The 229,059-nt window shown below is 60.2% G+C and carries 200 protein-coding genes, 3 tRNA genes, 1 riboswitch and 1 other annotated feature (2 of these 205 running past the window's edge); of the genes, 131 read left to right on the top strand and 72 right to left on the bottom strand.

The window, feature by feature from the left end; genetic code table 11:
* The 9 genes from hpaE to hpaC all read left to right on the top strand — a co-directional run.
* A protein-coding gene (hpaE, locus tag ACUTSC_RS15260; RefSeq protein WP_033636981.1) for a 5-carboxymethyl-2-hydroxymuconate semialdehyde dehydrogenase crosses the window boundary here: on the top strand, positions 1-1,019 show its 3' portion. Its footprint begins 436 nt before the window's first position; only the last 1,019 of its 1,455 coding nucleotides appear in the window; its start codon lies beyond the left edge, outside the window; its stop codon occupies positions 1,017-1,019.
* 37 nt (positions 1,020-1,056) lie between these two features.
* The gene (gene hpaD, locus ACUTSC_RS15265; protein ID WP_089180517.1) at positions 1,057-2,130 is read left to right on the top strand and encodes a 3,4-dihydroxyphenylacetate 2,3-dioxygenase; all 1,074 of its coding nucleotides are present in this window, start codon (positions 1,057-1,059) and stop codon (positions 2,128-2,130) included.
* 48 nt (positions 2,131-2,178) lie between these two features.
* A complete protein-coding gene (locus tag ACUTSC_RS15270; RefSeq protein ID WP_004933172.1) occupies positions 2,179-2,565 on the top strand; it encodes a 5-carboxymethyl-2-hydroxymuconate Delta-isomerase in 387 nt (128 codons plus the stop codon).
* Positions 2,566-2,579: 14 nt separating this feature from the next.
* On the top strand, positions 2,580-3,383 hold the full coding sequence (gene hpaH, locus ACUTSC_RS15275; RefSeq protein ID WP_004933170.1) for a 2-oxo-hept-4-ene-1,7-dioate hydratase: 804 nt from the start codon (positions 2,580-2,582) through the stop codon (positions 3,381-3,383).
* 76 nt (positions 3,384-3,459) lie between these two features.
* The gene (gene hpaI, locus ACUTSC_RS15280; RefSeq protein ID WP_049235379.1) at positions 3,460-4,254 is read left to right on the top strand and encodes a 4-hydroxy-2-oxoheptanedioate aldolase; all 795 of its coding nucleotides are present in this window, start codon (positions 3,460-3,462) and stop codon (positions 4,252-4,254) included.
* 3 nt (positions 4,255-4,257) lie between these two features.
* Complete coding sequence (hpaX, locus tag ACUTSC_RS15285) at positions 4,258-5,628, top strand: 4-hydroxyphenylacetate permease (protein WP_038878424.1); 1,371 nt, start codon at positions 4,258-4,260, stop codon at positions 5,626-5,628.
* A 34-nt stretch (positions 5,629-5,662) separates the two neighbouring features.
* Positions 5,663-6,559, top strand: coding sequence for a 4-hydroxyphenylacetate catabolism regulatory protein HpaA (hpaA, locus tag ACUTSC_RS15290; RefSeq protein WP_197767040.1), 897 nt, complete (start codon positions 5,663-5,665; stop codon positions 6,557-6,559).
* A 178-nt stretch (positions 6,560-6,737) separates the two neighbouring features.
* Complete coding sequence (gene hpaB / locus ACUTSC_RS15295; protein ID WP_033636988.1) at positions 6,738-8,300, top strand: 4-hydroxyphenylacetate 3-monooxygenase, oxygenase component; 1,563 nt, start codon at positions 6,738-6,740, stop codon at positions 8,298-8,300.
* Positions 8,301-8,316: 16 nt separating this feature from the next.
* A complete protein-coding gene (gene hpaC, locus ACUTSC_RS15300) occupies positions 8,317-8,832 on the top strand; it encodes a 4-hydroxyphenylacetate 3-monooxygenase, reductase component (RefSeq protein WP_033636989.1) in 516 nt (171 codons plus the stop codon).
* 33 nt (positions 8,833-8,865) lie between these two features.
* On the opposite strand, the gene ampH is transcribed toward hpaC, so the two are convergent.
* Positions 8,866-10,008 (bottom strand): D-alanyl-D-alanine-carboxypeptidase/endopeptidase AmpH, encoded by a 1,143-nt coding sequence (ampH, locus tag ACUTSC_RS15305; RefSeq protein WP_063991490.1) that lies wholly within the window; start codon positions 10,006-10,008, stop codon positions 8,866-8,868.
* Positions 10,009-10,134: 126 nt separating this feature from the next.
* Complete coding sequence (locus tag ACUTSC_RS15310; RefSeq protein WP_445653421.1) at positions 10,135-10,893, bottom strand: FadR/GntR family transcriptional regulator; 759 nt, start codon at positions 10,891-10,893, stop codon at positions 10,135-10,137.
* 235 nt (positions 10,894-11,128) lie between these two features.
* Here ACUTSC_RS15310 and ACUTSC_RS15315 point away from each other — a divergent pair, with 235 nt between their 5' ends.
* Genes ACUTSC_RS15315 through fucP form a run of 7 tightly spaced genes read left to right on the top strand, consistent with a single transcriptional unit; the run spans position 11,129 to position 17,290 of the window.
* On the top strand, positions 11,129-11,869 hold the full coding sequence (locus ACUTSC_RS15315; protein WP_197767039.1) for an SDR family oxidoreductase: 741 nt from the start codon (positions 11,129-11,131) through the stop codon (positions 11,867-11,869).
* A 25-nt stretch (positions 11,870-11,894) separates the two neighbouring features.
* Positions 11,895-12,740: a fumarylacetoacetate hydrolase family protein gene (locus ACUTSC_RS15320; protein WP_049202360.1), complete on the top strand. Its 846-nt coding sequence runs from the start codon at positions 11,895-11,897 to the stop codon at positions 12,738-12,740.
* Positions 12,741-12,754: 14 nt separating this feature from the next.
* A complete protein-coding gene (locus ACUTSC_RS15325) occupies positions 12,755-14,032 on the top strand; it encodes an L-fuconate dehydratase (protein ID WP_060440810.1) in 1,278 nt (425 codons plus the stop codon).
* 14 nt (positions 14,033-14,046) lie between these two features.
* Positions 14,047-14,910, top strand: a complete 864-nt coding sequence (locus ACUTSC_RS15330) for an amidohydrolase family protein (RefSeq protein WP_197767038.1) — start codon at positions 14,047-14,049, stop codon at positions 14,908-14,910.
* Positions 14,888-15,664 carry an SDR family oxidoreductase gene (locus tag ACUTSC_RS15335; protein WP_033636997.1) on the top strand — a complete coding sequence of 259 codons (777 nt, stop codon included), beginning with the start codon at positions 14,888-14,890 and terminating at the stop codon, positions 15,662-15,664. Before ACUTSC_RS15330 ends, ACUTSC_RS15335 begins: the two co-directional genes overlap by 23 nt.
* Entirely contained in the window at positions 15,661-16,020 is a 360-nt protein-coding gene (locus ACUTSC_RS15340) for an L-rhamnose mutarotase (protein WP_197767037.1), read from the top strand. The genes ACUTSC_RS15335 and ACUTSC_RS15340 overlap by 4 nt, the downstream gene beginning before the upstream one ends.
* A gap of 40 nt (positions 16,021-16,060) precedes the next feature.
* The gene (gene fucP, locus ACUTSC_RS15345; RefSeq protein WP_033641777.1) at positions 16,061-17,290 is read left to right on the top strand and encodes an L-fucose:H+ symporter permease; all 1,230 of its coding nucleotides are present in this window, start codon (positions 16,061-16,063) and stop codon (positions 17,288-17,290) included.
* Between the two features lies 1 nt (position 17,291).
* On the opposite strand, the gene ACUTSC_RS15350 is transcribed toward fucP, so the two are convergent.
* Positions 17,292-18,494, bottom strand: coding sequence for an MFS transporter (locus ACUTSC_RS15350; RefSeq protein WP_197767036.1), 1,203 nt, complete (start codon positions 18,492-18,494; stop codon positions 17,292-17,294).
* 108 nt (positions 18,495-18,602) lie between these two features.
* Here ACUTSC_RS15350 and ACUTSC_RS15355 point away from each other — a divergent pair, with 108 nt between their 5' ends.
* A complete protein-coding gene (locus ACUTSC_RS15355; protein ID WP_197767160.1) occupies positions 18,603-19,514 on the top strand; it encodes a LysR substrate-binding domain-containing protein in 912 nt (303 codons plus the stop codon).
* A gap of 8 nt (positions 19,515-19,522) precedes the next feature.
* Here ACUTSC_RS15355 and ACUTSC_RS15360 read toward each other — a convergent pair whose 3' ends face one another.
* Positions 19,523-20,425 (bottom strand): GGDEF domain-containing protein, encoded by a 903-nt coding sequence (locus ACUTSC_RS15360; RefSeq protein WP_443002813.1) that lies wholly within the window; start codon positions 20,423-20,425, stop codon positions 19,523-19,525.
* Positions 20,426-20,868: 443 nt separating this feature from the next.
* Here ACUTSC_RS15360 and ACUTSC_RS15365 point away from each other — a divergent pair, with 443 nt between their 5' ends.
* Positions 20,869-21,153: a DUF1435 domain-containing protein gene (locus ACUTSC_RS15365; protein ID WP_048233751.1), complete on the top strand. Its 285-nt coding sequence runs from the start codon at positions 20,869-20,871 to the stop codon at positions 21,151-21,153.
* Positions 21,154-21,241: 88 nt separating this feature from the next.
* Here the strand turns inward: ACUTSC_RS15365 and ACUTSC_RS15370 are convergent.
* The 4 genes from ACUTSC_RS15370 to ACUTSC_RS15385 form a co-directional block, all read right to left on the bottom strand.
* Positions 21,242-21,328, bottom strand: a tRNA-Leu gene (locus tag ACUTSC_RS15370).
* Between the two features lie 42 nt (positions 21,329-21,370).
* Positions 21,371-21,457, bottom strand: a tRNA-Leu gene (locus ACUTSC_RS15375).
* Positions 21,458-21,493: 36 nt separating this feature from the next.
* Positions 21,494-21,580: transfer RNA gene (locus ACUTSC_RS15380), tRNA-Leu, on the bottom strand.
* A 72-nt stretch (positions 21,581-21,652) separates the two neighbouring features.
* Complete coding sequence (locus tag ACUTSC_RS15385; RefSeq protein WP_197767034.1) at positions 21,653-22,597, bottom strand: LysR substrate-binding domain-containing protein; 945 nt, start codon at positions 22,595-22,597, stop codon at positions 21,653-21,655.
* Between the two features lie 118 nt (positions 22,598-22,715).
* Here ACUTSC_RS15385 and ACUTSC_RS15390 point away from each other — a divergent pair, with 118 nt between their 5' ends.
* Positions 22,716-23,708 (top strand): aldo/keto reductase, encoded by a 993-nt coding sequence (locus ACUTSC_RS15390; protein WP_445653422.1) that lies wholly within the window; start codon positions 22,716-22,718, stop codon positions 23,706-23,708.
* Between the two features lie 50 nt (positions 23,709-23,758).
* Here ACUTSC_RS15390 and rsmC read toward each other — a convergent pair whose 3' ends face one another.
* Positions 23,759-24,799, bottom strand: a complete 1,041-nt coding sequence (gene rsmC / locus ACUTSC_RS15395; protein ID WP_197767032.1) for a 16S rRNA (guanine(1207)-N(2))-methyltransferase RsmC — start codon at positions 24,797-24,799, stop codon at positions 23,759-23,761.
* Between the two features lie 146 nt (positions 24,800-24,945).
* On the opposite strand from rsmC, the gene ACUTSC_RS15400 reads away from it, so the two are divergent.
* From ACUTSC_RS15400 to yjjJ, 14 genes are all read left to right on the top strand, one after another.
* Positions 24,946-25,383 (top strand): DNA polymerase III subunit psi, encoded by a 438-nt coding sequence (locus ACUTSC_RS15400; protein WP_033637012.1) that lies wholly within the window; start codon positions 24,946-24,948, stop codon positions 25,381-25,383.
* Positions 25,328-25,771 carry a ribosomal protein S18-alanine N-acetyltransferase gene (gene rimI, locus ACUTSC_RS15405; protein ID WP_164039347.1) on the top strand — a complete coding sequence of 148 codons (444 nt, stop codon included), beginning with the start codon at positions 25,328-25,330 and terminating at the stop codon, positions 25,769-25,771. Before ACUTSC_RS15400 ends, rimI begins: the two co-directional genes overlap by 56 nt.
* 165 nt (positions 25,772-25,936) lie before the next feature.
* Positions 25,937-27,526, top strand: a complete 1,590-nt coding sequence (prfC, locus tag ACUTSC_RS15410; RefSeq protein WP_197767031.1) for a peptide chain release factor 3 — start codon at positions 25,937-25,939, stop codon at positions 27,524-27,526.
* A gap of 517 nt (positions 27,527-28,043) precedes the next feature.
* Entirely contained in the window at positions 28,044-28,658 is a 615-nt protein-coding gene (gene osmY, locus ACUTSC_RS15415) for a molecular chaperone OsmY (RefSeq protein WP_060440799.1), read from the top strand.
* Positions 28,659-28,818: 160 nt separating this feature from the next.
* The gene (locus tag ACUTSC_RS15420) at positions 28,819-28,980 is read left to right on the top strand and encodes a DUF1328 domain-containing protein (RefSeq protein ID WP_004857650.1); all 162 of its coding nucleotides are present in this window, start codon (positions 28,819-28,821) and stop codon (positions 28,978-28,980) included.
* A gap of 68 nt (positions 28,981-29,048) precedes the next feature.
* Positions 29,049-29,234 carry a CsbD family protein gene (locus tag ACUTSC_RS15425; RefSeq protein WP_060422311.1) on the top strand — a complete coding sequence of 62 codons (186 nt, stop codon included), beginning with the start codon at positions 29,049-29,051 and terminating at the stop codon, positions 29,232-29,234.
* Between the two features lie 10 nt (positions 29,235-29,244).
* On the top strand, positions 29,245-30,363 hold the full coding sequence (locus ACUTSC_RS15430; RefSeq protein WP_445653423.1) for a patatin-like phospholipase family protein: 1,119 nt from the start codon (positions 29,245-29,247) through the stop codon (positions 30,361-30,363).
* Positions 30,360-31,142 (top strand): TatD family hydrolase, encoded by a 783-nt coding sequence (locus ACUTSC_RS15435; protein ID WP_142109244.1) that lies wholly within the window; start codon positions 30,360-30,362, stop codon positions 31,140-31,142. The genes ACUTSC_RS15430 and ACUTSC_RS15435 overlap by 4 nt, the downstream gene beginning before the upstream one ends.
* Before the next feature lie 184 nt (positions 31,143-31,326).
* Positions 31,327-32,604 (top strand): NupC/NupG family nucleoside CNT transporter, encoded by a 1,278-nt coding sequence (locus ACUTSC_RS15440; RefSeq protein WP_055312699.1) that lies wholly within the window; start codon positions 31,327-31,329, stop codon positions 32,602-32,604.
* 370 nt (positions 32,605-32,974) lie between these two features.
* Positions 32,975-33,754 carry a deoxyribose-phosphate aldolase gene (gene deoC / locus ACUTSC_RS15445; RefSeq protein WP_142109245.1) on the top strand — a complete coding sequence of 260 codons (780 nt, stop codon included), beginning with the start codon at positions 32,975-32,977 and terminating at the stop codon, positions 33,752-33,754.
* Positions 33,755-33,820: 66 nt separating this feature from the next.
* The gene (gene deoA / locus ACUTSC_RS15450; protein WP_445653424.1) at positions 33,821-35,143 is read left to right on the top strand and encodes a thymidine phosphorylase; all 1,323 of its coding nucleotides are present in this window, start codon (positions 33,821-33,823) and stop codon (positions 35,141-35,143) included.
* 70 nt (positions 35,144-35,213) lie between these two features.
* Positions 35,214-36,437, top strand: coding sequence for a phosphopentomutase (gene deoB / locus ACUTSC_RS15455; protein ID WP_060451827.1), 1,224 nt, complete (start codon positions 35,214-35,216; stop codon positions 36,435-36,437).
* A 166-nt stretch (positions 36,438-36,603) separates the two neighbouring features.
* Positions 36,604-37,335 (top strand): purine-nucleoside phosphorylase, encoded by a 732-nt coding sequence (deoD, locus tag ACUTSC_RS15460; RefSeq protein WP_004933059.1) that lies wholly within the window; start codon positions 36,604-36,606, stop codon positions 37,333-37,335.
* A gap of 137 nt (positions 37,336-37,472) precedes the next feature.
* Complete coding sequence (gene yjjJ, locus ACUTSC_RS15465) at positions 37,473-38,816, top strand: type II toxin-antitoxin system HipA family toxin YjjJ (protein WP_197767027.1); 1,344 nt, start codon at positions 37,473-37,475, stop codon at positions 38,814-38,816.
* A 1-nt stretch (position 38,817) separates the two neighbouring features.
* Here the strand turns inward: yjjJ and ACUTSC_RS15470 are convergent, their stop codons facing one another.
* On the bottom strand, positions 38,818-39,501 hold the full coding sequence (locus ACUTSC_RS15470) for a YtjB family periplasmic protein (protein ID WP_197767026.1): 684 nt from the start codon (positions 39,499-39,501) through the stop codon (positions 38,818-38,820).
* Between the two features lie 110 nt (positions 39,502-39,611).
* Between ACUTSC_RS15470 and serB the strand changes: the two genes are divergently transcribed.
* From serB to ACUTSC_RS15490, 4 genes are all read left to right on the top strand, one after another.
* Positions 39,612-40,589: a phosphoserine phosphatase gene (gene serB, locus ACUTSC_RS15475; RefSeq protein ID WP_197767159.1), complete on the top strand. Its 978-nt coding sequence runs from the start codon at positions 39,612-39,614 to the stop codon at positions 40,587-40,589.
* Positions 40,590-40,608: 19 nt separating this feature from the next.
* Entirely contained in the window at positions 40,609-41,994 is a 1,386-nt protein-coding gene (gene radA / locus ACUTSC_RS15480; RefSeq protein WP_073529683.1) for a DNA repair protein RadA, read from the top strand.
* 58 nt (positions 41,995-42,052) lie between these two features.
* A complete protein-coding gene (gene nadR, locus ACUTSC_RS15485) occupies positions 42,053-43,327 on the top strand; it encodes a multifunctional transcriptional regulator/nicotinamide-nucleotide adenylyltransferase/ribosylnicotinamide kinase NadR (protein WP_197767025.1) in 1,275 nt (424 codons plus the stop codon).
* Between the two features lie 133 nt (positions 43,328-43,460).
* Complete coding sequence (locus ACUTSC_RS15490) at positions 43,461-44,894, top strand: glycosyltransferase family 39 protein (RefSeq protein WP_445653425.1); 1,434 nt, start codon at positions 43,461-43,463, stop codon at positions 44,892-44,894.
* A 31-nt stretch (positions 44,895-44,925) separates the two neighbouring features.
* Here the strand turns inward: ACUTSC_RS15490 and ACUTSC_RS15495 are convergent, their stop codons facing one another.
* The gene (locus tag ACUTSC_RS15495; protein ID WP_445653426.1) at positions 44,926-45,927 is read right to left on the bottom strand and encodes a zinc-binding alcohol dehydrogenase family protein; all 1,002 of its coding nucleotides are present in this window, start codon (positions 45,925-45,927) and stop codon (positions 44,926-44,928) included.
* A gap of 97 nt (positions 45,928-46,024) precedes the next feature.
* On the opposite strand from ACUTSC_RS15495, the gene ACUTSC_RS15500 reads away from it, so the two are divergent.
* Positions 46,025-46,936: a LysR substrate-binding domain-containing protein gene (locus tag ACUTSC_RS15500; RefSeq protein ID WP_197767022.1), complete on the top strand. Its 912-nt coding sequence runs from the start codon at positions 46,025-46,027 to the stop codon at positions 46,934-46,936.
* Positions 46,937-46,966: 30 nt separating this feature from the next.
* Here the strand turns inward: ACUTSC_RS15500 and ettA are convergent, their stop codons facing one another.
* The 4 genes from ettA to ACUTSC_RS15520 all read right to left on the bottom strand — a co-directional run bounded on the left by ettA (position 46,967) and on the right by ACUTSC_RS15520 (position 51,168).
* A complete protein-coding gene (ettA, locus tag ACUTSC_RS15505; protein ID WP_025159620.1) occupies positions 46,967-48,634 on the bottom strand; it encodes an energy-dependent translational throttle protein EttA in 1,668 nt (555 codons plus the stop codon).
* Positions 48,635-48,776: 142 nt separating this feature from the next.
* The gene (locus ACUTSC_RS15510; protein ID WP_134267252.1) at positions 48,777-49,274 is read right to left on the bottom strand and encodes an OmpA family protein; all 498 of its coding nucleotides are present in this window, start codon (positions 49,272-49,274) and stop codon (positions 48,777-48,779) included.
* 38 nt (positions 49,275-49,312) lie between these two features.
* Complete coding sequence (locus ACUTSC_RS15515) at positions 49,313-50,560, bottom strand: diguanylate cyclase domain-containing protein (protein WP_197767021.1); 1,248 nt, start codon at positions 50,558-50,560, stop codon at positions 49,313-49,315.
* Positions 50,557-51,168, bottom strand: a complete 612-nt coding sequence (locus tag ACUTSC_RS15520; RefSeq protein WP_443002867.1) for a YfiR family protein — start codon at positions 51,166-51,168, stop codon at positions 50,557-50,559. The genes ACUTSC_RS15515 and ACUTSC_RS15520 overlap by 4 nt, the downstream gene beginning before the upstream one ends.
* 641 nt (positions 51,169-51,809) lie before the next feature.
* Between ACUTSC_RS15520 and sltY the strand changes: the two genes are divergently transcribed.
* Together sltY and trpR are read left to right on the top strand one after the other, a co-directional pair.
* A complete protein-coding gene (gene sltY / locus ACUTSC_RS15525; protein WP_443002866.1) occupies positions 51,810-53,738 on the top strand; it encodes a murein transglycosylase in 1,929 nt (642 codons plus the stop codon).
* 54 nt (positions 53,739-53,792) lie between these two features.
* The gene (gene trpR, locus ACUTSC_RS15530) at positions 53,793-54,122 is read left to right on the top strand and encodes a trp operon repressor (RefSeq protein WP_197767019.1); all 330 of its coding nucleotides are present in this window, start codon (positions 53,793-53,795) and stop codon (positions 54,120-54,122) included.
* 11 nt (positions 54,123-54,133) lie between these two features.
* On the opposite strand, the gene yjjX is transcribed toward trpR, so the two are convergent.
* Positions 54,134-54,652: an inosine/xanthosine triphosphatase gene (gene yjjX, locus ACUTSC_RS15535; RefSeq protein ID WP_004933015.1), complete on the bottom strand. Its 519-nt coding sequence runs from the start codon at positions 54,650-54,652 to the stop codon at positions 54,134-54,136.
* A gap of 101 nt (positions 54,653-54,753) precedes the next feature.
* Here yjjX and gpmB point away from each other — a divergent pair, with 101 nt between their 5' ends.
* Positions 54,754-55,401: a 2,3-diphosphoglycerate-dependent phosphoglycerate mutase GpmB gene (gene gpmB, locus ACUTSC_RS15540; protein WP_025305227.1), complete on the top strand. Its 648-nt coding sequence runs from the start codon at positions 54,754-54,756 to the stop codon at positions 55,399-55,401.
* Here the strand turns inward: gpmB and robA are convergent.
* Positions 55,398-56,267 carry an MDR efflux pump AcrAB transcriptional activator RobA gene (gene robA / locus ACUTSC_RS15545; RefSeq protein ID WP_197767018.1) on the bottom strand — a complete coding sequence of 290 codons (870 nt, stop codon included), beginning with the start codon at positions 56,265-56,267 and terminating at the stop codon, positions 55,398-55,400. The two genes, gpmB and robA, sit on opposite strands and share 4 nt — an antisense overlap.
* A gap of 342 nt (positions 56,268-56,609) precedes the next feature.
* Here robA and creA point away from each other — a divergent pair, with 342 nt between their 5' ends.
* Positions 56,610-57,089 carry a protein CreA gene (gene creA / locus ACUTSC_RS15550; RefSeq protein ID WP_033652887.1) on the top strand — a complete coding sequence of 160 codons (480 nt, stop codon included), beginning with the start codon at positions 56,610-56,612 and terminating at the stop codon, positions 57,087-57,089.
* Between the two features lie 51 nt (positions 57,090-57,140).
* Here creA and arcA read toward each other — a convergent pair whose 3' ends face one another.
* On the bottom strand, positions 57,141-57,857 hold the full coding sequence (gene arcA / locus ACUTSC_RS15555; RefSeq protein WP_197767017.1) for a two-component system response regulator ArcA: 717 nt from the start codon (positions 57,855-57,857) through the stop codon (positions 57,141-57,143).
* A gap of 628 nt (positions 57,858-58,485) precedes the next feature.
* Between arcA and ACUTSC_RS15560 the strand changes: the two genes are divergently transcribed.
* From ACUTSC_RS15560 to thrC, 5 genes are all read left to right on the top strand, one after another.
* Complete coding sequence (locus tag ACUTSC_RS15560; protein WP_142109252.1) at positions 58,486-59,172, top strand: tRNA/rRNA methyltransferase; 687 nt, start codon at positions 58,486-58,488, stop codon at positions 59,170-59,172.
* 212 nt (positions 59,173-59,384) lie between these two features.
* Complete coding sequence (gene thrL, locus ACUTSC_RS15565) at positions 59,385-59,453, top strand: thr operon leader peptide (protein ID WP_086581142.1); 69 nt, start codon at positions 59,385-59,387, stop codon at positions 59,451-59,453.
* Positions 59,392-59,509: a sequence feature (Thr leader region), on the top strand. (Overlaps the previous gene by 62 nt.)
* A 25-nt stretch (positions 59,510-59,534) precedes the next feature.
* Entirely contained in the window at positions 59,535-61,994 is a 2,460-nt protein-coding gene (thrA, locus tag ACUTSC_RS15570) for a bifunctional aspartate kinase/homoserine dehydrogenase I (protein ID WP_445653427.1), read from the top strand.
* Between the two features lies 1 nt (position 61,995).
* Positions 61,996-62,925, top strand: coding sequence for a homoserine kinase (gene thrB / locus ACUTSC_RS15575; RefSeq protein ID WP_016929148.1), 930 nt, complete (start codon positions 61,996-61,998; stop codon positions 62,923-62,925).
* A gap of 3 nt (positions 62,926-62,928) precedes the next feature.
* Positions 62,929-64,218: a threonine synthase gene (gene thrC, locus ACUTSC_RS15580; RefSeq protein ID WP_197773604.1), complete on the top strand. Its 1,290-nt coding sequence runs from the start codon at positions 62,929-62,931 to the stop codon at positions 64,216-64,218.
* Between the two features lie 46 nt (positions 64,219-64,264).
* On the opposite strand, the gene yaaA is transcribed toward thrC, so the two are convergent.
* Positions 64,265-65,041: a peroxide stress protein YaaA gene (gene yaaA / locus ACUTSC_RS15585; protein ID WP_197773603.1), complete on the bottom strand. Its 777-nt coding sequence runs from the start codon at positions 65,039-65,041 to the stop codon at positions 64,265-64,267.
* Positions 65,042-65,147: 106 nt separating this feature from the next.
* Positions 65,148-66,584 (bottom strand): alanine/glycine:cation symporter family protein, encoded by a 1,437-nt coding sequence (locus ACUTSC_RS15590; RefSeq protein WP_445653428.1) that lies wholly within the window; start codon positions 66,582-66,584, stop codon positions 65,148-65,150.
* Positions 66,585-66,967: 383 nt separating this feature from the next.
* On the opposite strand from ACUTSC_RS15590, the gene tal reads away from it, so the two are divergent.
* From tal to ACUTSC_RS15605, 3 genes are all read left to right on the top strand, one after another.
* Positions 66,968-67,921: a transaldolase gene (gene tal / locus ACUTSC_RS15595; RefSeq protein ID WP_004932982.1), complete on the top strand. Its 954-nt coding sequence runs from the start codon at positions 66,968-66,970 to the stop codon at positions 67,919-67,921.
* Positions 67,922-68,072: 151 nt separating this feature from the next.
* Positions 68,073-68,660, top strand: coding sequence for a molybdopterin adenylyltransferase (gene mog / locus ACUTSC_RS15600; RefSeq protein WP_197767012.1), 588 nt, complete (start codon positions 68,073-68,075; stop codon positions 68,658-68,660).
* Between the two features lie 124 nt (positions 68,661-68,784).
* Positions 68,785-70,092: an MFS transporter gene (locus tag ACUTSC_RS15605; protein ID WP_445653429.1), complete on the top strand. Its 1,308-nt coding sequence runs from the start codon at positions 68,785-68,787 to the stop codon at positions 70,090-70,092.
* A 43-nt stretch (positions 70,093-70,135) separates the two neighbouring features.
* On the opposite strand, the gene satP is transcribed toward ACUTSC_RS15605, so the two are convergent.
* The gene (gene satP / locus ACUTSC_RS15610; RefSeq protein WP_033652984.1) at positions 70,136-70,735 is read right to left on the bottom strand and encodes an acetate uptake transporter; all 600 of its coding nucleotides are present in this window, start codon (positions 70,733-70,735) and stop codon (positions 70,136-70,138) included.
* Between the two features lie 325 nt (positions 70,736-71,060).
* On the opposite strand from satP, the gene dnaK reads away from it, so the two are divergent.
* From dnaK to nhaR, 4 genes are all read left to right on the top strand, one after another.
* Complete coding sequence (gene dnaK / locus ACUTSC_RS15615) at positions 71,061-72,974, top strand: molecular chaperone DnaK (RefSeq protein ID WP_004932972.1); 1,914 nt, start codon at positions 71,061-71,063, stop codon at positions 72,972-72,974.
* Between the two features lie 106 nt (positions 72,975-73,080).
* Positions 73,081-74,205 carry a molecular chaperone DnaJ gene (gene dnaJ, locus ACUTSC_RS15620; RefSeq protein ID WP_004932969.1) on the top strand — a complete coding sequence of 375 codons (1,125 nt, stop codon included), beginning with the start codon at positions 73,081-73,083 and terminating at the stop codon, positions 74,203-74,205.
* 236 nt (positions 74,206-74,441) lie between these two features.
* Positions 74,442-75,608, top strand: coding sequence for a Na+/H+ antiporter NhaA (gene nhaA / locus ACUTSC_RS15625; RefSeq protein WP_033649145.1), 1,167 nt, complete (start codon positions 74,442-74,444; stop codon positions 75,606-75,608).
* 192 nt (positions 75,609-75,800) lie between these two features.
* Positions 75,801-76,700, top strand: coding sequence for a transcriptional activator NhaR (nhaR, locus tag ACUTSC_RS15630; protein ID WP_004932962.1), 900 nt, complete (start codon positions 75,801-75,803; stop codon positions 76,698-76,700).
* 71 nt (positions 76,701-76,771) lie between these two features.
* Here the strand turns inward: nhaR and rpsT are convergent, their stop codons facing one another.
* Positions 76,772-77,035 carry a 30S ribosomal protein S20 gene (gene rpsT, locus ACUTSC_RS15635; RefSeq protein ID WP_033637053.1) on the bottom strand — a complete coding sequence of 88 codons (264 nt, stop codon included), beginning with the start codon at positions 77,033-77,035 and terminating at the stop codon, positions 76,772-76,774.
* Between the two features lie 390 nt (positions 77,036-77,425).
* Here rpsT and ribF point away from each other — a divergent pair, with 390 nt between their 5' ends.
* From ribF to ispH, 5 genes are read left to right on the top strand one after another with little or no spacing between them, the layout of a single operon-like run.
* On the top strand, positions 77,426-78,364 hold the full coding sequence (ribF, locus tag ACUTSC_RS15640; RefSeq protein ID WP_197767011.1) for a bifunctional riboflavin kinase/FAD synthetase: 939 nt from the start codon (positions 77,426-77,428) through the stop codon (positions 78,362-78,364).
* 32 nt (positions 78,365-78,396) lie between these two features.
* The gene (gene ileS, locus ACUTSC_RS15645; protein ID WP_049198107.1) at positions 78,397-81,213 is read left to right on the top strand and encodes an isoleucine--tRNA ligase; all 2,817 of its coding nucleotides are present in this window, start codon (positions 78,397-78,399) and stop codon (positions 81,211-81,213) included.
* A gap of 13 nt (positions 81,214-81,226) precedes the next feature.
* The gene (gene lspA / locus ACUTSC_RS15650; protein WP_063991441.1) at positions 81,227-81,736 is read left to right on the top strand and encodes a signal peptidase II; all 510 of its coding nucleotides are present in this window, start codon (positions 81,227-81,229) and stop codon (positions 81,734-81,736) included.
* Between the two features lies 1 nt (position 81,737).
* On the top strand, positions 81,738-82,208 hold the full coding sequence (gene fkpB / locus ACUTSC_RS15655) for an FKBP-type peptidyl-prolyl cis-trans isomerase (protein ID WP_197767010.1): 471 nt from the start codon (positions 81,738-81,740) through the stop codon (positions 82,206-82,208).
* On the top strand, positions 82,189-83,142 hold the full coding sequence (ispH, locus tag ACUTSC_RS15660; RefSeq protein WP_197767009.1) for a 4-hydroxy-3-methylbut-2-enyl diphosphate reductase: 954 nt from the start codon (positions 82,189-82,191) through the stop codon (positions 83,140-83,142). Before fkpB ends, ispH begins: the two co-directional genes overlap by 20 nt.
* Before the next feature lie 265 nt (positions 83,143-83,407).
* Here ispH and ACUTSC_RS15665 read toward each other — a convergent pair whose 3' ends face one another.
* Positions 83,408-84,334, bottom strand: coding sequence for a LysR substrate-binding domain-containing protein (locus tag ACUTSC_RS15665; protein WP_197767008.1), 927 nt, complete (start codon positions 84,332-84,334; stop codon positions 83,408-83,410).
* 191 nt (positions 84,335-84,525) lie between these two features.
* On the opposite strand from ACUTSC_RS15665, the gene pvcA reads away from it, so the two are divergent.
* The 8 genes from pvcA to kefC all read left to right on the top strand — a co-directional run bounded on the left by pvcA (position 84,526) and on the right by kefC (position 96,255).
* Entirely contained in the window at positions 84,526-85,491 is a 966-nt protein-coding gene (pvcA, locus tag ACUTSC_RS15670) for an L-tyrosine isonitrile synthase (protein WP_197767007.1), read from the top strand.
* Positions 85,492-85,587: 96 nt separating this feature from the next.
* Positions 85,588-86,451, top strand: a complete 864-nt coding sequence (locus ACUTSC_RS15675; protein ID WP_445653430.1) for a TauD/TfdA dioxygenase family protein — start codon at positions 85,588-85,590, stop codon at positions 86,449-86,451.
* Positions 86,452-86,475: 24 nt separating this feature from the next.
* Entirely contained in the window at positions 86,476-87,735 is a 1,260-nt protein-coding gene (locus ACUTSC_RS15680; RefSeq protein WP_197767157.1) for a nucleotide disphospho-sugar-binding domain-containing protein, read from the top strand.
* Between the two features lie 263 nt (positions 87,736-87,998).
* Entirely contained in the window at positions 87,999-88,820 is an 822-nt protein-coding gene (gene dapB / locus ACUTSC_RS15685; RefSeq protein ID WP_197767005.1) for a 4-hydroxy-tetrahydrodipicolinate reductase, read from the top strand.
* 470 nt (positions 88,821-89,290) lie between these two features.
* The gene (gene carA / locus ACUTSC_RS15690; RefSeq protein ID WP_048232622.1) at positions 89,291-90,439 is read left to right on the top strand and encodes a glutamine-hydrolyzing carbamoyl-phosphate synthase small subunit; all 1,149 of its coding nucleotides are present in this window, start codon (positions 89,291-89,293) and stop codon (positions 90,437-90,439) included.
* A gap of 16 nt (positions 90,440-90,455) precedes the next feature.
* The gene (carB, locus tag ACUTSC_RS15695; protein WP_197767004.1) at positions 90,456-93,680 is read left to right on the top strand and encodes a carbamoyl-phosphate synthase large subunit; all 3,225 of its coding nucleotides are present in this window, start codon (positions 90,456-90,458) and stop codon (positions 93,678-93,680) included.
* A 171-nt stretch (positions 93,681-93,851) separates the two neighbouring features.
* Positions 93,852-94,409 carry a glutathione-regulated potassium-efflux system oxidoreductase KefF gene (kefF, locus tag ACUTSC_RS15700; protein WP_197767003.1) on the top strand — a complete coding sequence of 186 codons (558 nt, stop codon included), beginning with the start codon at positions 93,852-93,854 and terminating at the stop codon, positions 94,407-94,409.
* Entirely contained in the window at positions 94,402-96,255 is a 1,854-nt protein-coding gene (kefC, locus tag ACUTSC_RS15705; protein WP_197773598.1) for a glutathione-regulated potassium-efflux system protein KefC, read from the top strand. The genes kefF and kefC overlap by 8 nt, the downstream gene beginning before the upstream one ends.
* A gap of 35 nt (positions 96,256-96,290) precedes the next feature.
* Here the strand turns inward: kefC and ACUTSC_RS15710 are convergent, their stop codons facing one another.
* A complete protein-coding gene (locus ACUTSC_RS15710; RefSeq protein ID WP_015376619.1) occupies positions 96,291-96,905 on the bottom strand; it encodes a LysE family translocator in 615 nt (204 codons plus the stop codon).
* 127 nt (positions 96,906-97,032) lie between these two features.
* Between ACUTSC_RS15710 and ACUTSC_RS15715 the strand changes: the two genes are divergently transcribed.
* The 4 genes from ACUTSC_RS15715 (at position 97,033) to ACUTSC_RS15730 (ending at position 100,990) form a co-directional block, all read left to right on the top strand.
* Positions 97,033-97,833 carry a threonine/serine exporter family protein gene (locus tag ACUTSC_RS15715; protein WP_197767001.1) on the top strand — a complete coding sequence of 267 codons (801 nt, stop codon included), beginning with the start codon at positions 97,033-97,035 and terminating at the stop codon, positions 97,831-97,833.
* On the top strand, positions 97,830-98,294 hold the full coding sequence (locus tag ACUTSC_RS15720) for a threonine/serine exporter (RefSeq protein ID WP_033637072.1): 465 nt from the start codon (positions 97,830-97,832) through the stop codon (positions 98,292-98,294). The genes ACUTSC_RS15715 and ACUTSC_RS15720 overlap by 4 nt, the downstream gene beginning before the upstream one ends.
* 143 nt (positions 98,295-98,437) lie before the next feature.
* Positions 98,438-98,920, top strand: a complete 483-nt coding sequence (folA, locus tag ACUTSC_RS15725; RefSeq protein ID WP_038873402.1) for a type 3 dihydrofolate reductase — start codon at positions 98,438-98,440, stop codon at positions 98,918-98,920.
* Between the two features lie 180 nt (positions 98,921-99,100).
* Positions 99,101-100,990 (top strand): PhoX family protein, encoded by a 1,890-nt coding sequence (locus ACUTSC_RS15730; RefSeq protein ID WP_100396041.1) that lies wholly within the window; start codon positions 99,101-99,103, stop codon positions 100,988-100,990.
* Positions 100,991-101,034: 44 nt separating this feature from the next.
* Here ACUTSC_RS15730 and apaH read toward each other — a convergent pair whose 3' ends face one another.
* From apaH to lptD, 6 genes are all read right to left on the bottom strand, one after another.
* Positions 101,035-101,886: a bis(5'-nucleosyl)-tetraphosphatase (symmetrical) ApaH gene (apaH, locus tag ACUTSC_RS15735; RefSeq protein WP_197767000.1), complete on the bottom strand. Its 852-nt coding sequence runs from the start codon at positions 101,884-101,886 to the stop codon at positions 101,035-101,037.
* 2 nt (positions 101,887-101,888) lie between these two features.
* Positions 101,889-102,266, bottom strand: a complete 378-nt coding sequence (gene apaG, locus ACUTSC_RS15740; RefSeq protein WP_197766999.1) for a Co2+/Mg2+ efflux protein ApaG — start codon at positions 102,264-102,266, stop codon at positions 101,889-101,891.
* A gap of 12 nt (positions 102,267-102,278) precedes the next feature.
* Positions 102,279-103,097, bottom strand: a complete 819-nt coding sequence (gene rsmA / locus ACUTSC_RS15745) for a 16S rRNA (adenine(1518)-N(6)/adenine(1519)-N(6))-dimethyltransferase RsmA (RefSeq protein WP_060422426.1) — start codon at positions 103,095-103,097, stop codon at positions 102,279-102,281.
* The gene (gene pdxA / locus ACUTSC_RS15750) at positions 103,090-104,082 is read right to left on the bottom strand and encodes a 4-hydroxythreonine-4-phosphate dehydrogenase PdxA (protein ID WP_197767156.1); all 993 of its coding nucleotides are present in this window, start codon (positions 104,080-104,082) and stop codon (positions 103,090-103,092) included. Before pdxA ends, rsmA begins: the two co-directional genes overlap by 8 nt.
* Positions 104,069-105,370 (bottom strand): peptidylprolyl isomerase SurA, encoded by a 1,302-nt coding sequence (gene surA, locus ACUTSC_RS15755; RefSeq protein WP_197766998.1) that lies wholly within the window; start codon positions 105,368-105,370, stop codon positions 104,069-104,071. Before surA ends, pdxA begins: the two co-directional genes overlap by 14 nt.
* Positions 105,371-105,435: 65 nt before the next feature.
* Positions 105,436-107,796, bottom strand: a complete 2,361-nt coding sequence (gene lptD / locus ACUTSC_RS15760) for an LPS assembly protein LptD (protein ID WP_445653431.1) — start codon at positions 107,794-107,796, stop codon at positions 105,436-105,438.
* Between the two features lie 227 nt (positions 107,797-108,023).
* Between lptD and djlA the strand changes: the two genes are divergently transcribed.
* The gene (gene djlA, locus ACUTSC_RS15765; protein WP_197766996.1) at positions 108,024-108,845 is read left to right on the top strand and encodes a co-chaperone DjlA; all 822 of its coding nucleotides are present in this window, start codon (positions 108,024-108,026) and stop codon (positions 108,843-108,845) included.
* A gap of 192 nt (positions 108,846-109,037) precedes the next feature.
* Here djlA and rluA read toward each other — a convergent pair whose 3' ends face one another.
* The 3 genes from rluA to ACUTSC_RS15780 form a co-directional block, all read right to left on the bottom strand.
* On the bottom strand, positions 109,038-109,688 hold the full coding sequence (rluA, locus tag ACUTSC_RS15770; RefSeq protein WP_197766995.1) for a bifunctional tRNA pseudouridine(32) synthase/23S rRNA pseudouridine(746) synthase RluA: 651 nt from the start codon (positions 109,686-109,688) through the stop codon (positions 109,038-109,040).
* Positions 109,689-109,745: 57 nt separating this feature from the next.
* Positions 109,746-112,652, bottom strand: coding sequence for an RNA polymerase-associated protein RapA (gene rapA, locus ACUTSC_RS15775; RefSeq protein ID WP_197766994.1), 2,907 nt, complete (start codon positions 112,650-112,652; stop codon positions 109,746-109,748).
* Positions 112,653-112,899: 247 nt separating this feature from the next.
* Positions 112,900-115,272: a DNA polymerase II gene (locus ACUTSC_RS15780; RefSeq protein WP_197766993.1), complete on the bottom strand. Its 2,373-nt coding sequence runs from the start codon at positions 115,270-115,272 to the stop codon at positions 112,900-112,902.
* 214 nt (positions 115,273-115,486) lie between these two features.
* Between ACUTSC_RS15780 and ACUTSC_RS15785 the strand changes: the two genes are divergently transcribed.
* Positions 115,487-116,257 (top strand): DedA family protein, encoded by a 771-nt coding sequence (locus ACUTSC_RS15785; protein ID WP_033637083.1) that lies wholly within the window; start codon positions 115,487-115,489, stop codon positions 116,255-116,257.
* A gap of 26 nt (positions 116,258-116,283) precedes the next feature.
* Here the strand turns inward: ACUTSC_RS15785 and ilvN (ACUTSC_RS15790) are convergent, their stop codons facing one another.
* The 7 genes from ilvN (ACUTSC_RS15790) to sgrR all read right to left on the bottom strand — a co-directional run bounded on the left by ilvN (ACUTSC_RS15790) (position 116,284) and on the right by sgrR (position 123,724).
* Positions 116,284-116,577: an acetolactate synthase small subunit gene (gene ilvN, locus ACUTSC_RS15790; protein WP_016929110.1), complete on the bottom strand. Its 294-nt coding sequence runs from the start codon at positions 116,575-116,577 to the stop codon at positions 116,284-116,286.
* Between the two features lie 3 nt (positions 116,578-116,580).
* Positions 116,581-118,275: an acetolactate synthase large subunit gene (ilvB, locus tag ACUTSC_RS15795; RefSeq protein ID WP_197766992.1), complete on the bottom strand. Its 1,695-nt coding sequence runs from the start codon at positions 118,273-118,275 to the stop codon at positions 116,581-116,583.
* A 111-nt stretch (positions 118,276-118,386) separates the two neighbouring features.
* Positions 118,387-118,500 (bottom strand): ilvB operon leader peptide IvbL, encoded by a 114-nt coding sequence (gene ivbL, locus ACUTSC_RS15800; RefSeq protein WP_154747116.1) that lies wholly within the window; start codon positions 118,498-118,500, stop codon positions 118,387-118,389.
* 88 nt (positions 118,501-118,588) lie between these two features.
* Positions 118,589-119,293 (bottom strand): thiamine ABC transporter ATP-binding protein ThiQ, encoded by a 705-nt coding sequence (gene thiQ / locus ACUTSC_RS15805; protein WP_197766991.1) that lies wholly within the window; start codon positions 119,291-119,293, stop codon positions 118,589-118,591.
* The gene (gene thiP / locus ACUTSC_RS15810) at positions 119,280-120,887 is read right to left on the bottom strand and encodes a thiamine/thiamine pyrophosphate ABC transporter permease ThiP (RefSeq protein ID WP_077038653.1); all 1,608 of its coding nucleotides are present in this window, start codon (positions 120,885-120,887) and stop codon (positions 119,280-119,282) included. Before thiP ends, thiQ begins: the two co-directional genes overlap by 14 nt.
* Positions 120,863-121,849 carry a thiamine ABC transporter substrate binding subunit gene (gene thiB / locus ACUTSC_RS15815; RefSeq protein ID WP_197773592.1) on the bottom strand — a complete coding sequence of 329 codons (987 nt, stop codon included), beginning with the start codon at positions 121,847-121,849 and terminating at the stop codon, positions 120,863-120,865. Before thiB ends, thiP begins: the two co-directional genes overlap by 25 nt.
* A gap of 57 nt (positions 121,850-121,906) precedes the next feature.
* Positions 121,907-122,025, bottom strand: a riboswitch (TPP riboswitch).
* A gap of 37 nt (positions 122,026-122,062) precedes the next feature.
* Positions 122,063-123,724, bottom strand: coding sequence for an HTH-type transcriptional regulator SgrR (gene sgrR / locus ACUTSC_RS15820; RefSeq protein WP_197766989.1), 1,662 nt, complete (start codon positions 123,722-123,724; stop codon positions 122,063-122,065).
* Between the two features lie 90 nt (positions 123,725-123,814).
* Here sgrR and sgrT point away from each other — a divergent pair, with 90 nt between their 5' ends.
* The 3 genes from sgrT (at position 123,815) to ACUTSC_RS15835 (ending at position 126,945) form a co-directional block, all read left to right on the top strand.
* Entirely contained in the window at positions 123,815-123,988 is a 174-nt protein-coding gene (gene sgrT, locus ACUTSC_RS15825; RefSeq protein ID WP_004932838.1) for a glucose uptake inhibitor SgrT, read from the top strand.
* A gap of 143 nt (positions 123,989-124,131) precedes the next feature.
* On the top strand, positions 124,132-125,328 hold the full coding sequence (locus ACUTSC_RS15830) for a sugar efflux transporter (RefSeq protein WP_197766988.1): 1,197 nt from the start codon (positions 124,132-124,134) through the stop codon (positions 125,326-125,328).
* A 144-nt stretch (positions 125,329-125,472) separates the two neighbouring features.
* The gene (locus tag ACUTSC_RS15835) at positions 125,473-126,945 is read left to right on the top strand and encodes a DASS family sodium-coupled anion symporter (RefSeq protein WP_197766987.1); all 1,473 of its coding nucleotides are present in this window, start codon (positions 125,473-125,475) and stop codon (positions 126,943-126,945) included.
* 37 nt (positions 126,946-126,982) lie between these two features.
* Here ACUTSC_RS15835 and leuD read toward each other — a convergent pair whose 3' ends face one another.
* From leuD to leuA, 4 genes are read right to left on the bottom strand one after another with little or no spacing between them, the layout of a single operon-like run.
* Positions 126,983-127,585, bottom strand: a complete 603-nt coding sequence (gene leuD / locus ACUTSC_RS15840) for a 3-isopropylmalate dehydratase small subunit (RefSeq protein ID WP_025159634.1) — start codon at positions 127,583-127,585, stop codon at positions 126,983-126,985.
* A 9-nt stretch (positions 127,586-127,594) separates the two neighbouring features.
* Positions 127,595-128,995 (bottom strand): 3-isopropylmalate dehydratase large subunit, encoded by a 1,401-nt coding sequence (gene leuC, locus ACUTSC_RS15845; RefSeq protein ID WP_048232639.1) that lies wholly within the window; start codon positions 128,993-128,995, stop codon positions 127,595-127,597.
* Between the two features lies 1 nt (position 128,996).
* Complete coding sequence (gene leuB / locus ACUTSC_RS15850; RefSeq protein WP_033649192.1) at positions 128,997-130,088, bottom strand: 3-isopropylmalate dehydrogenase; 1,092 nt, start codon at positions 130,086-130,088, stop codon at positions 128,997-128,999.
* A gap of 2 nt (positions 130,089-130,090) precedes the next feature.
* Positions 130,091-131,665, bottom strand: coding sequence for a 2-isopropylmalate synthase (leuA, locus tag ACUTSC_RS15855; RefSeq protein ID WP_004932820.1), 1,575 nt, complete (start codon positions 131,663-131,665; stop codon positions 130,091-130,093).
* Between the two features lie 872 nt (positions 131,666-132,537).
* Here leuA and leuO point away from each other — a divergent pair.
* The 5 genes from leuO (at position 132,538) to cra (ending at position 139,512) form a co-directional block, all read left to right on the top strand.
* Positions 132,538-133,485 carry a transcriptional regulator LeuO gene (leuO, locus tag ACUTSC_RS15860; RefSeq protein WP_197766986.1) on the top strand — a complete coding sequence of 316 codons (948 nt, stop codon included), beginning with the start codon at positions 132,538-132,540 and terminating at the stop codon, positions 133,483-133,485.
* Positions 133,486-133,951: 466 nt separating this feature from the next.
* Positions 133,952-135,760: an AMP-binding protein gene (locus ACUTSC_RS15865; RefSeq protein ID WP_197766985.1), complete on the top strand. Its 1,809-nt coding sequence runs from the start codon at positions 133,952-133,954 to the stop codon at positions 135,758-135,760.
* A gap of 316 nt (positions 135,761-136,076) precedes the next feature.
* Positions 136,077-137,795, top strand: coding sequence for an acetolactate synthase 3 large subunit (gene ilvI, locus ACUTSC_RS15870; protein WP_197766984.1), 1,719 nt, complete (start codon positions 136,077-136,079; stop codon positions 137,793-137,795).
* 2 nt (positions 137,796-137,797) lie between these two features.
* Positions 137,798-138,289 carry an acetolactate synthase small subunit gene (ilvN, locus tag ACUTSC_RS15875; protein ID WP_197766983.1) on the top strand — a complete coding sequence of 164 codons (492 nt, stop codon included), beginning with the start codon at positions 137,798-137,800 and terminating at the stop codon, positions 138,287-138,289.
* 218 nt (positions 138,290-138,507) lie between these two features.
* Positions 138,508-139,512 carry a catabolite repressor/activator gene (cra, locus tag ACUTSC_RS15880; RefSeq protein WP_004932801.1) on the top strand — a complete coding sequence of 335 codons (1,005 nt, stop codon included), beginning with the start codon at positions 138,508-138,510 and terminating at the stop codon, positions 139,510-139,512.
* A 37-nt stretch (positions 139,513-139,549) separates the two neighbouring features.
* On the opposite strand, the gene ACUTSC_RS15885 is transcribed toward cra, so the two are convergent.
* The gene (locus ACUTSC_RS15885; RefSeq protein WP_077038650.1) at positions 139,550-139,990 is read right to left on the bottom strand and encodes an L-alanine exporter AlaE; all 441 of its coding nucleotides are present in this window, start codon (positions 139,988-139,990) and stop codon (positions 139,550-139,552) included.
* Positions 139,991-140,852: 862 nt separating this feature from the next.
* Here ACUTSC_RS15885 and mraZ point away from each other — a divergent pair.
* The 16 genes from mraZ to lpxC all read left to right on the top strand — a co-directional run bounded on the left by mraZ (position 140,853) and on the right by lpxC (position 158,704).
* Entirely contained in the window at positions 140,853-141,311 is a 459-nt protein-coding gene (gene mraZ / locus ACUTSC_RS15890; protein WP_025159638.1) for a division/cell wall cluster transcriptional repressor MraZ, read from the top strand.
* 2 nt (positions 141,312-141,313) lie between these two features.
* Positions 141,314-142,255, top strand: a complete 942-nt coding sequence (gene rsmH / locus ACUTSC_RS15895) for a 16S rRNA (cytosine(1402)-N(4))-methyltransferase RsmH (protein ID WP_049200285.1) — start codon at positions 141,314-141,316, stop codon at positions 142,253-142,255.
* Positions 142,252-142,572 carry a cell division protein FtsL gene (ftsL, locus tag ACUTSC_RS15900; protein ID WP_015376645.1) on the top strand — a complete coding sequence of 107 codons (321 nt, stop codon included), beginning with the start codon at positions 142,252-142,254 and terminating at the stop codon, positions 142,570-142,572. The genes rsmH and ftsL overlap by 4 nt, the downstream gene beginning before the upstream one ends.
* 42 nt (positions 142,573-142,614) lie before the next feature.
* Positions 142,615-144,378 (top strand): peptidoglycan glycosyltransferase FtsI, encoded by a 1,764-nt coding sequence (locus tag ACUTSC_RS15905; protein WP_004932790.1) that lies wholly within the window; start codon positions 142,615-142,617, stop codon positions 144,376-144,378.
* Positions 144,365-145,852: a UDP-N-acetylmuramoyl-L-alanyl-D-glutamate--2,6-diaminopimelate ligase gene (gene murE, locus ACUTSC_RS15910; RefSeq protein WP_445653434.1), complete on the top strand. Its 1,488-nt coding sequence runs from the start codon at positions 144,365-144,367 to the stop codon at positions 145,850-145,852. Before ACUTSC_RS15905 ends, murE begins: the two co-directional genes overlap by 14 nt.
* Positions 145,849-147,210: a UDP-N-acetylmuramoyl-tripeptide--D-alanyl-D-alanine ligase gene (gene murF / locus ACUTSC_RS15915; RefSeq protein ID WP_197766981.1), complete on the top strand. Its 1,362-nt coding sequence runs from the start codon at positions 145,849-145,851 to the stop codon at positions 147,208-147,210. Before murE ends, murF begins: the two co-directional genes overlap by 4 nt.
* Positions 147,204-148,286, top strand: coding sequence for a phospho-N-acetylmuramoyl-pentapeptide-transferase (mraY, locus tag ACUTSC_RS15920; RefSeq protein ID WP_004932782.1), 1,083 nt, complete (start codon positions 147,204-147,206; stop codon positions 148,284-148,286). The genes murF and mraY overlap by 7 nt, the downstream gene beginning before the upstream one ends.
* A 2-nt stretch (positions 148,287-148,288) precedes the next feature.
* Positions 148,289-149,608 carry a UDP-N-acetylmuramoyl-L-alanine--D-glutamate ligase gene (gene murD, locus ACUTSC_RS15925; RefSeq protein WP_025301569.1) on the top strand — a complete coding sequence of 440 codons (1,320 nt, stop codon included), beginning with the start codon at positions 148,289-148,291 and terminating at the stop codon, positions 149,606-149,608.
* Positions 149,605-150,807, top strand: a complete 1,203-nt coding sequence (gene ftsW / locus ACUTSC_RS15930; protein ID WP_038873480.1) for a cell division protein FtsW — start codon at positions 149,605-149,607, stop codon at positions 150,805-150,807. The genes murD and ftsW overlap by 4 nt, the downstream gene beginning before the upstream one ends.
* Positions 150,808-150,810: 3 nt before the next feature.
* On the top strand, positions 150,811-151,875 hold the full coding sequence (murG, locus tag ACUTSC_RS15935; RefSeq protein ID WP_197766980.1) for an undecaprenyldiphospho-muramoylpentapeptide beta-N-acetylglucosaminyltransferase: 1,065 nt from the start codon (positions 150,811-150,813) through the stop codon (positions 151,873-151,875).
* 84 nt (positions 151,876-151,959) lie between these two features.
* A complete protein-coding gene (gene murC, locus ACUTSC_RS15940) occupies positions 151,960-153,435 on the top strand; it encodes a UDP-N-acetylmuramate--L-alanine ligase (protein WP_025301571.1) in 1,476 nt (491 codons plus the stop codon).
* A complete protein-coding gene (locus ACUTSC_RS15945) occupies positions 153,428-154,348 on the top strand; it encodes a D-alanine--D-alanine ligase (protein WP_063991407.1) in 921 nt (306 codons plus the stop codon). Before murC ends, ACUTSC_RS15945 begins: the two co-directional genes overlap by 8 nt.
* A gap of 1 nt (position 154,349) precedes the next feature.
* On the top strand, positions 154,350-155,201 hold the full coding sequence (gene ftsQ, locus ACUTSC_RS15950) for a cell division protein FtsQ (protein ID WP_004932761.1): 852 nt from the start codon (positions 154,350-154,352) through the stop codon (positions 155,199-155,201).
* Positions 155,198-156,454: a cell division protein FtsA gene (ftsA, locus tag ACUTSC_RS15955; RefSeq protein ID WP_004932758.1), complete on the top strand. Its 1,257-nt coding sequence runs from the start codon at positions 155,198-155,200 to the stop codon at positions 156,452-156,454. The genes ftsQ and ftsA overlap by 4 nt, the downstream gene beginning before the upstream one ends.
* Positions 156,455-156,528: 74 nt before the next feature.
* Entirely contained in the window at positions 156,529-157,683 is a 1,155-nt protein-coding gene (ftsZ, locus tag ACUTSC_RS15960) for a cell division protein FtsZ (protein WP_004932757.1), read from the top strand.
* Between the two features lie 103 nt (positions 157,684-157,786).
* On the top strand, positions 157,787-158,704 hold the full coding sequence (gene lpxC, locus ACUTSC_RS15965; protein ID WP_004932754.1) for a UDP-3-O-acyl-N-acetylglucosamine deacetylase: 918 nt from the start codon (positions 157,787-157,789) through the stop codon (positions 158,702-158,704).
* A gap of 104 nt (positions 158,705-158,808) precedes the next feature.
* Here lpxC and ACUTSC_RS15970 read toward each other — a convergent pair whose 3' ends face one another.
* Positions 158,809-159,324, bottom strand: a complete 516-nt coding sequence (locus ACUTSC_RS15970) for a DUF721 domain-containing protein (RefSeq protein ID WP_033637110.1) — start codon at positions 159,322-159,324, stop codon at positions 158,809-158,811.
* 26 nt (positions 159,325-159,350) lie between these two features.
* On the opposite strand from ACUTSC_RS15970, the gene secM reads away from it, so the two are divergent.
* The 3 genes from secM to mutT all read left to right on the top strand — a co-directional run bounded on the left by secM (position 159,351) and on the right by mutT (position 163,157).
* Entirely contained in the window at positions 159,351-159,881 is a 531-nt protein-coding gene (gene secM / locus ACUTSC_RS15975) for a secA translation cis-regulator SecM (protein WP_038873490.1), read from the top strand.
* Between the two features lie 82 nt (positions 159,882-159,963).
* A complete protein-coding gene (gene secA, locus ACUTSC_RS15980) occupies positions 159,964-162,672 on the top strand; it encodes a preprotein translocase subunit SecA (RefSeq protein WP_063991402.1) in 2,709 nt (902 codons plus the stop codon).
* Between the two features lie 80 nt (positions 162,673-162,752).
* Positions 162,753-163,157, top strand: a complete 405-nt coding sequence (gene mutT / locus ACUTSC_RS15985; protein WP_197766979.1) for an 8-oxo-dGTP diphosphatase MutT — start codon at positions 162,753-162,755, stop codon at positions 163,155-163,157.
* A gap of 39 nt (positions 163,158-163,196) precedes the next feature.
* Here mutT and yacG read toward each other — a convergent pair whose 3' ends face one another.
* Genes yacG through coaE form a run of 3 tightly spaced genes read right to left on the bottom strand, consistent with a single transcriptional unit; the run spans position 163,197 to position 164,812 of the window.
* Entirely contained in the window at positions 163,197-163,388 is a 192-nt protein-coding gene (gene yacG / locus ACUTSC_RS15990; protein ID WP_004932737.1) for a DNA gyrase inhibitor YacG, read from the bottom strand.
* A gap of 51 nt (positions 163,389-163,439) precedes the next feature.
* Positions 163,440-164,192 carry a cell division protein ZapD gene (gene zapD / locus ACUTSC_RS15995; RefSeq protein WP_038873498.1) on the bottom strand — a complete coding sequence of 251 codons (753 nt, stop codon included), beginning with the start codon at positions 164,190-164,192 and terminating at the stop codon, positions 163,440-163,442.
* Between the two features lie 5 nt (positions 164,193-164,197).
* Complete coding sequence (gene coaE, locus ACUTSC_RS16000; RefSeq protein WP_060706233.1) at positions 164,198-164,812, bottom strand: dephospho-CoA kinase; 615 nt, start codon at positions 164,810-164,812, stop codon at positions 164,198-164,200.
* 362 nt (positions 164,813-165,174) lie between these two features.
* On the opposite strand from coaE, the gene ACUTSC_RS16005 reads away from it, so the two are divergent.
* Positions 165,175-166,218, top strand: coding sequence for a GMP reductase (locus tag ACUTSC_RS16005; protein ID WP_015376656.1), 1,044 nt, complete (start codon positions 165,175-165,177; stop codon positions 166,216-166,218).
* A gap of 52 nt (positions 166,219-166,270) precedes the next feature.
* On the opposite strand, the gene hofC is transcribed toward ACUTSC_RS16005, so the two are convergent.
* From hofC to nadC, 4 genes are all read right to left on the bottom strand, one after another.
* Entirely contained in the window at positions 166,271-167,470 is a 1,200-nt protein-coding gene (gene hofC / locus ACUTSC_RS16010) for a protein transport protein HofC (protein WP_197773587.1), read from the bottom strand.
* A complete protein-coding gene (gene gspE, locus ACUTSC_RS16015; RefSeq protein WP_197773586.1) occupies positions 167,467-168,909 on the bottom strand; it encodes a type II secretion system protein GspE in 1,443 nt (480 codons plus the stop codon). Before gspE ends, hofC begins: the two co-directional genes overlap by 4 nt.
* Before the next feature lie 5 nt (positions 168,910-168,914).
* Complete coding sequence (gene ppdD, locus ACUTSC_RS16020) at positions 168,915-169,352, bottom strand: prepilin peptidase-dependent pilin (protein WP_445653435.1); 438 nt, start codon at positions 169,350-169,352, stop codon at positions 168,915-168,917.
* A gap of 192 nt (positions 169,353-169,544) precedes the next feature.
* The gene (nadC, locus tag ACUTSC_RS16025) at positions 169,545-170,435 is read right to left on the bottom strand and encodes a carboxylating nicotinate-nucleotide diphosphorylase (RefSeq protein WP_174136562.1); all 891 of its coding nucleotides are present in this window, start codon (positions 170,433-170,435) and stop codon (positions 169,545-169,547) included.
* An 84-nt stretch (positions 170,436-170,519) separates the two neighbouring features.
* Between nadC and ampD the strand changes: the two genes are divergently transcribed.
* Both ampD and ampE read left to right on the top strand, forming a co-directional pair.
* The gene (gene ampD, locus ACUTSC_RS16030) at positions 170,520-171,116 is read left to right on the top strand and encodes a 1,6-anhydro-N-acetylmuramyl-L-alanine amidase AmpD (protein ID WP_197766974.1); all 597 of its coding nucleotides are present in this window, start codon (positions 170,520-170,522) and stop codon (positions 171,114-171,116) included.
* Positions 171,116-171,970, top strand: coding sequence for a beta-lactamase regulator AmpE (ampE, locus tag ACUTSC_RS16035; RefSeq protein WP_033631795.1), 855 nt, complete (start codon positions 171,116-171,118; stop codon positions 171,968-171,970). Before ampD ends, ampE begins: the two co-directional genes overlap by 1 nt.
* A gap of 60 nt (positions 171,971-172,030) precedes the next feature.
* Here the strand turns inward: ampE and hemL are convergent, their stop codons facing one another.
* Positions 172,031-173,320 (bottom strand): glutamate-1-semialdehyde 2,1-aminomutase, encoded by a 1,290-nt coding sequence (hemL, locus tag ACUTSC_RS16040; protein ID WP_445653436.1) that lies wholly within the window; start codon positions 173,318-173,320, stop codon positions 172,031-172,033.
* Between the two features lie 174 nt (positions 173,321-173,494).
* On the opposite strand from hemL, the gene clcA reads away from it, so the two are divergent.
* Positions 173,495-174,934, top strand: coding sequence for a H(+)/Cl(-) exchange transporter ClcA (clcA, locus tag ACUTSC_RS16045; protein WP_197766973.1), 1,440 nt, complete (start codon positions 173,495-173,497; stop codon positions 174,932-174,934).
* Between the two features lie 89 nt (positions 174,935-175,023).
* Positions 175,024-175,368: an iron-sulfur cluster insertion protein ErpA gene (erpA, locus tag ACUTSC_RS16050; RefSeq protein ID WP_033649222.1), complete on the top strand. Its 345-nt coding sequence runs from the start codon at positions 175,024-175,026 to the stop codon at positions 175,366-175,368.
* 56 nt (positions 175,369-175,424) lie between these two features.
* Here the strand turns inward: erpA and ACUTSC_RS16055 are convergent, their stop codons facing one another.
* The 4 genes from ACUTSC_RS16055 to mtnN form a co-directional block, all read right to left on the bottom strand.
* Positions 175,425-175,658 carry a hypothetical protein gene (locus tag ACUTSC_RS16055; protein WP_197766972.1) on the bottom strand — a complete coding sequence of 78 codons (234 nt, stop codon included), beginning with the start codon at positions 175,656-175,658 and terminating at the stop codon, positions 175,425-175,427.
* A gap of 213 nt (positions 175,659-175,871) precedes the next feature.
* Positions 175,872-176,486, bottom strand: a complete 615-nt coding sequence (locus tag ACUTSC_RS16060) for a TRIC cation channel family protein (RefSeq protein WP_197766971.1) — start codon at positions 176,484-176,486, stop codon at positions 175,872-175,874.
* Positions 176,486-177,271: a vitamin B12 ABC transporter substrate-binding protein BtuF gene (btuF, locus tag ACUTSC_RS16065; RefSeq protein ID WP_197767154.1), complete on the bottom strand. Its 786-nt coding sequence runs from the start codon at positions 177,269-177,271 to the stop codon at positions 176,486-176,488. Before btuF ends, ACUTSC_RS16060 begins: the two co-directional genes overlap by 1 nt.
* Before the next feature lie 22 nt (positions 177,272-177,293).
* Positions 177,294-177,995, bottom strand: coding sequence for a 5'-methylthioadenosine/S-adenosylhomocysteine nucleosidase (gene mtnN, locus ACUTSC_RS16070; RefSeq protein WP_049200308.1), 702 nt, complete (start codon positions 177,993-177,995; stop codon positions 177,294-177,296).
* A 129-nt stretch (positions 177,996-178,124) separates the two neighbouring features.
* On the opposite strand from mtnN, the gene dgt reads away from it, so the two are divergent.
* The gene (gene dgt / locus ACUTSC_RS16075; RefSeq protein ID WP_445653437.1) at positions 178,125-179,642 is read left to right on the top strand and encodes a dGTPase; all 1,518 of its coding nucleotides are present in this window, start codon (positions 178,125-178,127) and stop codon (positions 179,640-179,642) included.
* Between the two features lie 179 nt (positions 179,643-179,821).
* Positions 179,822-181,261 carry a serine endoprotease DegP gene (gene degP, locus ACUTSC_RS16080; protein WP_033637134.1) on the top strand — a complete coding sequence of 480 codons (1,440 nt, stop codon included), beginning with the start codon at positions 179,822-179,824 and terminating at the stop codon, positions 181,259-181,261.
* A gap of 65 nt (positions 181,262-181,326) precedes the next feature.
* Here degP and barA read toward each other — a convergent pair whose 3' ends face one another.
* Positions 181,327-184,053 (bottom strand): two-component sensor histidine kinase BarA, encoded by a 2,727-nt coding sequence (gene barA, locus ACUTSC_RS16085; protein WP_445653438.1) that lies wholly within the window; start codon positions 184,051-184,053, stop codon positions 181,327-181,329.
* Positions 184,054-184,119: 66 nt separating this feature from the next.
* On the opposite strand from barA, the gene rlmD reads away from it, so the two are divergent.
* From rlmD to eno, 5 genes are all read left to right on the top strand, one after another.
* Positions 184,120-185,469: a 23S rRNA (uracil(1939)-C(5))-methyltransferase RlmD gene (gene rlmD / locus ACUTSC_RS16090; RefSeq protein WP_197766969.1), complete on the top strand. Its 1,350-nt coding sequence runs from the start codon at positions 184,120-184,122 to the stop codon at positions 185,467-185,469.
* Positions 185,470-185,478: 9 nt separating this feature from the next.
* Positions 185,479-187,710: a GTP diphosphokinase gene (gene relA, locus ACUTSC_RS16095; protein ID WP_107226769.1), complete on the top strand. Its 2,232-nt coding sequence runs from the start codon at positions 185,479-185,481 to the stop codon at positions 187,708-187,710.
* A 102-nt stretch (positions 187,711-187,812) separates the two neighbouring features.
* Positions 187,813-188,607: a nucleoside triphosphate pyrophosphohydrolase gene (mazG, locus tag ACUTSC_RS16100; protein ID WP_033649234.1), complete on the top strand. Its 795-nt coding sequence runs from the start codon at positions 187,813-187,815 to the stop codon at positions 188,605-188,607.
* A 348-nt stretch (positions 188,608-188,955) separates the two neighbouring features.
* The gene (gene pyrG / locus ACUTSC_RS16105) at positions 188,956-190,593 is read left to right on the top strand and encodes a glutamine hydrolyzing CTP synthase (protein WP_033637139.1); all 1,638 of its coding nucleotides are present in this window, start codon (positions 188,956-188,958) and stop codon (positions 190,591-190,593) included.
* 81 nt (positions 190,594-190,674) lie between these two features.
* The gene (gene eno, locus ACUTSC_RS16110; RefSeq protein WP_038873548.1) at positions 190,675-191,970 is read left to right on the top strand and encodes a phosphopyruvate hydratase; all 1,296 of its coding nucleotides are present in this window, start codon (positions 190,675-190,677) and stop codon (positions 191,968-191,970) included.
* Positions 191,971-192,086: 116 nt separating this feature from the next.
* Here the strand turns inward: eno and ACUTSC_RS16115 are convergent, their stop codons facing one another.
* From ACUTSC_RS16115 to ACUTSC_RS16130, 4 genes are all read right to left on the bottom strand, one after another.
* Positions 192,087-193,481: an amino acid permease gene (locus ACUTSC_RS16115; RefSeq protein WP_445653439.1), complete on the bottom strand. Its 1,395-nt coding sequence runs from the start codon at positions 193,479-193,481 to the stop codon at positions 192,087-192,089.
* 102 nt (positions 193,482-193,583) lie between these two features.
* Positions 193,584-195,119, bottom strand: a complete 1,536-nt coding sequence (hutH, locus tag ACUTSC_RS16120; protein WP_019455102.1) for a histidine ammonia-lyase — start codon at positions 195,117-195,119, stop codon at positions 193,584-193,586.
* Entirely contained in the window at positions 195,116-196,807 is a 1,692-nt protein-coding gene (hutU, locus tag ACUTSC_RS16125) for a urocanate hydratase (protein ID WP_041033306.1), read from the bottom strand. The genes hutH and hutU overlap by 4 nt, the downstream gene beginning before the upstream one ends.
* Positions 196,808-197,182: 375 nt before the next feature.
* Positions 197,183-198,523, bottom strand: a complete 1,341-nt coding sequence (locus tag ACUTSC_RS16130; protein WP_015376678.1) for an MFS transporter — start codon at positions 198,521-198,523, stop codon at positions 197,183-197,185.
* Positions 198,524-198,849: 326 nt separating this feature from the next.
* Between ACUTSC_RS16130 and queE the strand changes: the two genes are divergently transcribed.
* Positions 198,850-199,521, top strand: a complete 672-nt coding sequence (gene queE, locus ACUTSC_RS16135) for a 7-carboxy-7-deazaguanine synthase QueE (RefSeq protein ID WP_047728915.1) — start codon at positions 198,850-198,852, stop codon at positions 199,519-199,521.
* Between the two features lie 30 nt (positions 199,522-199,551).
* Here queE and queD read toward each other — a convergent pair whose 3' ends face one another.
* A complete protein-coding gene (queD, locus tag ACUTSC_RS16140; RefSeq protein ID WP_004932638.1) occupies positions 199,552-199,911 on the bottom strand; it encodes a 6-carboxytetrahydropterin synthase QueD in 360 nt (119 codons plus the stop codon).
* 436 nt (positions 199,912-200,347) lie between these two features.
* Between queD and cysJ the strand changes: the two genes are divergently transcribed.
* The 3 genes from cysJ to ACUTSC_RS16155 all read left to right on the top strand — a co-directional run bounded on the left by cysJ (position 200,348) and on the right by ACUTSC_RS16155 (position 204,661).
* A complete protein-coding gene (gene cysJ, locus ACUTSC_RS16145; protein WP_060422522.1) occupies positions 200,348-202,150 on the top strand; it encodes an NADPH-dependent assimilatory sulfite reductase flavoprotein subunit in 1,803 nt (600 codons plus the stop codon).
* Entirely contained in the window at positions 202,150-203,865 is a 1,716-nt protein-coding gene (gene cysI / locus ACUTSC_RS16150) for an assimilatory sulfite reductase (NADPH) hemoprotein subunit (RefSeq protein WP_197766964.1), read from the top strand. The genes cysJ and cysI overlap by 1 nt, the downstream gene beginning before the upstream one ends.
* Before the next feature lie 61 nt (positions 203,866-203,926).
* A complete protein-coding gene (locus ACUTSC_RS16155) occupies positions 203,927-204,661 on the top strand; it encodes a phosphoadenylyl-sulfate reductase (RefSeq protein WP_016929052.1) in 735 nt (244 codons plus the stop codon).
* Between the two features lie 55 nt (positions 204,662-204,716).
* Here the strand turns inward: ACUTSC_RS16155 and ACUTSC_RS16160 are convergent, their stop codons facing one another.
* Complete coding sequence (locus ACUTSC_RS16160; protein WP_445653440.1) at positions 204,717-205,787, bottom strand: aminopeptidase; 1,071 nt, start codon at positions 205,785-205,787, stop codon at positions 204,717-204,719.
* A 261-nt stretch (positions 205,788-206,048) separates the two neighbouring features.
* Between ACUTSC_RS16160 and cysG the strand changes: the two genes are divergently transcribed.
* From cysG to ACUTSC_RS16185, 5 genes are all read left to right on the top strand, one after another.
* On the top strand, positions 206,049-207,479 hold the full coding sequence (gene cysG, locus ACUTSC_RS16165) for a siroheme synthase CysG (RefSeq protein WP_445653441.1): 1,431 nt from the start codon (positions 206,049-206,051) through the stop codon (positions 207,477-207,479).
* Positions 207,480-207,501: 22 nt separating this feature from the next.
* Positions 207,502-208,410: a sulfate adenylyltransferase subunit CysD gene (gene cysD / locus ACUTSC_RS16170; protein WP_004932620.1), complete on the top strand. Its 909-nt coding sequence runs from the start codon at positions 207,502-207,504 to the stop codon at positions 208,408-208,410.
* Between the two features lie 11 nt (positions 208,411-208,421).
* Entirely contained in the window at positions 208,422-209,849 is a 1,428-nt protein-coding gene (gene cysN, locus ACUTSC_RS16175) for a sulfate adenylyltransferase subunit CysN (protein WP_197766961.1), read from the top strand.
* Positions 209,788-210,477, top strand: coding sequence for an adenylyl-sulfate kinase (cysC, locus tag ACUTSC_RS16180; RefSeq protein WP_077791524.1), 690 nt, complete (start codon positions 209,788-209,790; stop codon positions 210,475-210,477). The genes cysN and cysC overlap by 62 nt, the downstream gene beginning before the upstream one ends.
* Before the next feature lie 84 nt (positions 210,478-210,561).
* The gene (locus ACUTSC_RS16185) at positions 210,562-210,888 is read left to right on the top strand and encodes a DUF3561 family protein (RefSeq protein WP_033637158.1); all 327 of its coding nucleotides are present in this window, start codon (positions 210,562-210,564) and stop codon (positions 210,886-210,888) included.
* A gap of 52 nt (positions 210,889-210,940) precedes the next feature.
* Here ACUTSC_RS16185 and ACUTSC_RS16190 read toward each other — a convergent pair whose 3' ends face one another.
* The 3 genes from ACUTSC_RS16190 to ACUTSC_RS16200 all read right to left on the bottom strand — a co-directional run bounded on the left by ACUTSC_RS16190 (position 210,941) and on the right by ACUTSC_RS16200 (position 213,251).
* The gene (locus ACUTSC_RS16190; RefSeq protein ID WP_197766959.1) at positions 210,941-211,663 is read right to left on the bottom strand and encodes an ATP-binding cassette domain-containing protein; all 723 of its coding nucleotides are present in this window, start codon (positions 211,661-211,663) and stop codon (positions 210,941-210,943) included.
* Positions 211,647-212,366, bottom strand: a complete 720-nt coding sequence (locus ACUTSC_RS16195) for an amino acid ABC transporter permease (RefSeq protein WP_110158618.1) — start codon at positions 212,364-212,366, stop codon at positions 211,647-211,649. The genes ACUTSC_RS16190 and ACUTSC_RS16195 overlap by 17 nt, the downstream gene beginning before the upstream one ends.
* Before the next feature lie 114 nt (positions 212,367-212,480).
* Positions 212,481-213,251, bottom strand: coding sequence for a transporter substrate-binding domain-containing protein (locus ACUTSC_RS16200; protein WP_197773580.1), 771 nt, complete (start codon positions 213,249-213,251; stop codon positions 212,481-212,483).
* A 403-nt stretch (positions 213,252-213,654) separates the two neighbouring features.
* Between ACUTSC_RS16200 and ftsB the strand changes: the two genes are divergently transcribed.
* From ftsB to rpoS, 8 genes are all read left to right on the top strand, one after another.
* The gene (ftsB, locus tag ACUTSC_RS16205; protein ID WP_021505314.1) at positions 213,655-213,975 is read left to right on the top strand and encodes a cell division protein FtsB; all 321 of its coding nucleotides are present in this window, start codon (positions 213,655-213,657) and stop codon (positions 213,973-213,975) included.
* Between the two features lie 3 nt (positions 213,976-213,978).
* Positions 213,979-214,686: a 2-C-methyl-D-erythritol 4-phosphate cytidylyltransferase gene (gene ispD, locus ACUTSC_RS16210; protein ID WP_445653442.1), complete on the top strand. Its 708-nt coding sequence runs from the start codon at positions 213,979-213,981 to the stop codon at positions 214,684-214,686.
* Positions 214,687-214,696: 10 nt separating this feature from the next.
* A complete protein-coding gene (ispF, locus tag ACUTSC_RS16215; protein WP_004932594.1) occupies positions 214,697-215,170 on the top strand; it encodes a 2-C-methyl-D-erythritol 2,4-cyclodiphosphate synthase in 474 nt (157 codons plus the stop codon).
* Between the two features lie 4 nt (positions 215,171-215,174).
* Complete coding sequence (gene truD, locus ACUTSC_RS16220; protein ID WP_197766956.1) at positions 215,175-216,221, top strand: tRNA pseudouridine(13) synthase TruD; 1,047 nt, start codon at positions 215,175-215,177, stop codon at positions 216,219-216,221.
* Positions 216,202-216,963, top strand: a complete 762-nt coding sequence (gene surE / locus ACUTSC_RS16225) for a 5'/3'-nucleotidase SurE (protein WP_197766955.1) — start codon at positions 216,202-216,204, stop codon at positions 216,961-216,963. The genes truD and surE overlap by 20 nt, the downstream gene beginning before the upstream one ends.
* Positions 216,957-217,583, top strand: coding sequence for a protein-L-isoaspartate(D-aspartate) O-methyltransferase (locus ACUTSC_RS16230; protein WP_004932585.1), 627 nt, complete (start codon positions 216,957-216,959; stop codon positions 217,581-217,583). The genes surE and ACUTSC_RS16230 overlap by 7 nt, the downstream gene beginning before the upstream one ends.
* Positions 217,584-217,908: 325 nt before the next feature.
* Positions 217,909-218,907: a murein hydrolase activator NlpD gene (gene nlpD / locus ACUTSC_RS16235; RefSeq protein ID WP_063991367.1), complete on the top strand. Its 999-nt coding sequence runs from the start codon at positions 217,909-217,911 to the stop codon at positions 218,905-218,907.
* A gap of 54 nt (positions 218,908-218,961) precedes the next feature.
* Positions 218,962-219,960: an RNA polymerase sigma factor RpoS gene (gene rpoS / locus ACUTSC_RS16240; protein WP_004932578.1), complete on the top strand. Its 999-nt coding sequence runs from the start codon at positions 218,962-218,964 to the stop codon at positions 219,958-219,960.
* Between the two features lie 79 nt (positions 219,961-220,039).
* Here the strand turns inward: rpoS and mutS are convergent, their stop codons facing one another.
* On the bottom strand, positions 220,040-222,601 hold the full coding sequence (gene mutS, locus ACUTSC_RS16245; RefSeq protein WP_445653460.1) for a DNA mismatch repair protein MutS: 2,562 nt from the start codon (positions 222,599-222,601) through the stop codon (positions 220,040-220,042).
* 146 nt (positions 222,602-222,747) lie between these two features.
* On the opposite strand from mutS, the gene ACUTSC_RS16250 reads away from it, so the two are divergent.
* A complete protein-coding gene (locus ACUTSC_RS16250; protein ID WP_445653443.1) occupies positions 222,748-224,205 on the top strand; it encodes a tyrosine-type recombinase/integrase in 1,458 nt (485 codons plus the stop codon).
* Positions 224,206-224,216: 11 nt separating this feature from the next.
* A complete protein-coding gene (locus ACUTSC_RS16255) occupies positions 224,217-224,795 on the top strand; it encodes a hypothetical protein (RefSeq protein ID WP_445653444.1) in 579 nt (192 codons plus the stop codon).
* 209 nt (positions 224,796-225,004) lie between these two features.
* On the opposite strand, the gene ACUTSC_RS16260 is transcribed toward ACUTSC_RS16255, so the two are convergent.
* From ACUTSC_RS16260 to ACUTSC_RS16270, 3 genes are all read right to left on the bottom strand, one after another.
* Entirely contained in the window at positions 225,005-226,108 is a 1,104-nt protein-coding gene (locus ACUTSC_RS16260; protein ID WP_445653445.1) for a reverse transcriptase family protein, read from the bottom strand.
* A 166-nt stretch (positions 226,109-226,274) separates the two neighbouring features.
* Positions 226,275-228,392 carry a retron Eco8 family effector endonuclease gene (locus tag ACUTSC_RS16265; RefSeq protein WP_445653446.1) on the bottom strand — a complete coding sequence of 706 codons (2,118 nt, stop codon included), beginning with the start codon at positions 228,390-228,392 and terminating at the stop codon, positions 226,275-226,277.
* 472 nt (positions 228,393-228,864) lie between these two features.
* Positions 228,865-229,059 carry the 3' end of a helix-turn-helix domain-containing protein gene (locus ACUTSC_RS16270; RefSeq protein ID WP_445653447.1) on the bottom strand. The gene runs 327 nt beyond the window's last position, so 195 of the gene's 522 nt are visible here — the last part of the coding sequence; the start codon falls outside the window, past its right edge — the gene reads right to left on this strand; the stop codon is at positions 228,865-228,867.

Below are 229,059 nucleotides of genomic sequence, written 5' to 3' on the forward strand. Positions count from 1 at the left end.
CGTGGAACGTACCGTTCATGACCGCCACCTGGAAAACCGCGCCTTGCCTGGCGCTGGGCAACACCGCGGTGCTGAAGATGTCCGAACTGTCGCCGCTGACCGCCGATCGCCTGGGCGAACTGGCGCTGGAGGCCGGCATTCCGGCCGGGGTGTTGAACGTGGTGCAGGGCTACGGCGCCACCGCCGGCGACGCGCTGGTGCGCCATAAAGACGTGCGCGCGGTCTCCTTCACCGGCGGCACCGCCACCGGCCGCCGCATCATCGAAAGCGCCGGGCTGAAGAAATTCTCCATGGAACTGGGCGGCAAGTCGCCGGTGCTGATCTTTGAAGACGCCGACATCGAGCGGGCGCTCGACGCCGCGCTGTTCACCATCTTCTCGATCAACGGCGAACGCTGCACCGCCGGTTCGCGCATCTTCATTCAGGAGAGCATCTACCCGGAATTCGTCAAACGTTTCGCCGAGCGCGCCAACCGCCTGCGCGTGGGCGATCCGCAAGATCCCAACACCCAGGTGGGGGCGCTGATCAGCCCGCAGCACTGGGAAAAAGTCTCCGGCTATATCCGCCTCGGGGTGGAAGAAGGGGCGACCCTGCTGGCCGGCGGCCCGGACAAACCGGCCGGCCTGAGCCACGGCAACTTCCTGCGCCCGACGGTGCTGGCGGATGTCGACAACCGGATGCGCGTGGCGCAGGAGGAGATCTTCGGGCCGGTGGCCTGCCTGCTGCCGTTCAAATCAGAAGAAGACGGCCTGCGCATGGCCAACGACGTGGAGTACGGCCTGGCGTCGTACATCTGGACGCAGGATGTGAGCAAGGTTCTGCGCCTGGCCCGCGGCATTGAAGCGGGCATGGTTTTCGTCAACACCCAAAACGTACGCGATCTGCGCCAACCGTTCGGCGGCGTGAAAGCCTCCGGCACCGGCCGCGAAGGCGGCGAATACAGCTTCGAAGTGTTCGCCGAAATGAAGAACGTGTGCATTTCCATGGGCGACCACCCGATCCCGAAATGGGGCGTTTGAGCCTCAGGCCACAATAATAACGAAAGAGATGAGAACAATGACGACAAAATTGACCACTGATGCTGTCCCTGCTCCCGACGTCGTGCGCTGCGCCTACATGGAAATTCAGGTCACGAACCTTAAAGCCGCACGCGAATTTTACGTCGATATCCTCGGCCTGGTCGTGACCGCCGAAGAGGATAAAACCCTCTATCTGCGTTCGATGGAGGAGTTCATTCACCATAACCTGGTGCTGCGCGAAGGCCCGGTCGCCGCCGTGGCGGCGTTTGCTTTCCGCGTGCGCACGCCGGAAGACGTCGATCGCGCCGAAGCGTATTTCAAGGCGCTTGGCTGCCGTACCGAGCGGCGGGTGAACGGGTTCGCCAAAGGTATCGGCGATGCGGTGCGGGTAGAGGATCCGCTCGGTTTCCCGTATGAGTTTTTCTACGACGTGCAGCACGTCGAGCGCCTGGCCTGGCGCTACGATCTGTATACGCCGGGCGCGCTGGTGCGCCTCGACCACTTTAACCAAATCACCCCTGACGTGCCGCGCGCCGTGGAATACATCCAGGGGCTGGGCTTCCGCGTAACGGAAGACATCCGCGATGAAGACGGCGTGGTTTACGCCGCCTGGATGCGCCGCAAGGCGACGGTGCACGATACCGCGATGACCGGCGGCGCCGGGCCGCGCATGCACCACATCGCCTTCGCCACCCATGAAAAGCACAATATTTTGGCCATCTGCGACAAGCTTGGCGCGCTGCGCAAATCCGATTTGATCGAACGCGGCCCCGGCCGTCACGGCGTCTCCAACGCGTTTTACCTCTACCTGCGCGATCCCGATGGCCACCGCGTGGAAATCTACACGCAGGATTACTACACCGGCGATCCGGACAACCCGACCGTGACCTGGGACGTGCATGACAACCAGCGCCGCGACTGGTGGGGCAATCCGGTGGTGCCGAGCTGGTATACCGAAGGTTCGCTGGTGCTGGATCTCGATGGGCAGCCACAGCCGGTCATCGAGCGCAGTGCGCCCAGCGAAATGGCCGTCACCATCGGCGCAGACGGTTTTTCCTACACCCGTGAGGGCGATACGGAAAAAGGTTTCAAGCTTGGCAATACGCTGTAAATGCCGCTGCGCGGGGCGCCCGCGCATATTTGCCGTCTGGAGAACGCTATGCCCCATTTTTACGCTGAATGTACCGACAACATCCGCCGCGAGGCGGATTTGCCCACCCTGTTCGCCAAGGTCAACGAGGCGCTGGCGGCGACCGGCATCTTTCCGCTGGCCGGCGTGCGCAGCCGCGCCATCTGGCTCGACACCTGGCAGATGGCCGACGGCAAGCAGGACTACGCCTTCGTGCACATGACGCTGAAGATCGGCCACGGCCGCAGTCTGGAAAGCCGCCAGCAGGTGGGGGAGATGCTGTTTGCGCTGATCAAGGAACACTTCGCCGCGCTGATGGCGCAGCGTTACCTGGCGCTCTCTTTCACCATGGAAGAGCTGGATCCGGTGCTGAATTACAAACAGAACAATGTCCACGCGCTGTTCAACAAGGCGTGAATAAGGGGTCGTACATGCTGGATAAAGAGCAGGTTAATCGCGCCGTACAGCGCCTGCATCAGGCGGAAAAGAGCCGTGAACAGATCCGCGCGCTGTCGCTCGATCATCCCGAGATCACCATCGAAGACGCTTATGCCATTCAGCGGCAGTGGGTGGAGCTGAAGATCGCCGAGGGACGCACGCTCAAAGGCCACAAGATCGGCCTGACCTCGCGCGCCATGCAGGTGAGCTCGCAGATCACCGAGCCGGACTACGGCGCGCTGCTGGACGACATGTTCTTCAACGACGGCAGCGACATTCCGATCGATCGCTTTATCGTGCCGCGGGTGGAGGTGGAGCTGGCGTTCGTGCTGGCCAAGCCGCTGCGCGGGCCGAACTGCACGCTGTTCGACGTCTACAACGCCACCGACTACGTCATTCCCGCGCTGGAGATCATCGACGCGCGCAGCCACAACGTCGATCCCGAGACTCAGCGGCCGCGCAAGGTGTTCGACACCATCTCCGACAACGCCGCCAACGCCGGGGTGGTGATGGGTGGGCGGCCGATCAAGCCGGATGCGCTGGATCTGCGCTGGATCTCCGCGCTGCTGTACCGCAACGGCGTGATTGAAGAATCCGGCGTGGCGGCGGCGGTGCTCAACCACCCGGCCAACGGCGTGGCCTGGCTGGCCAACAAGCTGGCGCCGTATGAGGTGGAGCTGGAAGCGGGGCAGGTGATCCTCGGCGGCTCCTTCACCCGGCCGGTGCCGGCGCGGCGCGGTGATACCTTCCACGTCGACTACGGCCCGATGGGCTGCATCAGCTGCCGCTTCGTCTAAAAAGCAGGCTCGGCGAACCGGGCCGCAATAAACCGGGCGGGGCCATGCGCTACGCCCGCTTGTCAGGGAGAATGCGATGTTAACCAACCACTTCAAGCGTGCGCTGCAGGAAAAACGCCCGCAGATCGGGCTGTGGCTCGGGCTGTGCAGCAGCTACAGCGCCGAGCTGCTGGCCGGCGCCGGTTTCGACTGGCTGCTGATCGACGGCGAACATGCGCCCAACAACGTGCAAACGGTGCTGGGGCAGCTGCAGGCGGTCGCGCCTTACCCGAGCCAGCCGGTGGTGCGGCCACCGTGGAACGACGCGGTGATCATCAAGCAGCTGCTGGACGTCGGCGCGCAAACCTTGCTTATCCCGATGATTCAAAACGCCGAACAGGCGCGCGACGCGGTGCGCGCCACGCGCTATCCGCCGCACGGCGTGCGCGGCGTCGGCAGCGCCCTGGCGCGCGCTTCGCGCTGGAACCGGGTGCCCGATTACCTGCAGCAGGCCGATGAGCAGATGTGCGTGCTGGTGCAGATTGAAACCCGCGAAGCGGTGAAAAACCTCGACGCCATTTTGCAGGTGGATGGGGTGGACGGCGTGTTTATCGGCCCGGCGGATCTCAGCGCCGACATGGGCTTCGCCGGCAACCCGCAGCACCCGGAGGTGCAGCGCACCATCGACGACGCGATTGCACGCATCCGCGCCGCCGGCAAGGCGCCGGGCATTTTGATGGCCAATAAGGCACTGGCGCAGCGCTATCTGGAGGCCGGCGCGCTGTTCGTTGCGGTGGGGGTGGACACCACCCTGCTGGCGCGGGCGGCGGAAGCCCTGGCGGACGAATTCAAACGGGGCGGGGCGCAAGCACCTTCATCGGGAGTCTACTGAACCATGAACCACGTCGATTCGCTGCAGCCGGCCAACCCGGCGCAGCAACATAAAGCGTTAACCGCCGCCGAGCAATCGGTGATTAAAAAGTTGTTTCGGCGCCTGATCATTTTCCTGTTCGTATTGTTTGTTTTCTCTTTCCTCGATCGCATCAACATCGGCTTCGCCGGGCTGACGATGGGCAAAGATCTCGGCCTCAGCTCGACCATGTTCGGGCTGGCGGCGACGTTGTTCTATGTCACCTACGTGATCTTCGGCATTCCGAGCAACATGATGCTGAGCCGGGTCGGCGCGCGGCGCTGGATCGCCACCATCATGGTGCTGTGGGGCATCGCCTCCACCTGCACCATGTTCGCCACCGGGCCGACCAGCCTGTACGTGCTGCGCATGATCGTCGGCATCACCGAGGCCGGTTTCCTGCCGGGCATTCTGGTGTACCTCACCTATTGGTTCCCAGCGTTTTATCGCGCCCGCGCCAACGCGCTGTTCATGATCGCCATGCCGGTGACCATGGCGATCGGCTCGTTGGTCTCCGGCTATATCCTGGCGCTGGACGGGGTGATGAACCTGAAGGGCTGGCAGTGGCTGTTCCTGCTGGAAGGCATTCCGTCGGTGCTGCTGGGCGTGGTGGTGTGGTTCTACCTCGACGATACGCCGGCCAAGGCCAAGTGGCTGACCGACGAGGAGAAAGCCAGCCTGCAGGCGATGATGGAGGCCGACAAGCTTCAATTGGTGCAGCCCAACGGGCCGAGCAGCCACCGCGCGCTGCAACAGCGCAGCCTGTGGCGCGAGATCTGCACGCCGATCGTGCTGATGTATACGTTGGCCTATTTCTGCCTGACCAACACCCTGAGCGCGATCAACATCTGGACGCCGCAGATCCTGCAAAGCTTCAACCAGGGCAGCAGCAACGTGACGATCGGCATTTTGGCGGCGATCCCGCAGATCTGCACCATCGCCGGCATGGTGTGGTGGAGTAAACGATCCGACCGGCTGCAGGAGCGCAAGCATCACACCGCGCTGCCGTACCTGTTCGCCGCCGCCGGCTGGCTGCTGGCGTCCGCCACCGATCACAGCCTGATCCAGTTGCTCGGGATCGTGATGGCCTCGGTCGGCTCCTTTACCGCCATGGCGATCTTCTGGACCACGCCTGATCAGTCGATCAGTCTGGAAGCGCGCGCGGTGGGGATCGCGGTGATCAACGCCACCGGCAACATCGGATCGGCGCTCAGCCCGCTGTTGATCGGCTGGTTCAAGGATCTGACCGGCAGCTTCAACTCCGGGTTGTATTTCGTCTCGGCGCTGTTGATCGTCGGCGCCGTGTTGGTGTGGCGCATTCCGATGAAGGATTCGCGCCCGAGAGCGACGCCTTGATGCGCAAGTGGGCATGATTGCAGGAGGTCATGAGGTGCGGAAAAGTACCGGCTTTATCGCCAACATCGATATTTGCAAAGAGTATGACGCGCGCTATGCCGCCGACGAGGTGCACTACGAAACCTTCGCCGGGCTGGCGGCATTCTTCGGCCGCGACATGCAGGTGCATTGGCACGACTGCTTCTTCCAGGTGCATTTCCTGGAAACCGGCAAGATAGAGCTGCAGCTCGACGACCAGCACTATTCGGTGCAGGCGCCGCTGTTCATCCTCACGCCGCCGTCGGTGCCGCATGCGTTCTTCACCGAACCGGACAGCGACGGCCACGTGCTGACGGTGCGCCAGGAGCTGATTTGGCCGCTGTTGGAGCGCCTGTATCCCGGCAGCAACCTGGCGCTGGACATGCCGGGCATCTGCCTGTCGCTGGCCGACGCGCCGCAGGAGCTGACGGCGCTCAGCCACTACTGGGCGCTGATCCGCCGCGAGTTCGGGCAGAACCTGGCCGGGCGCGAACAGACGCTGGCGCTGCTGGCGCAGGCGGTGTTCACGCTGCTGCTGCGTAATACCGCGCTGGAAGACAGCGCCAACAGCGGCGTGCGCGGCGAACTGCAGCTGTTTCAGCGGTTCAACAAGATGGTGGACGAGCGTTTTCGCGAGCACCTGCCGGTGCCGGAGTATGCGCAGGCGCTGGGGGTGACCGAATCGCGGCTCAACGACCTGTGCCGGCGCTTCGCCAACCGGCCGCCCAAGCGGCTGATCTTCGATCGGCTGCTGCGCGAGGCCAAACGCATGCTGCTGTTCAGCGCCTGTACGGTGCATGAAACCGCCTACAGCCTCGGCTTTAAGGATCCGGCCTATTTCGCCCGTTTTTTCAATCGGCTGGAAGGCTGTTCCCCCTCGACCTACCGCGCGGCGCAACACACCCTTTCGTAACCGCGATCACAGTTTGCCGTGAAAGCGGCAAACTGACCTGAAAAGTACCGGCGATTGCCGCAAAAGTCTCTTCTCGAAACCGGCTTTGGCAGCTTCAATTAAGCAACCAAAAGAAAACATTATTTTAACAAACGGCCGATTCCACGGCCTGAAAAATGCCGATGACGAGGAAGACCCGATGAAACCAGAAGACTTTCGTGCCGACAGCAAACGCCCGTTCACCGGCGCCGAATACCTGAAAAGTTTGCAGGACAGCCGTGAAATCTACATTTACGGCGAGCGCGTGAAAGACGTCACCACCCATCCGGCGTTCCGCAACGCGGCGGCGTCAGTCGGCCAGCTGTACGACGCGCTGCACGATCCGGCCAGCCAGGATCGCCTGTGCTGGAATACCGACACCGGCAACGGCGGCTATACCCACAAATTCTTCCGCTACGCCCGCAGCCCGGAAGAGATGCGCCAGCAGCGCGATGCCATCGCCGACTGGTCGCGCCAAAGCTACGGCTGGATGGGGCGTACGCCGGACTACAAGGCGGCCTTCGGCTGCGCACTGGGCGCTTATCCGGAGTTCTACGGCCAGTTCGCCGACAATGCGCGCCACTGGTACAAACGCATTCAGGAAACCGGGCTCTATTTCAACCACGCCATCGTCAACCCGCCGATCGACCGCCACAAGCCGGTCAACGAGGTGAAGGACGTCTACATTCAGGTGGAGAAAGAGACCGACGCCGGCATCGTGGTCAGCGGTGCCAAAGTGGTGGCCACCAACTCGGCGTTGACCCACTACAACTTCATCGGCTTCGGATCGGCGCAGGTGATGGGCGATAACCCGGACTTCGCGCTGATGTTCGTGGCACCGATGGACGCGGAAGGGGTGAAGCTGATTTCGCGCGCCTCCTACGAGCTGGTGGCCGGCGCCACCGGATCGCCGTTCGACTACCCGCTCTCCAGCCGCTTCGACGAGAACGACGCGATCCTGATTATGGATCATGTGCTGATCCCGTGGGAAAACGTGCTGATCTACCGCGATTTCGACCGCTGCCGCCGCTGGAGCACCCAGGGCGGTTTCGCCCGGCTGTTCCCGCTGCAGGCCTGCGTGCGCCTGGCGGTGAAGATGGACTTTATCACCGCGCTGCTGCAAAAGAGCCTCTCGTGCACCGGCGTGCTGGAGTTCCGCGGCGTGCAGGCCGATCTGGGCGAAGTGGTGGCCTGGCGCAACCTGTTCTGGTCGCTGAGCGACGCGATGTGCGCCGAAGCCACAAAATGGGAAAACGGCGCCTACCTGCCGGATTCTGCCGCGCTGCAAACCTACCGCGTGATGGCGCCGATGGCCTACACCAAGGTGAAACACATCATCGAGAAGAACGTCACCAGCGGCCTGATCTACCTGCCGTCCAGCGTGCGCGACATGAACAACCCGGAGATCGACAAGTACCTGGCACGCTACGTGCGCGGATCGGACGGTATGGATCACGTCGAACGCATCAAGATCCTCAAGCTGATGTGGGATGCGATCGGCAGCGAATTCGGCGGCCGTCACGAGCTGTATGAGATCAACTACGCCGGCAGCCAGGATGAGATCCGCCTGCAGTGCCTGCGCCACGCGCAGGGTTCCGGCAACATGGATCGCATGATGCAGATGGTCGACAAGTGCCTGGCCGATTACGATCAGCACGGCTGGAAGGTGCCGCACCTGCGGAACAATGACGATATTAATCAGTTGGATAATCTGCTGAAGTAATTCAGGAGGAGGGGGTATGTCTCAGGAAAATGAACAGCGCCTGCGCTTTCGCGACGCCATGGCCAGCCTGTCGGCGGCGGTGAATATCGTCACCACCGACGGCCCGGCGGGACGCTGCGGCATCACCGCCACGGCGGTGTGCTCGGTAACCGATACGCCGCCGACGCTGCTGGTGTGCATCAACCGCAACAGCGCGATGAACCCGGTGTTTCAGGAAAACCGCAGGCTGTGCGTCAACGTGCTCAACCACGAGCAGGAGCTGATGGCGCGCCACTTCGCCGGCATGACCGGCGTAAGCATGGAAGATCGTTTTCGGCTGGAAGAGTGGCAGCTCGGTGCGCTGGGGCAGCCGGTGCTGCGCAATACCCTGGCCAGCCTGGAAGGGGAGATCGAGCAGATCCAGAGCATCGGCACCCACCAGATGTACCTAGTGCAGATCAAGCAGATCGCGCTGAGCGAAGCCGGCAACGGGCTGATCTACTTCAAGCGCAATTTCCATTCGGTGATCCACCCGATGGCGGTGCCGGCCTGAGGCGTTGGGGCGCAGCCTGCTGCGCCCCGCGTTTCAACTCTTGTTGGTCGCCAGATCGCTCACCAGGCGGTTGACCGGATCGCTCATGTTGGTGAACTTGCTCAGCTCCGAGCGGGTCACCACCACGAACACCCCGACGTTTTTCGCCGGGATCATCGCCATGTAGGTAATGAACCCGCCGCCGCCGCCGGTTTTCTGAATGATGCCCGGCAGCCCGTCCTTCGGTGCCATATACACCCAGCCCAACCCCAACGCATCCGCTTGCCCCGGCACGTCCATGCCCTTCAGCGACACCAGATCGTGACGCTGGAAGTACATGGTTTGCTCGCTGGCGGCGGTGGCTTTGCGCGGGCCGCTGGCGCTGGAGGAGAGGAACTGCTGCATCCAGCGCTGCATATCGCGCGGGGTGGAGTAGACGCCACCGCTGCCGGCCGCGGCGGTAGTGTCGCGGCAGGCGCTCGGGCCGGCCGCCGCCACCATCAGGCGCGAGCACTGCTCGGGGCTCGGCGTCAGCGTGGTGTCGACCATGCCGAGCGGCGCGGTGATTTTCTCTTTCAGCAGCGCGTTGTAGGGCTTGCCTGCGGCGCGCGACAGCGCGTCGGCCAGCAGGTCATACGCCAGGTTGGAGTAGGCGGCGCGTACGCCCGGCGGTACCGTGACGTTGGCATGTGCCAGCCACTGCCAGCGCTGAGCCTTGGTCGGCCAGGTGAACACCGGCGTTTTCGGCGGCTTCTTGCCCGGCTGCTCGCGCGGCAGCGCGCTGGTGTGCGTCGCCAGGTTCAGCAGGGTGATCGGCTGCCCGGCGTTGTAAGCCGGCACATAGGCGCCTTTGGGGGCGTACTTGCGCAGCGGGTCGGTCAGTTTGACCTGGCCTGCCGCCGCCATTTTCACCATCACTTCGCTGGTCATCAGCTTGGTGATCGAAGCGATGCGGATCAGCGAATCCGGGCGCGGACGCAGGTTGTTGCCGGGTTTGGTATCGCCAAAGCTGCGGTTAACCACCTGATTGCCGTCGATCACCACCAGCGCCATGCCGGTGGCGCCGCTGTTGTAGAAAATATGTTCGGCATACTGGTCGACGATTTGCGAAGCCAGCTGCGGGGGCGCGGCCTGCACGGCCAGCGGCGCGGCGCACAGGCCCAGCGCCAGCAATAAAGCGGAGACAGAGTTCTTCAACGGTCGTTATCCATTTAACAATGCAGCGGGGAAAGGGCTCATCCGTCGCCCAGTGTAATGCGCCCGAGCCCCGGCTGCATGTAGAAAAAAGAGCGGTGGCGATAAAATTTTTTCACCGCCGGCGGCCTACTGCGCGCGGGCGAAAATGGCGATCACTTCATCGAGGTGCGCCTTCATCGCCTTGCGGGCGCCGCGCACGTCGCGCGCTTCGATCGCCGCCAGGATCGCCCGGTGTTCCAGTTCGGAACGGTGCGGCATGTCGTCCGGCGTATAGTGGCGTTGCAGCACGCGGAACATGCTGCCGTAACGGTGGCCGAGCAGGTGGCCGATGATGAACGCATAGGCCGGGTTGCCGCTGGCCTGGGCGATGCGGATGTGGAACAGCCGATCGCCGGGGTGGGTGGCGGAACCGGCGCGGTTATCGCGGCAGTTCTGCTCGTAGGCGGCGCGGATGCCCGCCAGCTCTTCGTCGGTGGCGTGGCGCGCGGCCAGCGCGGCGGTCTCCGGTTCGATCAGCAGACGGGTTTGCAGCAGAGAAAACGGCGGCAGCTCGGCGTTGAAATCCAGCTCGATATTCAGTTCGTCGTCGATCTCCGCCCACTGGTTGCGGCCGGCCTGGGCCATCACCGGCTCCTGCGACGGCGCCAGCGGCGTTGGCGAGCGCACGATCACCCCGTTGCCGACCTTGACGTCCACCAGGCCGATCACTTCCAGCGCGATAAGCGCCTCGCGTACCGACGCGCGACTGACCTGCAACTGCTGGGCGAGATCCCGCTCCGAGGGCAGGCGGTTGCCCGGCGGAAATTCGTTATTCTCGATAAGACGTTTGAGCTGGTCAGCTATCTGTCTGTAAATCCTTGGGTTTTCCAGTCGGGTAATCGGCATTTTTGACCTTTGACGATTCAGCGTTCAGTGATTTGGCGCACAATTATGCGATAAGGCGCTTGAGTAATCGTTATTCAAGTGTAAAAAAAAGGTTAATTGAAATGCGGTTTCAAGGCTGTTTTATTAACTTCTTCCCCCAACGATAACGCGTAAAGCGTCTTTTGTCATGTTAGAGGCCTGACCTTTAACCGCCTTTAGTGGCCTGACCATTAGACCTTTAGGCCGAGGAGTCAAGATGGATTTAACCGGGAAACGCGTACTGATCACCGCCGCCGGGCAAGGGATCGGTTTTACCACCGCCAGGCTGTTCGCCGCCGCCGGCGCCGAAGTGATCGCCAGCGATATCAACCTCGAGCACCTGCAGGGCTCTGCCGGGATCCGCGCGCTGACGCTAAACGTCACCGATCCGGCCGCCATCGCGGCGGCGGCGGAAGCGATCGGCCCGATCGACGTTCTGTTCAACTGCGCCGGCGTGGTGCACAGCGGATCGATCCTCGATTGCACCGAAGATCAGTGGGCGTTCGCGCTCGATCTCAACGTCACCGCGATGTTTCGCATGATCCGCGCTTTCCTGCCGGGCATGTTGGCGCGCGGCAAAGGCTCGATCATCAACATGTCCTCGGTGGCCTCGAGCGTGAAAGGGGTGCCGAACCGCTTCGCTTACAGCGCCAGCAAGGCGGCGGTGATCGGCCTGACGCGCTCGGTGGCGGCGGACTACGTCACGCAGGGCATCCGCTGCAACGCCATCTGCCCCGGCACGGTGGAGTCGCCGTCGCTGCGCCAGCGCATTGCCGAGCAGGCGCGCGAGCAGGGGCGCAGCGAGCAAGAGGTGTATCAGGCGTTCGTCGCCCGTCAGCCGATCGGGCGCATCGGCACCACCGAGGAAATCGCCCAATTGGCGCTGTATCTGGCCTCTGACGCCAGTTCATACACCACCGGCACGGTGCAGATCATCGACGGCGGCTGGAGCAACTGAGCCGCCATTTTTGAGAGAGGAAGGCATGAAACTTTTACGTTACGGGCAACCCGGGCAAGAGCGCCCCGGCATGTTGGATGCGCAAGGCCGCCTGCGCGATTTGTCGCAGCATATCGCCGACGTGGGGGGCGCCGCGTTATTGCCGGCGTCGCTCGCCAAACTGCGCGCGCTGGACAGTGCCACGTTGCCGCTGGTCGAAGGGCAGCCGCGCCTCGGCGCCTGCGTCGGCGGCATCGGCAAGTTTATCTGCATCGGCCTGAACTACGCCGATCACGCGGCGGAGACCGGTGCCGCCATTCCTGAGGAACCGGTGGTGTTCAACAAATGGACCAGCGCGGTGATCGGCCCCCACGATCGGGTGGAGATCCCGCGCGGCTCGCAGAAAACCGACTGGGAAGTGGAGCTGGGCGTGGTGATCGGCCAGGGCGGACGCTACATCAGCGAAGCCGACGCGATGCGCCACGTCGCCGGCTACTGCGTGATCAACGACGTCTCAGAACGCGAATATCAAATTGAGCGCGGCGGCACCTGGGACAAGGGCAAAGGCTGCGACACCTTCGGGCCGATCGGCCCCTGGCTGGTGACCGCCGACGAGATCGCCGATCCGCACAGCCTGAACCTGTGGCTGGAGGTGGACGGCAAGCGCTATCAGGACGGCAACACAAGCACCATGATCTTCCGCATTCCGCAGATCGTCAGCTACCTCAGCCGCTTCATGAGCCTGCAGCCGGGCGATGTGATCTCCACCGGCACGCCGCCGGGCGTCGGCATGGGGCAGAAACCGCAGCCTATCTATCTGCGGGCGGGCCAGACGATGCGTCTGGGCATCGAAGGGCTGGGCGAACAGCGCCAGCAAACCGTACAGGCCTAACCGGGAGCGCCGCCATGACCACCATTACCGCACTGCGGGTTGAAGACATTCGTTTCCCCACGTCGCTGGGGCTGGACGGATCCGACGCCATGAATCCGGATCCCGACTATTCCGCCGCCTACGTGATCCTGGAGACCGATCGCGCGGATCTCAGCGGCCACGGGCTGACGTTCACCATCGGCCGCGGCAACGAGATCTGCTGCGCGGCGATCCGCGCGCTGGAACACCAGATCGTCGGCGAGCGGCTGGAGGATATCGCCGCCGACATGGGCGCCTTCTGGCGGCGCTTCACCAGCGACAGCCAGCTGCGCTGGATCGGGCCGGACAAGGGGGCCATTCACCTGGCGACCGGCGCGGTGGTCAACGCGGTGTGGGATCTGTGGGCCAAATCGGTCGGCAAGCCGGTGTGGCGGCTGGTGGCGGAGATGACGCCGGAAGAGCTGGTGCGCTGCATCGACTTCCGTTACATCACCGACTGCATCACGCCGCAGGAGGCGTTGGCGCTGCTCAAGCAGCGGGCCGAGGGCAAAGAGCAGCGCCTGGCGCGGCTGCTGCAGGAAGGCTATCCCTGCTACACCACCTCCGCCGGCTGGCTGGGGTATCCGGACGACAAGCTGCGCCGCCTGTGCCAGGAAGCGGTCGACGCCGGTTTCTCCTACCTGAAGCTGAAGGTCGGGCGCGATCTGGAAGACGACATCCGCCGCGTGCGCATCGCCCGCGAGGTGATCGGCCCGGATCGTCGGCTGATGATCGACGCCAACCAGGTGTGGGAGGTGGACGAAGCCATTCCGTGGGTGAAGCATCTGGCGTTCGCCAAACCCTGGTTTATCGAAGAGCCGACCAGCCCGGACGACGTGGAAGGGCACCGCCGCATCCGCGAAGGGGTGGCGCCGGTCAAGGTGGCCACCGGTGAGATGTGCCAGAACCGCATCATGTTCAAGCAATTCATCATGCGCGGCGCGGTAGACGTGGTGCAGATCGACGCCTGCCGCCTTGGCGGCGTCAACGAAGTGCTGGCGGTGATGCTGATGGCGGCCAAATACCAGCTGCCGGTCTGCCCGCACGCCGGCGGCGTCGGGCTGTGCGAGTACGTGCAGCACCTGTCGATGATCGACTACCTGTGCATTGCCGGCACCCACGAAGGCCGGGTGATCGAGTATGTCGATCATTTGCATGAACACTTTGTCGATCCCTGCGTGATCAAAGGCGCGGCCTACATGCCGCCGAGCCGTCCCGGCTATTCGATCGAGATGCATCCGTCGTCGATCGCGCAGTATCGGTTCCGCGGGTGAGGCGGGAGGATCGCATGCCGCGCATCGACGCTCACCAGCACTACTGGCGCTATCACCCCCAGCACTACCCGTGGATCGACGAGCGAATGAGCGTGCTGCGGCAGGATTTCGATCCGCCCCGGCTGCGGCCGCTGTTGCAGGAACAGGGTTTCGACGGCGCGCTGGCGGTGCAGGCGCGCCCCAGCGAGGAAGAGACGCTGGCCCTGCTGGCGCTGGCTGAGCAGGGCGAGGGCATATGCGGCGTGGTGGGCTGGCTGGACATCGCCGCGCCGCAGCTGGCGCAGCGTCTGGAGGCCTTGCGGCCTTACAGCGCGCTGCGCGGGGTGCGTCATCAGGTGCAGGACGAAGCGGATCCGGCGGCCTGGCTGGCGCGGCCGGAGGTGGAACGCGGTATGCAAACGCTGCAGCGCGCCGGGTATGTGTACGAGATCCTGGTGACGCACCGGCATCTGGCGGCCGCGGCGGCGTTCGCCACCCGCCACGATGAACACTGGCTGGTGTTGGATCATCTCGGCAAGCCGGACATCGCGCGCGGCGCGCGGCACTGGGCGCAGCAAATCCGGCCGCTGGCGGCGCTGCCGCACGTGGCCTGCAAACTGTCGGGGTTGATCACCGAGGCGCCGGGTGGCCGGTGGCAGGCGGAAGAACTGCTGCCGTTCTTCGACGCCGCGCTGGAGGCGTTCGGCCCGCAGCGGCTGATGTTCGGCTCCGACTGGCCGGTGTGCCTGCTGGCCGGCGACTACCGCCAAGTGGTGCAGCTGTGCGAACGGGCGCTGTCGACGCTGGGGGCCGCCGAGCAGGCGGCGATTTGGGGCGACACCGCCTGGCGAATTTACGGTTTAACGGAGTCTGGTTATGGATCTGTATCTGCAAGATAAGGTGGTGCTGGTCACCGGCGGCGGTGCCGGCATCGGCGCGGCGATCGCTCATGTGCTGGCCGAAGAAGGCGCGATCCCGGTGCTGGTCACCAACGCCGCGCCGGAGGCGGCGCTGTTGGCCGATTTGCAGCGGCTGCAGCCGCGCACCGAGGTGATCCTCACTGAACTGTGCGACGAGGCGGCCTGCCGCCGCGCGGTCAGCCAGACGCTGGCGGCCTTCGGCCGCATCGACGGGCTGGTGAATAACGCCGGGGTCAACGACGGCGTCGGGCTGGAGGCGGGGCGCGAAGCGTTCGTCGGCTCGCTGGAAAAGAACCTGGTGCACTACTACCTGATGGCACACCTGTGCCAGGCGGCGCTGCAGGAGAGCCGGGGCGCCATCGTCAACATCGCCTCCAAGACCGCGCTCAGCGGCCAGGGCGGCACCAGCGGCTATACCGCCGCCAAGGGCGCGGTGCTGGCGCTGACGCGCGAATGGGCGGTGTCGCTGCGCCATGACGGCGTGCGGGTGAACGCGGTGGTACCGGCGGAGGTGATCACCCCGCAGTACCAGCGCTGGCTCAACACCTTCGCCGAGCCGCAGCGGCAGATGGCGAAAATCACCGCGCGTATTCCGCTCGGGCAGCGCATGACCACGCCGCAAGAGATCGCCGACACCGTGGCGTTTCTGCTGTCGTCGCGGTCGTCGCATACCACCGGGCAATGGCTGTCGGTGGACGGCGGCTATCTGCATCTCGATCGGGCGCTGACGTGAGCGGCGCGGCGGCAGGGCGGCGCCGTTTCTGCCAGGCGCTCGATCTGATTGACTCACCGGCGCTGATTGCGGAGTACCAGCAGCAGCATCAGCGCATCTGGCCGGGCATCGCCGCGCATTTGCGTGAGCACGGCATTCTGGACATGGAGATTTACCGGTTGGGCACCCGGCTGTTCATGATCGTGGAGGTCAGCGCCGATTTCGACGCCGCGCGTTTTGACGCCGCCAGCCTGAACAACCCCGAAGTACAGCGATGGGAAGCGCTGATGTGGCACTACCAGGCCGCCACCCCCTGGACGCCGCAGGGCGAAAAATGGGTGGAAATGGTGCGGATATTTTCTCTGCAACAGCAATAACGCCAACATCATCATCGCCAGACGATACGAGGGTATCACCATGCTTGCTGAAAAAAGTGCGGCCTCCGCGCAGCCGGGCGTCGCCGTGACCGCCAATCTGCGCTGGGCCTTTATCCTGGTCACCAGCCTGTTCTTCATGTGGGGGCTGTCCTATGGCCTGCTGGACGTATTAAACAAACATTTTCAGGAGACGTTGCACGTTACCAAGGCGCAGTCGGGTTTGTTGCAGGCGGCCTATTTCGGCGCCTATTTCCTGGTGGCGCTGCCCGCCGGATACTTTATGGACCGCAAGGGCTATAAGGCGGGCATTCTGGTCGGGCTGTGTCTGTATGCGCTGGGGGCGCTGCTGTTCGTGCCGGCGGCGTCGGCCAACAGCTTCGGCGTGTTCCTGTTCGCGCTGTTCGTTATCGCCAGCGGATTGGGCTGCCTGGAAACGGCCGCCAACCCGTACGCCACGGTGCTGGGCGACGCGCAGGGCGCCGAACGGCGGCTCAACCTGGCCCAGTCGTTCAACGGCCTCGGGCAGTTTATCGGCCCGTTGATCGGCGGCACGCTGTTCTTCTCCGCCAGCCAGTCCGCCGGCGGCGGCGATCAGAGCGCGGTGAAGATGACCTATGTGGCGATCGCCGTGCTGGTGCTGCTGATCGCGCTGTTGTTCAGCCGCACCCGGCTGCCGGCGATCCGCGAAGAGGAAAAACCGGTACACGGCGTGATAGCGCAGGGATTGTGGCAGCATCCGCATTTCGTCGGCGGGGTTATCACGCAGTTCTTTTACGTGGCGGCGCAGGTGGGCGTAGGGGCGTTCTTCATCAACTATGCCACCGAACACTGGCGCGAAGTGTCTAACCAGAGCGCCTCTTACCTGCTGTCGATCGCCATGATCTGCTTTATGGTCGGGCGTTTCTTCAGCACCTGGTTGATGGGGCGAGTCAAGCCGGCGACGCTGTTGGCGGCCTATGCGCTGATCAACATCGCGCTGTGCGGCGTGGTGATGCTGAGTGTTGACGGCGTGTCGGTGGTGGCGCTGATCGCGGTATTCTTCTTTATGTCGATCATGTTCCCGACGATTTTCGCCCTGGGGGTGAAAAACCTGGGTAAACACACCAAGCGCGCCAGCTCCTTTATGATCATGGCGATCGTCGGCGGCGCCATCATGCCGTACTTTATGGGGGCGCTGGCTGACCGTTACAGCACCGCGCTCTCTTATCTGCTGCCGCTGTTGTGCTTCGCGGTGGTGCTGGTTTACGGCCTGCGGCAGCGCCGCGCCTGATTCAACCCGGCGGCGAATCGGCCTTCGCCGCCGTTGTCAGCGCCTGCGGGCGGGTTCGCATCAGGATCGCCAACGCCAGCAGCAGCACGATGCCGGACAGCACGCCGTTTAGCGTCAATCCCCCTGCATCCACCACCAGCCCGCCCGCCAGCGAACCGCAGGAAATCGCCAGATTAAACAGCGCGATATACAGCGAAGAGGCGACCTCGACCGCGTCGGGGGCCGCCTTGAGCATCCATGCCATCAGCGAAACGGAAACGCCGCCGTAGGCGATGCCCCACAGCAGGAGGAAGGCGCCGCCGCTCAGCGGCGCGTGGCCCAGCAGCGGCAGCAGCAGGACGGCGAGCGCCAGCCCGATGGCGATAAGCGCCAGGGTACGGCGCAGCCGTTTGGCGGCGGCCTGCCCGGCGATGAAATTCCCGACGATACCGGCAGCGCCGTAGGCGAACAGCAGCGGCCCCACCCAGCGGCCCTCGATGCCGGCGACCGTCTGCAGCATCGGGCGGACAAAGGTGTAAGCCATAAAGTGGCCGGCGACCAGCAGAAACGTCAGCAGCAGCCCGGTCATCAGCCGACGATTCGCGCGCTGCACGGTGAACGACCGCCAGCTTATCGCCTGCGTGACCGGCAGCGGCGGCAGCACGCACAGCAGCAGGAGCAGGGTCAGCGCCGCCAGGACGGCGACGGCCAGAAACGCCATGCGCCAGCCCAGCGCTTCGCCGAGGAACACCCCGAGCGGCACGCCGAACACCGAGGCCGCCGCTACGCCGCCGAAGATGACGGACAGCGCCAATCCGACGGAGGCCGGCGGCACCAGACGTTCCGCCAGCCCACCCGCGATGGCCCAGATGCCGCCGATGCAAAAGCCCAGCAGGATGCGCGCAGCGAACAGCAGCGCCAGGGAGGTAGCGGCGGCGGCCAGCAGGTTGGCGGCGATCAGCAGCAGCAGAAAGGCGATCAGAAGGCTGCGGCGATCCGTGCGCCGGGCGCCCAGCACGACCAGCGGGGCGAACAGCGCGGCAAACAGGGCGGGCAGGGAAATCAGTAATCCGGCGCGGCCGATCGTCGCGTTCAGGGTACTGACGATCGGAGTCAGCAGCCCGACGGGCAGCATTTCTGCCGTGACGACGGTAAAAGTGGACAGGCCGATGGCGAAGGTTGCCAGCCAGGGTTTTGCGCCGCCGCCGGCGTGTAAGGCACTCATAATGACTCTCCCAACAAATGAAGATCCTCAGTGTATCCGCGCCAAAATGGCTGATAAACTGGCCTGAATGCGCAACATTGGGGACAAATCGTGGCCAATTTACCGTCTATGCCGTTGGATAACCTGACCGACCTGCTGGTGTTCATTCGCGTCGCCGACGCCTGCAGCTTCACGCTGGCGGCCGAGAGGCTGGGCATTTCCCGATCGGCGGCGGGCAAATGCGTGAACCGATTGGAGGAGCGATTGGTCACCCGGCTGCTGCAGCGCACCACGCGCAGCGTCAGCCTGACCGAAGACGGCGCGGTGTTTTACGAGTATGCGCAGCGTATCCTGTCGCAGGCCGAAGAGGCGGAAACGGCGCTGAATACGCGGCGGCAAACCCCGCGCGGGCGGCTGCGGCTGGATCTGCCGGTCTCGTTGGGGCGATTGCATATCCTGCCGATTTTGCGGGAATTTTTGGCGCAGTGGCCGGAGGTGGACGCCGACGTCAGCTTCTCCGATGATTACAGCGATCTGGTGCGCGACGGCATCGACGTGGCTGTCCGCGTCGGTGGCAGCGACGACAGCCGGCTGGTGCGGCGGGTGCTCGCGCCGCATCGCCTGATCACCTGCGCGGCGCCGGATTATCTGGCGCGGCACGGTACCCCTGCAAAACCGGAGGCGCTGGGCGAGCACGAGACGCTGGTCTTCAGCCATCAGGGGTTGCCGGCGCCCTGGCGCTATTTGGTCAACGGCCAACTGCACGAACAGCCGGTGCGCGGCCGGATGCGTTTCAACAACGTCGAGGCCTTGCGGGATGCGGCCGTCGCCGGAGCCGGCCTGTGCCAGGTGGGGGCATTTCTGGTCGGCGAGCAGATTGCGGCCGGCACGTTGGTGCCGGTGCTGGAGCGCTATTGTCGCCCGGGGCCGCCGATCTGCGCCGTCTACCCCAGCCGGCGCCATCTCTCCCCCAAGGTGAAACTGTTCCTGGCGGCGATCGAACGGCGCTGGCAGGGTAGGGCGATTTGGGAAGTCGATTAGCGAACCTGTTACTCCTGCGGCTGCAGCAGGGCGGGCTGAACGTTTTGCGCCAGCTGGATATTGTTGCGGCCGCTGTGCTTCGCCAGATAGAGCGCGGCGTCGGCTGCGCCGATCGCCGATTCGACGTCCAGTTTTTCCAATGCCGAGATGCCGGCGCTGAGCGTCAGCGTGCTGCTGTGCTGCGGGCTGGCGCCGTGCGGGATATTCAGTTCCGCCACCCGTTGGCGCACCCGCTCGGCCAGCTGCGCCGCATAGCCTTCGTGCACGTTGGTCAGCAGCACCAAAAACTCTTCCCCGCCGTAGCGCACCACGATGTCGCGCGAACGCACCGCATCGCGGATGGCGATCGCCACCTGCACCAGCGCTCGGTCTCCCATGGCGTGGCCGTAGCTGTCGTTGTAGACCTTGAAGTGGTCGATATCCAGCAGCAACACGTAGTGGCGGCCGGTTTGCGGTTCCAGCAGCATGTTGATCTTATTCTCCAGCCCGCGGCGGTTATAAAGGCCGGTCAGGGGATCGAGCATGCTCAAATTATTGAATTTGTCCCGTTCGTTATACAGGTTGGCCACCAGCGCGTGGGTAAAGACTTCACTGCGTTTCAACATCAGGTGATGAATGGAGAAAGCGATAATAGGTAATAGCGTGGTGAATAATATCCGCAGGGTATTATGCATGCCATCTAAAGCCAGGATCATCATTGCGGAAGGCACGGCGTGTAAACAAAAGGCGGTAAAGTTATCCGTCAGAGAAATAGCGCTGATAAAAAAGATGCTGAACAAACTAATTAATAAAAAATCTTGGTTATTCGGCAGGCAATATTGACTTTTAACGTAAATATGTGCAGCCCACAGCAGGCCGAGCACGCTGGCGAACAGGTTGAGTTTGCACAGGTATTGCCGCGGCGCGTGCAGAGAAAATAGCGCCGCCGCCAGACAAAATAACGGTATGCATAATAAAGGCAGAGTAAAAGAAGGGACATCCCTAAAAGGGAACAATAACGTAAATATGGAAGAGGCGGCATTCATCATTAGAAAAAGAAATAATGCCAGGCGCTGCTTGCTGTTCAGTAATTCCTGATAAGAACGGGCGTTCATACGGAGGTCACTCTTTGCAAAGTCGTACTGTCGAATAATTAAGGTTGAGAAGCATTCCCTCGGCGCGAAATATCCACGGAAGTTGCATGGTTGATGGTTGTGATTATTATCATGCAAACAGGACTAGGAATTTTCTTATGTCAAATTATCATTTTTTCATGCTGGTGTCATCTGGGTTTGGTCACCGCAGTGAAAATGATGCGGCGGCCAAAAAAGTGTTATATGATATTGGTTATCATTATCACTTAAAGGGGGTTGTCATGCTCACCGCCATGATTGCCGCGTGTGGACTGTGGGGCGTCAGTTGGTGCCTCGGCGATCGCCTGGCCAGCGCCTGGGGCGTTTTGCTGCCGTGCGCGCTGATGCCGCTGCTGGCCTTGATCGATCTGAATATGATGCAGCTGCGCACCCTGATTGTGATAGCGATGCTGGCGACGCTGGTGATGCTGTTCAACAGCCGGCTGCGTCACTATCTGCTGCTGCCTTCCTGCATGGCGCTGGCGGGCGGCCTGGCGGCAATCAGCCTCAACTTCAGCTTCGCGTAAACGCCGGAAACGGCAAAACCACGCTTAGGCGTGTTTATCATCAATGCATTGGGATTTTTTCGAAGGAACTACCGGAGAGATCATCAATTGGTGCGAAGAGAGGGACTTGAACCCTCACGTCCGTAAGGACACTAACACCTGAAGCTAGCGCGTCTACCAATTCCGCCACCTTCGCACAGTCGATGTTGTTGCTTTGATTTATATTACGTCGCCAGCTTGGTGCGAAGAGAGGGACTTGAACCCTCACGTCCGTAAGAACACTAACACCTGAAGCTAGCGCGTCTACCAATTCCGCCACCTTCGCATCGATGCTGAGTGCAATATAAATCATGTGGTTATTTGGTGCGAAGAGAGGGACTTGAACCCTCACGTCCGTAAGGACACTAACACCTGAAGCTAGCGCGTCTACCAATTCCGCCACCTTCGCGTACCAGAAACATTACCGGAGTAACGTTACCACGGAGGCGAATTCTAGAGATTTTGGCGGGCACGTCAACAGTTATTTCCCCGCTTTGCGGGCGTTTGCTGGAAAAACAGCCATATCGCCGCTTTTCTGCTGGTCAAACAGCCAAATCAGCCAATCAATCAACACCCTGACCCGTGGCGCCAGGAAACGGCCGGGCTGATACATGATGTAAATCGGCATCGGCGGGGGCGGCGTGCCTGCCAACACTTCCACGAGTTCGCCCCGTTCCAGCCAGGGGACAAGCGAATAGCGCGCCGCCTGAATCAACCCCATGTCGGCCCGTGCGCCGGCGATGTAGGCGTCGGCGCCGCTGACGCTCAGTCGGGCAGGCAGCTCGCGCAGTTCCACTTTGCCGCCGCGGCAGAATTCCAGTGGGTAATCGCGGTTGCTGGCCAGGGAAAAATATCCCACCGCGCGGTGCGGCGCCAGGCTATCGATGTCGAGCGGCGTGCCGTGGGCCTGCAGGTAAGCGGGGGAAGCGCAGGTGACCTGCGGCAATTGGGCGATGCGCCGCGCCACCAGGCTGTCGTCTTCGGTTTCCCAGGCACGCAGCACGCAGTCTACGCCTTCGCGCAACAGATCGACGTGGGTGTCGTTGGCGCCCAGCGCCAGCGTGATGTCGGGATAGCGCCGGTAAAAGTCGCCCAGCGCTGGAATGACGATCTGGCGCGCCAGCGAATGGGGCATGTCGATGCGCACCTTGCCGGACGGCTGTAGCTTATGGTGGCTGAACAGCGTGTCCGCTTCCTCAAGCGCCCCCAGCAACTGTACGCAGCGTTGATAGTAAAGGCTGCCTTCGCTGGTCACCTGTACCTGGCGGGTGGTGCGGATCAGCAGGCGCACGCCCAGCCGCTGCTCCAGCCGTTTCAGCGCGTTGCTGACCGTGGCGCGCGGCAGCTGCAGACGCTCGGCCGCCCGGCTGAAGCTGCCCAGTTCGACGATGCGGGTAAAAATGCGCATGGCTTGAACCTGATCCATGTCCACTCCGGATTGTTGGTGATTTTTGAACAGTGATGTGCAATCTGCATTATTTATCTTTGTAGCGTAAACAACCAGACTTTGCTGCGTTATCCATTCATCGCATGAGGGCAGCACAATGCAACAACGTAAACTGGGTTCCCACGGTCCCGTCGTCTCCGCCCTGGGGCTGGGATGCATGGGCATGAGCGACTTCTACTCCACCGGCGCCGATCGGCAGGAGGCTATCGCCACGCTGCACCGGGCGCTGGAGCTGGGCGTCACGCTGCTCGACACCGCCGACATGTATGGCCCGCACACCAACGAAGAGTTGGTGGGGGAAGCGATCAAGGGCAAACGGCAACGGGTGTTCCTGGCTACCAAGTTCGGCATCCTGCGCGATCCGGCGGATCCTTCGGCGCGCGGCGTCAGTAGCCGGCCCGAGTATATCCGGCGCTCCGTAGAGGGCAGCTTGCGGCGCTTGGGCGTGGAGGAGATCGATCTTTATTATCAGCACCGGGTCGATCCGCAGGTGCCGATCGAAGACGTCGTCGGCACGATGGCGGATCTGATCCGCGAAGGCAAGATCCGCTATATCGGCCTGAGCGAGGCGTCGGTCGCCACGCTGGAGCGGGCGCACAAGGTGCATCCGATCACGGCGCTGCAGACCGAGTATTCGCTGTGGACGCGCGACGCCGAACAGGGCGTGTTGGCGGCCTGTGACCGCCTGGGCATCGGTTTTGTGCCTTACAGCCCATTAGGGCGCGGTTTCCTTACCGGTGCTATCCGGCGGCCGGAGGATCTGGCCGAGGACGATTTCCGCCGCGGCAACCCGCGCTTCCAGGGGGAAAACTTCGCCCGCAACCTGGCGCTGGTGGAGAAGGTGGGCGAACTGGCGGTGCAGAAGGGCGTCAAGCCTTCACAGTTGGCGCTGGCCTGGGTGTTGGCGCAGGGCGAGCACATCGTGCCGATCCCTGGCACCAAACGCCGTCGCTATCTGGAAGAGAACGTCGCGGCGGCGGAGATAACGCTGAGCGCGGACGAACTGGCGGCGATCGAAGCGGTGTTCCCGCTGAGTGCGGCGGCCGGCGAGCGCTACGGCGCCGAGTCGATGACCTATATCAACGGCTAAAAAAAAGCGCGGCCTCAGGCCGCGCTCTGTCGTTTTCCGCCAACGGCGAATTATTTCTTCTTCGGCGCGCGCGGTGGGCGGCCGACGGTGGCCTGATACACCTTGAAGCGGCCGTTCTGCGCCAGCACTTCGTGGCTGCCGAAGGTGGCGTCCAGAATGTCCGGGTACGGCAGGAAGGCGTTGGCGACGATGCGCAGCCGGCCGCCGATCGGCAGGTGTTTCACCGCGCCGCGGATCAGGGTTTCGGCGGCGGTCAGGCTGGTCTGCAGCCCGTCGTGGAACGGCGGGTTGGAGATGATCATGTCGAAACGGCCGGTGATGTCGGAGTAAACGTTGCTGACGATCACTTCGCCTTCGATGCCGTTGGCGGCCAGCGTCGCGCGGCTGGATTCCACCGCGGCGGCGTTGACGTCGCTGAGGGTCAGTTTCACCTTCGGCGACAGCTTGGCCATCACCGAGGCCATCACGCCGGCGCCGCAGCCGATGTCCAGCACCTTGCCTTTCATGTGTTTTTCCAGCGTCGACAGCAGCAGCGAGCTGCCGACGTCCAGGCCGTCGCGGCTGAACACGCCCGGCAGCGTTTTCACTTCCAGATCGTGCAGCTGATAGCTGTCCCACCAGTCGTTCAGGTCGAATTCGGTCTGTGCGTCCAGGCGGCCGTGATACAGGCCACAGCGGCGCGCGCTGTCGATTTTCACCAGCGCAACGTGGCCTTCCAGCGTTGGCTCGGCGCTGCGCACGCCGCTGCGGTTTTCACCGACCACGAACACGTCCACGCCTACCGGCAACAGCGCCAGGAGGTTGCACAGCTGGAATTGCGCTTCCTGCTTGCTCTTCGGCCAGTAGTAAACCAGCGTGTCGCAGTCGGCGACGAAAGCGGGATCGACGGTCAAACCGAACTGCACGTTATCGCCCATCGTCCGGTTCAGTAACTGCCAGTGATGGTAATGCTGAGTGTGGACGCGCACGTCCGCGGCCTCGAATTGGGCCGGCAGGCTGTCCTGCAGGTCGCCGGCAAACAGCACGCGGCGTTCGATAAATTCATCACTGTGGCGCAGCATGACTTCACTGGCGGGGGTTAATGCAGACATCAGATATTGGCTCCTGGAAATGAGACCGGGGATTATAGAGCTTTGTGGCGATATGTTCGACGGGTTTGTTGGCGCGGGCTGCGCGGGTTTGTTAGCATAGCGCGGCGCATGGCAGGCATGGCGCACCACAACGGGTAGGAATCGGCATGGCATCAAAACGCGACTGGCTGTTACAACAACTGGGTATTACGCAGTGGACATTGCGCCGCCCGGGCGTGTTGCAGGGCGAAGTGGCGGTCAGTCTGCCGCCCGAGGCGCGCCTGCTGGTGGTGGCGCAGACGCTGCCCGCACCCGACGATCCGCTGTTTTGCGACGTGCTGCGCAGCCTGGGGCTGACGCCGGCGCAAACCTACAGCCTGACGCCGGAACAGGCGGCGATGCTGCCTGAAGAGACCGCATGCAACAGTTGGCGGCTGGGCGTGGCGGAACCGCTTGCGGTCGCCGGCGCGCAGCTACACAGCCCGGCGCTGGCCGAGCTTTCCCAAGACGCGGGGGCCAAACGCGCCCTCTGGCAGCAGATTTGTCATCATGAACACGATTTCTACCCTGACGGCGGCCGACCTGGCCACGGCCTTCACCATTGAGCAAGCCAGCCACGCTTTCCCCTGGACGGAAACCACCTTCGCCAGCAATCAGGGCGATCGCTACCTTAACCTGAAGCTGAACGCCGACGGGGAAATGGCGGGGTTCGCCATCACGCAGATCGTGCTGGACGAAGCCACGCTGTTCAACATCGCCATTCATCCGCAGTACCAGCGCCGGGGCTTTGGCCGCCTGCTGCTCAACGCGGTGATCGAACAGCTGGAGAGCCGCGGCGTAGTCACGCTGTGGCTGGAGGTGCGCGCTTCCAACCAGGCGGCGATCGCACTGTATGAAGATCTCGGTTTCAACGAGGTCACCGTGCGCCGCAATTATTACCCGAGCGCCCACGGCCGCGAAGACGCGATCGTGATGGCGCTGCCACTGGGGTAATCTGCCCGGCCGGAAAAAGCATTGCGGAAAAAGCATTGATTGTCACCGGTTGGCAAATCGGCGAAAATGTCCGGCTGTTATCTTTTATTCACCGCTTTGCCCGGCGCCGCGATCGGCGCGTTCTGATGATGTCGCAGGGCGGACTAACCGTAGAACCTGAAAACCATGTCTCCTAGTGAATTTGCCCGCGAAGTCTCCAAAAGAAGAACTTTCGCCATCATCTCGCACCCCGATGCCGGTAAAACCACCATTACCGAAAAAGTGCTGCTGTTCGGACAGGCGATCCAGACCGCCGGTACGGTAAAAGGCCGTGGCTCCAGCCAGCACGCCAAATCCGACTGGATGGAAATGGAAAAGCAGCGTGGGATCTCGATCACCACCTCGGTGATGCAGTTCCCGTACCGCGACAGCCTGGTTAACCTGCTGGATACCCCGGGGCACGAAGACTTCTCTGAAGATACTTACCGTACCCTGACCGCCGTCGACTGCTGTCTGATGGTGATCGACGCCGCCAAGGGCGTTGAGGATCGTACCCGCAAGCTGATGGAAGTCACCCGTCTGCGCGACACGCCGATCCTGACCTTCATGAACAAACTGGACCGCGACATCCGCGATCCGATGGAAGTGATGGATGAAGTCGAGCGAGAACTGAAGATCGCCTGCTCGCCTATCACCTGGCCGATCGGCTGCGGCAAGCTGTTCAAGGGCGTTTACCACCTGTACAAGGATGAAACCTACCTGTACCAGACCGGTAAAGGTCACACCATTCAGGAAGTGCGCATCGTCAAAGGCCTGCACAACCCGGAGCTGGATGCGGCGGTGGGCGAAGATCTGGCGGCGCAGCTGCGCGATGAGCTGGAGCTGGTGCAGGGCGCTTCCCACGAGTTCGATCAGGAAGCTTTCCTGAGCGGCGAGCTGACCCCGGTGTTCTTCGGTACCGCACTCGGTAACTTCGGCGTGGATCACATGCTGGACGGTCTGGTGGCCTGGGCGCCGGCGCCGATGCCGCGCAAAACCGACACCCGCGAAGTGACGGCGGCGGAAGAGAAATTCACCGGCTTCGTTTTCAAGATCCAGGCCAACATGGATCCGAAACACCGCGACCGCGTGGCCTTCATGCGCGTGGTGTCCGGCCGCTACGAGAAGGGCATGAAGCTGCGCCAGGTGCGCACCGGCAAAGACGTGGTGATCTCCGACGCGCTGACCTTTATGGCCGGCGACCGTTCGCACGTGGAAGAAGCCTATCCGGGCGACATCATCGGCCTGCACAACCACGGCACCATTCAGATCGGCGATACCTTCACCCAGGGTGAAGACATGAAGTTCACCGGTATTCCGAACTTCGCGCCGGAGCTGTTCCGTCGCATTCGCCTGCGCGATCCGCTGAAGCAGAAACAGCTGCTGAAGGGACTGGTGCAGCTGTCCGAAGAGGGCGCAGTACAGGTGTTCCGTCCGATCGCCAACAACGATCTGATCGTCGGTGCGGTCGGTGTGCTGCAGTTCGACGTGGTGGTGGCGCGTTTGAAGAGCGAGTACAACGTGGAAGCGCTGTACGAATCGGTCAACGTGTCGACCGCGCGCTGGGTCGAGTGCGACGACGTGAAGAAGTTCGAAGAGTTCAAGCGCAAGAACGAGATCAACCTGGCGCTGGACGGCGGGGACAACCTGTCCTACATCGCGCCGACCATGGTGAACCTCAACCTGACGCAGGAACGCTATCCTGACGTGACCTTCCGCAAAACCCGCGAACACTGATCGCTCGGCAGGGCGCCCAGTGCGCCCTGCACGCTTCTCCTATCCTCACTGCGCTAATTAATAAATCTTCCTCATATTTTATCCTGCGAACCGCTATCGCCAGGCGATGTTCGTTCGGCCTGCGTTTTCCGTCTGATGGTCTATCTTTAACGAGATGTCCGCACATTGCTTGAGAGTAAATCACTGTAATACGCTATTTGTTTGGTGAGTTATTCTGATGTGTTGCCGATAGGAGACAGTCAGTGTCTTTAAATATCAATGAGATAGCCATATTTCAGTTTTGTGTAACTTAGCCTGTCGTCAATAGACGACAGTTTTTTGATTAAAAATCCGACTGAAAGATTTTTATCTTTGATAATTAAGGTATTTTTTGAGTTGGCACGGCCGTTGCAACACTCCTGTCGTGAACGCTTAATCGTATAGCGATGATGAAGTATTTACCGAGAAGGCCGCGTGAAGGTGGCCGCAGGGTTCCGGCGCTTTGGCGTCGAGAGCCCCCAACAAAAGGAAGAGATCGATGAAAAAGACCAAATTTGCACACTCGCTGATGGCTGTCGTATTGGGTTCTGCTTTGGTAAGCGGCAGTGCGCTGGCCGAAGACAGTCTGCTCAACAAGGCGTCTAACGCCGCGGATAGTGCCGGTGCCAAAATCGATAGCTCCATGAAAAAAGTTGACGGTTACATGGATGACAGCGCGATAACGGCTAAAGTTAAAAGTGCGTTGGTGGAAGATAAGACCATCAAAAGTTCTGACATTTCGGTGAAAACCGAAAAAGGCACCGTGACCCTGAGCGGGTTCGTCGGCAGCCAGGCGCAGGCGGAGCATGCGGTCGCGGTCGCCGGCAAGGTGGAAGGCGTCAAGACCGTCAGCGACAAGCTGCACGTGAAAGATGAAGCCAACCAGTCGATCAAATCGTATGCCGGCGACACCGCCACTACCAGCGAGCTGAAAGCCAAGCTGTTGGCCGATGACATTGTGCCGTCGCGCAATGTGAAAGTGGAAACCACCGATGGTGTGGTGCAGCTTTCCGGTGAGGTGAAAACGCAGGCGCAGTCTGAGCGTGCGGAAAGCATCGCCAAGGCCATCGACGGCGTGAAAAGCGTGAAAAACGACCTGGTGGTCAAGCAGTAATTCCGCCAGGCGCCCGTAACAAGCAACAACAAGCCGCATCTGTCGGGCCGTGAAGGCGGCCCGACATGTACCACCAAAAAAAGAAACTGATTTGCCGCCGACGTCCCGTTGTCGGGGCGGTAGGCAGCAGCGAATTTTTCACAATGGTAAGGAGAAGCTTATGTTTCGTTGGGGCATTATCTTTTTAGTTATCGCACTTATCGCTGCGGCGTTAGGGTTCGGTTCGTTGGCGGGCACTGCTGCCTGGGCGGCTAAAATCGTGTTCGTCGTCGGTATCATCCTGTTCCTGGTCAGCCTGTTCACCGGCCGCCGTCGCCCTTAGCTGGCGGGCATTTTCCCGTAAACTGTAACAAAGCTTAACTCCTTTTCTCACGTCGGGGAGGGCCGGCCATGAACAGCGACATCATCGTCGGGCGCTGGAAACAGCTGAAAGGCCAGGTATGGCAGGCGTGGGCAGAATGGTCAGGCAGCGATTATGCCTGGCTGGCCGGCAGCAACGATTTCCTCGCCGGCGTACTGCAAGAGGATTACGGAAGAGAGCGAGACGCGGTATCCTCGGAGAAAACGTCTCACTGAGGATGCCAAGTTGGGATACAGAATACCCATCACGCTCGGCAATATAGAACCGCTAGCGTCTAAACCCTTTCGGCCAGGCAAAATGGCGCTGGTCTGCGAAGGCGGCGGCCAGCGCGGTATTTTCACCGCCGGCGTACTGGACGAATTTCAGCGCGCGGGCTTTAACCCTTTCGATCTGTTGATCGGCACGTCGGCCGGCGCCCAGAATCTGTCCGCCTATATCTGCGGGCAGGTGGGATACGCGCGTCGGGTGATCACCCGTTACACCACCTCGGCCCAGTTCTTCAATCCGCTGCGCTTCGTGCGTGGTGGGCATCTGATCGATCTCGATTGGCTTGTCGATACGGCGGCGGCGCAGATGCCGTTGGCGATGGACGTGGCGGAACAGCACTTTACCGACGGGCGCGAGTTCCTGCTGTGCGCCTGCCGCAGCGATGACTTTGAGCCGACCTACCTGCCGGCGCAGCGCGAACGCTGGCTGCCGGCCATCAAGGCGTCCAGCGCCATTCCCGGTTTTTATCGCCAGGGCGTGGAGCTGGACGGCGTCAGCTATCAGGACGGCGGCATCAGCGATGCGATCCCGGTGGAAGAGGCCTATCGTCGCGGCGCCGACACCATCGTGGTGATCCGCACCGTGCCCTCGCAGATGTACTACACCCCGCAGTGGATGAAGCGCATGGAGCACTGGCTGAGCGACAGCAGCCTGCAGCAGATGGTGCGTATCCTGCAGCATCACGAGCAAAGCTATCACCGCATCCAGCGCTTTATCGAGAAGCCGCCGGGCAAGCTGCGCATCTTCGAAATCTTTCCGCCGAAGCCGCTGGCCAGCAATGCGCTGGGCAGCCGACTCGGGTCGCTCAATCAGGATTATCACCTGGGGCGCCGCTGCGGCCGTTACTTCCTGGCCACCGTCGGCCAGTGGATGGCGCAGCCGGAGCCGGACGGCATCAAGGTGCAAAAAGCGCTGTCGCGCCGTCTGATCCAGCCGGAGAACGTCAGAATGCCTTCGCCGATCGTGACCGATATCGTCATGCCGTCCGATCTGGGCGCGCAGCCGGAGGCCGCGGTAGCGGCGCCGAAGATCATTCTGCCGGGTGATTTGCCGCCGGGTGAAGGGGGCGCGCTGTGAGTTACGCCTTTACCGATACTCACTGCCATTTCGATTTTCCGCCCTTTACCGGGCATGAGGCCGAGAGCCTGACGCGGGCGGCAAGCGCCGGCGTGCAGCGCATCATCGTCCCGACGGTCACCGCCGATCGCTTTGCCCGGGTGCTGCGGCTGGCGCAGGATCACGCGCCGCTGTTCGCCGCGCTGGGGCTGCACCCGCTGTATATCGCGCAGCACCATGAGCCGCAGTTGGAGCAGCTGGCGACGCTGCTGGCCGAACGGCCGCGCAAGCTGGTGGCGGTGGGGGAGATCGGGCTCGATCTGTATATGGACAACCCGCAGTTCGAGCGCCAGCAAAGCGTGCTGCTGGCCCAGCTGAAGCTGGCGAAGCAGCATGACCTGCCGGTGATCCTGCACTCGCGCCGCACTCACGATCAGCTGGCCGCGGCGCTGCGGCGCATGCAGCTGCCGCGTCGCGGCGTGGTGCACGGCTTCGCCGGCAGCCTGTCGCAGGCGCAGGCCTTTATCCGCCTCGGCTATTACATCGGCGTGGGCGGCACCATCACCTATGAGCGGGCGCAGAAAACGCGCGGCGTGATGGCGCAACTGCCGCTTGAAGCGCTGCTGCTGGAGACCGATGCGCCGGACATGCCGCTGGCCGGCTATCAGGGGCAGCCGAATCGCCCCGAACGCGCCGCCGAGGTGTTTCAAACGCTGTGCGAACTGCGGCCGGAACCGGCCGACGAGATCGCCGCCCACCTGCAACGCAATACTCAGGCACTGTTCGCCATGCCGGATTGATGGGTTTATAACGTGACTTGTGTCACGTTATAGGATTTTCATTTGCGTCTCGTTGTATACATTTGTGACATAAATCGGTGCGAGGGTGACCTCGCTCAGTATAATCCCCCCCGAAACTCTCCAATAGCAAACCTCTCTTCATGAGCAGGGATGTATTTTATTTTTTGCAACAGGGAAACTTTGCATGCAACTCATCATGAGTCTGGTCGGCATGGCAGTGCTGATCGCCATTGCGGTGCTGCTCTCCAGCAACCGCCGGGCCATCAAACTGCGCACCGTCGTGTGGGCGTTCATCATCCAGATCGGCATCGGCGCGCTGGTGCTGTACGTGCCGCTGGGCCGCAGCATCCTCGGCAGTATGTCTAACGGCGTGGCAAACGTTATCGCCTACGGCAATCAGGGCATTTCGTTCATTTTCGGTGGGCTGGTGTCCGACAAGATGTTCGAGGTGTTCGGCGGCGGCGGCTTCGTATTCGCGCTGCGCGTTCTGCCGGTGATCGTGTTCTTCTCCTCGCTGATTGCGGTGCTGTACTACCTCGGCATCATGCAGTTGGTGATCCGCGTGCTGGGCGGCGGCCTGCACAAGCTGCTGGGCACCTCGCGCACCGAATCGCTGTCGGCGACCGCCAACATTTTCGTTGGCCAGACCGAAGCGCCGCTGGTGGTGCGCCCGTATATCGCCACCATGAGCCAGTCAGAACTGTTCGCCGTGATGTGCGGTGGCCTGGCCTCGGTAGCCGGTTCGGTGCTGGCAGGGTACGCGCAGATGGGCGTGCCGCTGGAATACCTGATCGCCGCGTCCTTCATGGCCGCGCCGGGCGGACTGCTGTTCGCCAAGCTGATGGTGCCGGAAACCGAGCAGACCCACGATAAAGACGATGCGATGAAGCTGATCGCCGAAGAAGATCGTCCGGCCAACGTGATCGACGCGGCGGCTTCCGGCGCGGCTTCCGGCATGCAGCTGGCGCTAAACGTCGGTGCGATGCTGCTGGCGTTTATCGCGCTGATCGCCTTGCTTAACGGCATTCTCGGCGGTATCGGCGGCTGGTTCGATTATCCGCAGCTGTCGCTTGAACTGATCCTCGGTTGGGTGTTCTCGCCGATCGCCTTCCTGATCGGCGTGCCGTGGAGCGAAGCGATGACCGCCGGTTCGTTTATCGGCCAGAAGATCATCGTCAACGAGTTCGTCGCTTACATGAACTTCGGCGCCTATCTGCGTCCGGACGACGTGGTGGCGGCGGAAGGCCTGCAGGTCCTGTCGACCCACACCAAGGCGATCATTTCCTTCGCGCTGTGCGGCTTCGCCAACCTTTCCTCGGTGGCGATCCTGCTGGGCGGTCTGGGCAGCATGGCGCCCAACCGTCGCCACGACATCGCGCGTTTCGGTCTGAAGGCCGTGGCGGCGGGCACGCTGTCCAACCTGATGAGCGCCACCATCGCCGGTTTCTTCCTGGCGCTGTAAGCCATCCCGGAGCCCGCGACGGCGCGACCGATCGCGGGACTCCGCCTATACTCTAAGCAACGCGGGTGCTTGCCGCACCCGCGATCTTCAGCCGCTTCTTTAGCGAATTTGTGAACGATATCGCGTTATTTTGTGATGCTCTTCACATATAATTCCGGTCTGTTACAGTGCTATTTCATATAGTGTGACGATGAACGCGAATCGCCCTTGGCATTCGTGTTCAAATAGCTATTACTGGCCGGCCGCAAGGCGGGTGGCCATGTGCGGTGAGAAGGATCTCAGTTGCCGCCGCGGGAACGCCGTTCCCCTGCGCTATCTTCATGGAACCAAGTCCGCTCGCCAACACCCAGGTACTCAGTTGGAGAGTTTTATGACCGAATTAACCGCAGCAGCGCAACGTGCGCTGAACCTGATGGATTTAACCACGCTGAATGATGATGACACCGACGAGAAAGTGATCGCCCTCTGTCGTCAGGCCAACAGCCCGGCCGGCCACACGGCGGCCATCTGTATCTACCCGCGTTTTATTCCGGTAGCGCGCAAGGCGCTGCGCGAGCAAGGCACGCCGGATATCCGTATCGCCACCGTGACCAACTTCCCGCATGGCAACGACGATATCGACATCGCGCTGGCGGAAACCCGCGCGGCCATCGCCTATGGCGCGGATGAAGTGGACGTGGTGTTCCCTTACCGCGCGCTGATCGCCGGCAACGAACAGGTCGGCTTCGAGCTGGTGAAACAGTGCAAGCAGGCTTGTCAGGCGGCCAACGTGCTGCTGAAAGTGATCATCGAAACCGGTGAGCTGAAGCAGGCCGACCTGATCCGCAAGGCGTCCGAGATTGCCATCAAGGCCGGGGCGGACTTTATCAAGACCTCCACCGGTAAGGTGTCGGTCAATGCCACTTTGGAGAGCGCCGAGCTGATGATGTCGGTGATCCGCGATCTGGGCGTGGCGAAGACCGTGGGCTTCAAGCCGGCCGGCGGCGTGCGCACCGCGGAAGACGCGCTGCATTATCTGCAACTTGCCGATCGTATTCTGGGCGAAGGGTGGGCCGATGCGCGGCATTTCCGCTTTGGCGCTTCCAGCCTGCTGGCCAGCTTGCTGACCGCGCTGGGCCACCAGACCCAGACCGCCGGCGGCGGCTACTGATCGATTTCGTTGGCGGGCGCCAGGCGCGCCCGTCTGCACCGACTCTCGGCGACACAGGGGGATGCCTTGTTCCTGGCTCAAGAAATTATTCGTAAAAAACGCGACGGCCAGCCGTTAAGCGAAGCGGAAATCCGCTTTTTCATCAACGGCATTCGCGACAACGTGGTGTCGGAAGGGCAGATCGCCGCGCTGGCGATGACCATTTATTTCCATGACATGAGCATGCCGGAGCGCGTGGCGCTCACCATGGCGATGCGCGATTCCGGCACCGTGCTGGACTGGAAGAGTCTGGCGCTGAACGGCCCGATCGTCGACAAGCATTCGACCGGCGGCGTGGGCGACGTGACCTCGCTGATGCTCGGCCCGATGGTGGCGGCCTGCGGCGGCTATGTGCCGATGATCTCCGGCCGCGGCCTGGGGCATACCGGCGGCACGCTGGACAAGCTGGAAGCCATTCCGGGCTTCAATATTTTCCCGGACGATAACGCCTTCCGCAAAATCATTCAGGACGTCGGCGTGGCGATCATCGGCCAGACCAGCTCGCTGGCGCCGGCGGACAAACGTTTTTACGCCACCCGCGACATCACCGCCACTGTGGATTCGATCCCGCTGATCACCGCTTCCATTCTGGCCAAGAAGCTGGCGGAAGGGTTGGATGCGCTGGTGATGGACGTGAAGGTCGGCTCCGGCGCCTTTATGCCGACCTATGCGCTGTCGCAGGACTTGGCGCAGGCGATCGTCGGCGTGGCCAACGGCGCGGGCTGCAAGACCACCGCGCTGCTGACCGACATGAACCAGGTGCTGGCCTCCAGCGCCGGCAACGCGGTGGAAGTGCGCGAAGCGGTGCGTTTCCTGACCGGCGAATACCGCAACCCGCGCCTGCTGGAAGTGACGCTGGCGCTGTGTGTGGAAATGCTGCTGTCCGGCGGCCTGGCGCAAGACGAGGCCGACGCGCGCGCCAAACTGCAGGCGGTGCTGGACAACGGCAAGGCGGCGGAGGTGTTTGGCCGCATGGTGGCGGCGCAGCAGGGGCCGATAGACTTCGTCGAACGCTACGATAGCTATCTGCCGGCGGCAACGCTGAGCAAGCCGGTGTATGCTGAAACTCCGGGCATCATCAGCGCCATGGATACCCGCGCGCTGGGTATGGCGGTGGTTTCGCTGGGCGGCGGCCGTCGCCGGGCGAGCGACGCCATCGACTACAGCGTTGGCCTGACCGAGGTGGCGCGCCTGGGCGAGAAAGTGGATGCCCAGCAGCCGCTGGCGATGATCCACGCCAACGATGAAGAGGGCTGGCAGCAGGCGGCCGATGCGGTGCGCAGCGCAATGACGCTGAGCGACAAGGCGCCGGAGACGACGCCGGTGGTGTATAAGCGCATCACGGAATAACCCAAGAATCAGGAACGGCCGCGGCTTTTTCGCGGCCGTCCAAAGCGTGAGAACACGCAGGAGAGCACAGATGAAACGCACATTTATTATGGTATTGGACTCCTTCGGCATCGGCGCCAGCGAAGACGCCGAACGTTTTGGCGACCAGGGTTCCGACACCCTGGGCCACATCGCCGAGGTTTGCGCGCGCGGTGAGGCCAACGTGGGCCGCCAGGGGCCGCTGACGCTGCCTAACCTGAGCCGTCTGGGCCTCGGCAAAGCGGCGGAAGAGTCCACCGGCAACTTCCCGCAGGGGCTGGACCGCAACGCCGACATCATCGGCGCTTACGCTTACGCCAGCGAACTCTCTTCCGGTAAAGACACACCGTCGGGCCATTGGGAAATCGCCGGCGTGCCGGTGCTGTTCGACTGGGGCTACTTCAAGGACGAGCACAACAGCTTCCCGCAGGCACTGCTGGACAAACTGGTCGAACGCGCCAAGCTGCCGGGTTACCTGGGCAACTGCCACTCATCCGGCACCGTGATCCTCGATCAACTGGGCGAAGAGCACATGAAAACCGGCAAGCCGATTTTCTATACCTCCGCCGACTCGGTGTTCCAGATCGCCTGTCATGAAGAAACCTTCGGCCTGGATCGCCTGTACGAGCTGTGCGAAATCGCGCGTGAAGAGCTGACCGAAGGCGGGTACAACATCGGCCGCGTGATCGCGCGTCCGTTCGTCGGCGACAAGCCGGGCCACTTCCAGCGCACCGGCAACCGCCACGATCTGGCGGTAGAGCCGCCGGCGCCGACCGTGCTGAAAAAGCTGGTGGACGAGAAGGGCGGTGAAGTGGTGTCGATCGGTAAAATCGCCGACATCTACGCCAACGTCGGCATCACCAAGAAGGTGAAGGCGACCGGCATTGACGCGCTGTTCGACGCGACCCTGATTGAAATGGAAAAGGCCGGCGACAACACCATCGTGTTCACCAACTTCGTGGACTTCGACTCCTCCTATGGCCACCGCCGCGACGTGGCGGGCTACGCCGCCGCGCTGGAGCTGTTCGACCGCCGCCTGCCGGAGCTGCTGAAGCTGGTGAAAGACGAAGACATCATCATCTTCACCGCCGACCACGGCTGCGACCCGACCTGGCCGGGCACCGACCACACCCGCGAACATATCCCGGTGCTGGTTTACGGCCCGAAAGTGAAGCCGGGCTCACTGGGCCACCGCGAGACCTTCGCCGACATCGGCCAGACCGTCGCCAATTACTTTGGCCTGTCGCCGATGGATTACGGTAAGAGCATGTTCTAAGCCCTGTCTTTCAAGCCGCAGCGTTGTTAGCTTCACGCGTGAACCCCAGTCACTTACTCAAGTAAGCTCCTGGGGATTCACCCGCTAGCTGCCTGGCTGCAACTCGAAATTCAAGGCTTAGATGTTTGACGTTTTTATTAAATAAGATTTCTAAAGGAAGAAAATTATGGCTACGCCGCACATTAATGCTGAGATGGGTGATTTCGCTGACGTAGTACTGATGCCGGGCGATCCGCTGCGTGCAAAATACATCGCCGAAACCTTCCTGGAAGGCGCGGTGGAAGTGAACAACGTGCGCGGCATGTTGGGCTTCACCGGCACCTACAAAGGCCGCCGCATCTCCGTAATGGGCCACGGCATGGGCATCCCGTCCTGCTCCATCTATGCGCGCGAGCTGATCGCCGAGTTCGGTGTGAAGAAGATCATTCGCGTAGGCTCCTGCGGCGCGGTGCGTGACGATATCAAACTGCGTGACGTGGTGATCGGCATGGGCGCGTGCACCGACTCCAAGGTGAACCGTCTGCGCTTCAAGGACAACGACTACGCGGCGATCGCCGACTTCGACATGGTGCGCAACGCGGTCGACGCGGCGGCGGCGCAGGGCATCCCGGCGCGAGTGGGCAACATCTTCTCCGCCGATCTGTTCTACACGCCGGATCCGGACATGTTCCAGGTGATGAAGAAGTACGGCATCCTGGGCGTGGAAATGGAAGCGGCCGGCATCTACGGCGTGGCGGCGGAGCTGTACGAAGAGTTCGGCTGTAAGGCGCTGACCATCTGCACCGTGTCCGACCACATCCTGCGTCACGAAGCGACCACGGCGGCGGAACGCCAGACCACCTTTAACGAAATGATCGTTATCGCGCTGGAATCCGTGCTGCTGGGCGACAAAGCGTAATACCCCGGCGGGCGTCATCATGGCGCCCGCCCGTCAATCTATTCATCCCGCTTGGCCAGTTTTGGCTAACGCTTTACCTTTCTGCCGTTTAACGCTATTACTTCCTTTATCAATCTATTCACCAATCTATTCATCCGATGATCACCGTTGAACAAGTTTTGCGTCATGGGCCGGCTACGGCTCGTCAACTGACAGAAGCGTTAGGCATCAGCCAGCCGACGCTATCGCGCCGTATCCGCGAACTGGCGGGCGCAGTATTGATCCTCGGTAAAGGTAAGGCGACGCGCTATGTATTGCGGCGCGGGATCGGCGGTGAGAGGCAGTTTCCGCTGTATCGGGTTGATGAACGGGGTAAGGCGCACCTGTTTGCCACACTTTGCCCGCTGTATCCTGCCGATAACTGTGCGGTGTGCGATGAGCGCAGCGGAGAGTGGCAGCTTTATGACGGCATGCCATGGTATTTAAACGACCTGCGGCCGATTGGCTTTCTCGGGCGAGCCTGGGGAAAAGCAGCGGCGCGCGAGTTGAATTTGCCGGAGGATGTGCGGCGATGGGATGAAGGTCAACGCTTGTTGGCGCTCTGCCGTTATGGCGAGGACATAACCGGCGATCTGCTGCCTGGTGCCGACAGCTATCAGCGTTGGTTAATGCGGGATACTGCCGTCGCCATCACGGTGGAAGATAAAACCGAGCGTTACGCCGCATTGTCTGTCCAGGCGCTGGCCGGGGAACTGGTGGGCTCTTCCGCCGGTGGCGAGCAACCCAAATTTGCCGCTTATGCTGAGCTGGCGCCTGGGCGCCGCGCGCATGTGTTGGTGAAGTTCAGCCTGGCGCCGACGCATGTCATTGCACAGCGCTGGAGCGATTTGCTGATCGCCGAGTCGCTGGCGTTGCAGACGGTCGCCGCTGCGGGATTGCCTGCCGCATCGGCGCAAATCCTGTTCGGCGCCGACCGGCAATGCTTTTTAGAGGTAGAGCGCTTTGATCGCATCGGTGAAGAAGGGCGGGTAGCGATGGTGTCGCTGGAGGCGCTGGATGCCGAGTTCAGCGGCAGCGGCCACGCTAACTGGGTCGTGGCCGCCGAGCGGCTATTGCAGCAAGGGGTGATCAATCACTCAGTCTACCAACGGATTGCCCTGTATTGGGCCTTTGGCCGGTTGATCGCCAACAGCGATATGCACCAGGGCAACCTGTCGTTCTTGCGAATAACCCAGCGGCCGGTCATGTTGGCGCCTTTGTATGATATGTTGCCGATGGCTTTTGCCCCGGCAAGCAGCGGTAATCTGCGCCGCGACGCGGTGGAGATCCGTTTGAGCAACGAGGTGAGCGGCGCCGTCTGGCGGCAAGCGGAGCTATTGGCTCTCGAGTTCTGGCGGCGAACGGCGCAACATGACGACATCAGCGAGGCGTTCCGGGCGATTGCCGAGCAAATGTTGGTGCAACTGCAGAAGCTGCACGAGCGCATTCAACGCCTGGCCTGAGTTACCCCTTCTTCGGCGTTTCCTGTTTTTTCTCCGGCGCATCCTCTTCGTCGTCTTCCACCGTATTGCCCTCTGCCAACGGCGTGTTGGCGGTCAACAGGTACGGCGACTGCTGCCAGCGGCTGCGGCGATGTTGCAGCAGAGTGCGCGCCAGAATGATGCCGATCGCCAGCGCCAGCAGGATCATCAGGCGCAGCAGGTTGGTGGTGTTGTCCACCTGCTTGGATTCGGTCGCCAACACGTGGGTGTCGAGGGTGATGCGGATAAAGCCGATCGGGCCGTCTTTGCCCTGAATGGATTCGACCAACTGGTGGTTGAAGTAGCTGCCGGCGCGTTTGCCGTCGAGCGACAGGCGATCGCGTATACTTATCTGTTCCCCGGCGTGGGAGACCAGCGTGCCGTCCAGCTGATACACGCTGACGTCGAGAATGCGGCTGTGATCGGTGAGCTGCTTGAGGATGGCGTCGATGCGCGGGGTGTTGCCGTCGTCGTCCAGCAGCGGCGCCAGGCTGTAGGCGACCTGTTTGGTCAGCGTCTGCGCCAACTCTTCAACCTGCTCGGATCGCGCCATTTGGTGACTCAGGCTAAAATAAGAGGCGCCCTGCATCAGCAGCACCAGCAAAGCCAGGCAAATCAGGATAATAGCGGTGCGGTGCAGGCGAAATTTCAGTTTAGCGCGAGCCATGCAGGTTCCTTGGGCATCGGGGACACTTTATGTTGCCAGAACCGCTGGCGATAGGATAGCTTGATGCGTCGTTTTATCATGCAGCGTTTTTGTCCATTCAGGAGTCAATGATGTCAAACAGTCTGACCTATTGCGATCTTCCGGCGGAGATCTCCCAATGGCCGGGTCTTCCCCTTTCGCTCAGCGGCGACGAAGTGATGCCGCTGGACTACCGGGCGGGCAATACCGGGTGGCTGTTATACGGCAGGAAGCTGGACAAGGCGCGCATTACGCAATTCCAACGCAAGCTGGGCGCGGCGATGGTGATCGTCACCGCCTGGGGCGTGGACGATTATCAGGTGGTGCGCCTGGCGGGCACGTTAACGCCGCGCGCCAAGCTGCTGGCGGCGGAGAGCGGGCTGGACGTGGCGCCGCTCGGCAAGATCCCGCACCTGCGCACGCCGGGGCTGCTGGTGATGGACATGGATTCGACGGCGATCGAGATCGAGTGCATCGATGAGATCGCCAAGCTGGCAGGCGTCGGCGAGCAGGTGGCGGAAGTCACCGAACGCGCGATGCGCGGCGAGCTGGACTTTACCGCCAGCCTGCGCCAGCGCGTCGGCACGCTCAAAGGGGCCGACGCCAACATCCTCAAGCAGGTGCGCGACGAGCTGCCGCTGATGCCGGGGCTGACCAGCCTGGTGGGCAAGCTGCAGGCGATGGGCTGGCATGTGGCGATCGCCTCCGGCGGCTTCACCTACTATGCCGAATACCTGCGCAACCGGCTGCGGCTGGTGGCGGCGGCGGCCAATGAGTTGGAGATCCGCGACGGCAAGCTGACCGGCGAAGTGCTGGGGCCGGTGGTGGACGCGCAGTTCAAAGCCGACACGCTGCTGCGGCTGGCGGAGAAGTTGGAGATCCCGCTGGCGCAAACCGTGGCCATCGGCGACGGCGCCAACGATTTGAAAATGATGCAGGCGGCGGGGTTGGGCATAGCCTTCCACGCCAAACCGAAAGTGTATGAAAAAGCGCAGGTGGCGATCCGGCATGCGGATCTGATGGGCGTGCTGTGTATTCTCACCGGCAGCCTGAAACACGAAGTGCGATAACGACAGATTGAGGTAAGACGTGGCAAAAGCGGTAAAACGGGCATTTGTGTGCAATGAGTGCGGGGCGGACTATCCGCGTTGGCAGGGGCAGTGCAGCGCCTGCCATGCCTGGAACACCATCACGGAAGTGCGTTTGGCCGCGTCGCCCGCAGCGGCGCGCAACGATCGCCTCAGCGGTTATGCCGGTGATGCCGGCGTCAGCAAGGTACAGAAGCTGTCGGAAATCAGCCTTGAGGCGCTGCCGCGCTTCACCACCGGCTTTCTCGAGTTCGACCGCGTGCTGGGCGGCGGCGTGGTGCCCGGCAGCGCCATTCTGATCGGCGGCAACCCCGGCGCCGGCAAGAGCACCCTGTTGCTGCAGGTGCTGTGTAAATTGTCCGAACAGATGAAAACCCTGTACGTCACCGGCGAGGAGTCGCTGCAGCAGGTGGCGATGCGCGCCCACCGTCTGGGGCTGCCAACTGGCGGCCTGAACATGCTGTCGGAAACCAGCATCGAGCAGATCTGCCTGATCGCCGAGCAGGAACAGCCGAAGCTGATGGTGATCGACTCGATCCAGGTGATGCACATGGCGGACATTCAGTCTTCGCCGGGCAGCGTGGCGCAGGTGCGGGAAACCGCCGCCTATCTGACGCGCTTCGCCAAGACGCGCGGCGTGGCGATCGTCATGGTCGGCCACGTCACCAAAGACGGCTCGCTGGCCGGGCCGAAAGTGCTGGAACACTGTATCGACTGTTCGGTGCTGCTGGATGGCGACGCCGATTCCCGCTTCCGCACTCTGCGCAGCCACAAGAACCGCTTCGGCGCGGTCAACGAGCTGGGCGTGTTTGCCATGACCGAACAGGGGCTGCGCGAAGTCAGCAACCCTTCGGCGATCTTCCTCAGCCGCGGCGACGAAGTCACCTCCGGTAGCTCGGTGATGGTGGTGTGGGAAGGTACCCGGCCGCTGCTGGTGGAGATCCAGGCGCTGGTGGATCACTCGATGATGTCCAACCCGCGCCGCGTGGCGGTGGGCCTGGAGCAAAACCGGTTGGCGATCCTGCTGGCGGTGCTGCACCGGCACGGCGGGCTGCAGATGTCCGATCAGGACGTGTTCGTCAACGTGGTCGGCGGGGTGAAAGTCAGCGAGACCAGCGCCGATCTGGCGCTGCTGATGTCACTGGTTTCGAGCCTGCGCGATCGGCCGCTGCCGAACGATCTGGTGGTGTTCGGCGAAGTGGGGTTGGCGGGGGAGATTCGCCCGGTGCCGAGCGGCCAGGAGCGCATCTCCGAAGCGGCCAAGCACGGCTTCAAGCGCGCCATCGTGCCGCACGGCAACATGCCGAAGAAGCCGCCGGCCAACATGCAGGTGTTCGGGGTCAAGAAGCTGGCGGACGCGCTGGACGTGCTGGAAGAGTTTTATTAATGTCGCCGACGGCGAGAAAGATATGCTATTTTGTTTAGCATACTAAACGGAGGTGGCCATGCCGCAATTTGATTACCTGAAGACGTCCATTAAGCAAAAGGGCTGTACTTTGCAGCAGGTGGCGGATGCCAGCGGCATGACCAAAGGCTATCTCAGCCAGCTGTTGAACGACAAGATCAAAAGCCCGAGCGCGCAAAAGCTCGAGGCGCTGCACCGTTTTCTCGGGCTGGAGTTCCCGCGTAAAGAGCTTAAAGTCGGCGTGGTGTTTGGTAAATTTTACCCGCTGCACACCGGCCACATTTACCTGATCCAGCGCGCCTGCAGCCAGGTGGACGAGCTGCACGTTATCTTGTGCCATGACGAGCCGCGCGATCGCGAGCTGTTCGAGAACAGTTCGATGTCGCAACAGCCGACGGTCAGCGATCGCCTGCGCTGGCTGCTGCAGACCTTCAAGTACCAGAAAAACATCCATATCCACTCGTTCGACGAGCAGGGGATCGAGCCCTATCCACATGGGTGGAACGTGTGGAGTGACGGCATGAAGGCCTTTATGGAACAGAAGGGCATCGTGCCGAGCTTCATCTATTCCAGCGAAGCGCAGGATGCGCCTCGCTACCGCGAGCATCTGGGCATCGAAACCATCTTGGTCGATCCCGAGCGTTCGTTCATGAACATCAGCGGCAATCAGATCCGCCAGGATCCGTTCCGCTATTGGGACTACATCCCGACCGAGGTGAAGCCGTTCTTCGTGCGCACCGTGGCGATCCTCGGCGGCGAGTCGAGCGGCAAGTCGACGCTGGTCAACAAGCTGGCCAACATCTTCAACACCACCAGCGCCTGGGAATATGGCCGCGATTATGTGTTTTCGCACCTTGGCGGCGACGAGATGGCGCTGCAGTATTCCGACTACGACAAAATTGCCCTCGGGCAGGCGCAATACGTGGATTTCGCGGTCAAGTACGCCAACAAGGTGGCGTTTATCGATACCGATTTCGTGACTACGCAGGCGTTTTGCAAAAAGTACGAAGGGCGTGAACACCCCTTCGTGCAGGCGCTGATCGACGAATACCGTTTCGATCTGGTGATCCTGCTGGAAAACAACACGCCGTGGGTGGCGGACGGCCTGCGCAGCCTCGGCAGCACCGCCGATCGCCTGGCGTTCCAGCGCCTGCTGGAGGAGATGTTGCGCGCCAACAACATCGAGTACGTGCACGTTGAATCTAGCGATTACGAAGAGCGTTTCCTGCGCTGCGTCGAGCTGGTGCAGCAGCTGCTGGCGGCGGACGCCGGCCGCTTGGCGAATGCGCCCGCCCATCGCCACGCCGCAGGATGAGCAAAATTAGCGGAATGTGCGGTTGCGGCGGCATAAACCCCACCTGGGCGCACATTTAACGGCTTGTTTAAACATGGTTCATTCGACAGCGACTAGGTTAAGATTTTCTTTACAATAACGCTTAGAAGAAGACATGTCTTATCGCTTACTCGCTCTCTGGTTGGTCTGCTATGCCGCAGCCTGGACGCTGCTGACTGTTCATCTCGATCCTACCCTGCCTTACGACGCCGTCGAGGCGCTCAACTGGGGCCTCAACGGCGAGTGGGGCTCACCGAAAAATCCTTGGCTGGTCGGTGCGGCGATGCAGCCGGCGATCTGGCTATCGTGGCTTCCGCTGAACGTTTACTGGTATGGCGGGCACTTCATCGCCATTGCCATCGGCATGTTAGGCGTCTGGCTGTTGGCGCGGCGCCTGAGCGGCAGCACCTCGCTGGCCTGGATGGCGCTGCTGACGCTCAACCTGTCCGGTATCATCAATTTCGACATTATTCCCTACAACGACAACTACCTGTTGGTGATGCTGTGGCCGTGGATGGCGCTGTTCTTCCACCTGGCGATCTCGCGTTCGGCCAACTGGTGGCCGGCCTTCGCGTTGGTGGCCGGTCTGGCGATGATGGCAAAATACTCGACCTTTGCCTTCGTCTATTTCGCGGCGCTGTCGACGCTGTTCGTACCGCAGATCCGCCGCTGCTATCGCCAGCCGCAGTTCTATCTGGCGGTGGCGATCTGGTTGGCGCTGGTGCTGCCGAACCTGTTCTGGCTGTGGAACCACGACTTCGCCGCCTTCAAGTGGGTGGATTCGCAGATCAAGATGCAGCTCAACCTCGATATGCTGCAGTCGCTGTTGCTGGTGTTCTATCCGTCGCTGGTGCTGTGGGCGATCCTGCGGCGCAGCGGGGCGGTGCTGGCCTGGCCAGCGGCGTTGCCGATGCGGGTGCTGCTGTGGGTCTACCTGTTGCCGCTCGGCATCATCACCTTCTGGTTCTCTTTCAACGTCGGGGGCCGGCTGACCGAATGGCTGCAGCCGTTCTTCATGCTGGCGCCTGCGCTGCTGGTCGGCTGCGTACGCCAGCCGCCGGTGCGTTCGCTGCGTGCGGCGACCATTGGGCTGATGTGCGCGGCGCTGGCGGTCTATCTGGGGTATGCCGCGGTGATGCTGGGCAACGTACGCAACGCCGGCCAGAAAATGGTGGGTATCAAGGCGTTCAGCGCCGGGGTGGAGCGGCAGTGGCAGGAGCGGTATGGCGTCGATCTACGCTACGTCGGCGGCGAATACCTGTCGCAGTGGATGACGGTGTACGCCGGTTCCCGGCCGCAGACCATTACGCGCTGGTCCAATCATACGCGCCCGAATATCTACAACGTCAACATCAGCTATCCGCAGATTGCGCAGCACGGCGTCGCCCTGTTCGGCCGGTTGGGCGAGGACTGCGCACACAGCGACTTCGGCGGTGAGTTGGCCCACTGGCCGAAGATGCGCCTCGATTGGCAGCAGACGCTGACGTTCCGCGCCGATCCGCATGCCGACGAGCAGACGCTGTGCGTCGGCTTCGTTCGTCCGCAGTAACGGCGGCGCAGGGCGCCGCCGCGATTCAGGCTTAGTAAGCGATAACCAGCTTGCCTTGCATATGGCCGCCGAGCAGCTGTTGATGCGCGGCGGTCAGCGTGTCTACCGACAGCCCGTGCAGGGTTTCGCTCAGCGTGGTGCTTAGCTTGCCTTCGTCCAGCAACTGCGCCATCTGCTGCAGGATCTTGCCTTGCTGCGCGATGTCCGGGGTGGTGAACATGCTGCGGGTGAACATGAATTCCCAGTGCAGCGCGGCGCTTTTCAGCTTCAGCGCGTTTTGATCCAACGGCTGCGCGTTCTCGACGATGGTGCAGATATGGCCCAGCGGCGCGACCAGCTCGGCCATCGCCGGCCAGTGGCCGTCGGTATCGTTCAGGCACAGGATGTAATCCACCTGCTCGATGCCGTGCTGCGCCAGGTTGCCCTTCAGATCGCGGTAGTCCACCACCAGATCGGCGCCGCGTTCACGGCACCAGGTGGCGGATTCCGGCCTTGAGGCGGTGGCGATCACTTTTACCTTGCTGCGCAATGCGGCCAGCGGAATGGCCAGCGAGCCGACTCCGCCGGCGCCGCCGATGATCAACAGCGTCTTGTGCTCCGGCGCATGCTGAATGTTCAGATGTTCGAACAGCGCCTCCCAAGCGGTGAGGGCGGTGAGCGGCAGCGCGGCGGACTCGGCCCAGTTCAGGCTGCGCGGCTTGTGCGCGGCGATGCGTGAGTCGATCAGCTGGTGGCTGCTGTTGCTGCCGGGGCGGGTGATGTCGCCGGCGTACCAGACTTCATCGCCGGGCTTGAAGCCGCTGACGCCGCTGCCCACGCCCACCACGATGCCGCTGGCGTCCCAGCCGAGGATGCGCGGCTGCTGCAGGCCGCTTTTCTGCAGACCGGCGTGCACTTTGGTGTCCACCGGGTTGACCGACACGGCTTTCACCTCCACCAGCAGATCGTACTGGCCGGGAACCGGCATCTCCGGTGAAATTTCGATGAAACCGGCGGGGTTCTGCGGGTCTACGGCAATGGCTTTTATCGACATGATTGTACTCCTTTCAAATGATGCCCCCAGTGTAGACCCGCGGCAGTGGGGTGATAAGATGGACAATATCTAACTGAGTGTTCGTTTAAGGTGAACAATGGAATTCAAACAGCTGCAGGACATGGCGCTGTTCGCGCTGGTGGCGGAGTGTGGCAGCTTCACCGCCGCCGCACAGCGCGTGGGATTGCCGAAATCCAGCGTCAGCCAGCGCATCAGCCAGCTCGAACAGACGCTGGGGCTGCGCTTGCTCAACCGCACCACGCGCCAGCTGAACCTGACCTTCGCCGGTGAGCGCTATCTGGAACATTGTCAGGCGATGATGTCCGCCGCCGAACGCGCCGATCTGGCGCTGCAGCGGCTGCGCGATAACCCGAGCGGCCGCCTGCGCATCTCGACGCCCGCCGGGCTGGGGGCGACCCTGGTGGCGCGGTTGGCGGCGGATTTTCAGCGCCAGTATCCGGACGTTTCGCTGGAGGTGTCGGTGTCCGATGCCATGGTGGATCTGGTACAGGAAGGCTTCGACGCCGCGTTGCGCACCGGCAAGCCGCAGGATTCTTCGCTGATCGGTCGCCGTCTCGGGTATGCGCCGCGCTATCTGTTGGCGGCGCCGCCCTATCTGGCGCAGCATCCGCCGATCGAACATCCGCAGCAGCTGCAGCAGCATCGCTGCATCGCCCACCGCGCCTGGACGGCCTGGAACCTGCGCTGTGGCGACGACTACTACCGTTGGCAGCTGCCGCTGGCGCACACCACCGACAACCTGCTGTATGCGCGTGAATGCGCTATCGCCGGTGCGGGGATCACGCTGTTGCCGGCGTTTCTCAGCCGCGAGGTGGTGGCGCAGAAGCTGTTGGTGGAAGTCTTGCCGGCGTGGCGCGCGGAGGGCAATGAGCTGTATCTGGTCTACCCGAGCCGCAAGCTGAATTCCCCGGCGCTGGCCTGTTTTATCGATGTGGTGCTGCAGCACCCGGCGTTTGACGACTACGCGCGCGAGCTGGCGCGGGAATAAAAAAAGGCGCCGCATGCGGCGCCTGGGGTATTACTTGGCGATCTTCTTGTACTTGATGCGGTGCGGCTCGAGCGCGTCGGCGCCCAGCGTACGCTTCTTGTACTCTTCGTACTCGGTGAAGTTGCCTTCGAAGAACTCCACCTTGCCCTCGTCCTGGTAGTCCAGGATGTGGGTGGCGATACGGTCGAGGAACCAACGGTCGTGCGAGATCACCATGGCGCAGCCAGGGAATTCCAGCAGGGCGTTTTCCAGCGCGCGCAGGGTTTCGATATCCAGGTCGTTGGTCGGTTCATCGAGCAGCAGCACGTTGCCGCCAACCTGCAGCAGCTTGGCCAGGTGCAGACGGCCACGCTCACCGCCGGACAGCTCGCCCACGCGTTTGCCCTGATCGACGCCCTTGAAGTTGAAGCGGCCGACATAGGCGCGGCTCGGCATCTCGGTGTTGCCGATGCGCATGATGTCCTGCCCGCCGGAGACTTCTTCCCACACGGTTTTCGAGCCGTCCATGCTGTCGCGGAACTGATCGACGGACGCCAGCTTGACGGTATCGCCCAGCACGATGCTGCCGGAGTCAGGCTGTTCCTGACCGGACATCATGCGGAACAGCGTGGATTTACCCGCGCCGTTCGGGCCGATGATGCCGACGATTGCCCCTTTCGGCACCGAGAACGACAGGTCGTCGATCAGCAGGCGGTCGCCGTAGGACTTGCGCAGGTTGCTGACTTCGACCACTTTATCGCCCAGGCGTGCGCCAGGTGGAATGAACAGTTCGTTGGTTTCGTTGCGTTTCTGGTATTCGGTGTTGTTCAGCTCTTCGAAGCGGGCCAAACGGGCCTTGCCTTTGGACTGACGGCCTTTGGCACCCTGACGCACCCACTCCAGCTCTTTCTCGATCGACTTGCGACGAGCGGCTTCGGCGGACGCTTCCTGCGCCAGACGCGCGTCTTTCTGCTCCAGCCAGGAAGAGTAGTTGCCTTCCCATGGAATGCCCTCGCCGCGGTCCAGTTCGAGGATCCAGCCGGCCACGTTATCCAGGAAGTAACGGTCGTGGGTGATCGCCACCACGGTGCCTTCGAAATCGTGCAGGAAGCGTTCCAGCCAGGCCACGGACTCGGCGTCCAGGTGGTTGGTCGGTTCGTCCAGCAGCAGCATGTCCGGTTTTTCGAGCAGCAGGCGGCACAGCGCTACGCGGCGGCGCTCACCCCCGGACAGGTGGGCGATTTTGGCGTCCCAGTCCGGCAGGCGCAGCGCATCGGCGGCGCGTTCCAGTTGGGCGTTGAGGTTGTGACCGTCGTGTGCCTGAATGATCTCTTCCAGGCGGCCCTGTTCGGCGGCCAGCTTGTCGAAGTCTGCGCCTTCTTCCGCGTACAGCGCGTACACTTCGTCCAGGCGTTTCAGCGCGCCGACCACTTCCGCCAGCGCTTCTTCCACCGATTCACGCACGGTGTGTTCGAGGTTAAGCTGCGGCTCCTGCGGCAGGTAACCGATCTTGATGCCCGGCTGTGGGCGCGCTTCCCCTTCGATGTCGGTATCGATGCCGGCCATGATGCGCAGCAGGGTGGACTTACCGGCGCCGTTCAGGCCCAGTACGCCGATTTTGGCCCCAGGGAAGAAGCTCAGGGAGATGTTTTTCAAAATATGACGCTTCGGCGGTACGACCTTGCCGACGCGGTGCATGGTATAGACGTATTGAGCCACGTTGCTCTAAGCCTCTCTATATCAGTATTTATAGGATGTCTGGCGGCATGAGTGTAGCCCGTTTCGATCTCGGATCCCAGACATCGCTCAGCGATCGCTAAGTATAACCGTTTATGCGCCGATAAAGGCGCATATTGGTGGCTTATGGCGTGACGACGATCGCGACGCGGCGGTTTTCCGCGCGGCCGCTGGAGGTGCGGTTATCGGCAACGGGATCGCGCTTGCCCATGCCGCGGGTTTCGATATTGGCGCGCGGAATGCCGACGCTGGCCAGCAGATCGGCCACCGCATTGGCGCGGCGCAGGGAGAGCTGGTCGTTATAGCTGTCTTCGCCGTAGTTGTCGGTATGGCCGTCCAGGCGGAACTTGGTGATGCCGACGCTCAGCAGCGCACGGCCCATCTTCTGCACCGTCTCGGTGCTTTCCGGGTTCAGCTTGCCAATGTTGTTGCCGAACAGCACCTTATCCGACAGGCCGAACTCCCAGCCGTTATCGGTCAGCTTGAAGCCCTGCGATTGCAGCAGCGCGATCTGCTCGGGCGTCAGGCCCTGCGGCTTGCTCTGGCAGCCGGCGAGCGCCAGCAGGGCGACGAACACCATCGTCAGCAGTGAAAAACGACCTTTAAACAGTTGCTGTATCATAGTCAAAATCCCTAGTTCAAGTGTTATAGCCGGGGCTCTTATTTATGTATAGCCAGCCGCCAGCCTCCGTTATAACGATGCTTTGCCTGATACATCGCATCGTCAGCTTCGTGCAAAAGACCCTGAGGCGTCGATGCGTGATCAGGGTACAGCGCAATACCGATACTCAGAGAGGTAATGATCGCCTCGTCGTTCGGCAAAATGACCGGTTGCGTCATGCAGTCGATGATGTTGTCAGCGATCTGCAGGACATCTTCCGTGCCGTGTACCGGCGCCAGCAGCACGGCGAATTCATCCCCGCCCAGACGCGCGACCAGATCGGTCTCGCGCAGCTGCGCGCGAATGCGTCCGGCAATGGTGGTCAGCACCGCATCGCCTGCGGCGTGGCCGTAACTGTCGTTCACTTCCTTGAAGCGATCGCCGTCGATAAACAGCACCGCCAATTTTGACGGTGGCGCGATATCGCCCAGGGCGCGGCTCAGCCGCCCTTCGAAGAAGGCGCGATTCGGCAAGCCGGTCAGGCTGTCGTGCGTCGCCCGGTGGGCCAGCGAGTCGTTCTCCTGCTTCAGGTGGGCCTGCCAGGCCTCCAGCTCGTCGAGCAAGCCGTTGAAATCGTTGCTGAGCTCATGCAGCTCGGCGATCGGCGCCGACGGCACCCGCAGGCCGAAGGTGCGATCGCGGCGCACCGCGTGCGCCACGTTGGCGATATCGTCCAACGAACGGACGATGCCGGCCAGCATGCGGCGCGATAACACCAGGGCGCATAAGGTACTGAGCACCATGCAGGCGATCATGCCGACCAGGCCGCGCAACAGGAAACGCAGCAGGCTGCCGCCGTTGCCGCTCAACCAGACCTGGCCGACCTGTTTGCCCTCGTGAGAGATAGGCAAGATGACCGGCTCGGGCAGCGCCCAGTGCGCGACGATCTGCTCCAGGCCGTGCAGCGGGCCGTCGGTGGGATGACGCCAACAGGCCAACATCTTGCCTTTATTATCCAGAATGCGCGCCTCCAGGATCTCTTCGTTGGAGGAGATCAACATCAGCGCCTCACGCGCGGCGGTGCGGTCTTCAAACACCACGGCGGCCTCGACGGTATAGCTGATGGAGCGCGCGATCAGGTGCAGGTTGTGGTTGGCGTAAGCGCGCAGCGCAAACAGCGCCACCAGCGTCAGAAAGATGCCGGCGGTGCCGACGGCGATCAGCGCCAGCCCAAGATGCACCCGCTGCAGCACCCGGCCCAATGTCGGGCGCGCATTACCGGAACGGTTTCTACGCAACAGCCTCATAGCGGCGGCGCCTGTTTGCGTGCCAGCTGCAGCACGTTGGGGTGGACGCGCACGCCGCTGCGTGCCAGGGCGTCCAGGTTGACCTTGAAACTGGCCTGATCCCCATCGATAAGCAGGCAAAATGCGCTGCCGGCGGAGCATTCGCTATCGTTCTCGCTGATGCTGAGAATGGAGTTGCCGGAAATGCGCTGCATGAAATTTTGTCTCTGCGCGGCGGTGATGTTCCCTAAATAGATGACATCACAGCCGGTACTCAACGTTGGGCTGTCAAACGGTACGCGTTCGGTTTTAATCGGACGCGGCGCGCTCAGCAGGATCGGATCGAACAGCCCTTCGGCATACTGGGTGGGTGCGGTCACGCACAAGCGGATCGGATTGGGCTCACGCGACCAGCGGGCGTAGCTGATGATGCCGACCACCACGGTCGTCACGGCGTGCGTACGCTTTTGATAGGGATCATCGGCGGCGTGCGCAGGTCCGGGCAACGTCAGCAGCACCAACAACACGATCAGCAGCAGGCGGCCGATATTCAGGCGTGCGTCAAGGAAGCCCGGCACGGGGCTTTTTGCGCAACGCATCGCTATCGCGGTTTTATTCGCCATCTTCACCCGCCATTCCGGCCTGATCCACCGCCTGCAGGCCGTGGCCTGACAAGGAAAAATCCGGCCCGCTTGAAGGGACAATCGTTTTGCTGAAAGCTGTCAGTCGCACTGCCTAATGAACACTATCTAACCCATAATTGGCGCGGATTGTATTATAAGATGCCTTCGTTGGGCGCTTTATGTGCTGTTTTCTCGGAATTATCCTACTTATTTTTGATAGTATAAAAATGCCTACCCGGGTTTGCCACCGCTTTTCTGCAAAGTTGGCGCGTTTGGCCAGCTGTCAGGTGATTTGCGCAACGGCGGCGTCATCTCATAAATGCAATAATGTGATAGCTAATAATTAAAAAATATTTTACTTCCCCAGTAAGCGCCAAGGCAGCTAATAAAAATCCGGTAGCCGGAAATATTCCGCCGGCCTGATTTGTCAGCCAAAGTAAACGTTTTTTACCTGGCTCCAGTCATGACGATACACTTCTTCTTCTACAGTATTGAATGGATAAGCGATTGCGCTGTCTATGGTAGATATCTGCGTTCGGGTGATGCGCCCGGCTTTATTTTGTCCCGTGGCGCCGTGGCGCCGTGGCGCGGCGGTCACCGGGGAGCTGGGCGGCTCCCGCGGTACAACCAGTGAGGAAAGAGCGAGGATGGTCAAGGTGGACAAGCGACGGCTGTTGGCAATGGGCCTGTGCCTGACGGCGTTTTCAGGCGCGGCACTGGCGGATTCTCTGGATGCGCAACGTCAGCGCTACCAGCAGATCAAGCAGGCGTGGGACGGCAATCAGATGGATGTGGTGGCGCAGCTGATGCCGACGCTGCGCGATTACCCGCTTTATCCTTACCTGGAATACCGCGAGCTGACACAGGATCTGAGCCAGGCGGGGTTCTCCGAGGTGAACGACTTTATCAAGCGCAACCCGACGCTGCCGCCGGCGAAATCACTGGCGCCACGCTTCGTCAATGAGCTGGCGCGGCGCGAAGACTGGCGCACCCTGTTGGCCTTCAGCCCGCAGCCGCCCAAACCGGTGGCGGCGCGCTGCAACTATTACTACGCCAAGTGGGCCACCGGCGACCAGCAGGCGGCCTGGAGCGGCGCCGACGAACTGTGGCTGAACGGCAAAACGCTGCCGGGCGCCTGCGATCGGCTGTTCAGCGTCTGGCGCGGCGCAGGCAAGCAGACGCCGCTGGATATTCTGGCGCGCATGAAGCTGGCGTTGAAAGAGGGCAACAGTTCGCTGGTCAGCAACCTTTACAGCCAGCTGCCGGCCGACTATCAAACCATGGGTAACGCCCTGGTGCGCTTGCAAAACGATCCGACCACCGTGGAAGCCTTCGCCCGCAGCGTGGGGCCGACCGACTTCACCCGCGCTGCCACCGGCATCGCCTTTGAACGCCTGGCGCGGCAGGATGTGGAAAACGCGCGGGCGATGATCCCGACGCTCGCGCGGCTGCAGAAAATGAGCGATGACGAGCGGCTGGGGCTGGAAGAGGCGGTGGCCTGGCGCCTGATGGGCAGTGACGCTACCTATGAACAGGCGCAGTGGCGCGATCAGGTGATTCTGCGCAGCCGTTCGCCTTCGCTGCTGGAGCGCCGGGTACGCATGGCGCTGGGCAACGGCGATCGGCAAGGTGTCGCGACCTGGCTGGCTCGCCTGCCGGAAGCGTCGCGCAACAAGGATGAGTGGCGCTACTGGCGCGCCAGTCAGCTGATGGACGAAGGGAAACGCGCTGAAGGCGAGGAGATATTGCGTAACCTGATGACCGAACGCGGCTTCTATCCGATGGTGGCGGCGCAGAAGCTGAAGGCCACTTATCCGGTGATGGTGGCGGTGGCAGCCAAGCCGCGCGCGTCGCTGACCAACGGGCCGGAAGTCGCTCGGGTGCGCGAGCTGATGTACTGGAATATGGACAACCTGGCCCGCAGCGAGTGGGGCTCTTACGTCGCCAGCCGCAGCCGGCCGGAACAAGAGGCGCTGGCGCGCTACGCCTTTGAGCAAAAATGGGCCGATCTGAGCGTGCAGGCGACCATCGTCGGCAAGCTGTGGGATCATCTGGAGGAGCGCTTCCCGGTCGCCTGGCCGCAGGAGTTCCGCCGTGCCACCGATGACAAGGGGATCACCACCAGCTACGCGATGGCGATAGCGCGTCAGGAAAGCGCCTGGAATCCGAAGGCGCAGTCGCCGGTTGGCGCTACCGGCCTGATGCAGGTGATGCCGCGCACCGCGCAGCATACGGTGCAGATGTTCAATATTCCCGGTTACGTCGGCCCGAGCCAGCTGTTCGATCCGCAGACCAACATCACCATCGGTACCCGCTATCTGGAGTCGGTCTATCAGCAGTTCGGTCGCAACCGCATCCTGTCGAGCGCCGCCTATAACGCCGGTCCGTCGCGGGTGAACACCTGGCTTGGCAACAGCGCGGGGCGTATCGATCCGGTGGCGTTCATCGAAAGTATTCCGTTCTCGGAAACCCGCGGCTACGTCAAGAATGTACTGGCCTACGATGCGTTTTACCGCTATCTGACGCACCGGCCGGCCAAGGTGCTGACCGACGCCGAGTGGCAGAGACGTTATTGATTTTGACGGCCCTATGGTATGCTGCTGTACTAGTTAAATAGTATGGTGGCTGCCATGACGCAATTATCGTTAAACGACCCCGCTCTTTCAGAACAAGGCAATGAGGATTGGCTGCGCTTTGTCACGCTGCTGCAGAATTCGTTTGCGCAAGAACTGCATCAGCCGCTGCTGCAGCTGATGTTGACGCCGGACGAGCGCACCGCGCTGGGCACCCGGGTGCGGATCATTCAGGAACTGATGCGCGGCGAGATGAGCCAGCGCGAGCTGAAAAATGAACTGGGCGCGGGGATCGCCACCATCACCCGCGGCTCGAACAGCCTGAAAGCGGCTTCACCCGAGCTGAAACAGTGGCTCGAGCAGCAACTGTTGCATGACGCGCCCTAGCTGGCTCGGTGCTATTGCTGATAGATGGCGTTGTGAAACGGCACCAGCGCCAGCAGCAGCGCCTGGTGGTAAACGCTGGTGCGGCTCAGCCGGCCGTCGGTGAAGACGCCGATGGCGCCGCCCTGGCGCTTCACCTCGGCATTGCCGGTGATCGCCGCCATTTCGCTGCCCAATTCGCGACCGGCGCGAATACCTTGTAAGATGACTTCCGGCAGCATCAGGCTCGCCGAGCGGGATTCGCCGCGGATGTGCGGGTTCTCGATGGTCATCCAGGCGAAGGTCATATTCTCTTCAATCCCGGCTTCCACGCCGACCCAAAAATCGGCCTCGGGCCTGACCTGGCGCGCTTCCATCACGCGTTGACGCGAGCCGGTGCGGGTTTCGTGATTGCCTATCGGCTGCAGCGAGACGCCGCTGGCGACGTCAACGGATTCAATGCGGTATTGGCCTGCGCCAAAGACGTCATCGAAGGCCAGTTGAATAGCCTTGATCTTTGCCGGGTTGGTAGTTGCAGCGACAACATGGTACATAACGGGTTTGATATCCTTCTGGCCGATACGCCGGGCAGCGGCAAAAGCGCCGCCGGGCCGGGGATAAACGCAAATTTCACGCAGTATAACGGAAAACAAAAATGTTACAGGTATACCTCGTTCGCCATGGCGAAACGGAATGGAACGCGGCTCGCCGCATCCAGGGGCAGTCCGACAGCCCGTTAACCGCCATGGGTGAACACCAAGCCCGTCTGGTCGCCAGGCGTGTCAGCAAAGAAGGCATTACGCACATCATTACCAGCGATCTGGGGCGCACGCGCCGCACCGCGCAGATCATCGCCGAAGCCTGTGGCTGCGAAGTGATTGGCGATCCGCGTTTGCGTGAGCTGCACATGGGGGTTCTGGAAGAACGCCTGATCGACAGTTTGACGCCGCAGGAAGAGCAGTGGCGCAAACAGATGGTCGATGGTACTCCTGACGGCCGTATCCCTCAAGGCGAATCCATGGAGGAGCTGGGCGAACGCATGCGCGCCGCGCTGGAGAGCTGCCTGATGCTGCCGGAAGGCAGCAAGCCGCTGCTCGTCAGTCATGGCATCGCGTTAGGGTGCTTGATCAGTACGGTGCTCGGGCTGCCGGCCTATGCGGAACGCCGCCTGCGCTTGCGCAACTGCTCACTGTCGCGCGTCGATCACCAGCAGAGCCCGTGGCTGGCTTCCGGCTGGATCGTGGAAACGGCGGGCGATGTCACGCATCTGGACATGCCCGCGTTGGACGAACTGCAGCGTTAACGCCGAATCGGGATCAGGTAATCGCACTTGATCTCGATAGGTGCCTGATGCGGACGGCGCTCGCCTTTCGGGTAGAAGCGCTCGATGTCGTGCCCTTTGCGGCGTGTCAGCTGGAGCGCCGGCAGGCAGGTGCCGTAGACCGTCAGAATAAAGTCTTGCAGTCCCTCGGTGGGCCCTTCGTAGCTGAACATCGCAAACTCACCGCCCGGCAACACCAGCGGCTGGCCTTCCTGTACCTTGTCAGGCACCTGATCCGGTTCCAGCGCCGTGGTGTACAGCACTTCCTGTTCGTCGTCCTTCTCCTGGCTCGGTCGCGAGTGGTGCAGCCCGTACAGCACCGGCGGCAGGGTTTCGACGTCACCGAGGAACTGACGCCAGAACTGCGAGCGCAGTTCGGTGCGCACCCTGGTAATCTGTTCCAGCGTACAGGAGTAGCTTTGGGTCAGGCCGACCAGATGCTTGTCCGGCAGCGAGACGAATTCCGGCTGCGGCAGAGTGAAGGCCCCCAGACGGATCGGCGGACAGATGCCGAATGCGTTCCAGTCTTCGGCGCGGCGGTACAGCGCCGGCGTTTGCGCAAACTGTTTTTTGAAGGCGCGGGTGAAGGTCTGCTGCGAGTCGAAGCGATATTGCAGGGCAATATCCAAAATCGGCCGGCTGGTCAAACGCAGCGCGACGGCGGCTTTGGACAGCCTTCTTGCCCGGATGTAAGCACCGATGGCGTTACCGGTAATATCTTTGAACATCCGTTGCAGATGCCATTTGGAGTAGCCGGCCTTGGCCGCCACGTTATCCAGCGACAAGGGTTGGTCCAAATGGCTTTCCAGCCAGCTAAGCAGATCACGAATGATACCGGCTTGATCCATAGATCTTCCTCGTAAAGCTTGGGGGTAGGAACCCGAACTGTTGATTCGTCACGCTGGTGCTGCGCTATCAGACCGATCCATGAGCCATTATGCGTTGCACTCTTTGCCTCTGCTGCGCATGCCGCGCCAGAGTTGGATTGGGGTACACCGTAGTGGGCGCAAAGAAATAACGACGCCGCATCATAGCAATTTTTTTACTCCGCGACTCTCAAAGATTTTTGTCACGCTCTGTGCTAAAACGGACGGTGCGGACCCGTAAAAAACCGATTCCGTGAGCTTAGACATAAATAATGGCGATCGCCGAACCTATTTTTGCGGCAAGGTTATATCGGAGTTAAGTAAATGAAAAAAGGCTGGATATTTTTATTCGGTTTGGTTTGCGCAACCGTTGGTAGCGCGCAGGCGGAGCAGGTGGGTTCCGTTGATACGGTGTTTAAATTGTTGGGGCCGGACCACAAAATCGTGGTGGAAGCGTTCGACGATCCGGATGTTAAAAATGTAACTTGTTATATCAGCCGCGCCAAAACCGGCGGCATCAAAGGCGGCCTGGGGCTGGCGGAAGACACCGCCGACGCGGCCATTTCCTGCCAGCAGGTGGGACCTATCGAACTGAGCGACAAGATCAAAAACGGCAAGGCGGAAGGCGAGGTGGTGTTCCAGAAACGCACCTCGCTGGTGTTCAAGAAGCTGCAGGTGGTACGCTTCTACGACGCCAAGCGCAATTCGCTGATTTACCTGAGCTACTCCGACAAGGTGATCGACGGCTCGCCGAAGAACGCGCTGAGCGCGGTGCCGATCATGCCGTGGGCCGAGACGAAATAAAAAAACGGGGTTCAGCATGCTGAACCCCGTTTTCATGACGGCAGGCCGGAATTACTCTTCCAGATCGCCGCAGAAGCGGTAGCCTTCGCCGTGAATGGTGGCGATGATTTCCGGCGTGTCCGGCGTCGATTCGAAGTGTTTGCGAATGCGACGGATGGTGACGTCCACGGTGCGGTCATGCGGCTTCAGCTCGCGGCCGGTCATTTTCTTCAGCAATTCGCCGCGGGACTGGATCTTGCCCGGGTTTTCGCAGAAGTGCAGCATGGCGCGGAATTCGCTGCGCGGGAGCTTATACTGTTCGCCGGCCGGGCTGATCAGCGAGCGGCTGTTGATGTCCAGCTCCCAACCGTTGAACTTGTAGCTCTCGACCAGGCGGCGCTCTTCGCCGAGGTTGCCCAGGTTCATGGTGCGCGACAGCAGGTTGCGTGCGCGGATGGTCAATTCACGCGGGTTGAACGGCTTGGTGATGTAATCGTCGGCGCCGATTTCCAGGCCGAGGATTTTGTCCACTTCGTTATCGCGACCGGTCAGGAACATCAAGGCGACGCTGGCTTGTTCACGCAGTTCGCGCGCCAACAGCAGGCCGTTTTTGCCTGGCAGGTTGATGTCCATGATGACCAGATTGATATCATTTTCAGACAGGATATTGTGCATCTCTGCACCATCATTGGCTTCATGAACAATGTAGCCTTCCGCCTCGAAAATGCTCTTCAGGGTGTTACGAGTGACTAACTCGTCTTCGACAATCAGAATGTGCGGGGTCTGCATATTTGCTACCTAAAATTGCCAACAAAATAGAAAATAGGAAGTACAGAAGTCTTTGTTTTCTTAGAGGAGGGCAGAGAAAGCGCCACGTTCCCTCTCAGCAAATGACTAAAGTACGTAAACTCGTTCTTGATGCACTTTCCATCTCATGTCAACAAGATCGCTAGCCTGGTGGGGATGCTGTTCCCTACAACCCCTGGGGTGCCAAATTGGCGCATATCCTAACCCCATTAACAGCAATATAACAGCGCGTGCCGAATTCATCACCCAACAAAACTACGCTTTGTTGACATATATCAAATTCAATTGTAGCACGTTAACAGATTTGTGAAAAACACTTACAGAAATGCCAGTTTAAGTCACAGAACCTCAAATTCTGTGAACGATTCAGCATTATCCGGCCCGATAGGATACAATTATTCGCTTATTGATCATCGCTTTGTTTTAACTCATTGATAAATAAATGCAGTAAAACATAAGCACGAATAATGACTATTACGACGGGTTTATTAGCTCAACGAGCCGTTTAATCTTGTTTGTTGCTATTAACGCGTTTATTGTTACGTAATTGTAAATATAAGCGGGCGCTGCGCCACCGTCAAAACGCAGGCCCGCCTTCGGTGGAAGAGTGATGCAGCTTCATATTGTTTTAGTGGCTCCGGCGCGGCCGGAAAATGTCGGCGCGGCGGCGCGCGCGATGAAAACCATGGGCTTCACGTCGCTGCGCATCGTCGACAGCGAAGCGCACCTGCAGCCGGCGGCACGCTGGGTGGCACACGGAGCCGGCGAGATCCTCGACGGCGTGCAAACGTTCGCCACGCTGGAGCAGGCGCTGGCGGACGTGGATTTCACCGTCGCCACCACCGCCCGCAGCCGCGCGCGTTTTCACTACTACTGCACGCCGCCCGAGCTACTGGAACAGTTGAGTGAGCGTAAGCAGTGGGTCGGCCAGGCCGCGCTGGTGTTCGGCCGTGAAGATTCCGGCCTGACCAACGAAGAACTGGCGCTGGCGGATTTGCTGACCGGCGTGCCGATGCAGGCGGACTATCCGTCGCTTAACCTGGGCCAGGCGGTGATGGTGTACTGCTACCAGTTGGCGAGCTTGATGGGCGTCAGCACGCCGCAGGAAACGGTGGCGTCGGAAGGGCAGCTCAAGGCGCTGCGCCACCGCGCCGATGCCTTGTTGAACGCATTGGATGTCGGCGATGACCAAAAATTGCGCGACTGGCTGCACCAGCGACTCGGCGCACTGCAACAGCGAGATACGGCGATGTTGCATACGCTGCTGCACGACATCGAAAAAAAACTCGCCAAGTGATAGCGGCTCCATCAGACGGTTACCCAGCGTGATCCACTAGTAAATCGGCTTTAAGTTATTTTTTTGTTCTGTCGTTTTGCTTTTCACCTCCGATATCGCGCAATGTCGCCGCTGAACGGAAAATAAGCAAAAAAAAGAAATAGTTTGACTTGGGATAGCGATTGCTTTAACCAATAGAGGGGACAGAGTATTTCATGAGACAGACAGACAACATGCGCAATATCAGCCTGAAAACCACAATTATTACCACCACCGATACCACAGGTAACGGGGCGGGCTGACGCGCACAGGAAACACAGAAAAAAGCCCGCACCTAATCAGTGCGGGCTTTTTTTTTCGGCTTAAATTCGGAGAGATCACACATGCGAGTGCTGAAATTTGGCGGAACCTCGGTGGCGAATGCAGAACGTTTTCTGCGCGTCGCCGACATCATGGAGAGTAACGCGCGTCAGGGACAGGTAGCCACGGTCTTGTCCGCTCCCGCAAAGATCACTAACCATCTGGTGGCGATGATCGACAAAACGGTGGCAGGCCAGGACATTCTGCCGAATATCAGCGACGCCGAGCGGATCTTTGCCGATCTGCTGAGCGGCCTGGCGCAGGCGCTGCCGGGCTTTGAATACGACAGGCTGAAAGGCGTGGTCGATCAGGAGTTCGCGCAGCTCAAGCAGGTGCTGCACGGCGTTTCGCTGCTGGGGCAGTGCCCGGACAGCGTGAACGCGGCGATCATCTGCCGCGGCGAAAAGCTCTCCATCGCCATCATGGAAGGGGTGTTCCGCGCCAAGGGCTACCCGGTCACGGTGATCAACCCGGTAGAAAAGTTGCTGGCGCAGGGCCACTACCTGGAGTCTACCGTGGACATCGCCGAGTCCACGCTGCGCATCGCCGCGGCGGCGATCCCGGCCGACCATATCGTGCTGATGGCCGGTTTCACCGCCGGTAACGACAAGGGCGAGCTGGTAGTGCTGGGCCGTAACGGCTCCGACTATTCCGCCGCGGTGCTGGCCGCCTGCCTGCGCGCCGACTGTTGCGAGATCTGGACCGACGTCGATGGCGTGTATACCTGCGATCCGCGCACCGTGCCGGACGCCAGGCTGCTGAAATCGATGTCGTACCAGGAGGCGATGGAGCTCTCCTACTTCGGCGCCAAAGTGCTGCACCCTCGCACCATCACGCCGATTGCCCAGTTCCAAATCCCTTGCCTGATTAAAAACACCTCTAACCCGCAGGCCCCCGGCACGCTGATCGGCAAAGACAGCACCGATGACGCGATGCCGGTGAAAGGCATCACCAACCTGAACAACATGGCGATGATCAACGTCTCCGGCCCGGGCATGAAAGGCATGGTCGGCATGGCCGCGCGGGTGTTCGCCGTGATGTCGCGTGCCGGCATTTCGGTGGTGCTGATCACCCAATCCTCTTCCGAATACAGCATCAGCTTCTGCGTCCCGCAGGGCGAACTGCAGCGCGCCCGGCGCGCGCTGGAGGAGGAGTTCTATCTGGAGTTGAAAGACGGCGTGCTGGATCCGCTTGACGTCATGGAGCGCCTGGCGATCATCTCGGTGGTCGGCGACGGCATGCGCACCCTGCGTGGCATCTCCGCGCGCTTCTTTTCCGCGCTGGCGCGCGCCAACATCAATATCGTCGCCATCGCCCAGGGCTCTTCCGAGCGTTCAATTTCGGTGGTGGTCAGCAATGATTCCGCCACCACCGGCGTGCGCGTCAGCCACCAGATGCTGTTCAACACCGATCAGGTGATCGAAGTGTTCGTCATCGGCGTCGGCGGCGTCGGCGGGGCGCTGATCGAGCAAGTCTACCGCCAGCAGCCGTGGCTGAAGCAAAAACATATCGACCTGCGGGTGTGCGGCATCGCCAACTCGCGCGTGATGCTGACCAATGTGCACGGCATCGCGCTGGACAGCTGGCGCGACGAGCTGGCCGGCGCGCAGGAGCCGTTCAATCTCGGCCGCCTGATCCGGCTGGTGAAGGAGTATCACCTGCTGAACCCGGTGATCGTCGACTGTACCTCCAGCCAAGCGGTGGCCGATCAGTATGTGGATTTCCTGGCGGACGGTTTCCACGTGGTGACGCCGAACAAAAAGGCCAACACCTCGTCGATGAACTATTATCAGCAACTGCGCGCGGCGGCCGCTGGTTCGCACCGTAAGTTCCTTTACGACACCAACGTCGGCGCCGGTTTGCCGGTGATTGAGAACCTGCAAAACCTGCTGAACGCCGGCGATGAGCTGGTGCGCTTCTCCGGCATCCTGTCCGGGTCGCTGTCCTTTATCTTCGGCAAGCTGGACGAAGGGCTGTCGCTGTCGGCGGCGACCCTGCAGGCCCGGGCCAACGGCTACACCGAGCCGGATCCGCGCGACGATCTGTCCGGTATGGACGTGGCGCGCAAGCTGCTGATCCTGGCGCGCGAGGCCGGTTACAAGCTGGAGCTGAGCGATATCGAGGTCGAGTCGGTGCTGCCGCCGTCCTTCGACGCGTCGGGCGACGTGGAGCATTTCCTGGCGCGGCTGCCGGAGCTGGATAAAGAGTTCGCGCGCAACGTGGCCAACGCCGCCGAGCAAGGCAAGGTGCTGCGCTATGTCGGCCTGATCGACGAAGGGCGCTGCAAGGTGCGCATCGAGGCGGTGGACTGCAACGATCCGTTGTATAAAGTGAAGAACGGCGAGAATGCGCTGGCCTTCTACAGCCGCTACTATCAGCCGCTGCCGCTGGTGCTGCGCGGCTACGGCGCCGGTAACGATGTGACCGCAGCGGGCGTGTTTGCCGATCTGCTGCGCACACTGTCATGGAAGTTGGGAGTTTAATATGGTTAAGGTGTATGCACCGGCCTCGATCGGTAACGTCAGCGTCGGTTTCGATGTGCTGGGCGCGGCGGTTTCGCCGATCGACGGCACGCTGCTGGGCGACTGCGTCAGCGTCGAAGCCGCCGAGACGTTCAGTTTGCAGAATGCCGGGCGCTTCGTCAGCAAGCTGCCGGCCGAGCCGAAAGAGAACATCGTTTATCAATGCTGGGAGCGTTTCTGCCAGGAGATCGGCCGCGAAGTGCCGGTGGCGATGCGATTGGAAAAGAACATGCCGATCGGTTCGGGACTGGGTTCCAGCGCCTGTTCGGTGGTCGCCGGGCTGATGGCGATGAACGAATTCTGCGATCGGCCGCTGGATAAGACGACGCTGCTCGGCCTGATGGGTGAGCTGGAAGGCCGCATTTCCGGCAGCGTGCATTACGACAACGTGGCGCCATGCTACCTGGGCGGCCTGCAGCTGATGCTGGAAGAAGAAGGCATCATCAGCCAGGAGGTGCCGTGCTTCGACGATTGGCTGTGGGTCATGGCCTATCCGGGCATCAAGGTCTCCACCGCCGAAGCGCGCGCCATTTTACCCGCGCAATACCGTCGTCAGGATTGCATCAGCCACGGCCGCTATCTGGCCGGCTTTATCCATGCCTGCCACACCCGGCAGCCGCAGCTGGCCGCCAAATTGATGCAGGACGTGATCGCCGAACCGTACCGCACCCGGCTGCTGCCGGGCTTCGCCGAAGCGCGCAAGGCGGCGCAGGACATCGGTGCGCTGGCCTGCGGCATCTCCGGCTCCGGCCCGACGCTGTTCGCCGTCTGCAACGACGGCGCCACCGCGCAACGCATGGCCGCCTGGCTGCAACAACACTATCTGCAAAACGACGAAGGTTTTGTTCATATTTGCCGTCTGGATACCGCAGGCGCTCGACTACTGGGATAACGCATGAAACTGTACAACCTTAAGGATCACAACGAGCAGGTCAGCTTCGCGCAGGCGATCAAACAAGGCCTGGGCAAGCAGCAGGGGCTGTTCTTCCCGCTGGAGCTGCCGGAGTTCGAACTGACCGAGATCGACCACCTGCTGGAGCTGGACTTTGTCACCCGCAGCAGCCGCATTCTGTCGGCCTTTATCGGCGAAGAGGTACCGGAAGCGGCGCTGAAGAAACGCGTGCAGGCCGCCTTTGAGTTCCCGGCGCCGGTGGCTAAAGTGACGGAAGATGTCTCCTGCCTGGAGCTGTTCCACGGCCCGACGCTGGCGTTCAAAGACTTCGGCGGCCGCTTTATGGCGCAGATGCTGGCGGAAGTGGCCGGCGATCAGCCGGTGACCATTTTGACCGCCACCTCCGGCGACACCGGCGCTGCCGTGGCGCACGCCTTCTACGGCCTGAAGAACGTCCGGGTGGTGATCCTCTACCCGCAGGGCAAAATCAGCCCGCTGCAGGAGAAGCTGTTCTGCACCCTGGGCGGTAACATTCACACCGTAGCGATCGACGGCGACTTCGACGCTTGTCAGGCGCTGGTGAAGCAGGCGTTCGACGATCGGGAATTGAAAGACGCGCTGCACCTGAACTCGGCCAACTCGATCAACATCAGCCGTTTGCTGGCGCAGATCTGCTACTACTTCGAAGCGGTGGCGCAGCTGCCGCAGGAAGCGCGCAATCAGCTGGTGATTTCAGTGCCGAGCGGCAACTTCGGCGATCTGACCGCCGGGCTGCTGGCCAAGTCGCTGGGTCTGCCGGTGAAGCGCTTTATCGCCGCCACCAACGCCAACGACACCGTGCCGCGCTTCCTGACCAGCGGCCAGTGGCAGCCGCACGCCACGGTCGCGACGCTGTCCAACGCCATGGACGTCAGCCAGCCGAATAACTGGCCGCGCGTAGAAGAGCTGTTCCGTCGTAAGGTCTGGCAGCTGAAAGAGCTGGGCCACGCGGCGGTCAGCGATGAGACCACAAAGGAAACGATGCGTGAACTGGCTGAACTGGGCTATATCTCAGAACCGCACGCGGCCATTGCCTATCGCGCGCTGCGCGATCAGCTGCAGGAAGGGGAATTCGGTCTGTTCCTCGGCACCGCGCATCCGGCCAAATTTAAAGAGAGCGTAGAAGCGATCCTCGGCCAGGCACTGCCGTTGCCGAAAGCGCTGGCGCTGCGGGCCGATCTGCCGCTGCTGTCGCACACGCTGCCGGCCGGCTTCGGTGAGCTGCGCAAGTTCCTGATGGGGCTGCCGGCCTGAGGTTCGGCAGGCTAGAATGCGAAAAGCCGTCTTGCGACGGCTTTTTTTATGCCTGCTCCGGGCGTTTGAACACCAGTTCATTGCCCTGAGAGGCGGCTTCGTCGAAGGCGTAGCCTTCCAGATTGAAGTCCACCAGCTGCTCGCTGCGCGTCAGGCGGTTCTTGATGATAAAGCGGCTCATCAACCCGCGCGCTTTCTTGGCGTAGAAGCTGATGACCTTGTACTTGCCGTTCTTCTCGTCGAGGAACACCGGTTTGATCAGCGCGCCGTGCAGTTTGGCCGGCTTCACCGCCTTGAAATACTCGTCGGACGCCAGGTTGACCACCACGTCGTCGCCCTGCTGCTCCAGCGCTTCGTTGAGTTTTTGGGTGATTTTATCGCCCCAGAAGCTGTACAGGTCTTTGCCTTTCGGGTTTTCCAGCTTGATGCCCATCTCCAGCCGGTACGGCATCATCAGATCGAGCGGGCGCAGCACGCCATACAGGCCGGACAGCATGCGCAGATGCTGCTGGGCAAAATCGAAGTCAGCCTCGTTGAAATCCTGCGCCTGCAGGCCGGTGTAAACGTCGCCCTTGAACGCCAGCAGCGCCTGACGGGCATTGTCCGGAGTAAATTTCGGCTGCCACTCGCTAAAGCGCGCGGCGTTCAGCCCGGCCAGCTTGTCGCTGATGCTCATCAGGCTGGCGATTTGCGCCGGCGTCAGCTCGCGGCAAATTTTGATCAGCTGTTTCGACTTGTCCAGCAGTTCGGGCTGCGTGAAGCGTTCTGTCGCCAGCGGGCTGTCGTAATCGAGAGTTTTTGCAGGGGAAATAATAACGAGCATGGCCAGATCCTGTTTATCCAAGTGCGGATACTGTAGCAAAAAGCGCGGGAAAAAGGGGCAATCGATCCAATAGGCCGGGGCGCGCATCGTACGCGCCCCGGAAAACTCAGCGCGGTGGCTTTTGGTCGTCCCACACGCCCGGCTCCAGCTGCGACTTCAGCTCCGGATAACGGTTGGCGTCGAAGGTCGGCAGCTTGCCCAGGCGGCGTTGGCGATGGTAATCGTCGGCCAGCTTCAGCGCCACCCGCGACAGCAGCAGGATCGCCGTCAGGTTGGTGATCGCCATCAGCGCCATGGAGGTATCCGCCATTTTCCACACCAGCGGCAGCTCCGCCAGCGCGCCGAACATCACCATGCCCAACGCCACGCAGCGGAAAATCAGCAGGCCACCCGGATGGTTGTGCTCGAGGAACACCAGGTTGCTCTCGGCATAGGCATAGTTGGCGATGATCGAGGTGAAGGCGAAGAAGAAAATGGCGATGGCGACGAACGGCGCCCCCCAACTGCCGACGGCGGTCGACAGCGCGCGCTGGGTCAGATCGATGCCGCTAATGCTGTCGGTCGGCTGATCGAGTATGCCGGAAGAGAGGATGATCGCCGCAGTGGCGCTGCAGATGACGATGGTATCGATAAACACCCCGAGCATTTGCACGTAGCCTTGCGAAGCCGGATGCGGCGGATAAGGCGAGGCGGACGCCGCCGCGTTGGGCGCCGAGCCCATGCCGGCTTCGTTGGAGAACAGGCCGCGCTGCACGCCCTGGGTCATCGCCTGGGAGATGCCGTAACCGACGGCGCCGGCCGCGGCTTCCTGCAGGCCGAAGGCGCTTTTGAAGATCAGCGCCAGGATCGCCGGCATGTGTTCGATGTTATGGCCAATCACCCAGAGGGCCAGCAACAGGTAGGCGCCGGCCATCAGCGGCACCACCAGCTCGGCCACTTTGGCGATGGAGCGGATGCCGCCGAAGATCACCACGCCGCTCAGCAGCACCAGGCCGATGCCGACGTGCAGCGGCTGCAAATGGAAGGCGACGGCGGAGGCCTGGGCGATGGAGTTGGCCTGCACGGCGTTGAACACCAGACCGAACGCGATGATCAGGAAGATCGAGAACAGCACGCCCATCCAGCGCATGCCGAGGCCCTTTTCCATGTAGTAGGCCGGGCCGCCGCGGTAGTTGCCGTTATCGTCTTTGGTTTTGTAGAGCTGCGCCAGCGAGCTTTCCACAAAGGAGGTGGCCATGCCGATAAACGCCACCACCCACATCCAGAAGATGGCGCCGGGGCCGCCGGCGGTCAGGGCGATGGCGACGCCGGTCAGGTTGCCGGTGCCGACGCGCGCCGCCAGCGTGGTGCACAGCGCCTGGAAAGAGGAGATGCCGGCGCTGTCGCTTTTATTGCTGTTTTTCAACACCGAGAACATGTGGCTGAAGTGGCGGAGCTGGATAAAGCGGGTGCGCAACGTGAAGTAGATGCCGGTGCCGAGCAGCAGATAAATCAGCACCGACCCCCACAAAATATTGTTTATAAAGCTCATCAGGTCCGTCAAGGGATCCCTCCTCTTATCGAAATTTAATGCGCACCTTGCAGCATCCACCGCAGGTGAAAAACATTGGCCTATTTTTTACAAGAGCTTAGCTGGAATTGGTCCGGCGTCAGTCGATTAAGATTTTTCGCAGATTAGCGGCCGAATTGCATCAATTTTTTCGAATTTAACATAATTTATTCGGACAATAGCACGTTATTGCCTTTCCATCCGCTCGGTTATGGCGAAAGATATCGGCGTAAACGGTTGCTCGCCCAAGGATAAAACAGATGCTTGCGCGCTGCGGTTTTCCAGCCTTGCACCGGGCTTGGCGCATGTTATTATCAGGGTAGGGCATGGTTGAACAATGCCAAAAGTTCATGCACAAACGATGAGATAATGCCAACATGACCGACAAATTAACTTCCCTGCGCCAGCTGACCACAGTGGTTGCAGATACGGGTGATATCGCGGCAATGAAGCTGTATCAACCGCAGGACGCCACAACCAACCCTTCGCTGATCCTCAATGCAGCCCAAATTCCTGAATACCGCAAACTGATTGACGAAGCCATCGCCTGGGCGCGCGGCCAGAGCAGCGATCGCGAACAGCAGATCGCCGACGCCGCCGACAAGCTGGCGGTCAACATCGGTCTGGAAATCCTCAAACTGGTTCCGGGCCGCATCTCCACCGAAGTGGATGCACGCCTGTCTTACGACACCGTCGCCAGCGTGGCCAAGGCCAAGCGCCTGATCAAACTGTACAACGAAGCCGGCATCAGCAACGATCGCATTCTGATCAAACTGGCCTCGACCTGGCAGGGCATCCGCGCGGCGGAGCAGTTGGAGAAAGAAGGCATCAACTGTAACCTGACGCTGCTGTTCTCCTTCGCTCAGGCTCGCGCCTGTGCCGAAGCCGGCGTTTACCTGATCTCGCCGTTCGTCGGCCGTATCCTCGACTGGTATAAAGCCAACGGCGACAAGAAAGAGTTTGCGCCGCACGAAGATCCGGGCGTGATCTCCGTGACCGAAATTTACCAGTACTACAAACAGCACGGTTACAACACCGTGGTGATGGGCGCCAGCTTCCGTAACGTCGGCGAAATCATCGAACTGGCTGGCTGTGACCGCCTGACCATCGCCCCTGCGCTGCTGAAAGAGCTGGCGGAGAGCGAAGGCGCGCTGGAGCGCAAACTGTCTTACACCGGTGAAGTGAAGGCGCGTCCTGCCGCACTGACCGAACCTGAGTTCTACTGGCAGCACAACCAGGATCCGATGGCGGTTGAGAAACTGACCGACGGTATCCGCAAGTTCGCCGTAGACCAGGGCAAACTGGAAAAAATGATCGCCGACCTGCTGTAATTCCCGCAGATCGCGCAGTAAAAAGGTGGCTTAGGCCACCTTTTTTTATGCCTGACGCACCCGCCGGCGGGGGAAGCCCTTATACTCTCGGCAATGACAACAGAACGGGAGATGAACCCGTTCGGACCCCATCAGGCTGTAGAGGTTACGCATGGATATTTTACGTATTGGTTTGGTTTCCGTTTCCGACCGCGCTTCCGGCGGCGTTTATCAGGATAAAGGCATCCCGGCGCTGGAAGAGTGGCTGAGCGGCGCGCTGGCGACGCCGTTCAAGCTGGAAACCCGGTTGATCCCCGATGAGCAGACGCAAATTGAACAGACGCTGTGCGAATTGGTGGACGAAATGGGCTGCCATTTGGTGCTGACCACCGGCGGCACCGGGCCGGCGCGCCGCGACGTCACCCCCGATGCCACGCTGGCGATCGCCGATCGCGTGATGCCCGGCTTCGGCGAGCAAATGCGTCAGATCAGCCTACACTATGTGCCAACGGCAATTCTTTCTCGCCAGGTGGGGGCGATCCGCAAACAGGCGCTGATCATCAACCTGCCCGGCCAGCCGAAGTCGATCAAGGAAACGCTGGAAGGGGTAAAGGATGAGCAGGGCAATGCGGTGGTGCACGGCATCTTCGCCAGCGTGCCTTATTGCATTCAACTGCTCGATGGGCCTTACGTCGAAACGCACACCGCGGTGGTAGCAGCATTTCGGCCAAAGAGCGCGCGTCGCGAGATAAACCTCTAAATTTCAGCATTCTGCGAGATCGGCCTCAGCCCGTCTGGTGTGAAAATAATTTGCCGCTATAGTAAGGATTCTTTTACAGAAAGCCTGCGGCTTTTATTTTTACAGCCTTTACCGATGGTGCCCTATGCCTCACGACAATAATCGCCGGCTGAACCGGCAAGACTACAAAACGCTGACGTTGGCCGCGTTGGGCGGCGCGCTGGAGTTTTACGACTTCATCATCTTCGTGTTTTTCGCCGCCGTGGTCGGCGATCTGTTCTTCCCGGCGGACATGCCGGAGTGGCTGCGGCTGGTGCAAACCTTCGGCATCTTTGCCGCCGGCTATCTGGCCCGCCCGCTGGGTGGCATCGTGATGGCGCACTTCGGCGATCTGGTCGGCCGCAAGAAAATGTTTACCCTGAGCATTCTGCTGATGGCGTTGCCGACGCTGGCGATGGGCCTGCTGCCGACCTACGCCAGCATCGGCATCGCTGCGCCGCTGTTGCTGCTGCTGATGCGCGTGCTGCAGGGAGCGGCGATCGGCGGTGAGGTGCCGGGCGCCTGGGTCTTCGTTGCTGAACACGTGCCGCGCCGGCGCATCGGCTTCGCCTGCGGCACGCTGACCGCCGGGCTGACGGTGGGCATCCTGCTGGGGTCGGTGGTGGCGACGGTGATCAATACTACGCTCAGCCCGCAGAGCATCGCCGGCGGCGGCTGGCGCATTCCTTTCCTGTTGGGCGGCATGTTCGGCCTGGTGGCGATGTACCTGCGCCGCTGGCTGCAGGAAACGCCGATCTTCATCGAAATGCAGGCGCGTAAAGCGCTGGCCGAGGAGCTGCCGCTGAAATCGGTGGTGCTCAACCACAAACGGGAAGTGGCGGTGTCGATGCTGCTGACCTGGCTGCTCTCCGCCGGTATCGTGGTGGTGATCCTGATGACCCCGACCTATCTGCAAAAACAGTTCGGCATTGCGCCGGCCTTGACGCTGCAGGCCAACAGCATCGCCACCATCATGCTGATCGCCGGCTGCATCGTCGCCGGTTTGTCGGCCGATCGCTTCGGCGCCAGCAAAACGCTGGTGGTCGGCAGCGTGCTGCTGGCCGGCTGCAGCTGGCTGTTCTATCAAACGGTGGGCGTACGCCCGGAAATGCTGTTCGCCTGCTATGCCCTGGTGGGGTTCAGCGTAGGCGTGGTAGGGGCCGTGCCATACGTGATGGTGCGGGCGTTTCCGGCGGAAGTGCGGTTTACCGGCATCTCATTCTCATATAACGTCTCGTACGCTATTTTTGGCGGTTTAACCCCTATTTTTGTGACGCTGATCATGAAATTGACCCCGTTAGCACCCGCTTACTACGTGTTGGCGCTGTCGCTCATCGGGCTGTTGCTCGGCTTCTACCTGCATCGCGATCTGAACAGCGAAGCCGGGGAGCGGCGAGCCGATTCCTACAGCTAAAAAAAAGCCCTGCACTGCAGGGCTTTTCGTCAGGGAAGGGCGATTACGCCGTGACCGGCGAGGCCGCGACGCGGGCCGGGGCCGGCTCGCCAATCGGCAGCACGGTGCGGCCGTATTGCTCGTTGAGCACTTCGGCCATCGCCAGGTAGATGGCGCTGGCGCCGCAGATGATGCCCTCATAACCGGCGAAGGTCAGCAGCGCGTGGTTGCCGGTGATGTTGCCGACGGCCAGCAGGGCGAACAGCAGCGTGAGGCTGGCGAACACGAACTGCAGCACGCGGTTGGCGCCCAGGGTGCCGAAGAACATGAACAGGGTGAAGACGCCCCACAGCGCCAGGTAGATGCCCAGCACGTGCGCCTCGGTGGCTTCAGCCAGGCCCAGGCGCGGCAGCAGCAGCAGGCCGACCAGGCTCAGCCAGAAGCTGCCGTAGGCGGTGAACGCGGTCATACCGAAGGTGTTGCCCTTCTTGTATTCCAGCAGACCGGCCAGGATCTGGGCCAGGCCGCCGAAGAAAATCCCCATGCTGATGATGGCGGAGTTCAGTGGGAAAAAGCCCGCGTTGTGCAGGTTCAGCAAGACGGTGGTCATCCCGAAGCCCATCAGGCCGAGAGGGCCGGGATTCGCCAACTTGTTGGTGTGCATAAGTCCTCTGCGATAACAGAAAATTAACGGAAACAGCGAAGTAAAATAATAAATGGTCTGAATGGCCAAAAAATCGAAGTTTTCCACCAGAGCGCGCGCATCATAATGATCCCCGCAGCCGGAAACAATGATCTGAATGACGATAAAAAAAAGAAATTTTTTTCGCCTTGCCCCTTGATGCCGGATTGGATGGCCCCATCTTATTTGCAACCGCAGTTGCTAACCGCGGGTCGCACTGAGATATCGGGCAGTTGAAAAGCAAAAAATCGCCCGCATATAGGTTAGCAACCTGACTGATTATGAATTTTTTAGTGGAGACGTTTAGATGGGCAAAATTATTGGTATCGACCTGGGTACTACCAACTCTTGCGTAGCAATTATGGATGGTGCCAAGGCACGCGTGCTGGAAAACGCCGAGGGCGACCGCACCACTCCTTCTATTATCGCATATACCCAGGACGGTGAAACTCTGGTTGGCCAGCCGGCTAAGCGTCAGGCAGTGACCAACCCTGAAAACACCCTGTTCGCCATCAAGCGCCTGATCGGCCGCCGCTTCCAGGATGAAGAAGCGCAGCGCGACAAAGCGATCATGCCGTACAAAATCGTCGAAGCCGACAACGGCGACGCCTGGCTGGAAGTGAAAGGCCAGAAAATGGCTCCGCCGCAGATCTCTGCGGAAGTGCTGAAGAAAATGAAGAAAACGGCGGAAGATTACCTGGGCGAACCGGTAACTGAAGCGGTTATCACCGTACCGGCTTACTTCAACGACGCCCAGCGTCAGGCGACCAAAGACGCCGGCCGCATCGCGGGTCTGGAAGTCAAGCGCATCATCAACGAACCAACCGCTGCGGCCCTGGCCTACGGTCTGGACAAAGAAGTCGGCAACCGCACCATCGCGGTTTATGACCTGGGCGGCGGTACTTTCGATATCTCCATCATCGAAATCGACGACGTTGACGGCGAAAAAACCTTCGAAGTGCTGGCGACCAACGGTGACACCCACTTGGGTGGCGAAGACTTCGACAGCCGTCTGATCAACTACCTGGTGGAAGAGTTCAAGAAAGATCAGGGTATCGATCTGCGCAACGATCCGCTGGCGATGCAGCGTCTGAAAGAAGCCGCTGAGAAAGCGAAGATCGAACTGTCTTCCGCTCAGCAGACCGACGTTAACCTGCCGTACATCACTGCAGACGCGACCGGTCCAAAACACATGAACATCAAAGTGACTCGCGCCAAACTCGAGTCGCTGGTTGAAGATCTGGTTGCACGCTCTATCGAGCCGCTGAAAGTGGCGCTGAAAGACGCAGGCCTGTCGGTTTCCGACATTCAGGACGTGATCCTGGTGGGCGGCCAGACCCGTATGCCAATGGTGCAGAAGAAAGTCGCAGACTTCTTCGGCAAAGAACCGCGTAAAGACGTGAACCCGGACGAAGCGGTTGCCGTAGGCGCTGCGGTACAGGGCGGCGTGTTGGCCGGTGATGTGAAGGACGTTCTGCTGCTGGACGTGACCCCGCTGTCGCTGGGTATCGAAACCATGGGCAGCGTGATGACGCCGCTGATCACCAAAAACACCACAATCCCGACCAAGCACAGCCAGGTGTTCTCTACCGCTGAAGACAACCAGTCTGCGGTAACCATCCACGTGCTGCAGGGTGAGCGTAAGCGCGCCAGCGATAACAAATCTCTGGGCCAGTTCAACCTGGACGGCATTCAGGCGGCACCGCGCGGCATGGCGCAGATCGAAGTGACCTTCGATATCGATGCAGACGGCATCCTGCACGTGTCTGCCAAAGACAAGAACACCGGTCGTGAGCAGAAGATCACCATCAAGGCATCTTCTGGCCTGAACGAAGACGAAATCCAGAAAATGGTGCGCGACGCCGAGCTGAATGCTGAAGCCGACCGCAAGTTCGAAGAGCTGGTACAGACTCGTAACCAGGCGGATCACCTGATCCACGGCACTCGCAAGCAGTTGGAAGAAGCGGGCGACAAACTGCCGGCGGAAGATAAAACGGCGATCGAAGCGGCGCTGAAAGATCTGGAAGCGGCGGTGAAAGGCGAAGATAAAGCCGAGATCGAAGCGAAGACTCAGGCTCTGGTGCAGGTTTCCGGCAAACTGCTGGAAATGGCTCAGGCGCAGCAGGCTCAGCAGGGTGCTGACGCCGGCGCGGACAACGCGGCGCAGAAAGACGACGACGTGGTTGATGCCGAGTTCGAAGAAGTTAAAGACAAAAAATAATCGCCCTTAAGCGGGCACGGGGCGGCTGAGGTGCCGCTCCCGGAAACCAGCACGGGCGTCGAGGCAACTCTGCGCCCGTGCACGCATGTTAAGGGTAAGCGAAAGAATGGCGAAGAAAGACTATTACGAGATTCTCGGCGTCAGCAAGACGGCGGATGAACGTGAGATCAAAAAGGCGTACAAACGCCTGGCGATGAAATACCATCCTGACCGCAACCAGGAGCAAGACGCCGAAACCAAGTTTAAAGAAGTTAAAGAAGCTTACGAAGTCCTGACCGACGACCAGAAACGCGCAGCCTACGATCAGTACGGGCACGCGGCCTTTGAACAGGGCGGTATGGGCGGCGGCGGCTTTGGCGGCGGTGCTGACTTCAGCGATATCTTTGGCGACGTGTTTGGCGACATCTTCGGCGGAGGCCGCCGTCAGCGCGCCAGCCGCGGTTCCGATCTGCGCTATAACATGGAGCTGACCCTCGAGGAAGCGGTACGTGGCGTCACCAAAGAGATCCGCATCCCGACGCTGGAAGAGTGCGACGTCTGCCACGGCAGCGGCGCCAAGCCGGGCAGCTCGCCGGTAACCTGCCCAACCTGTCACGGCCAGGGCCAGGTGCAGATGCGTCAGGGCTTCTTCACCGTGCAGCAGGCGTGTCCGCACTGCCATGGCCGCGGCCAGATCATCAAAGATCCGTGCAACAAGTGCCACGGCCACGGCCGGGTAGAAAAATCCAAAACGCTGTCGGTGAAAATTCCGGCCGGCGTCGATACCGGCGACCGCATCCGCCTGGCGGGTGAAGGCGAAGCCGGCGAGCACGGCGCACCGGCGGGCGATCTGTACGTTCAGGTGCAGGTGAAGGCGCACCCGATCTTCGAGCGCGAAGGCAACAACCTGTACTGTGAGGTGCCGATCAACTTCGCCATGGCGGCGCTGGGCGGCGAGATCGAAGTGCCGACGCTGGACGGCCGGGTAAAACTGAAGGTGCCTTCAGAGACCCAAACCGGCAAACTGTTCCGCATGCGCGGCAAGGGCGTGAAATCGGTGCGTGGCGGCAGCCAGGGCGACCTGCTGTGCCGTGTAGTGGTGGAAACCCCGGTCAATCTGAACGACAAGCAGAAGCAGCTGCTGCGTGAGTTGGAAGAGAGCCTGGGCGGCCCGTCCGGCGACAAGAACAGCCCGCGTTCGAAGAGCTTCTTCGACGGAGTGAAAAAGTTCTTTGACGACCTGACTCGCTAACCTGCTGTTTCTTTTGGTTTATGTTGGAACCCCGGGCGCCTGTCCCGGGGTTTTTATTTACTCGCCACAACGCTAATTCCCTAATAATAATGTGATTTATTCGTGCTTTTGATCGGTTTTTTCGAGTTATTTAGCATTTATAAACTTATTTTTTCGAACTAAAACGCCCTCTATACTCACTTCATGACTGTGGTTCGCAGGGCGCTACGTCCTGCACAGATTTGGAGAGACGTACTGTGACCAACATCATTCGTCAATTTTTACGTCAGGAAGCCGCGGGCGGCATCATTCTGATCGCCGCGGCGATCGTCGCCCTGATCATGGCCAACACCCCGGCGCAGGGGATCTATCAGGCATTCCTTAACCTGCCGGTGATGGTGAAGATTGCTTCGCTGGAGATCGCCAAGCCGCTGCTGCTGTGGATCAACGATGGCCTGATGGCCATCTTCTTCCTGGTGGTGGGGCTCGAGGTCAAGCGCGAGCTGATGCAGGGCTCGCTGTCCGGGCGCGACAAGGCGGTGTTTCCGGCGATCGCCGCGCTGGGCGGCATGCTGGCGCCGGCGCTGATTTATTTGCTGTTCAACGGCGCGGATGAAGTCACCCGCCAGGGCTGGGCGATCCCGGCCGCGACCGATATCGCCTTCGCGCTGGGCGTAATGGCGCTGCTGGGCAACCGCGTGCCGACCAGCCTGAAAGTGTTCCTGTTGGCGTTGGCGATCATCGATGACCTGGGCGTGATTATCATCATCGCGCTGTTCTACACCCACGAAGTGTCGATGGTGGCGCTGGGCGTGGCGGCGGCGGCGACGGTGCTGCTGGCGGTGATGAACTGGCGCGGCGTGGGTAAAACCTCGCTGTATATGATGGTCGGCCTGGTGTTGTGGGTCGCGATCCTCAAGTCCGGGGTGCACGCGACGCTGGCCGGGGTGATCGTCGGCTTTATGATCCCGCTGAACGTCAAGAAGGGGCCGTCGCCGTCGGAAACGCTGGAGCATGAGCTGCACCCTTGGGTCGCATTTATGATCCTGCCGCTGTTCGCTTTCGCCAACGCCGGGGTCTCTTTGCAGGGCGTATCGCTGGAAGGATTGACGTCGCTGCTGCCGGTAGGGATTGCGGCCGGGCTGTTTATCGGCAAGCCGCTGGGGATTTTCCTCTTCAGCCTGCTGGCGGTGAAAATGGGCATCGCTCGCTTGCCTGAGGGGATCGGTTTCAAACAGGTGTTTGCCGTTTCGGTGCTGTGTGGTATTGGTTTCACCATGTCGATTTTCATCGCCTCGTTGGCGTTCGGCGATGCGGATGCGGCGCTCAGCACCTATTCCCGTCTGGGGATCCTGTTGGGCTCCACCGCGGCGGCGGTGGTAGGGTATGGATTGCTGCGTCTGGCGTTGCCGCGCGTGCGTTAATCCTGAATGTGCCCGGTAAGGGCACATAATAAAATGGCTGGTCGGAGCTGTGCGGTATAAAATATGTGCAGCTTCGGCCGTTCTTCGTTGGGACTAATGGGGCTATACGTTGTCTGAAGCAGGGAAAGGAAGTTTGTCGCTCGTCACGGCACACCGTTTGCCGCTGCGAAACGTTGTTAAGGAGAGCCGCTCGTGAGGATGTCGCATATCAACTTTAATCACCTTTACTATTTCTGGCAGGTCTGCAAGGCCGGTTCCGTGGTCGGTGCCGCCGAAGCGTTGTTTTTGACGCCACAGACCATCACCGGCCAGATCAAAGCGCTGGAAGAGCGGTTGGACGGCAAGCTGTTCAAACGCCAGGGGCGCGGGTTGGTGCCTTCGGAGCTGGGGCAGCTGGTGTTCCGCTATGCCGATAAGATGTTTATGCTCAGCCAGGAAATGCTGGATATCGTCAACTACCGCAAAGAGTCGAACCTGCTGTTCGACGTCGGCGTGGCGGACGCGCTGTCGAAGCGTCTGGTCAGCCAGGTGTTGGAAACGGCGGTAGTGGTGGACAACGAACAGATCCACCTGCGCTGTTTTGAATCGACGCACGAGATGCTGTTGGAGCAGCTCAGCCAGCACAAGCTGGATATGATCCTGTCGGATTGCCCGGTGGACTCCAGCCAGCAGGAAGGATTGTTCTCGCTGAAGCTGGGCGAGTGCGGCATCAGCTTCTTCTGTCGCCAGCCGGCGCCGGAGCTGCCGTTCCCGGCTTGTCTGGAACAGCGCAAACTGCTGATCCCCGGCCGCCGCTCGATGCTGGGGCGCAAGCTGCTCAACTGGTTCAATACGCAGGGCATTCAGGTGGAGATTTTGGGCGAGTTCGACGACGCGGCGCTGATGAAGGCCTTCGGCATGTATCACAATGCGATTTTCGTGGCGCCGACGCTGTATGCGCAGGATACCTATAACGATGACAACGTGGTGGAGATTGGGCGCATCGACAGCGTGCAGGAGGAGTATTACATCATCTTCGCCGAGCGCATGATCCAGCATCCGGCGGTGCAGCGCGTATGCAACAAAGATTTTTCGGCGCTGTTTTCCTGCTAGTGGTTCACTGAACGCAGGGCGTAAAAAAACCGGCCTGAGCCGGTTTTTTTATCAAGCAGATAACGAAATGCTTATTGCATTGCGTTGATGCGTGCAGTCAGGTTTGACTTATGACGCGCTGCTTTGTTTTTGTGGATCAGGCCTTTAGCTGCCTGACGGTCCACCAGTGGCTGCATTACCAGGAATGCAGTTTGTGCTGCTTCTTTGTCGCCAGCTGCGATAGCTGCGTCTACCTTCTTGATGAAGGTACGCACCATTGAGCGACGGCTAGCGTTATGCTTGCGGCGTTTCTCAGACTGTACGGCGCGTTTCTTAGCTGATTTGATATTAGCCAAGGTCCAACTCCCAAATATATTCTATTGAGGACAATTCAAAGGCCGAGGAATATGCCCTTTTAGCCTTCGTTTGTCAATGGATTTGTGCAAATAAGCGCCGTTTGTACAGGCGGCACTCGCTACGTTGTGATGGCGCAGGATTTTACCAGCTTCGCTCTTGGGAATACAGTGTTTCGCGAGAAAATTCGCCAATGTTTTGCCGCGGCGGATGCAAGCCGTTGGCCGCGGTCGAGAATCGGCCCGGCGGCACCGGATAAACTGCGGCGAAGCCGTTTCACGCGCAGATTATCTCCGGTATGGTATGTCTATTACATAAAGGCACCAATCGCGGGTTAACCTTACCGGCTGTACAAGGTATAATCCGCCGATTTCCACTGTTTTGAGCCAGCTATGGAGCTAATTCGCGGCATTCACAATATCCGGGCGCGCCACCATGGTTGCGTGCTCACCATCGGCAACTTCGACGGCGTGCATCGCGGTCATCAGGCGTTGCTGGAGCAGTTGAAGCAAGAAGGGCAACGCCTCGGGCTGCCGGTGATGGTTATGATCTTTGAGCCGCAGCCGCTGGAGATGTTCGCCGCAGACAAGGCGCCGGCCCGTTTGACGCGCCTGCGCGACAAGGCCAACTACCTGGCGCAGGCGGGCGTCGATTACCTGCTGTGCGTCAAGTTCGATCCGCGTTTTGCCGCCAACACCGCACAGGCGTTCGTCGCCGAGCTGCTGGTGGAAAAACTGGGCGTCAAATTCCTGATGGTGGGGGATGATTTTCGCTTTGGCGCCGGGCGCCAGGGCGATTTCCCGCTATTGCAGCAGGCCGGAAAAGAGTACGGCTTCGAAGTGGTTAGCACCCCGACCTTCCGTGAAGGCGAACGGCGCATCAGCAGCACCGCGATCCGCACCGCGCTGAGCGAGGACGATCTGCCGCTGGCGGAGACTCTGCTGGGCCACCCGTACAGCATTTCCGGGCGCGTGGTGCACGGCGACGAGCTGGGCCGCACCATCGGCTTCCCGACCGCCAACCTGCCGCTCAAGCGCCTGGTGGCGCCGGTGAAGGGGGTGTATGCGGTGGAAGTGTACGGCCTGGGGCCGCAGCCGCTGCCGGGCGTGGCCAATATCGGTACTCGCCCGACCGTCGCCGGCGTGCGCCAGCAGCTGGAAGTGCATCTGCTGGATGTCACAATGGATCTTTACGGGCGCCATATTGAGGTGGTGCTCCGCGCAAAATTGCGCAATGAACAACGGTTTGCTTCGCTCGATGCCCTGAAGCAGCAAATCGCCAATGATGTGGTGACGGCCCGGAAGTTCTTCGGGCTACAGACACCGGTTTAATCTCTATAGCCGAAAACGGAACCGAGAATCTAATGAGTGACTACAAGAATACCCTGAACTTGCCGGAAACAGGGTTCCCGATGCGCGGCGATCTCGCCAAGCGCGAACCTGGCATGCTGCAACGTTGGTATGAACAGGATCTGTACGGGATTATTCGTACTGCCAAAAAGGGCAAAAAAACCTTCATTTTGCATGACGGCCCTCCGTATGCGAACGGCAGCATTCACATTGGTCACTCGGTTAACAAGATTCTCAAAGACATTATCATCAAGTCGAAAGGGATGGCCGGCTTCGACTCGCCTTATGTGCCGGGTTGGGACTGCCACGGCCTGCCTATCGAACTGAAGGTTGAACAGCTGTACGGCAAACCGGGCGAGAAGCTGACGGCGGCCGAGTTTCGCCAGAAGTGCCGCGAGTACGCGGCCGAGCAGGTTGAAGGCCAGAAGAAGGACTTCATCCGCCTGGGCGTGCTGGGCGACTGGGATCGCCCGTACCTGACCATGGACTTCAAAACCGAAGCCAACATCATCCGCGCGCTGGGCAAGATCATCAGCAACGGCCACCTGCTGAAAGGCGCCAAGCCGGTTCACTGGTGCACCGACTGCGGATCGTCGCTGGCGGAAGCGGAAGTGGAGTACTACGACAAGACTTCGCCGTCGATCGACGTGAGCTTCCATGCGGCCGACGCGGCTGCCGTGGCGGCCAAGTTCGGCGTGAGCAACTTCAGTGGTGCCATCTCCCTGGTTATCTGGACCACCACCCCGTGGACCCTGCCGGCCAACCGTGCGATCTCGCTGCATCCGGACTTCACCTATCAGCTGGTGCAGGTTGACGGTCAGTGCCTGATCCTGGCGGCCGAGCTGGTGGAAAGCGTGATGAAACGCGCCGGCATCACCGAATGGACGGTGCTGGGCAGCTGCAAAGGCGCCGATCTGGAACTGCTGCGCTTCAAACATCCGTTCATGGACTTCGACGTGCCGGCGATCCTCGGCGAGCACGTGACGCTGGACGCCGGTACCGGTGCGGTGCACACCGCGCCAGGCCACGGCCCGGACGACTTCGTGATCGGCCAGAAATACGGCCTGGAAGTGGCCAACCCGGTAGGGCCGAACGGCTGCTACCTGACCGGTACCTACCCGCTGCTGGACGGCAAGTTCGTCTTCAAGGCCAACGATCTGATCGTCGACCTGCTGCGTGAGAAAGGCGCACTGCTGCACGTCGAGAAGTTCCTGCACAGCTACCCGTGCTGCTGGCGCCACAAGACGCCGATCATCTTCCGCGCCACGCCGCAATGGTTCGTCAGCATGGATCAGAAAGGCCTGCGTCAGCAGTCGCTGGAAGAGATCAAAGGCGTGCAGTGGATCCCGGATTGGGGCCAGGCGCGCATCGAAATGATGGTGGCCAACCGCCCGGACTGGTGTATCTCGCGTCAGCGCACCTGGGGCGTGCCGATGTCGCTGTTCGTGCATAAAGAAACCGAGCAGCTGCACCCGCGCACCGTTGAGCTGATGGAAGAAGTGGCCAAGCGCGTCGAGCAAGACGGCATTCAGGCCTGGTGGGATCTGGACGCGGCCGATATCCTCGGCGCGGAAGCCGCCGACTATGTGAAAGTGCCGGATACGCTGGACGTGTGGTTCGATTCCGGTTCCACCCACGCTTCGGTGGTCGACGTGCGTCCTGAGTTCCAGGGCCACAGCGCCGACATGTATCTGGAAGGCTCCGACCAACACCGCGGCTGGTTCATGTCATCGCTGATGATTTCCACCGCGATGAAGGGCAAGGCGCCTTACAAGGAAGTGCTGACCCACGGCTTCACCGTCGACGGCCAGGGCCGCAAGATGTCCAAGTCGATCGGCAACACCGTCAGCCCGCAGGACGTGATGAACAAGCTGGGCGGCGACATTCTGCGTCTGTGGGTGGCGTCGACCGATTACACCGGCGAGATCGCGGTGTCCGACGAGATCCTCAAGCGTTCCGCCGACTCTTACCGCCGCATCCGCAACACCGCGCGCTTCCTGCTGGCCAACCTGAACGGGTTCGAGCCGAGCACCGACTGCGTGGCGCCGGAAGACATGGTGGTGCTGGATCGCTGGGCGGTCGGCCGTGCGCTGGCGGCGCAGCAGGATATCGAGCAGGCTTACGCCAACTATGATTTCCATGAAGTGGTGCAGCGTCTGATGCAGTTCTGTTCGGTCGAGATGGGCTCCTTCTATCTGGATATCATCAAGGATCGTCAGTACACCGCGAAGAGCGACAGCGTCGCCCGTCGCAGCTGCCAGACCGCGCTGTATCACATCGTGGAAGCGCTGGTGCGCTGGATGGCGCCGATCATGTCGTTCACTGCGGACGAGATCTGGGGCTTCATGCCGGGCAAACGCGCGCAGTACGTGTTCACCGAAGAGTGGTACGACGGCCTGTTCGGGCTGGCGGAAGGCGAGCCGATGAACGACGCTTTCTGGGCCGAGCTGCTGAAAGTACGCGGCGAAGTGAACAAGGTGCTGGAGCAGGCGCGTGCCGACAAGCGCCTCGGCGGTTCGCTGGAAGCGGCGGTAACGCTGTATGCCGACAGCGAGCTGGCGGCGCGCCTGAACAGCCTGCAGGATGAGCTGCGCTTCGTGCTGCTGACCTCTGCGGCAAGCGTTGCGCCATTGGCGGATGCGCCGGCCGACGCGCAGGCTTCCGAGCTGCTGAAAGGGCTGAAGATCGCCTTCAGCACGGCACCGGGTGAGAAGTGCCCGCGCTGCTGGCATTACACCACCGATATCGGCCTGGTGGCGGAACACGCAGACATCTGCGGCCGCTGTGTGAGCAACGTCGCCGGTGACGGCGAGAAGCGTAACTTTGCCTGAGAACTCGCGCCTGATGAGTAAATCAATTTGTTCGACCGGCCTGCGTTGGCTGTGGGTTGTGGTGGCGGTGCTGGCGCTGGATTTCGGCAGCAAGCAGTGGATCCTCGCTAACTTTACGCTGGGCCAGTCCCAGCCGTTGATCCCGTCGTTCAACCTGTTTTACGCGCGCAACTACGGCGCTGCGTTCAGCTTCCTCGCCGACCATGGCGGCTGGCAGCGCTGGTTCTTCGCCGGCATCGCCATCGCCATCGTTGCGGTGCTGCTGGTGATGATGTACCGCAGCGCGGCGCAGCAGAAGCTGAACAACATCGCCTACGCCTTTATTATCGGCGGGGCGTTGGGCAATCTGTTCGATCGCCTGTGGCACGGTTTCGTGGTCGATTTCATCGACTTCTACGTCGGTGACTGGCACTACCCGACTTTCAATCTGGCGGACAGCTTCATCTGCGTGGGCGCGGCGATGATCGTGCTGGAAGGTTTCCTGTCGCCGGCGAACAAAGGCGCAAAGAGTAAAGGTGAGTAATATGACGGCTCAGGTTATCAGTGACAGCGCGGTGCTGGTTCACTTTACGCTGAAACTGGAAGACGGTTCGACCGCCGAATCCACCCGCAACAGCGGCAAACCGGCGCTGTTCCGCCTGGGTGACGGCAGCCTGTCGGCGCCGCTGGAAGCGCAGCTGCTCGGCCTGCGCGCGGGCGATAAGTGCGCCTTTACCCTGCAGCCGGAAGCGGCGTTCGGCGCGGAGAACCCGGATCTGGTCCAGTTCTTCTCGCGCCGCGACTTCGCGGACACCGGCGTGCCGGACGTGGGCACCATCATGCTGTTTACCGCCATCGACGGCAGTGAAATGCCCGGCGTGGTGCGTGCGGTGGCGGAGGATTCGATCACCGTCGATTTTAACCATCCGCTGGCGGGCCATCCGGTGACCTTCGACATTGAAGTGCTGGAGATCGATCCGCAGCAGGAGGAGACGCATGCAAATATTGCTGGCTAACCCGCGCGGTTTCTGCGCCGGGGTTGATCGTGCGATCAGCATCGTTGAACGCGCGCTGGAATTGTATGGCGCGCCGATCTACGTGCGGCATGAAGTGGTGCACAACCGCTACGTGGTCGACAGCCTGCGTGAGCGCGGCGCCGTGTTTATCGAAGAGATCGCCGAGGTGCCGGACGGCTCTATCCTGATCTTCTCGGCGCACGGCGTTTCTCAGGCGGTGCGCGCCGAAGCCAAGGCGCGCGATCTGACCATGCTGTTCGACGCCACTTGCCCGCTGGTGACCAAGGTGCATATGGAAGTGGCGCGCGCCAGCCGCCGTGGCACCGAAGCGATCCTGATCGGCCACGCCGGGCATCCGGAAGTGGAGGGCACCATGGGCCAGTACAGCAACCCGAAGGGCGGCATGTATCTGGTCGAATCGCCGGAAGACGTGTGGAAGCTGCAGGTGAAAGACGAAAACAACCTGTGCTTCATGACGCAGACCACGCTGTCGGTTGATGATACCTCGGACGTGATCGACGCGCTGCGTCAGCGCTTCCCGAGCATTATCGGCCCGCGCAAGGATGATATTTGCTACGCCACCACCAACCGTCAGGAAGCGGTGCGTAACCTGGCCGGCGATGCGGACGTGGTACTGGTGGTGGGGTCGAAGAACTCCTCCAACTCCAACCGTCTGGCGGAACTGGCGCAGCGGGTCGGCAAACCGGCTTATCTGATCGATTCGGCGGCGGATATTCAGGAAGGCTGGCTGAGCGGGGCGCGCCATATCGGCGTTACCGCCGGTGCCTCAGCGCCGGACGTGCTGGTGCAGGAGGTGATCTCTCGCCTGAAAGCGCTGGGGGGCCTGGACGTGCATGAAATCAGCGGGCGTGAAGAGAACATCGTGTTTGAAGTGCCTAAAGAGCTGCGCGTGGATGTTCGGCAGATAGACTGACCTACGCCGGTGGATGACAACGGGGAGCTTAGGCTTCCCGTTTTTTTTGGAAAGCGTGCCGCATAAAAAAATAATACTCCATGCATATTCAAATTTTCTGCTAACTAAAGTCAAATTTATTCTGAGTATTTGAAGTAACGTCGGTGTGATTAATTATATAGGCTGGCGCAAAGTCATTAATAATAATATCATTAGGCTGCAATCTAAATAGGGCCCGGTGTTGGAAAAGTGATTACAATAATAGATGTTGCAGATGTTTCTTATTTTATTCCTGCCGAATATGTTCTAAGGCGTTTAATCCTTTCTCCTTTAAATAGAGCTTCATATGCTCCAGCAATCGTCGGACTTTTAATGGCTGGATCTCCCGGCGCGGCATAATGGCATAGCAATTTATTTCCGGTAATCGCCAGTCGGGCAATATTTCAATCAACTCGCCGCTGAGCAACTCACGTTCAACGTTGGCGAAGAAATTGCGAATGATACCCTTGCCGGTCAGCGCCAACTCCTTCATCGCCATGCCGCTATTGGTGAACAAACGCCCGGTCATGCGCATGCGGTGTTCACCGCCGTCGCGATGGATAAGGCGGACAAACTGCGGGTTGCCGAGCGGCGTAAAGGTCACCCAGTGGTGATGGCTCAGCGCCTGCGGCGAATCCGGCACGCCGTGGTGTGCCAGGTAGGCCGGCGAGGCGCACAACACTTCGCGGCAGCGCGCCAGCCGCGTGGAAACGTAGCTGGAGTCGGCCAGCACGCCGCCGCGTATCGCCAGATCGATGCGTTGCGCGATCAGGTCTATCTTCTCATCGTGGATCTCCAGCCGCAGCGTGAGCTGAGGATGCTCGTCGAGAAAGCTTTGCAGCGCCGGCACCAGATAGTGAGTGGCGAATTCGGTGGAGGTGGCGACGCGCAGTTCGCCGACCAGCTCGCCGCGCAGCGCGGCGATCCGTTGTTGGCCGCGTTCGGCGGCGTGGATCATCAGCAGGCAATCCTCATAAAAACACAATCCTGCTTCGGTCAGACTCAATGAACGCGTCGACCGCAACAGTAATTGAATGCCCAGATGTTCCTCCAACTGGCGAATATGTTGGCTGACGGCCGAGGTCGTCATGCCCAATTCTTTTGCCGCCATGCTGAATGCGCCGCAATCGACCACTTTTGAGAAAATGGCCATGCGTTTTAAAATATTGCTCATAGTTTGTTAAGCACAACTTAACCAAGATTGTGAATTATACGGGCTAATAATATAGCACCATCTCTTCTATATTGCCTGAAGCATATAAACGCCGGGCTAATTATTATCTCGCAGAGGTTTTTTCTCTTTTTGATAAATCTTATTGCGCTTTTCAATAATACACCCGCGCCGCATCGCAACAGGAGCACATTGTGGACAGCGTTCAGAAAGATGAAATAGCGTTAAAGATCCTACGTGAATTATTGCAATACCGCCGCCGTTTCCCCGGCGGCGACAGCTCGATCGCCGAAGAAGAGCGGCGGGTCACTCAGGTGCAATTGCCGCGCATTCGGGCATTCATCGAAAACGAGCAACGTATCGAATTCGTGCTGCCGGCCTTTCCTACCAAGTCGCCCAACACCAACAAGGTGATCGGCGCGGTGCCGGACATGGCGGAGCGGCTGTCGCTGATCTTCCTCAACTCGCTGTGCCAGCGCATTCAGCTCTATTACCCGCCGGGGGCGCATATCGTTATCTGCTCCGATGGCCACGTGTTCGGCGATCTGATCCGCGTCAGCGACGACGCGATCAACCACTATCAGCGCGAGATTGAAGGCCTGCTGCATGAAGTGGGCGCGACGCACCTGAGCGTGTTCAACCTCGGCGACGTCAAAGGCCTGGCGGAGCATACCGACGATTACGATCTGCTTCGCCGGCTGTTGGTGGACGGCTACGCCGAATCGGAAGAGGCGATCAAGCAACAGCTGATGCAGGACGAACAGGGCCTCTTGCTGTACCGCGCCATCACGCGCTTCCTGTATGAAGACAGCCAGCTGCCGGGCTACAGCGGTTCCAACGCCGCGCTGCAGAAGGACGCCAAGCAGCGCGCCTGCGGCGTGATCCAACGCAGCTGGGCCTGGGGTAACCTGCTGGCGCAACATTTCCCGGCGGCGATCCGCCTGTCGATTCACCCGCAGCCGGTCGACAGCCTGAAAATGGGCATCCACATGATGCCGACCAAAGACGACTGGCTGACGCCGTGGCACGGTGTGGCGGCCAACGTGAACGGCCAGTTCGTGCTGATGAAGCGTAAAGACGCGCAGAGCCTGGACGGCGAACTGGTGGAGATCCGCGGCACGCCGAGCCATTACCTTATCGAGCAGCCACAGATGGCCTGAGGCCGCCGCAGGCTTTTGCGCCCGAAATCCTGGCGGGCGCGTTTTTGACGGCACGTTGCCGTGTGAGCAGCACATTCGATGCAAGGAGAATCACCGATGAACAACCAACCGCTTAATTGCCATATCCAACCGAATACCCCGTTCGGCGCGATCCTGACGCCGCAGCATCCGGGGCAAAAGATCGGCGATCTGCCGGTGACGGCGCTGCGAATGCTGGCGCAGGAACACCACTTGCTGGTGCTGCGCGGATTCGACTCCGGTTTCAGCGAGGCGGAAGTCCTGACTCGCTATGCCGAACAGTGGGGCGAGATCATGATGTGGCCGTTCGGTGCGGTGCTGGACGTGAAGGAACATCCGGACGCCAAGGATCATATCTTCGACAGCAGCTACGTCCCGCTGCATTGGGATGGCATGTATAAGCCGACCATTCCTGAGTTCCAGCTGTTCCACTGCGTGGCGGCGCCGTCGCAGGACGAAGGCGGGCGCACTACCTTCGTCGATACCACGCGGCTGTTGGCCAATGCGGACGAAGCGCTGCTGGATCAGTGGCTGTCAGTGTCGATCACCTACCGCATCAAGCAAGTGGTGCATTACGGCGGCGAAGTCTGTTCGCCGCTGGTGGTGCAGCACCCGAACGGCAGGGGCTTGATCATGCGCTACAATGAACCGCCGACGGAAGGGAAAAAATTCCTCAACCAGCATGCGCTGGAATATCACGGCGTGCCGGAACAGCAGCAGGAACAGTTCCATCACACTCTGCAGCAGCATCTGTACGATCCGCGTCACTATTATGCCCATCAGTGGCAGCAGGGCGACGTGGTGGTGGCGGACAACTTCTCGCTGTTGCACGGCCGTGAAGGTTTTACCGCCCGTTCCGCACGTCATTTGCAGCGCGTGCATATTCAGAGCAACCCGGTGTGCGCCAATCTGGCGCTGAAGCCGGCCAACGCAGAAGCGTAAAGGAGCATTATGGCAAGGATACTGATGGCGGCGGTCGCCACTCCGGGGCACGTCTACCCGATGTTGGCTATCGCTCGCCACCTGATTGCCCAAGGGCATCAGGTGCGGGTGATGACCGGCGCGCTGTTTCGCGAACGCGCCGAGGCGGCGGGCGCGAACTTCGTGCCGTTCGACGCGCAGGTGGATTTCGATTATCGCCACCTGGAAGAGCACTTTCCGGCGCGCGCCGCGCTGCCGCCGGGCAATGCGCAGATGGCGCTGGCGCTGAAGGATTTCTTCGCCGCACCGATCCCGTTGCTGGATCGGCAGCTGCGTACGGCCATCGCCGCCGAAAAGACCGATCTGCTGATGGTGGAGAACTGCTTCTACGGCGTGCTGCCGCTGCTGCAGTCCGCCGAGCGGCCGCCGGTCTTCGGTATCGGCGTCACGCCGCTGTCGTATTCTTCACGCGATGCTATTTTTTATGGCCCGCGTATTCCGCCGGCGCTGCTGCCGCAGGCGTTGACCCGTGAGCAGCTGGTGGATGAAGAAACGCGCGTGCTGCTTGATGAAGTACAGCAGAGCTTCGATGCGGCGCTGGTGCAGGCGGGCGGGCGGGCGCTGAATCGTCCGTTTACCGATGCGTTGATCGGCGGCTGCGAGCGTTTCCTGCAATTGGCCACCACGGCGCTGGAATATGAGCGTGACGATCTGCCGAGCGGCGTGCGCTTCGTCGGCCCGCTGCGCAGCGGCGGCCAGCCGGCGGCGGAAGAGACGCTGTGGGAGGCGGACGATCGTCGGCCATTGGTGATCGTGTCTCAGGGCACGTTGGCCAATGTCGATTTGCATCAGCTGATCGTGCCGACGCTGCAAGCGCTGGCGCATTTGCCGGTGCGGGTGCTGGCCACCACCGGCGGGCGGGGGACGGAAGGGCTGATGGACGCACTGCCAGGCAATGCCAGAGTGCGGAAGTTTATCTCCTTCGAACGCTGGCTGCCGGAGGCGGCGCTGCTGATCACCAACGGCGGTTACGGCTCGATCAACTATGCGCTGGACAGCGGTGTGCCGCTGATCGTCGCCGGCACCGGCGAGGACAAGCTGGAGGCGGCCGCGCGCGTGGTGGCCGCCGGCTGCGGCATCAGCCTGCACACCAGCACGCCGACCGCCGAACAGATCCTGGCGGCGGCGACGCGCATTCTGCAACAGCCGATCTATCGGCAACGCGCGGCGCTGGTACGTGAGGACTATGCCCGCCACGACGCGCTGACGGCGATCGCCAACGAAGTGGCCGCCATTACCGCCTGACCTCGCCGTTCTTCCTTCCTCAGGCGCCGTTTTCGGCGCCTTTTTTCTGCATTTTTTTGCGATGGAAACTGCATGATTATGTACAATCGTCGCAGGCCGCCAAATCGGTTGAATGTTAATCTCACGACAGCGCCGCTGATGAGAACGGAGGAATATCATAATTTTCTAATTATGAAATGAATCCTCTGGCGACGCTGAAGCGGGGCGGTTACCCTGAATCGATAGCCTAATGGGATAGGCGTCAAATCAAGAAGAGAGCAAGCATGAGTGATTCACAAATCCGCATTGCGATTGCGGGCGCCGGCGGCCGGATGGGCCGTCAGTTGATCCAGGCGGTGCAGCAGGCGGAAGGCGTGGTGTTGGGGGCGGCGCTGTCGCGTCCGGGCTCCAGCCTGGTCGGCGTCGACGCCGGTGAACTGGCGGGCATCGGCGCGCTGGGTATCAAAGTGAGCGACAGCCTGGAGAAAGTGGCGAGCGAGTTCGATATTTTGATCGACTTTACCCGCCCGGAAAGCACCCGGGGCTACCTGGATTTTTGCGTGGCGCACCACAAGGCGATGGTGATTGGCACTACCGGCTTCGATGACGCCGGCAAACAGGCGATCCGCGATGCGGCGCAGCATATCGGCATCGTGTTCGCCGCCAACTTCAGCGTCGGCGTCAACCTGGTACTGAAATTGCTGGAGAAGGCCGCGCAGGTGATGGGCGACTATACCGATATCGAAATCGTTGAGGCGCACCACCGCCACAAAGTGGATGCGCCGTCGGGCACGGCGTTGGCCATGGGCGAAGCGATCGCCGGCGCGCTGGGGCGCGACCTGAAAAGCTGCGCGGTCTATGCGCGCGAAGGCCATACCGGCGAACGCGATCCGAAAAGCATCGGCTTTGCCACCATTCGCGCCGGCGATATCGTCGGCGAGCACACCGCGATGTTCGCCGACATCGGTGAACGGGTGGAAATCACCCATAAGGCCTCCAGCCGGATGACTTTTGCCAGCGGCGCGGTGCGCGCGGCCGCCTGGTTGCATAACCGGGATAAAGGTCTGTTTGATATGCGTGATGTGTTGAATTTGGACCAATTATAATTTATTTGCATACCATCGTGATGTGGTTGTATTGGTCATAATGCTATGATAATCGGACAATAATTTTATTGTCCTTTTTTTTAACATGAAAAATAAAGCGTTGGCTATGCTTTGCTGCTTTGATTGCTGTTTGTTGTCGTTTATCTTGCTAATCATCCCATTTTTATCCGCAGAATCTCATTTCAGCGTCTTTTTGAGCCCATTCCAGCACCGTTTCCCGTCATTCTTCCCCGCAACCGTTTTCCAGCCCTGGTTTTCTGTGTTTTTATCGCCGCTCAAGCCGCATGAGCGCCGAGAACTGCAAAAATAAAACAAAAAACGGCAGTTTGGGTAGACAAGCCAGGCACTCATCATTAAAATGCGCCCAATTTGCCAAAAATTGGCCTCGCGGACGGTTTTTGCATTGATTTAGATCGCGACATCTGAATTAATATGCAAATATTGTGATTGATTATTCCTCGGAGGATGTTTTGATAAAGTCAGCGCTATTGGTTCTGGAAGACGGAACCCAATTCCACGGTCGGGCCATCGGGGCAGAGGGAACGGCAGTGGGGGAAGTGGTCTTCAATACGTCGATGACCGGTTATCAAGAAATCCTCACTGATCCTTCCTATTCCCGCCAGATCGTTACTCTTACTTATCCTCATATCGGCAATGTCGGCACCAATGCTTCCGACGAAGAATCCTCCGCAGTACACGCCCAAGGCCTCGTCATTCGTGACCTCCCGCTGATCGCCAGCAACTACCGCAACGAAGAAAGCCTGTCCGACTACCTCAAGCGTCACAACATCGTGGCAATCGCCGATATCGATACCCGTAAATTAACCCGCCTGCTGCGCGAGAAGGGCGCCCAGAACGGCTGCATCATCGCCGCCGACTCGCCGGACGCCGCGCTGGCCCTGGCCAAGGCGCAAGGTTTCCCGGGGTTGAAGGGCATGGATCTGGCGAAAGAGGTCACCACCCAAGAGGCCTACAGCTGGCAGCAAGGCAGCTGGACGCTTGAAGGCGACCTGCCTGAAGCCAAGACCGCCGCGGAACTGCCGTTCCACGTGGTGGCTTACGACTACGGCGCCAAGCGCAACATCCTGCGCATGCTGGTGGATCGCGGCTGCCGCCTGACCGTGGTGCCGGCGCAGACCCCGGCCGACGAGGTGCTGAAAATGAATCCGGACGGCATCTTCCTATCCAACGGCCCGGGCGACCCGGAGCCTTGCGACTACGCCATCGCCGCCATCAAACAGTTCCTGGAAACCGACATTCCGGTGTTCGGCATCTGCCTGGGCCACCAGCTGCTGGCGCTGGCCAGCGGGGCGAAAACCATGAAGATGAAACTCGGCCACCACGGCGGCAACCACCCGGTGAAGGATCTGGACAACAACACCGTGATGATCACCGCGCAGAACCACGGCTTCGCCGTCGATGAAAACAACCTGCCGGCGAACCTGCGCGTCACGCACAAATCGCTGTTCGACCACACGGTGCAGGGCATTCACCGCACCGACAAAGCAGCGTTCAGCTTCCAGGGTCACCCGGAAGCCAGCCCAGGCCCGCACGATGCCGCGCCGCTGTTCGATCACTTCATCGAACTGATTGAGACTTACCGTTCTAACGCCAAATAATCAGGAGCAGTAAAAAATGCCAAAACGTACAGACATAAAAAGCATCCTGATCCTCGGCGCTGGCCCGATCGTTATCGGCCAGGCGTGTGAGTTCGACTACTCGGGTGCCCAGGCGTGTAAAGCGCTGCGCGAAGAGGGTTACCGCGTCATTCTGGTCAACTCCAACCCGGCGACCATCATGACCGACCCGGAAATGGCTGATGCGACCTATATCGAGCCGATCCACTGGGAAGTGGTGCGCAAGATCATCGAAAAAGAGCGTCCGGATGCGGTGCTGCCGACCATGGGCGGCCAGACGGCGCTGAACTGCGCGCTGGAGCTGGAACGTCAGGGCGTACTGGCCGAGTTCGGCGTTACCATGATCGGCGCGACCGCCGATGCGATCGACAAGGCCGAAGACCGTCGCCGTTTCGACGTGGCGATGAAGAAAATCGGTCTGGACACCGCGCGTTCCGGCATCGCGCATACCATGGAAGAAGCGCTGGCGGTAGCCGCTGACGTCGGCTTCCCGTGCATCATCCGCCCTTCCTTTACCATGGGCGGCACCGGCGGCGGCATCGCCTACAACCGCGAAGAGTTCGAAGAGATCTGCGAACGTGGCCTCGACCTGTCACCGACCAAAGAACTGCTGATCGACGAATCGCTGATCGGTTGGAAAGAGTACGAGATGGAGGTGGTGCGCGATAAGAACGACAACTGCATCATCGTCTGCTCCATCGAAAACTTCGACGCCATGGGCATCCACACCGGCGACTCGATCACCGTCGCACCGGCGCAGACCCTGACCGACAAGGAATACCAAATCATGCGCAACGCCTCGATGGCGGTGCTGCGTGAGATCGGCGTCGAAACCGGCGGCTCCAACGTGCAGTTCTCGGTCAACCCGAAAACCGGCCGCCTGATCGTTATCGAAATGAACCCGCGCGTGTCGCGCTCTTCGGCGCTGGCGTCGAAAGCCACCGGTTTCCCTATCGCCAAGATCGCCGCCAAGCTGGCGGTGGGTTACACCCTCGATGAGCTGATGAACGACATCACCGGCGGCCGCACCCCGGCATCGTTCGAACCGTCCATCGACTACGTCGTGACCAAGATCCCGCGCTTCAACTTCGAGAAGTTCGCCGGTGCCAACGACCGCCTGACCACCCAGATGAAGTCGGTCGGCGAAGTGATGGCCATCGGCCGCACCCAGCAGGAGTCGCTGCAAAAAGCGCTGCGCGGTCTGGAAGTGGGCGCCACCGGCTTCGATCCGAAAGTGAGCCTGGACGATCCGGAAGCGCTGACCAAGATCCGCCGCGAGCTGAAAGACGCCGGCTCTGACCGCATCTGGTATATCGCCGACGCCTTCCGCGCCGGGCTGTCGGTTGACGGCGTCTTTAACCTGACCAACGTCGACCGCTGGTTCCTGGTGCAGATTGAAGAACTGGTGCGCCTGGAAGAGCAGGTGGCCGAAGCGGGCATCAACGGCCTGGACAAAGCGTTCCTGCGCACCCTGAAGCGCAAGGGCTTCGCCGATGCGCGTCTGGCCAAGCTGGCCGGCGTCGCCGAGAGCGAAATTCGCAAGCTGCGCCACAGCCACGGCCTGCATCCGGTGTACAAGCGTGTGGATACCTGCGCGGCGGAATTCGCCACCGACACCGCCTACATGTACTCCACCTATGAAGAAGAGTGCGAGTCCAACCCGACCAACGACCGGCCGAAAGTGATGGTGTTGGGCGGCGGGCCGAACCGTATCGGCCAGGGCATCGAGTTCGACTACTGCTGCGTGCACGCCTCGCTGGCGCTGCGCGAAGACGGCTACGAGACCATCATGGTCAACTGCAACCCGGAAACCGTTTCCACCGACTACGACACCTCCGACCGTTTGTACTTCGAGCCGGTAACGCTGGAAGACGTGCTGGAGATCGTGCGCATCGAGAAGCCGAAGGGCGTGATCGTGCAGTACGGCGGCCAGACCCCGCTGAAGCTGGCGCGCGAGCTGGAAGCCGCGGGCGTGCCGATCATCGGCACCAGCCCGGACGCCATCGACCGCGCCGAAGACCGCGAGCGCTTCCAGCAGGCGGTTAACCGTCTGGGCCTGAAGCAGCCGGCCAACGCCACCGTCACTGCCATCGAGCAGGCGGTGGAGAAGGCGGCGGGCATCGGCTATCCGCTGGTGGTGCGCCCTTCCTACGTGCTGGGCGGCCGAGCGATGGAAATCGTGTATGACGAAATCGATCTGCGCCGTTACTTCCAGACTGCGGTCAGCGTGTCCAACGATGCGCCGGTATTGCTGGACCGCTTCCTGGACGACGCGGTGGAAGTGGACGTCGACGCCATCTGCGACGGCGAGCGCGTGCTGATTGGCGGCATCATGGAGCACATCGAGCAAGCGGGCGTGCACTCCGGCGACTCCGCGTGTTCGCTGCCGGCATACACCCTGAGCCAGGAAATTCAGGACGTGATGCGTCGCCAGGTGGAAAAACTGGCGTTCGAGCTGCAGGTGCGCGGCCTGATGAACGTGCAGTTCGCGGTGAAAGACAACGAAGTCTACCTGATTGAAGTGAACCCGCGCGCCGCGCGCACCGTGCCGTTCGTGTCCAAAGCGACCGGCGTGCCGCTGGCTAAAGTGGCCGCGCGCGTAATGGCGGGCAAAACGCTGGTCGAGCAGGGCGTGACCGAAGAAATTATCCCGCCGTACTACTCGGTGAAAGAAGTGGTGCTGCCGTTCAACAAATTCCCGGGCGTCGACCCGATTCTGGGGCCGGAAATGCGCTCTACCGGGGAAGTGATGGGCGTGGGCCGCACCTTCGCGGAGGCTTTCTCCAAAGCGATGCTGGGCAGCAACTCGGGCATGAAGAAACAGGGCCGCGCGTTGCTGTCGGTGCGTGAAGGCGACAAGGCTCGCGTGGTCGATTTGGCCGCCAGCCTGCTGAAGCAAGGCTTCGAGCTGGACGCCACCCACGGCACCGCGGTGGTGCTGGGCGAAGCGGGCATCAACCCGCGCCTGGTCAACAAGGTGCACGAAGGGCGTCCGCACATCCAGGACCGTATCAAGAATGGCGAGTACACCTACATCGTCAACACCACGGCCGGTCGTCAGGCGATTGAGGACTCCAAGCTGATTCGCCGCAGCGCCCTGCAGTACAAGGTGCACTACGACACCACGTTGAACGGCGGCTTCGCCACCGCGATGGCGCTGAAAGCGGATCCGACCGAGCAGGTCACGTCGGTGCAGGAAATGCACGCGCGCATCGGCAAGTAACCGTGCGATAACGCTAGGCCAGGGGCGCTGCAGATGCAGCGCCCTTTTTTATTCAGCGAATTTGTCGGCAGGCGTTAAAAATTTCCGCTATCAATCAGTGGGCAAACTGTCACCCTGTGTGATTGGTATATGCTTGGTGTATTGGCAAGGAACGAAGGAACGACGATAACAATGATTCTGATAATTTATGCTCACCCGTATCCCCGGCATTCGCATGCCAATCAGCGCCTGCTGCAGGCGGTGAGGGATCTTCCCGAGGTAGAGGTGCGCTCGCTGTATGAGCTGTACCCCGATTTTAATATCGACATCAACGTCGAGCAGCGGGCGCTGGAGCGCGCCGACCTGGTGGTGCTGCAGCATCCGATGCAGTGGTACAGCTTCCCGCCGCTGTTGAAGCTGTGGATCGACAAAGTGCTGGAGCACGGCTGGGCCTACGGCCACGACGGCAACGCGCTGGTGGGTAAAGACTGTCTGTGGGCGGTGACCAGCGGCGGCGACGAGCACCACTTCGAGCTGGGCGACTTTCCCAACTTCGCCGCGCTGGCGCAGCCGCTGCAGGCCACGGCGATTTACTGCGGCATGAACTGGCAGCCTTATTTCGCCCTGCACAACACCTTTACCTGCAACGAACCGGCGCTGCTCGCCGCCGGCGAAGCCTATCGTCAACGGTTGGTCGACTACCTGATGGAACATGCCAAAGCGGAAACTCGGGAGGCCAGCCATGGATAACCACCACATGATGATCGAGGGGCTGATCTACCTCGGTTCCGCGGCGCTGTTCGTGCCGATCGCGGTGCGACTGGGGCTGGGGTCGGTGCTCGGCTACCTGATCGCCGGCTGCATTATCGGCCCCTGGGGGCTGAAGCTGGTGTCGGACGCCGAGTCGATTCTGACCTTCGCCGAGATCGGCGTGGTGCTGATGCTGTTTATCATCGGCCTGGAGTTGGATCCCAAGCGGCTGTGGACGCTGCGCGCCTCGGTGTTCGGCGGCGGCAGCATTCAGATGGTGGGCTGCGGCCTGGCGCTGAGCGCCTTCTGTTATTTCCTTGGCCTTAACTGGAAGGTGGCGCTGCTGATAGGTCTGACGCTGGCGCTCTCATCCACCGCCATCGCCATGCAGGCGATGAGTGAACGCAATCTGACGCCGTCGCCGATCGGCCGCAGCGCATTTGCGGTGCTGCTGTTCCAGGATATCGCGGCGATCCCGCTGGTGGCGATGATCCCGCTGCTGGCCAGCAGCGGCGCGACCACCACGCTGGGCGCTTTCGTGCTGTCGGCGGCCAAGGTGGTGGGCGCGTTGACGATAGTGGTGTTGCTCGGCCGCTACGTCACCCGCCCGCTGCTGCACTTCGTCGCCCGTTCGGGCATGCGCGAAGTGTTCAGCGCCGTGGCGCTGTTCCTGGTGTTCGGTTTCGGCATCCTGCTGGAGATGGCCGGGCTGTCGATGGCGATGGGGGCGTTCCTCGCCGGGGTGCTGCTGGCGAGCTCGGAATACCGCCACGCGCTGGAGAGCGATATTCAGCCGTTCAAGGGACTGCTGCTGGGTCTGTTTTTTATCGGCGTTGGCATGTCGATCGACTTCGGCACGCTGTTCCATCATCCGCTGCTGATCGCCTCGCTGCTGCTGGGCTTTATGCTGATCAAGGCGGCGCTGCTGTGGCTGATTGGGCCGCTGCTCGGCGTGCCGAAGCGCCAGCGCGGCCTGTTTGCCATTCTGCTGGGGCAGGGCAGTGAATTCGCCTTCGTGATCTTCAGCGCCGCGCAGCTGGCCGGCGTCCTGCCGGTCGAATGGGCCAAGTCGCTGACGCTGGCGGTGGCACTGTCGATGGCGGCCACGCCGCTGCTGCTGGTGATCGCCGCGCAGCTGGAGAAAAATGCGCCGAAAGAGGAGCGCCCGGCTGACGTCATTGATGACGAGAATGCCAGCGTGATCATCGCCGGCTTTGGCCGTTTCGGCCAGATCGCCGGCCGTTTGCTGTTGGCCAACGGCGTGCACACCGTGGTACTGGATCACGATCCGGACCATATCGAGACGCTGCGCAAATTCGACACCAAGGTGTTCTACGGCGACGCCACGCGTGCCGATTTGCTGGAAGCCGCCGGCGCCGCCCACGCCAAGGTGCTGATCAACGCCATCGACGACGTGGAAGACAGCCTGGCGTTAACCGAACTGGCCAGGCAGCACTTTCCGCATCTGAAGGTGGTGGCGCGAGCGCGCGACGTCGATCACTGGTATCAGCTGCGGCAGCTGGGGGTGGAAAAACCGGAGCGCGAAACCTTTGAAAGCTCGCTGCGCATCGGCCGTGAAACGCTGGAACTGCTGGGGCTGGACGCCTATGAGGCGCGCGAGAAGGCGGACACGTTCCGCCGCTATAACCTGAAGATGCTGGAAGATACGCTGGAGAATTATCAGGACACCGAGTTCCGCATCGCCAGCCTGCAGCGGGCCAAGGAGATGCTCAGCGCGGCCATCGAGCAGGATCAGAATCGGCTGGCACGGGTGCAGCAGACCGGCTGGCGCGGCAGTATCGACGGCAAGGCGCCGGAGGACGACGTGGTGGAAGCCAAAGGATAAGAGTAGGGGCGCCGTGATGGCGCCCCTTTTTTTGCTTAGCTCAGCGCGACCTTGATGCCCAAGGCGATCAGCATACCGCCCAGCAGCTTGTCGACGATCTTCTGAGTTTTTTCCAGCCCGCGGCGCACCGGCCCGCTCTGGATCAGGAACACCAGCAGCGGCCACCAGATGACCGACAGGCCGAGAATAATCCCCGCGTACCACAGTTTGTCGCCCAGGCCGGAATCGATCTGCAGCACCTGGGTAAATACCGCCAGGAAGAACAGGGTGGCTTTCGGGTTCAGCAGGTTGCACAGGTAGCCTTGCGCAAAGGCGCTCTTCAGGCTGACCTGCTGCTGCGGCAGATTGCTGACGTTCATCTTGCCGCCGCCGCGCGACAGCAGCGCCTGGATGCCGATCCACACCAGATACACCGCCCCGGCGTATTTCAGCAGGTTAAACAACCACGGCGTGGTGGTGATCACCACCGCCAGCCCGGCGACGCAGTAGGACATGTGGGTGGCGACGCCGCAGATCACGCCGAAGGCGGTCATCATGGCGGCCAGCCGCGGATAGCGGGCGGCGTTTTTGATCACCAGGAAAAAATCCGGGCCGGGGGAGAGCATGCCGAGGGCGGCGATGCCGGCGACGAACAGCGAAGTTTCAAGCATGGGAGCGTCTCGCGCAAAAGACAGAGTTCTGGCGATAATAACGCCGCTTCCTCTGATGCGCATCAACCCAATGAGGTATTGTTAGGCTCTATGATAATTATTCATCTACCGCCAGCGATGGAGCACCATGCAGCAGACTACCGCCACAGAGAGGCCGGAGCCGCACCGGCAACAGCGTGAAATTACCCGCCTGTGCATTCAATGCGCGCTGCTGCTGTTGCAGCACGGCGCCGAGAGCACGGTGGTGGAACAGCTGTCGACCCGCCTGGGGCTGGCGCTGGGGATGGACAGCGTGGAAAGCTCGATCTCCGCCAATGCGGTGGTGTTGACCACGCTCAGCCACGGCGCCTGCCTGACCACCACCCGCAAGAACGTCGATCGCGGCATCAATATGCAGGTGGTGACCGAAGTGCAGCATATCGTGATCCTCGCCGAGCACCACCTGGCGGATGCGCACGACGTGGCGCGCCGCTTTGACAGGATCCGACCGTTACGCTACCCGCGCTGGCTGGTGGTGCTGATGGTGGGGTTGTCCTGCGGGTGCTTCAGCATGCTCAACGGCGGCGGCGGCGATGCTTTCCTGGTGACCTTTATCGCCAGCGGCGCTGCGATGCTGGTGCGCCAAATTCTCACCGCCCGCCAGATGAATCCGCTGATCAATTTTTGCCTGACGGCGTTTGTCGCTACGTCGATCTCCGGGCTGCTGCTGCGCCTGCCGGCGTTTAAAGACACCTCGAGCGTGGCGATGGCCGCCAGCGTGCTGTTGCTGGTGCCGGGCTTCCCGCTGATCAACGCGGTGGCCGACATGTTCAAGGGGCACGTCAATACCGGGCTGGCGCGCTGGGCGATGGCCAGCCTGCTGACGCTGGCGACCTGCATCGGGGTGGTGATGGCGATGTCGTTGTGGGATCTGCGGGGGTGGTCATGAGTCTGCTGTGGGCATTGTTGCAGGAGATGCTGTTGGCGGCGGTGCCGGCGCTGGGCTTCGCCATGGTGTTCAACGTGCCGCTGCGCGCGCTGCGTTATTGCGCGCTGCTTGGGGCCATCGGGCGCGGTTCGCGCATGCTGATGATGCACGGCGGTATGAACATCGAGTGGGCCTCGCTGCTGGCGGCGATCCTGATCGGTATCATCGGTATCTACTGGTCGCGCTGGCTGCTGGCGCACCCGAAGGTGTTCACCGTGGCGGCGGTGATCCCGATGTTCCCCGGCATTTCCGCCTATACCGCGATGATAACTGTGGTAGAGATCTCACATCTGGGCTACAGCGAAGCCCTGATGGAGACCATGATCACCAACTTTCTCAAGGCCAGTTTCATCGTCGGCGCGTTGTCGATCGGCCTGTCGTTACCGGGCCTATGGCTGTACCGCAAACGCCCCGGCGTGTGAAATTTCCCGGCCGGAGATCGTTGGTTATTAGATATACTGATAAGAGCTATCTTATATATTCATCTTGCTTGATTAGCCTATCGACGGCACTCAGGCCTTTACGTATAGTGTCACCAATTTTGCTGCCTACACAGGGTTAAACAATGATTATCAGCCTGATCGCTGCCTTGGCGGCGGATCGCGTTATTGGCATGGAAAACGCCATGCCGTGGCACCTGCCGGCGGACCTTGCGTGGTTTAAACGCAACACGTTGAATAAGCCGGTTATTATGGGCCGCAAGACCTTCGAGTCCATCGGCCGCCCGCTGCCGGGCCGCCACAATATCGTTTTGAGCAGCCGTCCGGGCAGCGAAGCCGGGGTGACCTGGGTGACCTCGATGGATGAAGCGCTGGCCGCCGCCGGCGACGTGGAAGAAGTGATGGTGATCGGCGGTGGGCGCATCTATACCCAGCTGCTGCCGCGCGCCGATCGCCTGTACCTGACGCACATCGACGCCGAGGTCGGCGGCGATACCCACTTCCCGGATTACGAACCGGACGAGTGGGAAACCACTTTCAGCGAGTTCCATGACGCCGACGATCTGAACTCGCACAGCTACTGCTTCGAGATCCTGCAGCGCCGCTGATTTCAGCGCGTTAGCCAACTCTCCCCGGGGGCGCAAGCAATTGCGCCCCCGGCCTTTTTGCGCCCGTCGTTCGTAACCTTTCCGTCACATTACCTGATTAGTATGAAGCCCAACTCCGAGCGCCTCGGCAACTCTGGTGAATCTTGACCGCGGCGCCATAACTAAAAAGGTAACCACGCTATGACCAAGCAAATTGAGCAATTAGACGCCGACCGCCTGATCGATCCCACTCGCCGCAAACTGCTGCTCGGCAGCGCCGGTGCCGTCGGCCTGGCCGGCTTTCTCGGCGGCGGCATCTGGTCGGTCTCCGCCGAGGCGTTGGCCGAGGATCTGCCGCCAAACAAACTGCTGGGCTTTCAGGGCATCGCCGCCTCTACCGCCGACGAGGTGACCATTGCGCCGGGCTACCGTGCGGAGGTGCTGATCTCTTGGGGGGAGCCGCTGGTGGACGGCGCGCCGGCCTTCGATCCGCAGGGCAACAACAGCGCCGCCGATCAGGAAAAACAGTTCGGCGACAATAACGACGGCATGAGCTTCTTCCCGATCGACGATCGCCACGGCGTGATGGCCATCAATAACGAATACGTCAACGAGCAGTACCTGTTCGCTCACGGCGGCACCAAGGCCACCAGTCTGGAAGAGGTGCGTAAATCGCAGGCGGCGCACGGCGTTTCCATCGTGGCGGTAAAGCGCGTCGGCGACGGCCAGCGGTGGGAAGTGGAGCGCCCGTCGCGCTATAACCGCCGCATCACCGCCAACACCGACATGCAGTTCAGCGGCCCGGCCGCCGGGCATCCGCTGTTGCAGACAGCCGCCGATCCGAGCGGGCGCAAGGTGCTGGGCACCTTCGGCAACTGCGCCAACGGCAAGACGCCGTGGGGCACCTATCTGACCTGCGAAGAAAACTTCGATACCTACTTCGGCACCCGCCAGGCCGATTACCCAACCACGCCGGAACAGAAGCGCTACACGCTGAAGGTCAGCGAGCCGGAGCGTAACTGGCCGGACTATGACGAGCGCTTCGACGTGGCGAAGAACCCTAACGAATTCAACCGCCACGGCTGGATCGTGGAAATCGATCCGCTGAATCCGACCTCGACGCCCATCAAGCACACCGCGCTGGGCCGCTTCAAGCACGAGAACGCGGCGGTGACCGTGGCCAAAGATGGCCGTTTGGTGGTGTACATGGGTGACGACGAGCGCGGCGAGCATATCTATAAGTACGTCTCCAAAGGCGTGGTCGACGCCGCCAACCCGGCCAACAATCGCACGCTGCTGGACGAGGGAACGCTGTACGTGGCGCAGTTCGACGGCGACGACGCCGGCACGCCGCTGAAGGGCAAAGGGCGCTGGATTGCGCTCGAGTTCGGCAAGAACGGCCTGACGCCGGAGAACGGCTTCCGCGATGAGGCCGAAGTGCTGATCTTCGCCCGCAAGGCGGCGCAGCAGGTCGGGGCCACCAAAATGGATCGTCCGGAGTGGATCGCGGTGAACCCGCATGACGGCCGCGCTTACTGCACGCTGACCAACAACAGCAAACGCGGTGAGGAAGGGATGCCGCTGAACGCCGCCAACCCGCGGCCGAACAATATCTATGGCCAGATCATTCGCTGGGACGAAGGCGGCGACGCCACTGCCGGCACCTTTGCCTGGGACATGTATGCGCTGTGTGGCAACCCGATTGCCCACCCGGAAGGCGTCAACCGCGGCACGCCGAACATCACGGCGGACAACACGTTCAACAGCCCGGACGGGTTGGGCTTCGATCGCGCCGGCCGCCTGTGGATCCTCACCGACGGCAAGTACAGCAACAAGGGGGATTACGTCGGGCAGGGCAACAACCAGATGCTGGTGGGCGATCCGGTCAGCGGCGAAATTCGCCGTTTCATGGTGGGGCCGAAGTCCTGCGAACTGACCGGTATCACTTTCACTCCGGACTACAAGACGATGTTCGTCAACGTACAGCATCCGGGAGAAGAGGGCGATTCGCACTTCCCGAACAACAGCCCGCGCCCGCGTTCATCGGTATTGATGATCACGCGCGAAGATGGCGGGGTGATTGGGGCGTAAGGCGGTAAAGGGAACCAAGGCGGCCTGGGGCCGCCTTTATGATTTCAGGATGCGGCCAGTCTGCCGGCGTGGTCAGGCGCCTCGCCGCGATTGGCGGGCTGCGTGAAGTAACGGCGGTCTTCCCAGCGCAGCATCGTCAAGTCGCCGCCCCAGCAGCAGCCGGTATCCAGCCCGATCACGCCTTCCGGCGTGCCCTTGCCTTCCAGCGAGGCCCAGTGGCCGAAGACGATGGTGTATTCCGGATCCACCAGGCGCGGCAGCTCGAACCACGGCTTCAGCGGCGCCGGCGCGGTGCCCGGCGCATCTTTGCAGATCATGTCGAGCTGGCCGTTGGGGAAGCAGTAGCGCATGCGCGTGAACGCATTGGTGCTGAAACGCAGGCGCGCCAGGCCGCTCAGCTCCGGCGCCCAGTTGTTCGGCATGTCGCCGTACATGGCGTCGAGAAACAGCGGGTAGCTGTCGCTGCTCAATACCGCTTCCACTTCGCGCGCGCACATTTTCGCGGTGTCGATATCCCACTGCGGGGTGATGCCGGCGTGCGCCATCACCAGCTTTTGCTCATCGTCCACCTGCAGCACCGGTTGACGACGCAGCCAGTTGATCAGCTCGTCGGCGTCCGGCGCCTCCAGCAGCGGGGTGATGCGATCTTTGGGCTTGTTGCGGCTAATGCCGGCGTAGACCGCCAGCAGGTGCAGATCGTGGTTGCCCAGCACCATGCGCACCGCCGGGCCGAGCGAGCGCACGAAGCGCAGCACGTCCAGCGAGGCGGGGCCGCGCGCCACCAGATCGCCGGTCAGCCACAGCCGATCGCGCTTGGGATCGAAAGCAGCCTGAGCCAGCAGCGACTTCAGTTCATCGTAACAACCGTGAACGTCGCCGATAAGGTATGTCGACATAATTAATGGATCAGCGTTGGAATGGCTAAGCGAAACACGGGAATAGCGGTGCGGAATGGTTGACCCTGATGGTCCACCATTTCGTAATGGCCTTCCATGGTGCCCAGCGGCGTTTCCAGAATGGCGCCGCTGGTGTACTGAAACTCTCCGCCGGGCGGAATGATGGGCTGTTCGCCGATCACGCCTTCGCCCTGAACTTCGGTTTGGCGGCCGTTGCTGTTGGTGATCAGCCAGTAACGGCCCAGCAGTTGCACGTCGCTCCGCCCCAGATTGCGGATGGTGATGGTATAGGCGAAGACGTAACGCTCTTCTTCAGGGATCGACTGTGATTCCACATAGATGCTCTGAACCTGAATACACACGCGGGGCGAATCAATCATGACAACAACTCCTTATTGCTGCGGCGTCGGATTGGCTGACAGCCAGTTCGCCAGCTTGCAGTACTGCGCCACAGAAATATTCTCTGCTCTGAGCGAAGGATCGACGCCCAGCTCCGTCAGCTGCTCCGGCGTGAACAGATCGCCCAGGCTGTTGCGGATGGTTTTCCGCCGCTGGTTGAACGCTTGCGTAGTGATGCGGCTCAGCATGCGCACGTCGCCCACCGGGTTCGGCAGCACGCTGTGCGGCACCAGGCGCACCACGGCGGAATCGACCTTCGGCGGCGGCGCGAACGCGGTCGGCGGCACTTCCAGCACCGGAATGACGTTGCAGTAGTACTGCGCCATCACGGTCAAACGCCCGTAGGCCTTGCTGTTCGGGCCGGCCACCAGACGGTTGACCACCTCTTTTTGCAACATAAAGTGCATGTCGCGGATTGCCTGAGTATAGCTGAAAAGGTGGAACATCAGCGGCGTCGAAATATTGTACGGCAGGTTACCAAATACGCGCAGCGGTTGGCCAGCTTCCTCGGCCAGTTCGGCGAAATTCACCGTCATGGCGTCCTGCTGGTGGATGGTCAGCTTGTCTTTCAGCCGCGGGTGGTTCTCCAGCCGGGTGGCCAGATCGCGGTCCAGTTCGATCACCGTCATGCGGTCCATGCGTGCGCCGACCGGCTCGGTCAGGGCGCCGAGGCCGGGGCCGATCTCGACCACCGCTTCGCCCGGCTGCGGGTGAATGGCGGAGACAATGCTATCGATGACAAACTGATCGGTTAAAAAGTTTTGTCCAAAGCGTTTGCGGGCAAAGTGCCCTTGGTGGACTCTGTTATTCATTACAATTAATTATCATTTTAATGGCGAGATTCAGGGCCGTTTGGAAACTGCCGACATCGGCGGTGCCGGTGCCGGCCAGTTCCAGAGCGGTACCGTGGTCGACCGAGGTGCGTATGAAAGGCAAACCGAGGGTGATATTCACCGCGCGGCCGAACCCTTGGTATTTTAGCACCGGCAGCCCCTGATCGTGATACATCGCCAGCACCGCATCGGCATCTTGCAGATATTTGGGCTGGAACAGGGTGTCCGCCGGCAGCGGGCCGACAAGATGGATGCCCTCAGCGCGCAGCGCGTCGAGCGCCGGGATGATGGTGTCTATCTCTTCGTGCCCCATATGGCCGCCTTCCCCGGCGTGGGGATTCAGACCGCAAACGTAAATGTGCGGCTGGGCGATGCCAAATTTGGTTTTCAGATCGTGGTCGAGGATGCGGATGACTTCGAACAGGCTCTGTTGCGTGATGGCGCCCGGCACCGCCAGCAGCGGCAGGTGGGTGGTCGCCAGCGCCACGCGCAGCTCTTCGGTCGCGAGCATCATCACCACGCGATCGCAGCGGCTGCGATCGGCAAAGAATTCGGTATGGCCGATAAACGGCACGCCGGCGTCGTTGATCACGCCCTTGTTCACCGGGCCGGTGATCAGCGCCGCGAATTCGCCGTTCAGGCAGCCGTCGCAGGCGCGCGCCAGGGTTTCCACCACGTAGGCGCTGTTGCCGACGTTCAGCTCCCCGGCGGTGACCGGGTGAGCGAGCGAGACCGGCAGCACGGTCAGCGTGCCGGCGCGTTGCGCTTCGGCCGGTTGCTGCGGCTGGTAGTCGCGCAGCGTCAGCGGTAGGCCCAAACGTTTGGCGCGTTCAAGCAGCAGGGCCGGATCGGCACACACCACCAGCTCAACAGGCCAATCCTGTTGCGCCAGCGCTGCCACCAAATCCGGCCCTACCCCGGCGGGTTCGCCGGGGGTAATGACGACGCGTTTATTGCTGTGCATCGCTGCCATCGAGGATCTTCACGTAAGCCTGGGCGCGCTGTTCCTGCATCCAGGTCTGCGCCTCTTCGGCGAACTTACGGTTGAACAGCATGCGGTAAGCGCGATCTTTCTGCGCGGCGTCGGTCTTATCCACCTGACGGGTATCCAGCAGCTGAATCAGGTGCCAACCGAAGGAAGAGTGGACCGGCGCGCTGATTTCACCCTTGCTCAGCTTCAGCAAGGCATCGCGGAAGGCCGGATCGTAGATGTCCGGGGAAGCCCAGCCCAGATCGCCGCCCTGCATGGCGGAACCCGGATCCTGCGACAGCTGTTTGGCTTCGTCGGCAAACTTGGCGCGGCCGCTCTTGATCGCTTCCGCAACGGATTGCAGCTTGACGCGCGCCTGATCGTCGGTCAGCACCACCGAAGGTTTCAGCAGGATGTGACGGGCGTGCACTTCGGTGACCGACACCGACTGGCTGGCGCCGCGAATGTCGTTCACTTTCAGGATGTGGAAGCCGACGCCGGAACGGATCGGGCCGACGACGTCGCCTTTCTTGGCGCTCACCAGACGTTCCGCGAACAGGGTCGGGATCTCTTGCAGCTTGCCCCAGCCCATGTTGCCGCCTTTCAGCGCCTGAGAATCGGCGGAGTAGGTGATCGCCAGCTTGCCGAAGTCGGCGCCGCTGTTGATCTCACCCACCAGGCGTTTGGCCAGCTCTTCGGCTTTGTCGACCTGCTGCTGCGACGGGTTCTCCGGCAGCGGGATCAGGATGTGGCTGATGTTCATTTCGGTGTCGCTGCCGTTCTGCGCGCCCACCTGTTTGGCCAGCGCGTCCACTTCCTGCGGCAGGATGGTGACGCGGCGGCGCACTTCGTTGTTACGCACTTCGGAGATCAGCATCTCTTTGCGGATCTGCGAACGGTAGGTGTTGTAGTTCAACCCTTCGTACGACAGACGGCTGCGCAGCTGATCGACGCTCATCTTGTTTTGTGCGGCGATATTGGCGATCGCCTTGTCCAGATCGGCGTCGGACACGGTGATGCCCATTTTCTTGGCCATCTGCAGCTGGATGTTATCCATGATCAGGCGTTCGATGATCTGATGGCGCAGCGTCTTGTCGTCCGGCAGCTGTTGGCCGGCCTGCTGGGCGTTGAGCTTCACTGACTGCAACAGACCGTTGACGTCGCTTTCGAGTACCACGCCGTTATCCACGACGGCGGCGACTTTATCCACTTCTTGGGGTGCTGCGAACGCGGCATTGGCGCAAACCACCAATCCGAGAATAAGCGTTCTCCAGTTCTTCATACATTTCCCATTATGTAATCCGCAAATGCGGGTGAAAGTTCTCGTTTTCAAAGTGTTGCAAAGCGTCAGAATGCGCGCTGATACGGCAGAATGCCGGAGCGCAGCATTTCTGCAGAGCCGAGACTATGATCGCTGCTCAGGCCGCGCAGTTCGACGTTGAACGAAACTCTGTTGTCGTAAACGCTGGTATTGTTGCCCTTGTTCCAGTCGGTGATCTTGCGCTCATAGCCCAGGGTCACTGCCCAGCAGCAGGTGTTGTACTTCAGCCCCACCAGCTGATCGGCGGATTGTTTGGCGCGGGTGTCGTAATAATACGCCCCGACCACCGCCCAACGATCGGCGATCGGCCAGCTGCCGGTGATGCCCACCTGCGAGATGCCGTCCTGGAAGGCCGGAACCGTTTTGGTGTTCAACGCCGTCTGGATATATTCCGGCGTGGCGTAACGGTAGTTCAACTGCACCACGCGCTCGGCATCCTGGCGGTATTCCACCACGCCGTTGCCCAGCGAGACGCTGTTCAGGCGGGTGTCGTACTGCAGGCCGCCGCGCAGGCCCCAACGATCGTCGATTTTCCAATAGGTATCGCCGGCCCAGGCCACGCTGCCGGTATCGTCGTTGTTGTCGTACCCGGTTACCTGGTCGCCGGTGCGCGAACGGCTGAAGTAGTAGATTTGACCCACGGAAGCGTTAAAACGTTCAACCAGCGCGTCATCATAAATGCGTGTGGTCAAACCGGTAGAGACACGGTTCTGCGAAGCGATGCGATCCAGGCCGCTGTAGGTGCGGTCGCGGAACAGGCCGGAGTAGTCGGTCTGCAGCAGCGTGGTGTCGTAGGTGTAGATGTTGCTCTGGTCGCGGTACGGCACGTACAGGTACTGCACGCGCGGCTCCAGCGTCTGGGTGGCACCTTCGGCCCAGATCATCGGGCGTTCGAACACCAGCTTGCCGTCGACCTTGAACTGCGGCAATACGCGGTTGACCGAATCATCAAGCTCCGGTGCAGCGGCGCCTTTGCGGCTCTGATAGTTGGCGGCGAAACCGTCAGGAATATCCTGCTGGTAATGGGTCGCCATCACCTTGGCTTCGGTGTTCAGGCTGGCCCAGCCGTTGGTGAGCGGCAGGTTGAGCGTCGGCTCCATATGCAGACGGGTGGCGTCCGGGCTGTACGGGTTGACGCTGGTGAACTTGGCCGCCTGGCCGTAGATATGGAAGTCGAATGGGCCGAGGTCGTTCTTGTAGTAGTTCAGATCCAGCTGTGGCTGGACTTTATACGAGTCCGACTGTGAACGATCGGTATCGTCATAGATCTGGAACTGTTTGGAGCTCAGCGTGGCGTTCCAGTTCTCGTTGGCATAGCCGAGGCTGAATTTCTGCGTGGCGTAGCCGTCGGTGGTGGAGCCGTACTTGGAATCCAGGTCGGTGAAGTATTTAGAGTCGCTGACCTTGGTGTAGTCGACGTTGAAGCGCCACACCTGATCCATGACGCCGTTGTGGTTCCAGTAGAACAACCAGCGTTTGCTGTCGTCATGGTCTTTGCCGTATTCCTTGTCGTCCGGCAGCCAGTCGAACTCCATCAGGCCGAGGCCCGGCTGCACCATATAACGGAACTCGGTCTGCCACTGCAGGCCGCGCTTGGACATATAGTGCGGTGTGATGGTGGCGTCGTAGTTCGGCGCGATGTTCCAGTAGTACGGCAGCATGAACTCGAAGCCGTTGTTGCTGCCGTACTTGGCGTTCGGGATCAGGAAGCCGGAACGGCGCTTGTCGCCGACCGGCAGCTGCAGGTACGGGCTGTAGAACACCGGCACGCCGCCGATGCGGAAGCGGGCGTTCCACACTTCCGCCACCTGCTCTTCGCGATCGTGGATCACTTCAGAGCCGACCACGCTCCAGCTGTCGTCGCCCGGCAGACAGGAGGTAAAGGTGCCGTTTTCCAGAATGGTGTAACGATTGGCGCCGCGCATTTTCATTTTGTCGGCGTCGCCGCGCCCCTGACGGCCTACCATCTGGTAGTCGCCTTCATAGACGTCGGTATCTTTGGTGTTCAGGTTCGACCAGGCCTTCGGGCCTTTCAGTTTGATCTGATTGTCGCTGTAATGCACGTCGCCGGTGGCGGTGACGGTGCGCACCGGCTCCGCCTGGCCCGGGTTTTGCGTCTGGTTCAGCTCAACTTCTTTGGCGGTCAGGGTGCTGTTGCCCTGCTCGACATGCACGTTGCCGCTGAAAAGCGCGCTTTTCGGGTAGTCGGCGCGCGAGTCATCGGCATTGATGGTCACCGGTTGGCTGTTCGGATCGCCGCTGACCAAAGGCTTGTCGTAAACGGGAACGCCAAGCATGCATTGCTCGGCCAGATCAGCCAGCGCATGCTGACTGTAGAGTGCCGTCCAAATCATCGTGGCCAGCAGTGTTGGGAAACTTTTTTTCATACGCGGTTTTGGTGTTCCGTCATCAGAGGCGTCATGTCCGGCAAACGGTCAGAGACTATATTACTCATCTGCGTTGCGCTAGTGCTAAATCCAGCCGTTTACTTGCGTCGTCGTTAGGCGCAAAGATAAATGACAGGTATGATAATCCAAATTCTAGGAAAAATCGCCTGCACCCTTTCCTGAAGCGAAGGGGGATGGCGGCTTTCGGCATGATAATTGAGGAGTATATGCAGTATTGGGGAAAACTGCTCGGCGTCATCGTCGCCATCTGGTCTGGCGCGGGATTCTGGGGTGTAGTTCTGGGGCTGATTATCGGTCATATGATCGATACGGCGCGCAGCAACAAGCGCAGCCGGGGGTTCTTCACCGACCAGCAAACGCGGCAAACGCTGTTTTTCCGCACCACTTTTCAGGTGATGGGCCACCTGACCAAATCCAAAGGACGCGTTACCGAGGCGGATATCCAGATCGCCAGCCTGTTCATGGATCGTCTGCAGCTGCACGGCGAAGCGCGCACCGCGGCGCAGCAGGCGTTTCGCGAGGGCAAACAGAGCCAGTTCCCGCTGCGTGAGACGCTGCAGCAGTTCCGCAGCATCTGTTTTGGCCGCTTCGATCTGATTCGGATGTTTCTGGAAATTCAGATTCAGGCGGCGTTCGCCGACGGCTCGCTGCACCCGAACGAACGCCAGGTGCTGTACGTCATCGCCGAAGAGCTGGGCATTTCGCGCGCGCAGTTCGACCAGTTCCTCAGCATGATGGAGGGCGGGCGCCAGTTCGGCGGCGGTCAGCAGGGCGGCTATTCGCAGAGCGGTTATCAGCAGGCTCAGCGCGGCCCGACGCTCGACGACGCGTGCAAGGTGCTCGGCGTGCGCAGCAGCGACGATGCCGCCACCATCAAACGCGCCTACCGTAAGCTGATGAGCGAACACCATCCGGATAAGCTGGTGGCGAAAGGCTTGCCGCCGCAGATGATGGAAATGGCCAAGCAGAAAGCGCAGGAGATTCAGGCGGCGTACGACCTGATCAAACGCGAGAAAGGCTTCAAATAACCTTCCCCGTCATACTTGGCGCTGCCTCTTTATTGGCTGTACCTGCTCACCCCGGTCACATAGTTACCTATGCTCCCGGGGATTTGCAGGCTTGCCGCCGCGATGCAACCCCAATTATTTAGGGGAAAGAGCGTAAGTATTTCGGGGGGAGTACCCAGGGGCCCGGCATGCTGGGCCCGTTTAACAGGCGATTCAGAAATCCGGCTCGGCGCGAAAGTGCATCGGCGTCTGGAAGGCGGGGTGGGTGATGCGCAGCTCTTGCGCATGCAGCTGCAGCCGCGGCGCCATTGCCTTGGCCTCCGGCGGGGCGTAGAAACCGTCGCCGAGGATCGGGTGCCCCAGCGCCAGCATGTGCACCCGCAGTTGGTGCGAGCGGCCGGTGATCGGCGTCAGCATCACGCGGGTGCTGCCGTCGGCGTCGCGTGACAGCACCCGATACTCCGTTTGCGCCGCTTTACCGGTGTCAAAACACACCTTTTGCAGCGGCCGGTTCGGCCAGTCGCAGATCAGCGGCAAGTCCACCAACCCTTCGTCATGCGCCATATGCCTCCAAACGCGGGCGATATAGGATTTCTTTGGTTCGCGTTCGCGAAACTGACGCTTCAGCTCACGCTCGGCGGCCTTGTTGAGCGCCACCACGATCACCCCGCTGGTGGCCATGTCCAGCCGGTGCACCGATTCGGCGGCCGGGTGATCGGCCTGAATGCGGGTCATCAGGCTGTCTTTATTTTCCGGCGCGCGGCCGGGCACCGACAGCAAGCCGCTGGGCTTGTTGACCACCATGATGTGTTCATCCTGATACAGGATGTGCAGCGGGTCCTGCGGGGGATTGTAGGGTTCCATCTTGGCTCCGCGAAAAGGGCCGAACGGGGAGGCAGCTGCCTCCCCGCGTCGCGCCGGTTACTGGTGAGTGACCACCACCAGACGAATGGCGTCCAGGCGCCAGCCGGCTTCATTGAGGTTGGCCAGCACCTGACGGCGGTTGAACTCCAGCGCTTCGACTTCGTCGTCGCGGATGTTTGGGTTGACCGCCTTCAGCGCTTCCAGACGCGCCAGCTCGGCGCTCAGCTTGTCGTCCGCCTCTTGCTTCGCCTGTTCGATAAGCGTGCGCGCTTGCGCTTCCACCAGGCTTTCCGCCTGTTGCAGCATGGCGTGCACGTCTTGCTGCACGGCGTTGACCAGCTTGCTGGAGGTGTGGCGATTGACCGCGTTTAGCTGGCGGTTGAAGCTTTCGAACTCGACCTGCGCCGCCAGGTTGGTGCCCTTGCGGTCCATCAGCATGCGGATCGGCGTCGGCGGCAGGAAGCGCGTCAGCTGCAGGTGTTTCGGCGCCTGGGCCTCCACGACATAGACCAGCTCAACCAGCAGGGTGCCGACCGGCAACGCTTTGTTTTTCAACAGGGACACCGCGCAGCTGCCGGTGTCGCCGGACAGGATCAGATCCAGGCCGTTGCGGATGATCGGGTGCTCCCAGCTGACGAACTGCGCGTCTTCGCGCGACAGCGCCTGATCGCGGTCGAAGGTGACGGTGCAGCCGTCCTGCGGCAGGCCCGGGAAGTCCGGCACCAGCATATGGTCAGACGGCGTCAGCACGATCAGGCTGTCGCTGCGGTCTTCCTGATTGATGCCGACGATGTCGAACAGGTTGAGCGCGAAGCCCACCAGGTTGACGTCGTTATCCTGCTCGGCGATGGCGGCGGCCAGCGCCTGGGCTTTGTCGCCGCCGTTGGAGTGCATCTCCAGCAGGCGGTCGCGGCCCTGTTCCAGCTGCGCTTTCAACTGGTCATGCTGCTGGCGGCAGGCGTGGATGAATTCGTCCAGGCCTTCCTGCTCGGTCGGCGCGGCCAGATAGCCGATCAACTGCTCGTAGCAGCTGTCGTAGATGGTGCGGCCGGTCGGGCAGGTGTGTTCGAAGGCGTCCAGCCCCTCGTGGAACCAACGGCCCAGCACCGCCTGCGCGGTATGCTCCAGGTAAGGCACCATGATTTGGATATCGTGCATCTGGCCGATACGGTCCAAACGGCCGATACGCTGCTCCAGCAGATCCGGGTTGAACGGCAGATCGAACATCACCAGCTGGCTGGCGAACTGGAAGTTGCGGCCTTCGGAGCCGATCTCGGAACACAGCAGCACCTGCGCGCCTTCCTCTTCGGAGGCGAAGTAGGCGGCGGCGCGGTCGCGCTCGATGATCGACAGCCCTTCGTGGAACACCGCGGCGCGGATCGCTTCACGCTCGCGCAGTACCTGCTCCAGCTGCAGCGCGGTGTCGGCCTTGGCGCAGATCACCAGCACTTTTTCGTTGCGGTTGGCCAGCAGGTAGTCCAGCAGCCACTCGACGCGCGGGTCGAAGTTCCACCAGGTGGCATTTTCGCCCTCGAATTCCTGATAGATCTGCTCCGGGTACAGCATGTCACGCGCGCGCGCTTCGACGGACTTCTTGGCGCCCATAATGCCGGAGACTTTGATCGCGGTCTGGTACTGGGTCGGCAACGGCAGCTTGATCTGATGCAGGTTGCGGTGCGGGAAGCCCTTCACGCCGTTACGGGTGTTGCGGAACAGCACGCGGCTGGTGCCGTGGCGATCCATCAGCATGGAAACCAGCTCCTGACGCGCCTGCTCGGCGTTGTCACCTTCGCTGTTGGCGGCTTTGAGCAACGGTTCGATGTCCTGCTCGTCGATCAGCTCGCCCAGCAGATTCAGCTTGTCATCGGCCAGGCGCTCACCGCTCAGCAGCAGGGTGACGGCGTCGGCCACCGGGCGGTATTTCTGCTGCTCGGCGACGAACTCGCCGTAGTCGTGGAAACGGTTCGGATCGAGCAGGCGCAGGCGCGCGAAGTGGCTCTGTTGGCCCAGTTGCTCCGGGGTGGCGGTCAACAGCAGCACGCCAGGGATATGCTCGGCCAGCTGTTCGATCACCTGATATTCGCGGCTCGGTGCTTCTTCGCTCCAGGCCAGGTGGTGCGCTTCGTCGACCACCAGCAGATCCCACTGGGCGTCCGCCAGCTCTTCCAGGCGCTGCTTGTTGCGGCGCACGAAGTCCAGCGAGCAGATCACCAGCTGTTCGGTTTCGAACGGGTTGCTGCTGTCGAGCTTGGCTTCGGCGTAGCGGCTGTCGTCAAACAGCGAGAAGTAGAGGTTGAAGCGGCGCATCATCTCCACCAGCCACTGGTGCTGCAGCGTTTCCGGCACCACGATCAGCACGCGCTCGGCGCGGCCCGCCAGCAGCTGCTGGTGGATGATCATGCCGGCTTCGATGGTTTTGCCGAGGCCGACTTCGTCCGCCAGCAGCACGCGCGGGGCATGGCGTTGGCCGACTTCATGGGCGATGTGCAGCTGGTGCGGGATCAGGCTGGCGCGCATGCCGCGCAGGCCGGCGAACGGCAGGCGATACTGCTCGCTCTGGTATTTGCGCGCGCGGAAACGCAGCGCGAAACGGTCCATGCGGTCAATTTGGCCGGCGAACAGGCGATCCTGCGGTTTGCTGAAGGTCAGCTTGCTGTCCAGCAGGACTTCGCGCATCGCCACGCCGCTTTCCTGGGTGTCCTGGCGGGTGCCGATATAGGTCAACAGACCGTTTTCCTCTTTCACCTCTTCCACCTGCAACTGCCACCCCTCGTGGCTGCTGACGGTATCGCCCGGGTTGAACATCACGCGGGTGATCGGCGAATCGTTTCTGGCATAGAGGCGGTTTTCACCGGTGGCGGGGAAAAGCAGGGTAATCATGCGCGCGTCCAGCGCCACGACGGTGCCCAGTCCTAATTCGCTTTCCGTGTCGCTGATCCAGCGTTGACCAAGAGTAAAAGGCATATATTGTCGGCTCGATTCTTTGTAAGTAAGTCTTGTTACCGGGCGGGAAGGGCCGCGGCACCTGTACTGAACGTCTGCTAATCCCGGTTTGTTTTAAATTTGACGGGCAATAGCCATTCACGCCATGCAGACGTCGCGAGACGGCAGGGCTAAGCGTGGTTCAGTTTTGGGAAGGGCGCTATGGTAATGGAAGGCGGCGCGTTCGTCACCTGCAAAACCGGATGATTTTTCTTAACCTGGCGCAATCTCAAAACAGCCCCATCTGCCCGGTGACCAGCGTGGTGAAGTCGTCGTGCAAGAAAGGGAGTATAGCGTCTGCCACCGGTTGCAGCTGGCGTTCGAGGTAGTGCTGATAGTCGATGGGGGAATGGCGCGTCTCCAGCGGTTCCGGCCCGGCGACGGTCATCACGTAGCTGATCCAGCCGCCGTTCTGATACTGCAGCGGCCGCCCCTGACTGCGGTTGTAGTCGTCGGCGATGCGCGCGGCGCGGGCGTGCGGCGGCACGTTGCGCTGATAGTCGTCGAGCTTTCTGCGCAGGCGTTTGCGGTACACCAGCTGATCGTCGAAGTCGCCGTTCAGGGTTTTGCCGACGTAGTCGCGCACATAGTCCTGGTAGGGTTGCCGTTTGAAGATGCGCTGATAGAGCTGCTGCTGGAACTGCTGCGCCAGCGGCGTCCAGTCGGTGCGTACCGTTTCCAGGCCTTTGTACACCATCTCTTCCTCGCCGCCGGCGCGTGCGATCAGGCCGGCGTAGCGTTTCTTGCTGCCCTGTTCGGCGCCGCGAATGGTCGGCATCAGGAAGCGCGAATAGTGGGTTTCGAACTCCAGCTCCAGCGCGTTCTCCAGCCCGAACTGCTGCTGCAGATGCTGCTGCCACCAGGCGTTGACCCGCTGCACCAGCGCCCGACCGATCTGCGCCGCCTGCTGCTCATCATGCGGCTGTTTCAGCCACACGAAGGTGGAGTCTGTGTCGCCGTAAATCACCTGATAGCCTTCGGCTTCGATCAGTTCGCGGGTTTGGCGCATGATCTCGTGGCCGCGCAGGGTGATCGACGACGCTAGCCGCGGATCGAAGAAGCGGCAGCCGCTCGATCCCAGCACGCCGTACAGCGCGTTCATGATGATCTTCAGCGCCTGTGACAGGGGCTTGTTGTGCTGGCGCTTGGCGGCTTCGCGCCCCTGCCAGATCTGCTCGACGATCGCCGGCAGGCAGTGTTTGCTGCGCGAGAAGCGGGCGTTGCGAAAGCCGGGCACCGAATCGGCGTTGTTTGGGTGGCGCATGCCTTCCACCAACCCGACCGGATCGATCAGGAAGGTGCGGATGATCGACGGATACAGGCTTTTATAGTCCAGCACCAGCACCGAATCGTACAGACCGGGCTGGGAGTCCATCACGAATCCGCCGGGGCTGTGTTCCTCCGGCTGTTCGCCGAGGTTGGGGGCGACAAAGCCCAGGCGGTGCATGCGCGGCATATAGAGGTGGCTGAAGGCCGCCACCGATCCGCCGCTGCGATCGGTCGCCAGCCCGGTGACGGTGGCGCGTTCCAGCAGGAAGTTGAGCAGATCGGCCTTGGCGAAGATGCGCGTCACCAGCTCGCAGTCCTTCAGGTTGTAGCGGGCCAGCGCCGGCTTGTCTTCGGCGAAGCGTCGGTCGATCTCCGCCATGCGCTGATAAGGGTTGTCGATCGCCTTGCCTTCGCCCAGGAGTGCCTGCGAAACGTATTCCAGGCTGAAGGAGGGGAAGTTCCAGGTGGCGGATTTCAGCGCTTCGATGCCGTCGATGATCAGGCGGCCGGCGGCGGCGGCGAAAAAGTGGTTCTGTTTGAAGCCGTGTTCGCGCCACTCCAACAGGTTGCCGCCGCGTCCCAGCCGCAGCGGGATCTGGTAGCGTTCGGCGTGCTTTTGCAGCACCCGCAGATCGAACTGCACCAGGTTCCAGCCGATGATGGCGTCAGGATCGTGGCGCTCCAGCCACGCGTTCAACCGTTCCAGCAGTTGGGGGCGGCTGGCGCAGTATTCCAGATCGAAATCCAGCGGCTCATCGCCACCGTTGGCCGGCCCCAGCATGTAGACCTGCCGCTGGCCGCAGCCTTCCAGCGCGATAGAGTAAAGTTCGCCGTGGGCGGTGGTTTCGATATCCAGCGACACCAGCCTGAGCGTCGGGCGGTAGTCCGGCGCCGGCTTCATCTGGCCATTGAGCAACGGCCCATCGCCGTTGCCTTGGCCCTGGGCGTTGAACCACACCGGCGCGGTGATGAAGCGCTCCATCAGGTAGCGTTCGGGTGGGCGAATGTCGGCCTCGTAGACCGTAACGCCGCCTTCCCGCAGCAGTTTTTCCAGCTTGATGAGCTGACGGTGCTGGCGGCAGTACAGCCCCAGCATCGGGCGGTGATGAAAATCCGTCAGTGCCAGCGGTTTCAGTTCGACTTGCCGTTCTTCGCGCAGCAGCAGTTCCGCGCGCGGCTTTTGTTCGGCGGGGATAAACGCTACCGAGGTTTGCGGCGGCAGGCGCAGCTGACGCGGGCCTGCGTCGGTCGCCAGCCAAAATTCGACCTCGGTGCCGGCGGGCGTGTCGCGCCAGTGGCGAGTGAGCAGGAAACCCTGTTGCAGTGCTGTCATAACCCCTTAGTCTTCCACCGGGCGGCGTGCGCGACATTCAGCGAGATGTCGGTTTTGGCGCTAATATAGATAAATTATAGTATGTGTTTTTATACAGTCATTGTCCATCGGCGTTCGGCGCTGCCAAATACGCATACAATTCATCGATTGACTCGCCAGCGGCGCCGCTGGAAAATCCTCGGCCCCGTTTGGCCGAATAATCCGCAGAGGTGTAATGGAAGCCTATTTACAAGATTTGATCACCCAGTCACTGGCTTTCACCCTGATGGTCGTCCTGCTGGTCGCTTTTCTCGAGTCGCTGGCGCTGGTGGGGCTGCTGCTGCCCGGCACGGTGATGATGGCCAGCATCGGCGCCCTGATCGGCAGCGGCAAGGTGGACTTCTACTACGCCTGGGCGGCGGGGATCGTCGGCTGCCTGCTCGGCGACTGGATCTCCTATTTCGTCGGCCGCGCCTTCAAAGGGCCCTTGCACCGCTGGTCGTTCCTGAAGAAGAACAAAGCGCTGCTCGACAAAACCGAACACGCCTTGCACCAGCACAGCATGGCGACCATTCTGATCGGTCGCTTCGTTGGCCCGACGCGCCCACTGGTGCCGATGGTGGCCGGCATGCTCGATCTACCGCCGTACAAGTTTGCCTTGCCGAATATCATCGGTTGCCTGACCTGGCCGCCGGTCTATTTCTTCCCCGGCATCCTGGCGGGCGTGGCGATCGACATTCCCGCCGGCGCCAACAGCGCGATGTTCAAGTGGTTGTTGCTCGCCGCGGCGCTCACGATCTGGCTGGCGGTGTGGCTGAGTTGGCGCTGGTGGCGTGAGGATAAGCGCAGCGCCGATCGGCTGAGCCGTTGGCTGACGCCGCTGCGGCTGCGCGTGGTGTGCGGATTGAGCTGGCTGGCGGCGCTGGCGGTCGGTTATCTGCTGAGCCAGCAGCCCTTGATGCCGGTGTATCGGCACCTGCTGTGGCAGGTGCTGTCCGGGCAATGACTGCGGGGGCGTAAGCCCCCTTCGTATTACTGGAAGAACGCTTCCAGCTGTTCAAATACCCGCACGTCTTCGCTGTGGCGCTTCACCTGCAGCACGTCTTCCAGCTTTTCCACCTGGCTGATCATTTGCTCCAGCCGCTGATCGTCGGCGACCAATAGCCAAATGCGGCTCTGCTGGCCGTCCTTCAGCGGCAGACACAGAATGCCTTCGACGTTGAACGCGCGGCGGGCGAACAACCCGCAAACGTGCGACATGACGCCGGGATGGTTGCGCACGGCCAGCTCCAGGATCACCTGGGGTTTATCTTGTGGTTGCAGCATGGCTTATTCTCCAATCATGTCGATATTGGCGGCGCCCGGCGGCACCATCGGGAACACTTTTTCGTTGATGTCGATCAGCGCGTGGATCAGGCAGGGGCCCGGGCGTTGGATCGCTTCGGCCAGTGCCGCCTGCGGATCTTCCGCGGCGTTCAAATCGCAGGTATCCAGCCCGAATCCGGCGGCGATCTTCAGGAAGTCGGTGCGCTTCGGATAGGCGGCGGCGAAGATGCGCTGCTGGTAGAACAGGGTTTGCTGCTGGTGCACCAGCCCCAGCGCCTGGTTGTTCATCAAAATGATTTTCACGTCCAGATCGTGTTCGACCGCGGTGGCCATTTCCTGAATGTTCATCATCAGGCTGCCGTCGCCGGAGAAGCACAGCACTTTACGCTCGGGCTCCGCCAGCGCCGCGCCGATCGCCGCCGGCAGACCGAAGCCCATGGTGCCCAGGCCGCCCGAAGTCAGCCACTGGCGCGGCCGGCTCAGCGGATAGGCCTGCGCCACCCACATCTGATGCTGGCCCACGTCGGTAGTGATAATGGCGCTGTCGTCCACGCAGCGCGCGGCGGCCAGCACCAGGCCGTAATGGCTCAGCGGATCGTCGGCGTTCGGCATGTTGAACGGGAACTCGCGTTTCAGGTCGTTGACGGTGCTCAGCCACGCGCTGCGCGGCTGCGTGTCGATCTGCGGCAGCAGCTGTTGCAGCACCTGGCCGACGTCGGCATGGATCGCCACGTTGGCCTGTTTGACCTTGCCCAGCTCGGCGCGGTCGATATCCACGTGAATGATGGCGGCGTTAGGGCAGAACTGCTCGGTTTTGCCGATTGCCCGATCGTCGAAGCGTGCGCCCAGCACGATCAGCAGATCGGCCTCCTGCAGAATGAAGTTGGTGCTGCGCGCCGCGTGCATGCCCAGCATGCCCAGCGACAGCGGGTGTTCCACCGGCATCGCCCCCAGCGCCATCAGCGTCATGGTGGTAGGCAGACCGGCGCGCTCGGCCAGTTCCAGCGCCTGCCGGTGAGCGTCGGCGCAGATGATGCCGCCGCCCAGGTAGAGGATCGGGCGTTTCGCCTGGTTGATCATCGCGGCGGCCTGCGAAACCAGCGCCGGATCGAAGCTCGGTGCGGCGTCCGGCAGGGCGATCGGCGGCAGCGCTTCCAGGGTGATGGTGGCGGTCTGTACGTCTTTCGGCACATCGATCCAGACCGGGCCGGGGCGACCGGATTCGGCGATGCGGAACGCGTCGCCGATCACCTGCGGCAGTTCGCGGATATCGCGTACCAGATGGTTGTGCTTGGTGATCGGAATGGAAATGCCGTAGGTGTCCACCTCCTGGAAGGCGTCGGTGCCGATCATCGAGGAGGGCACCTGACCGGTGATGCACACCAGCGGAATGGAATCTAGCTTGGCGTCGGCGATGGCGGTGACCAGGTTGGTGGCGCCCGGCCCGCTGGAGGCGATACACACCGCCGCTTTGCCGTTGGCACGCGCCATGCCCTGCGCCATAAAGCCCGCGCCCTGTTCGTGGCGCGCCAGCACGTGGTGTATGCGGGTGCTTTGGCTCAGCGCGTCATACAGCGGCAGCGCGGCGCCGCCGGGGATGCCGGCGACGGTAGTGATGCCCTGCCGCTCCAGCAGATGAACGATCAATTGTGCGCCGGTGAAGCTGGTGCCCGGCTGAGGCGTGCCCGAAGTTGCCATGTTCCTGTCCTTTCTCAAGGCCGGTGAGCTTTTCTGGGCAGGGTGCTAAAACAAGAAACCCCGCCCGGTTTGCGCCGGCGGGGTTTGGGAATCGATGCGTTGATTCGGACCCTACGGCGCATTGCCGACGACCACCACCACACGCACGACGACCACCGCGGCTGGTAGCGCGGTAACTAGTAGGGTCGAAGTCAGCGAGGATGCGATCACAGGGAACCTTATCATCAGTAAAAAAAGTCAGGTTTTTATAAAAACACAGGCGCAAAATTCGCACAACAGGTTTATTGCCGCAGCATAAAAAACGCGCGTCAGATCACGCTTTACCCGAAATGCCCAGCACGCGCGCTTCGGGCGCGCTGCCGTCCAGCAGGGCCTGCGTCGGGCCGTCGTAGTAAATACGGCCATCGACCACCAGCAGCGTGCGCGGCGCGATGCGCGTGGCGTCGTCGAGGTTGTGCGACACCATCAGCAGCGTCAGGTTACGCTGTTCGCACACCGTCTGCAGCAGCTGCAGCATCTCGTTGCGCAGCGCCGGATCGAGCGCCGAGAAGGGCTCGTCGAGCAGCAGGATCGGCCGTTGGCGAATCAAACAGCGCGCCAGTGCGGCGCGCTGACGCTGACCGCCGGAAAGCTGCGACGGTAGGCGCTCCAGGTGTTCCTCCAGGCCGACCTGACGGGCGATATTCGCCCGCTGTTGGCGCTGCTGTTCAGTCAAGCGCAGACCGGGATCCAACCCCAGCCCGATGTTCTGCGCCACCGTCAGGTGCGCGAACAGGTTGTTCTCCTGAAACAGCATCGACACCGGCCGTTTGGCCGGCGGCGTGGCGGTGTGGTCTTCGCCGTTCAGCAGCAGCCGGCCGCTGGCCGCCGGCAGAAAACCGGCGATCAAACTCAGCAGGGTGCTTTTACCGGCGCCGCTGGGGCCGAGCACCGCGACGCGCTCGCCCGGCTGGATGCGCAGATCAAAGCGCATCGGCAGGTGTTCATAAAGATAGGTCAGTTTTTCAAGCGTCAGCATGGCGCCCCGGTAAGCGTTCGATCAGGGTAAACAGCAGGAAACACAACAGCAACAACAGCAGCGCGGTCACCGCCCCGTCATTGCTGCGGTAGGCGCCTATCTGCTGATACAGGTAAAAAGGCAGGGTACGGAAATGCTCGTTGCCAAACAAGGCGACCACGCCGAAATCGCCGATCGACAGCACGCAGGCGAAGGCCAGCGCCTGCGCCAGCGGGCGACGCAGCGCGCGCAGTTCGATCAGCCGCAGCCGTTGCCAGCCGTGGATATCCAGCGACAGGCACAGCGGGTTGTAACGTTCGGCGAGGTCGCGCATCGGGTTCTCCAACACCTTCAGCGCATAGGGCACCGCCATCAGCGCATTGGTGAGGATCACCAGCGCATAGGGCGACTGCGGCAGCCCGATCGTATCGCTCAGCAGCAGGAAGAAGCCGGTGGCCAGCACGATGCCCGGCATCGCCAGGATCACCATGCCGCTCAGTTCCAGCGCTTGGCCGCCGCGCAGGTGCTGCCGCAGCTTCAGCTCGCGGCTGCTCCACAGCAGCATCATCGTGAGCGCCACGCACAACAGCCCGGCGCCGAGGGCGATGCGCAGCGACGTGAATAGCGCCTGCCACAGCACCGGCTGGCGCAGCACGCTGACGACGGCCTGATTGGCGCCGTCGGCGATCACCGCCAGCAGAGGCGGCAGCAGCAGCAGCAGCGCGGCGGCGATCAGCAGAAAATCGCCGACGCGCCGCCACAGGCTGTCTTCCGGGTTGCGCCAGCGCTGGGCGTGGGTATGGCCCACCGGCAGCGCCTGGCTCAGCCGCTGGCTGATCAACACCAGCCCCAGACAACAGCTTAACTGGATCAGCGCCAGCATGGCGGCGCGGCCCAGATCGTAGTCGTAACTCAGCGCCTGATAGATCGCCAGTTCGATGGTGGTGGCCTGCGGTCCGCCGCCCAGTGACAGCACGGTGGCGAAGCTGGCGAAGCACAGCATGAAGATCAACGCGCCGCTCGGCAGGATCTGGCGGCGCAGCGCCGGCCATTCGACGAAGCGGAACTGCTGCCAGCCATTCATGCCCAGCTGGGCGGCCAGCTGGCGCTGCTCCACCGGGATATTCTCCAGCGCCTGCAGCAACAGGCGGGTGGCCAGCGGCAGGTTAAAGAACAGGTGCGCCAGCAGAATGCCCTGCAGGCCGTAGGGCGAGAAGCCATACTCGATGCCCAGCCAGCCGCACAGCGTCGCCAGCCAGCCCTGGCGGCCATAGACGCTGAGCAGGCCGAACACCGCCACCAGCACCGGCAGCACCAGCGTCATGGCGCACAGTCGCAGCAGCAGCTGCCGGCCGGGGAAACGGCGGCGATAGAGCGCGCGCGCCAGCAGAACGGCGGGCAGCACCGAAATCAGCGCCGACAGCAGCGCCTGCCAGAAGGTGAAGCGCACCACGTGCCACAGGTAGCTGTCCTGCCACAGGCCGCGCCAGTCACTGTCAGGCGCGTGACGCCACAGTGAGCCCATCGCCAGCGCGGCGACCAGCAGGATCACGCCGGCGGCCAGCAGCCCCGGCCAGAGCCAGCGGGGGATCAGCGGCTGACGGCGGTTTGCCATGCCCGGATCCAACCGCTGCGTTGTTTGGCCACCTCTTCGGCGCTGTATTGCAACGCGGTATGCGGTACGTTCATCTGCTCAAAGCCGACGGGCAGTGGGGTGTTGATCACCGGGTACATCCAGTTGCCGGTCGGGATGGTGTTCTGGAACGCCGGCGTCACCATGAACTGCATGAAGCGCTCCGCCAGTTCAGGCTGTTTGGCGGCCTTCAGCTTGCCCGCCACTTCCACCTGCAGGTAGTGCCCTTCGCTGAACGTGGCGGCGGCGTAGAGATCTTTTTTCTCTTCAATCAGGTGATAGGCGGGAGAGGTGGTGTAGCTGAGCACCAGATCGCCTTCGCCCTTCAGGAACAGGCCGTAGGCTTCGCTCCAGCCTTTAGTGACGGTGACGGTCTTCTTCGCCAGCTGCTGCCAGGCGGCCGGCGCCTTGTCGCCATACACTTTCTGCATCCACAGCAGCAGGCCGAGGCCTGGCGTGCTGGTGCGTGGATCTTCGTAGATCACTTTCCAGTTGCGGTCGCTGCTGACCAGCTCCTGCAGGCTTTTCGGCGGGTTTTTCAGTTTGTCTTTGTTGTAGACAAAGGCGAAGTACCCGTAGTCGTAAGGCACGAAGGTCGCGTCCTGCCAGCCGCCCGGCACCGTCAGTTTGGCGGTGTCGACGCCGCTCGGCGCGAACAGGCCGGTTTGCTGCGCCGCCTGCAGCAGGTTGTTGTCCAACCCCAGCACCACGTCGGCGGCGCTGTTCTTGCCTTCCATGCGCAGGCGGTTCAGCAGCGAGACGCCGTCTTCCAGCGCGACGAACTTCAGTTCACAGTCGCACTCGGCTTCGAAGGCTTTTTTCACCGCCGGACCTGGGCCCCAGTCGGCGGCGAAGGAATCGTAGGTGTAAACCGTCAGCGTCGGCTTGGCGAACACCGGCGCGGCACACAGCAGCAATAAGCAGGGCAGATATGTTTTGACCACGTTGCACTCCTGAAAAATAAGGGGGCAAGGGCATCTGAGGGGGCGAGGCGGCGTCGCCGGTTCGCTGGGCTCAAATCCCTCCGCCGGTATTGACCGGATCAGGTTCGACGGGTGTGCTCTCAGCGGAAAATCGGGCTTATCACGCGGCCCGACTTACCGCACCCCGTTGAGACGGCGCTATTGTAAAGATTAACCGACCCGGGCGAAAGACGCTTATGCCTCCGGCGGGGCAAACCAGGCGGACTTGAAGTCGAACCAGCCGAGGGTGTTCATCCGCACGCCGCGCATGCTGCGCTGGCCGTGCAGCTGCAGCCAGTGGTGGAACAGCGGATGCAACTGGTGGTTGCTGACCAGACGCTGGCAGAACTCGGCCAGCGGCAAGCGGTTGGCGCGCCACAGCGCCGCGTCCTGCGCCAGATCTTCGTTCATGCAATGCTGCATCAGCGGCAGTTCGTACAGCGTGGCGAACAGCGAAAACTCCAGCGGCAGATAGAAGTTGGCGCTGCCGAGCCACAGATCGCTGCGCGCGTCGCCCTGGTGCCAGGTGGCGTAATCCACGCTTTGCACGATCAGGCGGATACCGTGCTGCGCCAGCAGCGGTTCGATCGCCTGGCGAATGGCGTGAAACTCCGAATGTTCATTGAAGTGGGTCATCGTCAGTTCGGTCAGGCCCGCGGGCTTGGGCTGCTGCGCTAGCGTGCGGTTGTGGTGCCAGCGCGGCAGCAGGCCGTACGCCGGCGACCAATAGCGCTGGTAGAGCGGCCCTGCGTGGCCCAGCAGTGAAATGGGGTTGATCAATTCGCACAGCCAACTGCGAATGGCGGGGTCGGCGGCCAGGGGGGAACGCTGATCGAACAGCAGGAAATAGCAGCCCTCTTCCAGCCGGCTTTCCAGCTCGCTGTTGCCGGTTTCATCGCCCTGCAGCTGCACGCCGGAGTGCACCAGCTCTTCGGAAAACTCCGGCAGCACCCAGATGTTCACCTCGTCGATCAGCGCCCGGTAGCCAAAATAGTCGTCGAAGGCGTGGATCTTCATCTGGCTGGGATGGTTGCGCACCATGCGGTAGGGGCCGGTGCCGACCGGATGGCGGGCGAAATCCGGCAGTTCACGCCATTCGTGCGGCAGGATCATGGCCTGCACGCTGCCCAGCAGCCAGGGCAGCCAGTGATCGGGGCTGCGCAGATGCACGTCGATAACGAACGGCGTCGGCGAGGTGACGCTTTCGATATGCGAGAACAGCGGTTGCGAGGTCAGACGCGAGAGGGAAGTGATGACGTCCGCCATCTCCAGCTCGCGGCCATGATGAAAATGGATCGCCGGGCGGAGGTAAAACCGCCAGTGCAGCGGCGTCAGCGCCTGCCAATGGTGAGACAGATCGGACTCCAGTTCCCCGTTTTCCTCATTTATGCGCGTCAGGCCGTTGAAGATCTGTCGCGCCAAATGGGTCTCCGAACGCCGCAGCGCCGAGCCGGGCAGCAGGTTGTACAGCTGCCGGTAGTAGAGCACCCGCAGGATGTGTTTCCCCTGGCGGAAGCTGCGCCCCAGCTGCGACAGCAGCATCTGGCGCACCACGTTTTTGTCGCCTACCAGTTGCACCAGCTGATCGATGCGGTCCTGTTCCAGCAGCTCCTCGGCCCGCTGTTGCTGCAGCGCCAGGCCGGTATAGTGGAAGGTTAACCGCGAACGCTTGCCGCGCCCCGACTCCGCCTGCCAGGTGAGCCAGCCTTCCCGCTGCATGGCGCTCAGCAGGGAGCGCACGTGGCGCCGCGAGCAGCTGAGCACCTCCGCCAGCGCCTGCAGCGTGGTGTCGGTGGTTTCACCGTGGCAGCGTTGCCACAGACGGATGAACTGCTGCTGCAATCGGGACGTGGACATAAAAGAGGAACGCTCCTGCCTCAACTCGTCAATTTTTCTTTCCCTATATTACGCCGATAATTTTCATCAGTGAAAGGGGAGGGCGTAATCATGAAAGCTTTCTTGTCCAGACAGTTCTATCAGCGCTACTTCAGCGCGGTGCGCCGCCAGCGCGCCGACTGGCTGAGCGTGGTGCCCGAACAGGCGCGGCTGGCGATGCTGGCGCACCTGACGCAATGGGACATTAAAGAGATGACCGATAAGCAGTATCGCGAGCACCTGTAGGGGCCGCGGCAACCAATTTCTGAGTAATGGTGCTGTTTCACCAGACCCACTGGTTTTTTTATGCGTGGTCATGGCGATGCGCTTGCATTTTTCTCGCCGTGGCCTAAGGTTCTTTCTTCTGCTTTGAGGTCAGGGAAGACGATATGCAACGCCTGAGCCGGTTGTCACTGCGCATTAACCCCATCTTTGCCGCATTCCTGCTGATCGCTTTTCTCTCCGGCATCGCCGGCGCATTGCTGACGCCGACGCTCAGCCTGTTTCTGACCACCGAGGTCAAGGTGCGGCCGCTGTGGGTCGGGCTGTTTTACACCGCCAACGCGGTGGCCGGCATCGTCGTCAGTTTCCTGCTGGCCAAGCGCTCTGACACCCGCGGCGATCGGCGCAGGCTGATCTTGCTGTGCTGCCTGATGGCGGTAGGCAACTGCCTGCTGTTCGCCTTTAATCGCGACTACCTGACGCTGATCACCGCCGGGGTGCTGATGTCCGCCGTTGCCAACACCGCCATGCCGCAGATTTTCGCACTGGCGCGGGAATATGCCGACCGCGAGGCGCGTGAAGTGGTGATGTTCAGCTCGGTGATGCGCGCCCAGCTTTCGCTGGCCTGGGTGATCGGCCCGCCGCTGTCGTTTGCGCTGGCGCTGAACTACGGATTCACCGTGATGTTCCTGATCGCCGCCGCCACCTTCGCGCTTTGCGTGCTGCTGGTGGGATTTATGCTGCCTTCGGTGCCGCGCGCGGCGGGAAATGAGGGGCTGCAGAGTGGGGTGTCTGCGCCGATCGCGCCCGCCAGCGCCTGGCGCAATCGCGACGTGCGGCTGCTGTTCATCGCCTCGATGCTGATGTGGACCTGCAACACCCTGTACATCATCGATATGCCGCTGTATATCACCGCCGATCTCGGCCTGCCGGAAGGGTTGGCCGGGGTGCTGATGGGCACCGCCGCCGGGCTGGAGATCCCGGCGATGCTGCTGGCCGGTTATTACGTCAAACGTTTCGGCAAGCGCAACATGATGCTGCTGGCGGTGGCGGCAGGCGTGCTGTTTTACCTCGGGCTGACGGTGCTGGCGACCAAGCCGGCCCTGATTGCGCTGCAGCTGCTCAACGCGGTGTTTATCGGCATCGTCGCCGGTATCGGCATGCTCTATTTTCAGGATTTGATGCCGGGCCGACCGGGCGCCGCCACCACGCTGTTCACCAACAGCATCTCTACCGGGGTGATCCTGGCCGGGGTGCTGCAGGGTGCGCTGGTGGAAAATTTCGGTCATGGCTCGGTGTATTGGATGGCGGCGCTGCTGGCGCTGGCGGCGCTCGGGATGAGCGCCAAAGTGCGTGAAGTGTGAGGTCAAACGACGCCATTCTTGATGCAAGTCATTGAGAAGGCAGAAGCGGACGCCCAAGCTGAAGGCATATGGAGCGCGATCGTTGCGTTCACGCCCGTCTCGCTATTGAGATGCCGCTTTGTCGTTTAGAACAGTGGGAACGTTATGGATAAACTCACACCGCTCAAACCGCTTCCTTCCCTGTGCGCCCTTGCCGCCACGCTGATCATCTGGTTCCTCATTCCCGTGCCGGAGGGCGTTGCGCCCAACGCCTGGCAACTGCTGGCGCTGTTTATCGGCACCATCATCGCCATCATTGGCAAAGCGATGCCGATCGGCGCGGTTTCGGTGATCGCCATCGCTCTGGTGGCGGTGACCGGCGTCACCAACCCCGGTAAGCCGGGCGCCGCGCTGGACGATGCGCTCAGCGGCTTTTCCAACCCGCTGATCTGGCTGATCGGCTTTTCGATCATGATCTCCCTCAGCCTGAACAAAACCGGGCTGGGCGCGCGCATCGGCTACTACTTTATTTCGCTGTTCGGCAAGAAAACGTTGGGCATCGCCTATGCGCTGACGCTGGCGGAAACCACGCTGGCGCCGGTGACGCCGAGCAACACCGCGCGCGGCGGCGGCATCATTCACCCGATCATGAAGTCGATCGCCGACAGCTTCGGCTCTAAACCCGAGCTCAATACCTCCGGCAAAATCGGCCGCTACCTGTCGTTGGTAAACTACAACATCAACCCGGTTACCTCAGCGATGTTTATCACCGCCACCGCGCCTAACCCGCTGATCGTCAGCCTGATCGCCAAAGGCACCCACGGCAGCTTCGAGCTGTCCTGGTCGATGTGGGCGATTGCCGCCCTGGTGCCGGGGCTGTGCTCGCTGATCGTGATGCCGCTGGTCATCTACCTGCTGTATCCGCCGGAGGTAAAAAGTACTCCGGACGCGCCGCGTTTCGCGCGCGACAAACTGCAGGCGCTGGGACCGATAACGCTGCCGGAGAAAATCACCCTCGGGGTGTTCGCGCTGTTGCTGGCGTTATGGGCCGGCATTCCGGCGATGATCTTCGGCCCGGCGCTGGCGGTCAATCCCACCACCGCGGCGCTGATCGGCCTGGCGGTGCTGCTGGCCACCGGCGTGCTGAGCTGGGAGGATGTGCTCAAGCATAAAGGCGCGTGGGACACCGTGGTGTGGTTCTCGGCGCTGGTGATGATGGCCAGCTTCCTCGGCAAGCTGGGGCTGATCGGCTGGCTGTCGCAAACCGTGGGCAGCGGCATCGACCATATGGGCATGAGCTGGGTGGGCGGCACGATCTTGCTGACCCTCATCTATTTGTATTCGCACTATTTCTTCGCCAGCACCACCGCGCACGTGACGGCGATGTTCGCTGCCTTCTTCGCCGCAGGCATTGCGCTCGGCGCGCCACCGGCGCTGCTGGGCCTGATCCTGGCGTTCTCTTCCTCGCTGATGATGTCGTTGACGCATTACGGTACCGGCACCGCGCCGATCATCTTCGGCTCCGGCTACGTGACGCTGGGGGAATGGTGGAAAGCGGGATGGGTGATGAGTGTGGTTAACCTGTTGATCTGGATCCTGATCGGCGGGGCGTGGTGGAAACTGTTGGGCTACTGGTGATGAAAAAATTCACCCGCCGGGCGGCGGGTGAAGGGGATTAATTCAGAAACGCCGGCTGCTGCGCTTCGTAGCGGGAGATGTCCGCTTCGTGCTGCAGCGTCAGGCCGATGCTGTCCAGCCCGTTGATCATGCAGTGGCGGCGGAAGCTGTCGATTTCGAACGGATAGCTTTTTCCGCCGGCGTTGACCGTCTGGTTCTCCAGATCCACCACGAACTCCGTCCCCTCGTTGGCGTCCACCAGCTTGAACAGCTCATCCACCTGCTGCTCGCTCAGCGTCACCGGCAACAGCTGGTTATTGAACGAGTTGCCGTAGAAGATATCGGCGAAGCTCGGCGCGATCACCACTTTGAACCCGTAATCGGTCAGCGCCCAGGGCGCGTGTTCGCGCGAGGAGCCGCAGCCGAAGTTCTCGCGCGCCAACAGGATGCTGGCGCCTTTATAGCGCGGTTTGTTCAGCACGAATTCCGGGTTCGGCTGCTGGCCGGCGTCGTCGAGGAAGCGCCAGTCGTTGAACAGGTGCTGGCCGAAGCCGGTGCGGGTGACCTTCTGTAAAAACTGTTTGGGAATAATGGCGTCGGTATCGACGTTGGCCGCATCCAAAGGCACCACTAAGCCGGTATGTTGAGTAAATTTAGCCACGTTAGCCCCTTAGTGAATATCACGGATGTCGGCGAAGTGACCGGCGACGGCGGCCGCTGCGGCCATCGCCGGGCTGACCAGGTGGGTGCGCCCACCGCGGCCCTGACGCCCTTCGAAGTTACGGTTGCTGGTGGACGCGCAGCGCTCGCCCGGATTCAGACGGTCGTTGTTCATCGCCAGACACATCGAGCAGCCCGGTAAACGCCATTCGAAACCGGCTTCGATAAAGATTTTGTCCAATCCTTCGGCTTCCGCCTGGGCCTTCACTGGGCCGGATCCCGGCACCACGATGGCCTGCACGCCGCTGGCGACCTTGCGCCCCTTGGCGATCGCCGCCGCCGCGCGCAGATCTTCGATGCGTGAGTTGGTGCAGGAGCCGATGAACACTTTATCGATCGGCACGTCGGTCAACTTGATGCCCGGCTTCAAATCCATGTAGGCCAAGGCTTTTTCCGCAGAGGCGCGCTCGACCGGATCGCTGAACGATTCCGGCGCCGGGATCGCCTGATTAACGGCGATCACCTGGCCGGGGTTGGTGCCCCAGGTGACCTGCGGCGCGATCTCTTCGGCGTGCAGCGTCACCACGGTATCGAATTGGGCGTCGGCATCGGACTTCAGCGTGCGCCAATAGGCGACCGCCTGCTCCCAATTTTCGCCGGTTGGCGCGAACTGGCGCCCTTTCAGGTAGGCGAAGGTGGTGTCGTCCGGCGCGACCAACCCGGCCTTGGCGCCCATTTCGATCGCCATGTTGCACAGGGTCATGCGGCCTTCCATGCTCAACGCTTCGATCGCCTTGCCGCAGAACTCTACCACGTGGCCGGTGCCGCCGGCGCTGCCGGTTTTGCCGATCACCGCCAGCACGATGTCTTTGGCGGTAATGCCCTCGGCGGCGTCGCCGGTGACTTCAATCTTCATGGTCTTGGCGCGGCCCTGCTTCAGGGTCTGGGTCGCCAGCACGTGTTCCACCTCGGAGGTGCCGATGCCGAACGCCAGCGAGCCGAAAGCGCCGTGGGTAGCGGTGTGCGAGTCGCCGCAGACGATGGTCATGCCCGGCAGCGTCATGCCTTGCTCAGGCCCGATCACGTGTACGATGCCCTGGAACGGGTGGTTCAGGTCATACAGCGAAACGCCGAATTCCGCGCAGTTCTTGATCAGCTCCTGCATCTGGATGCGCGCCATTTCGCCGCTGGCGTTGATGTCTTTGGTCTGGGTCGACACGTTGTGATCCATGGTGGCGAAGGTTTTGCCGGGCTGGCGCACCTTGCGGCCCATGGCGCGCAGGCCGTCGAACGCCTGCGGCGAAGTGACTTCGTGCACCAGGTGACGGTCGATATACAGCAACGGCGTTTCGTTCGGCGCTTCGTGCACCACGTGGGCGTCGTACAGCTTCTGGTATAAGGTTTTGGCCATGTTATGCCCCCTGAGCTACAAAGCGAGCGATGATGTCGCCCATTTCATCGGTGCTGACGGCTTTACCGTCACCGGCCAGATCGGCGGTGCGGTAGCCCTGTTCCAACGCCTGGTTGATGGCGCGCTCCACGGCGTCGGCCGCTTCATCGGCGCCCAGGCTGTAACGCAGCAGCAGGGTGGCGGACAGGATCTGCGCAATCGGGTTGGCGATACCTTTGCCTGCAATATCCGGCGCGGAACCGCCCGCCGGTTCGTACAGGCCGAAGCCTTGCTCGTTCAGGCTGGCGGACGGCAACATGCCCATCGAGCCGGTGATCATTGCGCACTCGTCGGACAGGATGTCGCCGAACAGGTTGGAACACAACAGCACGTCGAACTGGGACGGATCCTTGATCAGCTGCATGGTGGCGTTGTCGATATACATGTGCGACAGCGACACGTCCGGGTAATCCTTGGCGACCTGATTGACCACTTCACGCCACAGGATGGAGCTTTGCAGCACGTTGGCCTTGTCGATCGACGTCACCTTGTGGCGGCGCTTGCGTGCGGATTCGAAGGCGATGCGCGCGATGCGTTCAATCTCGAAACGGTGATACACCTCGGTATCGAAAGCGCGCTCCTGCATGCCCTGGCCTTCGCGGCCCTTCGGCTGGCCGAAGTAGATGCCGCCGGTCAGTTCGCGCACGCACAGAATGTCGAAGCCGCGGGCGGCGATGTCGGCGCGCAGCGGGCAGAATGCCTCCAGCCCTTGATACAGGCGTGCCGGGCGCAGGTTGCTGAACAGCTTGAAGTGCTTGCGCAGCGGCAACAGCGCGCCGCGTTCCGGCTGCTCGGCCGGCGGCAGGTGTTCCCATTTCGGGCCGCCTACCGAACCGAACAGGATGGCGTCGGCCTGCTCGCAGCCGGCGACGGTCGCCGGCGGCAGCGGGCTGCCGTGGCGATCGATGGCGATGCCGCCGACGTCGTATTCGGCGGTGGTGATGCGAATGTCAAAGCGTTGACGCACCGCGTCCAACACTTTGCGCGCCTGAGCCATTACTTCCGGGCCGATGCCGTCTCCGGGCAAGACGGCAATGTGATAAGTCTTCGTCATGTTCACACCGTTTCCTGATTATTTTGATGTTTGTTTTGCTGCAGGCGCTGCTTTTCTTTTTCTACCTGCTGTGAGCGCCAAATATTGTTCAACACGTGCACCATCGCCTTGGCGGAGGATTCGACAATGTCGGTCGCCAGACCCACGCCGTGGAAGCGGCGGCCGTTGTATGAGACCACGATATCCACCTGGCCCAGCGCGTCGCGGCCATGGCCCTTGGCGGTCAGTTGGTACTTCACCAGCTCGATCGGGTAGTCGGTGATGCGATTGATTGCCTGATAAACCGCATCGACCGGGCCATTGCCGGTGGCGGCCTCGGCTTTCTCTTCGCCGCCGCAGATCAGTTTCACCGAAGCGGTGGCCATGATGCTGCTGCCGGACTGCACGCTGAAGTAGCCCAGGCTGAAGTGCTCCGGCTCTTCCTGCTGTTTGTTAATGAAGGCCAGCGCCTCCAGGTCATAGTCGAACACCTGGCCTTTTTTGTCGGCCAGCTTCAGGAAGGCGGCGTACAGGGTATCCAGGTTGTAGTCCTGCTCCTGGTAGCCCATCTCTTCCATGCGGTGTTTCACCGCCGCGCGGCCGGAGCGGGAGGTCAGATTCAACTGCACGTCTTTCAGGCCGATCGACTGCGGGGTCATGATTTCGTAGTTTTCGCGGTTCTTCAGCACGCCGTCCTGGTGAATGCCGGAGGAGTGGGCGAAGGCGTTGGAGCCGACGATCGCCTTGTTGGCCGGGATCGGCATGTTGCACAGCTGGCTGACGATCTGGCTGGTACGGAAGATTTCCTGATGATTGATGTTGGTGTGCACGTTCATGATGTCCTGGCGCACCTTAATCGCCATGATCACCTCTTCCAGCGAACAGTTGCCGGCGCGCTCACCGATGCCGTTCAGGGTGCCTTCCACCTGACGGGCGCCGGCCTGGACCGCGGCGATGGAGTTGCCGACCGCCATGCCCAAATCGTCGTGGCAGTGCACGGAGATGATGGCTTTGTCGATGTTCGGCACGCGGTCATACAAGGTGGTGATGATGCCACCGAACTGGTTCGGCGTGGTGTAACCGACGGTGTCCGGAATATTGATGGTGGTGGCGCCGGCGTTGATGGCGGCTTCAACCACGCGGCACAGATTGTCGATCGGCGTGCGGCCGGCGTCTTCACAGGAGAACTCTACGTCGTCGGTGTAGTTGCGGGCGCGTTTGACCGAGCGCACTGCCATCTCCAACACTTCGTCGAACGAGCGTTTCAGCTTCGATTCAATGTGCAGGGTCGAGGTGGCCAGGAATACGTGGATGCGGAACGCTTCGGCGACGCGCAGCGCTTCGGCGGCCACGTCGATGTCTTTATCCACGCAGCGGGCCAGGCCGCAGACGCGGCTGTTCTTGATCTGACGCGCGATGGTTTGCACCGACTCGAAGTCGCCCGGCGAAGAGACCGGGAAGCCGACCTCCATCACGTCGACGCCCATTCTCTCCAGCGCCAGCGCAATCTGAATCTTCTCTTTTACGCTCAGGCTGGCCTGCAATGCCTGTTCGCCATCACGCAGCGTGGTATCGAAAATAATGACTTGTTGGCTCATCGGTGCATTCCTTATCGTGTTGATTTCACGCTAAGCGGGCAAAAAAAAACCCGCGCAGTAGCGCGGGTTTCTTATGGGTGATCGGCTGAGTCAGCTCCGAACTTCGTCCACAGGCATACCGCGCAAACAAGATGCGTTAAGTAGTAGGCCTAGTAGACGGTGATTACGGATCATAAGGGTTCAGCTTCTCTTAAATGGGGTGTCTGCCTAATTTGATACGTGATTGCCCTGGCGATGTCAACACCTGATTGAATGCGGGGACAATGCATCGGCTCATCGGCCGAACAGAGGATCATGCGGCAAAAAAGCGACGCTCTAGAGAAAAAACGGGGCCAGTTTGCGTGCTGCTTAGCATAAACGAATCGAATATAGACTGCGCTAATTGCTTCTGGATTTCGTTGCGTTAAGATTTGTGATGAAAAAATAAGAGGGATTAATCACGGGGAGTAATAAAATAACATTTTTAATGCAAATGATTTAAATTGAATCCATATGAACAATTGATTGTTTTAGTCATAATATAACAAAATAATGCGTTTTTACACAAAGTGAGCGGTGTTTTTAGATGGTTTGATTGCTTATGATGTGTTTTTATAGTTTGTCTCATACAGTGCGGCTACGTTGTTTAATTGTATTAATCATTGTTGATACCTAATTATTAGTACTACCCAGGTGGCATTCTTCTCGTTGACGGGGGAAGCTGCTGACATGTATTCCATATACGACTTATATCGTGTCGATAACACGAGGTTTTTTATCGGTTGATGACGGTAATGGCAGGATTTGTCGTGCAAAGATAAGACAATGCGGCGTTTCATTGTTTGTCGAGCATAAGGATTAGATTATTTACACAGGATTTAGTGGAGTGAAATATGGCTGAATATGATTCAGAAATCGCCATGGTCAAAGAGCCGGCGGACATTCATTTGCGCAGCGTCGATCTTAATTTGCTTACGGTGTTTGACGCCGTGATGCAAATGCAAAATATTACGCGAGCCGCTAATTCGTTAGGGATGTCGCAGCCGGCGGTGAGCAACGCGGTGGCGCGCCTGAAGGTGATGTTCAACGATGAGCTGTTCGTGCGCTGCGGGCGCGGGATCCAGCCCACCATGCGGGCCAGGCAGCTTTTTGGGCCGGTGCGGCAAGCGCTGCAGCTGGTGCAAAATGAGTTGCCGGGCGCCGAGTTCGAACCGCTGACCAGCACGCGAGCGTTCTCCCTGTCGCTGTGCAGCCCGCTCGATTTGCGTCTGGGCGCCGGGATAATCAATCACGTCAAACAGATCGCGCCGCAGCTTAACCTGCAAATAAAGTCGTACATCAACAATAATATTGAGCATCAATTGCGTTATCAGGACGTCGAGTTTGTCATCGGCTACAGCCGTTTCGAATCGGCGGAGTTTCGCAGCCTGGCGATGTTCGACGACGAATTAGTGCTGGCGGTTGCGCAGGCGCATCCGAGAATAGGCGAGGAGGTGACGCCGGAGCACATGCTGGCCGAGCAGCACGCTGCGGTTTCCCTGGAGAGTTTTGGATCGTTCAGTAAACCTTTTTATTTAGAGGAGCCGATGCTGCGCGTCGTGACGCAACAGTGCACGGATCTCTACAGCGTGTTGAATATGGTGTCGCAAACGGAAATGGTGGCGATTGCGCCCGCTTGGTTGGTGCGACAGCAGACGGAGGCATTGAAAATAAAGGCGGTTCCTTTATGTAGCAATGATAATAAAGCCACCTGTTATCTTTCTTGGCATGAATCCTCCGAGCGGGATAAAGGCCACCAGTGGATGAAATCCGTCCTGATTGAGGCAGGCAACCCAAAGTAAAGCGATAAAAAATGGAAGCCACATAAAGATAATATTCAACTGAGCGTTTTTTTCTCATGATAAAAACTAAGAACTATCTGTGTTTTTATTAAGATGTTTCTTGGTTTTACGGCGATAAAATAACTTATTTTCAGAGTGGGTTTGTTCGTTCAGCAAAAATAATTAATATAAATTAATATTCTGATTTTTACTTTCCGGCTGGTATTTTAAACTAACTCGATGCGGCGGCCCGAACGGGCCGCGTTTTATTGCCATCAGCAAACCTTTTCCTCCCCGTTTTGTCCAACCAATGAAAGTGCGGAAGCCGGACTGAGTTTTGGCTCACACTTCTACGCTGAAATCGCTTTTCCCCCTGCCTGAGACTAGGTAGACTGCGCAGAAAAAAGTAAACACGTGTAAGCTGAGATGAGGGCCGTAAGGCGTCGTTCCGGCTTAACTGTTTGATTCATTTCAGGCTTAGAGCACTATGATCACTAATCTGCTGCAATACCATTTGATCCATCGTATACAGCATCAAATCATCCACCGAGCCGATCGCACAGCTTTTCGCCAATGGTCACCCAACGGCGAGTTGCAGCTGACCTGGGGAGAGGCCGCCACTCGTATTGACCGCATTGCCGCCGGGTTGCTGGGGCTGGGCGTCGAAGTGCAAGAACGCATCGGTATTTTCGCCAATAACACGATGGCCTGGGCGTTGACCGATCTCGCTATCCTTCACCTGCGCGGCATCAGTGTTCCGCTCTATTCCACCAATACGCCGGCACAGGCGGCGTTCGTCACCAACGACGCCGACATCCGTATACTGTTCGTCGGCGAGCAGGCGCAGCTTGACGCCGCCATCGCGCTGCGCGGCGTCTGCCCGCAGCTGCGCCATATTATCGTCTTCGACGAGGATGCCGATCTGCGCGGCTGCGAGATCGCACAGCATCTGAGCGCCTTCGAGCGCACTGCCGATCCGGCGGCTTTTGCCGCTCAACGCCAGCAGCGTATTGAAGAGTGCGACCTGCAGGATCTTTTCACCCTGATCTATACCTCGGGCACCACCGGCGAGCCGAAAGGGGTGATGCTGGACTACCGCAACCTGGCGGCGCAGCTCTACCTGCATGATGAAAGACTGACGGTCGGCGAAGCAGATGTGTCGCTCAGCTTCCTGCCGCTGTCGCACGTTTTTGAGCGGGCCTGGAGCTTCTTTGTGATGCATTCCGGCGCGCAGAACGTTTTCCTGCCGAACACCGACTGGGTGCGGGAAGCGATGGGGCAGGTCCGCCCGACGCTGATGTGTGCGGTGCCGCGTTTCTACGAGAAGATTTTCAGCGCGGTGCACGAAAAAGTGGCGCGCGCGCCTTGGCTGCGCCGTGCGTTGTTCCACTGGGCGATCGTCTGCGGCGAGCGCAAATTCCTGCAGGAGCGCGCCGGCAAGCCGTTGGGTAAAGTGTTCGACTTCACCCACCGCTGGGCCGATAAGCTGGTGTTGAGCAAGCTGCGCGGTATCCTCGGCGGCCGGGTGCGCTTTTTGCCGGCGGCGGGCGCCAAGCTGGACGACAATGTGATCCTGTTTTTCCAGGCGATGGGCGTCAACATCAAGTACGGTTACGGCATGACCGAAACCTGTGCGACCGTCTCCTGCTGGGAAGAGGGGCATTTCCGCTTCGGATCTATCGGCAAACCGCTGCCGGAGGTCGAGGTGCGCATTGGCGAGGAAAATGAAATCCAGGTGCGCGGGCCGATCGTGATGCGCGGCTATTTCAACAAACCTTTGGAAACCGCCGCGACCTTTACCGAGGACGGCTGGCTGAAAACCGGCGACGCCGGGGCGATCGATGAAGAGGGCAACCTGTTCATCACCGAACGCCTGAAGGATTTGATGAAAACCTCCGGCGGCAAATATATCGCGCCGCAGATGCTGGAAGGCACGCTGGCGCAGGATCGCTTTATCGAGCAGGTGGCGATCATCGCCGATGCGCGTAAATTCGTTTCCGCGCTGATCGTGCCGTGCTTTGAGTCGCTGGAAGAGTACGCGAAGTCAGTGAACCTGAAATACCAGGATCGCCTGGAACTGCTGCGCAACGGCGAAATTCTCGAGATGTTCGAAAAGCGCCTGCGCGAGATGCAAAAGGAGCTGGCGCGCTTCGAACAGGTGAAGAAGTTCACGCTGCTGCCGGCGGCCTTTTCGATGGAGCTGGGGGAGTTGACGCCAACGCTGAAGCTGCGCCGTAAAGTGATCCTGCAGCGCTATCAGCGTGAAATCGACTCGATGTACCAGGAACAGGCCTGACGCCGCCGCCGGGCCATGTGCCCGGCCAAAAAAGCGGCATATCCTTCACCTGATTTAGTTCTGTAATTTCCCCCCTGTTCGAAACAATGCCTAGCCTGACAACCCCGAGGCTAGCGCATTGTTTTTATAAAGCCGCGATCTCCAGCCGCTTGGCAATAACCCCGCTACCGTTAAGCCATTTTGCCGTTTGCCTGCCCCATATTCTGACGTTATGTTAATTCGATAGCGACAACCCATAAAAACTTTGGGGCATTGCCCCGCAGCAGGCGCTACGTTCCGGCGCCAGACAAGAATAAGCAAGCCTGGAGGCAAACCCATGGAGATGTTGTCAGGAGCCGAGATGGTCGTCCGATCGTTGATCGATCAGGGCGTTAAGCATGTATTCGGCTACCCCGGCGGGGCGGTGCTCGATATCTACGATGCCCTGCATACGGTTGGAGGGATCGATCATATTCTGGTGCGCCACGAGCAGGGCGCGGTGCACATGGCCGACGGCTACGCACGCGCCACCGGTGAAGTGGGCGTGGTGCTGGTGACCTCCGGCCCCGGCGCCACCAACGCCATTACCGGCATCGCCACTGCCTACATGGACTCGATCCCGATGGTGGTGCTGTCGGGGCAGGTGCCCAGCTCGCTGATCGGCTACGACGCTTTCCAGGAGTGCGATATGGTGGGGATTTCGCGCCCGGTGGTGAAGCACAGCTTCCTGGTAAAACGTACCGAAGACATCCCGGCGGTGCTGAAGAAGGCGTTCTACCTGGCTTCCAGCGGCCGGCCCGGCCCGGTGGTGATCGATCTGCCGAAAGATATCGTCGGCCCGGCGGTGCGGATGCCTTATGCCTACCCGCAAGACGTGAGCATGCGTTCTTACAACCCGACGGTGCAGGGCCACCGCGGGCAGATCAAACGCGCGTTGCAAACCATTCTGGCGGCCAAAAAGCCGGTGATGTACGTCGGCGGCGGCGCGAGCAACGCCGGTTGCGAAGCCGAACTGTTGGCGTTGGCGGAACAGCTGAACCTGCCGGTGACCAGCAGCCTGATGGGATTGGGCGCTTTCCCCGGGACCCATCGCCAGAGCGTCGGCATGCTCGGTATGCACGGCACCTATGAAGCCAATAAAACCATGCACCATGCTGACGTGATCTTCGCCGTCGGCGTGCGCTTCGACGATCGCACCACCAATAACCTCGCTAAATACTGCCCGGATGCCACCGTGCTGCACATCGATATCGATCCGACCTCGATCTCCAAAACGGTGGACGCCGATATTCCGATCGTCGGCGATGCCAGGCAGGTGTTGGTTCAGATGCTGGAGCTGTTGGCTCAGGGCGAGAAAGCGCAGGATCACGACGCGCTGCGTGACTGGTGGCAGTCTATCGAGCAGTGGCGTGCCCGCGACTGCCTGGGTTACGACAAGCACAGCGGCACCATCAAACCGCAGGCGGTGATCGAAACCCTGTACCGCTTGACCAAAGGCGACGCCTATGTCACCTCGGACGTGGGCCAGCACCAGATGTTCGCCGCGCTCTATTATCCGTTTGATAAACCGCGCCGCTGGATCAACTCCGGCGGCCTCGGCACCATGGGCTTCGGTTTGCCGGCGGCATTGGGCGTCAAGCTGGCGCTGCCGGAGGAAACCGTGGTGTGCGTGACCGGCGACGGCAGCATTCAAATGAACATTCAGGAGCTGTCCACCGCGCTGCAATATAACCTGCCGGTGGTGGTGGTGAACCTCAACAACCGCTATCTGGGCATGGTGAAGCAGTGGCAGGATATGATTTATTCCGGCCGTCACTCGCAGTCCTACATGGATTCGCTGCCGGACTTCGTCAAGCTGGCCGAGGCTTACGGCCATGTCGGCATCGCCATCCGCACGCCGGATGAACTGGAGAGAAAGCTGGCGCAGGCGCTGGCGGAAAAAGAGCGGCTGGTGTTCGTCGACGTGACCGTCGATGAAACCGAACATGTTTACCCGATGCAGATCCGCGGCGGAAGCATGGACGAAATGTGGCTTAGCAAAACGGAGAGGACCTGATCATGCGCCGTATTTTATCTGTCTTGCTGGAAAACGAATCCGGCGCCTTGTCGCGCGTGATCGGGCTGTTCTCCCAGCGCGGTTATAACATCGAGAGCCTGACGGTGGCGCCGACCGACGATCCGACGCTGTCGCGCATGACTATCCAGACCGTCGGCGACGAGAAAGTGCTGGAGCAGATTGAGAAACAGCTGCACAAGCTGGTGGACGTGCTGCGCGTCAGCGAGCTGGTGCAGGGCGCCCACGTCGAGCGCGAGATTATGCTGGTGAAGCTGCAGGCCAGCGGCTACGGCCGTGAAGAGGTGAAGCGCTGCGCCGATATTTTCCGCGGCCAGATCGTCGATGTGACGGCGACGCTGTACACGGTACAGATGGCCGGTACCAGCGACAAGCTCGACGCCTTCCTCAGCGCGGTGCGTGAAGTGGCGGAGATTGTGGAAGTGGCCCGTTCCGGCGTGGTTGGCGTGTCGCGCGGCGACAAAATCATGCGCTGAGCGTGGTCTGGCGGTGAATAATCGGGGGCGCGGCGTGGCTGCGCCCTTTGTTTTTCGGTATTTTTTGCCCGATTGCTGGCACCTTTCGGCAAAAGCGGTTGCTAGGCAGTGTTTTCTGCTGTTAGATCGCAGAGGCTGGATTGAATAACCGCACGGGATGTCATGGTTAATCCGAGCACAGCCTTCACTTCTATTTTCAGCGTCATTAAGGGGTTCATGTGAAACTGGATGAAATCGCGCGTCTCGCGGGCGTTTCGCGCACGACGGCCAGTTATGTCATCAACGGCAAGGCGAAGCAGTATCGTGTCAGCGATAAAACCGTCGAGAAAGTGATGGCCGTGGTTAGGGAGCATAACTATCACCCGAATGCCGTCGCGGCGGGGCTGCGCGCCGGGCGTACCCGTTCTATCGGTCTGGTGATCCCGGATCTGGAAAATACCAGCTATACCCGCATCGCCAACTACCTGGAACGCCAGGCGCGCCAGCGTGGTTACCAATTGCTGATCGCCTGTTCCGAAGATCAGCCGGACAACGAAATGCGCTGTATCGAGCACCTGCTGCAGCGCCAGGTGGACGCCATCATCGTCTCCACCGCCTTGCCGCCGGAGCATCCCTTCTATCAACGCTGGGCCAACGATCCGCTGCCGATCATCGCGCTAGACCGCGCGCTGGATCGCGAGCATTTCATCAGCGTCGTCGGGGCCGATCAGGAAGATGCCTTTGCTTTGGCGCAGGAGCTGCGCACCTTCCCGGCGGAATCGGTGCTGTATCTGGGCGCCTTGCCGGAGCTTTCGGTGAGCTTCCTGCGCGAGCAGGGTTTCCGTCAGGCCTGGCAAGAGGATCCCCGCCACGTCGATTACCTGTACGCCAACAGCTATGAACGTGAAGCCGCCGGCGCGCTGTTTGCCGAATGGCTGAAAACACATCCGATGCCGCAGGCGTTGTTTACCACCTCGTTCTCGCTGTTGCAGGGCGTGATGGACGTGACGCTGAAGCAACGTGGCCGTTTGCCGACCGATCTGGCGATTGCCACCTTCGGCGACCATGAACTGTTGGATTTCCTCGAGTGCCCGGTGCTCGCGGTGGCGCAGCGCCATCGTGACGTGGCCGAACGCGTGCTGGAGCTGGTGTTGGCCAGCCTGGACGAACCGCGTAAACCTAAACCGGGTTTGACGCGTATCCGCCGCAATCTGTTCCGCCGCGGCAGCCTGAGCCGCAAATAGTCCGCTCTACAGGAGCTCGCTATGTCGGGCTCCTGGTTTAGACGTAGCCCGCCACCCGGAACAGCCGCCGGCAATATTCCAGGAAATAGCCATACACCACGCCCATCGCCATGGAGACCAGCGCATTGCTGGTGACCGCCGCCAGCATTTGTGGGCCGTCGGCGCCTACGCTCCACAGAATGGCGGCATAAACCGGCGACTGAAAGCTGACGTAGGCCAGCAGATCGGCGAGGTTGCGCAGCAGGAACTGGCCGCGCGGGCAGCGGCGCGCCGTGCGGATAAACAGATCGCGATAGCGGCCGTAAGGCCAGGCGATCAGGATGTTGACCGGGATCGACAGCAGGCGCGAAGAGAGGGATTGCTGGAAGCTCATGCCGGAGATCAACACTTCTATCGCCATGCCGGCGATAAAGCAGTACACCACCAGTGCGAACGTATCGGCAGCGGCGCTACGCCAGTGAGCGGCGGGCGAAAGCATGTGTTATCCCCTTTGGTTAAAATTCCGTTAAGTTATTAATTGCTGGTTGTTAAAACTACTTTTTTGCTTTTTATATAGTGTACTAATCTGCATTGTGTTTTTTAACTAGATTTATATTTTTATTTTTAACATTTGTTCGGTTTTTGTCCCGCAGAACCGGGGGAGAGGAGAGGGTAGAGAGATTAAAGTCGGCAATTTAAAATAAATCCATTAAAAACATATGGTTGCGATTTTTGGCGTCGAATGGGGATTTTTTCCGGCAAAAATTGTGGAAATAAAGGTGTAAGAAAATGAAACCATAATTGTAAACAGGTATTTTGGGAATAATCTTACCAAATTGATTTAAATCGAAATTACTTCTGCTCGTAATATCCGAGTCATTTATTTTCGCCGTGCTCTCATCATGGCGGTACAAATTGAAGTAAAATAGCGCGCAGTTTCACGGTGAATAACGATTGAGCGTTATTAACTCAAGGGGTTATGGCCTTATTCTGCGGTCGATTCGTCAGGCGCTGAGCCTTGGCGGGCGCGGGGCGGCAGCGGTTACAGCCCTGAGATTGCCGAGCTGAAAAATGAGACATGGCTTGCAGAAGGAAGTAATGAGTTAATTAATCGCCAGTTCGTCAGGTTTTTAATCAGATTCTTTCCGCTTAGAAAATTCTCTCCGTTTATCATGGTGTTAATTTTTAATCGTCGAATAATCAGAGTTTCTTTCGCGAGTCAGCTCCCAAAATGACCAGAGAAATATTGCCAAAGCGCTGGCGCTCTGGCTTGACAAGGTTTTCATACCCTCCGTAAACTCCATTGTGTGGGAATTTGTGGGGTAAAGTGGTGAAAACGGTCACTAAGGGGTAGCTCAGGAATGTTCCGTGGAGCGACGATGGTCAACCTCGACAGCAAAGGGCGGCTCGCCGTACCTACCCGATATCGGGAATTGCTCAACGAGGAATCGCAAGGCCAAATGGTCTGTACCATTGACCTCCATCAGCCCTGCCTGCTGCTTTATCCTTTGCCCGAATGGGAAATTATTGAACAAAAATTATCACGTCTGTCGAGCATGAATCCCGCCGAGCGCCGCGTTCAGCGCCTGCTGCTGGGGCATGCCAGTGAGTGTCAGATGGATAGTGCCGGTCGTTTGCTGTTAGCCAATACGCTGCGGCAGCACGCCGGACTCACGAAAGAAGTGATGCTGGTCGGTCAGTTCAACAAGTTTGAACTGTGGGATGAACAGACCTGGTATCAACAAGTCAAGGATGATATTGACGCTGAACAGTCGACTCAGGAACCGTTGTCTGAGCGGCTACAGGACTTGTCGCTATAAGCATGTTGGAAAACTATAAACACACCACCGTCCTGCTGGACGAAGCCGTCAACGGCCTCAACATCCGCAGCAACGGCATATATATCGACGGTACTTTTGGTCGCGGTGGCCATTCTCGTCTGATTCTGTCCCAGCTGGGGCCGGAAGGGCGCTTGCTGGCGATTGACCGTGACCCTCAGGCGATTGCAGCCGCCAAATCTATTGAAGATCCTCGTTTTACCATCGTACACGGCCCATTCTCCGAGTTGTCGCACTACGTGCGGGAACGCGAACTGGTGGGCAAGATCGACGGCGTTCTGCTCGATCTGGGCGTTTCCTCGCCGCAGCTTGACGACGCAGAGCGCGGGTTCTCCTTTATGCGCGACGGTCCGCTGGACATGCGCATGGATCCGTCCACCGGCCTGTCCGCCGCAGAGTGGCTGATGAAGGCCGAAGCGGACGACATCGCCTGGGTGCTGAAAACCTTTGGCGAAGAGCGTTTCGCCAAGCGCATCGCACGCGCCATCGTGGAAAGAAACCGCGTGGAGCCGATGACGCGCACCAAAGAGTTGGCGGATCTGATTGCCGATGCCAGCCCGTTCCGTGAAAAGCACAAGCATCCGGCGACGCGCAGCTTCCAGGCGATCCGCATCTATATCAACAGCGAGCTGGAAGAGATCGAGCGTGCGCTCGACGGCGCGCTGGAAGTGCTGGCCCCACAGGGCCGTTTGTCGATCATCAGCTTCCACTCGCTGGAAGACCGCATCGTCAAACGCTTTATGCGTCACCACAGCCGCGGCGCCCAGGTGCCGGCGGGCATTCCGTTGACCGAAGAGCAACTGCGCAGCATGGGCGGGCGAACGCTGAAAGCGCTGGGCAAAATGATGCCTTCGGAAGCGGAAGTGGCGGACAACCCGCGTGCGCGCAGCTCGGTGCTGCGTATTGCTGAGAGGATGCCCGCGTGATCGGCAACGAACGCCACGGCCTGGTCGGGGTTATTGGCGGCGACCTGCTGCGCAACGCCAAGATCCCCCTGATTTTACTGATTGCGTCACTGGTCTCCGCGATTTTCGTGGTGACCACCGCGCACCGCACCCGCCTGCTGACCGCCGAGCGCGAACAGCTGGTTCTGGAGCGCGATGCGCTGGATATCGAGTGGCGCAACCTGATTTTAGAAGAGAACGCCCTCGGCGATCACAGCCGGGTTGAACGTATCGCGACAGAAAAACTGCAGATGCAACACGTTGATCCATCGCAGGAAAATATCATCGTTAAACAATGAATGGTTTAACCGGAATAATGACACGGAGTAGAAAGGAAACGCATGAAAGCAGCGCGCCCCGGTAAGTTGAGACGCCAGGAAGATCAGGCCAGCTTTGTCAGCTGGCGTTTTGCGTTGCTGTGCGGCTGCATTTTGCTGGCGATGGTTGGCCTGATGCTGCGCGTCGCGTACCTGCAGGTCATCAACCCCGATCGTCTGGTGAAAGAAGGCGACATGCGTTCGCTGCGCGTGCAGGAAGTGCCGACCGCGCGCGGCATGATCAGCGATCGCGCCGGCCGTCCGTTGGCGGTCAGCGTGCCGGTCAATGCGGTGTGGGCGGATCCGAAAGAGCTGAACGAGCGCGGCGGTATCACGCTGGACAGCCGTTGGAAAGCGCTTTCTGATGCGCTGAACATCCCGCTGGACCAACTCTCCAATCGCATCAACGCCAACCCGAAAGGGCGCTTCGTTTATCTGGCGCGCCAGGTTAACCCGGCGATCGGCGACTACATCCACAAACTCAAGCTGCCGGGGATCTACCTGCGGCAGGAGTCGCGCCGGTACTACCCGGCGGGGCAGGTGACGTCGCACATCATCGGCGTGACCAACATCGACGGACAAGGCATTGAAGGCGTCGAGAAGAGCTTCGACCGCTGGCTGACCGGGCAACCGGGCGAGAGAACGGTGCGTAAGGACCGTTTCGGCCGGGTGATCGAAGATATCTCCTCCGTCGACAGCCAGGCGGCGCACAACTTGGTGCTGAGCGTCGATGAACGCCTGCAGGCGCTGGTGTATCGCGAGCTGAACAACGCGGTGGCGTTCAACAAGGCCGAGTCGGGCACTGCGGTGCTGATCGACGTGAATACCGGCGAAGTGCTGGCGATGGCCAACAGCCCGTCTTACAACCCGAACAACATGGCCGGTACGCCGAAAGAGACCATGCGTAACCGTGCCATCACCGATATTTTTGAACCCGGTTCAACCGTGAAGCCGATGGTGGTGATGACCGCGCTGCAAAACGGCGTGGTGAGAGAAAACAGCGTGCTGAACACCATCCCGTACCGCATTCAGGGCCACGAGATCAAAGACGTGGCGCGGTATTCGGAGCTGTCATTGACCGGGATCTTGCAGAAGTCGAGTAACGTCGGTGTTTCAAAGCTGGCGTTAGCGATGCCGTCCTCAGCGTTAGTAGATACTTACTCTCGTTTTGGGCTGGGAAAAGCGACCAATTTGGGGCTGGTCGGAGAAAGCAGTGGCATATACCCAAAAAAACAACGGTGGTCTGACATAGAGAGGGCCACCTTCTCTTTCGGCTACGGGCTGATGGTAACTCCGTTACAGTTGGCGCGAGTCTATGCAACGATCGGCAGCCTGGGCGTGTATCGCCCATTGTCGATCACCAAGGTTGACCCTCCGGTCGCCGGCGAGCGCGTTTTCCCTGAACCTCTGGTGCGCACCGTGGTGCACATGATGGAAAGCGTGGCCTTGCCGGGCGGCGGCGGCGTGAAAGCCGCCATCAAGGGATACCGTATCGCCATCAAAACCGGTACCGCGAAAAAAGTGGGCCCGGACGGCAAATACGTCAACCGATACATCGCTTATACCGCCGGCGTCGCGCCGGCAAGTAACCCCCGTTTTGCCCTGGTGGTCGTCATCAACGACCCGCAGGGTGGGAAATACTATGGTGGCGCAATCTCCGCGCCGGTGTTCGGTGCCATCATGGGCGGCGTATTGCGCACCATGAACGTCGAGCCTGACGCGTTGCCTACCGGTGACAAAAGCGAATTAGTGATTAACAAGAAAGAGGGTTCAGGTGGCAGATCGTAATTTGCGCGACTTACTCGCCCCGTGGGTGCCGACGGCACCCGGGCGCGCGCTGCGGGAAATGACATTAGACAGCCGTGTGGCGGCTGCCGGGGATCTGTTTGTCGCCGTTGTCGGCCATCAAACGGATGGACGCCGCTATATTCCGCAGGCCATCGCGCAGGGCGTCGCCGCCGTGATCGCCGAAGCTGACGGTCAGGCCGAAGACGGCGCCATCGTTGAAATGCACGGCGTGCCGGTGATCTACCTGAGCCAACTGAACCAGCGCCTTTCCGCGCTGGCCGGGCGTTTTTACCACCAGCCGGGCGAGCGTCTGCGTCTGGTCGGCGTGACCGGCACCAACGGCAAAACCACCACCACCCAACTGCTGGCGCAGTGGAGCCAACTGCTGGGCGAAACCAGCGCAGTGATGGGGACCGTCGGCAACGGCCTGCTGGGCCAGGTGTGTCCGACCGAGAATACCACCGGTTCTGCGGTGGATGTTCAACACGTATTAAACGATTTGGCGGAACAGGGCGCGACCTTCGCCGCCATGGAAGTCTCTTCCCACGGTCTGGTGCAACACCGGGTGGCGGCGCTGCCGTTCGCCGCGGCGGTCTTCACCAACCTGAGCCGCGATCACCTGGATTACCACGGTGACATGGCCAATTACGAGGCGGCCAAATGGTCGCTGTTCGCCGCCCACAGCGTGGGGCAGGCAATCATCAATGCCGACGATGAAGTCGGTCAGCGCTGGCTGAGCAAGTTGCCGGATGCGGTGGCGGTGACGATGCAGGGCAACCTGCAGCCGGGCTGCCACGGCCGCTGGCTGAAAACCACGGCGGTCGATTATCACGACAACGGCGCTACCCTTCGTTTCAGCTCCAGCTGGGGCGACGGCGAGATCGAAAGCCGCCTGATGGGCGCGTTCAACGTCAGCAATCTGCTGTTGGCCTTGGCGACGCTGCTGTCGCTGGGCTATCCGCTGGCGGCGCTGGTGGAAACCGGCAGCCGCCTGCAGCCGGTCTGCGGCCGCATGGAAGTGTTCAACGCGCCGGGCAAACCGACGGTGGTGGTGGATTACGCCCACACGCCGGATGCGCTGGAGAAAGCGCTGGAAGCCGCGCGCCTGCACTGTCAGGGGCAGCTGTGGTGCGTGTTCGGCTGCGGCGGCGATCGCGACAAGGGCAAACGTCCACTGATGGGCGGCATCGCCGAGCAGTTCGCCGATCGCGTGGTGATCACCGATGACAACCCGCGTACCGAAGAGCCGCGCGCAATTATCAACGACATCCTGACCGGATTGCTGGACGCCGGGCAGGCGCTGGTGATCCACGGCCGCGCCGAAGCGGTAACCAGCGCCATCATGCAGGCGCAGGAACTGGATGTGGTGTTGGTGGCAGGCAAAGGCCACGAAGATTATCAGCTGGTGGGTAACCGCCGCCTGGATTACTCCGACCGCACGACGGTCGCCCGACTGCTGGGGGTGCTGGCATGATCCCTGTCTCTCTTCAGACACTGGCTGAGGTATTGAGCGCTGAACCGATCGGCGCCGATTGCCAAATTGTCGAGGTGACGACAGACACCCGCAAGGTGACCGCCGGTTGCCTGTTTGTGGCGCTGAAAGGCGAGCGTTTCGACGCTCACGACTTCGTGGCGGATGCCGTAGCCGCAGGTGCCGGGGCGCTGCTGGTCAGTAAGCGCTTATTGGTGGACGTGCCGCAGCTGGTGGTGCAAGACACCCGTCGGGCGCTGGGGCAGCTTGGCGCCTGGGTGCGTCAGCAGGTGCCGGCGCGCGTGGTGGCGCTGACCGGTTCCTCGGGCAAGACATCGGTGAAAGAAATGACCGCCGCCATTCTGCGCGAATGCGGCGAAGTGCTGTATACCGCCGGCAACTTCAATAACGACATCGGCGTGCCGCTGACGCTGTTACGTCTGGAGCCGCAGCATGATTTTGCCGTGATAGAGCTGGGCGCTAACCATATTGGCGAAATCGCTTACACCACCGCATTGACGCGTCCGCAGACCGCTTTGGTGAACAACCTGGCGGCGGCGCACCTGGAAGGCTTCGGCTCGCTGGCCGGCGTCGCGCAGGCGAAAGGTGAAATCTTTACCGGCCTGCCGGCCGACGGCGTGGCGATCATCAACGCCGATAACAACGACTGGCCGCACTGGCAGAGCATGCTGGGCGGCAAAACCGTCTGGCGCTTCTCGCCACAGGCTGCCGAAGGCGTGGACTTCTTCGCGGATAACGTGCGGGTGAACGGTGCAGGCACGCAGTTCACGCTGCACAGCCCGTTCGGCACCGCCGAGATCGCGCTGCCGCTGCCGGGGCGCCACAACGTGGCCAATGCGCTGGCGGCGACGGCGCTGGCGATGTCGGTGGGCGCCACCCTCGAAGCGGTGCGTCAGGGGCTGAAACAGCTGCAGGCGGTGCCGGGGCGTCTGTTCCCGGTGGCGCTGGCCGAAGGCAAGCTGCTGCTGGACGACAGCTATAACGCCAACGTCGGGTCGATGACCGCGGCGGCGCAGGTGCTGGCAGAGATGCCGGGCTACCGCGTGATGGTGGTCGGCGATATGGCCGAGCTGGGCGCGGAAGCGGAAGAGTGTCACCGTCAGGTGGGCGAAGCCGCCCGTCTGGCCGGCGTCGACAAGGTGATCAGCGTCGGCGGTTTGAGCCGCGTGCTGAGCGAAGCGTCCGGCAACGGCGAACATTATCAGGACAAGACAGCAGTGATCGCGCGCGTGGCGGAATTACTGTCGGAACATGCGGTCATTACCGTGTTAATCAAAGGTTCACGTAGTGCCGCAATGGAGCAGGTAGTACGCGCGTTACAGGAGAAAGCACCATGTTAGTTTGGCTGGCCGAGCATTTGGTCAAGTATTACTCAGGCTTCAACGTCTTTTCTTATCTGACGTTCCGAGCCATTGTCAGCCTGCTGACCGCACTATTCCTGTCGCTGTGGATGGGCCCGCGGGTGATCAAGCGCCTGCAAGAAATGTCCTTCGGCCAGGTGGTGCGTAACGACGGCCCTGAGTCGCACTTCAGCAAGCGCGGCACGCCGACCATGGGCGGCATTATGATCCTGACCTCCATCACCATTTCGGTGCTGATGTGGGCCTACCCGTCCAACCCGTATGTCTGGTGCGTGCTGTTCGTGCTGGTGGGTTACGGCATCGTCGGCTTCGTCGACGACTACCGCAAGGTGGTGCGTAAGGACACCAAAGGGCTGATCGCCCGCTGGAAGTATTTTTGGCAGTCGGTGATTGCGCTGATTGTCGCATTCGCCATGTACGCCGTAGGAAAAGACACGCCAGCCACCGAGCTGGTTGTGCCGTTCTTTAAGGACGTGATGCCGCAGCTGGGCCTGCTGTACATCCTGCTGGCCTATTTCGTCATCGTCGGCACCAGCAACGCGGTCAACCTGACCGACGGTCTGGACGGCCTGGCTATCATGCCGACGGTATTCGTGGCGGCCGGCTTCGCGCTGGTGGCCTGGGCGACCGGTAACATGAACTTCGCCAACTACCTGCATATTCCGTATCTGCGTCATGCCGGTGAGTTGGTGATCGTATGTACCGCTATCGTCGGCGCCGGCCTCGGGTTCCTGTGGTTCAACACCTACCCGGCCCAGGTGTTTATGGGTGACGTCGGGTCGTTGGCGCTGGGTGGCGCGCTGGGCACCATCGCGGTGCTGCTGCGCCAGGAGTTCTTGTTGGTGATCATGGGCGGCGTGTTCGTGGTAGAGACGCTGTCGGTGATCCTGCAGGTGGGATCGTTCAAGCTGCGCGGGCAACGCATTTTCCGCATGGCGCCGATTCACCACCACTATGAATTGAAAGGCTGGCCGGAACCGCGCGTTATCGTGCGCTTCTGGATCATTTCGCTGATGCTGGTGCTGATTGGCCTGGCAACGCTGAAGGTGCGTTAATCATGGCAGACTATCAGGGTAGAAAAGTCGTCATCATCGGATTGGGCCTCACCGGCCTGTCCTGTGTCGATTTCTTCATGGCGCGCGGCGTAACGCCGCGCGTGATGGATACCCGTATCGCGCCGCCAGGGTTGGACAAACTGCCTGAAAGCGTGGAGCGCCATCTGGGCGATCTGAATCAGGATTGGCTGTTGGCGGCGGATCTGATCGTCGCCAGCCCGGGCGTCGCGCTGGCGACCCCGGCATTGAGCGCCGCGGCGGACGCCGGCGTGGAAATCGTCGGCGACGTCGAACTGTTCTGCCGTGAAGCGCAGGCGCCGATCGTGGCGATCACCGGCTCCAACGGCAAAAGCACTGTCACCACCCTGGTGGGCGAGATGGCGAAAGCCGCCGGTTGGGCGGTGGGCGTGGGCGGCAATATCGGCCTGCCGGCGCTGAGCCTGCTACGCCAGGAGTGCCAGCTTTACGTGCTGGAGCTGTCCAGCTTCCAGCTGGAAACGACGTATAGCCTGCGGGCGGCAGCGGCGACCATCCTGAACGTGACCGAAGATCATATGGATCGCTATCCGTTCGGCCTGCAGCAGTATCGCGGCGCCAAGCTGCGCGTGTATGAAAACGCCGCCGTGTGCGTGGTGAACGCGGACGACGCGCTGACCATGCCGGTGCGCGGCGCCGACGAGCGCTGCGTTAGCTTCGGCGCCGACGTGGGCGACTATCACCTGAACCGTCAGCAGGGGGAAACCTGGCTGCGGGTGCGCGGCGAGAAGGTGCTGAATACGCGCGAGATGAAACTGACCGGCCGCCACAACTACACCAACGCCCTGGCGGCGCTGGCGTTGGCGGATGCGGTCAACATTCCGCGCGCGTCCAGCCTGAAGGCGCTGACCACCTTCACCGGCCTGGCGCACCGCTTCCAGCTGGCCTGGGAGCACAACGGCGTGCGTTGGATCAACGATTCCAAAGCCACCAACGTCGGCAGCACCGAAGCGGCGCTGAACGGCCTGCAGGTGGACGGTACGCTGCATTTGCTGCTCGGCGGCGACGGCAAATCCGCCGATTTCTCGCCGCTGGCGCGCTATCTGCAGGGCGACAACGTGCGTCTGTATTGCTTTGGCCGCGACGGCGCCCAGCTGGCGCAGCTGCGGCCGGAAGTGGCGACGCTGACCGAGACCATGGAGCAGGCGATGCGCACCATCGCCGGCCGCGTACAGCCCGGCGACATGGTATTGCTGTCGCCGGCCTGCGCCAGCCTCGATCAGTTCCGTAATTTTGAAGTGCGCGGCGATGAGTTCGCCCGCTTGGCGCAGGAGCTTGGCGGATGAAACTACGCTTGCCGAACTTCGGGCTGACAGAACGGTTGAAAGACTGGGTGACCGGCGCGCGCGACAACGACGCGGTCAACATGGTGCTGTACGATCGCACCCTGCTGTGGCTGACCTTCGGGTTGGCGATCATCGGCTTCGTGATGGTGACCTCGGCGTCGATGCCGATCGGCCAACGCCTGGCGGACGATCCGTTCCTGTTCGCCAAACGTGACGCGCTGTACCTCGGCCTGGCGTTCGGCCTGTCGCTGGTGACGCTGCGCGTCCCGATGGAAATTTGGCAGCGCTACAGCAACGTGATGCTGCTGATGTCGATCGTGATGCTGCTGATCGTGCTGGTGGTGGGGAGCTCGGTGAACGGGGCCTCGCGCTGGATCGCGCTCGGCCCGCTGCGTATTCAGCCGGCGGAGCTGTCCAAGCTGTCGCTGTTCTGCTACCTGGCGAGCTATCTGGTGCGCAAGGTGGAAGAGGTGCGCAGCAACTTCTGGGGCTTCTGCAAGCCGATGGGCGTGATGGTGGTGCTGGCGGTGCTGCTGCTGGCGCAGCCGGACCTCGGTACTGTGGTGGTGCTGTTCATCACCACGCTGGCGATGCTGTTCCTGGCCGGCGCGAAAATGTGGCAGTTCCTGGCGATCATCGGCTCCGGCGTGTTCGCCGTGGTGCTGCTGATTATCGCGGAACCGTACCGTATGCGCCGCGTGACGTCGTTCTGGAACCCGTGGGCCGATCCGTTCGGCAGCGGCTACCAGCTGACCCAGTCGCTGATGGCGTTCGGCCGCGGCGAGTTCTGGGGACAGGGGCTCGGCAACTCGGTGCAGAAACTGGAGTATTTGCCGGAAGCACACACCGACTTCATCTTCTCCATTTTGGGTGAAGAACTGGGCTATATCGGTGTGGTTTTAGCCCTGTTAATGGTATTCTTCGTCGCTTTTCGCGCGATGTCCATCGGGCGCCGCGCGCTGGAGATCGACCAACGCTTCTCCGGCTTCCTGGCCTGCGCGATCGGCGTATGGTTCAGCTTCCAGGCGCTGGTTAACGTCGGCGCCGCCGCAGGCATGCTGCCGACCAAAGGTCTGACGCTGCCGCTGATCAGTTACGGCGGTTCGAGCTTGCTGATTATGTCGACGGCCATCGTGCTGTTGCTGCGAATTGATTATGAAACGCGTCTGACCAAGGCTCAGGCATTTGTGAAGAGGTAAGGGATGAGCGGGAAACCTAAGCGTTTAATGGTGATGGCAGGCGGTACCGGTGGGCACGTGTTCCCGGGGCTGGCGGTCGCGCATCATCTGATGGCGCAGGGCTGGCAGGTGCGCTGGCTCGGAACCGCAGACCGAATGGAAGCCGATCTGGTGCCGAAGCACGGGATCGAGATTGATTTTATCCGCATCTCCGGCCTGCGCGGCAAAGGCCTGAAGGCCCAGTTGACTGCGCCGCTGCGGATCTGGCAGGCGGTGCGCCAGGCGAAAGCCATCATGCGCAGCTACCAGCCGGATGTGGTGCTGGGGATGGGCGGTTACGTGTCCGGCCCCGGTGGCCTGGCAGCCTGGCAGTGCGGCATCCCGGTGGTGCTGCACGAGCAGAACGGCATCGCCGGTTTGACCAACCGCTGGCTGGCGCGCATCGCCGCCAAAGTGATGCAGGCCTTCCCCGGCGCGTTCCTGAACGCCGAGGTGGTGGGCAACCCGGTGCGTACCGATGTGTTGGCGCTGCCGTTGCCGGCGGAGCGGTTGCAGGGGCGCGAAGGTCCGATCCGCGTGCTGGTGATTGGCGGAAGTCAGGGCGCGCGCGTGCTGAATCAGACAGTTCCTGAAGTCGCGGCGCGTTTGGGCGATAGAATTACGCTCTGGCATCAGGTTGGCAAGGGCGCGCTGGAAACGGTGCTGCGCGACTACGAAAGGGTAGGGCAGACGCAGCACAAGGTGACCGAGTTCATCGACGACATGGCCGCCGCCTACGCCTGGGCCGACGTGGTGGTCTGCCGCTCCGGCGCGTTGACCGTCAGCGAAATCGCGGCGGCGGGGCTGCCGGCGATCTTCGTGCCGTTCATGCATAAGGACCGTCAGCAGTACTGGAACGCGCGTCCGCTGGAAGAAGCCGGCGCGGCGAAGATTATCGAACAGCCGCAGTTCAACGCCGATGTGGTGGCTGAACTGCTGGCGAGCTGGGATCGCAAGACGCTGCTGGCCATGGCCGAGAAAGCGCGTGCGGTCGCCATTCCGGATGCCACCGAGCGCGTGGCGGCGGAGCTGGTGCGGCTCGCCAAGTAACGAGTGCAGGGGTTCGGTGCGCCGAACCTGAATAAAAGCAATGTGATGTAGGGCCGGGGTACCGGATCCGGATTAGAGAGAGTGATGAATACACAACAACTGGCGAAACTACGTACTATCGTGCCCGAGATGCGTCGCGTCCGGCACATTCACTTTGTCGGCATCGGTGGTGCCGGCATGGGTGGTATCGCCGAAGTGTTGGCAAACGAAGGGTATCAGATCAGCGGCTCCGACCTGGCGCCGAATCCGGTCACCCAACAGTTGAGCGCGCTCGGGGCGACGATTTATTTCAATCACCGTCCGGAAAACGTGCTGGATGCGAGCGTGGTGGTGGTGTCTACCGCCATCTCCGCCGACAACCCGGAGATCGTCGCCGCCCGTGAAGCGCGCATCCCGGTGATCCGCCGCGCAGAAATGCTGGCGGAGCTGATGCGTTTTCGCCACGGCATCGCTATCGCCGGCACGCACGGCAAAACCACCACCACGGCGATGGTTTCGAGCATTTACGCCGAAGCCCGCCTTGACCCGACCTTCGTCAACGGCGGGCTGGTGAAGGCGGCGGGCACCCACGCGCGACTGGGGTCCAGCCGTTATCTGATCGCGGAAGCGGATGAGAGCGATGCGTCGTTCCTGCATCTGCAGCCGATGGTGGCCGTGGTCACCAACATCGAAGCCGACCATATGGACACTTACCAGGGTGACTTCGAGAACCTGAAGCAGACGTTTATCAATTTCTTGCACAACCTGCCGTTCTACGGCCGCGCGGTGATGTGCATCGACGATCCGGTGGTGCGTGAGCTGTTGCCGCGCGTGGGTCGCCATATCACCACCTATGGCTTCAGTGAAGATGCCGATGTGCGCATTGAAGACTACCGGCAGATTGGGCCGCAGGGGCACTTTACCCTGAGCCGTCAGGACAAGCCGTTGCTGACGGTGACGCTGAACGCGCCGGGCCGCCACAATGCGTTGAACGCGGCGGCGGCGGTAGCGGTAGCGACCGAAGAAGGCATCGACGACGAAGATATCCTGCGCGCGCTGGCGGGCTTCCAGGGCACCGGGCGTCGCTTCGATTTCCTCGGCGAGTTCCCGCTGGAGCCGGTCAACGGCAAAGCGGGCAGCGCGATGCTGGTGGACGACTACGGCCACCATCCGACCGAGGTGGACGCCACGCTGAAAGCGGCGCGCGCCGGCTGGCCGGACAAGCGTTTGGTGATGATCTTCCAGCCGCACCGTTATACGCGCACCCGCGATCTGTACGACGATTTCGCCAACGTGCTGTCGCAGGTGGATGTGCTGCTGATGCTCGACGTGTACGCCGCCGGCGAAGCGCCGATCCCGGGCGCGGACAGCCGTTCGCTGTGCCGCACCATCCGCAGCCGCGGCAAGCTGGATCCGATCCTGGTTTCCGATGCCGATACCGTGCCGGAAACCCTGGCGCAGCTGCTGCAGGATGAAGACCTGGTGCTGGTGCAAGGCGCCGGCAACGTGGGCAAAATCGCCCGTAAACTGGCCGAGCTGAAACTGCAGCCGCCGAAGAAAGAGGAGGAGCACCATGGCTGATAAAGTTGCAGTTCTGCTGGGCGGCACCTCCGCTGAACGCGAAGTCTCCCTGCAATCCGGCGCCGCGGTGCTGGCCGGGTTGCGCGAAGCCGGTATCGATGCGCACGGCGTCGATACCCGCGATTTCCCGGTGACCCAGCTGAAAGAGCAGGGGTTCACCAAAGTGTTTATCGCGCTGCATGGCCGCGGCGGCGAGGACGGCACCCTGCAGGGGCTGCTGGAGTTCCTCGAACTGCCTTATACCGGCAGCGGCGTGATGGCCTCGGCGCTGACCATGGACAAATGGCGCACCAAGATGGTGTGGCAGTCGATGGGCTTGCCGGTGGCGCCTTATGTGGCGCTGAATCGCCAGCTGTACCTCGGCGGCGAAAAAGCAGCGCTGCTGGCGCGCGTGGCGGATCTCGGCCTGCCGCTGATCGTCAAGCCGAGCCGTGAAGGCTCCAGCGTCGGCATGAGCAAGGTCACCGAAAGCGCCGCGCTGGAAGCCGCGTTGGAAGAGGCCTTCCGCCATGACGACGACGTATTGGTGGAGAAGTGGCTGAGCGGCCCGGAATATACCGTGGCGATGCTGGGCGACCAGGTGCTGCCGTCGATCCGCATCCAGCCGGCCGGCGTGTTTTACGATTACCAGGCCAAGTACATTTCGGACGACACGCAGTACTTCTGCCCGAGCGGTTTGAGCGCCGAGCAGGAAGCCGAGATGGCGGCGTTGGCGCTGCGTGCCTATCGCGGCCTGGACTGCAGCGGCTGGGGCCGCGTCGACGTGATGCAAGACAGCGATGGCAGCTTCTATCTGCTTGAGGTGAACACCTCTCCGGGCATGACCAGTCATAGCCTGGTGCCGATGGCGGCGCGCCAGTTTGGATTAAGCTTCTCGCAGTTGGTGGCGAGAATTTTGGAGTTGGCCGACTGATATGTCGCAAGCTGCCCTGAATGCGCGCGATCGCGAGGTGGATAACGGCCCGCGCCGCAGCAATGGAACCCAGTTGGCGGGAATGATTTTCCTGCTGATGGTGTTGGGAACGGTCGTGTGGAGCGGTTGGGCGGTGCTAGGCTGGATGAAAGACGCCAGTCGCCTGCCGCTCTCAAGGCTGGTGGTGACCGGCGAACGCCACTACACCACCAACGATGATATTCGTCAGGCGATCCTGGCGCTGGGCGCGCCCGGCACCTTTATGACGCAGGATGTGGACGTCATCCAGCAGCAGATCGAACGTCTGCCGTGGATCAAGCAGGCCAGCGTGCGCAAACAATGGCCGGATGAGCTGAAGATCCATCTGGTGGAGTACGTCCCGGTGGCGCGCTGGAACGATTTGCACATGGTGGACGCCGAAGGCAAAGCGTTCAGCGTGCCGGCGGAGCGGGCGGGCAAACAGAAGTTGCCGCTGCTCTACGGGCCGGAAGGGAGCGAGCAGGATGTGCTGGAAGGCTATCGGGCGATGAGCGCCACGTTGGCGGCCAGCAAATATACGCTGAAAATGGCGGCGATGACCGCGCGCCATTCCTGGCAGCTGGCGCTGGACAACGATGTCCGGCTTGAGCTGGGGCGCGATGACCGCAACGGGCGTTTGCAGCGGTTTATCGAGCTTTACCCGGTATTGCAGCAGCAGGGCCAGGCGGAGAGCAAGCGTGTCAGCTATGTCGATCTGCGCTACGAGTCCGGCGCTTCGGTAGGGTGGGCTCCGGTGTTGGTCGATCCGCAGGCGCTTGGCGGTCAGCAAAACAGTAATCAGCAACAGAATCAGGCACAGGCAAAACAACAATGATCAAGTCGACGGACAGAAAACTGGTAGTTGGACTGGAGATCGGTACTGCAAAAGTCTCCGCGTTGGTAGGGGAAGTTCTGCCCGATGGCATGGTCAACATTATCGGGGTGGGCAGCTGCCCGTCTCGCGGCATGGATAAGGGTGGCGTAAACGACCTGGAGTCGGTGGTGAAGTGCGTACAGCGCGCCATCGATCAGGCCGAGCTGATGGCGGACTGCCAGATCTCCTCGGTGTACCTGGCGCTGTCGGGCAAACACATCAGCTGCCAGAACGAAATCGGCATGGTGCCGATCTCGGAAGAGGAAGTGACGCAGGACGACGTGGAGAACGTGGTGCACACCGCCAAGTCGGTGCGCGTGCGCGATGAACACCGCATTCTGCACGTGATTCCTCAGGAATACGCCATCGATTATCAGGAAGGCATCAAAAACCCGGTTGGGCTGTCCGGCGTGCGCATGCAGGCCAAGGTGCATCTGATTACCTGCCATAACGATATGGCGAAGAACATCGTCAAGGCCGTGGAACGTTGCGGCCTGAAAGTTGACCAACTTATTTTCGCCGGTCTGGCCGCGAGCTACGCGGTGCTGACCGAAGATGAACGCGAACTCGGCGTTTGCGTAGTGGATATCGGCGGCGGCACCATGGACATGGCGGTGTACACCGGCGGTGCGCTGCGCCACACCAAAGTGATCCCTTACGCCGGGAACGTGGTCACCAGCGATATCGCCTACGCCTTCGGCACGCCGCCGACCGACGCGGAAGCGATTAAAGTTCGACACGGCTGTGCGCTTGGGTCGATTGTTAGCAAGGATGAGAATGTAGAGGTGCCTAGCGTCGGGGGACGTCCTCCGCGCAGTCTGCAAAGACAGACGCTGGCTGAAGTCATTGAGCCACGCTACACCGAACTGTTGAATCTGGTTAACGATGAAATTTTGCAATTGCAGGAGCAACTGCGTCAGCAAGGGGTGAAGCATCATCTGGCAGCCGGTATCGTGCTGACCGGTGGTGCCGCCCAGATTGATGGCCTGGCAGCCTGTGCGCAACGGGTGTTCCATACCCAGGTACGCATCGGCCAACCCTTGAACATCACGGGTCTGACGGATTATGCGCAGGAGCCTTACTACTCGACGGCGGTAGGTCTGCTGCACTATGGAAAAGAGTCTCACCTGAGCGGTGAGACAGAAGTAGAAAAACGCGCCTCGGTGGGCAATTGGTTTAAACGCATCAATAGCTGGCTGAGAAAAGAGTTTTAATGTTTCAACAAAGAGATCATGCTGAGTAATCTTTTTATGATCTCGCAGCGACAGGCACAAAACGGAGAGAAACTATGTTTGAACCAATGGAACTAACCAATGACGCGGTGATTAAAGTCATCGGCGTCGGCGGCGGCGGTGGCAACGCCGTTGAACACATGGTGCGCGAGCGCATCGAAGGTGTTGAATTCTTCGCTGTGAACACGGACGCCCAGGCGCTCCGCAAAACGGCGGTTGGCCAAACCATCCAGATCGGTAGCGGTATTACCAAAGGTCTGGGTGCGGGCGCGAACCCGGAAGTGGGTCGCAATTCAGCGGAAGAAGACCGCGAAGCCCTGCGCGCAGCGCTGGACGGCGCAGACATGGTCTTCATCGCGGCCGGCATGGGCGGCGGTACCGGTACCGGTGCAGCGCCAGTGGTGGCTGAAGTGGCTAAAGATTTGGGTATTCTGACCGTGGCCGTGGTAACCAAGCCTTTCAACTTCGAAGGCAAGAAACGCATGGCATTCGCGGAGCAGGGTATCGCTGAGCTGTCCAAACACGTGGACTCGCTGATCACCATCCCGAACGACAAGCTGTTGAAAGTTTTGGGCCGCGGCATTTCCCTGCTGGACGCGTTCGGCGCGGCCAACGACGTGCTGAAAGGCGCGGTGCAGGGTATCGCCGAGCTGATCACCCGTCCGGGCCTGATGAACGTCGACTTCGCCGACGTGCGCACCGTGATGTCCGAAATGGGCTACGCGATGATGGGTTCCGGCGTGGCTTGCGGTGAAGACCGCGCCGAAGAAGCGGCCGAAATGGCGATCTCCAGCCCACTGCTGGAAGACATCGACCTGTCCGGCGCGCGCGGCGTGTTGGTCAACATTACCGCCGGCTTCGACCTGCGTCTGGATGAGTTCGAAACCGTGGGTAACACTATCCGCGCGTTCGCCTCCGACAACGCTACCGTGGTTATCGGTACCTCGCTGGATCCGGAAATGAACGACGAACTGCGCGTAACCGTGGTTGCAACCGGTATCGGTATGGACAAGCGTCCTGAAATCACCCTGGTGACCAATAAGCAGGCCAGCCAGCCGGTGATGGATCACCGTTATCAGCAGCACGGCATGTCGCCTCTGCCGCAGGAAGTGAAACCTGCCGCGAAGGTGGTCAACGACCAAGCTGCGCAGCCGAATAAAGAGCCCGACTATCTTGATATTCCAGCCTTCCTGCGTAAGCAGGCAGACTAAGAATATCCTGAGAATTTGGAATCTCCGCTCTTTGTGCTAAACTGTCCCGCCGGCCATGCTGTATGCTTGGCTGGTAGGATGGATAACATTGCGAGATAAAACGATGATCAAACAAAGGACATTAAAACGTATTGTTCAGGCGACTGGTGTCGGTTTGCATACCGGCAAGAAAGTCACGCTGACAATGCGCCCAGCGCCGGCTAATACCGGGGTCATCTATCGTCGCACTGACTTGAATCCACCGGTTGATTTTCCGGCTGATGCAAAATCCGTGCGTGATACCATGCTCTGTACTTGCCTGGTGAATGAGCATGACGTGCGTATTTCGACCGTTGAGCACCTCAACGCCGCGCTGGCTGGGTTGGGCATCGACAACATCGTTATCGAAGTCGACGCCGCTGAAATCCCAATCATGGACGGCAGCGCCAGTCCGTTCGTGTTCTTGCTGCTGGATGCCGGCATCGAAGAACTGAACTCGGCGAAGAAATTCCTGCGTCTGAAAGAGACCGTGCGTGTTGAAGATGGCGACAAATGGGCCGAGCTGTCCCCGCATAACGGGTTCCGCCTGGACTTCACCATCGACTTCAACCACCCGGCTATCGACGCCAGCTCTCAGCGCTATCGTCTCGATTTCTCGGCTGAGTCGTTCGTGCGTCAAATCAGCCGCGCGCGCACCTTCGGGTTTATGCGCGACATCGAATACCTGCAGTCCCGCGGCCTGGCCCTGGGCGGCAGCTTCGATTGCGCTATCGTGGTAGATGACTACCGCGTGCTGAACGAAGACGGTCTGCGTTTCGAAGACGAATTCGTACGTCACAAAATGCTGGACGCCATCGGCGACCTGTTCATGTGCGGCCACAACATCATTGGCGCGTTCACCGCGTTCAAGTCTGGCCACGCGCTGAACAACAAACTGCTGCAGGCCGTACTGGCCAAGCAGGAAGCGTGGGAATACGTGACCTTCCAGGACGAAGCCGAAATGCCGTTGGCATTCAAGGCACCGTCCACCGTATTGGCGTAAGGTCTGAATTCCTCGCCTGCTGCGAATAACGGCAGGCGCATCCTCTGAGAGCCTGAGAATTCAGGCTCGTGATGCCGTCTGATGTTTTGCAGCTGTGTCGCTGATTACTTATCACGACTGGTTGTGTTGGTACCCTCTCCGGCCAATGCAGCCAGCCGTTCCAATATCTTGCGCAGTTTCTCCGGGCTACGGCTCGCCAACCCTCTCAGCTCTTCCGCACTTTCCAGACTCAAATGCCGCATCGGCACGGGTTTTTCCGGCGCTTTCTCTGCGTTTTGCACCTGGTGGCTGCCTTTCGCCATCAAGGCCGGATTAATCCTGATGTCGATCGACGACAATGATGGTAGAATTTGCGCTCGTAGTGCAGACAGCAGAGCGGGTTGTTCGTAGCGCAAGCGCATCATCCAGCTGGCATTTGCCGTTTCGAGCACTAAAATACCCTGTCGGAAATTCGCGACGCGGCACCAGGGATGCAGGGGAGCAGGCAACAGGCCCTTCACTGCACGGTTAAGCTTGAGCAGCGCCACCGCGCGTTGCTGGACGTTATGCAGCGGCCCTTTGCTGCCGGCAGACGCGTCGTCGAACAGGACATCTAATAATTGTGGACGGCTATCGCGCATAATGGGCTCCGGCGGATTATAAACTCGTGATCGGTATTCTAAATCGTTGGCGACAATTTGGCAGACGTTATTTCTGGCCCCATCTCCTGTTAGGGATGGTTGCGGCCACGCTTGGCGCGTCTTCCAATTTGCCCGGCGCCCCCGATCAGGCCGCACTGCCGAATACGTCGTCCAGCCTTAACCGGCAAAATTCGGCCAACGGCACCTTCAACAGCCTGGCCCTGCTGCAGGACGCGCACCGTCGCCCTACCTTCAGCGTAGATTACTGGCAGCAACATGCACTGCGCACCGTCATTCGTCACCTCTCTTTCGCGCTGGCGCCGCAGGCGGTTTATGCGCGGGTGCAGGAGAGCGAAGCCGAAGCCGAACCGCCTTTGCAGGTCGCGCAACTGGCGCTGCTTTCTACCCTCAACGCGCTGCTGACGCACGAGCCGAAGCCGCCGACCATCATTCGCCATACCCACCTTGAGGTGCTGCCAACGCTGGCACGGCACCAGACCGGCCTGTGGGTGGCGCAGGTACAGGGCATTCGCGCCGGGCCTGCCGCGCTCGTCTGACTCCGCCCTCAGGGCACAAAAACCATAAATAATAGCAAGTTGACTGCCGTATTCGGCCGTCATGACAGAGATATCAAACATCATGTTAGTGAAATTATTAACCAAAGTTTTTGGCAGCCGTAACGATCGTACCCTGCGCCGCATGCGCAAAGTGGTTGAGCAGATCAACCGCATGGAACCGGACATGGAAAAACTGTCCGATGACGAGCTGAAAGCGAAAACCAACGAGTTCCGCGCGCGCCTGGAGAAAGGCGAGTCGCTGGACAGCCTGATCCCGGAAGCCTTCGCCGTAGTGCGTGAGGCGAGCAAGCGCGTGTTCGGCATGCGTCACTTCGACGTGCAGCTGCTGGGCGGCATGGTGCTGAACGACCGCTGCATCGCCGAGATGCGTACCGGTGAAGGTAAGACCCTGACCGCGACGCTGCCGGCCTATCTGAACGCCCTGAGCGGCCGCGGCGTGCACGTCGTGACCGTCAACGACTATCTGGCGCAGCGTGACGCCGAAAACAACCGTCCGCTGTTCGAGTTCCTCGGCCTGAGCATCGGCATCAACCTGCCGGGCATGCCGGCGCCGGCCAAGCGCGAAGCTTACGCCGCCGACATCACCTACGGCACCAACAACGAATACGGCTTCGACTACCTGCGCGACAACATGGCGTTCAGCCCGGAAGAACGCGTGCAGCGCAAACTGCACTATGCGCTGGTGGATGAGGTGGACTCCATCCTGATCGATGAAGCGCGTACGCCGCTGATCATCTCCGGCCCGGCCGAAGACAGCTCCGAGATGTACATCAAGGTCAACAAGCTGATCCCTAAACTGATCCGCCAGGAAAAAGAAGACTCCGACACCTTCAAGGGTGAGGGGCACTTCTCGGTGGATGAGAAGGCGCGCCAGGTCCACCTGACCGAACGCGGCCTGATCCTGATCGAAGAGATGCTGGTGGAAGCCGGTATCATGGATGAGGGCGAATCGCTGTACTCGCCGACCAACATCATGCTGATGCACCACGTTACCGCCGCGCTGCGCGCCCACGTGCTGTTCACCCGCGACGTTGACTACATCGTGAAAGACGGGGAAGTGATCATCGTCGACGAACACACCGGCCGTACCATGCAGGGCCGCCGTTGGTCCGATGGCCTGCACCAGGCGGTGGAAGCCAAAGAAGGCGTGGAGATCCAGAACGAGAACCAGACGCTGGCTTCGATCACCTTCCAGAACTACTTCCGTCTGTACGAGAAGCTGGCCGGGATGACCGGTACCGCCGATACCGAAGCCTTCGAATTCAGCTCGATCTACAAGCTGGACACCATCGTGGTGCCAACCAACCGTCCGATGATCCGTAAGGACATGCCGGATCTGGTATACATGACCGAGAAAGAGAAGATCGGCGCCATCATCGAAGACATCCGCGAGCGTACCGCCAAAGGCCAGCCGGTGCTGGTGGGTACCATCTCAATCGAGAAATCCGAAGTGGTTTCCCATGAGCTGACCAAAGCTGGCATCGAGCACAAGGTGCTGAACGCCAAATTCCACGCCATGGAAGCGGACATCGTCGCCCAGGCCGGCCAGAGCGGTGCGGTAACCATCGCCACCAACATGGCGGGCCGTGGTACCGATATCGTGCTGGGCGGTAGCTGGCAGGCCGAAGTGGCGCTGTTGGAAGAGCCGACCGAAGAGCAGATCGAAGCCATCAAAGCGGCCTGGAAAGTGCGCCATGACGCAGTGCTGGCGGCGGGCGGCCTGCATATCATCGGCACCGAGCGCCATGAATCGCGCCGTATCGATAACCAGCTGCGCGGCCGTTCCGGTCGTCAGGGCGATGCCGGTTCATCCCGCTTCTACCTGTCAATGGAAGATGCCCTGATGCGTATTTTCGCCTCGGATCGCGTGTCCGGCATGATGCGCAAACTGGGTATGAAAGAAGGCGAAGCGATTGAGCACCCGTGGGTGACCAAGGCGATCGCCAACGCCCAGCGCAAGGTAGAGAGCCGCAACTTCGACATCCGTAAGCAGCTGCTGGAATACGACGACGTCGCCAACGATCAGCGCCGCGCCATCTACAGCCAGCGTAACGAATTGCTGGACGTGTCCGACGTGAGCGAAACCATCGCCAGCATCCGCGAGGACGTGTTCAAGAGCACCATCGACAACTACATCACGCCGCAGTCGCTGGAAGAAGAGTGGGACATTCAGGGGTTGGAAGAGCGCCTGAAGAACGACTTCGATCTGGAGATGCCGATCGCACAATGGCTGGACAAAGAGCCGGAGCTGCACGAAGAGACGCTGCGCGAACGCATTCTGGAGAACGCCAAAGAGCAGTACCAGCGTAAGGAAGACGTGGTCGGCAGCGAAATGATGCGCAACTTCGAGAAGGGCGTGATGCTGCAGACGCTGGACTCCCTGTGGAAAGAGCACCTGGCGGCGATGGACTACCTGCGTCAGGGTATCCACCTGCGCGGTTATGCGCAAAAGGATCCGAAGCAGGAGTACAAGCGCGAATCCTTCAACATGTTCGCCACCATGCTGGAATCGCTGAAATATGAAGTGATCAGCGTGCTGAGCAAGGTTCAGGTGCGGATGCCGGAAGAGGTGGAAGCGCTGGAACAGCAGCGCCGTGAAGAGGCCGAACGCCTGGCGCAGCACCAACAGCTGAGCCACCACGACGAGAACGCGTTGGTGACTGAAGATCCGAACGCGCCGGCGACCGCCGAGCGTAAAGTGGGCCGCAACGATCCGTGCCCATGCGGCTCCGGCAAGAAATACAAGCAGTGCCACGGCCGCCTGCAGTAATGCCAGCCGCGGTTAACCAATAATACCCAGGGGTTCAGCTTGCTGAGCCCCTGTTTTTTGACACCCATCAGGAGGGTGAGATGAAACATCTGAATATCGCCGTGGGCATCATCCGTAATGCGCAACGGGAGATCTTTATTACCCGCCGCGCCGCCGACGCGCACATGGCCGGATTCTGGGAGTTTCCCGGCGGCAAGATCGAACAGGGTGAAACGCCGGAGCTGGCGCTGAGCCGCGAGCTGCGGGAAGAGACCGGTATCGAAGCCGAACGCGCCGAACTGCTGGACGTGGTGGAGCACCGCTTCAGCGACCGTATCGTGACGCTGAATTTTTATCTGGTGGAAGCCTGGGCGGGCGAGCCGTTCGGCCGCGAGGGGCAACCGATGCGCTGGGTAAAACAGGCGGATCTGCGTGAAGACGAGTTCCCGGAAGCCAACGCCGGCATTATTCAACTGCTGGTGGCGCAGGCGAACGCCGCGCAATAACAAGGTTGGCCTGGCGGGCGCCAGGCCAATCGCGGACGATTAGCGATCGTCCATTTCACTCCAGTCTTCGCTTTCCGACAGATCGCTGTTGCTTGGAATGCGCTTCTCTTCATCGGCCCACTCGCCGAGATCGATCAGCTGGCAGCGCTTGCTGCAAAAAGGCCGGAACGGGCTGACTTCACCCCAAACCACGCCGGTGCCACAGGTTGGGCATTTTACTACGGTCGTCATAACGGTTCCTTACGCCTTCTGTCAGTGCTGAGAAGGCTTTCTTTCACAAGTTCAACAACAGGCCAGTTCGAACGTCAGGCGCTCAGGCACCACGCCATTTTCGCTATCCAGCGGCAGGAAACGAATGGCATAACGCGTCTTGTGGCCGGAAATCTGCGGATAAAGCTGCGGTGCCAGATGGAGGCGCAGGCGCAGCAGATCCGCCCCTTCGGCGTTGTCCTGGAAAAAGCCGTTCAGACTGATTTGATTGCGGAACGGCCCCGACTGACGGATCAGATCCAACACCATGATCAGCGCCTGGTTCAGCGGATCCAGCGACTGCAGCCAGGTGGCGACGTCGGCATCGCGATCCTGCTGCGGCGCGTGCATCCACATGTGCAGGGTCGGCAGATCGAAGCTGCAGCAGCCGCCGGGAATGTTCAGCCGCTGGCGCACCAGGCCGATCAGCCGGTCTTCGCGCAGCGCCTGGCCGAGGCGCGGCGCCGCCATCAGCGCCGATGAGCGCGACTTCAACTGGCCGCGCAGCTGGTCGATCAGCGCCATATCCACGCCCGGCACATCGGCCCAGGCCAACAGTTTCTGCTGCTGGCGCTCCAGCTCTTTGAGCAGTTCGGTGCGCACTTCGCCGCGCTCCAGCACGTCCAGCAAGTCGGAGACGGTGCGAAAGAAGGTGAGGGCGATGGCGGTTTCACTCAGGGCGCGTTGGCCGTGCAGCTGTTGCAGCAGGAATTCGATGCGCAGCCAGGTGCGCATTTTTTCGTTCAGCGGGTGTTCAAAGAGAACGGTTGGGGAAACATCACTCATGCAGTTTAATCCTGTTGGGGCGCTGTTGCCGCCAGTTCAAGGTAGCGACGATGCAGTGCGGCGACCTGTGGCTCTATCCCCTGAGCGGCGCCGCTGTTGTCAATAATGTCATCCGCCACGGCGAGGCGCTGCCGGCGCGTGGCCTGGGCGGCGAGAATGCTTTGCGCTTGCTCACGGCTGACGCCGTCGCGCGCGATGGTGCGAGCCAGCTGGGTTTCGGCGTCAACGTCGATCACCAGAACCCGATCGGCGCGATCCTGCAGACCGTTTTCCACCAGCAGCGGCACCACCCACAGCGCGTACGGGCTGGTGGCCTGCGCCAGTTGGCGCTGGGTTTCACGGTGTATCAGCGGATGCAGCAGCTGGTTCAGCCAGGTTTTGTCATCGGGATGGCTAAAGATGCGCTGACGCAGCGCAGCGCGGTTCAATGCGCCGTCCGGCAGCAACATTTCATTACCAAATCGCTCGGCGATCGCGGTCAAGGCAGGGGTGCCCGGCTCGACGACCTGACGGGCGATCACGTCGGCATCGACAAGGGTTGCGCCGTGGCGCGCAAAGGCGTTCGCGACGGTCGTCTTGCCGCTGCCTATGCCCCCGGTCAACGCAACAATGTAGGCCATGGTGTTAGGTGCATCCGATGTTCATAAAAAAATAATAGTCGAATCATAAAGCGATCGCGCAGAAGTGCAAGTCGGCAGGCAGCGCTTGCGCATCGGCACCGATCGGACGGCGAGAAAAAGCGCAGCGGCACGGCAAAAATGAGCGGGCAATCACACTGCGGTTATGCAGGTAAATTTGTCGGATTGTAGCGTAAATAAAGGCGAATTCGCAGTCTTGTTCGGCGATTATTAGCGCGTATTATAACGTCACTGGAACTGGCATTAATCTCGCCGCCGTCTTTTTGCGCCACTGGAAAGCCGTCGGGCAGAGATTCGAACATCCTCCTTGCGATCCGTCGCCATTAACCAGGAAATCATAAGTCATGCGTATTGAAGAAGATTTGAAGTTGGGCTTTAAAGACGTGTTGATCCGCCCTAAGCGCTCCACGCTGAAAAGCCGCTCTGAGGTTGAACTGGAACGTCAGTTTACCTTCAAGCATTCAGGTTGCAGCTGGTCCGGCGTGCCAATTATTGCCGCCAACATGGACACGGTGGGCACCTTCCGCATGGCCGAGGCCCTGGCTTCTTTCGACGTTCTCACCGCCGTACACAAACATTACAGCGTCGAGCAATGGGCTGACTTCGTGCAGCGCATGCCGGAATCGGTGCTGCGCCACGTGATGGTGTCCACCGGCACCTCCGAAGCCGACTTCGCCAAAATGCAGCAGATCCTGGCCCTGTCTCCGGCGCTGAAATTCATCTGCATCGACGTGGCAAACGGCTACTCTGAACATTTCGTCGCCTTCCTGCAGAAAGCGCGCGAAGCCTGCCCGAATCACGTGATCTGCGCCGGCAACGTGGTGACCGGCGAGATGGTGGAGGAGCTTATCCTCTCCGGCGCCGACATCGTTAAGGTCGGCATCGGCCCGGGTTCAGTCTGTACCACCCGCGTGAAGACCGGCGTGGGCTACCCGCAGCTGTCGGCGGTGATCGAATGCGCCGATGCGGCCCACGGGCTGGGCGGCCAAATCGTCAGCGACGGCGGCTGTTCGGTGCCGGGCGACGTCGCCAAAGCCTTCGGTGGCGGTGCTGACTTCGTGATGCTGGGCGGTATGCTGGCCGGCCACGACGAGTGCGAAGGCACCGTGGTGGAAGAGAACGGCGAGAAGTTCATGCTGTTCTACGGCATGAGCTCCGAGTCGGCGATGAAGCGCCACGTCGGCGGCGTGGCGGAGTATCGCGCGGCCGAAGGCAAAACCGTCAAGCTGCCGCTGCGTGGCGAGGTGGAGTTCACCGTGCGCGATATCCTCGGCGGCCTGCGCTCCGCTTGCACCTATGTCGGCGCCGAGCGCCTGAAAGAGCTGACCAAACGCACCACCTTTATCCGCGTGGCGGAGCAGGAAAACCGCGTCTTCGGCAGTAAATAAGCCACACCTTGTATTCGGGCGCAGCGCACAGCGGCGCCCGCTATCCTCTTTTTTATCCCAGCACGCTGCCCAGTTGAAAAATAGGCAGGTACATGGCGATCACCAAAGCGCCGACAATCCCGCCCACCACCAGCATCAGCAGCGGCTCCAGCGTTTGCGCCAGCGTATCGGCCAACTCGTGCGTCTGCCGTTCGTACCACTGCGCCAATTTATCCAGCAAGGCGTCCAGCGAACCGGATTCTTCGCCCACCCGCACCAGCTGCCGGCACAGCGGCGGAAACAGCGGTTGCAGGCCCAGGGCATGATGAAACGCCTCACCTTCGGCGATCTGCCGCTGCACCTGCTCCAGCGCCTGTCGGTACAGCAGATGATCAGCCGCCAGCGCCGCCGCGTTCAAACCTTCCACCAGCGTCAGCCCCGCGCGTTGGGTCATGGTCAGAATACGAAACGTTTGGCTCAACGCGCCGCCGCTCACCAGCCGGGCGATCAGCGGCAGGCGCAGCAAGGCAGCCTGTTCACGTTGGCGCCACGGAGGGCGCGGATGCAGCCAGCGGCAGTAGCCGAACAGCAATGCGCCGAGCAGCAGCGCAAAATAGGGGCCAACGGCGATCAGCAGCGCGGACACTCCCAATAACCCTTGGGTAAACCAGGGCAGCGGCGCATCGAACGATTGATAAACCTTGGCGAATTCCGGCAGCACCATCACCAGCATCAGCACGCTGACCAGCAGCGCCACCGCACAGATGAAGAGGGGATAGCGCAGTGCTTTGGTCACTTTGCGGCGCAGCATCAGCTGGGCTTCCTGCTGTTGTGCCAGCTGCAGGCAGCAGCGATCGAGGTTGCCGGTCAGTTCGCCGATGGCGATCAGTTGGCGATAGATAAGTGGAAAAACGCCTGGCTGCGCGGCGAGGGTTTCGGAGAGCGGCTGCCCTTCGCGCACCTGTTCTGCCAACTGGCGCAACAGGCAACGCCAGGCTGCCGAAGGATGCTCTGCTGCCAGCAGCTGCAGCGTATTGACCAGCGGCAACCCAGCCTGCAACAGGGTGGCGAGTTGACGAGTGAAGTGGATTAAGGGTTCTCCACGCCACTGGCCGGATGTGACGCGCTTGCCGTGCCCAATCCGCCAAGGCTGCAGACCTTGTTCGATCAGCAACCGGCTCACCTGTCGTTTTTCATCGCTCATCAGTTCGCCGCGGCGCAAGGCGCCCTGGGCGTCGAAAGCCTGCCAAAGAAACAGCCGGCGCGCTTTCATGGCGCGGTTACGCCGAGCTGGACGACGTCGATCACGCGGTACAGTTCTTCCAGCGAGGTCGTGCCTTCGCTGGCCAGCGCCAGCCCGGCCTGCAGCAGCGAAAGCTGCCCCTGCTCGCGGGCGACATCCGCCAGCAGGCTGGGCGCGGCGTTCGCCAGCAACGCCGCCTGTATTTCCGGCGTAATGGCCAACAGCTCATACACGCCGATGCGCCCATAGTAGCCGCCGAAGCAATGCTCGCAGCCGTCGGCGCGCCAGGCGATCAGCGGCTCCGGCCAGACCGCTGCGGGAAAATGCGTCGGCTGGCTGTGCGGGTAGCGGCAGTGGCGACACAGCCTGCGTACCAGCCGCTGTGCGACGACCAGCTTCAGGCAGCCGGCGAGCAGGTAGCCGGGGATACCCATGTGCATCAGACGCGTCAGGGTTTCGCCGGTGGAGTTGGTATGCAGCGTCGACAGCACCAGGTGGCCGGTTTGCGCGGCCTTGACCGCGATCTCGGCGGTTTCCGCATCGCGGATCTCGCCGATCATGATGACATCCGGATCCTGGCGCAGCAGGGCGCGCAGCACCCTGGCGAAACTCAACTCGGTTTTGGCGTTGATCTGGGTTTGATTGACGCCGAACAGCGGTATCTCGATCGGATCCTCGACGCTGCACAGGTTGCTTTGCGCATCGTTCAACTGACGCAGACCGCTGTACAGCGTGACCGTCTTGCCGCTGCCGGTCGGGCCGGTCACCAGGATCAAACCTTGCGGGCAGGCCAGCGCCGCTGCGTAGCGCGCGAGATCCGCCCGGCCCATGCCCAGTTGATCCAGCGGCAGCTCCTGTTGCTCACCCTGCTGCACGCGCAGCACCACCTTTTCGCCGTGCAGCGTCGGCAGGGTGGCGATACGCATGGCATAGCGCGCGCTGTCCAGCGTCAGGCTGAGCTGCCCGTCCTGAGGCTGACGGCGCTCGGCGATATCTAACTGGCCGAGGATCTTCAGCCGGGCGATGAGGCGCGCGGCCAGCTGTGGCGGCGGTGAGGCGAGGGTTTGCAGCACACCGTCGATGCGCAGGCGAATGCGAAAATGTTGCCGAAAGGGCTCGAAGTGGATATCCGAGGCGCGGCGCTGAATAGCCAGGCGCAGCGTCTGGTTGATGAACTGTACCACCGGCGCATCGCCGTCGTCGGGGTAGGCGATGTCGGCGGTGTCTTCTTCGGCTGCCAGCGGCGCCGGCAGCGATTCGTGGCGTTGGTTCAGCGCCTGCTCCAGCCTGGCCGCCGGCCAGTGTTCCAGATGGATGCGCTTGCCGGTGGCGAAACGCAGCGCCGCCAGCAGCCCCTGCGGCGCTTCTTCGTTGAGCGCGATCGTGAGAGTGGTCGGGTCTTCGTTCAGCGCCAGCGCCTGATAGCGCCGGCACAGGGCGTGAACCTCTTCGCTGATTTGCTCGTTCATTGCCGTTACTCCGCCGCGTTGTCGAAGCGGAAGATTTCCTGGCACACCTCAACCAGCGTTGCGTTTTCGCTGCTGCACAGCCGGCTCCAGCGGGTCAGCCCATCGGCGTTCGCTTTGGGGGTTAGTGCCACCGCCAGCCCCTGCAGCGTTTGGGTACCGGTCAGCGTGATCACGCCTTTGACGACTTTCACCCCGCTGACGTAACGCGACGTGCCGCCGGTGGGAATGCCTTTGCTGCCGGCCTCACAGCCGGTGGGTACGCCTTCGTCCAGCACGCACAGTTCGACCGCCAGTTTATACGGTGCCATGGTTTGCAGCATGTCAGTCATTGCCGCTTTCTGGATGTAGCGCTGGTAGGCAGGGATGCCGATGGCGCTGAGGATGGCGATGATGGCGATCACCACCATCAGTTCTATCAGGGTAAAGCCGCGTTGCGTTTCCATACGTTGTTTTTTCTCCATTGGGGTGTGGAAGACAACGGTAGCGGCTTGCTCGGGGGCTCGGCGAGGGGCTTTTGCGCGTTTCTCGGCGCGCTTCCATCAGTAATGATGTCGTTTGCAGCGGTGAAAAAAACGGTGAGAGGAGGTTCGCAATTTTACGGTAACGCCCCCGACAGCGGCCGGGGGCGAGGGGGATCATTTGAAGCGCATCGACAGATCGAGTGCAGTGATGTGCTTGGTCAGCGCGCCGACCGAAATGTAATCCACGCCGGTCTCGGCAAAGGTGCGCAGCGTCTCGCTGGTGACGTTGCCGGACACCTCCAGCTGGGCGCGCCCCTGGGTTTGGGCAACCGCCTGGCGCATCATCTCGACGCTGAAGTTGTCCAGCATGATGATGTCGGCACCGGCGTCCAGCGCCTGCTGCAGTTCATCGAGCGATTCGACTTCCACTTCCACCGGCACGTCGGCGTGCAGCCAGAAGGCTTTTTCCACCGCGTTCTTGATAGAGCCGGAGGCGATGATGTGGTTTTCCTTGATCAGGAAGGCGTCGGACAGTCCCAGCCGATGGTTGCTGCCACCCCCGCACAGCACGGCGTATTTCAGCGCGGTGCGCAGGCCGGGCAGGGTCTTGCGGGTATCGAGCAGGCGAGTCCGGGTGCCTTCCAGCAGGGCCACGTAGCGGCTGACTTCGGTCGCCACGCCGGAGAGCGTCTGGACGAAGTTCAGCGCGGTGCGCTCGCCGGTCAGCATCACCCGCGCGGGGCCGCGCAGCCGGCAAAGCGGTTGGTTCGGCGTCAGACGGTCGCCGTCCGCCACCAGCCACTCCACCTGCACCTGGTTGCCCAATTGAATAAAGACCTCATTCAGCCAGCGACGGCCACAGAATATGCCGGCTTCGCGGGTGATGACGGTGGCTTCGGCCTGCTTGTCCGCCGGTAACAATTGCGCGGTAATATCGCGCCCGGCGTCGACTTCACCCCCCAGGTCTTCGCGCAGCGCCTGGGCGACGGCATAGGGAATATCACTTTCAATTCGTTCAAGAAGCTCGGTGCGGCGACTGTCGGCACTGTAGCGGCGTGTCGGCATGGAAAACTCCGAAATGGACGGTTAGATCGTAGGGGAACATGCTACTCTGTTGCAGGAATAAGTACCACCGCAGAGAGGTGTCTGATGCAGTTGGAAAATGGCTGGATTGTCGGGGTGACGCGAGTGGTCTCGCCGCACTGCGATCGGCGTCCGGATGACGAGCCCCCCTCGCTGCTGGTCATCCACAACATCAGCCTGCCGCCCGGCGAATTCGGCGGCCCCTATATCGACCAGCTGTTTACCGGCACGCTCGATCCCGCGCAGCACCCCTATTTCGCCGAGATCCATCAGCTGCGGGTGTCGGCGCATTGCCTGATCCGCCGCGACGGGGAGATCGTGCAGTACGTGCCCTTCGACCAGCGAGCCTGGCACGCGGGCGTTTCCCTGTATCAGGGGCGCGATCGGTGCAACGATTTCTCCATCGGCATCGAGCTGGAAGGCACCGATCTGTTGCCTTACACCGAGGCGCAATACCGCACGCTGCAGGCGGTCAGCGCGCTGCTGGCCGAACATTATCCGCCGCTGGTGGCCAATATCGCCGGGCATTGCGATATTGCCCCCGGCCGCAAGACCGATCCCGGGCCGGCGTTCGATTGGGATCGCTATCTGGCATCTCTGGAACAACGCGATGCGCCCGCCGACGCTATGCTTGAGACAAGAAAAAGGGAGAGGAATCGCTAATGACGCTGTTTACGCTGTTGCTGGTTTTGGCCTGGGAGCGCCTGTTTAAGCTGGGAGAACACTGGCAGCTGGACCACCGTCTCGAAGTGGTGTTTCAACGGCTGCATCGGGTTTCGCTGGCGCAGACGCTGGCGATGACCGCCGCCTGGATGGTGATCGTCTGGGGCGTTCTGTGGCTGTCTCACGGGTTGTTCTTCGGCGTGGTGACGCTGCTGTTGTGGATCGTCATCGACCTGCTGTGCGTCGGCGCCGGCATCAAGCGCAAACACTACCGTGCCTACCTGAAAGCGGCGCGGCAGGGCGATACCCACGCCAGCGATCAGATGGCGGAAGAGCTGGCGTTGATCCACGGTTTGCCGGTGGACTGCAGCGAAGAGCTGCGCCTGCGCGAGCTGCAAAACGCGCTGCTGTGGATCAACTTCCGCTATTACCTGGCGCCGCTGTTCTGGTTCGTGGTCTTTGGGCCTTACGGGCCGATCGCGTTGGCGGGGTATGCCTTCCTGCGCGCCTATCAAACCTGGCTGGCGCGTCACAATACGCCGCTGGAGCGTTCGCAGTCGGGTATCGATCATCTGCTGAACTGGCTGGACTGGATCCCAGTGCGTTTGGCCGGGGTGGCCTACGCGCTGTTCGGCCACGGCGAGCGTGCGCTGCCGGCCTGGTTCGCCTCGCTGGGGGATCGGCATTCGTCGTCGTATCAGGTGCTGACGCGGCTGGCGCAGTTCTCGCTGGCGCGCGATCCGCATATGGATCCGGTGCAAACGCCGCGGGCGGCGGTGACGCTGGCTCGCAAGGTGACGATGATCATCGTGGTGGTGGTGGCGCTGTTGACCATTTACGGCACGCTGCTTTAAGCGGCAGCGAAAAACAAAACGGGCGCCGAGGCGCCCGTTTTTTTGGCCATTCGGCGGGGATTACAGCTTGGCGAAGCAGCGACGCGCGGCGTCGATGGTGCGCTGAATGTCTTCCTTGCTGTGCGCCACGGACATGAAGCCCGCTTCGAAGGCGGACGGCGCCAGATATACCCCTTCTTCCAGCATCAGGTGGAAGAAGCGCTTGAAGCGTTCCACGTCGCACTGCATCACGTCCTGATAGCAGGTCACTGTCGGCGCGTCGGTGAAGAACAGGCCGAACATGCCGCCGACATTGTTGACCACCAGCGAGATATTCTCTTCCTGCGCCGCATGCAGCAGGCCTGCGGCCAGCATTTCAGTCAGTTCGGTCAGCGTCTGGTGCACGCCTACCTGTGATACTTCGGTCAGGCAGGCATAGCCCGCCGCCATGGCGATCGGGTTGCCGGACAGGGTGCCCGCCTGGTAGACCGGGCCGGTCGGCGCCAGCGCGTCCATCACGTCGCGGCGGCCGCCGAAGGCGCCCACCGGCATGCCGCCGCCGATGATTTTGCCCAGACAGGTCAGATCCGGCTCGACGCCGTAATAGGACTGTGCGCCGGCCAGCGCCACGCGGAAGCCGGTCATCACTTCATCGATGATCAAGAGCGCGCCGTACTTGTCGCACAGGGCGCGCAGGCCCGGCAGGAATTCCGGCAGCGGCGGCACGCAGTTCATGTTGCCGGCAACCGGTTCGACGATGATACAGGCGATCTCGGACGGGTACTGCTCGAAGGCGGCACGCACCGAATCCAGGTCGTTATAGGTGCAGGTCAGGGTGTGCTTGGCGAAGTCGGCCGGCACGCCCGGTGAGTTCGGCTGGCCGAGGGTCAGCGCACCGGAACCGGCTTTCACCAGCAGGCAGTCGGCGTGGCCGTGGTAGCAGCCTTCGAACTTGATGATTTTGTCGCGGTTGGTGTAGCCGCGCGCCAGACGGATGGCGCTCATGGTGGCTTCGGTGCCCGAGTTCACCATACGCACCATGTCCATGGTAGGCACCAGTTCGGTGACCAGTTGCGCCATTTTGACTTCCATCTCGGTCGGCGCGCCGAAGCTCAGGCCGCGCTGCGCCGCTTCGATCACCGCGTCGCGGATCGCCGGGTGGTTGTGCCCCAGCACCATCGGCCCCCAGGAACCGACATAGTCGATATAGGCCTTGCCGTCGGCATCGAACAGGTAAGCCCCGTCAGCCCGCTCGATAAACAGCGGCACACCGCCTACGCCGGTGAATGCACGCACCGGAGAGTTCACCCCACCGGGGATCAACTGTTGCGCCTGGGCGTACAGACTTTCGGACTTGCTGTGTAGGCTCATAAATCGGCTCCTGGATTCTCTTTTGAATGATTTGACCGCGCTATTCTAGAGGAGAGCGCCGCGTTATGAAACGATCACAGTCAGATACCATTAACGGCAGCGCCCGCCACCGGGTTGGGGTAGAATAACCGCCTTGCCTATTTGTATTACAAATTACCTGACGAATTACTCGCGATGACGGAATCACAATCACAGCCAGTCGGGACGTTGAGCCCGCGTCTTAGCCGCAGCGATGCGGTGCGTCAGTTTATTCGCCGCGATAAGACCCCGGTGGCGATCCTGGTGATGGCCGCGCTGGTGGGAACGCTGGCCGGTTTGCTCGGCGTGGCCTTCGATAAGGCGGTGGAGTGGGTGCAGCAGCAGCGGTTGGCTTCGTTGGCGCAGGTCGCCGACTCCTGGCTCCTGGTGTGGCCGCTGGCGTTTATCCTGTCCGCCGCGCTGGCGGCGCTGGGCTATTACCTGGTGCGGCGCTTTGCGCCTGAGGCGGGCGGTTCGGGCATTCCGGAGATCGAAGGCGCGCTGGAGGAGCTGCGGCCGGTGCGCTGGTGGCGCGTGATCCCGGTGAAATTCATCGGCGGCATGGGCACGCTGGGGGCGGGCATGGTGCTGGGGCGCGAAGGCCCCACGGTGCAAATGGGCGGCAACGTCGGGCGCATGGTATTGGACGTGCTGCGCATTCGCGGCGCCGAGGCGCGTCATACGCTGCTGGCGACCGGGGCCGCCGCCGGGTTGTCCGCCGCGTTCAACGCGCCGCTGGCCGGCATCTTGTTCATCATCGAAGAGATGCGGCCGCAGTTCCGCTACAACCTGATCTCGATTAAAGCGGTGTTTATCGGCGTGATCATGTCGAGCGTGGTATTCCAGTTGTTTAACGGCCAGGGATCGGTGATCGCGGTCGACAAACTTTCTTCGGCGCCCATCAATACCCTGTGGCTCTATCTGGTGCTGGGGGCGATATTCGGCGCGGTGGGCGTGGGATTCAACGCGTTGATCTTCCGCACTCAGGATATGTTTGCGCGCCTGCACGGCGGCAGAATGCGCAATGTCTTGCTGATGGGCGGGCTGCTCGGCGGCGTGTGCGGCATTCTGGGGCTGATCCAGCCGGAGGCGGCGGGCGGCGGCTTTGGGCTGATCCCGATCGCCGCGGCGGGCAATTACAGCGTCGGCATGTTGATGTTTATCTTTATCACCCGCATCTTCACTACGCTGCTGTGCTTCGGTTCCGGCGCGCCGGGCGGCATTTTCGCGCCGATGCTGGCGCTGGGCACGCTGTTCGGCACCGCCTTTGGGCTGGCCGGGGCGCACCTGTTCCCGCAGTACGGCATCGAGGCAGGCACCTTCGCCATCGCCGGCATGGGGGCGCTGTTCGCCGCTACGGTGCGCGCCCCGCTGACCGGCATCGTGCTGGTGCTGGAAATGACCGACAACTACCAACTGATTTTACCGATGATCATCACCTGCCTCGGCGCCACGGTGGTGGCGCAACTGCTCGGCGGCAAGCCGCTGTATTCGTCGATCCTGGCCCGCACGCTGCAAAGGCAGGAGGCGCAGCTGGCGCGGGAAGCGGCGGAGAAAACAGGTAAGGAAAATACAACAAATGCGGTGAATACTTGAACGCAACACTCAGGTATCGGATAATCGTTAATATTAATCAGGCAGCCATAGTCGCGATCTGATGCTGAACAATGTTGGGAGTAAAGAGTATGAGTGATCAAACGGCACTGCCCCTGCAATTTACCGAGGCAGCAGCAAGCAAGGTTAAGTTCCTGATTGCTGACGAAGAAAATCCGAACCTGAAGTTGCGGGTTTACATTACCGGCGGCGGCTGCAGCGGATTCCAGTACGGCTTCACTTTTGACGACAAGGTCAACGATGGTGACATGACCATCGAGAAGCAGGGCGTGGCGCTGGTGGTCGATCCGATGAGCCTGCAGTATCTGGTCGGCGGTTCGGTGGACTACACCGAAGGGCTGGAAGGGTCGCGCTTCGTGGTGACCAACCCGAATGCCAAAACCACCTGCGGTTGTGGTTCGTCGTTCAGCATCTGAGTTTGCCAGTCAGAATATCAACCCGCTCGCCTTACGGCCGGCGGTTTTTTTTATGCCTACCATTCTACGAGGATCACTTCCGCATCGCTTTCCTGCGCCGGTGGGCTGTGGATGATGTTCGGCTGCGCCGTCGCGTGGCTGCATTCGGCCTGTGGGGCTGCAGCCTCGAGGCGCACGGCGCATTGCGGTTCAATGGTCAAGGTAACGCCGATCTGGCCGCTGACGGCATCGGCATACGCGGTGCCACTCAGCAGGGCGCCACAGCAGGCAAGCAGAATTTTTTTCATCATTGCGGGAATAGTCATCCGTAAGCCATCTTGTGATGACTTATCGGCAAAAAGTTAAAAAGTTTTAACAGCGCGGGGAAGGGATTAACCTGCGGATAACAGAATTTTACATCGTTACTACGCTATTTTTCGGACGAAAATAATATCACCAAGCCAGTTTTTAGTCTAATAAATCACAGTGCAGCGTTGCCAAGCGTCGCCCCACAGGGCGACACCTCAGCGTTCGAGAATAAAGGCGGGCAGTTTGAGGTGCCAGCGGATGGCCGCCAGTCGAATGGCCAGGGTGATGATCATGCCCAGCATCATGGCTTGTTGCAGCGGCATGCTGAAGGTGTAAAACGCCGTGGCGTGCACGATGCCGCCGATGATGCAGGCGGTGGCGTAAATTTCGGTGCGCAGGATCATCGGGATCTCGCGCGCCAGCACGTCGCGGATAATGCCGCCGCCGACGCCGGTGATCACCCCCATGCAGATTGCCACCAGCGGGCCGGTGCCGGCGGCGAAGGCCTTGTTGACGCCGATGCCGACGAACACCGCCAGCCCGACGGCGTCCAGCACCGGCAGCACCCACTTCGGCAGACGGCGCGGCTGGCGCACCAGCAGCAGCGTCAAGACGCAGGTGATCATCGCCACCACCAGATCGGTGGGATCCTTGACCCAGAACACCGGGCCGTTGGCCAGCGCCATGTCGCGGATGGTGCCGCCGCCGACCGCGGTGACCACGCCCAATACCAGCACGCCGAACGGATCCATGCGCAACTTGCCGGCCAGCAGTACGCCGGAGATGGCGAACACCGCCGTACCGAGAATATCCAACCAGAACACCAGCATCAGCGGATCTCCGCCAGCTGGCGGCACAGCTGCTGCGCCGCCAACAGGATGCGCGGCCCGCCGCGGTTGAACCAGTCTTCGTTCAGCGCGATCACCGGCACCTGCAACTGCGGCGCCCAGAAGGCTTTCACATTGGCGGCTTCTTTCGCGCCGCCGGTGATGACGATGGCCTGCGGCTGACGCGCCAGCACTTGCTCGCGGCTGATTTGCGGCCAAGGGGTGCGGCTGTCGGCGAAGACGTTCTGCCCGCCGCACAGCGCCAGCACCTGGCTTTGCAATGTGGCGCCGGCGCTGGTGAACAGCGGCTGGGTGCCGAACTGCAGCAGCACGCGCCGCGATGGGTTAGCGGCATACTGTTGTTTGAGAGCGGCGAACTGGCGGCGAAGGCCTTCCGCCGCCTGATGCGCCTGCTCTGGGTGTGGGCTGTATTGCGCCAGCTTGTCCAGCAAGCCGGCGATCCCTTCGAGGGTATCGGCGTCCGCATAGAAAATCGGGATGCCGAACGCGGCGAGCTGATCCAGCACGCGCTGCGGATTGCCGCCGCGCCAGGCGAGGATCAGATCCGGCTTGAGCGCCAGCACCCGCTCCAGATTGATGCCCTGCCAGGAAGCCACCTGCTCCAGCTTGGCGGCCTGCGGCGGATAATCGGAATAGGCGCTCGCCGCCACCAGCACATCGCCCATGCCGGCGGCATAGGCGAGTTCGGTCGCGTTGGGCGCCAGGCTGATCACCCGCTGAGCGGCGCCGGCCGGCATGGCCAGCCAGAGCGCCAACAGACAGAGCATCGAGGTGAAGCGCAGCCTCACATCAACCGCGCTTGGCCAGGGTTTGCAGCATGGCGTTGACCATCAGCGTGGACTGCTTGGCTGCTACCACCAGGAACTCGTCAAAGCTCATGTGCGATTCGCTGTCGGCGACGTCGGAAATGGCGCGCACCACCACGAACGGCGTGCCGAACAGATGGCAGACGTGGGCGATCGCTGCGGCTTCCATTTCCACGGCGGCGACGCGCGGGAAGGTGGCGCGAATGCGCGCCAGCGGCTCGGCGCCGTTGATGAAGGCGTCACCGCTGCAGATCAGGCCGCGCACCGCGTGCAGATCCAGCTGTTTGATGCAGCTTTCCGCCAGCGCGATCAGCGCGTCGTCGGCGACGAACGCCGCCGGGCAGCCGGCCATCTGGCCCGGCTCGTAGCCGAAGGCGGTGACGTCGGCGTCGTGGTAGCGCACTTCTTCCGACACCACGATATCGCCCACGCGCAGGGTGCTGGCCAGGCCGCCGGCGGAACCGGTATTGATCACCAGATCCGGGCTGCAGTGTTCCAGCAGCAGGGTGGTGCCCATGGCCGCCGAGACTTTACCGATGCCGGATTTCAGCAGGGCCACGTCAACGCCGCCGATCTGGCCGGTGTAGATTTCGCAGCCCGCGCGCTGGATGGTTTGACGGTTTTCGATTTGATCGCGCAGCAGGGTGACTTCCTGCTCCATTGCGCCGATGATGCCTACTTTCATAAATAACACTCGCTGATTGGCCGTGAGAATTGCGGCATAGTCTATCATGGCTGTGTATGAGAGATAATGCGTTGCATCCGCTGCCGGGAATTGTTATCACGGGGGCAGGGCGCAACGGCGGAGAAACAGATGTCCGGGATCGACTTCAAGCAAAAAATCAGCTTCCAACGGCCTTTCAGCAAACCGATCGAGGCCGAGGAAGAGTACGACATCGTGCGGCAGTTCGAGAGCGATCGCGGGCGCATCGTCAACTCGGCCGCCATTCGCCGTCTGCAGCAAAAAACCCAGGTGTTTCCGCTGGAGCGCAACGCGGCGGTGCGCAGCCGCCTGACGCACTCGATGGAGGTGCAGCAGGTTGGGCGCCACATCGCCAAAGAGATCCTCAACCGCTTCAAACAGGCGGGGAGAATTGATGAGCTCGGCCTGACCCGGCTGCTCGATCCGTTTGAAAGCATCGTGGAAATGGCCTGCCTGATGCACGACATCGGCAATCCGCCGTTCGGTCACTTCGGCGAGTCGGCGATCAACGACTGGTTTGCCCAACGGCTCGATCCCGCCAGCTGCGGCAGCGAGCCGGGCAGCCACGATCGCTGCCAGGTGGCGACGCTGCGCCTGCATGAGGGGGAGAGCGATCTGAACCGGCTGCGCAGCCGGATCCGTCAGGATCTCAGCCACTTCGAGGGCAATGCCCAAGCGATCCGCATGGTGTACAGCCTGCTCAAGCTCAACCTGACCTACGCGCAGGTCGGCTGCATTTTGAAATACACCCGCCCGGCCTACTGGGCGAGCGACATCCCCGCCAGCCACAGTTACCTGATGAAAAAGCCCGGCTACTATCTGGCGGAAGAGGCCTTCGTCGATCGGCTGCGGCGCGAGCTGCACATGGGCGAGTTCGATCGTTTCCCGCTGACCTATATCATGGAGGCCGCCGACGATATCTCGTACTGCGTGGCCGATCTGGAAGACGCGGTGGAGAAGAGCATTTTCACCGTCGAGCAGCTGTATCAGCACCTGATTCAGGAGTGGGGCGAGGTGGTGCCGGGCGATCTGTTCGACAAGACCGTCGCCAGCGCGTTTCGCAAGATCGATCGCGGCGGCGCGCGGCGCAGCGCGGAAGATCAGTTCTTCATGTATCTGCGGGTGTTTACCGTGGCGCGGCTGGTGCCGCACGCGGCGCAGCGCTTTATCGACAATCTGGACGCGGTCTATCAGGGCTGTTTCAATCAGGCGCTGCTGGAGGACTCCAGCCCGGCGTACCGGTTGCTGAAAATATTTAAAAATGTGGCGTTCAAGCACGTGTTCAACCACCCGGAGGTCGAGCAGCTCGAGCTGCAAGGCTACCGGGTGATCAGCGGCCTGCTGGACATTTACAGCCCGCTGTTGGCGATGTCGCTGGCGGACTTCAGCCAGCTGGTGCGCGAGGACAGCCATCGCGCTTATCCGATCGAAACGCGCCTGTTCCACAAGCTGTCCACCAAGCATCGGCTGGCGTATGCGGAGGCGGTAGAGGGGCTGCAGCATTTATCGCCGGAGCAGCAAGCCATTCGGGAATATTATTTCCGCGCGCGTTTATTGCAGGACTATATCAGCGGAATGACCGACCTTTACGCCTATGATGAATATCGTCGATTGATGGCGGCGGAATAATTGAGCTGAAGAATAATTTCAGCAATTCCAACCGGTTGGCTGTCTCGAGTTTTGTAAAGACGGACAATATTTGTTTACTATTGCCAATCATCTGTGCCGGAACTTCGGGCTATTAATTAACTCTGAATAAGCACGCAAGACAATCATTCTTTTTGAACGACTTTATAAGAGACACACAGATGAAAAAAACCGCATTAGTTCTGAGCGCACTGGCATTCAGTATCGGTATGGCGATGGGCCCGGTCACGGCCAGCGCCGCTGAAACCGCTTCTTCCAGCACCCAACAGCTGCCGAGCCTGGCGCCGATGCTGGAAAAGGTAATGCCTTCCGTGGTGAGCATTAACGTTGAGGGCAGCACCACGGTCAATACGCCGCGTATGCCGCAGCAGTTCCAACAGTTCTTCGGCGAAGATTCGCCGTTCTGCCAGGACGGCTCGCCGTTCCAGGGTTCTCCGATGTGTCAGGGCGGCGAACAGCCTGGGCCGGATGGCCAGCCGCAGGGCACGCAGCAGAAATTCCAGGCGCTGGGCGCCGGGGTGGTCATCGATGCCGCCAAAGGCTACGTGGTGACCAATAACCACGTGGTGGACAACGCCAACAAGATCCAGGTGCAGCTGAGCGACGGCCGCCGTTTCGACGCCAAGGTGATCGGCAAGGATCCGCGTTCCGATATCGCGCTTATCCAGTTGAAAGACTTCAAGAACCTGACGGCGATCAAGATGGCGGATTCCGATCAGCTGCGCGTCGGCGATTACACCGTGGCGATCGGCAACCCGTACGGGCTGGGTGAAACCGCCACCTCGGGCATCGTATCCGCCCTGGGGCGCAGCGGCCTGAACATCGAAAACTACGAAAACTTTATCCAGACCGATGCGGCGATCAACCGCGGCAACTCCGGCGGCGCGCTGGTTAACCTGAACGGCGAGCTGATCGGCATCAACACCGCGATCCTGGCGCCGGACGGCGGCAACATCGGTATCGGCTTCGCCATTCCGAGCAACATGGTGAAAAACCTGACGGCACAAATGGTCGAGTATGGCCAGGTGAAACGCGGCGAGCTGGGCATCATGGGTACCGAGCTGAACTCTGAGCTGGCTAAGGCGATGAAGGTCGACGCGCAGCGCGGGGCCTTCGTCAGCCAGGTGATGCCGAAGTCTTCCGCGGCGAAGGCGGGCATCAAGGCCGGCGACGTGATCGTCACCATGAACGGCAAGGCCATCTCCAGCTTCGCCTCGTTCCGGGCGGAGATCGGCACGCTGCCGGTCGGCAGCAAGATGTCGCTGGGCATTATTCGCGACGGCAAGCCGGTAACGATTGACGTCACGCTGGAGCAAAGCGCGCAGACCCAGGTGGCCTCGGGCAATATCTACACCGGCATCGAAGGCGCCGAGCTGAGCAACACCCAGGTCGGAAACGTGAAGGGCGTCAAGGTCGACAGCGTGAAAGCCGGCAGCGCCGCGGCGCGTATCGGCCTGAAAAAGGGCGACGTGATCCTGGGCGTGAACCAGCAGCCGATCCAGAACCTGGGTGAGCTGCGTAAAATCCTCGACAGCAAGCCGTCGGTGCTGGCGTTGAACATTCAGCGCGGCGAGAGCCAGCTGTACCTGCTGGCGCAGTGATAAGCGTCAGGCGTTAAAAACAAAGGCACGCTGCGGCGTGCCTTTTTGCGTTATGGCCTGAGGATTCAGGCGGGTTGCGCCAGATGCGCGCGCGCCGCGTGGATCACCAGTTCAATCTCATCCAACAGCTCCAGCCATTCCGGCTCCAGTTCGTCGTTGGTGATGCCCTGACGCAGCTGCCGCTCGAGGTAGAAACACAGCTGCTTGAGGCGCGGCACGCCGCTGTAGCTGCAGCTGCCGTGCAGCTTATGGATCAAATCGAGGATTTCGTCATCATGCTGGCCGTCGAGCAGCGCCTGCACCCGTTCGCGCACCTGCGGCAGGAAATCGAGCAGCATTTGCAGCAGATCGCGCGCCAGGTCCGGTTTGTTGGCCGCCTGACGCAGCGCCAGCGGCCAGTCGAGCGACAGCGGCGTGTCGTCAGCGATGGCGTTTTCCATTTCCCCGCTGTGGTAGCGCGACAGCACGCGGGTCAGCATTTTTTCGTCGATCGGTTTGGCCAGATAGTCGTCCATTCCGGCCTGCAGCAGGTGCTCGCGCTCGCCGCTGGCGGCATGGGCGGTAACGGCGACGATCGGCGTGGAGTTGTGATGCGGCAACTGGCGGATCAGCTCGCTGGCGTGAATGCCGTCCATCTTCGGCATCTGAATGTCCATCAGAATCAGATCCAGCACGTTGTCGCGCGCCAGCGCCAGCGCTTCCTCACCGCTCTCGCACAGCAGGGTTTTTTCTACCTGTTCCCCCAGCAGCGTGCCGATCAGCTTCAGGTTGGCCGGGTTGTCGTCAACCGCCATCACCGTTAGCGGCAGGCGTTTACGCTCAGGCTGCGCGGTGAGGCGTGCCGGCACTTCCATCCGGAGCAGCGGGAACAGTCGGGTGCTGGTGATCGGCTTGATCAGACAGCCGAGCGCGCCTTGTTGTTTAAGCAGCTCGGCATCGATCTGCGCCTGGCACGGCAGCGCCAGAATCACCCGATCGGCCAGCTTCAGCGAGGCCAGCAATTTGTCCTCGTGCTGCGCCATGTTGGCACGGAACGGGATGGGCACGCCGGCCAGCAGGAAGTCATAATGGCCTGCCGGCAGCTGGGCCAGCGTTGGCGAATGGGTGATCACCAGCTGCGTAACGCTGAGCATGTTGAGCGTCGCCTGCGCCGCCGTCGGGTTGGATTCGACATAGGCCAGCGTTTTGCCGTTCAGATCCGGCAGGCTCGGCGCCAGCGACAGCATGCCCTCGTTCAGATCCAGCGTGATGTGGAACCAGAAGGTCGAGCCGCGGTTTAACTGGCTATGGAAGCAGATATCGCCCCCCATCTCCTTCACCAGTTTTTGCGTGATCACCAGCCCCAGCCCGGTGCCGCCGTGGCGGCGGGAGATGCTGGCGTCCGCCTGACGAAACGCCTGGAACAGCTGCGACTGCTGGCGTTCGGAGATGCCGATGCCGGTGTCGTGGATCTGCACCTCCACTTCCACCCGGCGATCCAGCTGTTTGCGCAGCTCGACGCGAATGTCGATATTGCCGGTTTCGGTGAACTTGATGGCGTTGCCCAGCAGGTTGGTGATGATTTGCTGCAGGCGCAGCGAGTCGCCGATCACCTGCTCCGGCACGTCGTTGTGCACATCCAGCGTCAGCTCCAGCCCCTTATCGTGGGCGCTGGGCGCCAGCAGCACCACCACTTCGTCCAGCGTTTCACGCAGGGCGAACGGAATATGCTCCAGCACCAGCTTGCCGGCCTCCAGCTTGGAGAAGTCCAGCACGTCGTTGATGATGGTCAGCAGATTGTTGGCCGAGCGTTCGATGGTCTGCAAATAATCGGTCTGAGTCGCGCTCAGATCGGTTTTCAGCATCTGGCGGGTGAAGCCGATCACGCCGTTGAGCGGAGTACGCAGCTCGTGCGACATGTTGGCCAGGAATTCGGACTTGATGCGCGCCGCCTCCTGCGCGCGTTTTTTCGCCAGATCCAGCTCGACGTTCTGGATCTCCATCTGCTCCAGGGTTTCACGCAGGTCGGAGGTGGCCTGATCGATGTTCTGCTGCATCTCTTCGTGATAGGCGGTAAGCGACATCGCCATCGAGTTGATGCCGTTCTTCAGCATGTGCAGCTCGCCGAGCATGTAGCCCTCCACGCGGCTGTCGAGCTGGCCGCGGCGGATGCGGTCGACGGTGTTCACCATGTTGCGGATCGGGCCGGTCACGTCGCGCATCAGGCGGTAAGCGAACAGGATGGCGATGCACATGCACAGCAACAGCAGCAGGGTGGAGACGAACACCTCTTTGTATTGCTGCAGCCGCACCGACTGCAGATCGAGCTCGATCGCCACATAGCCCAGGTTGTTGTCGGGATGGCTGCCGCCGTCGGCGGTTTCATCCGGATACTGGCTTTCCGACAGGATCGGCGTGCGCAGGATCAGCGAATCGCCGCGTCGGGTGAGCATCAGCTCGGTGGGCAACGGCACGCCTTTCGGCAGCTGCAGCTGAGCGAAGTTGTGGTGATAATTGGAGGTGACGAACAAATTGTTCTGCGCATCGAACACGGTGATCGAACGCACGATGTCCGAATGGCGGCGGTGCAACAGACTGACCAACTGCCTGACCGACTCGCGGCTGCGGAACGTCATGCCGTACTCGCTGGCCACCGCCAGCGGCTCGATGATGCTGGCGCCGGCGTCGACCAATTGCTCCTGCAGCTCGTTATAGCGGTGCACCACGAAGAAGGTGCTGAGCAGCAAACCAATCAGCAAGGTCGGGGCCAGAATCAGGATCATCATGCGCGCACGCAGGCTGTATTTGGTCATGGGATTCCAATGTGGGAGAATTGACAGCTGACACTAGCTTAATGAACCAGCACACAATCGACAAATATGGCGCAATTCTACTCTCCCAAACGCCGCGTGACGACCCGGCAGAGCTCACAAATCTTCACCGTGACGGTGAGCGATCTCGATCCTTTCGGCCAGGGCGTGGCGCGCCACGACGGCAAAGCGGTGTTCGTGCCGGGCGTATTGCCGGGCGAGCAGGCGGAAATCCAGCTGACCGAAGATAAGCGCCAGTTCGCCAAAGGCAAGCTCAAACGCTTACTGAGCCGCAGCCCGCAGCGGGTGGCGCCGCGCTGTCCGCATTTCGGCGTCTGCGGCGGCTGCCAGCAGCAACATGCGGATGAGGGGCTGCAGCAGCAGAGCAAGGCGGCGGCGCTGGTGCGCATGATCGCCCGCGAAACCGGGGTGACCCCGCAGCAGGAACCGGTGATCGCCGGCCCGGAATACGGCTATCGCCGCCGCGCCCGCCTGAGCCTGGCGTGGCAGCCGAAGTTGCAGCGCCTGATGATGGGCTTTCGCCAGGCGGCCTCCAGCGAGCTGGTGGCGGTGGAGCACTGCCCGGTGCTGCGGCCGGAGCTGGAACAGCTGCTGGCGCCGGTGCGCGCCTGCCTGAGCGGGCTGCAGGCGGTACGGCGGCTGGGGCATGTGGAGCTGGTGCTGGCGGATAACGGCCCGCTGCTGGTGCTGCGCCATCTCGACGCGCTGAAAGAGGCGGATCGGCAGGCGCTGTTGGCGTTTGGCGAGCGGGAAAACGTCGCCGTCTATTTGGCGCCGGACAGCGATCGCGTGGAGAAACTGTGCGGTGACACGCCGTATTATCAGGTTGACGGGCTACGCTTAGACTTCAGCCCGCGCGACTTTATTCAGGTCAATGACGCCGTAAACCAACAAATGGTGGCACAGGCCCTTGAATGGCTCGATATTCAACCCAATGATCGGGTGCTGGACCTGTTCTGCGGCATGGGTAACTTCACCCTGCCGCTGGCGCGCCGGGCCGCTGCGGTGGTGGGCATCGAAGGTGTTGCCACGCTGGTAGCGAATGGGCAATATAATGCACATAAGAATAAGCTGAATAATGCATCGTTCTTCCACGAGAATTTGGAGGACGACGTTGCGCGGCAACCTTGGGCAGCACAAGGGTTTGATAAGGTGATGCTGGATCCCGCCCGCGCCGGTGCGGCCGGGGTGATGTCACACATTGTAAAACTGGCGCCTGCGCGGGTGGTGTATGTTTCCTGTAACCCCACCACGCTGGCTCGCGACAGCAAAGTGCTGTTGAGCGCCGGTTATCGTCTTGCGCGCGTGCGGATGTTGGATATGTTTCCGCACACGGGGCATCTTGAATCAATGGCGCTGTTTATCAACGAGCGCGCGCCAGAGGTCGCTGCAAAGTAGGGAGAAGTTATGGTTGCGGTAAGAAGTGCACATCTGAATACGGCGGGTGAGTTCGCTCTCGATGAGTGGATAGCCGGCTTGGGGCTACCTAACCCGCAGTCATGTGAGCGATTGGCCGCAACCTGGCGTTATTGTGAGCAGCAGACCCAGAACCATCCCGACGCCTCGCTGCTGCTGTGGCGCGGTTTGGAGATGGTGGAAATCCTCTCGACGCTGAGCATGGACAACGACAGCATGCGCGCCGCGCTGCTGTTCCCGCTGGTGGACGCCGGCATCGTGCAGGAAGAGACCCTGACCGAAGCGTTCGGCAACGGCATCGTCGCGCTGGTGCACGGCGTGCGCGACATGGACGCCATTCGCCAACTGAAAGCCACCCAAAACGACTCGATGGCCTCCGAACAGGTCGACAACGTGCGCCGGATGCTGTTGGCGATGGTAGAGGATTTCCGCTGCGTGGTCATCAAGCTGGCGGAGCGTATCGCCCACCTGCGCGAGGTGAAAGACGCGCCGGAAGACGAACGCGTGCTGGCGGCGAAAGAGTGTTCCAACATCTATGCCCCGCTGGCCAACCGGCTCGGCATCGGCCAGCTGAAGTGGGAGCTGGAGGATTTCTGCTTCCGCTACCTGCATCCGGAAGAATACAAGCGCATCGCCAAGCTGTTGCATGAGCGCCGCATCGATCGCGAACAGTTCATCGACGACTTCGTCGCCGGGCTGCGCGCCGAAATGGCCAGCGAAGGCATTCGGGTGGAGATCTACGGGCGGCCGAAACACATCTACAGCATCTGGCGCAAGATGCAGAAAAAGCACCTGGCGTTCGACGAACTGTTCGACGTGCGCGCGGTGCGCATCGTGGCGGAGCGCCTGCAGGATTGCTATGCGGCGTTGGGCATCGTGCATACCCACTTCCGCCATCTGCCGGACGAGTTCGACGACTACGTCGCCAACCCGAAACCCAACGGCTACCAGTCGATCCACACCGTGGTGCTGGGGCCGCGCGGCAAAACCGTCGAGATTCAGATCCGCACCCGGCAAATGCATGAAGACGCCGAGCTGGGCGTGGCCGCGCACTGGAAGTACAAAGAAGGCGCGGGCGTGACCGTGCGCTCCGGCTACGAAGAACGCATCGCCTGGCTGCGCAAGCTCATCGCCTGGCAGGAAGAGATGGCGGACTCCGGCGAGATGCTCGACGAAGTGCGCAGCCAGGTGTTCGACGATCGGGTCTATGTGTTTACGCCGAAAGGCGACGTGGTGGATCTGCCGGCCGGCTCCACGCCGCTCGATTTCGCTTACCACATTCACAGCGACGTCGGTCACCGCTGTATCGGCGCCAAGATCGGCGGCCGCATCGTGCCGTTTACCTATCAGCTGAAGATGGGCGATCAGATTGAGATCATCACCCAGAAGCAGCCGAACCCGAGCCGCGACTGGCTGAACCCGAACCTGGGCTATGTCACCACCAGCCGCGGGCGCTCGAAGATCCATAACTGGTTCCGCAAGCAGGATCGCGACAAGAACATCCTCGCCGGTCGTCAGATGCTGGACAACGAACTGGAGCATCTCGGCATCAGCCTGAAAGAGGCCGAGAAGCTGTTGATCCCGCGCTACAACATGAACTCGCTGGACGAGGTGTTGGCGGCGATCGGCGGTGGGGACATTCGCCTGAACCAGATGGTGAATTACCTGCAGGGCAAGTTCAACAAGCCGAGCGCCGAAGAGCAGGATCGCGAGGCGCTGCGCCAGCTGGTGCAGCAGAAAGCGCCGCCGCCGACCCGCAACAAGGACAATGGCCGGGTGGTGGTGGAGGGCGTGGGCAACCTGATGCACCACATCGCCCGCTGCTGCCAGCCGATCCCGGGCGACGACATCGTCGGCTTTATCACCCAGGGGCGCGGTATTTCGATCCACCGTGCGGACTGCGATCAGCTGGTCGATCTGCAATCGCACGCGCCGGAGCGCATCGTCGACGCGGTATGGGGTGAAAGCTACTCCAGCGGTTATTCGCTGGTGGTGCGCGTGATGGCCAACGATCGCAGCGGGCTGCTGCGCGACATTACCACCATTCTGGCCAACGAAAAGGTCAACGTACTGGGCGTCGCCAGCCGCAGCGACACCAAGAAGCAGTTGGCCACCATCGACATGGATATCGAAATCTACAACCAGCAGGTGCTGAGCCGGGTGCTGGCGAAGCTGAACCAGCTGCCGGACGTGATAGACGCCAAGCGTCTGCACGGCAACTAAGCCCACATCGCCTTTCGGGCCGTATCGATAGCGGATGCGGCCCGAAATCCATGAATTCGGCGGGCGCTCCCCTGCGTCCCCATGCTTTCTCAGAGATTTTTTATGACCCAATCCACTCCGTTGCAGCGCCTGCTGAACATCATGAAAACGCTGCGCGACCCGCAGATCGGTTGCTCGTGGGACCGCAAGCAAACCTTCGCCACCATTGCGCCTTATACGTTGGAAGAGACTTACGAAGTGCTGGACGCCATCGAGCGGCAGGACTACGCCGATCTGCGCGACGAGCTGGGTGATTTGCTGTTTCAGGTGGTGTTCTACGCGCAAATGGGGCAGGAGCAGGGGCTGTTCGATTTCGATGAGGTGTGTACCGCCATCAGCGACAAGCTGGAGCGCCGTCACCCGCACATCTTCGGCGACGCCGAGGGCGGAGACAGCGAAGCCGTGGCGGCGCGCTGGGAGCAGCTGAAGGCCGGTGAGCGCGCCGAGAAAGCGCTGCACTCGGTGCTGGACGATATTCCGCAGGCGCTGCCGGCGTTGATGAAAGCGCACAAGATCCAGAAACGCTGCGCCTCGGTCGGCTTCGACTGGAATACCCTGGGCCCGGTGCTGGACAAAGTGTACGAAGAGATCGACGAAGTGATGCACGAAGCCCGCCAGGCGGTGGTCGACGAGAGCAAGCTGGAAGAGGAGATCGGCGATCTGCTGTTCGCCACGGTGAACCTGTCGCGCCATTTAGGCCACAAGGCGGAGAACGCGCTGCAGGCGGCGAACCGCAAGTTCGAGCGCCGCTTCCGCCAGGTGGAAGAGATTGTCCAGCAAAGCGGGCTGCGGCTTGAAGACGCCACGCTGGAGCAGATGGAAGAGGCCTGGCAGCAGGTGAAACGTCAGGAAAGTTGAATCGCCGCGACAATGTTGATCGCCGACAAGGTTCGCTCAAGCTGAAACGGTTAAGCTTTCGGTCAGGTTAGAGGCGCATGGCTGCCGGCGGCAGCAAAAGGGCAACAAACTGAAATCTAAGGCGTTTTATCGCTCCCGAGGGGCGGTAAAAAGAAATTTTCTCTGCTAACTCTTTGTTTTACCTGGAGGGTTTAGGCGGCGCCGGCGGAGTAAACCCTGATGAACACGGGAGGGCGGCCGAGATGATGGACAGCAAAACGATCGTTTGTAGGTCAGGAGAGGTTCGGGTATACTACTTTCCCGTCCTGGTTCTTCCATCGTCTTTAAACCTAAACTCTCAGGTTCAGCATGACAACTAATTATATTTTTGTGACCGGCGGGGTCGTATCCTCTCTGGGTAAAGGCATTGCCGCAGCCTCTCTGGCGGCTATTCTTGAAGCCCGTGGCCTCAACGTTACCATCATGAAACTGGACCCGTACATCAACGTGGATCCGGGCACCATGAGCCCGATTCAGCATGGGGAAGTTTTCGTCACCGAAGACGGCGCAGAAACCGATCTGGATTTGGGTCACTACGAGCGCTTCATCCGCACCAAAATGTCGCGTCGCAACAACTTCACCACCGGCCGCATCTACTCCGACGTGCTGCGTAAAGAACGCCGCGGCGACTATTTGGGTGCGACCGTGCAGGTCATTCCGCACATCACCAACGCGATCAAAGAGCGCATCATCGAAGGTGGCGAAGGCCACGATGTGGTGCTGGTGGAAATCGGCGGCACCGTCGGCGATATCGAATCGCTGCCGTTCCTCGAGGCCATCCGTCAGATGGCGGTGGAAGTGGGCCGCGAGCACACTCTGTACATGCACCTGACGCTGGTGCCGTACATGGCGGCAGCTGGTGAAGTGAAAACCAAGCCGACCCAGCATTCCGTAAAAGAGCTGCTTTCCATCGGTATTCAGCCGGATGTGCTGATTTGCCGTTCCGATCGCGCGGTTCCTGCTAACGAACGCGCTAAAATCGCGCTTTTCTGCAACGTGCCGGAAAAAGCGGTTATCTCTCTGAAAGACGTTGATTCTATTTATAAAATCCCAGGCCTATTGAAATCTCAGGGGCTGGACGATTATATTTGTAAACGATTCAGCTTGAACGCACCGGAAGCCAACCTGGCCGAATGGGAACAGGTGATCTACGAAGAAGCCAATCCGGGCGGCGAAGTGACCATCGGTATGGTCGGCAAATACGTTGAGCTGCCGGACGCCTACAAGTCGGTGATCGAAGCGCTGAAGCACGGCGGGCTGAAAAACCGTCTGACCGTGAACATCAAGCTGATCGACTCGCAGGACGTGGAAACCCGCGGCGTGGAAGTGCTGAAAGGGCTGGATGCGATCCTGATCCCGGGCGGCTTCGGCTACCGCGGCGTGGAAGGCAAAGTGATGACCGCACGCTATGCGCGCGAGAACAACATTCCTTACCTGGGCATTTGCCTGGGCATGCAGGTGGCGTTGATGGAGTTCGCTCGCAACGTGGCGGGCATGGAAAACGCCAACTCCACCGAGTTTATGCCAGACTGTAAGTACCCGGTGGTGGCGTTGATCACCGAATGGCGCGACGAAGACGGCAACGTCGAAGTGCGCAGCGAAGAAAGCGATTTGGGCGGCACGATGCGCGTAGGTGGCCAACAGTGCAACCTGATCGACAACAGCCTGGTGCGTCAGCTGTACGGCGAACCGACCATTGTCGAGCGTCACCGTCACCGTTACGAAGTTAACAACATGCTGTTGAAGCAGATCGAAGCCGCAGGGCTGCGTGTCGCCGGTCGTTCCGCCGACAACAAGCTGGTCGAGATCATTGAACTGCCGAATCACCCGTGGTTTGTAGCCTGTCAGTTCCACCCGGAATTTACGTCTACGCCGCGTGATGGGCATCCGCTGTTCGCCGGCTTCGTGAAAGCCGCAGGCGAGCATCAGAAGCGCCAGGTGAAATAAAATATTTGGTAGGCGGCGCGCGGTGAGAACCGCGCGCTGTTTGTCTGGAGTTTTAGTTTAACTTGTACTGAGGAAAACCTAATGTCCAAAATCGTTAAAGTCATCGGTCGTGAAATCATCGACTCCCGCGGTAACCCGACTGTTGAAGCCGAAGTTCATCTGGAAGGCGGTTTCGTAGGCCTGGCTGCTGCGCCGTCAGGTGCTTCTACCGGTTCCCGCGAAGCGCTGGAACTGCGTGACGGTGACAAGTCTCGTTTCCTGGGTAAAGGCGTACTGAAAGCCGTTGCTGCAGTAAACGGTCCGATTGCTCAGGCAGTACTGGGTAAAGATGCCAAAGACCAGGCGAACATCGACAAGATCATGATCGATCTGGACGGCACCGAGAACAAATCCAACTTCGGCGCCAACGCCATTCTGGCGGTTTCCCTGGCAGCAGCGAAAGCGGCCGCAGCCTCTAAAGGCATGCCGCTGTACGAGCACATCGCTGAACTGAACGGCACCCCAGGCAAATTCTCCATGCCACTGCCGATGATGAACATCATCAACGGCGGCGAGCACGCTGACAACAACGTCGACATTCAGGAATTCATGATTCAGCCGGTTGGCGCGAAAACCCTGAAAGAAGCGGTGCGCATCGGTTCTGAAGTGTTCCACCACCTGGCGAAAGTTCTGAAAGCCAAAGGCATGAACACCGCCGTGGGCGACGAAGGTGGCTATGCACCAAACCTGGGTTCCAACGCCGAAGCGCTGGCGGTTATCGCTGAAGCGGTAAAAGCGGCGGGCTACGAGCTGGGCAAAGACGTGACCCTGGCGATGGACTGTGCGGCTTCCGAATTCTACAAAGACGGTAAATACGTGCTGGCCGGCGAAGGCAATAAAGCCTTCACTTCCGAAGAGTTCACTCACTTCCTGGAAGATCTGACCAAACAGTACCCAATCGTGTCTATCGAAGACGGCCTGGATGAATCCGACTGGGCGGGCTTCGCTTACCAGACCAAAGTTCTGGGCGACAAAATCCAGCTGGTGGGCGACGATCTGTTCGTGACCAACACCAAGATCCTGAAAGAAGGCATCGAGAAAGGCATCGCTAACTCCATCCTGATCAAATTCAACCAGATCGGTTCTCTGACCGAAACCCTGGCTGCTATCAAGATGGCGAAAGACGCTGGCTACACCGCGGTGATCTCTCACCGTTCCGGTGAAACCGAAGACGCGACCATCGCTGACCTGGCGGTAGGGACTGCGGCTGGCCAGATCAAAACCGGTTCTATGAGCCGTTCTGACCGCGTTGCCAAATACAACCAACTGATCCGTATCGAAGAAGCGCTGGGTGACCGTGCGCCGTTCAACGGCCTGAAAGAAGTTAAAGGCCAGTAAGTTCGACCGATTCGGTTGCTGAATAAAAACCCGCTTCGGCGGGTTTTTTTATGGCCGGCGTTTGGCCAAAAGCGCAATAAAAAACCCGCCGCAGCGGGTTTTATCAGAAGCGAGCGTTACATCTGCTGCGTTGCCGCGCTCACCGGCGAGCCGCCGCCTTTCTTGCGCACCCACAGCCAGTAAGCCACGGTGAGTAAAGCGATCCACACCAGCCCGACGTACAGCGCGATGCGGCTCTCTTCGAAGTAGCCGAGCAGGCCGATGACAAATGCCATAAAGGCGGTCGCCAATGCCGGCGCCACCGGCCACCATGGCACCGGGAAGCTCAGCTGACGGGTTTCCGCCGGCGACAGCGTGCGGCGCATGACGATCTGCGACAGCAGGATCATCAGCCACACCCAGACGGTGGCGAAGGTGGCGATCGAGGCGATGATCATGAAAACCTTCTCCGGGATCAGGTAGTTGAGCACCACCGCCAGCAGCAGGGCGATCGACATCACCAGCACCGTCATCCACGGCACGCCGCTGGCAGTCAGTTTGGTGAAGCTGCGCGGCGCCTGGCCGTCTTGCGCCATGCCGTACATCATGCGGCCGGCGCCGAAGATGTCGCTGTTAATGGCCGAGATGGCGGCGGTGATCACCACCACGTTCAGCACGTTGGCGGCGGAGCTGATGCCGAGGTTGCTGAAGATCTCAACGAACGGGCTGCCGTTCTGGCCGATGCTGTTCCACGGGTAGATCGCCATCAGCACCGTCAGCGTCAGCACGTAAAACAGCAGGATTCGCACCGGCACGGCGTTGATCGCCTTCGGCAGCACTTTGGCGGGGTCTTTCGCCTCGCTGGCGGTAATGCCGATGATCTCGATGCCGCCGAAGGCGAACATCACCACCGCCAATGACGCGACCACGCCGCCCATGCCGTTAGGCATAAAGCCGCCGTGCTGCCACAGGTTGCTGATACCGGTGGCGTGCTGGGTTTGGCCGAAGCCGAACAGCATCACCGCCGCGCCGCCGACGATCATCGCCACGATGGCGGCGACCTTGACCAGCGACAGCCAAAATTCCAGCTCACCGAACACTTTGACGCTGCACAGGTTGAGCGCGCCGATAAACAGAATGATGCTGAGCACCCAGACCCACTGGGCGACCTCCGGGAACCACAGCCCCATATAAATGCCGAAGGCGGTGACGTCCGCCAGGGCGACGATCACCATTTCGAAGGTGTAGGTCCAACCGGTGAGGAACCCGGCCAGCGGGCCGAGATAGTGGCTGGCGTAGTGGCCGAACGAGCCGGAAACCGGCTGGTGCACCGCCATTTCACCCAGCGCGCGCATCACCATGAACACCGCCGCGCCGCCCACCAGGTAGGCCAGCAGCACGGCCGGGCCGGCCAGTTGGATGGCGCCGGCGGAGCCGTAGAACAGGCCGGTGCCGATCGCCGAGCCGAGAGCCATGAAACGGATGTGCCGCGCGTTTAGTCCGCGTCTGAGTTGTGTCGTTTCGTTACGCATGTTGCTTCCCGTTAAGTGTTTGCCGAACAGGCACGCGCTGCCCGCGCCGGGTGGAACGCACCCGGCGGGGCAGAACAAACTGCGTGATTCAGTGTGTGATGATTATGCCTGGCTAGGCAGCAGCGCCGCAGGCAGCAGCGATGTCAGGTGACCGGCCGCCAAGAGTTGGCTGGCGGCTTCAATGTCGGGGGCGAAGAAACGATCCTTGTCGTAGAAACTGACATGCTCGCGCAGCAGACGGCGCGCCTGCTCCAGACCTTCCGAGGTCTTCAGGCCGTTGCGGAAATCCAGGCCCTGGCAGGCGGCCAGCCATTCGACCGCCAGAATGCCGCGCACGTTGTCCGCCATGCTCCACAGGCGGCGACCGGCGGCCGGCGCCATGGAGACGTGGTCTTCCTGGTTGGCGGAGGTCGGAATGCTGTCGACGCTCGACGGGTGCGCCAGCGCTTTGTTTTCGCTGGCCAGTGCCGCGGCGGTCACCTGGGCGATCATGAAGCCGGAGTTCACGCCGCCGTTCTCCACCAGGAACGGTGGCAGCTGCGACATGTGCTTGTCCATCATCAGCGAGATGCGGCGCTCGGACAGCGAACCGATTTCGGCAAACGCCAGCGCCAGGTTATCGGCGGCCATCGCTACCGGTTCGGCGTGGAAGTTGCCGCCGGACAGCACGTCGCCCTGTTCGGCGAACACCAGCGGGTTATCGGAGACGGCGTTGGCTTCAATTTCCAGCACCTCGGCGGCCTGGCGGATCTGCGTCAGGCAGGCGCCCATTACCTGTGGCTGGCAGCGCAGGGAGTAAGGATCCTGCACTTTTTCACAGTTGCGGTGCGAGTCGGAGACTTCGCTGCGCGCGCCGAGCAGGTGGCGATAGGCGAGGGCGGCGTCGATCTGGCCGCGCTGGCCGCGCACTTCGTGGATACGCGCATCGAACGGGCTGCGAGAGCCCAGCGCCGCTTCCACCGTCAGGCTGCCCGCCACGGTCGCGGCGGCGAACAGATCTTCGGCATCGAACAGGCCGCGCAGCGCGAAGGCGGCGGAGACCTGGGTGCCGTTCAGCAGCGCCAGGCCCTCTTTCGCCGCCAGCGTCAGCGGTTTCAGGCCGGCTTTGGCCAGCGCTTCGGTCGCCGGCAGCCATTGGCCCTGATGGCGCGCCTGGCCTTCGCCCAGCAGCACCAGGCTCATGTGCGCCAGCGGCGCCAGGTCGCCGGAGGCGCCGACGGAGCCTTTCAGCGGAATATGCGGATAAACTTCGGCGTTGACCAGCGCGATCAGCGCCTGAATGACTTCCAGACGAATGCCGGAGAAGCCGCGCGACAGGCTGTTGATCTTCAGCACCATGATCAGGCGCACCAGGTTGTCGTCGGTCGGCTCGCCCACGCCGGCGGCGTGTGACAGCACGATCGAACGCTGCAGGTTTTCCAGATCGTCGCGGGCGATGCGCGTCGAAGCCAGCAGGCCAAATCCGGTGTTGATGCCGTAAGTGGTGCGGTTTTCTTCAACGATGCGTTCCACGCAGGCCACGCTCTGCTGGATTGGCGCGTAGGCGTTGTCGTCCAGCGTCAGCGTCACCGGGTGTTGATAGACGTCGCGTAGCTGGGCTAGCGTCAGTTTGCCTGGGCGAATAGTCAGCGCTTTCATGCTTTTTCTCCTTGGGTCGCGGCAACCATCGGCAGGTTCAGGCCTTGCTCACGGGCGCAGTCGATAGCGATATCGTAACCGGCGTCGGCGTGACGCATGACCCCGGTAGCCGGGTCATTGTGCAGGACGCGGGCGATGCGCTCGGCGGCCTCGTCTGTGCCGTCGCAGACGATCACCATGCCGGAGTGTTGGGAGAAGCCCATGCCGACGCCGCCGCCGTGGTGCAGGGAAACCCAGGTGGCGCCGCTGGCGGTGTTCAGCAGGGCGTTCAGCAACGGCCAGTCGGAAACCGCATCGGAACCGTCTTTCATCGCTTCGGTTTCACGGTTCGGGCTGGAAACGGAGCCGGAGTCCAGGTGGTCGCGGCCAATGACGATCGGGGCGGACAGTTCGCCGCGGCGCACCATCTCGTTGAACGCCAGGCCCAGCTTGGCGCGCTGGCCGAGGCCAACCCAGCAGATGCGCGCCGGCAGGCCCTGGAAGCTGATGCGCTCGCGCGCCATGTCCAGCCAGCGGTGCAGGTGTTCGTCATCCGGGATCAGCTCTTTCACCATGGCGTCGGTTTTGTAGATGTCCTGCGGATCGCCGGACAGCGCCGCCCAGCGGAACGGCCCGATACCGCGGCAGAACAGCGGACGGATGTAGGCCGGCACGAAGCCCGGGAAGTCGAAGGCGTTGTCGACGCCGGTTTCTTTCGCCATCTGGCGGATGTTGTTGCCGTAGTCGAAGGTCGGCACGCCCATCTGCTGGAACGCCAGCATGGCTTTGACGTGATCGGCCATCGACTGTTTGGCGGCGGCGACCACTTTAGCCGGCTCGGTCTGGGCGCGCTGGCGATACTCTTCCCAGCTCCAGCCCTTCGGCAGGTAGCCGTTCAGCGGATCGTGGGCGCTGGTCTGATCGGTGACCATGTCCGGGCGCACGCCGCGGCGAACCAGCTCAGGCAGAATTTCCGCCGCGTTGCCGCACAGGGCGATGGAGATGGCTTTGCCCTCTGAGGTGTATTTCTTGATGCGGGCCAGCGCGTCGTCCAGATCGTTGGCCTGCTCATCGACGTAGCGGGTTTTCAGGCGGAAATCGATGCGGCTCTGCTGACATTCGATGTTCAGCGAGCAGGCGCCTGCCAGCGTCGCGGCCAGCGGCTGCGCGCCGCCCATGCCGCCCAGGCCGGCAGTCAGTACCCAGCGGCCCTGCAGGCTGCCGTCGTAATGCTGGCGGCCCGCTTCGACGAAGGTCTCATAGGTGCCCTGAACGATGCCCTGGCTGCCGATGTAGATCCAGCTGCCGGCGGTCATCTGGCCATACATGGCCAAGCCTTTGGCGTCCAGTTCGTTGAAGTGTTCCCAGGTCGCCCAGTGCGGCACCAGGTTGGAGTTGGCGATCAGCACGCGCGGGGCGTTGCTGTGGGTTTTGAAGACGCCGACCGGCTTGCCGGACTGCACCAGCAGGGTTTCGTCTTCTTCCAGCGTTTTCAGGGTTTCGACGATCTTGTCGTAGCAATCCCAGTCGCGTGCGGCGCGGCCGATGCCGCCGTACACCACCAGCTCGTGTGGGTTCTCCGCAACTTCAGGATCGAGGTTGTTCATCAGCATGCGTAACGGCGCTTCGGTCAGCCAGCTTTTTGCGTTTAATTGTGTGCCGCGTGGCGCGCGTACATCGACATTGCGAACTTTGTTATTTGTAGTCACAGCAGTTTCCTCAAACAGTATCGGTGCAGATTCCATGCCGCGGTGGGGATGAGTACCACGGCATAACAATGCGTAGGGCTTATTAACATATACTTGTATGTACAAGCATATGCAACACTGACCAGTTGTCGCTGAAAAGTGGCATAAGAAAAAGTTATTTTCTTTTTATATCAAGTTGATATGCAATTTTTCATCACCGGCTTCATGTGCGAAAAGCCGGAGAAAAGTGAGCTGTTCGGCAAAAATGAATTAAAATTGACTCATTTTTGGGCGGCTAGTCACAATATTTTTACAGACTGATTACAGTTGGCGGCGGAGGATAAACAAGCCCTATCACCGCAAGAACAAAGCCCGCCGTGGGCGGGCTTGCAGGGGTCAGGCGGCCGGTTGCAGCATCGGCTTGCGGCTCATCTTGCACACCGTGGCGATGGCGGCGATCAGCGCCGGTACGCACAGGAACATCAGGATGCTCTGCACTTCCCACTGCATCGCCAGCAGTTGGGCGCCCATCATGGTGCCGGCGACGCCGCCGAAGCGGCCGATGCCCTGCATCCAGGCGATGCCGGTGGCGCGGCTGTGGGTGGGGTAGAAGGTGGCCGCCAGCGTTTGCAGCCCGGACTGCGCACCGTTCATGGTGACGCCCATCAGGAAGATGAAGGCGCCCAGCAATACGATCTGTTTGTCTTCGGTCGCCATCGCCACGATCAGCAGGGCGGTGACGACAAAGCCGCTCGAGACGACCTTGTGCGCATTCCAGCGATCCATCAGCCAGCCGGCTACCAGGATGCCGAGCGTGCCGCCGAAGGTGAACAGCGAGGTGAGCATCGCCGACTGTTCCAGCTGATAGCCCAGCCCCTGCATCAGGATTGGCATCCAGCTCAGCAACACGTAGTAGATCACCAGCCCCATGAAGTAGGTCACCCACAGCATCAGCGTGCCGAGCAGGTAAGGGCGGCTGAACAGCAGGCCGACGCTGGTCTTGGCCTGCGTCAGCTTTTCTTCATACAGGTAAAAACGCGTTACGCCGTCGAGGCTCTGGCTGACGAAGCGTTGCGCGATGCGCTTGATCTTCGCCGCATCCTGCCCGCGGTTGACCATATATTTGACCGATTCCGGCAGCAGCAGGATCAGCAAGACCGTCAACGCCAGCGGCGCAATGGCGCCGAGCAACAGCACGCTGTGCCAGCCGTAGCTCGGGATCAGCCACGATGAAATGGCACCGCCGCCGGCCGCGCCCAGCGGAAAGCCGCAGTACATGGTATTGATCGCCAGTGAACGGCAGCGCTGCGGCGCGTATTCGGAGATCAGCGTGATGGCGTTGGGCATTGCCGCTCCCAGCCCGAGGCCAGTGAGGAAACGCCATAACGTCAGGCTATTGAGCGAGCCGGCGTAGGCGGTGGCCAGGCTCGACAGGCCGAAGAACAGGCAGGAAAACACCAGCACGCGCTTGCGGCCGATGCGATCGGAGATTGGCCCGGCGATCAGCGCGCCGAGCGACAGCCCCAGCAGCGCAGCGCTCAGCACCGGCCCCAGATCCTGTTTGACGATGCCCCAGTCTTTGGCGACCGAGGGGGCGATATAGCCCATGGCGGCGGTATCGAAACCGTCGATGGCGAGGATCAGGAATCCGAGAATGATCAGAGTCCAGTGAAACAGCGAAAACTTGCTGTCGTCGATGGCCTGCTGAATGTTCAACTCGCTGGTGGAATGAGTCATGGCACCCTCTAAACGCAGATGTAGTCGTGATGGATGGAACGTGGCCGAAACTGGCGCTCGGCTTGTGTTTGCTTGTATATACATCTGCGTGTCGGCGCTTTATGTCAAATATATTTATCTTATGCGTTAAATAAATGTTGTTTTTGCGAAGCAGGTTACACCGTGAATGAAAGATCAGAACCCGTCGAACAAATTAATTAAACGCCATTGGCGGTGGGATATGCTGGCGGCGGCGCGGAGAATAAAATTTAATACAATTTTGGCCGTTTGGTCGGCGGGCCGGAATCTGCGATAATCGCTTTTTACTTTTCCAGATTGAGAAACCGATGCAGTACCCGATCAATGAGATGTTCCAAACCTTGCAGGGCGAAGGCTTTTTCACCGGCGTGCCGGCCATTTTTATCCGCCTGCAGGGCTGCCCGGTAGGGTGCAGTTGGTGCGATACCAAACATACCTGGGAAAAGGAAGCCAATCGGGAAGTCGACCTGCAACGGATCCTGGTCAAAACAGAGGAAAGCGACGCCTGGGGCAATGCCGGCGCCGAGCAGCTGCTGGCGGTGATGCGCCAACAAGGTTACACCGCGCGCCATGTGGTGATCACCGGCGGCGAACCCTGCATCTACGATCTGACGCCGCTGACCGAGCTGTTCGAACAGCATGGCTACGGCTGCCAGATTGAGACCAGCGGCACCCACGACATTCGCTGTTCCGCCAAAACCTGGGTGACGGTTTCGCCGAAGGTGAATATGCGCGGCGGCATGAAGGTGTTGGATCAGGCGCTGCGGCGCGCCGACGAGGTGAAGCATCCGGTGGCGCGCGAGCGCGACATCGAGGCGCTGGACGCGCTGCTGGCGACGCTGCAGGACGACAAGGCACGGATTATTGCGCTGCAGCCGATCAGCCAGAAAGAAGAAGCGACCCGCCTGTGCATCGAGACCTGCATCGCGCGCAACTGGCGGCTGTCGATGCAGACCCACAAGTATCTGAACATCGCCTAAAATCAGGGCGCCTTTGCGGCGCCCTTTCTTTTAACCTTTATATACGCATCCCGCAGTACAGGTCTCTTTCACCATCACCGCAGTCAGTTCCGGCAACTGGGGCTTGAGCTGCTGCCAAATCCAGGCGGCGAGCACTTCGCTGGTGGGATTTTCCAATCCTGGAATATCGTTCAGATAATGGTGATCCAACCGCTCCCAGATCGGGGAAAACACAGCCTTGAGCTCGGCGAAATCCATCACCCAACCGGTGTGGGGGTCCACTTCACCGGTCACTTCCAGACGCACCATAAACGAATGCCCATGCAGGCGGCCGCATTTATGGCCCTCCGGCACGTGCGGCAAACGGTGTGCGGCTTCAAACTGAAAATCTTTAAACAGCGTGGTTGCCATTATTACGGCCTCATTGACTCAAAAACCGCCGCATAGTACCGGAAAGCGCGTCTGCTTGCCATTTATACCGTTATGGTCTAGCGCCGCGATAACCGCGCCCGGTTAACACTTTTTTTGTTTGGTGTTTGCGGCACCTATCGGCTGGGGTAATGAGCCGAAATGTTGAACGGTGAAAAAACGATGAAAAAAAGCGCTTTAATTTCATCTGGATAAAAAACTTTGTTTAACGGTTTAAGCGTTATCCCTTACCAGAAAAACAGCTTAGTCATTTTGGTTATGATTTATTGCTATCCCTTATTTAATCGTTGCTATTCTGCTCGGTAACCTTACAAACTCTCCTGATCTTTTCCGCACACCCGACGCAGCGAAGAGACAGCGACTGACACTGGCGCGCGCCTGGCAGGAAAGGCGCTAAGTATAGGAAATAAGTACAGCAATGACGACTCAGGCTCCTCCAACATCTTTGCTCCCGCTGACGCCCGAACAGCTGGCGCGCCTGCAGGCGACGATCGGCGACTATTCTCCGACGCAGCTGGCGTGGCTGTCCGGCTATTTTTGGGGCATGGTCAATCAACAGCCCGGAGCCGTGGCCATTGCGCCTGTCGCCCCTGCGGCTGCCGCCGGCATCACCATCATTTCCGCTTCGCAGACCGGCAATGCGCGCCGCCTGGCGGAGCAGCTGCGCGACGATCTGCTGGCCGCCAATCTGAGCGCCACGCTGATCAGCGCCGGCGACTACAAGTTCAAGCAGATAGCTCAAGAGCGCCTGCTGGTGATCGTCGCCTCCACGCAGGGTGAGGGCGAACCGGCGGAAGAAGCGGTGGCGCTGCATAAATTCCTGTTCTCGAAGAAGGCGCCGAAGCTGAATGATACCGCTTTTGCGGTGTTCGGGCTGGGCGACACCTCTTATGAGAATTTCTGCCAGTCTGGTAAGGATTTCGACGGCAAGCTGGCCGAGCTGGGCGCCGAGCGCCTGGTGGAGCGCGTGGACGCCGACGTGGAGTACCAGGAACTGGCCGCCGCCTGGCGTAAACAGGTGGTATCGGTGCTGAAGGCGCGCGCGCCGGCGGAAAGCGCCGCGCCGGGCGTGTTGGCCAGCGGCGCGGTCGATCTGATCGACAGCAGCCCGTACAGCAAGGAACAGCCGCTCACCGCCCAACTGGCGGTCAATCAGAAAATTACCGGCCGTGCGTCGGATAAAGACGTGCGCCATATCGAGATCGATCTGGGTGACTCCGGCCTGCGCTATCAGCCGGGCGATGCGCTCGGCGTATGGTTCGACAACGATCCGGCGCTGGTGGATGAACTGGTGCAGCTATTGTGGCTGAAAGGCGACGAGCCGGTCGAGGTGGAAGGGCAAACCCTGCCGCTGGCGCAGGCGCTGCGCAGCCATTTCGAACTGACGCAGAACACCACGCCGATCGTCGATAAATACGCCGCGCTGTCGCGCGATGAAACGCTGATCGGCCTGTTGGCGGATAAAGCCGCGCTGCAGCACTATGCGCACAACACGCCGATCGTCGACATGGTGCGTCAGGCGCCGGCGGACCTGAGCGCCGAACAGCTGGTTGGCCTGCTGCGCCCGCTGACGCCGCGCCTGTACTCCATCGCCTCTTCGCAGGCGGAGAACGAAAGCGAAGTGCACATCACCGTGGGCGTGGTGCGTTACGACATCGACGGGCGCGCCCGCAGCGGCGGCGCCTCCGGCTTCCTGGCGGATCGCCTGGAGGAGGACGGCGACGTGCGGGTGTTTATCGAACACAACGACAACTTCCGCCTGCCGGCCAATCCGGAAGCGCCGGTGATCATGATCGGCCCGGGCACCGGCATCGCGCCGTTCCGCGCCTTTATGCAGCAGCGCGACGCCGACGGCGCCGGCGGCAAGAACTGGCTGTTCTTCGGCAACCCGCACTTCACCGAAGATTTCCTGTATCAGGTCGAATGGCAGCGCTACGTGAAAGACGGCCTGCTGACCCGCATCGATCTGGCCTGGTCCCGCGACCAACAACATAAAATATACGTACAAGACAAACTGCGCGAACAGGGCGCGGAAGTGTGGCGCTGGATTCAGGAAGGCGCGCACATTTACGTCTGCGGCGATGCCAATCGCATGGCGAAAGACGTGGAAAACACATTACTGGAACTGGTGGCCGAGCACGGTGGCATGGATACCGAGCAGGCGGATGAATTTTTAAGTGAGCTGCGCCTTGAGCGCCGTTATCAGCGAGATGTTTACTGATGAGTGATAAACACCCCGGGCCTTTGGTAGTCGAAGGCAAACTGGCCGATGCGGAGCGCATGAAGAAGGAGAGCCACTTCCTGCGCGGCACCATCGCCGAAGATTTGAACGACGGCCTGACCGGCGGCTTCAACGGTGACAACTTCCTGTTGATCCGTTTTCACGGCATGTATCAGCAGGATGACCGCGATATTCGCGCCGAACGCGCCGAGCAGAAGCTGGAGCCGCGCCACGCCATGATGCTGCGCTGCCGCCTGCCGGGCGGCATCATCAGCCCGCAGCAGTGGCTGGGCATCGACAAGTTTGCGCAGGAGAGCACGCTGTACGGCAGCATTCGCATCACCAACCGCCAGACGTTCCAGTTTCACGGCATTCTGAAAGGCAACGTCAAACCGGTGCACCAACTGCTGAACCGCCTGGGGCTGGACGCGCTGGCGACCGCCAACGACGTGAACCGCAACGTGCTGTGCACCTCCAACCCGGTGGAGTCCGAACTGCATCAGGAAGCCTACGAGTGGGCGAAGAAGATCTCCGAACATCTGCTGCCGCGCACCCGCGCCTACGCCGAGGTGTGGCTGGATCAGGAGAAGGTGGCCACTACCGACGAAGAGCCGATTCTGGGGCCGACCTACCTGCCGCGTAAGTTCAAAACCACGGTGGTGATCCCGCCGCAGAACGACGTCGATCTGCACGCCAACGACATGAACTTCGTGGCGATCGCCGAAAACGGCAAGCTGGTAGGTTTCAACCTGCTGGTGGGCGGCGGGTTGTCCATCGAGCACGGCAACAAGAAAACCTACGCGCGCCAGGCCAGCGAGTTCGGCTACATTCCGCTCGAACATACGCTGGCGGTCGCGGAGGCCGTGGTGACCACGCAGCGCGACTGGGGTAACCGAACCGATCGCAAGAACGCCAAAACCAAATACACGCTGGAGCGCGTCGGGGTGGACGTTTTCCGCGCCGAAGTGGAAAAGCGCGCCGGCATCACCTTCGCGCCGATCCGGCCGTATGAATTCACCGGCCGCGGCGATCGCATCGGTTGGGTGAAGGGCATCGACGAGCAGTGGCACCTGACGCTGTTTATCGAGAACGGCCGCCTGCTGGACTATCCGGGGCGCCCGCTGAAGACCGGCATGGCGGAGATCGCCAAGATCCATAAAGGCGACTTCCGTCTGACGGCGAACCAAAACGTGATCATCGCCGGCGTGCCGGAAAGTGAGAAGGCGAAGATCGAAGCCCTGGCGCGCGATCATGGCCTGATCGACGACGAGATCAGCGAGCAACGCAAGAACTCGATGGCCTGCGTATCGTTCCCGACCTGCCCGTTGGCGATGGCGGAGGCCGAGCGCTTCCTGCCGCAGTTCGTCACCAAGGTGGAAGGGATCATGCATCGGCACGGGGTGGGCGACGAGCATATCGTGCTGCGCATCACCGGCTGCCCGAACGGCTGCGGCCGCGCGCTGCTGGCGGAGCTGGGGCTGGTGGGCAAGGCGGTCGGCCGCTATAACCTGCATTTGGGCGGCAACCGCGAAGGCACGCGCATTCCGCGCATGTACCGCGAGAACATCAACGAAGACGAGATCCTGAGCGAAATCGACCTGTTGGTGGGGCGCTGGGCGAAGGAGCGCAACGCCGGCGAAGGCTTCGGCGACTTCACCGTTCGCGCGGGCATCGTCAAACCGGTGCTGGATCCGGCGCGGGATTTCTGGGAGTGAGGCCGGGCGGCCCCTGGGCAGAGGGGCCGCACAGGTAATTTCAAGTAGCAGGAGAGACAACATGGCTGAATTCGATCTGGCGGCGCTGAACGCGTTGCCCAAATCCGGGCAGGCGCTGGCATTGGCGGTGGTCAACGGCCAACTGGAGACCCTCAGTGCCGAACAGCGCGTTGCATGGGCGCTGGAGCATCTGCCCGGCGAGTTCGTACTCTCGTCCAGTTTCGGCATTCAGGCGGCGGTGTGTCTGCACCTGGTGACGCGCATCCGGCCGGATATCCCGGTGATCCTGACCGACACCGGTTACCTGTTCCCGGAAACCTACCGCTTTATCGATCAACTGACCGATCAACTGAAGCTGAATCTGCAGGTGTTCCGCGCCGAACAGTCTCCCGCCTGGCAAGAGGCGCGCTACGGCAAGCTGTGGGAACAGGGCGTGGAAGGGATTGAAAAGTACAACCAGATCAACAAGGTCGAACCGATGAACCGCGCGCTGGAGACGCTGGGGGCGCAGAGCTGGTTCGCCGGCCTGCGGCGCGAGCAGTCCGGCAGCCGCGCCAATCTGCCGGTGCTGGCGGTGCAGCGCGGGGTGTTCAAAATCCTGCCGATCATCGACTGGGACAACCGCAAGATTTACCAGTATCTGACCGAGCACGGGCTGAGCTATCATCCGCTGTGGGAGCAGGGTTACCTGTCGGTAGGCGATACCCATACCACCCAGAAGTGGGAACCGGGTATGAGCGAGGAAGAGACGCGTTTCTTCGGGCTGAAGCGCGAGTGCGGCCTGCACGAAGGCTAAACGAGGCGAATCACACGACAGGGCTCAGCAATGCTGGGCCCTGTTTTTTGGCGGGCTACTTTTTCTTCTGTGCTTTCGGCGGGTGCGCCTGCGCCAGCTCTTTGATCAGCGGCAGCAGGATCTGCACGCTGTCGCGGCTGCGTTTGTCGATCCGCCCCGGTAGGTAGCGATCCAGGTACTGCAGGTTGTCATACTGTGGGCGATGCCAGGTGATGCCCTGCGGGAAGTGCGGGCTGACGGCGCGCTGCTGGTAGCCGTCCTTGTCGCCCAGCGACCAGTTGGTGGCCTCTACCGACAGCACCGGGATGCCCGCTGCATCGAATACCTCTTGATCGGAGCAGCAGCCGGTGCCCTTCGGATGCTGTGCGCTGCCCGGATTGCTGGCGGCGGCGATGCCGTAGCGATGGGCGATATCCAGCGCGCGATCGCGGGAGCGTTTCGCCATCTGCGGCGGCGTGTTGCGCCCGGCGTTGAAGTACAGACGATCGCCGGTGATCAGGCTGTCGAGGTTGATCACCAGCACGGTGTTGCTTTTCTCTTCCGCGCTCATGCGCTGCAGGTAGTTCTGCGCGCCCAGCGAGCCGAGCTCTTCGGCGCTGGTGGCGACGAAGCGCAGGCCGTAGGCGGTGGGGATGTTCTTCAGTCGCTCCGCCAACTCCAGCATCACGCCGATGCCGGAGGCGTTGTCGTCGACGCCCTGCAGCGTCAGGCCGCCGAGGTTGTTATCCAGATCTTCGTCGCTCTGCGGCGTGTAGGTGTCGAAGTGGGCGACGATCACTATCTGTTTCGGACTGTCGCCGTTGCGGGCGGCGATCACCGAGCTGGCGGTGACGTTGTTCCAGTTCTTCTTGCCGTCTTTACTGGTGTAGAGATAGCGCGTGTTGACGCTGCGAATGTCGCTTTGGTAACCCATCTTGGCGAACTGCAGCTTCAGGTAGTCGGCGGTGAGCAATTCGGCCGGGCTGCCCGCCATGCGGCCGGGGAAGTAAGTGGCGATGTGGCGGGTCTGTTCGGCGGCGAAGCGGCCCATTGGCGCGTCTTTTGCGGGCTGTGCGGCACAAACGCTGAAGACGCCGCCGAGTGCGAGGGCCAGCAGGCTGGTCTTCAGGTAAAAACGGGAAAACATACCGAAAAATCCTTCTTTGCTATCGGCGCTGCCGATCATTTTTCTGCGGCACCCAGTATGAGACGCCGGGCGGCATTACACAATTTCCCCGTCTCTTAATTTTCGCGCGAATGCGCAAACCGTCGCCGCAGTTATCACCGTTTGCCTCTCGCGTTGCGGCCTATATTCCATAAAGGAACTAATCATTCCTTTTCGTCATTTCAGAGGCTAAATCTCAGCCCGTATAGTCACACTATCTTTCTGTTATATGAAAAGGCTGTTGTGGACTATCTACCAATATTCGCCGACCTGAAACAACGTCCGGTGCTGGTCGTTGGCGGCGGTGACGTGGCTGCGCGCAAAGTCGATCTGCTTCAGCGCGCCGGGGCTGAAATACGGATAGTTGCGCAGTCGCTCTCACCGGAACTGGAACAACAACGTCAGCGAGGGCAACTGCTCTGGCTGGGGAAAACCTTTGACCCGCCGCAGCTGGACGACGTGTTTCTGGCGATCGCCGCCACTGACGACAACGCGCTGAACGCCGCGGTGTTTGCCGAAGCGGATAAACGCCGGGTGTTAGCCAACGTGGTGGACGACCAGCCGCGCTGCTCGTTCATCTTCCCGTCGATCATCGATCGCTCGCCGCTGGTGGTGGCCGTATCGTCCAGCGGCCAGGCGCCGGTGCTGGCGCGGTTGCTGCGCGAAAAGCTGGAGGCGTTGCTGCCCGCCAGTTTGGGGCAGATGGCGCAGGTGGCGGGCCGCTGGCGCGGCCAGGTCAAACAGCGGCTGGCCTCGATCGGCGAGCGTCGCCGTTTCTGGGAGAAAACCTTCGGCGGCCGTTTCGCCACGCTGGTGGCCAACGGCCAGACGGCGCAGGCGGAGCGGCAGCTTGAGCAGGATTTGCAAAGCTTCGCCGTAGGCGATGAAGGCGCGCAGGGTGAGATAGCCTTGGTGGGCGCCGGGCCGGGCGACGTGGGGCTGTTGACCCTGCGCGGGCTGCAGGTGATGCAGCAGGCGGACGTGGTGCTGTATGACCACCTGGTCAGCGGCGAGATCCTCGATCTGGTGCGCCGCGACGCCGAGCGCATCTGCGTGGGCAAGCGCGCCGGCGCGCACTCGGTGATCCAGGAAGAGACCAACCGGCTGTTGGTGGAGCTGGCGCAGCAGGGCAAACGCGTGGTGCGTCTCAAGGGCGGCGACCCGTTCATCTTTGGCCGCGGCGGCGAAGAGCTGCAGGTAGCCGCCGCCGCCGGCATTCCGTTCCAGGTGGTGCCGGGCGTCACGGCCGCGGCGGGGGCGACCGCCTACGCCGGCATTCCGCTGACGCACCGCGACCACGCGCAGAGCGTGACCTTTATCACCGGCCACTGCCGCCCCGACGGCGATGGCCTGGACTGGGCCGATCTGTCCCGGGCGCGGCAGACGCTGGCTATCTACATGGGCACCATGAAGGCGGCGGACATCAGCCAACGCCTGATCGCCCACGGCCGCGCTGCCGATACGCCGGTGGCGGTGATCAGCCGCGGCACGCGCGCCGATCAGCAGGTGCAGATCGGCACGCTGGATCAACTGGAACATCTGGCCCACCGGGCGCCGCTGCCGGCGCTGCTGGTGATTGGCGAAGTGGTGGAACTGCACCATCAAATCGCCTGGTTCGGGCATCAATCGCAGACGGAAGGGGCCGCGCGCCCGGCCGTCGTGAATTTGGCATAGGCAAGGCTTTTAAGGACCTGTTATGGACGAAAAACGACTCACTCATTTGCGGCAATTGGAGGCGGAGAGTATCCATATCATCCGTGAAGTCGCCGCTGAATTCGCCAACCCGGTGATGCTGTATTCCATCGGTAAAGACTCTTCCGTGATGCTGCATCTGGCGCGCAAGGCGTTCTTCCCCGGCACGCTGCCGTTCCCGTTGCTGCACGTCGATACCGGCTGGAAGTTCCGCGAAATGTACGAGTTCCGCGACCGCACCGCGAAAGAGTACGGCTTCGAGCTGCTGGTGCATAAAAACCCGGAAGGGGTGGCGATGGGCATCAACCCGTTCGTGCACGGCAGCGCCAAGCATACCGACATCATGAAGACCGAGGGCCTGAAGCAGGCGTTGAACAAGTACGGTTTCGACGCCGCCTTCGGCGGTGCGCGGCGCGACGAGGAGAAGTCGCGTGCCAAAGAGCGCATCTATTCGTTCCGCGATCGCTTCCACCGCTGGGATCCGAAAAACCAGCGGCCGGAGCTGTGGCACAACTACAACGGCCAGATCAACAAAGGGGAGAGCATCCGCGTCTTCCCGCTGTCGAACTGGACCGAGCTGGACATCTGGCAGTACATCTTCCTGGAAAAGATCGACATCGTGCCGCTGTACCTGGCGAAACCGCGCCCGGTGGTGGAGCGCGACGGCATGCTGATGATGGTGGACGACGATCGCATCGATCTGCAGCCGGGCGAAGTGATCAGCCAGCGCATGGTGCGTTTCCGCACCCTGGGGTGCTGGCCGCTGACCGGCGCGGTGGATTCGCAGGCGCAAACCCTGCCGGAGATCATCGAAGAGATGCTGGTCTCTACCACCAGTGAACGCCAGGGGCGGATGATCGACCGCGATCAGTCCGGCTCGATGGAGCTGAAAAAGCGTCAAGGGTATTTCTAAGGAGCCGCCGGATGAACAACGCAATAGCACAACAAATCGCTGACCAGGGCGGCGTCGAATCCTACCTGCACGCGCAGCAGCACAAGAGCCTGCTGCGCTTTCTGACCTGCGGCAGCGTCGACGACGGCAAAAGCACCCTGATTGGCCGCCTGCTGCACGATACCCGCCAGATCTACGAGGATCAGCTGTCGACGCTGCACAGCGACAGCAAACGCATCGGCACCCAGGGCGAGAAGCTCGATCTGGCGCTGCTGGTGGACGGCCTGCAGGCCGAGCGCGAGCAGGGCATCACCATCGACGTGGCCTATCGCTATTTCTCGACCGAAAAACGCAAATTTATCATCGCTGATACCCCAGGGCATGAGCAGTACACCCGCAACATGGCCACTGGCGCTTCCACCTGCGATCTGGCGATCCTGTTGATCGACGCGCGCAAAGGGGTGCTGGATCAGACCCGCCGCCACAGTTTTATCGCGACCCTGCTGGGCATTCGCCATCTGGTGGTGGCGGTGAACAAAATGGATCTGGTGGACTACCAGGAAGCGGTGTTCGAGCAGTTCAAACAGGATTACCTGACCTTTGCCCAGCAGCTGCCAGGCGATCTGGATATCAAATTCGTGCCGCTGTCGGCGCTGGACGGCGACAACGTGGCGAGCGAAAGCGCCCATATGCCGTGGTACAGCGGCCCGACGCTGCTGGAGGTGCTGGAGAGCGTTGACGTGGTCAGCGAGCGAGAAAACCAGCCGCTGCGCTTCCCGGTGCAGTACGTCAACCGCCCGAACCTCGATTTTCGCGGCTATGCCGGTACGCTGTCCGCCGGCGTGGTGCGGGTGGGGCAACGGGTCAAGGTGCTGCCTTCCGGCGTGGAGTCCAGCGTGGCGCGCATCGTGACCTTCGACGGCGATCTGCAAGAAGCGGTGCCGGGCGAGGCGATTACGCTGGTGCTGAAGGATGAGGTGGACATCAGCCGCGGCGATCTGCTGGTCGACGCCGGCGAAAGCCTGCAGGCGGCGCAGAGCGCGCTGGTGGACGTGGTATGGATGGCCGAGCAGCCGCTGGTGCCGGGCCAGAGCTACGACATCAAGATCGCCGGTAAAAAGACCCGCGCCCGCGTGGAGAGCATCCGCCATCAGGTGGAGATCAATACGCTGGCGCAGCACCCGGCCGACACCCTGCCGCTCAACGGCATCGGGTTGGTGGAGCTGACCTTCGACGAGCCGCTGATGCTGGACAGCTATCAGAGCAATCACGACACCGGCGGGCTGATCTTCATCGATCGCATGAGCAACGTCACGGTAGGCGCCGGTCTGGTGCGCGAAACGCTGCAGGCCACCCCGGCGGCGCACGGCGAGTTCAGCGCCTTCGAGCTGGAGCTAAATGCGCTGGTGCGCAAGCACTTCCCGCACTGGGGCGCACGCGATCTGCTCGGTGGTCGATAAGGTGGCCGCCGAACTGAGGGCGACCGGGCCGGACGATGAGAACGTGGTTTGGCATCCGCACGCCGTGACGCGCGCGGATCGCGAAGCGCGCAACGGCCATCGCGGTGTGGTGCTGTGGTTTACCGGGCTGTCCGGCTCGGGCAAATCCACCGTCGCCGGCGCGCTGGAGCAGGCGCTGCACGGGCTCGGCGTCAGCACCTATCTGCTGGACGGCGATAACGTGCGCCACGGCCTGTGCCGCGATCTCGGCTTCTCCGACGAGGATCGGCGCGAGAACATTCGCCGGGTGGGGGAAGTGGCCAAACTGATGGTGGACGCCGGGCTGGTGGTGCTGACCGCGTTCATTTCGCCGCACCGCGCCGAGCGGCAGATGGTGCGCGAGATGCTCGGCGACGATCGCTTTATCGAGGTGTTCGTCGACACGCCGTTGGCGATCTGTGAGGCGCGCGATCCCAAGGGATTGTATAAAAAAGCGCGCGCCGGCGAGCTGCGCAATTTCACCGGTATCGACGCGGTTTACGAGGCGCCGCAGCAGCCTGAAATCCACCTCGATGGCCAACAATTGGTAACAAATTTGATTGCGCAATTGTTAGACGTGTTGCGTGGTCAGGCTATTATCAAACCCTGAATTCAAAAAAAGCGTGTGGCGTTTTTCGCCATGCGCTTTTTACTCTAAGCCGCCGCAGAGCGAGCCGAATAACCAGGGATCACTATGCAAAATGTCACGCCTATCTTGATCGACTCCAAGCAGTCAAAACAGGAGAGAGAGGAGCCTTCTTATTCTTTCCTGGGCGGCGTCAGCGGCTTTGTTTTCTACTGGCTGGCGTTCGCGTTGCCGTTTCTGGTTTACGGTTCCAACACGTTGTTTTTCCTGCTCTATACCTGGCCGTTCTTCCTGGCGCTGATGCCGCTGTCGGTGCTGATCGGCATCACCCTCAGCATGCTGTTGCGCGGCCGTCTGATCCTGACGCTGCTGCTGACCGGCACCATCGTGCTGTGCCTGTTCTGGCTGGTGTTCAGCTTCCTGACCGGGTGGTGAGAGAGCGGGCGCCGATGCCGGCGCCCGAAGGATTGCAAAGCGGTGCCGAAGGTTACAAAACTTTGCTCAGAAATGCCTGAGTACGCGGATTGGCCGGATGGCTGAAGATCTGCTGCGGTGCACCTTCCTCCTGAATGATCCCCTGATCGATAAACAGCACCCGATCGGCCACCTCGCGGGCAAAGCCCATCTCATGCGTTACTACCACCATGGTCATGCCCTCGTGCGCCAGCGATTTCATCACTGCCAACACTTCGCCCACCAGCTCCGGATCGAGCGCGGAGGTCGGTTCGTCGAACAGCATGATCTTCGGCTCCATCGCCAGCGCGCGGGCGATGGCCACCCGCTGCTGCTGGCCGCCGGACAGGCTGTTGGGGTAGGCGTCTATCTTGTCGAGCAGCCCGACCTTGTGCAGCAGCTGTTCAGCTTGCGTAATGGCTTCGGCGCGCGGCTGCTTCTTCACGCTCACCGGCGCCATGATGATGTTTTCCAACACCGTCATGTGCGGGAACAGGTTGAAGCGCTGGAACACCATCCCCACGCTTTCACGCATCTTGTTCAGGTCGGTTTTCTGATCGTGGACGGCGAAGCCGTTGACCTCGATCTCGCCGCCGGAGAGCGTTTCCAGCGCGTTGATGCAGCGCAGGAAGGTGCTTTTGCCCGAGCCGGAGGGGCCGATGACGCACACCACTTCGTTGGCGGCGATCCGGCAGGAAATGCCGCGCAGCACGTGGCTCTCGCCGAACTGTTTTTGCAGGTTATGTACGCGAATCACTTTTACCGAACCTCTTTTCCATGTGTTGCACCAGCAGCGAGAGCAGGAAGGTGATGACCCAATAGACCAGCGAAATGGTCAGATAGGGCTCCCAGTAAGTGGCGTAGGCGCCGGAGACGGTACGGGCGGCATAGGCCAGATCCGCCAGGCCGATGGCGGAGGCCAGCGACGAATCCTTGACGATGGCGATGGCGTTGTTGCCCAGCGGCGGCAGCATGCGGCGGAAGGCCTGCGGCAGGATAACCTGTCGCATGGTCTTGCCGTAGCTCATGCCCAGCGAACGCGAGGCCTCCATCTGGCCGCGGTCAATCGACTGGATCCCGGCGCGGAAGATCTCCGACACATAGGCGCCGGCGTTGAGCGTGATCGCCACCACACAGGAGAGAAAGGCACCGTAGTCGGCGCGCAGCGCGCGGGCAAAATCGACGCTCATCAGGCCGCTGGTGACCAACAGGCCGTCGCGCGGGTTAATGAACAGCGGCACCAGCGCGAAGTGGACCACCATGATTTGTACGAACAGCGGCGTGCCGCGAAAGGCGCTGATGTAAATGCGCACCGGCCACTGAACGCCATAATGCAGGATGGGTTTCCAGATGCCGTGCGGCGCCTGCGCCAAACGGCCCAGCCCGAGGATCAATCCCCAGGAGGTGCCGAGCAGTACGCAGATAATGGTGCATTTGATGGTCATCCAGGCGCCTTCCATAAACAGCGGCGCGTATTCCTGGATGATCTCCCAGCGGAAGTTCAAGGGGTATTCCTTCTTGGTAGGCTGAAACGGGGGGGCGCCGACGGCCTGGCGGGCGCCGGCGACAAGGCATTATTCCGCCGGCAGCGTCGGCACGTTGCTGTCGAACCAGGTTTGGTAGATCTTGGCGTAGGTGCCGTCGGCGACAATCTTCTTCAGGCCGGCGTTGATCTTGTTACGCAGTTCGTCGTTGCCTTTGGCGACGGCGATGCCGAAATACTGGCGCTCGAATTTGGCGTCTGGCACCAGTTTGAAGGCTTTCTCAGGATGGGTCTTGATATAGAACTTGGCCACGCCAACGTCGCCGACCGCCGCGCCGATGCCGTCTTCATACAGCTCCTGCAGCATCAGCGGGGTATTATCGAAGCGCTTGATGGCGGTGCTGTTTTTGCCCAGCTCGTCGGACACCACGATGTCGCCGGTGCTGGAGTTCACCACGCCGACCTTCAGCGTTTTCAGCGCGGCGATGGAGTCCACCGTCGAATCCTGCGGCACCACGATGGCCTGCTCGGCCGGGAAGTATGGCGCCGAGAAATCAACCATTTGCTTGCGTTTGTCGGTGATGGTGATGCCGGAAATGATGATGTCGCGATCGCCGGAATTCAACGTGGCGAAGATCCCTTCCCACGGCGTATTGATCAGTTTGATTTGGAAGCCTCCGGCCTTGGCCACCGCTTTGATGATGTCAATGTCGAAACCTTCCAGCTGCTTTTGGCTATTTTCAAACTCGAACGGCCGATAGGTGCCGCCGGAGCCGACGACGTAGGTAGTTTCAGCCGCCAACGCGGCGGTGGAGAAGGTGGCGGCCAGGCAGGCGCCGATCAGAACTAAACGTTTTAACATCGCGATCCCCGATAATGAAAGGTTATACATTGGAATTATTTATGCACTATGAGTGCATAAAAATAAGCTTCAATGAATGAAAGTACAACCCCTGCATAAGGATTATTCTTTCTATGGTGTTAAATATTCACTTTTTTCGTTGCTGTGGATTAAGCGATGGGTCAGGAAGCGGCTGTGCAGTGGTTCTTGCTGCATAATGGGTGAAGGGCAGGGTATGTTTCATTGCAAAACGCATCGCGCGCATCGGGCAAAAGGGGCTTTTTCTGCCGCTTTCGCCGTGGAATTAGTCGATAAACTCGGGAATCCTTCATCCGTATTCTGAATTTGGCGTTGAAATGCCGCTCTCAGTGTGGAGTCCAACGAGAAGTTGTGGGATGATTGGTCGGTTTTTCAGGGGGCGGAGATGGGAAAACTTACGCTGCTATTGCTGGCATTGCTCGGTTGGTTACAGTATTCACTGTGGCTGGGCAAAAATGGTATTCACGATTACGTGCGAGTCAATGAAGACGTTGCGGTCCAGCAGGGCAGCAACGCCAAGTTGAAAGCGCGTAACGATCAGCTGTTTGCCGAAATCGATGATTTGAACGGCGGTCAGGAAGCGATCGAAGAGCGAGCGCGTAATGAGCTGGGCATGATCAAGCCTGGTGAGACTTTCTATCGTCTGGTTCCTGACCAATCCAGACGCAACGCGGCGTCTTCCTCGCAAAATAACGCACAAAAATAACGCATGAATCACTCCGCAGGCACCTTTCCCTCGGTGATTGCCGTCCTGCCTGCTGCCGGTATCGGCAGCCGCATGCAGGCGGAATGCCCGAAGCAATATTTAACCATCGGCCGGCACAGCATCGTCGAGCACGCCATCCACGCCTTGTTGCGCCATCCGCGCATTGAGCGGGTGATCGTGGCGATCGGCCCCGAAGATCGCCAGTTCGAAGAGCTGCCGATCGCCTTGGATCCGCGGGTGATCGTCACCGAGGGCGGCAAACAGCGCGCCGATTCGGTGATGGCCGGGCTGAAGCTGGCGGGTGAGGCGGACTGGGTGCTGGTGCACGACGCCGCGCGCCCCTGCCTGCACGCCGACGATCTCGAGCGCCTGCTGGCGATCACCGCACACAGCAAGGTCGGCGGCATTCTCGCCGCCCCGGTGCGCGACACCATGAAACGCGCCGAACCCGGCCGCGAAACCATCGCCCACACCGTCGAACGGCAGGATCTGTGGCATGCGCTGACGCCGCAGCTGTTTCCGCTGCCGCTGCTCAAGCAGTGCCTGCAGCGCGCGCTGGATGAAGGCGCGAACGTCACCGACGAAGCCTCGGCGCTGGAGCATTGCGGCTATCATCCGCTGCTGGTCGCCGGCCGGGCGGACAACATTAAAGTAACGCGGCCGGAGGATTTGGCGCTGGCGGCGTTCTATTTGACTCAGTTGGACAATTAAGGAGCGCACCATGCGTATCGGTCACGGTTTTGACGTACATAAATTCGGCGGCGAAGGCCCGTTAGTGATCGGCGGTGTTCGCATCCCTTACGACAAAGGTTTGCTGGCCCACTCCGACGGTGACGTTGCGCTGCATGCCGCGACCGACGCCCTGCTGGGCGCGGCGGCGCTGGGTGATATCGGCAAGCTGTTCCCCGATACCGATCCTGCCTTCAAGGGCGCCGACAGCCGCGAGCTGCTGCGCGAAGCCTGGAAACGCATCCGCGCCAAAGGGTATCGCCTCGGCAACCTCGATATCACCATCATCGCCCAGGCGCCGAAAATGGCGCCGCACATCCCGCAGATGCGTGTCTTCCTGGCGGAAGATCTGCAGTGCCATATGGATGACGTCAACGTGAAGGCCACCACCACCGAGCAGCTCGGTTTCACCGGGCGCGGCGAGGGCATCGCCTGCGAAGCGGTCGCCTTGCTGATCAAGGAATAATTGCATGGATATGGCGAATCTGACCTGGCTGCATGGCCGGCCGCAGAGCACCGGGGTGTTGAAAGCCAATCCGGAAGATTTCGTGGTGGTGGAAGACCTGGGCTTTGCGCCGGACGGCGAAGGCGAGCACGTGTTGGTGAACATCCGTAAAAACGGCTGCAATACCCAGTTCGTGGCCGACTATTTGGCGCGTTTCGCCGGTATTCATGCCCGTTCCGTCAGCTATGCCGGTTTGAAGGATCGCCACGCGGTGACCGAACAGTGGTTCTGCCTGCACATGCCGGGCAAGGACACGCCGGATTTCTCCCAGTTTGCGCTGGAAGGCTGCGAGGTGCTCTCGTCTGCCCGCCACCTGCGTAAAATGCGCATCGGTAACCTGAAAGGCAACCACTTTACGCTGGTGCTGCGCCAGATTTCCGATCGGCAGGACGTTGAGCGCCGTCTGCAGGCCATCGCCGCGCAGGGGGTGCCAAACTATTTCGGCAGCCAACGCTTCGGCCGCGGCGGCAACAACCTGGTGATGGCGCGCCGCTGGGCGAACGACGAAATCCGCGTCAAAGAGCGCAGCAAACGCAGTTTCTACCTTTCCGCCAGCCGCAGCGCACTGTTTAATCAGGTCGCGAGCAGGCGCCTGGCCGACGGCCTGCAGCGCACCGTGCTGGAGGGAGACGCCTTGCAGCTGAGCGGCCGCGGCAGTTGGTTCGTCGCCAAGGCCGATGAGCTGGAGACGTTGCAACAACGGCTGGATGACGGTGAGCTGGTTGTCACCGCGACGTTGCCGGGCGACGGCGAGCCGGGTACTTCCGGCGATGCGTTGGCATTTGAACAACAATGCTTGGCGGAGCAGCCGGAATTGCTTACGCTTTTAAAGCGCGAGCGTGTCGAACCCGCTCGTCGGGCCCTGCTGTTGCAGCCGCAAAATATGCTGTGGAACTGGTGGGATGACGTTACTGTGGAACTGCGCTTCTGGCTGCCGGCAGGCAGCTTCGCCACCAGCGTGGTTCGCGAGATCATGCAGCAGGATGACAGTAATGCGGATATTGCTGAGTAACGATGACGGCGTCAACGCTCCGGGCATTCAGGTGCTGGCGGCGGCGCTGCGGGAATTCGCCGAGGTGCAGGTCGTGGCGCCGGATCGTAACCGCAGCGGCTCTTCCAATGCCTTGACGCTGGAGTCGCCGCTGCGCACGCAGACGCTGGCCAACGGTGATATTGCGATGCTGCAGGGAACGCCGACCGACTGCGTCTACCTTGGCGTCAACGCCTTGATGCGCCCGGCGCCGGATATCGTGGTCTCCGGCATCAACGCCGGGCCGAATTTGGGCGACGACGTCATCTATTCCGGCACCGTCGCGGCGGCGATGGAGGGGCGGCATCTTGGGCTGCCCGCGTTGGCGGTGTCGTTGAACGGCCACCAGCACTATGCGACCGCCGCCGTCATTACCTGCCGTATCCTGCGCGCGTTGCAGCGCGAACCGTTGCGTACCGGAAAAATCCTGAATATCAACGTACCGGATCTGCCGCTGGCGGAGATCAAAGGCCTGCGCGTTACCCGCTGCGGCAGCCGCCATCCCGCCGACAAGGTTTTCTGCCAGCAGGATCCGCGCGGACAAAATCTCTACTGGATCGGGCCGCCTGGTGATAAATTTGATGCCGGGCCGGATACCGACTTTGCGGCGGTGGAACAAGGCTATGTGGCGATAACGCCGCTGCAGGTGGATTTAACCGCCTACGCGGCGCAAGAAGTCGTGAAAACATGGTTAACCAAGGCAGAGGTTAGCGGGGAATGGTGAACAAGCGCATGCAAACATTGCTGACGCAGCTGCGGCAGCAAGGGATCCGGGACGAAAAGCTGCTACGGGCGATCGAAGCGGTGCCGCGCGAGCGTTTTGTCGACGAAGCACTGGATCACAAAGCCTACGAAAACACCGCATTGCCGATCGGTTCCGGTCAGACCATTTCTCAGCCTTATATGGTGGCGCGGATGACCGAGCTGCTGAACCTGAAGCCCACCTCAAGAGTGCTGGAGATCGGCACCGGTTCCGGTTATCAAACCGCTATCCTGGCGCATCTGGTGCAACACGTTTGTTCCGTCGAGCGCATCAAGGGGCTGCAGTGGCAGGCCAAGCGCCGGCTGAAGCAGCTCGATCTTCACAATGTTTCCACCCGCCACGGCGACGGCTGGCAGGGCTGGGCGTCGCGCGGCCCGTTCGATGCGATCATCGTCACGGCCGCACCGCCGGAGATCCCGCAGGCGCTGGTGGAGCAACTGGACGACGGCGGCATTTTGGTGTTGCCGGTGGGCGAGCAGGCTCAAACCCTCAAACGCATTCAGCGTCATGGCAACGATTTCGTTGTCGATGCGGTCGAAGCGGTGCGCTTTGTCCCGCTGGTGAAAGGCGAATTGGCCTAGCGATTGTCTGAATTTTCGACCGTCGGCAAAATCTGTTGCACTTTCATCACGTCCGGATAAGGTTTTCTCGTTCCAATCAGGCTAATTTTCACTAGAATTGGCCTTTCTACGTAGTTGTCTTATGGTGCGGCGACGTCAATGTGGTTAGCATTGGCGCGCGTTTTGATGCTCCGGTGCGAGATGACCTGGCGTTCAGGGATCGGCCGGCGGCGCCTTTACATCGCAGAAACTGGGAAGTGGCAAAAGCTCGGCTACGATGTAAAGGGTATTTTGGATATATCACTGATATTGCTGTCATGGGGGAAGCATGAGCACGGGAAGCCCAATGATTACGTTACGCCGGGTTGCGGTGTGTACGATGGTAAGTTTGTGGTTGGCGGGTTGTACGAATACGGCCTCGACGTCGGCCCCTATCAGCAGCGTGGGCGGCGGCGGTGCCGTTCCATCCGGCAATAATAATGGCGGAGTACAGCAGGCCAGCCCAGAGGGCCGCATTGTCTATAATCGCAGTTATACCGCCATTCCTAAAGGGAGTTACAGCGGCGGTGAAACTTATACGGTCAAGCGCGGCGACACGCTGTTTTACATCGCCTGGATCACCGGCAATGATTTCCGCGACCTGGCGCAGCGCAACAATATTCCCGAGCCATACAGCCTGAATGTTGGCCAAACCATTCAGCTTGGTAATGGTTCTGCTAACGGCGGTGGCGGCATGTTGGCGACGACAGACGCGACCAAAGGCGGCGTTCCGAAGCCACCTTCCAGCTCCCAGATACAGACGGCAACGGTTGATTCTCAATCAACTAACGCGTATTCTGAAAACTCGGGTAAACAGAATGTAGGTAAGATGTTACCTGCAGCAGGTGCCGCAGCGGTTGGGACCGCGACTGCGCCTGTTACCGCGCCGGAAGCCGCTCCACCAGTGAGCAGCACCGTCAGCAACAGCGCTCCGGTCAGTACCTGGAGATGGCCGACTGACGGTAAGGTTATTGATAACTTTTCCTCATCAGAAGGTGGGAATAAGGGTGTCGATATCGCCGGTTCCCGTGGGCAGCCTATCTTCGCTACCGCCGATGGCCGCGTAGTGTATGCAGGCAACGCTTTACGGGGTTACGGTAATCTAATCATCATCAAACATAATGATGATTACCTGAGCGCCTACGCTCATAACGACACAATGCTGGTCCGGGAACAACAAGAAGTGAAGGCGGGTCAAAAAATAGCCACCATGGGTAGCACCGGTACCAGTTCAGTACGTTTGCATTTTGAAATTCGTTACAAGGGGAAATCCGTAAACCCGCTGCGTTATCTTCCGCAGCGATAGATTGGGCAGAATACGCTGAGATTCTGCTCGCGGTATCACGGGTAGGAGCAGCATATGAGCCAAAATACGCTGAAAGTTAACGAGTTACATGATGATGCGGATTTCGACGAGAATGGAGCTGAGGCCGAGTCGTTTGATGAAAAAGCGCTGGTAGAAGAAGAGACCAGCGAGAACGATTTAGCGGAAGAAGAGCTGTTGTCTCAAGGCGTTACGCAACGCGTATTGGATGCGACGCAGCTCTATCTGGGTGAGATCGGTTATTCACCTCTGCTGACAGCAGAGGAAGAAGTCTATTTTGCGCGGCGTGCTCTGCGCGGTGACGTGCCGTCCCGCCGACGCATGATTGAAAGCAACCTGCGGCTGGTGGTGAAAATCGCCCGCCGCTACAGCAACCGCGGTCTGGCGCTGCTGGATTTGATCGAAGAGGGTAACCTCGGTCTGATTCGGGCAGTGGAAAAATTCGACCCGGAACGCGGTTTCCGCTTCTCCACTTACGCAACCTGGTGGATCCGTCAGACGATTGAACGGGCGATCATGAACCAAACCCGTACCATTCGTTTGCCTATCCATATCGTCAAAGAACTGAATGTTTATCTGCGCACCGCGCGCGAGCTTTCCCACAAGCTGGATCATGAACCGAGCGCTGAAGAAATTGCCGAGCAACTCGACAAGCCGGTGGATGACGTCAGCCGCATGCTGCGCCTGAATGAGCGCATCACCTCGGTGGATACGCCGCTGGGCGGGGATTCTGAGAAAGCGCTGCTGGACATTCTGGCCGACGAAAAGGACAACGGGCCTGAAGACACCACGCAAGACGACGATATGAAGCAAAGCATCGTCAAATGGCTGTTCGAACTGAACGCCAAACAGCGTGAAGTGTTGGCGCGTCGTTTCGGCCTGCTGGGCTATGAAGCGGCGACGCTGGAAGACGTAGGCCGGGAGATTGGCCTGACGCGCGAGCGCGTCCGTCAGATTCAGGTTGAAGGTCTGCGCCGTCTGCGTGAGATTCTGCAGATGCAGGGCCTGAGCATTGAGGCGCTGTTCCGCGAATAACGCCGGTTGTTGAACCGCATCAAATAAAAACGGTGAGCATGATGCTCACCGTTTTTTTATGCCCGCGTTTGGCGCCAGGTTACACCATATTTTTCAGCCGGTAGATCCATTCCAGCGCCTGGCGTGGCGACAGGGAATCCGGATCAAGCCCCTCCAGGGCTTCTACCGCCGGCGAGGTTTCTTCCTGCAGCAGCGTCATCTGGGTAGCATCGACGCTGCCCGAGGCGGTGTGGCTGGAGATAGACTCCAGCTCGCGCAGCTTCTGACGGGCGCGCTTGATGACGTCGCGCGGCACGCCGGCCAGCGCGGCGACCGCCAGGCCATAGCTTTTGCTGGCGGCACCGTCCTGTACGCTGTGCATGAAGGCGATGGTATCGCCATGTTCGAGCGCGTCCAGATGCACGTTGACCACGCCTTCCACTTTCTCCGGCAAGGTCGTCAGCTCGAAGTAGTGGGTGGCGAACAGCGTCATCGCCTTGATGCGGTTGGCCAGGTTTTCGGCGCAGGCCCAGGCCAGCGACAGGCCGTCGTAGGTGGAGGTGCCGCGGCCGATTTCATCCATCAACACCAGGCTGTGCTCGGTGGCGTTGTGCAGAATGTTGGCGGTTTCGGTCATCTCCACCATGAAGGTGGAGCGGCCGGAAGCCAGATCGTCCGCCGCGCCGACTCGAGTGAAGATGCGATCCACCGGGCCGATGGTGGCCTTGGTGGCCGGCACGTAGCTGCCGATGTGCGCCATCAGCACAATCAGCGCCGTTTGCCGCATATAGGTGCTTTTACCACCCATGTTCGGGCCGGTGATGATCAGCATACGGCGCTGTGGCGACAGGGTGAGCGGGTTGGAGATAAACGGCTCGCTCAGCACCTGCTCCACCACCGGGTGGCGGCCTTCGGTAATGCGGATCCCCGGCTGCTCGCTCATGGTCGGGCAAGCGTAGTTTAGCGTATCGGCGCGCTCGGCCAGGTTGGCCAGCACGTCCAGCTCGGCCAGTGCGGCGGCGCTTTGCTGCAGCTCCGCGAGGTGCGGCAGCAGCAGATCGAACAGCTCGTCGTACAGGCTTTTCTCGATCGCCAGCGCCTTACCCTTGGAGGTCAGCACTTTGTCTTCGTACTCTTTCAATTCCGGGATGATGTAGCGCTCGGCGTTTTTCAGCGTCTGACGGCGCACATAGTGGATCGGCACCAGGTGGCTTTGGCCGCGGCTGACCTGAATGTAGTAGCCGTGTACGCCGTTAAAACCGACCTTGAGCGTATCCAGCCCCAGCTTTTCACGCTCGCGGATCTCCAGCCGGTCGAGGTAGTCGCTGGCGCCGTCGGCCAGTGCGCGCCACTCGTCCAGTTCGCTGTTGTAACCGGGGGCGATCACGCCGCCGTCGCGTACCAGCACCGGCGGCGATTCAATGACCGCGCGTTCCAGCAGCTCACGCAGCTCGTCGAACTGGCCTACCTGTGACAGCAGCTGCTGCACGTGCGGGGTGTCCACGTCTTGCAGCAGTGCGCGGATGTCCGGCAGCTGCTGGAAAGCATGACGCATGCGCGCCAGATCGCGCGGCCGCGCGGTGCGTAGCGCCAGGCGCGCCAAAATTCGCTCCTGATCGCCCACCTGGCGCAGCGAAGGCTGCAGATCGGCGAACAGCTCCTGCAATGCGCCGATCGCCTGTTGGCGAGCGGTGAGAACCTTGATATCGCGGGTCGGCATGTGCAGCCAGCGTTTCAGCATGCGGCTGCCCATCGGCGTGACCGTGCGATCGAGGATCGCCGCCAGCGTGTTGTCGCTGCCGCCGGACAGACTTTGCGTCAGCTCCAGATTGCGACGGGTCGCGGCGTCCATGATGATGCCGTCCTGCTGGCGCTCCATGGTGAGGCCGCGAATGTGCGGCAGCGAAGTGCGCTGGGTATCTTTGACGTACTGCAACAGGCAGCCGGCGGCGCGCAGCGCCTGGTGAGCCTGCTCGACGCCGAAACCGGTCAAGTCGCGGGTACCGAATTGCAGGTTGAGCTGCTGACGCGCGGTCTCAAGCTCGAATTCCCACAGTGGGCGGCGGCGCAGGCCGTGGCGCTGTTCGATCAGCGTCATTTGTTCGAAGGTTTCCGGGTAGAGCAGCTCGGCCGGATTGGTGCGCTGCAGCTCGGCAGCCATGGTTTCCAGATCCTGCGGCTCGGCGACGCGGAAGCGGCCGGAGCTGACGTCCAGCGTGGCGTAGCCGAAGCCGCGCGCGTCCTGCCAGATCGCCGCCAGCAGGTTGTCCTGGCGCTCTTGCAGTAACGCTTCGTCGGTGATGGTGCCTGGGGTGACGATACGCACCACTTTGCGCTCGACCGGCCCTTTGCTGGTGGCCGGATCGCCGATCTGCTCGCATATGGCGACGGACTCGCCGAGCTGCACCAGCTTGGCCAGGTAGTTCTCCACCGCGTGGTGCGGCACGCCGGCCATCGGGATGGGTTCACCCGCCGAGGCGCCGCGCTTGGTCAGCGAGATATCCAGCAGTTGGGAAGCGCGCTTGGCGTCGTCGTAAAACAGCTCGTAGAAGTCGCCCATGCGGTAGAACAGCAGGATTTCAGGATGCTGGGCCTTGAGGCGCAGGTACTGCTGCATCATTGGCGTATGGTCTGAGAGATCCTTGTCGATAGACTCTTGCATATTGATTTTACTCATTTTTTAAGTCTTGCGGTTACCCATGTGGCCCCATGTGAAACCGCTTTAAACCCATATAAATCGATAAATTTGTATACCAGAAGTATACCGGTTAGTATCGGGTATACACTCTGAGTTGCTGGTATACATTTATGAAAATGACACTTACTCAGTCGATTATAATCAATAAGTTATCTATCGACGTGAAACCAGATCTCGACCAGCAAGGGCGAGTAGTCTACTTACCCAATCCTGAACGAAAGCCGTATATTATCACTGACAACCACAGGGATTCACCCGTAGGTTTCGGTGTCAAAATCAGTGCCACCAAAAAAACCTATATCATTCAACGACGGGTGGCATCAGCAGACAAGCGACCCTCAACGGGTGGCAAGGCACCGAAACAGGTTATCAGATCTACGATTGGTAATGTTTCAGATTTTGCCAACATTGATCAGGCACGCGATGCTGCTCGCAAATTCGTTGAAACTATGAAGTTGACCAGACGAAATCCGAATGCAGTAAAGCGAGAAGCAGAGGCTTCTGAGCTAACGATCAGTGAAGTTTTTGCGCAATACAGAAGTCATCTTATGGGCAGATCGAAACCGGCAAAGCCCAACACATTAAATGTGCTGAACAAAGCCGAAAACCGCCTGAAAGAGTGGGAAAATCTTAGAGTAAAAGATCTGACAGGCAACGAGATATTGCGCAAGTTTGATGAGATCGCTTCAAGAGCCAGAACTGCGGCAGAGCAGACTTTTCGCTGGGTGAATGTGGCGGTAAGACATGCGATTGAGATCGAAGCGGGAAATGCCCAGACACAACAACGACAACCGACACTAAGCTACAACCCCTTTTCAATTCTGACGATTCAGAAAAAATTCAGAACCCGTTCACAGCTTGAAGAAAGCTATCGCACAAAAGGTGTACGAAACCCACTGTCGCCAAAGGACACCTTGGGGCGATTTTTAACGGCATTGCACTACAAGAGAAGCTTCAACCGCCTGGGATGCGATTATCTTTTGCTGACTGTTCTGACAGGAGCCAGGAAAGAAGAAACAGCTTCATTGTGCTGGCGAGAGGCTCTGACAGAAGAAGAAGCCAGAACGACCAGCTATGTTGATCTTGAAAATAGGATAATTCGATTTTACGACACTAAAAACCGCAACGACCATGAACTTCCAATTTGTGATGCTACGAAGCGAATTCTTGAAGACCGAAGAGATTTAGTCAACGAGACTGAAAAGCGAGCAGATAAACGCAAATGGGTTTTTCCTGCCCGGTCGTCGCGAAGCAAAGTTGGGCACTATTCAGACAGCAAAAGCCTACGCGAGTATATCTGCCAGGAAGCCGGAATAGGGAAGTTGGGAATGCACGACCTGCGAAGAACCTTTGGTCGTGTTGCAGAAGGACTCACTTCATATAGTGTGGTGAAAAGGTTGCTCAACCATCGCAATACAACTGATCCTACTGAACGGTATGCAATGCCTGATAATGACCGAATTTATGAGGCACTTCAAAGTATTGAGCTCCATATGCTTATGACTGCACCAGAGTTGTATAATACACTTCTGGCTTCGGCGAAATATCAACCATTGCCAACAAAATAGGGGAACAGGGAATGAGTGCAATCGATACTTTAAGGGAGTATGCCGAAGTATGGCGGCTATTTGGTAGTATGCCAGATGATGCAACCCTGAGTGCTGAGGTTTCGGCCCTTTATCTTGGTGTAAGTGTCAAAACATTGGCTCGTTATCGCCAGACTGGTAATGGCCCTGCTTATATCCAATACCAGGCAGAAGACAGCAAAGCAAGGAATCAACGAGTAAATTATCTTTTAGGTGATTTAAGAACATGGCGTGATCGTCATAAGGTCAGCAGCACAATGGAGGCTGCACAGGTCCGTGGACTGGCTTTTACTTCATTGGTTGACTTTATCGAACCGGAACCTTTCTGGACTATTGATAATAAAATTTATTCACATGTTCTTACTGTTTCTGACGAAATATTCAAGGAACTATTGAATACAACCCGTGCAGAAGTTATCTGGATCTCTGTGGAAAAAGTTTTGTTTGAGGATTGGCATAAGGCGAGAGAAAGACAGAGATGGAATGATCTTTTTATTGTATTTATGAGTGGGTTGTTACAATCTTGTGAATCGGAGCAGGAGAGACACATACTTAAGGAAAGCTTTATATGAGAAATTTTTCGAATTATAGTGGCGGTAAAGTATATGCTTTTTAATATCATACTAATAATTATTTGATAGGTAAGGCTGCTTTAAATAGTGAGCCATCATGCCCACTGTGAAATAAAAAAAGCATGAATGGGGAGGTGTCATAAAGTATCAAATAGCCGTATATGAATCAATGAGCATTACAAAAATGCCTATTGATTCATTAAATGTGATTATACAATGTATTTTTCTAAGTCTTTGGCAAGTGACTTAACTGTTTTGAGGCAGTTTTGGTCAACGCAATTATATGATTCGTTATATTTTATTAGCGAAACAAGATATGAGCGATAACCTCTTAATTTATTTTGTAATTGGTCAGTGGCATATTTATTATAGAACCGATAATCGCTATTGAATTTGTTTTTGAATTTAGAATAGTTTAGACCGAAAAAAGTCTCCATAATATAAATAGCCGATTTACCCTTAAAAAGTGAACGTAGAACTTTCTTTAAGGTTTGTAATTTTTTATTTGATAATCTGATTGCACCTGTAGAGTTTTCTCTAAATATGTTACTGAATAATGTTTTTTTTGGCCTCGTATTTTGGATAACATAGCCATTTAATGAAATAGTGTTTTCACAAGCTTTTCTTTTTGATTTCTTGAGAGTTAATGATAAAGTTGAAATAAAAATTGATATTTCTTTTTCAAATTGCTCTGAATGGATGAAATTACTGTTTGCAGAAGAAAAAAGTAAGTCATCAGCGTATCTACTATAAATTATATTTTTATCATCGCAATATTTTTGAATCAAAATATCAACCCTTCGAAATATAATGTTTGATATCGCAGGTGATGAAGGGAATCCTATCGGGAGAACATAATCCCCTCTCAGTGACGAATCAGAAAAATCTTTACTGACCGTATGCAAGAGAGTCATTTTTGCTAAATCAAGAGCCGAATATAATTTACCTTCCTTTGATGAGTTAAATAGGCCTTCGAGAAGGGAGTTTACTTCTCTTACAGGGATAGAGTGGAAAAAATTTTTAATATCTAATCGAAGGAAATAATATCCGGTAATATGAGGCTTAAGAAAATCGTAATATGATTTACCTTTAATGAAGCCGTATGCAGCCGAATTGATCGGCTGGCGTGATAGTACAAATTTGGTTATTCGTTCATTAATTTTATACTGTTCAGAATCTTTTGATATTTCGAAAAAAGCATTATTACCAATGTTTCTCTCGATAACGGATAAATCAAACTTATCAAAAAGACCTAAATTACCTTTGAGGATGGCATTTTTAAAAAAATCATCACTAACTTTATTTTTATTCATGGTGCTCCAACCCGATACAAATGAACAACATTACACCGTAGGTGTGACTCATCGGCACACTAATACAAGTGACCAGATTAGCAACTACTGGGACTATGCCCAATGGAAAGGAGCGAACCCCTAACTATCAGACAGGAAGGGCAAGCCTTCAGACACTCGTGAGAACTCATATCTCCCCTCTACTATCGGGTTGAAGCCTACGGATGATATCATATAGTTCAGGGAAGTAAAATCTGAAAACACTTCCGAAAGTATTATCATGTAATTTAGCTTCATTTGCGACATATTCGACGGAGTAATTTAAGAAAGAAGTTGTCCATCCATCAGTTTTGTTAAGATGTTTATTAAAAATAGTACTTTTTTCCAATGCATTCATCAAATATTTGGCATGCTTAGAAGTTTTCTTTAAATTTTCATTTAATACTTTCCCGTTTTTGAGAGTTTGCTTATAACTTTCAAAATTAAAAGAACTATAATCTACTAATGTATCTGTCTTGCCATTGAATATCACCCTCAAATAATCTATTAACATGTCAGAAGTAATATATTTACTCTTTGAAATTCGAGCAATTAATTTGTCTATATCTATATCATGTTTTGCAGCAAGCCATTTGTAAAAGATCTGAGCACTATCTTTTTGGATTAAACATCCCTCTAATGTTGTTCTGTTTAAGTAAATGTTTTTATACAAGAGTCTTTTTTTGACTGCACTAAATATATTGTCAAAATGTGATGAGGGTAAGAATATTTGCTTGAGTAGATCTACATGGATGCTTGCACCTGAATACTGTATTAAAAGTTCATTGTTTTGTTTTATCTCTCGATGTTTTCTACTGAATCCAAGGTTATTTCGTTTAATTTCTAAATTTAATGTATCTCTGTCAAATCTATAGTAGTCGCCATTGTTTTTAAATTTTAAGGTAAAACTTCCAGCCACACCTTTTAAAGATATGGCCTTATCGGCATCAAATAAATACATGTAAGGTATTGAAGAGTTTGAATACGCTGGATTTATACGCTCACCTATAGTATTGCTACTGCTTTTATAAATATCAATATGTTTGAGGTGAGTAAAATGTTCTGATAGCTTCATATTGCCGAAAACTTCAAGCTCAGTCTCGCCTTCCACAAAAAGTATAAAATCGCTAAAAAAGAGTCTTGCCTCATTATCGCTAAAAATATTAATAAAACTTTCGTTATCGAAAGTTGAATTCAATATCTTAACATAAGTGCACGAATCTCTCGTTTTTTGAAAACAAAAAAATCTCTGTTTTTCGCGAAACTTTTTTATTACTTCTTTTACGATATTTGGTGAGTGTGTTGTTATAAATAACTTAGGACGAGTGACCCTGTCATTTATTCCTTCCTGATACTTATAGCTATTAAATATTTCTTGCACTAAAACTTCGTTCATTTTAGTATGTAAACCCAGCTCTGGTTCATCAATAAAAACAAAAGGAGTAATATATTCTCGCCTGGATATTGTAATTAATAGATTGAGATACGTTTTTATGTAATGGAATGAGTTTGTTCCGTCAGAGTGAAATCTTAAATCTCTCTCATCAATTTCAAACTTATATCCTTTTAAACCAGCTTTAATGTAGCTTAATATTTTTTCTTTCTGTGTGCTTGCTTTTGTTGAAATGTTTTTATTTAAATCATCGATGTATTTTCTATAAGAACTATCGCCACCGGAATTGATAGAACTATCAAAGAAATCAATAACAGATTCATCTTCAATTTTTGAAAGATTGAAAGACTTAATTCTTGAGACTAGATCCCATAAATTATCCCATTCATGGAGGTTCATGTGTCGTGGCTCAATATGGAAAAAAGGGAATAAATAAAGAATAAGATTTAAGATCTGACCATCTTTTGTTGACCACTTGACTTTTCCATCATTGTAGATGTTGAGTGATAATGTGTATGTTGTTGGTTCATCAGTATAGGCTGCGAGCGAGAATAAACTCCTCCTAAAAGGAGGTATTAGTTTTCTCATGATGAATTGAAAATATGGGTTAGTAGTCTGTCGGCGGGCAATTCTAAAGATTTTAGTTGTATCAAATGTTAAAGATATGATACCTTTGTATGAATAATTTGAATGCAGTCTCAAGGGTAATTCTTCTTTACCTTCAAGTTTATTGTAATAAAATTTTAATGCTTTTAGCAGGTTTGATTTCCCCACATTATTTCTTCCCACGATACAGTTCATATCATGAAGCCCATTGATTTCAATATCATCGAAAGATAGTAAGTTTGTGATTTTTATTTTTAGTATTGTCATGTTAGAACCAATGATTTGTTAAATAACACCGACAATACAAAACCGATAGCAAATTGTCAATTATATTAATTAAATATTTGTGCTGGTTTACATGGTTAATTTAGGTTCTCAATCTCCGTAATGAGTGCTCAAGGAGTAGTTTATTATTACTCTTTTGATTGATAGTGTGTTAAATGCTTTTGACAGTTATTAAAAATAAATCGTGATAAATATTTTATGTGTAAAAAATATTTAGTCCATTAGATTTGATATTTTATATGAAATGTTTGTAATTTAGTTATTAGGTGAGGAAGTTGATAATTATTGTTATGCCTATAAAGAAAAGAAAGTATTCTAATGGATTTAAATAAAACTTGTAATGCTATGAAGAGAATGAGTAATGTAAAATTAATACACCTCCGATAAATTGGAAGGTGTAATGTATAAACTAATTTTAGTATTATTCTAGAATGATTGTATTTAGTAGTCTCTGTTATTTTTTTTTCGTCCTGTTTCGAGAGGAATAAAAATTAAAAGCGTTATTAAAATGTTCGGTTTCTTCTTTTGACTTATTAAACTTATTCATTTGCTCCTCATTAAATTTATGAGGAATCCCTTTTACACATAAATTAGAGTTCAAATAAACATGATCGTCTTCTGTATTGCGAATAAGTATCTTTTTTTCAAA

Source organism: Serratia sp. TSA_105.2 (genome assembly GCF_052692115.1).

What these genes read in the sequence shown, in the direction of transcription:
- rsmA (WP_060422426.1), bottom strand. Translation starts at nt 103,097, where the DNA reads ATGAATAACAGAGTCCACCAAGGGCACTTTGCCCGCAAACGCTTTGGA.
- murC (WP_025301571.1), top strand. Translation starts at nt 151,960, where the DNA reads ATGAATACACAACAACTGGCGAAACTACGTACTATCGTGCCCGAGATG.
- hofC (WP_197773587.1), bottom strand. Translation starts at nt 167,470, where the DNA reads ATGAAAGCGCGCCGGCTGTTTCTTTGGCAGGCTTTCGACGCCCAGGGC.
- mutT (WP_197766979.1), top strand. Translation starts at nt 162,753, where the DNA reads ATGAAACATCTGAATATCGCCGTGGGCATCATCCGTAATGCGCAACGG.
- ACUTSC_RS15970 (WP_033637110.1), bottom strand. Translation starts at nt 159,324, where the DNA reads ATGCGCGATAGCCGTCCACAATTATTAGATGTCCTGTTCGACGACGCG.
- ispF (WP_004932594.1), top strand. Translation starts at nt 214,697, where the DNA reads ATGCGTATCGGTCACGGTTTTGACGTACATAAATTCGGCGGCGAAGGC.
- rapA (WP_197766994.1), bottom strand. Translation starts at nt 112,652, where the DNA reads ATGCCTTTTACTCTTGGTCAACGCTGGATCAGCGACACGGAAAGCGAA.
- nlpD (WP_063991367.1), top strand. Translation starts at nt 217,909, where the DNA reads ATGATTACGTTACGCCGGGTTGCGGTGTGTACGATGGTAAGTTTGTGG.
- queD (WP_004932638.1), bottom strand. Translation starts at nt 199,911, where the DNA reads ATGGCAACCACGCTGTTTAAAGATTTTCAGTTTGAAGCCGCACACCGT.
- ivbL (WP_154747116.1), bottom strand. Translation starts at nt 118,500, where the DNA reads ATGATAAGGTTCCCTGTGATCGCATCCTCGCTGACTTCGACCCTACTA.
- ACUTSC_RS16255 (WP_445653444.1), top strand. Translation starts at nt 224,217, where the DNA reads ATGAGTGCAATCGATACTTTAAGGGAGTATGCCGAAGTATGGCGGCTA.
- rimI (WP_164039347.1), top strand. Translation starts at nt 25,328, where the DNA reads ATGAACACGATTTCTACCCTGACGGCGGCCGACCTGGCCACGGCCTTC.
- btuF (WP_197767154.1), bottom strand. Translation starts at nt 177,271, where the DNA reads ATGCTCTGTCTGTTGGCGCTCTGGCTGGCCATGCCGGCCGGCGCCGCT.
- hpaD (WP_089180517.1), top strand. Translation starts at nt 1,057, where the DNA reads ATGACGACAAAATTGACCACTGATGCTGTCCCTGCTCCCGACGTCGTG.
- ACUTSC_RS15315 (WP_197767039.1), top strand. Translation starts at nt 11,129, where the DNA reads ATGGATTTAACCGGGAAACGCGTACTGATCACCGCCGCCGGGCAAGGG.
- secA (WP_063991402.1), top strand. Translation starts at nt 159,964, where the DNA reads ATGTTAGTGAAATTATTAACCAAAGTTTTTGGCAGCCGTAACGATCGT.
- ispD (WP_445653442.1), top strand. Translation starts at nt 213,979, where the DNA reads ATGAATCACTCCGCAGGCACCTTTCCCTCGGTGATTGCCGTCCTGCCT.
- ACUTSC_RS15310 (WP_445653421.1), bottom strand. Translation starts at nt 10,893, where the DNA reads ATGCCGATTACCCGACTGGAAAACCCAAGGATTTACAGACAGATAGCT.
- rsmH (WP_049200285.1), top strand. Translation starts at nt 141,314, where the DNA reads ATGTTGGAAAACTATAAACACACCACCGTCCTGCTGGACGAAGCCGTC.
- ACUTSC_RS15320 (WP_049202360.1), top strand. Translation starts at nt 11,895, where the DNA reads ATGAAACTTTTACGTTACGGGCAACCCGGGCAAGAGCGCCCCGGCATG.
- ACUTSC_RS16115 (WP_445653439.1), bottom strand. Translation starts at nt 193,481, where the DNA reads ATGCGTAACGAAACGACACAACTCAGACGCGGACTAAACGCGCGGCAC.
- pyrG (WP_033637139.1), top strand. Translation starts at nt 188,956, where the DNA reads ATGACAACTAATTATATTTTTGTGACCGGCGGGGTCGTATCCTCTCTG.
- dnaK (WP_004932972.1), top strand. Translation starts at nt 71,061, where the DNA reads ATGGGCAAAATTATTGGTATCGACCTGGGTACTACCAACTCTTGCGTA.
- ACUTSC_RS15715 (WP_197767001.1), top strand. Translation starts at nt 97,033, where the DNA reads ATGCAGCAGACTACCGCCACAGAGAGGCCGGAGCCGCACCGGCAACAG.
- cysJ (WP_060422522.1), top strand. Translation starts at nt 200,348, where the DNA reads ATGACGACTCAGGCTCCTCCAACATCTTTGCTCCCGCTGACGCCCGAA.
- nadR (WP_197767025.1), top strand. Translation starts at nt 42,053, where the DNA reads ATGCCGCAATTTGATTACCTGAAGACGTCCATTAAGCAAAAGGGCTGT.
- clcA (WP_197766973.1), top strand. Translation starts at nt 173,495, where the DNA reads ATGACGGAATCACAATCACAGCCAGTCGGGACGTTGAGCCCGCGTCTT.
- cysD (WP_004932620.1), top strand. Translation starts at nt 207,502, where the DNA reads ATGGACGAAAAACGACTCACTCATTTGCGGCAATTGGAGGCGGAGAGT.
- ACUTSC_RS15390 (WP_445653422.1), top strand. Translation starts at nt 22,716, where the DNA reads ATGCAACAACGTAAACTGGGTTCCCACGGTCCCGTCGTCTCCGCCCTG.
- thrC (WP_197773604.1), top strand. Translation starts at nt 62,929, where the DNA reads ATGAAACTGTACAACCTTAAGGATCACAACGAGCAGGTCAGCTTCGCG.
- ispH (WP_197767009.1), top strand. Translation starts at nt 82,189, where the DNA reads ATGCAAATATTGCTGGCTAACCCGCGCGGTTTCTGCGCCGGGGTTGAT.
- barA (WP_445653438.1), bottom strand. Translation starts at nt 184,053, where the DNA reads ATGACCAAATACAGCCTGCGTGCGCGCATGATGATCCTGATTCTGGCC.
- osmY (WP_060440799.1), top strand. Translation starts at nt 28,044, where the DNA reads ATGAAAAAGACCAAATTTGCACACTCGCTGATGGCTGTCGTATTGGGT.
- apaG (WP_197766999.1), bottom strand. Translation starts at nt 102,266, where the DNA reads ATGATTGATTCGCCCCGCGTGTGTATTCAGGTTCAGAGCATCTATGTG.
- satP (WP_033652984.1), bottom strand. Translation starts at nt 70,735, where the DNA reads ATGCACACCAACAAGTTGGCGAATCCCGGCCCTCTCGGCCTGATGGGC.
- ACUTSC_RS16185 (WP_033637158.1), top strand. Translation starts at nt 210,562, where the DNA reads ATGCAAAATGTCACGCCTATCTTGATCGACTCCAAGCAGTCAAAACAG.
- prfC (WP_197767031.1), top strand. Translation starts at nt 25,937, where the DNA reads ATGTCTCCTAGTGAATTTGCCCGCGAAGTCTCCAAAAGAAGAACTTTC.
- arcA (WP_197767017.1), bottom strand. Translation starts at nt 57,857, where the DNA reads ATGCAGACCCCGCACATTCTGATTGTCGAAGACGAGTTAGTCACTCGT.
- ACUTSC_RS15330 (WP_197767038.1), top strand. Translation starts at nt 14,047, where the DNA reads ATGCCGCGCATCGACGCTCACCAGCACTACTGGCGCTATCACCCCCAG.
- lpxC (WP_004932754.1), top strand. Translation starts at nt 157,787, where the DNA reads ATGATCAAACAAAGGACATTAAAACGTATTGTTCAGGCGACTGGTGTC.
- ACUTSC_RS15500 (WP_197767022.1), top strand. Translation starts at nt 46,025, where the DNA reads ATGGAATTCAAACAGCTGCAGGACATGGCGCTGTTCGCGCTGGTGGCG.
- ilvN (WP_016929110.1), bottom strand. Translation starts at nt 116,577, where the DNA reads ATGCTGCAACCACAAGATAAACCCCAGGTGATCCTGGAGCTGGCCGTG.
- ACUTSC_RS15510 (WP_134267252.1), bottom strand. Translation starts at nt 49,274, where the DNA reads ATGATACAGCAACTGTTTAAAGGTCGTTTTTCACTGCTGACGATGGTG.
- ACUTSC_RS15335 (WP_033636997.1), top strand. Translation starts at nt 14,888, where the DNA reads ATGGATCTGTATCTGCAAGATAAGGTGGTGCTGGTCACCGGCGGCGGT.
- ACUTSC_RS16160 (WP_445653440.1), bottom strand. Translation starts at nt 205,787, where the DNA reads ATGTTTTCCCGTTTTTACCTGAAGACCAGCCTGCTGGCCCTCGCACTC.
- mtnN (WP_049200308.1), bottom strand. Translation starts at nt 177,995, where the DNA reads ATGAAAGTAGGCATCATCGGCGCAATGGAGCAGGAAGTCACCCTGCTG.
- yjjX (WP_004933015.1), bottom strand. Translation starts at nt 54,652, where the DNA reads ATGTACCATGTTGTCGCTGCAACTACCAACCCGGCAAAGATCAAGGCT.
- ACUTSC_RS15835 (WP_197766987.1), top strand. Translation starts at nt 125,473, where the DNA reads ATGGATAAACTCACACCGCTCAAACCGCTTCCTTCCCTGTGCGCCCTT.
- gpmB (WP_025305227.1), top strand. Translation starts at nt 54,754, where the DNA reads ATGTTACAGGTATACCTCGTTCGCCATGGCGAAACGGAATGGAACGCG.
- ribF (WP_197767011.1), top strand. Translation starts at nt 77,426, where the DNA reads ATGGAGCTAATTCGCGGCATTCACAATATCCGGGCGCGCCACCATGGT.
- ACUTSC_RS15665 (WP_197767008.1), bottom strand. Translation starts at nt 84,334, where the DNA reads ATGAGCAATATTTTAAAACGCATGGCCATTTTCTCAAAAGTGGTCGAT.
- sltY (WP_443002866.1), top strand. Translation starts at nt 51,810, where the DNA reads ATGGTCAAGGTGGACAAGCGACGGCTGTTGGCAATGGGCCTGTGCCTG.
- ftsA (WP_004932758.1), top strand. Translation starts at nt 155,198, where the DNA reads ATGATCAAGTCGACGGACAGAAAACTGGTAGTTGGACTGGAGATCGGT.
- cysI (WP_197766964.1), top strand. Translation starts at nt 202,150, where the DNA reads ATGAGTGATAAACACCCCGGGCCTTTGGTAGTCGAAGGCAAACTGGCC.
- ACUTSC_RS15365 (WP_048233751.1), top strand. Translation starts at nt 20,869, where the DNA reads ATGCTCACCGCCATGATTGCCGCGTGTGGACTGTGGGGCGTCAGTTGG.
- ACUTSC_RS15945 (WP_063991407.1), top strand. Translation starts at nt 153,428, where the DNA reads ATGGCTGATAAAGTTGCAGTTCTGCTGGGCGGCACCTCCGCTGAACGC.
- thrB (WP_016929148.1), top strand. Translation starts at nt 61,996, where the DNA reads ATGGTTAAGGTGTATGCACCGGCCTCGATCGGTAACGTCAGCGTCGGT.
- rlmD (WP_197766969.1), top strand. Translation starts at nt 184,120, where the DNA reads ATGGCGCAATTCTACTCTCCCAAACGCCGCGTGACGACCCGGCAGAGC.
- pdxA (WP_197767156.1), bottom strand. Translation starts at nt 104,082, where the DNA reads ATGCACAGCAATAAACGCGTCGTCATTACCCCCGGCGAACCCGCCGGG.
- ACUTSC_RS16130 (WP_015376678.1), bottom strand. Translation starts at nt 198,523, where the DNA reads ATGACTCATTCCACCAGCGAGTTGAACATTCAGCAGGCCATCGACGAC.
- hpaH (WP_004933170.1), top strand. Translation starts at nt 2,580, where the DNA reads ATGCTGGATAAAGAGCAGGTTAATCGCGCCGTACAGCGCCTGCATCAG.
- rluA (WP_197766995.1), bottom strand. Translation starts at nt 109,688, where the DNA reads ATGGAACCCTACAATCCCCCGCAGGACCCGCTGCACATCCTGTATCAG.
- ACUTSC_RS15605 (WP_445653429.1), top strand. Translation starts at nt 68,785, where the DNA reads ATGCCTCACGACAATAATCGCCGGCTGAACCGGCAAGACTACAAAACG.
- ACUTSC_RS15675 (WP_445653430.1), top strand. Translation starts at nt 85,588, where the DNA reads ATGAACAACCAACCGCTTAATTGCCATATCCAACCGAATACCCCGTTC.
- ilvI (WP_197766984.1), top strand. Translation starts at nt 136,077, where the DNA reads ATGGAGATGTTGTCAGGAGCCGAGATGGTCGTCCGATCGTTGATCGAT.
- djlA (WP_197766996.1), top strand. Translation starts at nt 108,024, where the DNA reads ATGCAGTATTGGGGAAAACTGCTCGGCGTCATCGTCGCCATCTGGTCT.
- carB (WP_197767004.1), top strand. Translation starts at nt 90,456, where the DNA reads ATGCCAAAACGTACAGACATAAAAAGCATCCTGATCCTCGGCGCTGGC.
- ACUTSC_RS15730 (WP_100396041.1), top strand. Translation starts at nt 99,101, where the DNA reads ATGACCAAGCAAATTGAGCAATTAGACGCCGACCGCCTGATCGATCCC.
- deoD (WP_004933059.1), top strand. Translation starts at nt 36,604, where the DNA reads ATGGCTACGCCGCACATTAATGCTGAGATGGGTGATTTCGCTGACGTA.
- mazG (WP_033649234.1), top strand. Translation starts at nt 187,813, where the DNA reads ATGACCCAATCCACTCCGTTGCAGCGCCTGCTGAACATCATGAAAACG.
- lspA (WP_063991441.1), top strand. Translation starts at nt 81,227, where the DNA reads ATGAGTAAATCAATTTGTTCGACCGGCCTGCGTTGGCTGTGGGTTGTG.
- ACUTSC_RS15425 (WP_060422311.1), top strand. Translation starts at nt 29,049, where the DNA reads ATGAACAGCGACATCATCGTCGGGCGCTGGAAACAGCTGAAAGGCCAG.
- ACUTSC_RS15355 (WP_197767160.1), top strand. Translation starts at nt 18,603, where the DNA reads ATGCCGTTGGATAACCTGACCGACCTGCTGGTGTTCATTCGCGTCGCC.
- thiP (WP_077038653.1), bottom strand. Translation starts at nt 120,887, where the DNA reads ATGGCAAACCGCCGTCAGCCGCTGATCCCCCGCTGGCTCTGGCCGGGG.
- sgrR (WP_197766989.1), bottom strand. Translation starts at nt 123,724, where the DNA reads ATGTCCACGTCCCGATTGCAGCAGCAGTTCATCCGTCTGTGGCAACGC.
- leuO (WP_197766986.1), top strand. Translation starts at nt 132,538, where the DNA reads ATGGCTGAATATGATTCAGAAATCGCCATGGTCAAAGAGCCGGCGGAC.
- fucP (WP_033641777.1), top strand. Translation starts at nt 16,061, where the DNA reads ATGCTTGCTGAAAAAAGTGCGGCCTCCGCGCAGCCGGGCGTCGCCGTG.
- kefF (WP_197767003.1), top strand. Translation starts at nt 93,852, where the DNA reads ATGATTCTGATAATTTATGCTCACCCGTATCCCCGGCATTCGCATGCC.
- ACUTSC_RS16155 (WP_016929052.1), top strand. Translation starts at nt 203,927, where the DNA reads ATGGCTGAATTCGATCTGGCGGCGCTGAACGCGTTGCCCAAATCCGGG.
- ACUTSC_RS15495 (WP_445653426.1), bottom strand. Translation starts at nt 45,927, where the DNA reads ATGTCGATAAAAGCCATTGCCGTAGACCCGCAGAACCCCGCCGGTTTC.
- ACUTSC_RS15830 (WP_197766988.1), top strand. Translation starts at nt 124,132, where the DNA reads ATGCAACGCCTGAGCCGGTTGTCACTGCGCATTAACCCCATCTTTGCC.
- ACUTSC_RS15780 (WP_197766993.1), bottom strand. Translation starts at nt 115,272, where the DNA reads ATGACAGCACTGCAACAGGGTTTCCTGCTCACTCGCCACTGGCGCGAC.
- relA (WP_107226769.1), top strand. Translation starts at nt 185,479, where the DNA reads ATGGTTGCGGTAAGAAGTGCACATCTGAATACGGCGGGTGAGTTCGCT.
- ACUTSC_RS16195 (WP_110158618.1), bottom strand. Translation starts at nt 212,366, where the DNA reads ATGGAAGGCGCCTGGATGACCATCAAATGCACCATTATCTGCGTACTG.
- ftsW (WP_038873480.1), top strand. Translation starts at nt 149,605, where the DNA reads ATGAAACTACGCTTGCCGAACTTCGGGCTGACAGAACGGTTGAAAGAC.
- dapB (WP_197767005.1), top strand. Translation starts at nt 87,999, where the DNA reads ATGAGTGATTCACAAATCCGCATTGCGATTGCGGGCGCCGGCGGCCGG.
- hpaC (WP_033636989.1), top strand. Translation starts at nt 8,317, where the DNA reads ATGTCTCAGGAAAATGAACAGCGCCTGCGCTTTCGCGACGCCATGGCC.
- thiQ (WP_197766991.1), bottom strand. Translation starts at nt 119,293, where the DNA reads ATGCTGACGCTTGAAAAACTGACCTATCTTTATGAACACCTGCCGATG.
- surA (WP_197766998.1), bottom strand. Translation starts at nt 105,370, where the DNA reads ATGAAGAACTGGAGAACGCTTATTCTCGGATTGGTGGTTTGCGCCAAT.
- cysN (WP_197766961.1), top strand. Translation starts at nt 208,422, where the DNA reads ATGAACAACGCAATAGCACAACAAATCGCTGACCAGGGCGGCGTCGAA.
- mraY (WP_004932782.1), top strand. Translation starts at nt 147,204, where the DNA reads ATGTTAGTTTGGCTGGCCGAGCATTTGGTCAAGTATTACTCAGGCTTC.
- ampE (WP_033631795.1), top strand. Translation starts at nt 171,116, where the DNA reads ATGACGCTGTTTACGCTGTTGCTGGTTTTGGCCTGGGAGCGCCTGTTT.
- ACUTSC_RS15325 (WP_060440810.1), top strand. Translation starts at nt 12,755, where the DNA reads ATGACCACCATTACCGCACTGCGGGTTGAAGACATTCGTTTCCCCACG.
- erpA (WP_033649222.1), top strand. Translation starts at nt 175,024, where the DNA reads ATGAGTGATCAAACGGCACTGCCCCTGCAATTTACCGAGGCAGCAGCA.
- fkpB (WP_197767010.1), top strand. Translation starts at nt 81,738, where the DNA reads ATGACGGCTCAGGTTATCAGTGACAGCGCGGTGCTGGTTCACTTTACG.
- murG (WP_197766980.1), top strand. Translation starts at nt 150,811, where the DNA reads ATGAGCGGGAAACCTAAGCGTTTAATGGTGATGGCAGGCGGTACCGGT.
- sgrT (WP_004932838.1), top strand. Translation starts at nt 123,815, where the DNA reads ATGAAAGCTTTCTTGTCCAGACAGTTCTATCAGCGCTACTTCAGCGCG.
- ACUTSC_RS16200 (WP_197773580.1), bottom strand. Translation starts at nt 213,251, where the DNA reads ATGTTAAAACGTTTAGTTCTGATCGGCGCCTGCCTGGCCGCCACCTTC.
- ppdD (WP_445653435.1), bottom strand. Translation starts at nt 169,352, where the DNA reads ATGGAAACGCAACGCGGCTTTACCCTGATAGAACTGATGGTGGTGATC.
- ACUTSC_RS16250 (WP_445653443.1), top strand. Translation starts at nt 222,748, where the DNA reads ATGAAAATGACACTTACTCAGTCGATTATAATCAATAAGTTATCTATC.
- ACUTSC_RS16230 (WP_004932585.1), top strand. Translation starts at nt 216,957, where the DNA reads ATGGTGAACAAGCGCATGCAAACATTGCTGACGCAGCTGCGGCAGCAA.
- yjjJ (WP_197767027.1), top strand. Translation starts at nt 37,473, where the DNA reads ATGATCACCGTTGAACAAGTTTTGCGTCATGGGCCGGCTACGGCTCGT.
- ACUTSC_RS15385 (WP_197767034.1), bottom strand. Translation starts at nt 22,597, where the DNA reads ATGGATCAGGTTCAAGCCATGCGCATTTTTACCCGCATCGTCGAACTG.
- hpaX (WP_038878424.1), top strand. Translation starts at nt 4,258, where the DNA reads ATGAACCACGTCGATTCGCTGCAGCCGGCCAACCCGGCGCAGCAACAT.
- ACUTSC_RS15885 (WP_077038650.1), bottom strand. Translation starts at nt 139,990, where the DNA reads ATGCTTTCGCCCGCCGCTCACTGGCGTAGCGCCGCTGCCGATACGTTC.
- ACUTSC_RS15400 (WP_033637012.1), top strand. Translation starts at nt 24,946, where the DNA reads ATGGCATCAAAACGCGACTGGCTGTTACAACAACTGGGTATTACGCAG.
- yacG (WP_004932737.1), bottom strand. Translation starts at nt 163,388, where the DNA reads ATGACGACCGTAGTAAAATGCCCAACCTGTGGCACCGGCGTGGTTTGG.
- leuB (WP_033649192.1), bottom strand. Translation starts at nt 130,088, where the DNA reads ATGACGAAGACTTATCACATTGCCGTCTTGCCCGGAGACGGCATCGGC.
- folA (WP_038873402.1), top strand. Translation starts at nt 98,438, where the DNA reads ATGATTATCAGCCTGATCGCTGCCTTGGCGGCGGATCGCGTTATTGGC.
- ACUTSC_RS16260 (WP_445653445.1), bottom strand. Translation starts at nt 226,108, where the DNA reads ATGAATAAAAATAAAGTTAGTGATGATTTTTTTAAAAATGCCATCCTC.
- ftsQ (WP_004932761.1), top strand. Translation starts at nt 154,350, where the DNA reads ATGTCGCAAGCTGCCCTGAATGCGCGCGATCGCGAGGTGGATAACGGC.
- ACUTSC_RS16005 (WP_015376656.1), top strand. Translation starts at nt 165,175, where the DNA reads ATGCGTATTGAAGAAGATTTGAAGTTGGGCTTTAAAGACGTGTTGATC.
- rsmC (WP_197767032.1), bottom strand. Translation starts at nt 24,799, where the DNA reads ATGTCTGCATTAACCCCCGCCAGTGAAGTCATGCTGCGCCACAGTGAT.
- surE (WP_197766955.1), top strand. Translation starts at nt 216,202, where the DNA reads ATGCGGATATTGCTGAGTAACGATGACGGCGTCAACGCTCCGGGCATT.
- truD (WP_197766956.1), top strand. Translation starts at nt 215,175, where the DNA reads ATGGATATGGCGAATCTGACCTGGCTGCATGGCCGGCCGCAGAGCACC.
- leuC (WP_048232639.1), bottom strand. Translation starts at nt 128,995, where the DNA reads ATGGCCAAAACCTTATACCAGAAGCTGTACGACGCCCACGTGGTGCAC.
- gspE (WP_197773586.1), bottom strand. Translation starts at nt 168,909, where the DNA reads ATGAACGAGCAAATCAGCGAAGAGGTTCACGCCCTGTGCCGGCGCTAT.
- ACUTSC_RS15350 (WP_197767036.1), bottom strand. Translation starts at nt 18,494, where the DNA reads ATGAGTGCCTTACACGCCGGCGGCGGCGCAAAACCCTGGCTGGCAACC.
- yaaA (WP_197773603.1), bottom strand. Translation starts at nt 65,041, where the DNA reads ATGCTCGTTATTATTTCCCCTGCAAAAACTCTCGATTACGACAGCCCG.
- hemL (WP_445653436.1), bottom strand. Translation starts at nt 173,320, where the DNA reads ATGAGCCTACACAGCAAGTCCGAAAGTCTGTACGCCCAGGCGCAACAG.
- ACUTSC_RS16265 (WP_445653446.1), bottom strand. Translation starts at nt 228,392, where the DNA reads ATGACAATACTAAAAATAAAAATCACAAACTTACTATCTTTCGATGAT.
- ACUTSC_RS15680 (WP_197767157.1), top strand. Translation starts at nt 86,476, where the DNA reads ATGGCGGCGGTCGCCACTCCGGGGCACGTCTACCCGATGTTGGCTATC.
- ACUTSC_RS15710 (WP_015376619.1), bottom strand. Translation starts at nt 96,905, where the DNA reads ATGCTTGAAACTTCGCTGTTCGTCGCCGGCATCGCCGCCCTCGGCATG.
- tal (WP_004932982.1), top strand. Translation starts at nt 66,968, where the DNA reads ATGACCGACAAATTAACTTCCCTGCGCCAGCTGACCACAGTGGTTGCA.
- ACUTSC_RS15865 (WP_197766985.1), top strand. Translation starts at nt 133,952, where the DNA reads ATGATCACTAATCTGCTGCAATACCATTTGATCCATCGTATACAGCAT.
- ACUTSC_RS15720 (WP_033637072.1), top strand. Translation starts at nt 97,830, where the DNA reads ATGAGTCTGCTGTGGGCATTGTTGCAGGAGATGCTGTTGGCGGCGGTG.
- mog (WP_197767012.1), top strand. Translation starts at nt 68,073, where the DNA reads ATGGATATTTTACGTATTGGTTTGGTTTCCGTTTCCGACCGCGCTTCC.
- ilvB (WP_197766992.1), bottom strand. Translation starts at nt 118,275, where the DNA reads ATGGCAACTTCGGGCACGCCTCAGCCGGGCACCAGCTTCACCGGCGCA.
- ACUTSC_RS16055 (WP_197766972.1), bottom strand. Translation starts at nt 175,658, where the DNA reads ATGATGAAAAAAATTCTGCTTGCCTGCTGTGGCGCCCTGCTGAGTGGC.
- coaE (WP_060706233.1), bottom strand. Translation starts at nt 164,812, where the DNA reads ATGGCCTACATTGTTGCGTTGACCGGGGGCATAGGCAGCGGCAAGACG.
- ACUTSC_RS15270 (WP_004933172.1), top strand. Translation starts at nt 2,179, where the DNA reads ATGCCCCATTTTTACGCTGAATGTACCGACAACATCCGCCGCGAGGCG.
- ACUTSC_RS16060 (WP_197766971.1), bottom strand. Translation starts at nt 176,486, where the DNA reads ATGCTGGTGTTCTGGTTGGATATTCTCGGTACGGCGGTGTTCGCCATC.
- dgt (WP_445653437.1), top strand. Translation starts at nt 178,125, where the DNA reads ATGTCCGGGATCGACTTCAAGCAAAAAATCAGCTTCCAACGGCCTTTC.
- murD (WP_025301569.1), top strand. Translation starts at nt 148,289, where the DNA reads ATGGCAGACTATCAGGGTAGAAAAGTCGTCATCATCGGATTGGGCCTC.
- ACUTSC_RS15420 (WP_004857650.1), top strand. Translation starts at nt 28,819, where the DNA reads ATGTTTCGTTGGGGCATTATCTTTTTAGTTATCGCACTTATCGCTGCG.
- serB (WP_197767159.1), top strand. Translation starts at nt 39,612, where the DNA reads ATGTCAAACAGTCTGACCTATTGCGATCTTCCGGCGGAGATCTCCCAA.
- deoB (WP_060451827.1), top strand. Translation starts at nt 35,214, where the DNA reads ATGAAACGCACATTTATTATGGTATTGGACTCCTTCGGCATCGGCGCC.
- mraZ (WP_025159638.1), top strand. Translation starts at nt 140,853, where the DNA reads ATGTTCCGTGGAGCGACGATGGTCAACCTCGACAGCAAAGGGCGGCTC.
- zapD (WP_038873498.1), bottom strand. Translation starts at nt 164,192, where the DNA reads ATGAGTGATGTTTCCCCAACCGTTCTCTTTGAACACCCGCTGAACGAA.
- thrA (WP_445653427.1), top strand. Translation starts at nt 59,535, where the DNA reads ATGCGAGTGCTGAAATTTGGCGGAACCTCGGTGGCGAATGCAGAACGT.
- ACUTSC_RS15785 (WP_033637083.1), top strand. Translation starts at nt 115,487, where the DNA reads ATGGAAGCCTATTTACAAGATTTGATCACCCAGTCACTGGCTTTCACC.
- queE (WP_047728915.1), top strand. Translation starts at nt 198,850, where the DNA reads ATGCAGTACCCGATCAATGAGATGTTCCAAACCTTGCAGGGCGAAGGC.
- ACUTSC_RS15490 (WP_445653425.1), top strand. Translation starts at nt 43,461, where the DNA reads ATGTCTTATCGCTTACTCGCTCTCTGGTTGGTCTGCTATGCCGCAGCC.
- ilvN (WP_197766983.1), top strand. Translation starts at nt 137,798, where the DNA reads ATGCGCCGTATTTTATCTGTCTTGCTGGAAAACGAATCCGGCGCCTTG.
- ileS (WP_049198107.1), top strand. Translation starts at nt 78,397, where the DNA reads ATGAGTGACTACAAGAATACCCTGAACTTGCCGGAAACAGGGTTCCCG.
- robA (WP_197767018.1), bottom strand. Translation starts at nt 56,267, where the DNA reads ATGGATCAAGCCGGTATCATTCGTGATCTGCTTAGCTGGCTGGAAAGC.
- rpoS (WP_004932578.1), top strand. Translation starts at nt 218,962, where the DNA reads ATGAGCCAAAATACGCTGAAAGTTAACGAGTTACATGATGATGCGGAT.
- ACUTSC_RS15515 (WP_197767021.1), bottom strand. Translation starts at nt 50,560, where the DNA reads ATGAGGCTGTTGCGTAGAAACCGTTCCGGTAATGCGCGCCCGACATTG.
- ftsB (WP_021505314.1), top strand. Translation starts at nt 213,655, where the DNA reads ATGGGAAAACTTACGCTGCTATTGCTGGCATTGCTCGGTTGGTTACAG.
- dnaJ (WP_004932969.1), top strand. Translation starts at nt 73,081, where the DNA reads ATGGCGAAGAAAGACTATTACGAGATTCTCGGCGTCAGCAAGACGGCG.
- hutH (WP_019455102.1), bottom strand. Translation starts at nt 195,119, where the DNA reads ATGAAAGCGCTGACTATTCGCCCAGGCAAACTGACGCTAGCCCAGCTA.
- nadC (WP_174136562.1), bottom strand. Translation starts at nt 170,435, where the DNA reads ATGCCGACACGCCGCTACAGTGCCGACAGTCGCCGCACCGAGCTTCTT.
- ACUTSC_RS15470 (WP_197767026.1), bottom strand. Translation starts at nt 39,501, where the DNA reads ATGGCTCGCGCTAAACTGAAATTTCGCCTGCACCGCACCGCTATTATC.
- lptD (WP_445653431.1), bottom strand. Translation starts at nt 107,796, where the DNA reads ATGAAAAAAAGTTTCCCAACACTGCTGGCCACGATGATTTGGACGGCA.
- kefC (WP_197773598.1), top strand. Translation starts at nt 94,402, where the DNA reads ATGGATAACCACCACATGATGATCGAGGGGCTGATCTACCTCGGTTCC.
- hpaB (WP_033636988.1), top strand. Translation starts at nt 6,738, where the DNA reads ATGAAACCAGAAGACTTTCGTGCCGACAGCAAACGCCCGTTCACCGGC.
- mutS (WP_445653460.1), bottom strand. Translation starts at nt 222,601, where the DNA reads ATGCAAGAGTCTATCGACAAGGATCTCTCAGACCATACGCCAATGATG.
- eno (WP_038873548.1), top strand. Translation starts at nt 190,675, where the DNA reads ATGTCCAAAATCGTTAAAGTCATCGGTCGTGAAATCATCGACTCCCGC.
- leuA (WP_004932820.1), bottom strand. Translation starts at nt 131,665, where the DNA reads ATGAGCCAACAAGTCATTATTTTCGATACCACGCTGCGTGATGGCGAA.
- deoC (WP_142109245.1), top strand. Translation starts at nt 32,975, where the DNA reads ATGACCGAATTAACCGCAGCAGCGCAACGTGCGCTGAACCTGATGGAT.
- ampD (WP_197766974.1), top strand. Translation starts at nt 170,520, where the DNA reads ATGCAGTTGGAAAATGGCTGGATTGTCGGGGTGACGCGAGTGGTCTCG.
- degP (WP_033637134.1), top strand. Translation starts at nt 179,822, where the DNA reads ATGAAAAAAACCGCATTAGTTCTGAGCGCACTGGCATTCAGTATCGGT.
- ftsZ (WP_004932757.1), top strand. Translation starts at nt 156,529, where the DNA reads ATGTTTGAACCAATGGAACTAACCAATGACGCGGTGATTAAAGTCATC.
- ACUTSC_RS15560 (WP_142109252.1), top strand. Translation starts at nt 58,486, where the DNA reads ATGCAGCTTCATATTGTTTTAGTGGCTCCGGCGCGGCCGGAAAATGTC.
- murF (WP_197766981.1), top strand. Translation starts at nt 145,849, where the DNA reads ATGATCCCTGTCTCTCTTCAGACACTGGCTGAGGTATTGAGCGCTGAA.
- apaH (WP_197767000.1), bottom strand. Translation starts at nt 101,886, where the DNA reads ATGTCGACATACCTTATCGGCGACGTTCACGGTTGTTACGATGAACTG.
- cysC (WP_077791524.1), top strand. Translation starts at nt 209,788, where the DNA reads ATGCGCTGGTGCGCAAGCACTTCCCGCACTGGGGCGCACGCGATCTGC.
- trpR (WP_197767019.1), top strand. Translation starts at nt 53,793, where the DNA reads ATGACGCAATTATCGTTAAACGACCCCGCTCTTTCAGAACAAGGCAAT.
- creA (WP_033652887.1), top strand. Translation starts at nt 56,610, where the DNA reads ATGAAAAAAGGCTGGATATTTTTATTCGGTTTGGTTTGCGCAACCGTT.
- hpaI (WP_049235379.1), top strand. Translation starts at nt 3,460, where the DNA reads ATGTTAACCAACCACTTCAAGCGTGCGCTGCAGGAAAAACGCCCGCAG.
- ACUTSC_RS15905 (WP_004932790.1), top strand. Translation starts at nt 142,615, where the DNA reads ATGAAAGCAGCGCGCCCCGGTAAGTTGAGACGCCAGGAAGATCAGGCC.
- ACUTSC_RS15440 (WP_055312699.1), top strand. Translation starts at nt 31,327, where the DNA reads ATGCAACTCATCATGAGTCTGGTCGGCATGGCAGTGCTGATCGCCATT.